The organism is Desulfobacula phenolica, from assembly GCF_900105645.1.
GTDB lineage: Bacteria > Desulfobacterota > Desulfobacteria > Desulfobacterales > Desulfobacteraceae > Desulfobacula > Desulfobacula toluolica.
Genome location: NZ_FNLL01000001.1, coordinates 1 through 230686, shown reverse-complemented (window position 1 = coordinate 230686; position 230686 = coordinate 1). Strand labels below are relative to the sequence as shown.

Genomic DNA, 230686 nt, shown 5'->3' with positions numbered 1-230686 from the left:
ACGGGAAGATTCATTTTTCCCGACACTATGTTTAAAAAATGCCGGGCAAGAAGAGGGATATCTTTTTTTCTTTCACGCAGGGGAACAACCTCAATGGGAAAGACATTCAGCCGGTAATATAGATCCTTGCGAAAGCTTCCTGCTGCAACTTCTTTTTCAAGGTTTCTATTTGTGGCAGCGATTATTCTGACATCAACTTTTCTGGTTTTTTCCTCTCCTATTCTTTCATACAACCCCTCCTGCAGAACCCGGAGCAGTTTTCCCTGCATGGTAAGTGGGATTTCTCCAACTTCGTCTAAAAACAGAGTTCCGCCGTCGGCTGCCTGGAATCGACCGGCCCTGTCTGAAATGGCACCGGTAAAAGCTCCTTTTTTGTGGCCAAAAAACTCGCTTTCATATAGTTCCCCTGGAATTGATGCGCAATTCACTCCGATCATGGGCCTGTTCCCTCTAGTGCTTCGTTTGTGAATTTCTCTTGCCACAAGCTCTTTACCCGTTCCTGATTCTCCAAGAATTAAAACGCTGGCACTGGTTGGGGCAACATTGTCTATCTGCTTGATCATATTCACAATAGGAGGACTTATGCCTATGATATCGCCAAAAGACCGGATATGATCAATTTCTTCTCTCAGATATCTGTTTTCAAGTTCCAGCCGGCCCTTTAAGGATCTGATCTCTTCAAATGCACGGGCATTGTCAATGGCGGATGCAGTGAAATTTGCAAGGGTTGCCAGCCACAGTGCCGCCCTTTCTATCCTTTTAAGATCAATCCAGGTGTAAACGGATATAACGCCAAGAATATCATTCTTTGACACAAAAGGTTGAATACAGTGGCCAATCAAATCAGGATTTTGCCTTAGTATGTTTTCATATAAATGTTTTTTTTCTTTTTGAATATTATCCAGACGAACCCCTTGACCACTAAGAGCCACATCACCTATATCTGAAAACCCCAGTGGAATACGGCGTTCTTCTCCATTTATACTTTGCCATTCTTTATTTCCCTGCTCTTTAGTTACGCTTGAAACAAGGTGGAGGCAAGAAGTATTCCGGCACAAATGTTTTTTATTACAGTCATTGCAGTCATCCCCTGTCTTGACGAGCCATATTCTGAGAAAAGCCACATGGGGTCTTGCAACAAAAGTTTCAGATAATAATTTAAGTATTTTTTTTTCAGAACGTTCTCTTGACATCTGCAACATGAGTTTTTGGAGAGACTCAAATTCCGGTTGGTAGCCTTGTGAAATTTTCATGGAATTTTATTTACCACGATAATCAGTTGTTTTTCAACTAATTATCGCCAAAAACGATATATAGTTATTTTCTTCATAAATGGCTATTAATAAAATCATAATATTATTTCAAACAGTTATGATTATTATTATCTTTGGCATATTTCTTGTTATGTCTTTATAACGGAACATTATTTTTTTATCAGTACATGGAAGCCGGTTAAAATCCGGTGCTGCCCCGCAACTGTAAGCGGAATACACCCTGCAATAACCACTGAACAATACGTTTGGGAAGGTGCGGGGAGAAAGTTTGAGCCGCAAGCCAGGATACTTGACTGATAGAACAAATAAACCGTCTTAACCGCGGGGAAAAGAAGGTATGGATATATTTGACAGGAATGCATCTATGCCTTTTGATATTAATATCAGCAACAAATCAAAACTGATCATAATCTATGGATTTCTACTTTTAGTCGTTGCAGCAGTTTTTTTCCAGACCCGGGGACCTTCCGCTTTAAAAAATGAATACTCCTGGACAAACAAGCTAAACTCCGCCTCTTCAGGCCCGTTAACAGAAAATATTGTCAACTCTGCCCTGGCAAATGTCCTGGACCCTGAACTCCAGCTTAATATACTTGAACTTGGTCTTATCTATAAAATGAGCATAATTGACAGAATGGTAAATATTGTCATGACTCTTACCACACCGACCTGTCCTTTTTCACAAACATTTATTGAGGGAATCAAGGATGAATTGTTAAAAATCCCTGAACTTGAAACAATCAATCTAAAGCTCACCTTTGATCCGCCCTGGACCATCAACCGGCTGGCTCCCGAAATACGGGATCAGCTTCTTGGTTTAGGTCAGGCACCTGATCACATTCACAACGAATGAACCAACTAACTGCCGCAGGCAGACCCGGCCATTTCATACTATAATCCGGTCTCCTTGGTTTGCCCGCAGCAAAATATACAAATTGCTGTTTTGATTTTTTTAAAATTTTCATACACAAAGGATTTACCATGGTATCGTTTCTGGAACCTGCAACAAATGGTTTTCTGCTGGGAATTGCCACAGGCCCGGCCTGCTTTACTTCCTGTGTACCCGTGCTTTTTTCCGTAACCCTTGCCAGGGGGCAGATCAATTCACGATCCTCCACCTGGAGTTTTCTTTTAAAATTCATAGGGGGTCGCTTCATTGCCTATCTTGTTTTTGGCCTTGCCATAGGCCTGTTGGGTGAAGCTTTGGGCGCTTATGGATTCAAGACAGGTGCCTGGGCCACCATTGTCCTTTCCGTCCTTCTTATTGCCTATGGCATGGGCGTAAAACTTCCTCATTTCGGCATGTGTTCCCAGGCAAACAAAATCGGTAACACAAATTATTTCCCGTATGTATTGGGAATCCTTACAGGACTTAATGTTTGCCCGCCTTTTCTTTTGGCCATCTCCTATTGTCTTCAAAAATCAGCAAACCCCTTGTTCGGAGTTCTGTTTTTCCTGGCATTTTTTCTGGCCACCACCCTCTATATACTCCCCTTGGGATTCATGGGAGGTTTATCCGGGCGCAAAAATTTTGCCCTGCTTGGCAAAATTGCCTCCATTGGCGTTGGAATCTTTTTTTGTTGTAAGGCAATTTCAATTCTGGGGCTTATTTCATGAAACAGTTAAGTTTGTTTTCAAAACCTTTAATCAATAACCAAAGCATTAATATGAGGAGGAAGGCAATGGAAATTGCAGCTTTTTATCTGGTTGCATGTCTGTTTATGGCTATTTCCGCAGCACTTTCCGGCACACAATGGAATGAGGCCAACGGCGTAATGGAATATCTGCGTCTGATCTTTTTGACCAAACCCGTCATTATCCTGCTCACTGTTGTGATTTTTATTTTAAGTGGAATTCTGGTTCAGATCGGCAAATTTCACTTTAACCTTTCTTATTATGAGATATCCATTATCTGGCTTGCCACATCATGGGTATCCATAACCACACTATGGTTTATAAGCGGAATAAGGCCCTCCTGGACGGAATTCATTGGTATTGTTTTTTGTCATATCGGCCTTGGGATATCCACTATTGCCCGCATATCAAATTAATCATGGAGCAATAAGACATTGAGAACAATAAGACATTGAGAACAAGTAGATATTGAGAACAAGGAGGCATAGAGACCACGAAGGCCTGGTCAGCCAAAGCAATGATTGTGCAGTATATTCAGGCACAAAAACAATTAACCAGTTTTTAATTTTTTTGGAGGAATTTTTTATGGATGAAAAACTTAAAAAGCACATACTTATAGGCTTATGGGTTGTATTTGCCGTATCCATAGTATGTTTTTTTGCATCAAAGCTTAATATTTACGCTCTGTTTGCAATCATGCTGTCTGCGGCCGTTGCCATGGGCTGGTGGAGCATGATGTTCAAGATTACTGAAAAAATGCGAAAAATCGGAATCATATCCATGTCAAGCTTCTGGACAATTATCGCTTTTTTCATGTTCTTTCCTTTTCCCGCACCTCAAGCACCCAACTATATCAAGGGCGAAACCCACAGGTTCAGCGAAATGAACCATGGATTTGGAAGGGCTCTGATGGGGGTTCTCGGCCCTCAAGTAAGCAACAGCGGTCTTGTATACACTGACGAAGAGACCATCAAGTCCATTGACAACCCAAATTTTTTAATGAGCCTTCCTTTGTCAAGGTCGCTTTTTGGTTCAACAATATTGACGGATGCACTCAGGGCGAATGATCAGATAATGGGGGAACCCGTTAAAGTTCATAAATATCCCTGGACCAACTGGGAAGGGGCACACCGGGAGAAAAAACTCGGCTGGAACAAAGGGGATGTTCTGCTGGGAAATGTTGCGGGAAAACTTGGCTACAAAAAGGCGAAATACACTCCCGAAGAAAATGCCATGATGATAAAGGAGATTGGATTATGGCTTGGTTCAGAGGATGTGGGTATCTGTAGAATGGACCCCAGATGGTTTTACTCACATGATTTCATGACGGCGGGAAACCCCCTTCCCCTGGATCAGGTTAAAGAACTCAAATACGGCATTCAGGTGTTCACAGATCAAAGATGGAGAAGGGTCTTAAGTGATCCGGGCTTTTCATGGTGGAGCATCACAAAAAGCGGCCAGGCTTATAGCACCAGCGCATTTATTGCTATACGTCTTGCCCAGACATTAAGGGATATGGGATATGCGGCACGAGTGGGTCATGGAGGTATAAATTATGAAACCATTGAAACACCCTTTTCCGTCTATTGCGGCCTTGGTGAATACGGCCGGCTCAGTGATGCGGTTGTACCAAGCGTAGGCGGCTTAAGATTTAAATCCGCCACCATTCTTACTGATTTTCCAATGGCAGTTGATCCTCCCCGTCAATCCTATGGTGTAACAAGGTTTTGTGAACATTGTGACCGTTGTGCCCGTTCCTGCCCGGTCAATGCAATTCCCATGGGAAAAAGAACCATTGAGAACGGAATTGAGATGTGGCATGTGGACAAGGATAAATGTGTCCGTTTCAGGGTAGGCAATCTAAATGGCAACTGCTGCAACGAATGTCTTAAATCCTGCCCTTACAACAAACCAGCCACGGCTTTTCATCTTATGGGCAATTACATGCTCAAACATTCATATCTTGCTCCTTACCTTTTTGGAAATGTCAACGGTGTAGGGCTTGAAGACTGGCTTGATTACCAGTACGGAACTGATTCAAAACAATTTGGCACAAACCGCCCGGCAAGATGGCTGCTTGAAAACCCAGGTCATAAAACCAAATTTCCACGAAAAATAGGAAGCTATATCTATACTGAAGAAGACAGAAGCCCTGATGAAGAATGGGCAACAGGTGTGGGAGCTAAAATGGGCAAGGTCGGCATACGCTACAAAGGCATTGAATGGGGAGAAATTCCCGCCCACCTCCTTGATGAAAATGGAAGGAACCGTAACATTCACTGGGATATTCCTGATAAAGAGACTGACAAGGATCTTAAGGAAATTGGAGAAGTTTTGACAAAAGAGGAAGCCGAGCGTCAGCTAAAGCAAGGAAAAGCTTATTCCGGAGGCTGGTATAAACAAGACAAAGATGTTTATCCGCCAAGATCAAAATATGAAAAAGGGACCTGGTCTTATAAACAAGCTGCAGACGACTGGGTAAATGAATAAAAAAATTTAACAAGGAGTTATTTATGTCTCTAAAAATAGGTTCAAAGGAGCTGTCTGTGAGTCTCACATGGATTGAGATGTGGGGATGGTCAGTGGTTGTCGGAATGCTTTTGTTTGGACTATGGGGCTTTTACGATGGAATTGAAGTGGGAAGCCTTCGGGCAGGATGGCGATTCATGGCCATGTTTTTAATATTCTCAGCTCCGGGCCTTGTAACCATGTTATTTTTCAAACCCGAAAAAGAATAGTGTCCGGACCATGAACAAGGCTCCCCGAGAAAGAAACCCGCGACCTTGGAAGAAGTTTTGCAAAAAAAACAATTTGCAAATCTTGAGTTGCAGTGTCCTGAGCCGGGGAGCCTTATGAAAAATACCATGGTTGAACAAGGATAATCAAATTTAATTAAAATATCAGCAAACTTTTCATGGAAACCAAATAAGTTAAAGGAAGTTATCCATGCTGATCTGTAAAGGAATTTACATATGAAACCGGGATGGAAATGGTTTGAATTAACAAGCTTTTTATGCCTCATTACGATAGATGGCTTGTTATTGGTTCTTACCACCATACTTTTCTCAGAAAAAATGAGCAAGGGAGTTATCATCAGCTCTATTGCATTGATAAGCATGACAGGGGTCACCTATGGTTTTATCAGATTAAAACAAAGAGGTGCATTTGAGAGCAAAAAAATACAAAAAATTATGATCACCGGCCTGGGTCTGTTCTCCATATTCATACTGGCTCTGTTCATTCCGACCCAGAAGAGCACGGGATCAAATTCCTTTGGTTCAACTCAGATAAAGGCAAAACAGGATCGTTATGATGCAAGACAGCAACCAGGATCAGAGCTTTACGCCGATATGAGTATGGCTCTTCCCTCGGATCAGCTGACCCTTTCCATATATGATATCTGTGTCGGCAAGGTTTCCCATAAGATAAACAGGGATGGAAAACCAGACCAGACCAGAATAAAGGTGACCAATGAAAAAATTTTAACAGAGCATATCAAGGACCAGGCCAAGGCTCTTGGAGCCAGGATGGTTGGAATCACACAGCTTGACCCCACCTTTGTTTTTACAAATGATCACAATGGCAACCCCATAAGGCTTACCCACCCCAATGCCATAATAGTGGGTAAGGATATAAGATATAAGCTTGCTGCTCCATCAGCACCGCTTCCCTGGGAAGAACTTTACTCTTCCATTCCCGAAGAGCTTGCTGCTGCCTTGTCAGGCCGGATGATAAAGACTTCGGAAAAGATACCCGCCAAAGAGCTGGAGAATTTAAAAGAAACCATGAGATTCTTTTCCGAAGGAGGAAAGACAGCAGTCGAACTTGCAAGATTTATAAGGGGAATGGGATATTCTGCAAGGGCACATTACTCAAGGTGGAGCGAAGTCCAGATTGTTCCCCTTGCCATAAAAGCAGGTCTTGGAGAGCTGGCGAGAAACGGCATGATCATCAATGACAAAATGGGGCCAAGGGGTTCATTTGCAGTTGTTACAACCGATCTTCCCCTTGTCTTTGACAAGCCTGTGAAACTGGGCATAAAAGAATTTTGCAACATCTGTAAAAAATGTGCTGAATATTGCCCCACAAAGGCCATACCATTTGGCAAACCCCAGCTTGTAAGGGGAGTCTTAAAATGGCCCATTGACGGAGAAAAATGTGGCAATTACCTTGTGTCTAATCCTAAATGCATGGCCTGCATAGGTTCCTGCCCTTATAACAAACCAGACAATATCCTGCATAATGCTGCAAACTTCATGATTTCCAGAAGATCCTGTCTTACCAATTGGCTCATGGTAAAAATAGATAACCTTCTGGGATACGGTGAAATGGCTGCCCCAGACCCCAAATTTCTTAAAACAGTTAATCAGGGTTAAAAAATGAAAGACAAAAAACAAGAGACCCGAAATTTCATCTTAAAATTAAGCAACAGCAGACATGCCGGCCTGGTCTGGCTCGTCATGGCAGGTATTGTTGCCGGCTGCGGATTCAATATTGCTTTTGGCACCTTTGCCCTGGACATGCAGGGAATTATGGGAGGAGCCATAAGCGGAATTCTGATCCATTCCATGTCATAAATAACAGCCATGGCAGATTGATCTGCCATAACAGAAAATAAAAGAGATTTGATTCTAACAGGTTAGAAGTTCTTTCATAATAAATATTAAAGGAGATTTAATGATTGATCTTTTTTTGGAAAAAATACCCGATTTGATGATCTTAAGTGCCGGGGCATATATCTTTATTTTAAGTCTTTTAAGAGACATTGTTCCCGGAAAAGAAAGAGGCCGTGCCATGACCACGCCCATGTTTTTCAGTCCCGAAACATTCAAGAATAATTGTTGTGCAATGGATTGTTATGCACTGGATCTGCCGTTTAAAGTCCTGCTTGAAGACCAGACGGCAGTAACTGCATATGTAGGCACCTGCAGCCTCTGCATGGGCAAAATCACAAAAGGCGACATGGTGAGTATTGACAGAACCGGTCATCATCTGCGGGCAAAAAAAATCAGCTCAGGAAAAAAATCATGACAGGTATTATTTCACTGATATTGTTCTTTTTGATTCTGTTATCATCTTTCAGGCAATGGATCCGGCAGGATGTTCTGCCCCTTCAATCTGTACTGGTACTTGGTTCCATAGCTCTTGTTGCCATGGCCATGATCTTTAAGCCTGAGTTCAGAATATCACAGTTTTTTTCAGCAGCAACGCTTCATCCCATTACAGCTACCCTGGCCGGATTTTTACTCGCAGGCTCCGTGGATGCGGCAGGAGGGTTCAAGGCAGCCGCAACAATACTGACAAAACTATCCCGGGGCAGGATACTTGGACTTTCCGGCACCATTATCCTCCTTGTAAACATTCCCACCATATTTGCCATGCCCTGCGGCAGAATATGGGCAGCCGCCCTTATCCCCGCCACCATCATGTTTGGTATAGAAGTGGCGCGCATGCAAAACAGACCCTCCATTGTGCCTGCCGTCGTGTTTGGACTCATCGTCAATGCTGCCGCTTCCTGCGGTCCCTCTCCTCTTGGCGGCATCGGCATGATCGTTGAAGGAACGGCAGGATACAATCTGCACTCTTTTTCCAATTCACAGCAGATATCCATAATGGTCATCACGATTCTCACCATGTTTCTGGTGGCTTTTTTTTCAAGAATAAATATTAATCCGGATAAATTTCAAACAGATCATCAAAAAGGCAAAGCGCTCCCCGATTCTGCGTATTTTGCATTTTTCCTTTATATGATAGGCCTTGGCGCGGTTTTTATATTTGAACCTCCCATACCCATACAGACCGTGCTGCTGATTATGACCATAATGGTCATGATAGTTGGCAATGTCGGATTTAAAAGTCTTGTTGCCGGCATTATTATCCATCCTGTAACGGCTATGGTTGCAGGGTTTATGATGGCAGGGGCACTTCTTGTGACAGGAGGATTTGATGCTTTGACATCCCTTCTTGTCTGGTTTGCCGCAAATACGCCCCTGGGATTCATCGGAGTGGGGGTAATTCTGGTCTATATCCCGGTTATTTTCCCCATGCCCTGCGGAAGGATTACCGCAGCAGCACTGCTGCCCGGAGTTATAATGTTTGGTACGCAAGTCAGCAAAAGCACCGGGATTGAACATTGCCTTCCTGTTATGCTGGTGGGCTTTGTCATTTGCTGCGCAGCCTCATGCGCTCCTTCACCCTTGGGGGGAATAGGAGGCATAGGCGAAGGAAATTTAAGGCTCAAAAGCGGTATAACTGCCAATGCCCTTCAAATCAGTATCCTTTTGGGAACTCCTGTGGCCGGGCTGATAGTGGCAGGCATAGGACTTACATCCAATCTGTTTTTAACAGGAGAAATGATTGTATCCATCTGCTTTGGTATCATCTGCGGAATATTCACAAACATTCTTACCGGTTATAAACCCCACAAACCAGGTGGCATTTTAGGGGGGACAATTGTGGGTGTCCTTATAATGGTGCTGTAATGAAAAAAAAATTTATTCATATCAATGTGTTCTGCTATCTTTGTATAGCAGCCTTTCTTGCCATAACCATAACCACATCCATAAAGTCAGGATATCCCTGGGCCACAACCTGTTATAATTGTGTCTTAGGAAGGCAGATTTGTCCTTTGGGAATAGATCCCTATGGTTTTATATCGGCTGCCATCACCAATGATCCTGAAATTTATGTGGATGCAACAAATATAAGGATGAGACTCGGCAATGCAATTGATATTGATCCTGAAATGATTTTAAGGCTTCCTGATAAATCCCTTATTACAGCCAAACAATTAGCCTTGATAAAAAAAGATATGGATTATGAAGTAACCACTTGTCGAATAAAGGTTAAGGATGCTGCAACCTTTTGTCCTCTTTGCGGAAATTGCGACAGGGTCTGCCCCATTAATTTACCTGTTTTAAAAATAATCAAGGATTTAAAAGATGATGGAAAATTCTAATCTTAAAAGAAAACGATCTTTTGCAGGAGTTTTGCTTTTACTTTTATTTGTCGCCATAGCAGGAGTGGTATATGTTTTTCAAACCGATCTTAAACAAATATTTCCCGGCACCTATCCTGGGGTTGTGCCGCCCATTCAGGCAAAATTTTCCTTTTTAAAGGATCGGATCAAGATACAATTATCCAGAGAACCTTCATCAGACCGAATCGTTGTATTTGCATATGATGAGGCTGATCGCCAGGTGGCCATATTAAAACCCATTTATGACCGGGTGGTGAAAATTATGCCAGGTGATCTTGCCGACTTTCGTGTTGATTTTACAAAAGGGAAAAACCCTGGATTTGAGGTTTTTAAAAAAGCCAACAATCTCATGGAAGAGGTGAATTTTTTTGACCTTATGCTTGCTGCAAAAGCCGGAAATTTAAAATTCGGGGTTCAAGAATGCCTTTATCCTGCGTGTTCCATGTGTGTATCTGCCTGCCCGGTCATTGCAAACGGTGTCATAACCATGCCAAGACTTGAAGACGGAAGAATACATCCGCTTATCCACCATGGCGGATGCCCAAGATCCGGCAAGTGTTTTACCCTGTGCAAAATGGGGGTAATCTATAAAACAGATTTAAGGCTCAGTGTGAAACCCGATTTCCTTGATAAAGGCAATGAAGACTGGTCTTATTTTGACAAAGCAAAGGGAGATGAAAACTAATGTTTCTGGCTCTGTATACATCCTGTGTGATCATCTGTATCGGACTTCTCATCTGCTTGATTCTATTCCAGATAATCAAGAAAACCCCCCAGGTGATTCTATGCACTGAATGCCGTCAATGCATGGCGGTCTGTCCTCTTTTATCCAGGGGGTGCAACCCCATGGAAATTATGCTTGGTGCCAAAATCAATATGCTGGATAAAACCATGAAAAATGGCGGATATCTTTGTGTTAATTGTAAAAAATGCCGGCAAGCCTGCCCAAGGGGGCTTGCCCCTTTTGAAGAAGCCCAAATGTGGAAACTCAGGTCATCGTGGTATAAACAATCAATTAAGGGAAAAAAAATAAAAGCTGCCTAGGCAAATAGCCATGGCTTAATATCAATGTTTAAAGGATGGAAAATGAAAAAAATCAAAAGACAAACCAGATTTATTGCTGCAATGCTTATCATGCTTTTTTTTGTTGTTACCGCCCCTGACACTCATTCAACTGATCAGGTGCAGAATCTTGAGCAGGATTCAAAAATAGTTGCCAAAGTCAATGGTTCGCCCATTTTTAAGTCAGAGTTGGATCTGGAGCAACAAAGTCTTATCACTCATCTTCTGGGCCTTGGCAAGGCCGTACCCAAAAAAGACGAACCCATGATAAGAAACAGAGCTTTGGAAAGCCTTATAAATGCAGAAATTCTCTATGCTGCAAGTCTTAAAATGGGCTATGGAATTGAAAAAGAGGCTATTGACAAAGAGATACTAAAGGTAAAAAAACAATTTCAAAATACAAATGATTATGAAAATATGCTTAAAAGCATCGGCTTTTCAGAAAACCAGTTAAGAAATCATTTCGAAAAAGGCCTGGCAGTAAAAAAAATTGTTGAACAAAAATTTGAAAAAAACATTGTTGTTGAGGAAAAAGACATCCTGGAATATTACAAGAATAATCCTGAAAAATTTAACCGGCAAGAAGAGGTGCAGGCCAGTCATATTCTAATCAAACTTGATGCCGATGCAAATCCTGCACAAAAAATAAATGCAAAAAAAGAGATTGAAAAAATACTCAGGCAGATCAATGAAGGCAAAGATTTCGCCACTCTGGCAAAGGCTCTGTCCCAATGCCCCAGCAGCAGTGAGGGCGGAGATCTTGGCTTTTTTAAAAGAGGGGTCATGGAAAAAAGCTTTGAAGATGCAGCCTTTGCACTAAAGCCCGGCCAGATAAGCGGTATTATATCCACAAGTTTCGGGTATCATATTATTCATGTCACAGGCAAAAAAACAGGCAGCACAATTTCTCTGGAAGATTCAGCCAAAAGAATCAAGACACATTTGACACTCCACAGATCCAAGGCCCTTATGAATGAATTCATAAAACAGCAGAGACTTGAAACAAAAACAGAAAAAATCCCTGAAAGCCTCTGAATATATTGAATATCACAGCAAATATCAATCGTATGCCATGGAGATCTTACGGCTTAATGTTCTGGTTCAAATGAAAACTATTTTCAAGGTCGTGCTGATTCTTGAGCTTTTTCAATCGCCAGACTGTTACGGAATGAACAATTTGCAAATTTTATCACAACATGCAGTTGTCCATTACAATAGGTATTAGCACATGTGGCAGTCTTGCGAAAATATTTTTAGTTCTGTAACAGCTTGTCGAGCATAGTTTGAGCCATAAGCCAATACGACACGGTCGTCTTCCTCTTCTGTAATAAAGTTCACATAAACACCGGCAAAAACATAGGCACAGATCCAACGGGGAGGCACAGGCCACGTTTCAGATGCTTTCAAACGGTATATGCTTCCTGATAAAAATGATGCCATTCAGGGGGAACCAAAGCAGTTCAACAGGTGCAACCTGAAGATGATAACTTCTTAGAGGATAAAAAAATTAGGATAAGCTATTGAAATAAAAGAAGAAAGTTAATGGGGTGAGTGACGGGATTTGAACCCGCGGCCACCAGGGCCACAACCTAGTGCTCTACCAACTGAGCTACACCCACCGCAAAAAACTTTCCTTAATTAACAGAACCTGATCTGTTTTTCAATACTTTTTTCATGCAACTGAATTCAAATACCGATTTTTTATTCTATCAAAGAAATTCCCATGCCATACCAAGACCATATTTTACATTGACCTTGACGTGTTGTTTGACTATTATTCCTGCGTATAAATATTTTGTTAAAGGAACTTTATTTATGAATGCACTTTTAATATTTTTAGTCAGGCTTATTTTAGGCCTTGTCTTCGGCATTATCCTGACCCGACTGTTCAGGCCGGATTGGGAAATTTACTACGGCGTTGTCACAGGACTCATCCTGGTCGGTCTGGCATATGGCATGGCTTTTTTCAGAAAAAAGAAACCAGAATAAAAGTTAGGATTTTTATACCATTGGAAAAAAATATCATCTTAGGAACGGCAGGACACATTGATCATGGAAAAACAAGCCTTGTAAAGGCATTGACAGGCATTGAAACAGACAGGCTCAAAGAAGAAAAGGAACGGGGCATTACCATTGAACTGGGGTTTGCCTCTCTTGATCTTCCCAATGGGCAGCATATCGGTATCGTGGACATGCCGGGCCATGAAAAATTTGTAAAAAATATGGTGGCAGGTTCCAGCGGGATTGATGTGGTCACAATGGTTATTGCTGCAGATGAGGGGGTTATGCCTCAGACCAGGGAACACATGGAAATCTGCAACCTCATGGGGATTGAGCATGGCATGATTGCCCTGACCAAAACCGATATGGTGGATGAAGACCTGTTGGAACTGGCCCTTGAAGACATCAATGATTTTGTGCAGGGCACTTTTCTCGAAGACAAACCCGTTATCCCTGTTTCATCCGTCACACATGAAGGGCTTGATCAATTCATAAAAACTTTGGAAGAGATCTGCAGCAAACTTCCTGAAAGAAAATATTCTTCCATCTTCAGGCTGCCGGTGGACCGTGTATTTTCAATGAAAGGATTTGGCACCGTGATAACCGGGACCCTGACCTCGGGCAGCATCAATGTCGGGGACGATATCATGGTTTATCCCAAACAGATTGTCTCCAAAGTCCGGGGAATCCAGGTTCACAGCTCAGGTGTTGATACGGCCGGTGCGGGTACGCGGACCGCCATTAATTTCCAGGGACTGGACAAAGAATCGGTCAGCCGGGGAGATATCCTGTCCACACCCAATACCTTGATTGAAAGCTATATGGTGGATGCTCATTTTCATTATTTAAAAAGCAATGCAAAACCGGCTAAAAACAGAACCAGAATAAGATTTCATTCCGGAACCAGTGAGATACTGGGATACATGATACTGCTTGACAGAGAAGAGCTGTTGCCCGGAGATGAGGCCTGTGTTCAGTTCCGCCTGGAGTCCCCTGTCTGCTGTATCAAGGATGACCGATATGTGATCCGAAGTTATTCACCGGTAAAAACAATTGGCGGCGGTGCCATATTAAATCCAGCCTCCCAAAAGCATAAACAGCTGGATAAAACCGTAATCCAGGGACTGGAGAATCTTCTTCTGGAAGATCAGGAAGAGACTGTTTTGTTTTTTCTCAGTTTAAAAGGATACCAGGGCCTGTCTTTTGCCCAGCTTCGTGTCATGACCAATATCCCGGACAAGAAACTGGCGGCAAATCTGCAGAAACTGCTTGCCAAGCAACAGGTTGTCCAGACTGACAAAGACAGGCAGATTTATGTGAATGGTGCTTTTTTTGATAAATTCAAAGAAAAAATCATCCGGAAGCTTGAGGCCTACCATAACGATAATCCTTTAAAAGAAGGCATGCCGACCCAGGAGCTTAAATCCAAGTTCCAGTATATTGATGATGTAAAATTTTTTAATCTGCTTTTCACAAAATTGTCCAAGGAAAATCTGATAATTCTGGACAAAAACATTGTCAAATTATCCACTCACAAAGTGGCGCTCCAGGTGGATCAAAACAAAGTCAAAGACAAAATCAAGAAAATCTATCAAACGTCAGGGTTGACACCGCCCTTTTTCAGAACCATCTGCCAGGATCTGGATCTGGATAAAAAGACGGCAACAGATGTTCTCCACATGATGATCAATGAAACATCCATTGTCAAAACAAAAGACGACCTCTATTTTGATGCCGAAGAGATCACCAGGCTTGAACAGCGGCTGATTAAATTCTTAAAAGACAATGAATCCATCACCACACCCGAGTTTAAAGAGATGACCGGAGTGTCCAGAAAATATGTCATCCCTTTGATCGAATACTTTGATACCGTCAACCTGACCATACGGGTGGGCGATACACGGCAGTTAAGACGGAAAGTTTAACAAAAACTCTAATAAAAATCCTACAGGATTTTTTCGGCAAAGGCCTCAACAATACTGTCCAGATGTGCCCTGCCCTCAAGGGTAAGGGCAAACCTGCCATCCTTAACACTCCCAAAAGAAGATTCAAGGATATGGTCCAGAATATCCTTAAACCGGGTTTCAAAGGATACGCAAAAAAGGGTTGTAAATTTTTTCAGATCCAGGCCTTCAAGGGTACGAAGCCGAAGCATTATCATCTCAATCATGGTCTGCCTGGAGGTGAGAGTTTCCCGGTCTTCAACAGGAAGCCTGCCTGAACAAATATCCTTTATATAGGCGTCAATGCTTCGATAATTCCAAGACCTTGTTTTTTTATCATAAGAATGTGCCGCAGCCCCGAACCCGTAATAGGGAATCATATCCCAGTATTTTGAATTGTGTTTTGAACGATTCTGCCGGCCTTTTGAGAAATTAGAAATCTCATAATGGTCATAGCCGGCTTCCCCTAAAAATTGAGAGGTCTGTTTAAACAGAACTGTCATATCAGACGTGCCAAGAGGCCGGATCACACCTTTTTTCAATTGTTCATGCAAAGGGGTGCCGGACTCAATGGTAAGCATATAGCAAGACAGGTGGGGCGGCATAAGGGTTACAGCCGTTTTCAAATCTTTTAGCCACGCTGTTTTTGTTTCAAAAGGAATCCCGTAAATCAAATCCATGCTGATGTTGTCAAACCCGGCTTTTCCGGCATAGTCAATCGCGTTCCTTGCCTGACCGGCTGTATGAATTCTGTTTAAAAATTTAAGCTTATCGTCATCAAACGACTGAACACCTATACTCAGCCTGTTTATGCCGACGTTTTTTAACTCTCTGAAATAATTTAAGTCAACAGTTCCAGGATTAACTTCAAATGTGACTTCAACATCACTGGCAACGGAAAAACAATCCCCAATGGTCTGCAACAATGTTTCAACCTCTTTGGCACTCAGAAGCGAAGGTGTGCCGCCGCCAAAGTATATGGTGTCAATGGCGTCCTTTAACCCGGACCGTTTTTCAATCTCTTTTTGAAGGGCATTGATATAACCGGGTATCAATGAAAGATCGGTCTTTGAATAAAAATCACAATAGACACACTTTTTAACACAAAACGGGATGTGGATATAAATGGAGGTTTGATCACACAAAACGCTTCATCAATTCATCAATCACGGAATCAATATTTTCAGGAGTTACCCCGTAAAGAGTACAGGCCTTTTTTACTCTTTCAAGATGGGGGCTGTTATCCATATCATCAGGGCCCCTGAAAAATCCCATCCGCCTGCCGACCTGATATAAAATCCTCTTTTCAGGTTCAAGTTCAAAAAAACGGTCGATAATACCGATCATTTTTTCTTTATCTTCAGGCATTTTTCCATTAATGGTCTCAAACAAATTCAGAATATGATCACTTTTGATATAAGAATCAATCCCGTCAAGACTTTCAATCAACAGCCGCAGTTCTTTGGCCATCATGGCATCATTCGGTTTTTCAAATTCCCCGCTTTTAACCTCTTGGGCAAGGACGGTTCCATTCGTCACGGCCAGGGTTCTGATCCTGATAAAATCGGGATTAATGCTGTTGAGTGCAGACGCGGTTTCAAGGGCATGTTCTATGGAATAATCAATGCCGCCAAGCCCAGGCATAACATATTCCGACAATTCCATTCCCGCCTGTTTTACCTTCAAGCCAGCCTTGATATGAGTTGCTTTGTCAGCCCCTTTTTTAATTTTCTTTAATACAATATCAGATCCTGATTCCATTCCCACATGAATACGGTTTAATCCTGCATCGGCAATCCTCTGCAGATCATCCTGCTTGATCCGGGCAATGGTATGGCTCCTTGCATAGGACGTAATCCTGTCAACCTCTGGAAAACATTTTTTTATATGTTCAAGCACAGACACAAGATCATCAGGTTTCATGATCAAAGAATTGGCATCCTGTAAAAAAATGGATTTCATACCTGATGCATACCAGTTAATGGCGGCATTAAAGGCACCCCGATCTTTTTTGTCAAAATCATTGTACAGGGAATTTATGACCTGATTATCAACAAACCCGCCCGGTTTGACAATCTCTTTAATCTTTTGAATATAACTCTGCAAAAAATCAATATCCCTGGTGATATTTTCAACAGATCTTAAAGAAAATTTTCTTTTTTTATATACCCGGCAAAATGTGCAATTATTCCAGGGGCAATTACGCGTCAGCCTTATCAAAAGACTGTTTGCTTCACTGGGCGGACGAATGGGACCTTGTTCAAATCCTTTGTAATTATCTGTTTTTTTCTTTTTCATAGAATATATCTACCCGTCTTCTTATCAGTCAAAATTAATACTATCCCAAGTTCAGTCTCTTTATAAGCATTGGAATACTTAAAGTCAATTTATTCGGCCAAATCTTGAAACTTGGTTGTCTATTATGATACTTATCCATGGCATAAAATAATCAAACCACCCATTTGGGCACTGGCTCAGTTAAATAGGCATCCTATGTTGTTGAAAATATTAAATAAATTATTTTTTCCCATCATCCTCTTACTGGTGACTTTTGTTGATTAAAAGGATGACAACAAGAATCGAAACGATCATGGCCCGGCCTGTGGTCGGGGATAAATTGCTATCTCTGGAGACATTGCTGGATCTGCTTTCAAAGGCATATAGCGTTATTATAAAAACAAAAATAGCCCTTTACCGTACCGGGATGATGAAATCAAAAAAACTGCCCTGTTTTGTCATATCAGTGGGAAATATCACGGTCGGGGGCACCGGCAAAACACCCATGACAGTGTATGTGGCCGATCTTGTGCAGCAGATGGGATACAAGGTGGCCGTGATCAGCAGAGGCTACAAGGGTAAATTCGAGCAATCGGGCGGTGTTGTCTGTGACGGCCATAAGCTTTACTGCACGCCGGAAGAGTCTGGTGATGAGCCTTTTCTGATCGCTCAAAGCCTCGGAGTTCCGGTGCTTGCAGGAAAAAACAGGTATGCCCTTGGCATAAAAGCAATCCAAAAATTTGATTCCCAGGTCATTGTCCTTGATGACGCATTCCAGCACATTAAATTAAAACGGGATCTTGATCTTGTTCTTCTTGATGCAGGACACCCCTTTGGCAATGGAAAGCTTATTCCCAGGGGGCGGCTGAGGGAACCTATTTCCTCCCTTGAACGTGGTGATGCCATTATTTTTACAAGGAGTGATGTAAAAAACTTAAAAAAATACGAACAACCCGTATTGAACAAACATACAAAAAAAACGCCTGTTTTGCGGACCTCCCATTACCCCCATATTTCCAAGATCGTTACTGGTTTAGGCCGAAAACTTGATAAAAAATCGGTTGAAGATTTTTTTGAAAAGAATCGCCAAAAACAGGGACTTCTATTCTCTGGTATTGCCAACAATATGGATTTCAGAAGAACCTGTGAGGCAATGGGCATGGGAATTGCCGGTCATCTTGAGTTTCCAGATCATTGCTGGTATAAACAGGAAGATATTACCATGCTTCTGGAACGGTACAAAAAAATCAGGGCCGATTTTATTGTTACCACCCAAAAGGATTATGTGAAGATTGCAGAACGGTTTGTGATCCCGGAACTCCTTGTTGTGGTTGGAGTGCAAATACGTTTCATGGGAGATTATGGGGAGGCGTTTGAATCGTTGATAAAAAAGAAAATACAATCATATATATAAGGGTGTTATGAGTATTGCTGACAAAATAACAAGCCACATCCTTTCAAGCTTTATGTCTATTCTTGGATTACTTTCCCCTTCCATGGGGCGTTTCCTGGGTAAAGTCCTGGGAAGAATCTGGTTTGGTATTGATAAAAAGCATAAAAGAATAACTCTTGACAGCCTGGGCCATGCCTATGCAGCAGAGATGGATTCCCATGCCCGGTGGTTACTGGCAAGGAGGGTCTTTGAAAATACTGCCACAATGCTGTTTGAGCATGCCAGATTTCACACCATTGATCCTGATGATTATTTTGATTATTTTGAGATAACGGGTCTTGAAAATTTTAAAGCCGCCCAGGCAAAAGGCCGGGGGGTAATCGTCTTTTCAGGCCATCTGGGAAACTGGGAATATGGATCAGCTCTTACCCGTTTGACAGGTGTAACGTTTTCGGTTGTCTACAAAACAATAGAATCTCCGGTCATGGAGAGTTATGTCAAGGCAAAAAGATCGTCTACGGGGTGTAAAATGCTTCCCCTCCATAATGCCCTTGATGACGTGTTTGAGACTCTTGCCAGGGGAGAGGCTGTCGGGCTGATCGTGGACCAGAATTCAAGAAAACGGCACCAAAGTGTCTTTGTGGATTTCTTCGGCCGCAAGGCCTCTGCAAACAAAGGGCTTGCAAGGATTGCCCTTCGCACCAACGCGCCTGCCGTACCGACTCTGACCTACCGGAAAAACGGTCGGCCCCACCTTGAATTTCTTCCTGAGATACCATTGATTAGGACCGGCAATGAAGAACACGATATCCTGGTAAACACCCAGGCCTATCATGCCGTTATCGAAGATTATATCCGGCAATACCCGGATCAGTGGTTGTGGCTTCATAATCGATGGAAAACAAGACCTCTGGAGGAGACTTAGATGCTTTTGAAGGTTGAGATCTTATGAAGATACTTCTTGTACAATTGAGTTTTCTTGGAGATATGATTCTGTCAACGCCCGTTATTTCAGGGTTGAAAAAACTCCATCCCAAAGCAGGCCTGACCGTTATGACAACCCCCCTGGCTGCTGCCCTTGTGGAAAATAACCCCCTGGTTGACCGGGTTATCACGTTTGACAAGCGGGGCCGGGAAAAGAGTCTTTCCGGCATGATTGAAAAGGCCCGACAACTTAGGGCTGAAGGATTTGACCGGGTGTATTCCCTGCATCGCTCCTACAGAACGTCCATTTTGCTTTCCCTTGCAAGGATTCCTATACGGATAGGATTTAAGGATGCAAAATTAAGTTTCTTATACACGAAGCAGAGGCAAAAAAAAGTAGAAGGGCATTCCGCTACAAGAAATCTGTCCCTTCTTTTTGATGAGTTGCCAGAAACTGAATTTGACAAGAATCTCAGACTTTTTACGTCCGGGTATGAAAACCTTTCAAAAACTGCAAAGGAAACATTCCCCCTGGCAGAGGAAATAATTATCATGGCTCCCGGCAGTGCCTGGAAAACAAAGCAGTGGCACTGGCAGGGCTATTTGGATGTTGCCCGTCATTTTGCACAATCGGGTAAAAAAATTGTGCTGATCGGTGGCCCGGCTGACAAATCCGTATGTGCCAAAATAAACGATCAGAATGATTTCCTGGATTATTCGGGCAGGCTCTCACTTTCAGACACACTCTATATCATGAAATATAGCACGCTTCTAATCTGTAACGACAGCATGGCCCTGCACATGGCTTCGGCATTCAAGATTCCAACCGTGGCAGTCTTTTGTGCAACCTCTCCCGAGTTTGGTTTTGGACCGTGGCAGAATCCGCAATCAACTGTGGTGCAGGATGACACCCTTGATTGTAAACCCTGCCGAAGACATGGAAGCAACCGATGTCCAAATGGTACGGAGGCCTGCATGAAGATCAATGCTAAAAAAGTGATTAATGCCTGTGCAAGGTTTATATGAAAATGAATAAAAAATTAAAACTTGCCTTTTGCCTGTTTAAATATTTCCCCTTTGGCGGATTGCAGGGCGATTTCATGGGCATTGCAAAGGAATGCATGGACCGGGGGCACAAGGTTGTTGCCTATACTATCTCGTGGGAAGGAAAAAAGCCCGAGGGGCTGGAGGTCAGACTCCTTCCGGTATCCGGGATGACCAATCATGCACGATATAAATCCTTTGCCCAATTGGTGCATGAGTACGTCAAAGGGGAAAGCTACGATGTCCTGGTCGGGTTCAACAAAATGACCGGACTGGATGTCTACTATGCTGCAGATGTCTCCTATGCCGCCAAGATGATGGAACGTAGCCGGCTGCACCGATATACCCCCCGTTACAGGACTTTAATGGCTTTGGAGAGGGCTGTATTCGATAAGGGGTCCAAGACGGAGATTCTCCTTCTGACGGAAAAGGAGAAAAATTTTTATATGGACTATTACGGGACGACCGCCGAGCGGTTTCACCTGATGCCGCCGGGTATTTCACGGGCCTTCCTGCCACCTGTGAATGCCGATAAAATTGGTGATGAAAAGCGTGAAGAGCTATTGATCGGACGAGAAAAGACCGTTTTATTAATGGTATGTACCAATTTCAAAATAAAAGGAGTTGCCCGGGCCATTCGCGCAGTGTCCGCCCTGCCGCCTGAAATTTTAAGGGAATCCGTACTCCTTGTTGTGGGCAAAGATAACCCACGGCATTACAGTCACCTGGCAAAGCAACTTAAGGTTCTGGAACAAGTTCGCTTTATCGGCACCAGAAGTGATGTGCCCCAGCTGCTTATGGCCGCTGATTTTTTTATTCATCCCGCATCCGTCGAAAATACAGGAACGGTTATTATAGAGGCTTTGGCCGCCAATGTTCCGGTGCTTACAACGGATATCTGCGGATACAGCTTTCATGTCACCTGTGCCCAAGGTGGGCAGGTGGTAAGGGATCCTTTTAACCAGGAAGAACTGAACCAGGCGCTTTCTTTCATGCTCACCTCGGACCAGCGGAATGTGTGGCAGGCTAATTGCAAAAAATACATTGAACATACAGATATTTTCAGCCGATCTCAAAAGGTTGCGGATTTTATCGAAAAGGTTACTTTATGATTGTTTTGCCAAAAATATGGAAAGAATATTGGAATATTGAAAAAAAGGGGTTTGAGAGGCTTTTCGGTGTTGAAGGGTCGATCTACAGGGAATGCTCCGGCCGGAGAACTGTTCGTTTCCATTTTGGTGACGAGTACTATTTTGGAAAATTCCATACAGGTGTCGGGTGGAAAAAAATAATTAAAAATCTTATTCAGTTTCGCACTCCCCCGGTGCTAAGCGCCCGTAACGAGTGGCAGGCCATCAAAAAGCTGAAAAGCATCGGTGTCAGTACCATGCGCCTTGTGGGATACGGCAAGGTTGGCTGGAATCCAGCAAAAATCCATTCGTTTGTGGTGACCCATGAATTAAAGGAGACCATCAGTCTTGAAAAGTATTGCCAGGACTGGGCGTCTTCGCCTCCTTCCAAGACATTGAAGCGTGCCCTTATAACCGAGGTGGCAAAAATTACCAGAACCATCCATGAAAACGGTTTGAATCATCGGGATCTCTATATCTGTCATTATTTGTTAGATATTGCAAAAGGCGTTGATGCCATTGGTCCGGAAGATATTCATCTTTATCTCATTGACCTGCATCGGGTGCAGATTCGTGCCAGAACCCCCTTGAGATGGCGGGCAAAAGATGTTTCAGCTCTTCTTTTTTCAAGCATGGATCTTGGTCTGACAAAAGAGGATCTATTGCTGTTTGCCGGTATATATCACAATACAACCCCGGAAAAATCCATCAATGAAAACAAATTTTTCTGGTGGCTTGTCAAGCAGCGAGCTGTAAATTTATATAAAAAAGAATTTAAAAAAAACCCGCAGGCCATCTGGTAGCGCCCATGAATCAAGATAAAAAACGAGCTGTTGTTATTGCCGGAAAGCGGTTTATGCCGCCGTTTAATCTGACCCTGGCGGGAGATGACGAACTTTTGGAATGCACAGACCTTCTACGGCTTGTTCCCGGGAAGCGGGCTGTGTTGCTTGGCAAATGGTGTGGAAAACCTGTGGTGATAAAACTTTTCTACAAACGTTTCAGGGCTGAAAAACATTTAGAGATGGAGACTGAGGGAAACAGGCTGCTAAAAAAAAACGGCATTCCAACCGCTGAAATCGTCTTTTCTGGATCTGTCAGGGAAGGCCGGGCCAAAGCCCTGCTCTTTGAGTATATCCATCCTTCGGAAAACCTTGGCGCGGTGCTTGATTCATCCAGGGATTCAAGTCAGTGCCGGGGATATCTGACAAAGCTCATGATACTGCTTGCCCGGATGCACGAGGCAGGCCTTCAGCACAATGACCTTCATCTTGATAATTTCATTGTCAAGGACAATGAGTTGTACGCCTTAGACGGATCGGCACTGGAGAATAAACACAGAAACGCTCCCCTTGATACAGGGGCAAGCTTGAAAAATATGGCCATTCTGTTTGCCCAGCGGAACCTGAGGGAAAGGGCGCTTTTCATGGAACTGGTCTCGGCGTATTGCGCAGCCCGAAATTTAAAAAATACGGATGAACTAGTCTCCACCCTTCAAAGACGGATCAAAGAAATGCGTAAATTCAGTACCAGCCGGTATTTGAAAAAAATTTACAGGGCGTCCACAGAAACGATCTGCATAAAATCATTCACATCGTTTACCCTGTGCAAACGCGTCTGTTACACCCCGGCAATGGCGTCTTTTTTAAAAGATCCTGATGTTGCCTTTAATGTTCCTGGAACCGCCATGCTAAAGAATGGCAACACGGCAACTGTGGTTCGGTTCAAGGTGGATGGTCAAGATCTTGTGGTAAAACGCTATAATGTTAAAAACCCTGTCCATGGGTTGAGGCTGGCCTTTAAAAAAAGCCGTGCAGACCGTTCCTGGTTTGGTGCCCACCTGCTTTTGGAATATGGGATCAGAACCCCCAAACCCATCGCCATGAAAGAGTTACGCCTCGGTCCATTTAGAAGCAGGGCCTATTTGATATGTGATTACATAGAGGGAATCAGTGCCAGGGAGCATTTTCAAGACCACCCATCCAAGGATAAAAACGATCTGCCCCAACAAATTCTCCACATTTTTGAGCGGCTTGAATTCTTGCGTGTAAGCCACGGGGACATGAAGGCCACCAATATTATGATCCATGACGGCAAGGCTTTTTTAATTGATCTTGACAGCATGACTGTACACAAAGGAAAGGCTCGCTTTGCCAGGGCCCGAAGTAAGGATGTAAAACGATTTATGAAAAACTGGGCTGAAAAGCCCAGGGTTGCAAGCTTTTTTAGTTTATTGAAATAAATAAGGAGCATACATGGAGCCTATTTTTAAAATAGATTTGAAAGAAACACTCAACAGTTCATCTAAAGTTGTTCTGGAACTTGGAAGCGGAAGAAAGAAAAAACCAGGGAGGATACTAATCGATATAATCGATATGCCCCACATTGATATAATTGCCGATCTGGAACAGGGACTTTCCTTTTTACCAGACAATTGTATTGATGAAATTCATTCAAAAAGCCTTTTGGAGCATATTGATCATTTTGATTTACTGATGAAAGAAATTTGGCGAGTGTTAAAACCTTCAGGAAAAAAATATTTATACGTTCCTCATTTTTCAAATCCCTATTATTTTTCAGACTATACACACAGACGTTTTTTTGGTCTTTATTCTTTTGAATATTTTTCAGGACAGCAGAGACGGTTTAAAAGGAAAGTTCCGTCATTTTACAATAACTGTGAATTTATAACAGAAGATATTTCTCTGGTGTTCCGGTCTCCATGGAAAACACGCAAGCTGTTCAAACAATTGATTCAAAAAATAATTAATTTGCATCCATGGATTATGGAATTTTATGAAGAAAATTTATGTTATATTGTTCCCTGTTCTGCTCTAAAAGCCACTTTAAAACCAATAAAAGCCAATAAACCAACTCCTTCACAAATATCAAACGACTCGTCATTTGAAGGAAAACAACCATGAAGCTTAAAAAAATGATAAAACTAAGGTGGTGGAATTGGGATGATGCAAATATCAATGCAGCAATGCCTTTTCTATTGAATAATGATGTTTCGGCACTTCATGATTTCTCCTCAAAATCTGGTTTGTCCGGCGAACGAGACGCTTCACCGGGTGCTAACAATCAGCCCCAATGAACTTAAGTATTTCGGGCCAGAGATCCCTATCGAATCCCACTTGCCCATAGAATCTTGCGTGCTGGGTCGTATATGTCTCCTCATGTAATTTTTGTGCATTGATCATTCCGTTTAGTTATCAAACCTTTAAGCCGTTTTATCACCTGAATGGAAGTTACGTCGTAGCTATAGCGGGCACTGACAATGTGTCGTCCGTACTCTCCCATGGAGAGCCTGAGTTGTTCGTCATTGATAAGGCGGGTCAGGGCAGATAACCACTCGGATTCACTATTGACAAGATACCCCGATTCCCCATGGTCAACGATTTCCCCGTGGACCCCTGCATCAGATACGACCACGGGAAGGGATGCTGCCATATATTGCAACACTTTTAACCCGCATTTTCCCCGGGACCATGGATCATCAGACATCATAGCTATTCCAATATGGCTTGAACCAAGTTCTTCAGCTTCTGTCTCGTTTTTCCAGGCAATGGGAAGGGTGGTTAAAGATCTTGTTTCAAGGTCAAAATCTGCAATGATTTTCAGCCTTATCCGTGGCACTCGTTCAGCCAGTTTTTCCAGCACCGGGATCACCTCTTGTAAATATTTTTTGGTGGATGAACTTCCTATCCACACTATATCGATGTTGTTGTCCGGCTTGGCTTCGGACGATTTATAGCGGTTAAGATCCACAGCTGTGGGCAGAATCTCAACGGAAGCGTTGAATTGCTCTGCAGTTTCAGCCAGATATCTATTGCCTGCCCAGACATGGTCAACTCCGGCTAACATTGATTTAAATCTGCCCATTCTAAGTTTTGATTGACCGCCACTGCTCTTTGCAAAAATTGCATCATCAAAATCAAAGATCAGTTTTTTTGATAAAAGCTGGACAAAACGACGAAAGGGAAATGAAAAGGTCTTGCGCAGCACTACCACAACATCCGCTTTCATGACCTCCTTGAGGACGGCAATTTTGTGGACAAGGTTTCCTTTGGAGTCCATCAGGGCGGGGGTAAAGCCTGCCTGTTTGAGAAAGGAAAAATAGTTCAAACCCCTGTACCGGGTTGATGCGCTTGATTGCCTTTTGGAAAGAAATAAAATATAGGGTTGCTTTTTCATCCGGTTTCCCTGGTTGTTGACGATCCATTAAGAGTTTAAAACATAAATAGCTGTAATATCCGTTTTATTGGCAAATGTGGCGATCTCTTTAAAAAAATCGAAGCAGGGCATCTCTTTGTTCTTCTTGAGTCGTCTTTTCAGAATTATGACACCTGCTTTTTGATCCATGGCAAAGGTTTCAATACTTTTAAAATCTTTGTTGTCATAAACTTGAATGTTCCAGTTGGGATTTTTTTCTGTTTCCATGCCTGCGTAAAACAGGACTTTTTTATCATTTGTCACAATAGTTATCTTTTCTGCTAAGCTTTTTTTTGCAAGCCATTTGACTGCACATGGAATTGTGTTGTCATTGACCCGTATCAGGCAAAAGGTCTTAACTGCCGGTGCAAGTAAAAGGGATAACAGTATAATCATCGTCAGGACTTTATGGGGAGCGTTGGTTCGCTTAATCCATAATTTGTTTATTCCAGCCCCAACCCATGGAAGCAGCAAAAATGCCGGAATCATTAGAAAGCGTGTGGCGATAAAATCCCTTACTAAGAGGGAATAATAAAACACTGCAATAAACATAAAAAACAACCATAGGGTAAATTTTCCCTGGGCTGTGAATCGCTCTTTCAGTGCCATGTAAAGGGGAATACATGAGAGTGGAGATATTAATTTTATCAATACCTCCATCATCCCCATCATGTAGATGATAAGCAGATAGTGTCTTGAAAGGGCGGCAAAATTGTAATGCCACCCTGAAAACGGTGGATGTTTTTCAGCCTCTGAAAAAAAACTGTAGATCTCGAAATATACGTTAAGGAAATCGCCGTTAAACAGCGTAACAAAGCTAGCATATACATTGTTAAATCTATTTACGCTAATGTCTTGGCAGCCCATGGAACCCAGTGTAATAAGACCAAATCCGAGTGGAACTCCCAACCAGATCAGAAACTTTAAAAAATAAAGACCCTTATGTTCCTTTGCTGCAAAGGCACGATACATCAAAACGCCAGCGTAGAAAAAAACAAAAATTAAGCCTTCGATCCTGATGAGTATGGAGGTCCAGGCCAGAATAAATGTTATTCCAAATAAAAAAAGGTCGGTTTTTCGGCTGGATTTCAGTCCAACATAGATGAACCAGGCAGATATCAGTAAAAAAAACGGGTCTCGACTAACATAAAGAGACCATTCGTTCATTTTGGGCAGAAGGGCAAAAATAAGAGAGGCCCAGAAAGCCTCTTTCATCCCAAACATGGTTTTTGTCAAGTAGTATAGGGGAACTGTGGCAAGAACCATGCTGGTAATTGAAATAAAATAGCCTGCGACAATCCAGTTCGGGATGATTTTGTGGGTCAATGAGATCAACATCGGATAGGCAGGCATGGGATACATTGCCAGACCGGCTGCCATGTTGCCGACCGCATATTGTCTGGCTGCGTTTATATACAGGATGCCATCCATGTTGATGGTAGCCTGATGCAGAATTGATAAAAGAATCAATTTCACGATCAGGGAAACCACCAGGGGAATGCCAAGGCAGATCCAATTCAATGATCTCTCATTTAAATTTTCTAGTGATAACCTTTTTTGCAAGAATAATGTATTAATGGTGGACCAACCTTTTTTATATCAGATATCAAGGGTATCATCGTTTAATATCTTATTAGAATTCAGTCTCTTGAGTTCTTTTTTACACCGTTTTGTTCCCTTTCGAATGGTTTTGCTGCTGGAACCGAGTTCCGGATTCAGGATCATGGTGGCATGGTTGAGATGAACAAGGTAGTTGCTTAAAAACTTCGCCGAAAGAAAGATCATCCGGTGGCCTTTTTTAGTCAGCAGACTGTGCATAAGACTGCCAGCTGTTTCGTCTCCTCCGGTAAAGGTGAGATTGTATTTTTTTATAAGATCCATGCGGTAAAGAGCACAATGGCTTCGAAGATAAAAATAGTCACTGCCATTTGAGTTCAGGTCTTCTCTGTTGCTTTGAAACAAACTGTAGTATCGGCTGCTTTTCTGGAGTTCTACCTCTTTGAACTTTTTTTTGTTTCCGGTGATGCTGTATCCGGCGACCCTTACGGTCAGTTCAATTAATTTCCAGATTCGTTTTCCAAGGGATGGACTATCTTCCAATTTCCAGGAACCCACACCGGCAATGTCAGGACGCTTCTCTATTTCGGAAAGCAAGGCTTCAAGCCAGTTAGAATGCTTGACCAGTGTATCAGTATGAATTGAAAGCACATAGGGGCTCTTTACTCTTTCAAGGGCAAGATCAAGCGCTCTTGAGTGGGCCAGTGCCGGACTCTCACCCGGGATTACTGTTCTTTCAATCAGCTCGATCCAGGTAAGGGAGCGCAAATATTCCAGGGATTCATCCTGGGAATTGTTGTCAATAACAATAACATGGATCAAATTCGGATCCGTGTGCTTTCGAATGAGACGCAGACACAGTTTGGTCAATTCGGGTGTTTTGTAGTTTGGAATGAGCAGGGTTACTTTGTAATCTGGCATTGGATATTCCTATATGAATGATTCAAGTTCATGGCATACATCTTTCGGTTTGATTGCAGCCATGCACCGAGGATCTTTGCATTTTCGTCTGTTGCATGGTATGCACGACAGTTTTTTTTGGATGACCCGGCCTCGAAAGGGGCCGGTGCGTCTTGGGTCGGTTGGGCCGAAAAGTGCGATCAAATCGGTTCCAAGGGCTGAAGCAAGGTGCATGGCACCGGTATCACATGAGATGACACAGCGGGCACCCGCTATCACCTCAACCAGCTGGAGGATTGATGTCCCGCCTGTAAGATCGATGATATTGCTGTTGGTTTTATCTTTAATCTTCTTCCCGATGTGTATATCTTCAGGACCGCCTGTGAGAACCGGTTGCAGATGAAATTTTTCATCAATTTGATCTGCAAGCGCTGCAAAATACTCCGGGGCCCATTGTTTTACCGGCCTTGACGCACCAACATTCAGTACAATGTATTTTTCCGGAAGACCGAACACTTTCTTTGAAATCCGCGGAATCATCCATGATACGTCACTGGCCGGAATATCAAGGTGTGTGCCAAACTCCAGATACTGGCTGAGCATATGGGCCTGGGGATCAGAGGGCAGTATTCTGTCAAAGGGAAACAGCCATGTCAACTCTTTGCAGCGTTCTTTGTTAAATCCGATGCGACGAGCGCTTTTGGATGCCATGGAAAAAAGCGCTGATTTAAGGATTCTCTGAAGATCCAGAGTGATGTCGTACTCTTTTGTCCTGATCTTTTCGAGTACACAGGGCAAGAAGTGCCTTAATCGATTTTTGTCAAACAGAATAGCGGTATTAACACACGGATGATTGTCAACAAGGGGGTAGCTCAACGGCGCAACAAGCCAGTCAATCTCAGCGTTAAGATATTTTTTTAAATTTATAACAAGCGGAAAGGTGTTGATGACATCACCCAGCGCACCAAGTTTTATTATTAAAATTTTCAAGTTGTATCCTCAATTTTTACAACTGCCTGAATCGTGTCTATCTACGTTTCAACTCTGATAGAGTTTCCGGTAGTTTGTCTTTATAAATAGCCCGTAACCATCGTGTTGATAGGTTATAGACAACCTGGTTTTTATTTTTGAACAAAGGCAAGCTTTGTCAAAATAATAGTTACAAAAATTGAGACATGAATATGTCTACACCTAAATTTAAAAAAAAATAAAAATTCTCACAGTCCCTCACTGAAGGCTAAAGTGAGCAATATCCGGAAGAACCTAAAAAGGTGTTCTCAAATCGCCTCCATTTTCTTGATATTTTCATTCTAGCTAAAAACGTATTGTAATAACAAATAGGAATAAAATCGGAATTGCCAATATTGTCTACGATTATCAACCGACCTTTTTCAGGAGTTATCTTCTTATATACTATGTTTTTGGGCTTTAACGTCATTGTAATAATTTTATGCTGGTATAAACTTATTTTTAATAAATCAATAGCCTCTAATAAGCCAATTTCATATAAGTCTGGTTTGTCACCAGACGTAAGGTAATACTCCATGGTTTTAGAGATTTTATCATCAAAGTCCCTGATAAGATCGAAAACAGCTCCGTTACCAAGGTTGGTTTCAACAACCCCATAAAATTCAGGCAGTATTTCCCATGGGATGTTTCGTTTTTGCAGAAGTCTATAATACTTCTGCTCACGTTGGCTCTCTTTATGATCTCCGGCAACAACTATTTTGATACAAAGATTTTTATTTTCAGGATGAACATAACACTCCCTGTGCAATCCTTTTCCTACTATTGTTGATGGATCAAGGTTTATCATTTTTTTCTATCATCATCAGAACTGATATTTTGATTTTTTTGCTGCAATATTAGGTCCTTAATTTTTTGAGAAATAAACGAATTTTCTCTATCTTAATTTTCACAACTGCCTGAACCATGCCTATCCCAATTCCAAAGCTGCCAGATCTTCCGGCATTTTGTATTTGTGAACAGCCCGTGACCATCGTTGTTGATAGGCGATAGCCAGCCTGGCTTTATTTTTTAAACAAAGGCAGGCCTTGTCGAAATCAATGATGTAAATATTATTGTTGCCATCCATGAGAATATTTCCCGGATGAAGATCGACATGATGGATCTTGTTGTTTATCAGGATGTTTATGTTGTTTGAAATTTCCGGAATAAGGGCCTGGGCCTTTTCCTTGTTTTTTCGACACAATATTACAAAGGAGCTGTGGTCTTTTATCTCTTTTGTTATCAGCCATGTTTTATAAAATGGAAAGCCCGTGTTCGCATAAGCCACGGGGTCAGGCACCCTTACCCCGGCTTTTTTTGCAGCAATCAGAAATTCAAACTCTCGTCTGGATCGAATTTGACCAATCTTTAAATACCTGTCGTTATTGATCCGGGAGATCAAGCCGCCCCGTTTATAGGCTTTTATAACAACAGGACCCGCTTCCGGGAGGACTTCAAACCGGGGGGCAACCCTTCCCTCGAGTATAGCTGTTTCGTCCTTTGAGGTTGATTTAAAGATATTGATCAACATGTCCAGGCTTGCGGTTTTCAAATAGTGCCGGCAGCAAAACGAATAAGAGCGATGAACCATTGTATAGATCTTGGACACGATTATTTCGCTCGAATGTTTTTTTCTATGGGCGGGATATCTTCAGGCCGATCAACACTTGGGGAGTCATGTTCGGTAATGATAACTTTAATTTTATAACCATACTCCAGAACCCTTAGCTGCTCAAGCTTTTCAATGGATTCCAGGGTGGAATCAGGAAGCGCTGATATCGTATCTATAAAACTTTTCTTGTATGCATAAAATCCAAGGTGCTTGTAGATGTCAACCTCTGTGCTTTTGTCCCTGGCATGGGGAATCTCTGACCGTGAAAAGTAGAGCGCAAATCCGTTTTTATCAAATATCACCTTGACATTTCCCGGGTCAGAAGCATCCTTGTTTTCTTTAATTTGGACCGCAAGGGTGGACATGGTCAGTTCTGGATCTGTCTGAAATGGTTCCACTAACTGATCAAGGCACTCAGAATTGAAAAGAGGCTGGTCCCCTTGAATGTTGACAATAATTTCATCAGGACCAAGATTGAGAAGATTGGCAGTTTCAGCCACCCTGTCTGTTCCTGACCTGAGATTGGAGGATGTCATGACAGCCTCTCCGCCAAACCCTTCAACAACCTTTAGTATGCGGTCATCATCGGTTGCAATGATCACTCTCTCAATGTTCTTTGCCTTGACAGCTTGTTCATAAACCCTCTGAATCATGGGTTTCCCTGCTATTGTTGCTAATGGTTTTCCATTGAATCGTTTTGAACCGAATCTAGATGGTATTACAGCAATGCACATATTTGCAAGCGTTCCTTTTTAGTCAGCAACTTAAACGTTTAAATCGAATACAGATATCACAAAATACATTATTTGTGCAAGACTAATTGAATCCATTGAATCCAAAGATTGCCCGGCTATAATTGCAAAAAATCGGTGCCTATTTTTATATGAACGTCTTCAAAAATCCAAACAGCGATTTTCATATTTTGGTTTCTGCCCTTTAGGGTATTATTGGCAAACCAAGGTAACCGGATTGTAGTATAACATTGCCAGGTCTGCCTGTGGCAGTTATTCCGTATTGATCAAATAAAGGCTTCCAAGACATAAGAAAAAAAGATTGGCTGCCCAGGCGCTGATAACCGGAGGCAGAATGCTTCCATATCCCAATGAGAGACAAAATCCATACATAATCCAATACATGAATGCGATGACAACACCAATGGCAATGGCCACCGGGATATTGTCCTTTACAAAGGACCGCATGCCAGTGGCCATACCTGTCAGTGCCATAATGATACAAATAAAGGGGAAGGCAAGCTTTGCGTTCAAATCAACCTTATAGGTTGTTGCATCATAGCCCTCTGCTTCAACCTTGCTTACATATTTTTTCAACTCGGAAAAACTCATTTCTTCGGATTTTTTTAATACCTCTCCCAGATCTTCCGGCTTAACTGCCAGAGGAATGGTCTTTTTGTCACTTAATTTTACATCATACTCCATTGAATTTTTTGCATGAATCTGCTCAATAATATTTTCAAACACCCATTTTCCATGCTTGAAAACTCCTTTTTGCGCATCTATTCTTGATTCAAGACTGAAATCTTTCTTTAACGAAGTTATGGTTAAGCCTTCAACAGCCTGGTGAACCGGATCATAAAAATTAATGTGTATCATTTTGTTTTCAGACTTTATCCAGATATCTTTTCTTGCAGACAATATATTGTGTTTTTTTTTTATCACTTGGTATTTTAAATAATTTACCCTGGCCATGGAAATTGGGATAAGTGTTTCCCCTAAAAAAAGCATGAGTAAGGCAAGCATTACACTTACCAGGATTGCAGGTTTTACAAAAAAATAGATACTGATGCCACTGGATCTAATGGCTAAAAGCTCATTGTTCCTGTTCATCAATCCAAAAACCGTTATCGTTGCAAGCAAAATACTTGCCGGTGTCAATTGCACAAACATGAACGGAACTTTCAATAAAACATATCCCAGGGCGCCAACCAGTGTAATATCGGAATTTAAAAACCGTTCCATTCTGGACAGATAATCAATAAATACAAACAACACCAGAATCACCAATTGAATGATAAAAAAAAATTTAGCAAATTCCTTTAACCAGTATTTATGCAGACATGTCATATCTTATATTTTTCTTGCAAGTTTTTGTTTTAACGCCAGACCGGCCTTTCTTACAAATCCGGGCAATTGGATCGGTTTTTCCTTTGCATTACGGACAAGGAAATAAACGCCAACGCCCCCAATTATGACATTGGGCAACCACATACAGATAATTGGCGGATAATTTCCTGTTTCTCCTACTGACCATCCTGCTGCCAGAAGAAAATAATAAAGAAAAAAAAAGAAAAGCCCAAACCCGAATCCTGAAGACCGTCTAAGGGAAGCTGCTTGAATCCCCAAAGGAAAGGCAAGAACACCCAAGGAAAGACAGGCAAAGGGAATTGAAAATTTTTCATGAAGTTCCATCAAGGCTTCAGTCAGAAGGGCCTTATCTTTAATACCCGACCGGATCAAACCGACCAGATCAACCAGACTTCTCTCATCCAGGTCTTTTGATATCTTATTATTTCCTTTGTTCAAGCTGTTCAAATCAATATTGATATCATAACTTCCAAATTCAATATTGCTCACCGCTTTTTCATTGATATCCACCTGATTGATCACGCCATCATAAAGCCTTATGGTATAGGTCTGTCCATTCCCAGGCCGGATCAATTTTCCTGAAGGGGAGACACAGATGCTGACAACTCCTTTTGTTCTCCTGTCTTCAATAAAAACATCTTTCATTATTTTTGTACTCATATCCACATGGGAAACATAAATCAGGATATTTTCAATTTTAGAATTAAACTGCCGTTCCTGAATTGCCACATCCATATTCGATCCGGCAATTTCAATCATCTTTGTTTTTAAGGATAATTTTCCCCAGGATACCCCGAAGACAGTTACCCACAGGCTTAATAAAACCCCTGACAAGCAAAATACCAGTACCGGTGGCAGCAGTTTATAAAGAGATACACCCGCGCCTTTTAATGCCACAATCTCATTTTCTTCTGACATGCGCATAAACGTCAAAAGGATGGATATCATAACAGACATGGGAATGGTGAATTCCAGAAATCTTGGAAGCGTATAAACAACCATAAGACCAATAGATGAAATATCAGCATTATAGTTCACAACCATATTGGTAATGTCCGGTATCCGTGTCATCAGAAAGACAAATGTCAGAAAAAACAGGCTGATGAAAAAAGGAGACAGAAGTTCCCAGAAAATATATCTGTTTATAATATTAAAATTTTTCATTTCCAGGGAAAATATAAGTTAGCGGGCAAATAGTCAAGATATGATAAAAAGATTGCCTGTTTTCATATGGTGTTTTTCATGATACTAAATTGTCTATGAAATGTGTAATAATAGCCAACGGGGATTTTGAATACACGAACGATATTGCACGCGTGATCGCTGATGCTCAACTGATCATCTGTGCCGATGGCGGTGCCGGACACTTAAAAGCATTGAATATTTTACCCCATGTCATGATCGGGGATTTTGACTCTGTTCATCCAAACGACAAACAATTTTTTAAAGAGCAAAACGTAAAAACACTCCCCTTTCCCTCAAGAAAAAACCAAACGGATTCTGAGCTTTGTGTATCATACGCTCTTGAAAACAATGCAACCGACATAACCTTGTTAGGCGTTACAGGAACCCGGCTGGATCATACCCTGGGCAATATTTTTCTTTTAAAAAAGCTTGCCCGGCAAAATATCCCGGCCAGAATTATCAATCAACACAATCAAATTCATATGGTAACAGCTTTCATAGAACTGAAAGGACAACCAGGGGACTTGTTATCCGTGATTCCCATTACTGAAAAAGCAACCGGAGTAACGCTTACGGGACTTGAGTATCCTCTTACAAATGCAGCCATGGAAATGGGATCTTCTCTTGGAATCAGCAATTGTTTCAAGGAGACGACTGCAACGGTTTCCATTAAAAAAGGAATTTTGATCGTAACCAAATCAAAAGATTAGGCGAGGCGGAGACAAATTTCAAATCTGTCCCTCTTCCGCAAACCCATCTAAACGACAAGCCGCTTATTATTATTTTCCTTCAGATCCTTCGTTTCCTTCTTCACCCGCCTCAGGAATCGGTTCATTTGTCAGGCCATGTTCTATGATGAATTCTTCCACTTTATCAATTTCAGTTGCCACAATAACATGTTCAATTGAAATCTCTTTAATAAAACCGTCCAGATAAGGATTTAAAACATCCACAAGTTTTCCGGACTGCTGTTTGATACGGTCAAAGTCCTTAACATCATTGAATACAAGGGAACTTAAAAAAATAATAGCGGCCTCACGGGCTTTGGGATGAATAGGAGGCATTTTTTGACCGGGCATCAGTTCCTTGAGTATAAGATTCAGATTTAAACACAAATACCTGTCTTTATCATTTGATCTGTTTTTATTCAAATTAACCGCAACAAGTCCCATAGGTATCACGGAAGCCAAATTGTCCTCCGATGCCCCTGATTTATGAGAATTTGTATGGGTCCAAATCCAAATACGTCCGGATTCATCCTTAAGCTGAATGATTGTTTCGGCTAACTCAACAATATCAAAAAAAATAGTGGCGTTTTTCTCCCATACATCTTCAATATCCGACTCTGTAACCGTAAAAATCATCCGGTCTTCTTCAATATACCACATTCCCTTTGCATTCCCTTTGGCCTCAACAATTTTCGAACTTGCATCAGCAATTCTGATTGAAGATTGCCATTCTCCCTTTGGATTGAGAATCAAAAGAATATAGGTTCTGTTCTTAACGTGTATCCAATTTCCTACAGCCAGATCATTTTGAACTTTTTTTTCCTCTCCGCAGCCGGTAATGGAAACAAAAAAAGAGACACAAATTAAAAATAAAACAAAATTAAAGACAAACCGTTTCATGACTAAATCCTGATCCATTGAATTCAAAAAATTTTGTTAACGCTACCATGATGAAAATTCATGGTCAACCCAAGCCTGGTTTTTATTTCAAACTATTATATTTTCTTTATTCAGGATATAAAGAAGATCACTTTAATGATAAGGAATGATTATGCTCATAAATACATTTATTCATATCCCGGGGATCGGGCCTGTAACAGAAAAAAAAATATGGCAGGCCAATGTATTAACCTGGAAGGATTATAATTGCTTTTCTTATTTAAACCTGTCTGACGCAAAAATTGAAGAGATAAAAGGATTTGCAAAAAAATCAAATCAAAATCTTGAAAATAACCACCCCGGCTTTTTTGAATCACGGCTCCCCTCAAATCAGCATTTCAGGCTGTTTCCTGAATTCAGGCACTCCTGCGCCTACCTGGACATTGAAACAACCGGCCTGGAAACATCTTCACAGATCACAACCATTGCCCTGTACAATGGAAAGGATATCAAATATTTTGTTCAGGGAAAAAATCTTGGCGCTTTTTTAGATGAAATTAAAAATTACAAGATCCTTATCACATACAATGGCAGAAGTTTTGATATTCCGTTCATTGAAGAATACTTTAACGTAAAATTGCCCCACGCCCAGATTGACTTACGGTATATATTGCAACATCTCGGATTCAAAGGGGGATTAAAAAAGTGTGAAAAAGCTTTGGGTATGGACAGGGAAGACCTGGATGGTGTGGACGGATATTTTGCCATACTGTTATGGAATGAGTATCAACTCAATAACAATGATAAAGCACTTGAAACGCTATTAGCGTATAATATTGAAGATGTGATCAATCTTGAAACTTTGATGATCAAATCCTATAATTTGAACATCCAAAACACCCCGTTTTTTAACACCCATACGATAGAAGAACCGCCCAAACCAAAAAATCCGTTTAAAGCAGATCTGAAAACCATTCAGAGGTTAAAACACAAATACTACTAAAAGAGAAGGTGTTCACACAAGGAAAACACCTTCTCTTTTGAACAATCTAAAGCGCTAATCTCCGCAGGAACCACCAGAACCGCAACTGGAGCATCCTGATTGTCCCAGATCCATATTGGAGTCGAGATGAAATCCCATCCCGGTAAAATCAATTTTAATAGTTTCAGCTTTTTCCATAAATTCTTTATCAACAACAAATTTCAAGCCTTTAACATCAAAGCTGTCATCCGTATCTTTTGGCTCATCCAGAGCCATGGCAAGCGAGGGACCACCTCAGCCGCCTGAGTTAAGAAAAATTCTAATGGGAGTGGGTTCCCTGCCCTGGAAATAGTCATTGATCTGCGTTTTTGCAGGATCTGTTAACTCAATCATTGTTCAACTCTCCTTATTTATTTATTTTTCAGGTATACATTGCCTGAATACTCTAATTTTAACCATGCACTTTGTGCCTGTCAATGTTATGAGGCTGTTTTCCTTTATTTCTCTTGCTTTGAATCATACGGTTATTATAAAATACCGAGCATGAAACTGTCAGTCCCTTTCATACCAGATGAAAAATACACAAATTTTCTGAAAAATAAAACCCGGAATATTGAATCAGTCTATTTTTCTCTTCACTCAGGCCAGGTTCTGGATTCCAGGATGAGATGTAAAACCGCCACGCCCCATGAACTTTCAAAAGGATTACAGCACCTTAAATCTGTCAAAAAATACTGTTTGCTCAATTCCCGATTTATAAATCCCAACCTGTATCATGACACACAATTTTTAAATCAAACCCTGGACAAACTTGAGTATCTGGTCTCTCATGCAAATATCAACGGGATTGTTTTTTGTGACGCATACTTTCTGAATGCACTATCCGCAACAAAAAGAGATATAACAGGCTTTCTTGAGGCGGTTCCGGGCATCAATTTTATGATTGATTCTTATCAAAAAGCTGCATCAATGTTTGAATTTATCCGGCAGACAAGGTTCAAATTTCCCAAAAAAATTGTCCTTGACCGTTCCTTGAACAGAAACATCCGGCAGCTTGAAAAGACCGGCAGTGAAATCAAAAAAGCCGGCAACCAAATCAAAATCGAACTGCTTGCCAATGAAGGCTGCATATATCATTGTCCGTTCAAATTAACCCATGACGCTCAAATCTCGTTTTCAAACACAGGACTTATACCGGATAAAAGCTTTCAGACAAACCTCACCATTGGCTGTCATGCCTGGTTTTACAAAACACCTGCAAATTTTTTAAAATCGCCTTTTATTCGCCCCGAAGATATTGATATGTACACACAAACAGCCGATACAATCAAACTTTGCGGAAGAACATTGGGGGTAAATTTTCTGTATAAATGCATCAGCGCATATGTTGAAAAATCATATAACGGCAATCTGTTTAACCTCATGGATGCTACCCACTGGTTATCCGACGTGTACCATATTGAAAATAAAAAACTTGACCCCGGCTTTTTTAAGCTGCTGACAAGCTGTACAAAAAATTGCAAAAACTGTAATGTGTGCCGTGATTTATTTTTAAAGACAGCAAGACAAAAACCATTTAAACTTAAACAGTATAAGGACTATCTATGAAACTACTGGTAACCGGTGGTGCCGGATATATCGGAAGCCACACATGTGTTGAGCTTTTAAATGAAAACCATGATGTCGTTGTCCTGGATAATCTTTCCAATAGTTCTGAAGAATCCTTGAACCGGGTAAAACAAATTACCGGAAAATCACTGGAATTCTACAAAGCAGATCTTTTGAATAAACAACAGATTGCTGCTGTTTTTGCTGACCATAAAATAGATGCGGTCATTCATTTTGCCGGACTAAAAGCCGTGGGGGAATCCGTATCAACTCCGCTGAAATATTTTCACAACAATATCACCGGCACCTTGAACCTGCTTGAAGTCATGACTGAATTTAATGTAAAAAACATTGTGTTCTCATCGTCTGCAACGGTTTACGGAGATCCGGCTTCTCTTCCCATAACAGAAGAGTTTCCCCTGTCGGCAACCAATCCATATGGCCGGACAAAGCTGATGATAGAAGCCATACTCAAAGATCTTTACCACTCGGATAAAAGCTGGAACATTGCTCTGTTAAGATATTTCAACCCTGTGGGTGCCCATCAAAGCGGTGATATCGGAGAAGACCCGCTTGGCATTCCAAATAATCTAGTACCATATATTGCCCAGGTAGCCATGGGATTTTTACCTCGACTCAGTGTCTTTGGAAATGATTATGACACCCCGGACGGCACCGGTGTAAGAGACTTTATCCATGTGGTGGACCTGGCATTGGGCCATGTCAAAACCCTGCCCAAGCTGTTGACCCATAAGGGTCTGATGATTTATAACCTGGGAACCGGTCAGGGCTATTCAGTACTTGAAATGATCAAAGGATTTGAAAAGGCAAGCGGTAAAAAAATTCCTTATAAAGTTGTGGACAGAAGACCCGGTGATATCGGAGCCTGCTGGGCTGATCCTGCCAAAGCAAAAAAAGCGCTTGGATGGGAAGCAAGCAAAACACTTGCCGACATGTGCCAGGACACCTGGAACTGGCAGAAAAAAAATCCAAACGGATACCGGCAAAGCATAAAAGAAAAAAGAGAACACCACATTGGATAACCGACCGATTGCTCTGGGAGCAAGATTAAAACAATACCCGGCAATTAAAACCCTTGGGTTTAAACCTGATTTCCAGGCCTATTCCGCTCAAGAGCAACAGATGATTTTGAATGCAAAAAAAATCTATTATCCCACAGCTTTTTATGCAGACCTGTTTAATGCCATGGGAAAAGAGACATTCCCCAGTTTCCATACCTATAAATTTACCCTGGACAAGATAAAACAGACCGCAGTATTTAACATGCTTGGCATTCCCCATCCAAAGACAAAAATTTTTTACGGAAAAAAACAAAAACAGACCATCCTTGATTTTTTTGATTTTCCATTTATTGCAAAAAAAGCAAGGGGATCTGCAAGAGGTGCCGGTGTTTACCTGATTCAAAACAGCGATGACATTTCACATTATTTAAAGGACAAAGAGCCAGCCTATATTCAAGAATATCTGCCCATTGACCGGGATATGCGAATCATCGTTATAGGCAATCAAATACGACTTGCCTATTGGCGCATTGCCGACCCGGACAATTTTAAAACCAATATTTCCCAGGGCGGGACTGCCGCTTTTGACCCCCTGCCCTCCAAAGCCCTTGATCTTGCACTTATAACGGCTTCAAAATGCGGATGGGACGATGTCGGAATAGATATTATTGAACATGACAGCAATTTCTATGTCCTGGAAGGCAACATGAAATACGGAACAAAAGGTTTTTGCCTCGCCGGTATCAATTATAAAAAGATGCTGGCAAACCTCATCGTGGAAGGCAGGATTTAACGGTCACAACAGGCCAGCATCCTGTTCATCTTCTTCCCATTCTGCAAGGCAGGACTTAAGCACTGCGTGTTTTGAAGACCCCTGGGGCTTTAAACACAAGTATCCAAGCTGATCAATACAGATTTCAAGACAGTCAAAAAAAGCCTGTTCAACATCCTTTATTTGGATCTTGTCCGCATCTTTTTCTATCGTATCCAGCACAACCTGTGTCAAATGGCCTTCCGGAACAAACACATCACAAACACAAGCATTCCATTCTTCGGGAAAATTGTTTATTTTCCATGAACTTAAGCGGTCAGGCCTCAATATGTTTTTATTTTCAGGATTGAAAGGGGCTTTGACAATTTTCATTTTCCTTTTATCAAACTGCATCAAAGCTTTTAAGAGTGCTGTGATGTCATTTGAAAAAATCCACTCTTCAGGTTCCAGCAATATCGGTGGAAAGTCTTTGCTGGTTAATGCATACTTAAACGGCCCGCTGTTTTTCCAGAACGCCTTAAAATCCTTTAAATGCGGCAATATTTCTCTTTTTACCGAATCAACACTCATTTTTAAATTCTCCTGAATAAAACAGACCGGCTTTTTTGCCACTCTTTTTTGTGATTTCCTTGTTTTTAGAATAAATTCCAATCAAATAAATTTTCCATATACTCCCAAAATCAAATATCATAATTGTTTATTTTCAATACATGTACTGATTTTAGCCTGTTTCTCTTCAGACAGTATCATGAAGTCTCCTTGTCTCATCAACAAATCAAACTTAATACTTTGATTTTTTTGCAATCCATGAATTTTTAATGTAACGTATTTTGGTTTTTTTTTAAACCGGCAATGGCCGGTAACAACATACAGATGGTGACTTTCATTCATCATATTAATCCAGGAGAGTTTTATGGCCAGACCGGTTCGTTTGAGAACACTGTATTTTATTTTAGTTTTCACTCTTTTAATATTCACCACAACGGTTGAAGCAGTTGTTCAAATTAGCCCCAGGCGCATCCTGATTCTCCACAGCTATCACAAGGGGCTTGGCTGGACCGATAATATTGCCCAAGGCATTGATAAAACGTTACATAACAGTCAATACCAAATTGAAATATTTACTGAATATATGGATACCAAAAGAATCTTCAATAACAAGTACCTTGGCGATCTGACTGCCTTGTTTAAGTATAAATATCATAATAAAAAATTCGATGTCATTATTTCATCCGACGACCATGCATTTCAATTTTTACGCCGCCATCATGACAATATTTTCCCTCATACACCTGTTGTGTTTTGTGGGGTAAACGATTTTAAGGATGAATTCATAGCAACATCTCCTTATTTCACGGGGGTAGTGGAATCCTTCGGCATCAAAGAAACCATAGAAGCAGCCCTGTCAATTCATCCTGATCTGCGACGGGTTTACTCTGTTGTGGATGAGACAGTGACTGGAAAAGCGAATTTAGAGCTTTTGAAAGATGTCATTCCCGATTTTAAAGATCGCCTGGAATTTATTACCCTTACAGACATGGATATGACCAATCTAACTGAAAAAGTCAGCCGGTTGCCTGCTGACAGCATTGTACTGCTTTTGGCATTTACATTTGATAAATCCGGCAACACTTTTTCTTTGGAGCAAAGTGCCGATTTAATAACGACTGCCGCCAATCAACCCGTTTACAGTTGTTGGGATTTTAACCTGAATCACGGCATTTTAGGCGGCATGTTGACCACTGGGAACTCTCATGGAATTACTGCAGCAAAACTTGCATTACGCATCATAAAAGGAGAGTCCCCTGCAAATATTACTGTCATCAAAAAAAGTCCGAACCGATACATTTTTGATTTTAATATCCTTAATAAATTTTCCATATCCACAAAGGATCTTCCACCAGACAGTAAAATTATAAACCAGCCGCTTTCTTTTTATAAACAATACAAGCAGATCGTCTGGCAGGCAGTGGTAATGTTTACGCTGCTGCTGATTTTTTCAATCACTATTAGCATTAATCTTGTCAAAAAACGTGCTGCAGAGATCCGGTTGAAAAAAAATGAAAAGGAGATACTTCATCAAAAAAAATTGGCAGAACGATACTTGAATCTTGCCGGGGTGATATTTATCGGTCTGGATATCAATGGAAATGTAAACCTTGCAAATCAGAAAGCGTATAAAACATTAGAGTGTAATGAAAAAGATATCCTTGGTCTGAATTGGTTTGACAATTTTATTCCCCAATCCATCCGAAATGATGTTCGGCTTATTTTCAAACAACTGATGAATAGAAACATTGAACTTGCCGAATATTATGAGAATCCGGTCATTTCAAAAACCGGCAAGCAAATAATAATAGCCTGGCATAATACCTATATAAAAAATGATGACGACCAAATCATCGGAATGCTCGCTTCCGGTGAAGACATCACGGAAAAAAGGCAGCTGGAGTCACGCCTTAGGCAGGCTCAGAAAATGGAGTCCATCGGAAACCTTGCAGGTGGTATTGCCCACGACTTCAATAATATTTTATTCCCGATTGTCGGCATGTCGGAAATACTTCTCGAAGATCTTCCTGACGGCAGCCCTGAATACGAAAATGCCCGGGAAATTCTTATTGCAGGCAAACGGGGCAGTGATTTAGTAAAGCAGATATTAGCCTTCAGCCGCCAATCCGAGAACAAATTAACCCCCATTCGAATTCAGCAGGTATTAAGGGATGTTATGAAATTATGCAGAGCAACAATCCCAGCTGATATTGAAATATTTCAGGAGATACAAAGCGACTGCGGTCTGGTCCTGTCGGATCCGACACAATTACATCAGGTTGCCATGGACTTGATTACCAATGCTTACCACGCAATGGATTCAGGCAGTGGTAAAATTATCGTACAGCTCAAGGAAACAAGGATACAAGATCATATATTGGTGAATATTTCTCTTAAATCAGGATGGTATGCAAGGCTCACGGTTTCTGATACTGGAAAAGGCATTGACCCTGAAATTATCGATAAAATTTTCGAGCCTTATTTTACAACCAAGGAACAAGGCAAGGGAACCGGTCTTGGCCTTGCTTTTGTTCATGGCATTATCAAAGAGCATGGAGGAGATATTCAGGTTTCCAGCACACCGGGAAAAGGGTCTACCTTTGATATTTATATTCCGCTAATGAAAAAGCCGGTTGTAACCGACTCCGTCAAAACTGTTGAAATGCTTCAAACCGGCAAAGGAAATATTCTTTTGGTCGATGATGAACCGTCCGTGGCACGACTTGAAAAAAGGATGCTCGAACGGCTCGGTTATCAGGCCACGGCATATATAAAAAGCCCGGATGCGCTTAAAGCTTTTCAATCAGCGCCCAATGATTTTAATTTGGTCATCACCGACATGACTATGCCCGATATGACTGGTGATCAGCTGTCAAAAAAAATATTATCGATAAAACCGGATATTCCAATCATCATTTGTACCGGTTTCAGCGAGCGAATAAACGAAGAAAAAGCAAAAGCAATCGGAGTGAAAGGATTTTTGATAAAGCCGGTTTTAAAATCCGAAATGGCTCAGATGGTCAAAAAAGTGATGGATGAGGAATGGATTTATAATCCTTGATCAGTTCTTTGATCAAAACAAACAACAAAATAAACATAATTATAAGAAAAGGAAAGGCCCCGACAATAGAGGCTGTCTGAAGAGATGAAAGTCCGCCTGAAAAAATCAGAACAATGGCAAGCCCTCCCAGAATTGTTCCCCAGAAAATAATCAGGCGTTTCCCTGCCCTTGGATTTCCCGGCTCAAGCCCGGCGGTTGAGTAGCGGCTGATGACATAGGTTGCGGAATCAGCAGATGTAATAAAAAACGATGCGATCAGGACATTGGTAAAAAAAACCAGGAGGCCATAAAGAGGAAGGTGGCTGAGGGTCTCAAACAATGCGACTTCAACGCTTTGTTTCACAGCTTCCCCAATGGCGGTATTCGTAAACAGATCAAGATAAATGGCTGTTCCGCCAAGGGCTGTTGAAAAAACATAGGAAAAAATCGTGGGTGCCAGCAAAATAACCAGAATAAACTGCCGGATTGTCCTTCCCCTTGAAATCCTTGCGATAAACGCACCGACAAAGGGTGCCCATGCAATCCACCAGGCCCAGTAGAAAACCGTCCATGATTTTGTCCAGCCCGGATTATCAAATAAAACAAAGCTTGTGGAAAGAGATACAAAATCTTTTGCATAATCTGTTAACGCCTGTAAAAAAGTATGTAAAATATACTTAAACGGCCCTAAAACAAAGAAAAAAAGCAGCAGTACGACCATAAGGGTCACATTGATAAGAGAGAGGATTCTTATACCCTTTGCAACCCCTGTCAGTGCGGATAGAATAAAAACAATCGTGATTACGGCAATGATAATCGCCGCTGGAACCGGACCTGTCGAAATGCCTATGGAATGAGAAAGACCGCTGTTGATCTGTATGGCTCCCATGCCAAGGGATGTGACAACACCCATTATTGTGGCCCAGATGGCAAGAATGTTAACCGTTCTGTTGCCCAGGGCGACATTTTTTTTAGGGTCAGTCCCGGTTCCAATGCAGGATGAAATGGTGGCGGGCCTTCCCTTTCGAAATGTGAAATAGGCCATTGGAAGGCCCACAACAATATATGTGGCCCAGGCATGCAGCCCCCAATGAAAAAAAAAGATCTCAAAGGCCTTTCGTGCTGCTCCGGCCGTTCCGGCCTCTCCTGCCGGCGGTGACATGAAATGATACATGGGTTCGGAACAGGACCAGAATATCAGCCCGATTCCCATGCCGGCCGAAAAAAGCATGGCAAACCAGCTCAAAAAAGAAAACTCAGGGGTTTCATCATCCCGGCCAAGCTTTATTTTACCCAGTGGAGACAATGCAATTCCAATCACAGCAACCACAAAAAAGCTGCAACTCATCAGATAAAGCCAGCTGAATGAGCCGGTCAGCAGATCCAGGGCTGCCGAACCGGCCTTTCCAAGCATGGCGGGTGAAATAAATCCCAGTATGATAAAAGGCAAGGCAAGCGCTGTGGCACCGTACAAAACCCTTGTGTCAATTTCTTCTCCGAAAAGTCTTTTGATTCCGGGGATTTTCTTATCCGTCATATCATCCTCCGTATTTTCAACTTTGCTTGCCCATTTTCATATGCAAGTCTTCAACAATCCAAACAGTGACTTTCATGTCTTGTTGTGGGCAAATCTGAGCGAAAGACCAAGTCTGCACATGGCAGTTTATATGAAAGTCTTAAAAAATTCATACAGAGACTTTAAATCTTTGTTGTGGGCAAACATGGGTGAAAGACCAGGTCTGCCCGTGGCATTTATATAAAAGAATTTCTAACCTCTTAAAATAAAATCTCTTTCATTTTTTGTTGTAGCGGCTCAATCTGCCATGGCCTTTATTATCCTTTACTTTTTCATATTGAAAATCAAGGAATCATTTCTCCTTTGCGGATACGTTCGATAACCGTGTCGCTAAGCTGGGGATAGTAGAGTTTTTTTATTGCCGCATCATTAATGGTTTTTTCCCATTTCATGAATGATTCAACATTTCTCAGGGTATGTTCCGCACTCTTTGGGTTCCCTTTTTCAGCAATCTCTTTTATGCCGTCCAGAGTCTTGTCATCAGCCGGAAAATAAAGTGGTATAATCCCCTTGTCTTTGGGCGCTTCATTAAATATTTTACAGGATCTTTTCTCCCGTTCACAATCTTCCACAAATTTTTCAATGCTGAAAAAATTCAAACTTCCCATTGCCCCCAAAGAATGACGAATGATATGGCTCCCGTATTTGCGCAAGGTATTTCTGCTCAATTCAGATTCCATGACAGCGGTTTCATTCATTTCCGATATGCTTGTGCTTCCCCCTGACTGGGCTGAAGGGAACTTTGTAATCCATGTGTTCAGCCTTGCCATGGCAGCATTGATAAGAGGCTGATGCCGGGAACTGTAAGACAGGTCGCCGCCGGTTTCAACGACTCCGGGAATACCGCCGTGCATGCAGGAAACACCCGGGTTTACCGTCTGGGCCAATACCATCATGAACATAACCTGGGCATGAATCTGGGTCAGAAGAGCTTCCGGACTTCCCGGCCCTGAAGCCCCTGCAATGGTAAGATCCAGCAAAAGAAGATTCGTGCCTGTCCTGGCACTTCTAAGAAAGGCGTCAACCATGGTGGGCATGGGAGCAAGAGATGTAATCAGGCTGGTTCCGTCAAGCCAGTGGTCTTTACCCTTTAAAAAAAGAATCTCGTCATCGGTCATGGCTTTGGTTGTGGTCATTTTCAGTCCCGCAAACCCCTGTTCCATGAGCTTTGCAACCTCATAGCTGGAGATACTCTTGTCAAAAGCCACAGGGAGACTGAAAATTCCAGCAGTATCGGAATGTTCACCCACAACCTGAACAATCCGCTTGAATTCGTCCTTGCTCGCCGCCCGCAGTTCTTCGTCTCCGGGCCGCTTTAAAAACGGCGGGGTCGCACCTGTTCCAAAGCAGTTCATTCCGGGGTCTTCAGGCATTCCCCGGGGGATATTTTCCAGGCACCTGTCGATAAAATCTCTTTTCAACGGAACAAATACTGCCGTATCGCTTTCAAAATCAATGGCATCGGCCTCCACAAGAATATCCATCAATTCCTGGCTTTCGGCAATATTGATACCAATATCGGTCAAAACCCTTTTGCCGTTTTCATCAATGCGTTTGTAAATATCTTTTTCAGCAATCAGGTCATCCATATCTTCCATTCGTGATCTTGTTTTTTCTGCTGTTTTTGAATCTTTAACATTTGCCAGAAGTTCTTTGTATACTTTTTTTGCAGATTCAAAATCGTAACTTTCTTCATGCTTTAATCCCTCTTTGAAAAGTTCATTAGCCCTGTCATTCATGGTTTGATCTCCTTTTTGATTTGTTTTAAAATAAAAATAAATTCGTGAAAAAAAATTTATGCGTGTTTTCGGTTTTCAACATATTCTGTCAATTGTTTTTCAATTTTCGGATCAATGTCCGGTTTCTCGTATGACGCCAGGCGCTGGGCCACCTTGTCCTCTGCAATCTGATCAATCCGCTGCCTGCCTTGACTGCCCCAGGCATCAGGATTTTTACGATTCATTAGAGATGGAGCAAAAAATTCGGTTCGGCTCAACTGAAAAGCCCTGGGATGGGTCAGGTATGCATCGTTGCCGCACATGGCTTTGATCCGGCCAAGATCAATCGAATCATCGGTAAGAACCATGGGGCGGATCATATTTCGCACCATTCCGCAGACTTCCTCATCAATGAGAAATTTTTCAAAACTCATGGCCATATAGGAACCCAGAATACCGCAGGAATGAAGGATAAAATTAATCCCGCTTCTGGCAGCCGTAGAAAGGGCAAGAGTTGACTCCACACCTGCCTGTGCATCCACACACAAGGCATCGGTCAAACCGCCGCCGGACCGGGAAGGCAGGTTGTAAAACCTTGCCATCTGGGCCACCAGGTGAATGTTCCGGGACAGTTCGGGCGCTCCAATGGACAGAGTGCCGGTTTTCATGTCCATGACAGAAGAAGTGGCCCCATAGATCACGGGAACTCCAGGTCTGACCAGCTGTGCCAGGGTAATGCCGGCCAGGATTTCCGCATTCTGAAGAGTCAGAATTCCGGCCAGGCTGAAGTTAGCAAAACCATTGGCCATGACAAGGGAAGCCACTGCACAGGCCTGGTTATGACGGGCAAGTTCGATAAAAGCACCTGCCATTTCACCGGAAAAAGTCAAGGGAGACTGGGTTTTAATCAAAGAGACAGACACGGTCTTGTCCATGATCTTTTCCTTGCCGCCCCAGAGGATTCCGGCCATTTCAATGCCGTCCAAAGCTCCCTGGCGGGAGATGGGGCTGCCCATGAAAGGTTTGTCGCACAAAAGCATATTGGACAGGTTCAGATCCAGATGAACTGTTTCATGTGGCATATCAACCGGTTCCACCATCATCCAGCCATTCATGTCAATGTAAGCAGATGTCTGGATTAATTTGCAGAAATTATCATAATCCTCCATGGTGGCCCGGCGCTGTTTGCCATTGACATCCATAATAAAAGGAGCGCCGTATCCGGGCAGAAAGACAAAATCATCTTCTCCGACCATCATGCTTTTTTCCGGGTTTCTGGCGTGAACTGTGAATCGCCCGGGTGCAGTTTTTAAAGCTTTTTGAATATGGGATTCTTTAAAAAACACAATGGTTCCCTCCACCTTGTGCCCGTTTGCTTTAAAAATATCCAGTGCCTCTTCATCCTTAAATGAAACGCCCTTGTTTTTCAGAAGGGCCAGGGTGGCATCATGAATCTTTTTTATATTCTTTGCACTCAGTTCCTGCATTCGATCGTACATTGTCTTTGCTCCTGTAAGGGCCAATCCCCTCACTTCAATGCATAAGCTCCCGGGCCGGAAAAAAGGCCCGGAAAAGATGATTTATGCCGGGTTGTCTTTTTTGTATTGGTTCAACCCCCTGAATGTTCCGTAAAGTACCAGCAGCAACAAAAACATCAGAGGAAAAGCCGTTGCAATGGATGCGGTCTGAATGGCTTTGAGGCTGCCGCTTCCGGCCAGAACGGCTGCCACAGCTCCCAGGGCAATTCCCCAGAAGGCTCTCAGGTTCCGACCCGGATTTTCATGGCCTGAAACAAACATGGCAAGGGAGATGGCTGCGGAATTGGCTGAGGTTAAAAAGAAGGTGCCGATAAGAAAAATCAGTGCAACAGACAGTATCCCGGTCATGGGAAGGCTCTGGGCAATGGCGAAAATGGCGCTTTCCATACCGTGTTCTTTCATGATGGCGCTGACGTTAAAATGAATGCCTGCACCGCCGATAACCCCGTACCAGAGAAAATTTCCCAGGGTGGGAAGGATCAGGGTGGCGGCAACGGTTTGGCGAATGGTTCTTCCCCTGGAGATCCGTGCAATAAAAACAGCCACAAAAGGTGCCCAGCTCATCCACCATGCCCAGTAAAAAACCGTCCAGGAACCGATCCAATTACCTTCAAATCCCGGAGCCGTAAACAGGCTCATGGGAACAAAATGAAGAAGATACTGGCCAAGGGAATTGGTGGTCAGGTTGATCAGGAAGATGGTGGGACCAAAGATCAGGACAAAAAACCATACCAGCACAAAAACCCACATGTTAATATCGCCGATAAACTTTACCCCTTTCTGAAGTCCGGTGTATACCGACAAAGTGAAAATGGCGGTTAGAACTCCTATGATGGCATAGGTGCTGGAAGGCCCCAGTTGCAAGCCGTATTGATATTTAAGACCGGCTGACAGCTGAAGTGCCACAAATCCCGTGGTGGTGGCAAGGCCGCCCAGGGTTGCGAACACGGCAAAAATATCCAGAATCTTTCCCCAGGTGCCGTAAATTCTGTCGCCGATGACATAGTAGAAGGCGCTGGAAAATTTTAAGGGAAGATTTCTGGTAAAGCAGGCATGCCCAATGGCAATGGTCAGCATGGCATAAATGGACCAGGCGCTCAAGCCCCAGTGAAAAAAAGAGTAGGTCATGGCATTGGCACCGGCGGCCGGGGTGTTTGCATCTGTGCCAAAATAGGGAGGCGGACTCATATAATGGTAAGCTGGTTCGGCAGGCCCCCAGAATACAATGCCGGCGGCAATGGCAGACCCGAAAAGCATGGCAAACCAGGAAAAATTAGAAAATTCAGGTCTGTCGCCGGGAAGTCCCAGTTTCATGGACCCGTATTTTCGTCCCATGAGCATAAAACAGCCTATGACCAGCACAAAAACGGTCAACAGATAGAGCCAGCCCCATTGGGTGGTGGTCCAGCTGAAAACAGCATTGATAACGATGGTCATATTCTTGGGAAAGAGGATGGACCAAAGGACAAAAAGGATGGTCACAGAGGCGGAAACCCAGAACACAAAAGGATCAAATGGTTTTGTTGAATTCATGGCTTTTTTCAAACTTAACTCCTGTAAAATCGGTTTATATTCTCTCCACCCTGACGACCCTTCATACGATCAGGCCGGTGGACTTAATATGGGATAATTGCAGATTGCATGCCAGAGTTCAGTTTTTAACATTGCCATATTCATAACATAGCACAACTAATTGATATTATATGAAATATTGACTCTAAAGATAGCCGGTATTTTTAAATACAATTGGATAGAAAAAAAATTTTCACTTATCCTGGCAAGAAAAAAGAAAAAAAACTTTCACATGAAAAAATTTTGACTATCTGATCGGGCGAGAAATAAAGTCCAGGCGGCAAAGCCCATGTTTTTTAATTTTATAATGAAGCAACTGCCTTGAAATCCCCAGTTTTTTTGACGCCAGGGTTACGTTTCCCCCTGCTGTGGAAAGGGCGGTTTTGATGGCTGATTTTTCCCGGTCGGCCTGAGTCTGAGACAGGTTTCCGGTTGGAGCAGGATCAAGGGGTGGGTCAGGATCAAGGGTCAGGTCAGGTTCCCCAAAGGAAGGGACACCAAGGCCTGGGGCTATGAAATCCGAAGGCTCAGGACTTGTAAAATCGACCTGTTCCAGGCAATCCAGTCCAGGTGTAAAATGTTCGATTCCTATAATTTCCTCGCGGCCCGCCATGTTCATGGCCCCTTCTATTAAATGCTCAAGCTCTCTTATATTGCCGGGCCATTGATAAGCTGAAAAAAGCTCAAGAACTTCCCTGGAAATCCGTTTCACATGGGTTCCCAGCCGGTTGTTGTATTTCTCAATAAAATGGCTGACCAGTTCACCCATGCTGTTTTGCCGATCTCTTAAAGGGGGCAGTTTGACCATGACCACCCCCAGCCGGTAAAAAAGATCCATGCGCAACACACCTTCCCGGATGGCAGTGCGGGGATCACGGCTCACGGAACTGATAATCTTGACATCCACAGGAGTTTCCATGGCAGAGCCCACCCGCCGGACACATTTTTCCTGCAGAACCCTCAACAGTTTTGCCTGAAGATCCACGGGCATTGCCAGAAGTTCGTCAAGAAACAATGTGCCGCCATGGGCTATTTCAAAAAGGCCCAACTTGTCCATAGCACCGGTAAAGGCTCCCCTGGCAGTACCAAAGAGCAGTCCCTCCAGCAGATCACGGGGAATGGCAGCGCAATTGACACCCACATATTTTTGTTTCCTGCGCTGACTGTGGTTGTGAATGGACTGGGCAAAGAGTTCCTTGCCGGTTCCTGTTTCTCCCTGGATCATGATGGGAGAAGGAGAGGATGCAGCCTTTCTTGCCGTCCCCACCACCCGCTGAAAATCCGATCCTTTGCCGATAAGGTCGGCAAAGGTGTACCTGGTGCCGTTGCCGAGATCCGGACGGGATTCGGTGAGGGCCGCCATGGGGGTTGACCTGTAAAGCAATTCGTAATCCTTGACAAGACAGATCACACCGTTGATGGTTTTCCCTTTTAACAGTGGATAAACACTGGTAATGGTGTTGGCCACTTTTCCGGAACAGGTCTGGTAAAAAAAAGCCCTGTTCTTGATGGCAGCATGACGTTCAATGGCTTGCATGATCATGCTGGTACGGTTGTTGAGCCTGTAAATTTCGGTGACTTTGCGCCCGATCACATCTTTTGCCGCCAACCCGTCTATCTTGGACTGTGCAGCATTGTAAAAAAGGATGACCCCGTTAATGTCCGCAATAATAACCCCGTCATCCAGCCGGTTCAATACCGATAAAAAATCAATTTGTTCCATGTCCAGCAAACTGGACGAATCAAAATTTTCAACAAAGGACATTTGTGGTTTCCTTGTAATTTTCATTATCAAAAGAACTCTTAACCTGTTGGAATCAAATCTCTTTTATTTTTTGTTGTGGCAAGTCAATCTGCAATGGGCGTTATTAGGAATTCTTCTTGTGGGGCACAGTTAATTGTCGCCAAACAAACCACCATACCCGGAAACAAATCACATCCCCAAAAGGCTTATGGTAAACATGTTAAATCATTTTTAGATTACCGACAACAAGAACACGGGTCAACCTTTTTTATATCAAGGCCATCCCCTTATTTTCTTTTGATATTTATCTCTTGACCTGAAATTTCAATTCTGTTAACTATTCCATTTCAATATGGTTAACACAAAAAGAACCGTTTACCGGGCAAAACGAATCATTGAGTCAACTTGACTGCAGGTTGATATTTTTTTCCATATACACCTGCTAAGATATCCTTGTTTGAATAGGTCAAATTATTGTGAAAAACTTTGGACTTGATCAAAATAATTAGACAATTTGTGCCAAGACTATGCGGCAATCAACAACAGGTGTCTGTACCGCAGACTGTGATTCCTCTGAACATTTTGTCAAGTACAATTTCAGCAATTTTAAATTTGAACCACAATCAATAAGATCTCGATTTTTAAGTTATAATCAAGGATACAGTGTGTTTAAATTAAAGCAATTTATCAACAACTAAGATTGAGATCAAACCATGGTATTAAACAAAAAATAATGGAATGTTGTAATGAATCTTTCATTTTTCCCTATGTTAAAAATTTTTATTTAAAACAAACAGATTGTAAATCTTGACTTGCTTTATCCAAAACCTTTCGAACCATATTTGCCATGTCTGATTTAAAAATGGGTTTCATTAAAAGACCTTTGAAACCAGAAGCCTTTGCTTTTTCCTGATCTATGCTTTCACTAAATCCCGTACACATGACAATTGGAATATTCGGTCTAATGGTCATCAGTTCCTTTGCCAACTGATTGCCGGTCATAAGCGGCATGGTCATATCGGTGATAACAATATCAAAAGTATCAGGTTTATCTTTAAATGCTTCCAATGCTTCAAGGCTGTTTACAAAGGATGTTACTTTGTATCCTAAACGAATGAGCATTTGTGATGAAATTTTTATGATAGATTCTTCATCATCCACAAGAAGAACACGTTCATCTCCGGTTGGCTGATCCCCGGCTTTTATTTGTCTGACAACGGACGTTTTTTTCATTATTGGTAAAAATATGTTGAAGGTGGTTCCTTTTTGGGGTTCACTATCAACCGTTATTTCCCCTTTATGATCTTTAATAATTCCGTAGACTACTGAAAGCCCAAGCCCAGTACCCTTTCCCTGCCCTTTGGTTGTAAAATAAGGTTCAAAAATTTTATTCATCAATTCAGGTAATATTCCATGTCCATTATCAGAAATACTCAATTTGGCATATCTGTCAGATCCAAGAGAGGTTGAAACCAAATCATCACCTTCTAATAATATTTCTTTCAGCAAGACAGTAATTATACCACCTTCAAATTCTATGGCATGGAACGCATTGGTAATAATATTCATGGCAACCTGGTGTATCTGTGTTGGATCTGCCATGACCAAGCCGCAGTCATGCTGAATTTGTTGAACTATTTCTATATTGGAAGGAATGGTTGATCTGGTTAATCTTAACACTTCCTTTAGAACCTGCTGGATACGAACCGGAATAACTTTATGTTCATTTTGACGACTGAATGTAAGAATCTGTTGTACGAGTTTTGCAGCTCTTTGTCCGGCTTTTAAAATTACTTGCACATTTTCATGTACAGGGCTTTGCTCTGGCATATCTTCAAGCAGCATTTCCGACATACCTACAATGGGAAATAAGATATTATTAAAGTCATGAGCAATGCCACCTGCCAGACTGCCAATAGATTCCATCTTCTGAGAGTGTAATACACGTTTTTCCATTTCTTTTTGATCCGTAAGATCGCGAACAATACTCTGAACTGTTCCAGCGTTTTGATCAACAATGCTTGAACTGACTTCAACATCAATTATTGATCCGTCATGCCGGTTCAGTTTCGTTTCAAATTTTGTGTAACCTTTTATTTTTGTTTCTTCTAAAACTTCTTTCAATATTTCCATATCAAAAGGAGGGAGTAGTTCTTTAAGATTCAATTGTGTAAAGTCGTCTGTTTGATAATCCAGCATCTGTTCAATTTTATTATTGATGTCAAGAATTTGCCCGTTCAGATTATGAACAATTATACCGTCATTAGATTTGTGAAATAAGGTTCGATATTTTTTTTCACTTTTTTTTATTGCTGATTCTGATTCTATTCTTAGCGTGACATCATCAAACAATGCCACGACTTCTCCTGAAGGCAATTTATAAATTCTGTTTTCTCTCCAACCTTTCCGAACATTATCTTTGTAATAAAATGGTTCCAAGTGAACTTCTTTTCCCGATTTCCAAACTTCCTGTAAGACATCCAAAAAACCTGTTTTGTCCATATTAGGGAATATTTCCAACAGTCTTTTCCCCAAAACATTTTTTCTTTTAATACGAGTAATCTTTTCTGCAGCAGCATTAAATGCTTTGAAAATAAAATCATCACCTTTTTTTATTGGTTCATAAACAGCAGCACCACTCGACATATGCTCAAACATTTCGGAGAATCGAATCTCGCTTTCAATCAATGATTGCTCAGACTGTTTACGCTCAGTAATATTTGTTAATGAGAGTAAAACCTTTTTGTCACCATTCAATTTTAAAAGAGAAGTGGATATTAGAAAATTCAAAAACATTTCCTTATCATCAATGAAAAATGTCATTTGGCATTCTTCATCAATGTGTGATTTTTCTGTTTTGAAGGTGGACATAACTCTCATTCTAACAGGGCACTCAGAACAATCGCTATTTCTACCACACCCTTTGCCGTCAAAGGAAGTCAAGCAGTTGAGAACTTCACCACCCCAAAGCCCTAAAAACTCTTCTTTTTCTTTTCTCCCAAAAGCAGTTCCTTTATTATTAATCATTTCAATCCTCCCCTTGTCATTGACAATAGCAAGGATATTGGGCACACTGTTGAATATAATACTCAGGTTATCAGCATGACTTTTTATCTTTTGTTCAGCTTGTTTGCGCTTTGTAATATCTTGAATTATTGAATAAAGGAAGGTGTTTTCACCAGATTGAACAGGACCGGAATACACCTCGACCTCTCTGATTTCCCCAGAAGCAAGCCTGTGAGGAAAATTAAAAACCAGCTTATTTTCAAATTTGGTTTTATTCATTTCTTTTACCACTTGCTCGGTAGTTAAAGCATTAATATCAAAAATTGACAAAGAGGTAATCTCCTCTTTTGAATATCCATAAAAATTACAAGCAGCTTCATTTGCTTCAATAATAGAGCCATTTTCAGGGTTTATGATAAGTTTGACAGCCTGATTTGTTTCAAACATTTGCCTATAGCATTGTTCTTTATCTCTGAGTTCCTTAAATAACAAATCATGGGGCTTCTTGAGTCCAGTATAGGCCATAGCTTTGTAAACCAGATAAAAAGTAAAAATCTTAAATAAATGCCCAATAAAATTAGAAAAGCCATAAACACTTATATAAAAAGTAAACGCCAGCTCAGAAATTATTGTCATCCCGATGGACATAAACAATAGTTTGTAAACAATTTGGTCTAATACATTTCGTTTTTGGTGTAAAAAAAAGAGTGATAGGGCTAAAAAAAGACATATTATATATTCACTGGTCTTTTTAAATGTCGTAAGTCCAAAGCCTTCTATAAAACAAGCCGGAAAAATTTTCCAAAAAAATATCGCAAAACATGCAATGACAGATATAATTGAATAAACCCAGAATACAAGTGTAAAGTTTATGCGTTTATTAAATAAAAATGGGAATAAAAAAAGAGATATGCTTTCCATATATCTGGCAACAAGCCATAATTGTGTCGCAGGATTAGCTCCCAGCTCGGGTCCAAAAGTACCCATGCCTTTATAACTGAGAGCATGAAACAAATCACAGCCACCAATGAATAAGTAAGCTATTCCAAGAAATACAAGAGCATCATTTTCAATTGTCTTCCTTGTATTCCAAACTATAACAAATAGACTACAGGCAATAACGATTGAAAAAAACTCTGCAAGTGTATGAAAAATAAGATAATTATAACGACTGACTATATATAAAACGCTTATAATTACTAAAACAGAAAGAATAGAAAAAAATAAATTGAAATGATCCCTGAATTCAGTTTTTGTCATATTTATACCAAGATTTAAGTGCTTGAACATAAGTTTCATCATCTACATAGCAATTAATTCCGCTGACTGAAAGGCTATCTTCAAAGGTAAAATCGGAAGAAACTTTAGTCCAGGTGCTTATTGATCAGCGTTCAGGCATTTCAAACGGCATGATATACGTATAAAACCCTGAACGCTTAAATTTATTAACTACTACCGGTCAAACTAAAAATCTCTAAATTCGTCATCATCAAAAGGAATGACCTGATCCGGTTGAACTTCTTTTAAACTCTGCGTCAATACTTTATTTCTTCCAAACACCCTTTTTTCGGGTTTTAAGGAAACTGATTTTATTTTATTGTGACGTTGGACGGTATTTTCCTGGTTTTTATTGCCAGTAACAAGCTCTACCAGCTCGTCCACATACTCCTTGAGCTGCTCTGCCTGGGCACTCATCTCTTCAGACGCTGAAGCAGATTCTTCTGCATTGGCTGCGTTTTGCTGAACAACATTATCCATCTCTGTTATGGCTGTATTTACCTGTTCAATACCATTAGACTGCTCTTTTGAGGCCTGGGATATTTCCGATACAATTTCACCTACTTTGACGGCAGTTTCGGCAACTTTACTAAAAGCATCACTTGTAGTTGAAACCAGTTCAGACCCGTTATTCACTTTTTTAACCGTTCCTTCAATCAGTGCGGCTGTATCTTTTGCAGCACTTGCAGCTCTCATGGCAAGATTTCTCACCTCATCGGCAACAACGGCAAAGCCAGAACCGGCTTCACCGGCTCTTGCAGCTTCAACGGCTGCATTCAGGGCCAGCAAATTTGTTTGAAAGGCAATTTCATCAATGGTTTTAATAATCTTTGATGTTTCTTCACTGGCCCTGGAAATATCTTCCATTGATTTTGTTAATTGCTCCATGGATGTGTTGGCAGTACCTACAACTTGATTAGCGTCCTTCATCAACCCATCCGCATGCCCTGCATTCTCGGCATTTTTTTTGGTCATGGATGACATTTCCTCCATGGAAGAAGATGTCTCCTCTATAGAGGCCGCCTGTTGAGAGGCACCTTCAGCCATACCCTGACTTGAAGAAGATACTTGGCTTGACGCCGATGCCACCTGATTGGATGCCTCATTCAGACCGGCAATAATACGGTTGACCGGCCGGGTAATGCTTCTGGTAATAAAAAATGCCACCACTGCACCGATCAAAAGCGCTGCAATCAATCCGATAATCATGATAGTTGATGCATTGGAAAGAGATGCCACAGCTCCTTTGGCAATTTTGTCTGTTTCATCCAGACCGGCCTCAGCTGTTGTTTTACAGGCATCAATAACAACTTGGCCTGCCGATCCTCTTTGCTCTCCAACTTCCTGCAAGGCAATCCAGTTTCCAAGGAAACCCTTCATGGCATTTTTATAGGCATTCCCTTCAGACCTTACTACATTTATCCTATCAAGATCATCAGGTAAACGGGTTATTTTTTTCAGCTCTTCAAACTTTTCTTCAATTTTTGGAAAATTATCCAGTGCTTCTTCAATGATTTTAGGACTTCGCAGAGCTTGGGATTTAAACACTCCTATCCGAGTGTCATTTCCAAGATCAATAATATCATTGACTATGTTTATTTTAGAATTACGTTCCAGCATCTCCCTGGTCAAGGAATGGTTCTGGTTCTTCAGGAACTCTTCGCAATTCATGGTAAATTTACCTGCCACAGCATCCAGATCCCGGCGATATTTTTCCTCCTTTGTCGTGGCATATCCGTCTATTGCTTCAGCATATTTTTTTGCACAGGTTTCAATGATATCAATCTGTCTGATATTCTCGGATGAGCGGGTTATCGGCTTGATAGACTCCAATTTTTTATTCACATCAAGAATCAGTTTTCCAGCCTCTCTCATGCCTTGGAAATCATTTGCTGCATAGGCCTTGAAATTATCAATACGGACACGGGATACCAGCTTTACGACATCTGTAACAACGATTATTTTTTCCTGCCGTTCATTCAAATCCTTTTTAAACGCTGCATTCTGAGCACCCAGAAAATCATTGCAGTTCTGCATATATTTTACGGCTGATGAATCCAAAGCCTTTCTTTCTTTATCCATTTTTACAAAAGTATCCACAGTCTTCTGAACAAGCATACCATAATTATCAAACGCTTGGGTTGCCACCTCAATCTGGCCCTTGAGGGCTTTCAGATTTGGGGATTGTGCCTCAAGTTTTCGCGCTTTTTCCAAGGCATTTTCCACGGCCTTCATCTCTTTTTGCGCATCGGTATAAAATTTTTCATCTTCTGTAAAACCATATCCACTCATCTCATACATCACACGGTTTACCGCACCTCTCAACTCAACGGCAACATCAACTTCAGGTACATACTCATTGGCCAGCATGGTGCTTTGTGTTTCCACTTTATCCATATTCCAGATGGCCATTACACCCAGCATACCCGCAATAATCAGCAACAAGACAAATCCTGATGCTATTTTTAATCCCAAACTTAGCTTTTCCATACTAATCCTCCTAGTTAAACTTTTATGTTAATGTAAATTATTAGTGCCTCATTTTTAAACGTATGTTATAAAATTTTTCTAACTTTTTTCATCGGTAACTTTTTTCAGCTTTTGGGTTGCGGGCATCGCTTGCTTTGGTCTTTATTTTTTCAGGCTGATCATCTTTTTCAACACTTCGCAAAGATCAACATATGTATCATTCATATAAGTAACAAACCGTGGAAAAAAATGATGGGCAATTGATATAACAGCTTTTGAATCATCAGGAAGAATCAAAATAATACGTCTGTCCTTAAGCAAATCAATAAACAAAGTCAATTTTTCCATTCTATTTTTTGAATCTGCAAGCAAAACATAGATTTCATCGTTATAAATTGAGACCTGTCTTAATCTTGCCTTGAACAAATCAAAGGTTTGAAATATTTGAATTTCAACATTATTGAAATTTTCTTCAATAATGCTTTTCAATACATCTCCTTTTCTGGAAGAAGCCTTATGAATAAAAAGAATAAATTTCATTATTTGCATGCTCTTATAAAAAATATTTAAGTTTGTATTTCAAAATCACACAGATACATACAAAATATGTGCCACTAAAAAAAATATAAAATGTAGTTATTTCAAGATATTAGAATATGAGTTATTTTTTATTTATCTCACAGACAGGACGATTTTATTTTTTTTAACTTATGAAAAAAAGTCAATCCGTTGTATTTTCATTACAATGTTGTTGTTTTATGATCTTTGTCGCAATGATGAAACAATCGCAAAAAAAGGACAAACTTAATTATTTTTCAAATCATACTGCTGCATCAGACGATAAAGCTGACTTTTGGAGAGACCGGAGCGTTTACAGGCATGTTGTATATTTCCTTGTACATTCGACAATAAAACACGCAGATACTCACATTTCATTTTTTCAATATAATCTTTAAATTTCAAAGTATTGCCAATGTTTTGTACGGCAGGTGAAACAAAATCCTCAGACATATCCCTGACAGTTGAGTTATCAAATTTATTTCGTATGTTAAATACGCGAAGATGGCTGGGAAGATGATGCGGAAAAAGGATGCTGCCAGCACCGGCTTCACTCTGGGCCAGATCAATTATCGTTATAAGCTCTCTTACGTTTCCAGGCCAATCGTATATTTGAAGTTCTCTTAGGAACTCATCTGAAACCGAGCATAAATTTTCTTTTGAAAAATTTTTATTGTTGGATAAATGATTCTGAACAATGAGTTTGATATCATCTTTTCGATCCTTTAACGGAGGCAGATGGATATTCATTGAAAATATTCTAAAATAAAAATCTTCTCTGAATTTATTTTCTTTCACCATGGCTCCTATATCACGGTGGGTTGCACTGATCAGCCGAAAATCGCTTTTAATCTCATTTTGACCCCCTACAGGCCGGAACTGTTTTTCCTGAAGCGCCCTGAGAAATTTTTTTTGTATATTTAAAGGCAGTTCCCCCACTTCATCAAGAAACAAAGTGCCTTTATCCGCCATTTCCATTAACCCTGCTTTACTGGAATCCGCACCTGTGAATGCACCTTTTACATGACCAAACAAAGTGCTTTCGACCAAATATTCGGGCAAGGCCGCACAATCCACAACTATAAATCCTGCATGAGATCGTTTGCTGTTGATGTGAATCATCCTTGAAAACAACTCTTTGCCGGTTCCTGTTTCACCCGATATTAATACGGGGATATCATTGACAGCAGCTTTTGAGACTTTATCAATACAGCTTAATATCAGTGGGCTTTCACCGATAATCAAATCTCTTTTAACCGTATGCTTTGATTGTACAGCTTGCTTTTGTTTCCGGTATTCAAATGCCCTGTCCAGAGCAAATTTAAATTTTTTCATAGAACCTGTTTTCGAAATATAATCCCATGCATTGGATCTAATGGCAAGCTCTGCTCCGTCAATATTTTCATTTCCCGTTATAATAATTATTTCAGGAGCAAAAGGATGCTTTTTTATACTTTTTATGGCTTGAAGACCATTGCCGTCCGGCAAACTTACATCTAAAAAAACAATATCGATATTATCGGCAAAAATTTGCTCCAATCCATCTTTTAATGTCAGTTGATAAAATATATCATACCCCATTCGATTGAAAACCTTGACCAAAGTCTCACATATCAACTCATCATCATCAATAATTAGTACTTTTGGCATAATGCATAATTTCCTTTAGAATAAATTATTTGTCCATTTTCAGGACAATAAAATTTTTACTCTCCTTTAACATAATTCCTTCAACAACATTACCGATATTAACCGTATCCTTAATTCCGTGCAAAACAAAAGTAGTTTTTTTATGATTCATTGTCCAGGCAATGACCAGATCATTATCGCTATATTGATAAGCGATTGCTGCTGACTTAGCCCCGCTGTTATAGGCTATGCGTATCTGGGAAAGAAAAAAACCATCCTCGATCAGATGATTTATAATATTTGTCAAGCTGTCAAGGTGAGTCGCCACAACGACAAATTCAACCTTTCTTTTTTCGCAATGATAAATATCAAAACTTTGAATCTTTTTTGTAATTTGTGACAGCAAATTAGTATCGTTGCGGTTATAAATTTTATCTTTCGGACTTATGTGTGCAAGATAAGCAAATTTTTCAGGCACACCGGCCAACAGAGCCGTACACGTTGAAACCCCCCAAGTTTCAAGAATTTCATTATTTTCAGCCTTTAAAAATTCATCCATATCCACCCGGAGAGTCAAGCCGCCTGTTTTTAATTTTTCACCGTTGGGCGGTTGTAAGGAATGTTCCTGCAAATATCTAAACAACCTGTTTCTGTAATATTTATTGTGACTTTTATAATGTTGTGTTGTTATCTCTTCCTTATCTATTTTTGCCACAACCAACCATTTTGAACCTAAAAACTCAAACACCTCAAAAGAACTTAAGGCACTTGCTCCCCGATAGTCCACAACAATACGATACCCTCTTTTTTCTTTAAACTTTACCTTGATATTTCTGTCATCAAGGTGTTCTTTCAGTATTGTGGAATATCCTTTAAAATATGACTCAGTAAGCATCAAACCATCATGATTAACCAAAAAGGTCTCACCTGTCTGTCCCAGATCATCTGTTGATGCAAAAATCGAGTTTAACTTATTCACAGCGCATTGAAGAACTATCCAGCCGACTTGAACATCACTGTTAAAAACCGGCTCAACAAAAAAAGCTGTCGGCTCCGATGATGGGCTATAGTTATAAAAATCAATGAACACTTCCTGGGTCGGGTTATCAGCTATTACATTGGCCAGCAAGCCGATTGATTCTTTACTGTTCACAAGATTGGTATAATTATCCACTTCTTTTCGGATAGTATAGAAAACGACACCTTTCTTATCCACAAATAAAATATCACGAAAAAAATAATAATTTGCAATGTAATACCTGTTAAAATAATCTCTCGCTTTTTCAATATTATCTGCAAGTGAGGAAGGTATCTTTTCAGTCTTCACAGCATTGAAATATTTCCGATTCATTTCATAAAAAGCAATCATTTTTTCATCGTTTGCAGCTTTTTGAGCAAAGCTGTGCATTCGTTCAGTAAATCGCTTTAAATGTTCAATCTTTTCCTGACGCACATAATCCAATTGAATCAATGCCCAATCATAAGGGCTTTTTTGAGCCCAAATTTCAGAACCTGTGAAAACCAATATAATTGAAATAATACCTGCAAATAAAAATTTCATTTTTTTATATAACCCACATGCCATAGTGAACACAGCGAAGTATGAAACAATTACAAAATAAAAAAAACAGTAATAACTATCATTTTTTTTATTTCTCCAAACAAAAATGATAGGGGATAGTCATGATCAAGAAATCAGATAGCACATTCATTCAAATTATTCACCCAATTTGTTGAGGTTTAGACGTTCATAAAGACAAAATTTCAGTTTGCTTAATCAAAATAGATGAAGTCGGAGCGGAAAAATATAAAATCAGAAAATTTTCAGCATTTACTCAAGATCTGAAAAAAACAAAAGAATAGCTAATTAAAAACCATTATCCAATTATAAGTTCTCAAACATAAGTTTTTTCCTCTATATAGAAAGGACAAGGGTCAACCTTTTTTATATCAAGGCCATCCCCTTATTTTCTTTTGATATTTATCTCTTGACCTGAAATTTCAATTCTGTTAACTATTCCATTTCAATATGGTTAACACAAACAAAAATATCAAGCATGACATATTAAAGATTCTCTACCAGGCAAAGGCAGACACGGTGTCCGGGGTCAGGTTAAGCGATTCTCTGGATATTTCAAGGGTAGCTGTGTGGAAGCATATCACGGCACTCAAGCAAACCGGGTTCGAGATTGAATCATGTCCCAAAGGATATGCTCTGCTCAACCCCGACGACCTGTTGCTGCCTTTTTGTTTTTCCTCAGAATTTAAAACAAACATATTCCATTTCCAGGAACTTGAATCCACAATGGATAAGGCCAGGGCCATTGCAAAAAAAGATGCCCCCCACTTAAGCGTGGTCATTGCAGAAAATCAAACCACGGGCAGGGGACGGCTGAACCGCAAATGGTTTTCCTCAAAAGGCGGACTGTGGTTTACACTGATTTTAAAACCAGATACCCCCCCGCCACTGGCCTATATTTATAATTTTGCAGCCTCCCTGAGTCTTTCAACATCATTAAAACGGCTCTTTGATGTGAATGTCAGCGTCAAATGGCCCAATGACCTTTTATTGAACGACAAAAAACTTGTAGGCCTTTTGTCCGAGATGGAAACCCGTGGGGATATGGTTGAATTTGTCAATATCGGAATCGGCATTAATGTCAATAACCAGCCTCAAAAATATGAGCCCAAAGCTGTTTCCTTAAAAGACGTATTAGGCAAACCCGTGTCCCGCAAATTAATTTTGGAAACTTTTCTGCATGATTTTAAATCCAGGATTCAAGTCATAGACTGCCATAAGATTATTGACCTTTGGAAAGAACAGACCTCCACCATTGGCAGCCGAGTTAGAATCGAAACATTAAAAGATATGCATGAAGGACTGGCTGTTGATGTGGACGAAACCGGTGCCTTGATGCTTCAGGACAGCACCGGGGAAATAAAAAAAATAATTTATGGCGATTGTTTTCACACCTGAAAGAATACATATAAAAAAATACATATGAACAGTTCAAAACAGCTTAAAATGACTGTATACACATCTTTATTTGTTGCCTTTATTGCCATTGGCGCTTTTATTGCCATCCCCATCGGACCGGTTCCCATAGTGCTTCAGAACATGTTTGTTCTTCTGGCAGCAATCATATTAGGCCCGGTATGGGCTGTTGCCTGTGTGGCCATTTATCTGTTGATCGGTCTTGCCGGCCTGCCGGTATTTGCCGGGGGAACATCGGGTATTGGCAAATTGTTCGGGCCCACAGGCGGATATCTTTTAGGGTACTTGCCTGCGGTATTTGTCACTGCCGGAATTTCAAAAGCATTGGGCAAAAGAATGTCAGCCGATATGATTGCCATGGTGACAGGGTCTTTGATTGTTTACGGAGCAGGGGTTTTCTGGCTGAAAATTGCCACTGCCATGACCCTTGAAAAAGCCGTTGCCGTCGGCATGTTTCCGTTTTTGATCGGTGATGTTCTTAAAATCATTGCAGCGGCATTTATTGCAAAAAGCCTAAGACCAGTCATCAAATTGTAATTAAACTCTTGAAAAAAACAGCTGAGATGCCGGAAAAAATAATCGATATAGACACCCTTTGCCATACATTTTCAGACGGTTATGTGGGACTCAAAGAGATCTGCCTGTCCATTTATAAAGGAGAATTTATTATTCTTGCCGGAAAAAACGGGTCCGGCAAATCAACTTTTTTACGGCATTTGAACGGCCTGTTGATGCCTGATTCGGGACGTATACTGGTAAACGGCCGTGAGGTATCAAAGCATCTGGTTCAAACCAGAAAAACCGTTGGCATGGTATTCCAGGATGCAGACACCCAGATTATCGGCGATACCGTGTTTGATGAGGTGGCATTCGGCCTTGAAAATTTAAAATTCAACCGCGCAAAAATCAATGAAACAGTCACCCGGGTTTTAGAAGATCTGAATCTTTTTCATTTAAAGGATAAAAATCCGTCCAATCTTTCCGGGGGAGAAAAACGCAAACTTGCCATTGCCGGAATCCTGGTCATGGATCCTGAAGTGATTGTGTTTGACGAGCCTTTTTCCAACCTGGATTATCCTGGAACGATTCAGGTTCTTTCCACCATAGTTGATCTGAATAAATCCGGCCACACCATTATAATTGCAACCCATGATATGGAAACTGTTATTTGTGAGGCAACACGACTCATAATCATGGAAAATGCACGGATCAAACAAGACGGCAAGCCCTGTGATCTTATCCGATGCCTGGAATCATACGGTATCAAAGAGCCTTGTTCTTCGAAATTCGGACTGGGGATACAACCATGGCTGACCTGATACCCTTTACATACCGGCAGGGGCACTCCATGCTTCACAAACTGGATGCCAGGGTTAAATTTTTCATCATCTGCCTTATCAGCATCTCCATGGTCTCTGCGCATCTTCTGGCCAGTGGCGTTTATGGTTTAATTTTACTTGTTTTCTTTAAAGCTGCCGGGCTTGACTTATTCTCACTATTGAACAGCATTAAATATTTCATACTGCTGCTCTTTTTTATTTTCCTTGCCCGGGCACTTACCGTGGAAGGTCATGTTATTTTTTCATTTTACGGCCTGTCAGTCACTGAACAGGGTATGAATGAAGGGGGGCTTGTGGCCTTTAAATTTTTTTTAGTGATGTTGACGGGACTTCTGTTTTCTTGTACCACCAAACCGTCTGCCGTGAAAAGTGCGGTTCAATGGTTTTTAAAACCCGTCCCGTTTGTGCCTGAAAAACGGGTAGCTGTCATGATAAGCCTGTCGCTTGCATTTATGCCGGTGATTCTAAAACAGGCCAAAGAGATATCTGATGCCCAGAAAGCACGCTGCGGAGATCTTCAAAAAAATCCTGTAAAAAAAATCATCCGTCTTGTTTGTCCACTGCTGAAAAAAACCTTCCTGTCTGCCGACAGCCTGGTTCTTGCAATGGAATCAAGATGCTATAGCGATGACAGGACAGATCCTGAATTCACACCCTCTGGAAATGAAATCTATTTTCTTGCCGGCAGTCTTATTTTGTCTTTAAGTCTTGCCTGTCTATAAATTTAAAATTATTTTTCGGTCATCTTTCATATTTCCCATTGATCATCACAATTTTTTAAGATAAAATTCGAACCATGATATAGTTTCATTACTATTTTGAATGAAACAAATTTAATCATATAATCTCCGGAAAGGAGCGCATTATGTCAGAAACAGAAGATCAATTCCCTGATTCAAACATGCTTGACCTCAGGGGAAAACAATCCGTCCGGGCTACCTTCAAACTCTCCCAGAAAGCCATTGATGCAATCGGGCTTGTTGCCATCCATATGGGGATAAAACAAAAATCTCTGTTTGATCACATCATAGAAGACATGGACGCCCTGGACAGCCTTGCAAAAACCATTCGCATCAGGCAATTTAAAAAAATTCCCAGGAAACAGAAAACCTTTGTGTTAAGCCGAAAAACCATTGATGCCCTTGGCACTATTTCCCAGGCTTATGGAACCCCCCGGGATGCACTTGTTGAATATTCGGTCAAAAAGCTTGAATCCATTATCAACTCTGAAAAACTAAGGCACAAAGAACGAAAAGTCCTGCAAAAAGAGGTTATTAATCATTTCAACCGGGGAAAAGAGCTTTACCAGAAAGCTGTTAATATACTTGGTAAAGATGATCCTTTTTGCCGGCGTATTGAAAAAGCCGTATTTGCCTGTCAAAAAACAGAAAAAGACCTTGCACTGTTTATTGATAAAAGCAAAGTTTTAGAAGATTTTTAATAATGCCATGGCAGATCACTCTGCCGAAACAAACAATGAAAGATATTTAATTTCAGCAGGTTAAAAGTTCTTTTATATAAACTGCTGCAGGCAGACCTGGACATTTCATACTGCAATCTGCTCAACTTGATTTGTCCACAACAAAACAAGAACGTCTTTGTTTGGATTTTTCAAGGTATTAATATAAAAAGAACAAGACATAAGGTTTGATATATGCAAAAAAATCTCATCCCTCAACTCTCAATACTATATAATGAAGGAGGACAAGTTGATTGAAGTTCAAAATCTGACCAAGTACTACAAAGATTTCTGTGCTGTGGACAATATCAGCATGATGATCCGGAAAGGTGAAATTTTAGGTCTTCTTGGTCCAAATGGTGCCGGAAAGACAACTACTTTAAGAATGTTAACCGGATATTTCAAACCAAGCTCAGGGTCCATAAAAATAAATGATTTGCAAATGCCAAAAGATGCCATCCGGATCAAATCCTTAATCGGATATCTGCCTGAATCAGCTCCACTTTATCACAACATGCTGGTCTATGACTACCTGGATTATGTTGCAAGGATAAAAGGAATCAATGATAAGGAAACCAGGTATGACAGGTTTTTGCAATTATCTGATCTTTGCGGACTGTCTGCCATTATGGACAAACCCATTGCCAATCTTTCAAAAGGGCTAAAACAGAGGGTAGGCCTTGCCCATGCCATGATGACTGATCCAAAAATTTTAATTCTGGATGAACCCACATCAGGGCTGGATCCAAACCAGATTGTTGAAATAAGGGATATTATTAAAACCATTGGAAAAGAGAAAACAATTATCTTTTCCACCCATATCTTGAGTGAAGCTGAGGCCACCTGCGACAGGATCACCATTATCAACAAAGGAAAAGTGGTTGCCGATGATACAACTGCACATCTCAAACAAAATGCAGCACAAACTTCTTTGATCAAACTATCTCTTAAAGGAGCGTTAAAAGACGATGCCATATCACTTTTAAAGGGTATCCATTCAAATCTTGATGTGAAAACCGTTGATTCAGGTGAAGATGACACTCTCTCTTTTGAGATCGGCAATTCAGATACCAGTACAGATAATAATAGATATAATAATTCTGACGCCATGGATTTGCGATCAGACATATACCTTAAAATCAAAGAAACGGACTGGATCATTGTAGAACTCAAAAAAGAATCCCAGGCCCTTGAAAAAATATTCCGGAAATTGACAAGGGAGGAGGCATAAAACCCATGAAACAGATAAAAACTATTGCCATTAAAGAGTTCAAGGATTATTTCATCTCACCCATTGCCTATATTGTGATATCTTTATTCCTGATTGTAACGGGCTGGTTTTTCTTTTCCACATTTTTTATTTTCGGACGGGCTGATTTAAGAGATTTTTTCTCTCTTTTGCCCATTATTTTTTCTTTTATCATTCCTGCCATTACCATGCGGCTTTTTTCAGAAGAAAAGAATATCGGCTCCTATGAAATTCTTTTAACCATGCCGGTATCGTTTACGGATATTGCCCTGGGAAAATTTTTTGCCGCCACACTGTTTACGGCATGCATGCTTGTCCCAACCATTTCCTATCCGATTTTTATCTCGTTTATAGGCCAGGTTGATCCGGGGCCTGTGATCGGCGGATATCTTGGGGCCATTTTTCTTGCGGCTGCCTATTGCTCCCTTGGTCTGTTTGCCTCGTCTTTAACCCGCAACCAGATCATTGCATTTATTATTGGCTGCGCCCTGTGCTTTACCCTTACCATTATTGACAAGCTTTTATTTTTCATGCCTTCAAAAATCATTTCCATTGTTGAATATATTGGTGCCAACTCCCACTTCACGAATATTTCCAAAGGTATTATCGATTCCAGGGATATTCTTTATTTTGTGAGCGTGGTCTTTATTTTTATTTTTTCAACCTATATTGTCATGCATGAGAAGAACTAAGGAGAAACAATGGGTAATTTTTCAATGAAAGAAAACTACTTTAAATTTATTTTATATCTTGCAGTCATTGTATTGCTTAACTTTGCAGGGATCACCCTTTTTTTCAGGGCAGACCTGACAGATGACAAACTATATTCGCTGTCACCCGCCAGCAAGGATGTTGTGGCAACCTTGTCTGAACCCTTGACCATCAAGGTGTTTTTCTCAAAAGACCTGCCCGCACCACACAACAATACGGAACGATATCTTAGGGATCTGCTGGAAGAATATGCTGCAAGAGGCGGTAAATTTTTCAACTATACCTTTTATAATGTCACCCCGGAAGAAGGGGACCTGACCCAGAATACCGACGAAAACCGTGACATGGCAAAAGATTACGGGATACAGCCGGTTCAGATCAGGATTATGGAAAATGATGAGGTTAAATTTAAAAATGCCTATATGGGACTGGTCATGATCCACGGAGACCTGATTGAAAAAATTGAAACCATAACCTCCACAAATGGTCTTGAATACCAGCTTACAGGCGCTATCCAGAAGCTGAACAACAAAGTAAGCGCCTTGTTGCAGCTCAAAGACAAAGTCCAAGTCAATATGTATTTATCAACTTCTTTGAATACCATAGCTCCCCTGATAGGGCTTGACCAACTGCCGATGCTGAACAAAGCTGTGGCAGATACCATTGAAAAGCTCAATAATAAGATCCTTGGCATCCTTGAATTAAAACATATTGATATTTCAGACAAAAAAAATCTTGATATGGTGAGTAAAAAATACAATTTAATGGCACTTTCATGGCCCGCTATTCCTGAAAAAAACATTTCAGCCGGACATGGAGCCGCAGGTCTTGTCATTGAATTTAACGGTAAAACAAATACACTTCCCCTTATCAGTGCTTTGGAACTTCCCATTATCGGCACGACCTATCAAATGGCAAATCCGGGCGAACTGGAAGAAGAACTCAATTCGGTTGTGGAAAAACTCATCGGGATTAACAAGGATATCGGATTTTTATCAGGCCATGGAACCCATTCCCTTATGCCGGACAGACTGGCCATGATGCAGGGAATGCCTTCAAGCGGCATGCAGGTGCTTAACACGCTTGTGTCTTCACGATATTCAATCAAACAGCTTGATTTAAAAGACGGGCCGATTCCGGACGGGTTAAACTGTCTTATTATTGCAAGGCCCACCCAGAAATTTTCAGATTATGAACTGTTCCAGATTGATCAGGCACTGATGAAGGGAACAAACATTGCGTTTATCTCGGACTCTTTTAATGAAATAATGCCTCAACAAAACAGTATGGGAATGGGTATGCCGCCAAGATACGAGCCCATTGACACCGGCCTTGAAGCCCTCTTAAACCATTACGGCATAAAAATAAAAAAAGCATATGTATTGGACAAACAATCCTATACACAGCAAGTTCCACAAAATATGGGAGGCGGAGAACAAAACATATATTTTGCCCCCATGTTAAAAGAAAATACCATCAACAACACACCTCAATTCATGGACAATATCAAAGGGCTTGTTGCCATGCAGATTTCGCCTCTTGAGCTTGTGGAAAAAAACATTGATACAACACAAGTTACAGCAACAAAACTTTTGTCTTCATCTGATGAATCATGGTTGATGGAAGACTCTATTAATTTAAACCCCATGTTCATCCGGCCGCCGGCAAATGAGGATGAGATGAAATCCTATGATCTTGCCTATCTGCTTGAAGGCAATTTCACAAGTTTCTTTAAAGGCAAAGCCATACCTGAAAAAGATATGGGAGAAAAAGATATTAATGAAGACAACAAAGAAGGCAATACCGAGTCCACCCTGGAAAACAATAAATTTACAGGGTTAAGCGCCGAAAACACCTTTATAGAAACATCCAAGACTGCCAAACTTTTCATCCTTCCATGCTCCCAGATGCTTCAGGACAATATGCTGGACCCACAGGGCCGATCAACCAATGCCACCTTTATCTTAAACATTATTGATCATCTCAATGGTGACGATAAAATCGCCCAGCTGAGAAGCAAGCAACAGACATTGAATCCCGTTGCCCAAACCACACCGCTTGCCAGGAGCATTATCAAGGCGTTTAATATTATTATCCTGCCTGTTCTGGTCATCTTGTTCGGACTGGGTGTGCTTGCCAAAAGAACAGCCAGAAAAAAGAAAATCGCCAACCGTTTTAACGCTTAAGAGGAATGAACTCATGAAAAAAGAATACATGATCCTGATCGCACTCATCTTGATATTGGGTGCATATCTTTTGTTTTATAAAGGCAACAAAGACCATTATACACTGCCTGAAATTCCCCAAATAGATGTTGCCAAAATCACGAGTCTCACCCTGGATAAAAAAGAAGGAGCCATAGCATTTACAAAAAAAGGAAAAAACTGGGTTCTGACCGACAAAGAATATCCTGCAGACTCACCTGCTGTGGAAAACATGCTGGATACAATCAAAACTTTCAAGCTTTCCGCCCTGGTGTCTCAAAAAGGAGACCTTAAAAGATACGAGCTTGATAATGAACATCATATCCGGGTTAAACTGGTACAAGACGAAAAGACCATTTTTGAATTTACCCTGGGAAAAACCGCTCCGTCTTTTAACCATACCTTTGTCATGCTGGCAAATGATAAAAACATCTATCATGCCAACGGCAGTTTTAAATCTTATTTTGACAAGCCCCAGGATGATTTCAGAGATAAAAAAGTATTGGAGTTCAAGCAAGCCTCCATAAAACAATTTACCATTGAAAAAGAAGGGGTATCCAAAACACTGATTTTAAAAGAAGATGAAAAGGACCCAAAAAAGTCGAGTCCAAAAGAATCCGACCCGAAAGAATCAAACAAAAAAAAGACAGAAATCACCTGGACGGCTGAAGACGGAACGGTTGCCGACAAAGAAGCTGTGTCAAACCTGCTGTCCTCTGTTGCGTTTCTGGAATGTAAAAAATATGTGTCTGTTCCTTCTAAAAACGAACTGGAAAAATCCCTTCCCCTTTGCAAGATAACTCTTAAAAATGAAGCCGACATAGAGCTAACGCTTTTTAAAACCGACAATTCTGACAATTTGATCGGAATTTCTTCGATGAATGAGTATGTCTTTGAGCTGAGCCAGTTCAACGGCAAAGAGATTGTGTCAAATATTGAAAAACTGTTAAATCAGGAAAAGGCCGACTTAAGCCCGAAAGATATAGATTTAATCAAGGAAGAGGCTAATTTAAAACCTGTCCCTTAAAAAAGTGAACCTTTTTTTTAAAAATTGCATATCAACCCTATCAATGGATCATTACCATTCTGTTTGTTCTTATTATGGTATTTTTTCTCGGGTTGATATGTATTTTCATAAAACTTATGTTCAAACAAAGGGCTGTTCATTTTATTGCCGCTATAAGTATTTGTTTTGTCTAATATAATATTAGATTAAGCAAGCAAGTCATCACATCCATAAACTCCACTTTTCTCCCCCTTTTCCCTTTCAGCTCCATCCAGCTTGATGTGTCAAAACATTATATAAAAGGGCTATTCGTCCTTTATTTTAAACAGCCCTTATTCATAGAAGCAGCACCAACTCACCCAGTTTTTATCTATAATTTTTACTCCGAAATAACAATTAAGCCATACATGTTTTTTCTAACAAAAATTTATTTTTTTCTTGACTTAGTCCTTATTTTTCGTAGAATGTGGAGCAAAGTGGTTGAAAAGTGGATAAGCTCATCTTTAATAAAGGCTTAAATTAAGTGTTTAGATCTAGCTCTTTTCATACCATTGATTCCAAAGGCCGGGTGATTATTCCATCAAGATTCAGGAATATTTTAAAGGCTGATAAATTTTACGGGGTCATGGTTTCAAACAAGGACGGGTGCTTATACGCTTATGCTTTTAGCGAATGGGAAAAAGTGGAAAACAGGATTTTGTCAGCAAAAAGCAGTGCCATGGTAAATTTTAGAAGGTTTTTTCTGGGCAACTCCTGTGAATGCAGATGTGACAAGCAGGATCGTATCCTGATCCCAAAAAATTTAAGAGACTATGCAGGACTTGAAAAAGAAATTGCTCTTGTGGGCAATCTGGATCGATTTGAGATATGGTCACGGGATCAATGGGAAAAAATCAACAAACAAATGGAACAGGAACTCCAAAGAGAGGAAGTAAGAGAGGAAATCGCCTCTCTTGGATTATAAAATATGGGCTTTGAGCATACGTCTGTAATGCCCCGAGAGGTGCATGAGCAGCAAAACCTTCAACCAGGAAACATTGCTGTGGATTGTACCTTAGGCGGAGCAGGCCACGCACTTTCAACCTTAAAGGCAATCCTTCCTGATGGCTTGCTTATCGGCATTGATCAGGATTTAGATGCAATTAATCATGCTGAAAAGATTTTACAACCGTTCAAAAAAAATGTGCTGTTGTTTCACAACAATTTTTCCGATCTTCCGGAAATTTTAGACGCTAACGGAATCAAAGGTGTAAACTCGATAGTTCTTGATCTGGGCTTTTCACTGAACCAATTAAAACACGCCAGACGAGGGTTTAGTTTTAACAAGGATGAACCATTGGATATGCGAATGGACATGCGAAATGATCTGACAGCTTTTGAGATTATCAATTCATTCAAGGAGAGTGAACTGGTTGATATTTTCTTTAAGTTTGGTGAAGAAAAATTTTCAAGGCGTATTGCAAAACGGATCATTGAACAAAGAAAGCAAAACCCCATTCATACAAGTTTTGAACTGGCACAAATCATCACAAAAGCCATCCCTGCAAAAAACATATACAGCCAGCGCATACATCCTGCAACAAGAGTATTCCAGGCATTAAGGATCGTAGTAAACAGGGAACTTGAACAGCTTGAAAAATTCATGAAAATTGTACCTTCTCTTCTTTTAAAGGATGGACGGGTTTGTATCATCTCTTTTCATTCTTTAGAAGATCGTATCGTAAAGCAATCGTTGCGAAAATTTGAGAACGGATGCACATGTCCAAAAAGTCTTCCAGTCTGTTTGTGCGGATTTGTTCCGCAAATAAAATCAATTTTTAAAAAGCCATTGATTCCGACTAAACAGGAAATAGACCAAAACCCCATGGCCAGAAGCTCAAAATTAAGGGTGGCTCAAAAAATATAACTAATGACATTAAAAAACAACATACACAGAAAGGCTGATCAAATACAAAAGGCCGGATTCCACTGGATTATCATCATTTGCCTTATTTTCTGTGAGCTTTTGGTTCACACCTGGATCAGGACGGAATCCACCCATACTATTTTACGGGTTTCCAAAGCACAGGGTGAGTATTCAAAGAAAATTTCTTATCAAAAGGCCCTGTCTGTTGAAAGAGACAGACTCAAATCAGACGATCGAATTACAAGGATTGCAAAAACCAGGTTGAGCCTTTCAACACATACCTTGGACCAAACCATTTATCTTTCAGGGGAAGACGGTTAATGTCAAATGATTTTAACACAGATATGAAACACAGAATCATTATCGTTCAAATTCTGATCGTTGCATCAATTTTCTTTCTTGGAGCAAAATCCTTTGATATTCAGATTTTTAAGGCCAAAGAACTGACCCGAAAAGCTGAAGACGATTATTCAAGACATTTCACAATTCACGGGGAACGAGGACAGATTCTGGACAGAAGCATGAACAAACTTGCCACCAGCATTGATGCTGTCTCCATTACAGCCTGTCCTTTAAAAATAAAAAACCCGAAAGATGCTGCTGAAAAAATTTCCAACATATTGGATATCAATCAAAAAGAACTTCAAAACACCCTTTCATCCAAGCGTACGTTCGCCTGGGTGGCCAAAAAAATTTCCCCGGATCAGGCCGGTCAAATTCGGCAATTAAATTTGACGGGAATTTATTTTGAAACTGATTCTAAAAGATTTTATCCCAACAGGACTCTTGCAGCACAAGTCATAGGGTTTACAGGTGCTGAAGATTCCGGTCTTGAGGGCCTTGAGTTCAAGTATGACTCTGTTATGAAAGGCAGTTCAGCGAGAATAAATATGAAACGGGACGGAAATGGAGGCAACCTTGATCTTGACAAGAAAAAAAGAGTTGAATTGAGAGGAAACTCCATTGTTCTGACAATTGATAAAAAAATCCAATTTTTAAGTGAGAAAACCCTTGAAAAAACCGTAATGGCTCACCGGGCAAAATCAGGAATAGCCTTGGTGATGAGGCCTCAAACCGGTGAATTGCTTTCCATTGCACATTTTCCAAAATTCAACCCAAACAATTTTAAAGAACATGACAGATCAGTCTTCAGAAACCGCGCCGTCACCGATGCGTTTGAGCCGGGGTCTGTCATGAAGGTCTTTACTGCAGCTGCCGCACTTGAAAAGGGTTTCGAACCACAATCCATCTTTTTTTGTGAAAACGGAACCTATAAAATCGGAATATTTACCATTCATGACACCCATCCCCATGACTGGCTTTCCATCAACCAGATCATCAAGTTCTCAAGTAACATAGGTGCTGCAAAAATTGTACAAACAATTGGAAAAAGATCCTTGCACAACCATCTTGTGGCTTTTGGATTCGGAGATAAAACCCTGGTTGGATGTCCGGGAGAGACATCGGGCAACCTGAGCCCATATCGAAAATGGTCTAATATTGATGCAGGTGCAATATCTTTTGGCCAAGGCGTTTCTGTTTCCGCCATACAGCTGATCTCCGGTATCAGTGCCATTGCAAACGACGGGAACCTTATGAAACCCATGTTGATAAAAAAAATCATATCCAACACAGGGAAAGATATAAGAGTGTATCACCCTGAAAGAATCAGACAAGTAGTCTCCTCAAAAATTGCCGGGCAGGTCAAAAGAATGATGAGCCTTGCCGTAAAAGAAGAAGGGACCGGCACAAAAGCAGCCATGAACGGATATTCGGTTTGCGGCAAAACAGGAACAGCTCAAAAAGCCATGGAGAAACGCAAAGGGTATTCAAAAAGAAACTATATCTCGGTTTTCGGGGGATTTGCACCACAGGACAACCCTGAACTTGCCATTCTGGTGGTGGTAGATGAACCCAGAAAACAATATTATGGCGGGGATGTGGCAGCTCCAGCCTTTAAAACCATTATGGCTGAATCCTTTAATTATTTAAATATACCCCCTGAAAAAAACAATAATATGATCGCCTTATTATCAAGCGGAGAAAAAATTTGAAGCTGTCTGCTCTGATCAAAGATTGCTCACTGACTGCATCTGATTCTTTTGAGGACATGGATATCCATGACCCGGATATTTTTTTCATCTCTTCAAACTCCAAACAGATCAGGCCCAACGGGCTGTTTATTGCCATTAAAGGATTTGAGGCTGACGGGCACGATTATATTGAACAGGCATTTGAAAACGGGGCTGCGGCTGTGATTGCCCAAACCAATCCGAAAAATATAAATAATGTCATACTGGTTGAAAACACTAGGCTTGCCATGGCCTCCATTGCAGCCAATTTTTACGGCAACCCGTCAAAGGACCTGACCCTTGTAGGCATCACCGGAACAAATGGAAAAACCACCACCACCTGGCTTCTGGAAAGTATTTTCAAGGCCTGCGGATTTTCAACCGGTGTCATCGGAACCATAAATATCCGGTACAATGATCAGACTTTTGATACCCCTGTAACAACTCCTGATTCCATTGATCTTCAAAAAAACCTTTATGATATGAAACAGGCCGGTGTAACCCATGTCATCATGGAAGTTTCCTCCCATGGACTTGACCTGAACAGGGTGGACTTCTGCCGGTTTGATGCCGGGGTATTTACAAACCTGACCCAGGATCACCTGGATTATCACAAAACCATTGATGCCTACTTTGACTGCAAAAAAAGATTTTTCACTCGGTTTCTCGGGTCAAACGGAAAAAACGATGCTCCTGCCATCCTGAACATTGATGACCCCAAAGGAGAATCCTTATTCAATTCTCTTGCCTGTCCAACCCTTGCCGTCAGCACAAAAAAAAAAACAGATATTTTTGCACAAAGTGTCAAAGACGATATCCATGGGTTGTCAGGAACCATTTGTCTGCCCGGCGGTTCATTCAACTTAACAACATCGCTTACCGGCAAATTTAATCTGGAAAATATTTTATGTGCTGCCGGTGCTGCCCATGCCTTGAATATCAAACTTGAACAGATAAAAAAGGGGCTTGAAAACTGCCCTGCCGTTCCGGGCCGGCTGGAAAAAATCAATACCCCGATCGACAGGTATATATTTGTCGATTATGCTCACACGCCTGACGCACTTGAATCCATTCTGACCACGCTCAAACAAATGGCCCCCAAAAGAATTATCACTGTTTTCGGATGCGGTGGAGACAGGGACCGTTCAAAACGTCCCTTAATGGGTTTCATTGCCTGCAAAGCAAGTGACATTACCATTATAACCTCTGACAACCCGAGATCCGAGTACCCGGATGACATTATAAATGATATTTGTGAGAAGTTGGACACTTTTGATAAACTTTCTGAAAACGATCTTTCATTTAATCCGTTCAAAAAAGGCTACATGGTTGAAGTTGACCGAAAAAAAGCTATTAAAAAGGCTGTATTCATTTCAAAACCAGGGGATATAATTGTTGCTGCGGGAAAAGGACACGAAACCTATCAAATTACCGATACAGGCACCCTTCACTTTGATGACAAAGAAGAACTAAAGAACGCCGCCATTGAATTTGCAGACCAATTTACCCCGATTGCATGGAAAACAGAAGATCTGTCCCGTGCATTGAATACAGATCCTGTTTTTTCAAACATCAAAAAAAATCATAGTTTTAGCGGGATCTCCACCGACTCAAGGACTATTGCTCAAACCCATATTTTCCTTGCACTTAAAGGAGAAACTTTTGATGGACATATTTTTATTAAACGCCTTATTGATCAAGGTATAAAAGGATTTATCACCCAAAAAGGATTTTTTGATACTCTTGATCAAAACACCCGAAAAAAAATTTTTCAAAGCAGTCTGATTATTTTTGAAACCAGGAATACCTTAACCGGTTTAGGACTGCTGGCCCGATATCAAAGGCTGCGCTCAAACGTCAAATTAATTGCAATTACAGGTTCCAGCGGAAAAACAACCACAAGAAAAATCACCCAGGAAATATTTAAAACCCAATATCATACCCACGCCACAACTGGTAATTTTAACAATGAAATCGGTTTACCACTGACTCTTTTAAATCTTTCCCATGCTCATGAATGGGCTATCGTGGAAATGGGCATGAACCATCCGGGTGAAATCTCCAGACTGAGCCGTATCGCACTTCCCGATATTGCCGTGGTAACCAATACCGCAGGAGTTCATCTTGAAGGGCTTGGCAGTGTTGAGAATGTGGCAACTGCCAAGGCGGAAATTTTTGAAGGCATCCGTAAAAACGCAACCGCAATCCTTTTTGCGGATGATCCAAGGCGCTGCATCCTTGAAGCAAAAGCCAGGGAAAATAACGCCATAAAAACAGTTCTCTTTTTTGGCTCAGGATATGATGCAGACTTTCAATCTGCTGATATTAAAACCTTGGCAGGTTCCACCCAATTTACCGCCAAATTTAACGATCAAAAAATTGCCTGTTCAATCAACTCCCCTGCCCTGTTTATGGTGGATAATTGTCTTGCGGCAATTTGCGCCGCCAGCATTGCAGGCATTTGCAGGGAAGGTATAAAAAAAGGACTCCGGGCCTTTACTCCGGTATCCGGCAGGATGAATATTTTCAGGCTGTCGGATTCCATCCATATGATTGATGACACATATAATGCAAATCCGGCTTCCGTCACCCAGGCCATAAATACCCTGCAAAGAGTCAGTGCCGGCAAAAACAGCATTGCCGTTCTCGGGGATATGCTGGAACTTGGAACAAAATCCGACAGGCTGCATAGGCAAATCGGACTAAAAATCGCTCTATCGGGCATTTCCAAATTATTTGTTTTCGGAGACCAGGCAAAGCACATGATAGACGGTGCAGTTGAAAACGGATTTTCAGAAGACAATATATTTCACGGATCAAAAGATGAAATAGCCCGAAAAATATTGGAACAGTCAGACCGGGAAACCTGGATTCTTGTAAAAGGGTCAAGGGGTATGGCCATGGAAACCATCATACAAAAACTTCAAACACTATTAAACTAAAGGGGCTGTAAGGCGAAAACGTATGCTCTACGAATTTTTATATCCATTCCATATTGATTACACATTCTTGAATATATTCCGATATATTACATTTAGAACAATTTATGCAGGTCTGACTGCGTTTTTGATTTGTTTTCTTTTCGGACCCTTTGTCATTAAAAAACTTTCCCAAATGCAGATCGGTCAGATCATCCAGACCGATGGGCCCCAATCCCATATGGGAAAACAAGGCACGCCGACCATGGGCGGTATCCTGATCCTTTTTTCCATCTTCACCACAACAGTGATCTGGGGAAACCTGACCAATCACTATGTAAACATACTTCTTCTAACCCTGATACTTTTCGGATTGATCGGATTTATAGATGATTATCTGATGCAGGTAAAAAAAAGAAACATGGGATTTACGGCCAAAGGCAAATTTTTGATTCAAATAATATTTGGCTTGATTATCAGCTATCTTATCTATCTCTGCCCTGATTTTGATTCCAACCTGACGATTCCGTTTTTAAAAGATATTTCCCCGGACCTGGGAATCTGGTATATTCCTTTTGCCTGCCTTGTCATCGTTGGCACATCCAATGCCGTAAACCTGACCGACGGGCTTGACGGCCTGGCCATTGGTCCCTATATAGTTGCCAGTGTCACTTATATGTTCTTTGCCTATGTTGCAGGGCATATCCAGATCGCCGACTACCTTCATGTCCGGCATATTGCCTCTGCCGGTGAAATAGCGGTTATCTGCGGAACCCTGGCAGGTGCAGGATTGGGATTTTTATGGTTTAATGCCCATCCTGCCCAGATCTTTATGGGCGATTCCGGGTCCATTCCTCTGGGCGGTATTTTAGGAACCATTGCAATTATCACAAAACAGGAAATTCTCCTGCTGATTGTGGGAGGAATCTTTGTCATTGAAGCCTTGTCAGTCATCATTCAAGTTGGCTATTTTAAACTGACACATGGAAAAAGAGTGTTTAGAATGGCCCCCCTGCATCACCATTTTGAACTTAAGGGCTGGCATGAATCAAAAGTGATTGTGCGGTTCTGGATTGTCTCCATTACCCTGGCATTACTCTCGTTGAGTACATTGAAAATAAGGTAAATGACAATGAAAACAAAAACATCACCCTATTTTCTGATCATCGGCCTTGGAACCTCAGGAGTTTCCATGGCCAAATTTCTTAGTTCAAGGGGCAAGAACGTTATTGCCACGGATATTGACGCAACCAGAAGCACGGTTGCAAAACAACTCAATGCTCTTGGCATTAAAACTCAAATCGGTTTTCACAACCAGGAAACCTTTAACAGGGCCAAAGTCATGGTTCCAAGTCCAGGCATCCCTTTAACCAATAAATTTATCAAAACAGCGGCAGCCAATGGTGTTGGCATCACAGGCGAACTGGATATTTTTTCCAGGTACAATGATCTTCCAATAATTGCCATTACAGGCACAAACGGCAAAACCACTACCACAACCTTAATCGGCGATATGCTCAAGGCCTGCGGCATGAATCCTTTTGTGGGAGGAAATATCGGAACCCCTTTGGTTGATCACTTGATGGACAAAAAAAACACGGATATAATTGTGGCTGAAATTTCAAGTTTTCAACTGGATCTTGCAAAACAGTTCAAGCCTGATGTGGGCGTGCTTTTAAATATCTCGGAAGATCACCTGGACAGATACGATACTTACAGTGCATACGAAGATTCCAAATGGTGCATATTTAAACACCAGGACGCTTCCGACAAAGCAATAATAAATCAATCAGTCAATGAATTTAATAAAAAATCCCAACAACTTAAGTCTATGATTTTTGCATTTTCATCACAAAAAAGCATTCAGACACAATGGGGTGCCAACATCGGTTCAGACTCCATTGACGTTATCACAAAGGATGTGAGCCATAAGATACAAACAGCTCAACTAAAACAACTCCAAGGCGGCCACAACATGGAGAATATTGCTGCAGCCGTTCTTGCCTGCCTTGCCGTTGGTGCGAAAATGAGTGGTATTTTAAAAGGATTGAAAATCTTTAAAAATCTTGCACATAGAATAGAATTTATTAAAACAATTAACGAAATTTCTTTTTATAATGATTCCAAAGCCACCAATACGGATGCGGTCATCCGGGCTCTGGAGTGTTTTGATAACAATATTATTCTCATTTTGGGGGGAAGAGAAAAAGACACGAATTTTTCCTTACTGATCAAAGCAGTGAAACAAAAAGTTAAAACCATTGTTGCCATAGGAGAATCTAAAACACACATCAAAGACACATTTAAAACTGTCTGCCGGGTAAAAGAGGCTCAAACAATGAACCATGCCGTGCAAACAGCTTTTGATTCTGCGGTAAAAAATGATATTATCCTTCTCTCTCCAGCCTGTGCAAGCTTTGATATGTATGAAAACTATGCCCGCAGGGGAGATGATTTTGTAAGTTGTGTAACCAGGCTTGGAAACTAATAAAATGGCGGAAAAAATAAAACCCATACATCCGTTTTTAAGTGAAGGAAAAATTCTTTTCCCGGTTCTTCTTCTTTCAGGGATCGGCATGATCATGGTGTATTCAGCAAGTTCCTCCATCAGCATGGAAAACCACAACTCAGCAATTTACTATATGCAAAAGCAGGGTCTGTTCTTTGGTATCAGCTTGTGTGCAATGTTTATCACAGCCTCTTTGCCCTATAAACTTTATAAAAAATTTTCCTATCTCATCTTTTTTCTTATCATTGCACTCCTTGTGGCCGTACTTGTTCCAAAACTGAATATGAAAGCCGGCGGAGCCAACCGGTGGCTGAACCTGGGGGGACTCACCTTTCAACCGGCTGAATTGACAAAATTATTGCTGATCCTTTTTCTTGGATATTCCCTGTCCAAAAAACAAGAAATGATAAAATTGTTTTTCATTGGATTTTTTCCCCACGCTCTGCTTTTTTCTTTTCTTGCCGTTTTAATTATTTTCCAGCCTGATTTTGGAACCATTGTGGTATTGGGACTGATCACATGGGGAATGATGTTTATTGCAGGAGTCAAGATCATCCACCTTTTATCACCAACACCTTTACTGATCCCGGTGATTTATTTTTGGGTGTATAAAGTTGAATATCGTATGGAAAGAATTATGACATTTTTAAACCCATGGAATGATCCTTCTGACGCAGGATACCAGGTCACTCATTCTTTAAAGGCATTTGGTTCGGGCGGCATTTTTGGAAAAGGCCTTGGACTTGGAATGCAAAAAATGCACTATCTTCCGGAACCCCACACAGACTTTATTTTTTCAATTATCGGGGAAGAATTCGGATTGGCAGGTGTACTGACGATTCTATCTTTATACTTGGTTTTATTATTAAAAGGGATTGATATCGCCAAAACATCAGACACTGCTTTCGGGGCCATCACTGCGTCCGGAATAACCATTTATATCGGGATACAGGTTATCATCAACACTGGGGTCGCTTTAGGGGCACTTCCCACAAAAGGGCTTACCCTGCCGTTTATCAGTTACGGAGGAACATCCCTGCTGGTTAATATGGCTGCCATGGGAATTTTAATGAATATAGGGGCATCGCAAAAAAATGAACAAACTGTTTAAAATAATCATCACCGGCGGAAAAACAGGCGGGCATCTGTTTCCGGGCATTGCCGTTGCCCAGGCACTTGAAAGACTCCATGACAATGTAGACGTTCTTTTCGTTGGAACAAACGCCCCCTTTGAAGTTCAGACCCTTGAAAAATACGGGTATGCCCACAACAGTATCATCTCAAAACCTGTCAAAGGCGGCAGTATTCTCAGTAAAGCATTTTCAATCAGCATTCTTCTGGTTTCCATGATACAGGCCATGATGATCATGAAACGCATAAAACCAGATTTTGTTCTTGGCGTGGGGGGGTTTTCTTCTTTTGCGGTTGTTCTGGCTGCCTGGTGTATGGGCATTCCAACCGCCATCCAGGAACAAAACGCCATCCCGGGGTTGACCAATCGGTTGCTCTCAAAATTTGCCAAAACCATTTTTACCTCTTTTAAAGAAACAAAAGGACTTGTTGACAATGCAAAAGTAAAATATGTCGGCAACCCTGTTCGACAAACAGATCCTGTTGAATCCGAAACCAGCCTGACTTCAAATGATTTTAATCCGGACAAAATCACTCTTCTTGTCACAGGAGGAAGTCAGGGGGCTGCCAGTATCAACAAAGCATTTATGGATGCCCTTGCCATAATGGACAATACCGACCGGTTCAATATTATCCATCAAACCGGCATAAAGGATGAATCCGCTATTCAGCAACAATATGATGACCTGAACATCAAAGCAACTGTCAAAGCTTTTTTTCATAACATGCCGCAACTTTTAAAGATGGCTGATCTGGCCATCACAAGAGCTGGTGCGGGAACTGTTTTTGAACTTTGTATCATGGGCCTGCCGGCCATTCTGGTTCCTTTCCCCCATGCAGCCGATGACCATCAAACCTTTAACGCTATGGCGCTTGAAAAACAGGATGCAGCCATAATGATCAAGGATAACGAACTGACTGGACAAACCCTGGAAAAAACTATACAAGGCTTGGTTGGGAACAAAAGCAGGCTTGAACGCATGGCGCAAATGCTAAAACGCATTGCAATTACCAATGCTGATGAAAAGATAGCAACCTGTATTTTAAAAACAAAGGAGATTAAAGTCTAAATTAATGTATCAAAAAAATTACCATATCCATTTTGTCGGAATCGGCGGCATAGGCATGAGCGGAATTGCAGAGCTTCTCTTACATCTTGGATACAAGGTGTCCGGGTCTGATCTGAAACTTTCCCCCATTACCCGGCGGCTTGAAGAAAATGGCGGGATCATTTTTCAGGGCCACAGCAAGGAACAAGTGGCAGGTGCCAGCGTGGTAGTTACCTCATCGGCTATTTCCCGTGAAAATCCGGAAGTGATTCGAGCAAAAGAGCTGTCTGTTCCAATTATCCCGAGAGCTGAGATGCTGGCTGAACTGATGCGAATCAAATATTCCATTGCCGTATCAGGTGCCCATGGCAAAACTTCAACCACCTCCATGATTGCACAAATCCTCAATACTGCCGGACTTGATCCTACAGTGATCATTGGCGGCCTTCTCAAAGGACTTGATACCAATGCACTGCATGGTAAAGGAGAGTATATAATTGCCGAAGCAGACGAAAGCGACGGCTCTTTTTTAAAGTATTCACCGGCTATTGCAGCAGTCACCAATATAGATCTTGAACACCTTGATTTTTATAACGACATTGAAGATATTAAAAATAATTTTGTTCAATTCATCAATTCTGTTCCCTTTTATGGTCTTGCCATTTTATGTCTCGACAATGAGCATATTCAGGATATTCTTCCAAGGATAAATGTTCGGTATACCACCTATGGCATGACAGCCCAGTCTGATCTGCAGGCCAGAGAAATCTTTTTTCATGGCAGCAAAAGCATTTTCCAGATATTTTATCATGAAAACCACATGGGAGAAATAAGCCTGAATCTTGCCGGAAGCCATAATATCTCCAATGCACTTGCAGCAATTGCCACGGCACTTGAACTTAACATCCCCTTTAAAACCGTCAAAGAAGCCTTGGAACAAATTGAAGGAGTAAAAAGACGGCTTGAGATCAAAGGCAAGAAAAAAGGCATCATGGTAATGGATGATTACGGTCATCATCCAACCGAAATCATGGCAACCCTGACAGCAATCAGGAAAAGCTATAAAGACAAACGCTTGATTGTTGTATTCCAACCCCACCGATATACCCGGACCCAGGGATTGTTTCATGAATTTACCCGATCCTTTTATCAGTCTGATATCCTGATTGTACTCCCGATTTATGCTGCAAGTGAAAAAAAAATCAAAGGGGTTGATGCACAACATCTATGCAAAAGTATCATGGAGCATGGGCATAAAGATGTCTCTTATGCGCCTGATTTTACACAGGCATTATCCATGATTACACATAAAGTAAAAAATGATGACATTGTCCTGACTCTGGGTGCAGGAGATATCTACACCCTTGGAGAAACATTAATTGACATATTGTAACGGCACAACACATGATAGAAAAAAAATATTCAAAATCGGTTGAAAAGTTTGATCTTCTGGCCGAAAAATTTAATCTTCTGATTGATGAGCCCTTGAAAAATTATACTTCTTTTAAGGTTGGAGGCCCTGCGGATCTTCTTGCACTGCCCAAAGACCAACAGGAGTTGAAACAATTATTAAAAGAAGCGTCAAACCTTGATATCAGGGTTACCCTTTTTGGGGGGGGTACCAATATTTTAATTAGCGATAAGGGGATACGGGGTCTTGTTGTGATTACAAAGCGTTTAAAATCTAAAATCCGTATAATTGAAATAAATCTTAATGAAAAATCCCTTTATGTCGAGACAGGGGAGCGTTTATCAACAATCTGCCGGTTTGCCATTCGCCATTCGCTTTCAGGACTTGAATTTGCAGCGGGAATCCCTGGAACCATCGGGGGGGCGATTATAATGAATGCCGGAACAAGCACAGGGAATATCTCAGACATTGTTCAATCCATTGATATATTAAATCAAGATACCCTGAAAATTGAAACCATTGAAAAGAAAGACCTTGATTTTTCATACCGGCATCTCAATCAGTCCGGAGTTATTGTTGCAGCAAAATTAATCTTAAAGAGCGCAGATCCCAAAAAAATAGAGGCAACCTTTCAACACAACCTGAATTATAAAAATGCAACACAACCGGTTTGCTTTGCAAGTGCCGGATGTTTTTTTAAAAATCCAGACCATGGAATGTCTGCCGGAGAACTGATTGAAAAATCCGAACTTAAAGGCATGAAAATAAATGATGCCATGGTATCCCGGCTTCATGCAAACTATATTGTAAATACAAACAATGCCCGATGTGAAGATATCCTGTTATTACAACAACAGATTCAGGATACCGTACAAAAAAGATACCAAATCAAACTGGAAACAGAAGTGAGGATGGAAGGTGAACAGGAAAATAAAACCAAACAGGTTTAAACCTGAAAACAGAGAAGGGGAGGCATTCCAGTCCGACTCAGGTGCAGGCATTGATTTTTGCCTTAAATGCATCCTGACCGTGGCATTTATAAGTGTCTTAAGTCTGGCATCCATCTTTGTTTATGATTTCATTACCCAGTCAGACTTTTTTAAGATTAAAACACTTAAAATTTCAGGTACAAAGCAGGTCAATAAACAAGACATTCTTAAGATTGCAGGCTTAACCGGTGACGAAAATATTTTTAAAATCAATGTATTTTCCATTGAAAAACGCATTGCTTCCCACCCCTGGATTCAGTCTGTTTGTGTAAAAAGAAAGCTGCCGTCCGTTCTTTTTATATCCGTTATTGAGCAAAACGCTCTTGCCATTGTAAAAATAGAAAGCCTGGCAGATATTTTAATTAACACCCTGGGCAGACCATTTAAAGAATATGATCCTCCAAAAGACCCCATTGAAAATCTACCAATCATTTCCGGAATTGGCCTGGCAAAAGAAAACGGCCAATATGTATTCAGCGGCCCGTTGTTCAACTCCATAATGGATTTTTTAAAAACAGATGGTATTATCGGCAATGTCCGTCAGATAAAAGCGGATAAAAACACAGGCATTGCCATTGAATCCAATGATATTTACAACCCTATACCATCTGAAAACCACGGAACCGTTCACATCAAATTAGGATTTAATAATTTTAAAGCAAAGCTGAATAAAGCAAAAAAAATAAGCGGGTATATTGATAAAAACTATCCTGAAAGAATAATTTGTGACATGGATCTTTTTAATATTGAAAAAGTATTTATCAAAACAAAACTCAACGAAGCTCTGCACAACAATTTAGAAAAGGGGGTTTGATTTGCAGGGAAATGAAAAAATAATCGTGGGCCTGGATATCGGCACAACAAAAATTGCCGCTGTTGTCGGGGAAATGTTTGAAAACGATATCAATGTGATTGGTTTCGGTTCCCATCCCTCCACCGGACTTAGGAAAGGCACGGTTGTAAACATAGAATCAACTGTTGATTCAATAAAAAAAGCGGTTGAAGAGGCGGAAATAATGGCCGGATGTGATATCTCTTCCGTATATGTGGGCATAGCAGGAAATCATATCAAAGGACTGAACTCCCATGGGATTATCGCCATCAAAGGCCGTGAAATTACAAAGCAGGATGTTGAACGTGTCATTGATGCCGCAAAAGCAGTTGCCATTCCCACGGACAGAGAGGTTCTTCATGTCATCCCTCAGGAATTTATTGTGGATGATATGGAATCCATTCAAAATCCCGTGGGTATGACAGCAATCCGGCTTGAAGCCAAAATTCACATTGTCACAGGTGCTGTATCATCCGCCAGGAATATTGTTAAATGTTGCAATAAAGCAGGCCTTGAAGTTTGTGATATTGCCCTTGAATCATTGGCCTCCGGTGAAGCCGTTCTAACGGATGAAGAAAAGGAACTCGGATGTCTCATCGCCGACATGGGAGGTGGGACAACTGATCTTGCCATTTTTAAAGATAACAATCTAAAATTCATCTATGAACTCACTCTGGGAGGACACAACCTGACCAATGATATTTCCATTGGCCTTCGGACACCGTTTCCGGAAGCTGAAAAAATAAAAATTCAACACGGAACCTGTGTTCCGCAAAATGTAAAAACCGGTGACACAATTGATGTACAGGCTGTCGGCGGAAGAGCCCCCAAAAAACTTTCCAAGGGGATTCTGGCTGAAATTCTTGAACCAAGGGTAGAAGAAATTTTTTCTCTTTTAAAAAAAGAGCTGTTCTCCAACGGACTTGAAAATTCATTTCCTGCAGGCTTTGTCCTTACAGGTGGAAGCGTGGTTCTTGACGGTATTGCTGAAATTGCCGAATCTGTTTTCAACGTACCTGTAAGGATCGGCGAACCCAATAAAATCGGCGGACTCAAAGACATTGTCAGAAACCCGTCCTATGCCACAGGTGTAGGGCTTGTACTTTTCGGTTCCAAGGCAAGCTGTCAAATAAATCTTAAGGAAATAGACACTCAAGGTTTTATCGGAATATTGAACAGAATGAAACAGTGGTTTAAAGATATAATTTAATTTTTAGGGAGGTTGATATGAGTTTTTCTTATGTGGAAAGCGATAATTCAGCAAAAATTAAGGTTATTGGTGTTGGCGGTGCAGGCGGAAATGCGGTAAATAACATGATTGATGCCAAACTCCAAGGTGTAAAATTCATTGTTGTAAACACAGATATCCAGGCACTTGACGCATCCAGGGCTGAAGTAAAAATTCAAATAGGAAAAGAGTTGACAGAAGGACTTGGCGCAGGCGCTGATCCAAACAAAGGCCATGACGCTGCATTGGAAAGCATGGATGAACTGAGGGAAGTTTTAGAGGACAGCCATATGGTTTTTATTACGGCCGGGTTTGGCGGCGGTACGGGAACCGGTGCTGCACCTGTTATTGCTGAGATCTGCAAGGAGCTGGGGATACTGACAGTGGCGGTGGCTTCCAAACCATTCTCCTTTGAAGGCAAAAAAAGAGAACGACAGGCCCTTGAAGGTCTTGAAAAGCTTCACGGAATTACAGATACCGTAATTACAATTCCCAATGACCGCCTAAGAGGAATTGCACCCAAAGGTGCTAAAATGGTTGATATGTTCATTAAAGCGGATGAAATTCTTCACCATTCCGTAAAGGGTATTACCGATCTGATTATGATGCCCGGCCATGTCAACCTGGATTTTGCTGATGTCAAGACTACCATGCAGAAAGCCGGCAAGGCTTTGATGGGTATCGGCATTGCCTCCGGGGAAAACCGTGCGGTGGAAGCGGCCGAAAGAGCGATTTCCCATCCGCTTCTTGAGGATATATCCATTTCAGGTGCAAAATGCGTACTAATGAATATTACATCCAGTTCAGATCTTACCCTTGATGAAATGACGGAAGCATCTGACCGGATATACCAGGAAGTAGGCGATGATGCCGAAATCATCTGGGGGCAGACCTTTGATGATTCACTGGGAGATGAAATGAGAATCACGGTAATTGCCACTGGTATTGATTCTGAAGACTCCAAAATATCCAATACCATCCGCCAATTTGATCCTCCTGGTCATCCTGGCACATATCAGCAACCAGGAGTTGCATCTCAACCTGTTGAACCCATTGTCAGAGGACAATTAAGACCCCCGACCCAACAGGAACTTGCAACCTGGGATGAAACAAACAACCCTGTCATCATAAAAAACAAACAAACTGTGGACGACGAAAACATCCATAATTACGGCACAATGCCGTTTGACCACGATGACCTGGATGTGCCGACATTTCTCAGACGAAAAGCTGACTAATAAATGAGAAAACGGCTAAAAAAGCCCCGGAATTATGGCTCAAAAAAAAAAATAATTGAACAAGGAGCCGTTATTAAAAAAGGCAAGGGGCTAATAAAAACCGCCCTTGTCTATCCCAACTCCTATAAGGCAGGTATGTCATCCTTAGGGTTTCAAACCGTTTACAGGATCGCAAACCAGATACAAACAGTAGCGTGTGAAAGATTTTTTTTATCGGAACCGGGGCAGCGGAACGTACAGCAACCGAAAAGTCTTGAAAGCGGATTAAGCCTTGACCAGTTTGATATTATTTTGTTTTCAATATCATTTGAAAATGATTTTATACATCTTGTTCAGATACTTGAAGAAGCAGATATCCCATTGCGATCAACCAATCGAAACCACACCCACCCCCTTGTAATTTCAGGGGGAGTTGCCTGTTTTTTAAACCCTGAACCGATTGCTCCTTTTATAGACTGTTTTCTTCTGGGGGAAGCAGAATGCCTGCTGGATTCTTTTTTTGATGCGTTTTCAAGAAAAATCGACAAAGAATCTTTTTTAAAAACCATGGAAAAAAGAATACCAGGTGCCTATGTCCCCGCCCTTCACACACGAGAAAGCCCATTTCAAATCAAGGTACAATACCTTGAAAATCTTGAAATGGTTACAACCAGTACCAGTATTCTGACTTCCGGCACCGCGTTTAAGGATACCTTTCTGATTGAAACCCTTAAAGGCTGCCCCCACGGCTGCAGATTCTGCAGCTCGGGATTTATATACAGACCCCCTAGAATTTATCCTGCAAAAAATATTTATGCCGCCATTGACACAGCTTTGGGAAAAACAGATAAAATAGGATTTGTCAGTTCCGCTATTGCTGATCACCCGGATATTAAAAAAATTTGCAACTATGGACTGAAACACAATTTCAAATTGTCATTTTCATCACTCAGGGCAGATAAGCTAACCGATGAACTGATTGGTGCTATGTCAAACTCAAAAGTTAAAACAGCCACCATTGCCCCGGAAGCCGGGTCGATACGAATGCGCAATGTTATTAATAAAAACATTGATGAACACGATATCCTTTCAGCCACCCAAAGACTTGTCAATTCGGGAATCATCAATTTAAGGCTCTATTTTATGATAGGACTGCCATTTGAAGAGGATCAGGATATTCACGCCATAGTGGAACTGACTAAAAAAATTAAATCCGTTTTTCTTGAGACATCAAAAAAAAAGAAAAAAATCGGAACCATCACCTTGAGTGTCAACCCGTTTATTCCCAAACCATCTACACCCTTTCAATGGGCAGCCATGGAGGATCAAACCGCATTAAAAAACAAAGTCAATATTATCAAACAAGGCTTAAAAAAAGTCGCCAACGTAAATATGAATGTAGAATCATTGAGAAAGGCAAAAATTCATGCCCTGCTTTCCCTTGGTGATCAAAAAACTGCGGACATAATCGAATCAGCATTAAAAAACGGCTGGTCATCGGCCATAAAACAGAATAGCGCGTATTGTAATTCAATTATCCATCAGGAAAAATCTGTTGAAAGTCCCCTTCCATGGGATTTTCTTGACAATCAAGTAAAAAAACTGTTCCTTGCCAAAGAATTTGTAAAGGCAAAACAAGAAAAAAAATCCAACCCCTGCCCTATGATTGATTGCAAAACCTGCAAAAAATGTATGTAAAAAAGAATTGACTTTGATGAATGAATTTTAAAATTTTCCTTGTTTATCTTGCCAATTAATTCTATAAAATATTGCGGTTTTTGAATGGGTATTTAAAAAATTAAAACCATAAGATGATCATAATTGTTTAAGATCATCAGACAATAAAAATAATATTACAAACTTTAGGAGGTTTTATGTCAACTTTAGTATTTGGTCACAAAAATCCAGATACGGATTCAGTTTGTGCAGCAATCGCACTGGCAGATCTTAAAAAAAAACTTGGTGAAGATATTGTTCCTGCAATGCAGGGAGCATTGAATCCAGAATCTACTTTTGTACTTGAAAAATTTGGCGTTGCAGGCCCTGAGCTTGTTACATCATATGCTGGAAAAGATGTATATCTTGTGGATCATTCCGATCTTGCTCAAAGCCCTGATGATCTTGGCGAAGCCAACATTCTTGGTATTGTCGATCACCACAAACTCGGCGATGTCACTACCGGACAGCCGCTTGAATGCTGGATCTGGCCTGTTGGCTGCACTTGCACGGTTATTGCGTCCATGTACAACTATTTTGACGTTGAAATACCAAAAGATATCGCCGGCATCATGCTGTGCGCTATTCTTTCAGATACGGTTATTTTCAAATCCGCCACATGCACTGACGCAGATAAAAAAATCTGCGCTCAGCTTTCTGAAATCTGTGGTGAAAGTGATCTGGAAGCCTTGGGAATCGAAATGTTCAAGGTAAAATCTGCTGTAGAAGGCACACCGATTCGCGAACTTGTTTTCCGTGATTACAAAGATTTTAACATGAGCGGAAACGGCGTTGGTGTGGGGCAACTCGAACTGGTTGATCTTTCCATTGTTGACGGTATCAAAGCAGATCTTGAAAAAGATATCCAGGCACTTAAAGACGAAAAAGGTCATCACAGTGTATTCCTTATGCTGACGGATATCATGAAAGAAGGCACGGAACTGTTGATTGCTTCCGATGATGCTTCTGTTGTGGAAAAAGCATTCGGCGTAGCTCCTGCTGATGGAAAAGCCTGGTTGCCCGGCATTATGAGCCGCAAAAAACAGATCGTTCCTGATCTTGAAAAAACATTTGGCTAATCACTGCCACAGGTATGCCTGACCATTTTCTACAGCTATTTGGTTACATTAGGTTTGCCCACAAACAAATATGAAAGTCTTTGTTTAAATTTTTCAAGATTTTCATATGAAAAACAAAAAAATTAAAAGGGGTTGGAAGCACATTTTCCAACCCCTTTTAATTTTTAACAGCCCCTCATTACTTTAGTGTCTTATCTCTAATTTTCGTGTTGTTTTGGCAAGAGAATCAGAAAGCCTGTTTGGTTCTGGCTTGTCCTGATTAGGATATTAGAAGCTGTAAAATATCTATAAACTTTTCACCGGGATGCTGAACACCTCATTGAGTTTTTCAGACAATGTTGTTATATCAAATGGTTTGAAAATAAATCTATCGCAACTGTGCCTCATCATTTTTTCAATTTCAGATTCCCGGCTGTAGCCTGAAGATATCAGTACTTTTATTTCAGGATCAATTTCTCTGATTTTTTCAAAGGTCTCCCGGCCATTCATTTGAGGCATAATCATATCCAAAATAATAAGGTCTATTTTTAAATTTCCGGTTTTCAAAATCTCAATCGCCTCACTACCGCTTGAAACAGCATTGACTTGATATCCAAGGCTTTCCAACATCTCTGAGCATACTTCAACCACACCTTTTTCGTCATCAACCAATAAGATAGACCCCTTCCCGCTGAAAATTATTTTATTTTCTTCAGGATCTTTACAAGTGTCGGCTTTAGTTTTCTCGGCCGGCAGAAAAAACATGAAAGAGCTGCCTTTTCCGGATTTACTTTCAACTTTGAAGATTCCCTTATGACTTTTAATAATTCCATAGGCGGTGGCAAGTCCAAGCCCTGTACCCTGCCCCCTGTTTTTTGTTGTAAAAAAAGGATCGAAAATTCTGGGTATAATCTCATCATCCATTCCTACACCGGTATCTGATACAGTAACCTTTACATATTTAGCAAAATTTTCAAACCCGCAGTCATCCATAACAATATTTTCAGATTTGATTATAATCTTACCACCATCCGGCATTGCCTGCCATGCATTGACAAAAAGATTCAGCAAGACCTGTTTAATCTGCCCTTCATCAACTATTGTACTCCATAAATCTTTTTCCAGGTATTGATTAATTTCAATATCTTTTTTGGTTCTGCCGAACATTTTTGCAGACATCTTTAAAAGGTAATTCAAATTGACAGGACCAGTTTCCTGATATGTTTTCATTGAAAACCCTAATAATTGCCTGGCCATTTCAGCACCATTGAAAACATACTCATCAATATTAGCAAGCCGTTTATATTCTTCGCTGTCACAGTCAAATCCACTTCTCACAAGAGAAGCGTAACCCTGAATACCCATAAGAATATTATTAAAATCATGGGCTATTCCTCCGGCCAGGGTTCCTATGGCTTCCATCTTTTGTGCCTGTCGCAGCTGGTCTTCAAGACTTATCCTCTCCGTCACATCCCGGGCAACTGCGTATACACCATTGAACTCGTCTCTACCATGACCTGCAGGCAAATGCATAGGCGTAGCTTTGAGTTCCATAAAAGCAAAGGATTCGTATGGATCAGACCGTAAATTTCCTGTTTTTGCTTTTTTGAACCTGAAATGCATAAATTGCCCGCCATTAACCTGCTGTTCATATTTTTCAAACCTAATCAGGTCAGCTGCTTTTGAAATATCTCCATTGTGAAGAATATCTTTAAAACGGGTTCCTATCAAATCCTCACTTGAAAAATCCAGCAATTTTTCAAACTGATGATTTACAAATGTGAAACAACCATCCTGATCCAGAGTAAAAATAAGATCAGGAGAATTGTTCACCATATATTCATATTGCTTCTCAGATGCTTCAAGTCTTGCACATATAGCTTTTTTATCGTTAATTAATTTCTTTTGAGCAAGTGCGTTTGTTACGGTTTTTATCAGATCCGCATATTCAAACGGCTTTTTAAGATAATCCCAGGCACCTAATTTAAGAGCCTTGACAGCAGATTCAATGGATGCATATCCTGAAATAATAATAATCAAGACATCTTCATCAATACCCAAAATATGCTCCATGACATCATACCCGCTCTTTCCGGGCATGTTCACATCAAGCAATACAAGATCAAACTTCTGTTGTTCAAAAATCCGTATTGCTTGATCTCCGTCATATCCTCCTACCGTTTGAAAACCTTCTCTCTTCAAACAAAAAGAAATATTTTCAACAATCCTTTTTTCATCATCCACAACAAGTATCTGCTCTGATCTCATATATTATCCGAATCTGAATTAAAGGGTTAGAGGCAATATTTTTTTTAAAAAATGCTTATCCGACTATTTTTGATTTTTCATAACAGACAAGACCGCATCTCAGGCATCTGGCAGCTTCTGCCTGGGCCTGTTCGGTTGTGAACCCGGTTGAGAACCCGGTTGAAACCCGGCCCCCTTCATAGCCTTTTTGCTCATTGTTCAATTTAATGATGTTTCTGGGCAGAACATCCACATTTTTAAGCACTGTAACATCCTGAAGAATTGATTGATCTGTAATAAAATTGGAAGCGTCTTGAAACTTGATGCCATACATCAGATGATGCATTGCAGCAGCCGCTTTTCTGCCTCCATTGATAGATGCCACAGCAGAAGGATATTCACTGATCACATCCTGACTTGAAAGCAATCCTAATTCCATATTTGTATCAGGTTTTTTCTGTAGTTCAACACCTTCCCAGACCAAAGGCCCTATCTTTTCCTGACCGTCTTGTGCATGATCTGACTCATCATCTATCACAGGCACAAAGACCAGTTCCGGAAATCTTCCAGAAGCAATAAACAAGGTATCTGCATCAATCATCTGTTTTTCACCCGTATCAAGAGCTGCATATTCAATTGCCGTCAAGTTGCTTTCTTCACCGACAACTTTTGTGACCCCTGCATTATATATAATAGTTGCACCCGCCTTGCTCAAAACATCAATGGCTGCCGAATCAAAAGAGGAGTCCTCGTACTGTTTTCTTGAAACAATTGTAATTTTATTTGCCCCGCTTTGTTTTAACAACTTCACGGCATCCGGCACCCTGATGCCGCCGCCGACAATCACAACATTTTTTCCCAAAGGAATTGTGATATTTTTATCAGATTGACTTCTTAACAAATCAATCAACAGATATGCTCCGGGGAAAACGGTTTCTGCCTGATCAACACCTCCCCTGGCAAGCCTGGAATCCCAGCCACCTGTGGCTGTAAACACAGCATGAAATCCTTGTTTTAAAAGTCCGTCAACTGTAAAATCCTTACCTGCTTTAACATGGGTTTTGACAGTCACGCCCATTTCTTTTATTCCCTCAATATCCCAGTCAAGCACATCCTTGACCAGCCTTTCCCTTGCAATGGCCTTGCAAAGGATTCCTCCCAAGGCATCGGTTGCCTCGAATACAGTTGGAGAGTGCCCAAGTCTTGCCGTAAAATAAGCGGCTGACAATCCCTCAACACCACCTCCGATAATGCCCACCTGTTTGTCTGTTGCAGGAGCTTTATAAGGCAATATCCGTTTGTTCTGATTCATTTCATAATCACAGACAAAACGTTTTAAATTATTGATACCAACCGATTCATCCTGTAGCAGCCTTCTGCATTTAGACTCACAAAGGGCTGGACAAATCCTTGAAATAACGGTTGGAAAAGGATTTCGTTCTTTGATGACCTGAACAGAAGCCTCATAATCCCCCTCCCTGATCAAACGAATATACTCTTTGATATCAATACCAGTGGGACAAGCCCTTTGACATGGTGTCACACACTCTTCAGTAGTATATTCTCTGATGATCCGCCGGGTAACTGACGTGAGGCGGATAATATTTTTAGGACATATTCTCTCGCAGGCACCGCATCCAGTGCATTTTTCCTGGTCAACTTTAGGCAACCCGTCACTGCCGATAGACAACGCTCCGAACATACATGCTTTCACACAGGTTCCAAGCCCCAGACAACCGATCCGGCAGACCTTCATACCACCAAACAACAATGCTGCAGCCCTGCAATCGGTTATACCCTGATAGGCATATTCCATATCTGCATCATCCTTACCATAATAGCAACCGGGTCCGGCAAATTCAGGCTCCGTATCTGAAATTGCCACACCCATTATCTGTGCAATTGCCATGGCAACATCATCACCGGCAGCCACACAAGAATTCACGTCCGAAAGCCCATTGACAATAGCCTCGGCATTGGCATTACACCCCGGATACCCGCATCCGCCGCAATTGGCTCCCGGCAGGGCATCATCAATGGCAACAACCTTTGGATCTTCATAGACATAAAATGCTTTAGAAGCAATCACCAAAGCCGTACCAATAGCTACACCCAAACCACCCATCATTAAAACAGATTGAAACATGACCCTATCCTTATGTTTTGTATTTTCATCAAATCGTTTTAATCTCGAAACGCCCTTTACTGTATAACCCTTTGGAAAAAGAAAAGTCAATATTATCAACCAAAATTTCTTTGTCACATTGACAATACTTCAACTACAGTGTATTTATTCAGTCGTTGTCAGGGCAAATTAGTAAACTGTTATAACATCAATATCCGGAAGGATAAACATGGAACATAATATTATAACAATAAACGAAAATGAACTGACCTTTGAATCAGGTGAAACAATTCTTGAAGTTGCACAACGCAATCAAATTGATATTCCCACTCTGTGTCATTTAAAAAACACAATTCCAACTACGACATGTAGAATATGTCTGGTTGAAATAAAGGGATATCCGGGTCTGGTTGAATCTTGTGCAACTAAAGCAGAACAAGATATGATCGTTTTTACGGAATCATCAAAGGTCATTGAAGCACGCAGAGATAATATCAGCAAACTGTTGGCTTCAGGTAACCATAATTGTGCAATAAGAGATTTTGATACCACGGACTGGACATCATTTCAGCTGGATGTCCTGAAAAGCGACGGCAAAGACGAGCTTTGCCCGGTATGGGGCGATTGTGAACTCCAAAACCTCGCCTACCGGTATCAAGTTAAAACCCGTGGTATGCCGCTCAATGAATGCAAATATGAAACCGAACGTGCCAATCCTTTTATTATCAGGGATTTTTCACGATGTATTCTTTGCGGAAGATGTGTAAAAGCATGCAGGGAGATACAGGTAAACAATGCCATTGAGTTCGGTTACACGGGTGAAGATCGTAAAATCATCGCAAAAGAAGATGCCGTACTAAAAGATTCCAACTGCGTCTTTTGCGGCGAATGCCTTCAGGTCTGCCCTGTCGGCGCACTGATACCGGACAAATCATTCCGGGATGGCAGATTTAAAGACACCCAAAAAGTCAGAACGACCTGTTCGTTCTGCGGTGTAGGTTGCCAGATGGATCTGTTTGTTCAGGATAATAAAATCGTTAAGATAGATGGAGCGGATATTGATCTTCCGCCTAACAATGCAAGCCTGTGTGTCAAGGGCAGGTTTGGATACGAATTTGTTGCATCTTCCGAACGGTTGACCACACCATTAATTAAAAAAAATGGAAAACAGGTTCAAGCATCCTGGGATGAAGCACTGGATCTTGTGGCAAAAAAGCTGTCAAGTATTAAAAATGAATTCGGACCGGACAGTATCGGGGTTTTGACATCTGCCAGGATCACCAATGAAGACAATTACATTGCCCATAAATTCACCCGAGCCGTACTGAAAACCAACAATATTGACCATTGTGCCCGACTATGACACAGCTCCACCGTAGCCGGTCTGGCTGCAGCATTTGGAAGCGGTGCAATGACCAATACCATAGCGGATATTGAAACATCCGACATGATACTTGTGACAGGGTCCAATACAACAGAGAATCATCCGGTACTCTCCAGTTTTGTTAAGCGGGCCGCAGCAAAGGGTAAAAAGCTCTATGTCATTGATCCTCGAAAAGTAACGCTTTCGGATCATGCCGACAAATGGCTCAGACCAGAACCGGGTACGGATATTGCCTGGATCAACGGCCTGATGCATGTCATTATTAAAAAAGATCTGCAAGACAAAGATTTTATTGAAAACAGAACCCAGAATTTTGAAGCCCTCAAAGAAGCCGTTGAAAAATATACGCCCGAATATGTGGAAAATATCACCGGTATCAAGGCCGAAGATCTTATTGAAGTTGCCGAGCAATTTGCCAAAGCGCCTGCTGCATCAATATTATACTGCATGGGAATTACCCAGCATATCTGTGGTACGGACAATGTCAAATCCCTTGCCAATCTGTCTATGCTTTGTGGACATTTGGGCAAACCAGGCGGCGGAGTAAACCCGCTGCGCGGTCAGAACAATGTTCAAGGCGCATGTGATATGGGTGGATTGCCCAATGTGTTTACCGCATACCAGCCTGTCGGCGATGATGACGTCAGAAGCGAACTTGAAAAAGCCTGGAATGTCACCGGCATGTCGTCAACCCCTGGCTTGCCAGCTACTGAGATGATTCAAAAAGCCTATGAAGGAGATCTTAGATCACTTTTTGTTATTGGAGAAAATCCCCTCATTTCCGACCCTGACTTGAACCATGCAAAAAAAGCCCTTGCAAATCTGGACTTTTTTGTTGTTCAGGATATCTTTGAGACGGAAACAACAAAGGTGGCAGATGTGGTTTTACCGGCATTTTGTTTTGCAGAAAAAGATGGCACCTTTACAAATACGGAGCGACGGGTTCAACGGGTCAGAAAAGCGGTGAACGCTCCGGGAGAAGCCAGACAGGACTGGGAAATCATCTGTGGGATTGCCGGAAAAATGGGATATGAGATGTCTTATGAGACCAGCCGCGATATCTTCAAGGAAATCACATCCGTTACACCTTCCTACAAAGGCATCACCTGGAAAAGAATTTCCAAAACCGGTATCCACTGGCCCTGCCCGGATGAAGCCCATGAAGGAACTCCAATTTTGCATACTGCTCAATTTACCAGAGGCAAAGGACTCTTCCATGCCATTGACCACAGGCCACCTGCAGAACTGCCGGATAAAGACTATCCCTATATCCTGACAACCGGAAGGGTATTATACCACTACCACACTGGAACCATGACCATGAAAACCGACGGACTCAACATGCTGTCTCCTGAATGTTTTGTGGAAATTTCTTCCGGTGATGCCCGCAAACTTAGTCTTGACACAGGATCTGAGGTGGATGTGTCTTCACGCAGGGGCAAAATAAGTGCCAAACTAAAAGTGTCATCAAAAGCTGTGGATGGAACAGTTTTTATTCCATTTCATTTTGCCAAAGCTGCAGCTAATGAACTGACAAACGCAAAACTGGATCCGACAGCAAAAATACCGGAATTTAAAGTCTGCGCCATTAAAATTGAGCCTGTCAAAGTTTAAACAGGTTTAATTTAAGTACCTAAAAAAAGCCAATAGGCAGCATGGTCATACCTGCTTGCCTGCTGGCTTTTTTTTTGCTCTTCTATTGAATTGATTCTAGTAATGCCTGTGTCTGCAAAAAATCTTCAGGTAATTCTGCTTCAAAAAAAATCCTTTTGCCGGAATAAGGATGCCTGAAAGACAGTTGCCAGGAATGCAGCATTTGTCTTAGAGCAACAATCCCCTTATTTTTACGATACCTTCTGGGTTGATAGACAAGCTCTCCAATTAATGGATGATCAATAGCATAAAAATGAACCCGGATTTGATGTGTTCTTCCTGTCTTTAAAAGCGCTTCCACCAAGCATGCTGTTTTAAATTTTTTCTTAACTCTCCAGCACGTCCTGGCAAATTTTCCATTTTCACGGGCTATGGCCATTATTTTTCTTTTCACCGGATGCCGGGCAATAGGAAGATTTATTTCGCCCTGGTCATCTGCAAAATTTCCTGAAACAAGAGCCAGATATTTTTTTTCCACTCTCCGTTGTTTAAATTCGTTTTGCAAAAAATGCAGTGCAGATTTTGTTTTGGCAACTACCATTAAACCGCTGGTATCTTTATCAAGCCTGTGAACGATACCTGAACGAAGGCAGTCTTCTCCAACATTTCTTATTTTTGGATCATAAAACAATAATGCGTTCACAAGAGTCCCGGAAAAATTTCCTGGTGCCGGATGAACGACCATGCCCGGCTTTTTATTGATCAGCATGATATGATCATCTTCGAATTTAATATTAAGCTTGATGTTCTCCGGCAATACCATGGCTTCATTACCTGAATCAGGAATAATCCCGGTAATGATATCACTTTGTTTTGTCTTGTATCCGGGCTTTTTTTTTTCAGCATTAACGAGGATATCGCCATTGCGTATAAGATTTGCGGCCTTGCTTCTAGGGCAAGCTTTACTGTAATTGGCGACTATTGCATCAAGACGGGTTTCTTTTAAATTATCATCTATGTGAATTATTAGTTTCATAACATACAAAACCGGCGAACAATTTATTGCAAGCCGGTTTTCAAATCAGTACGATAATACACTGGGGTTAGTTGAAAAGATCCTCAATTTCCTGCATCATTGCTTTTTCATCTATATCCTTGGCAGTAGACAACTCTTGAACCAATAAATTTTGAGCCGTATCAAGCAACTTGCGTTCGCCAAAAGAAAGATCTTTTTCAAGCTTTAACTGAAAAAGATCTCTGAAAACTTCAGCAACATCATATATGGAACCGGTTTTAATCTTATCCATATATTCCCGGTATCTTCGATTCCAAGTCTGATTATCAGCACCTTGTGCCTTTTCCTGCATAACCTTATAGACTTGTGGAACCTCTGTTTCAGATATCACTTCCCTCAGGCCGACAGATTCCACGTTTGAAGTCGGAATCATTATCACCATGCCATTTTCAACGATCTTCATCATGTAAAAATTCATGATGTCGCCATTTATCTCCTTGCTCTCAATTGACTCTATACAGCCAACTCCATGCGCAGGATAAACCGCCAAGTCTCCTTTGGAAAATTCTTTTTTGGTTGATGCTGCCTTTATTACATTGGTTTTTTCACCCATTAGATCTCCCACCTTTTTTTATAAAAACAATTATCCCATTCTCAGGCAGATAACCACACTTTAACAATATTGTCAATGATAATAATTCATTGAAACTCAAACAAAAACTATCTCTTCCCTGAAATAATTGAGTTTTTCAACACTATTTTCCGTCAGCACAAATGCATTTTCCATCACTATCACTCCCTGAACAAACACAAGTTTTGGTTATAAGACAAAGATAATTCCTTCCTACAACATAAACATAAAAGCCCTGAGCAAATACAGACATTTCATCCAGCTCAAGCCCAAAGGCACTCTATAGTTGATCCTGCGCCGACAATTTTAAGCATATTTGAAAAATTTGTTTTAAGATTTTCAATTCTATTATCTGATCAGTTTTTGATTCACGCAGTGCCCGTTCATAAGATTTTATGAACCATCAACAATGGCTCGCATTTGCTTTAGGATAAACAAATGGCCACTTTGTGATATATCTAAAAAAGAATAATAAAAGAAAGTGGTTATTATATGAACATAATAACCACTTTAAGATTTGGTATTAAATAGATTCATGGCAGAAGTAACACCATTTTCAAGGACACACAGACAGGCATCTGAAGCAGTATCAATACAATGATCCAAAATTTTTATTTCATCCGGGCTAAAACCACCAAGGACATGACCGGTCACATCCTTTCCTGATCCTGGATGACCAACCCCTACGCGAATTCGGATACAATCCTTTTTACCAAACACCTCAAGGATTGATCTAACACCGTTATGGCCACCATGCCCACGACTTTTAACAATCTTTATCTTTCCGAATGCAAGGTCCATATCATCATGAACAATAATGATATCTTCTATACCAACCTTATAATATGAGGCAAATCTATGGATGGAGAACCCACTTAGGTTCATATAAGTCAAAGGTTTTATAATAAAGACATCCTGGTCTTTAATTCTGCCTTTCACATAATGGGACTCAAAACGGGTTTTATCAATCGTAAGATGGGATTTTGAAGCAAGGGCTTCAACAACTAAAAAACCGATATTATGGCGAGTCTGAGCATAGCCTTTACCAGGATTTCCCAAACCCGCAATAATTTTAAATTTTGAACATGACATTTACAATGAAATTACTCTTCAGTTGCCTCAGCCGGAGTAGCCTTAACATCTTCTTCCTCAAGATCTTCTTCCTCTTCTCCAGCTTCTTTTTCATCAACACTCGGCGCCACAATGGTTATAACGGTAAAGTTAACTTCATGAGGAATTTCAACACCTTCCCCCAGATCAATATCCTCCACATGAACAGCATCTCCAACATCAAGGTCACTAATGTCAACCTTAATACTGTCTGGTGCGTCAGTCGGTTTGCAAAGCACATCAAGCTCTCGCCTTATAATCTGGAGAAGCCCGCCTTCTTTAACACCTTTGCTATCACCAACTGCTTCAACCGGCACAGTGATGCTAACCTGATTATCCATATCAATTTCATGCAAATCTATATGCAGATATTTCAAACCAAATGTATCCATCTGCATATTTTTAAGCATAACCATTTTTTCTTCCCCGGAGTCCCCACCAACCTTGAGATTAAAGAAAAGGCCCATTGAACCGTTTTTCCTAATAATCCTATCGAAGGTAACAGTGTCAAGGGAGAGCATCATAGAATCTTTTTTAGCCCCATATACAATCGCAGGTATCTCATTATTTCTTCTTAATTTTCTTGCAACGCCTTTACCGCTTTTTTCTCTTAATTTTGCGTTTAATTCAATTAATTCCAAAGCTATTTCCTCCATAACTGCATGCATTCATGCAGAAGACTAATATATCAATTATTTTATACAAATAGAGAATTTACAGAATCTCCCCTGTAACTGCGTACAATCGCCTCACCGACAAGCTTGGCAATGGAAAGCGTCTCAATCTTGCCACATAATTTTGCTTCCTCAGACAAAGGGATAGTATCTGTTGCAACAAGAGAACTTAAAGATGACTTGTTTATTCGATCAATAGCCGGCCCTGAAAGCACTGGATGCGTGCAGTAAGCGTGAACTGCATTTGCACCGTTGTCCACGATAACACTTGCAGCCTCTGTCAATGTTCCTGCCGTATCAACCATATCATCAATAACAATAGCTATCTTATCTTGAACATCTCCGATAATAGCCATTGCTTTTGCCTTGTTCGGCGCACTCCGTCTTTTATCAACAATGGCAAGACCGGCATTCAGGCGTTTTGCATATGCCCTTGCCCTTTCAACACCACCGGCATCAGGCGATACAACAACCAGGTTTTCCGGATAGCGGGTCTTAATATCATCTATAATAACAGGGGCAGCATAAAGATTATCCACAGGACAATTAAAAAAACCTTGAATTTGTCCGGCATGCAGATCCATTGTAATCACTCTGTGAACACCTGTATTCTCAAGAAGATCTGCAACAAGTTTAGCGCTGATGGGAACCCTGGGAGACACTTTTTTATCCTGGCGTGAATATCCGAAATACGGAATCACTGCGGTAATTCTACTGGCGGAAGACCTTTTAAATGCATCAATCATAAGAAGTAACTCAACAAGATTGTCATTCACAGGATTACACGTTGATTGTATGACAAAAATCTCCTGTTTTCTGACATTTTCTTGAATTTCAACTTGAGTTTCGCCATCACTAAAACGGTCAACCTTCAATCTTCCTAGCGGTTTTGCAAGATACCCCGAAATCATGTCCGAAAGGACAGGATTCGAATTTCCTGCAAAAATTGACAAGCCTTTCATATCAAATCTCTTTTTTCCCCGTTATGTATCTGGTTATACAAATTTGGCTGGGGCGAGAGGACTCGAACCTCTGAATGCAGGGATCAAAACCCTGTGTCTTACCACTTGACGACGCCCCAATATTCTAACTTAAGCACTTAAAACCTACAATTTAATTAAACGAGGAAAGAAACACTTTTCTTTTACTGCCGGCCCATTTTTCCAAAAGCATTTCACAGCCTTGTTTTGCAGCTGTACGCTCTGAAAAAAGAGAGAAAAGAGATGAGCCGCTTCCAGTCATACACACCCGTTGTTGCAACAACAACTCCATCTCTTCTTTTGTTTCCTTGATCTCGGGATACAATCGACACGCTGATTCTTCAAGATCATTGTGCATCCGCCCCCTTAAATCAAATCCCTGTCCCCGTAACGGCACATTCAGACCAGGATTTATAGTATATTTTTGTTCTGATGTCAAATTAAAATCAATATTTTTATATACCCTTGCTGTTGAGGCAGCTACCCCGGGATCACATAATACAATATGGCAGGATTTCAGATTTGGTGCTTTCTCAAGCCTTTCTCCAACACCCTTGGCAATTGCCGGACTTCCAAAAATAAAAAAAGGAACATCAGCACCCAGACTAAGACCTATTTTCATCAATTCTTTTGTTGAAAACGGCGCATTAAAATGTGTGTTCAAAGCCGTTAACACAGTTGCCGCATTGCTGCTGCCTCCGCCCAGCCCTCCGCCCGGAGGAATTTTTTTTACAATTTCAATGGACAGACCATTTTTTTCTTCACGCCTATTCATTTTCAACCGATGGTAAAATACCCTGGCTGCTTTAAGAGCAAGGTTTGATTCATCTGCCGGAACACCCGGATGATCACAGGCAATCGACATCTTTCTTTGTGAAAAATCAATATAGATATCATCACACAGATCTATACGTGTCATCAATGAATAAAGATTATGGTATCCATCCTTGCGCTTGGACGTGACATATAAGAAAAGGTTTATCTTTGCAAAGGATTTATACTTTTGTCTCAAGTTTTTGCCTCGACAAATGCCATCCTGATTTCAACAAGCAGTGCTTTGAGCAGGTTGTTTTCTTCCTCGGTTAAATTGCCCTTGGTTTTTTCTTCCAGCATGGCAATCATATCTATTGTGTGCCTTGCAAGGTCAAAATTAACGGATTTTTTTCCTGTTGAAGGATCCTCAACCTTGCCAAGCTGAACAAGCCCTGATGAATATAAAGACATAATAAAGCTTGAAAAATCAACTTTCGGCAATGGGACTTTGGTGCCTGAAGAAGCATTGCTCATTGTAAAACCGTTTCCTTTGGCCATTTTCTTTCTCCTTGAATAAATTTCTTATTCCAATGCCCATTGGACATCAAAACAATCCTTGGTAACGGATGCAAGGTAACCGTCAAAATAAAAATTTTCAACCAAATATTTTGTATTTAAATATTCAAGGGTAATATTTTTATCATCATGAACCTGTTTTGTTTTTACTTTTGACATCCCCTTAAGCCCGTCTGTTGTTTTCTTTAATACGGCTTCTTTTGCTGTAAATACCCGAAAGAAAATAATATTTTTATCCTGACCCCAAAAACATCCAGCTTCATCAGGATCAACAATCGTTTGAAATAACGCTTCAGAAACATCTTTAAGCCGTTCCACATCAATGCCGATTTTTTCCATTGAAACAACCCCTGCTACAAAATCCAGCTTATGGCTGACAGACCAAAAATAACCATTTGATGGCTCTGGCACCCCCAGATCATCTTTCATAAACCTGTCTATTAAATATTTTGATTTAAGGGCAGAAGATTTGGCACTTTCCCTGGCAAACAGGCTCAAGGCAGCCACTTTATCTTTTCCTTTCAACACCTGAATGGCTTCAGGCACCTTTTTAATAACCGGATATAAAAAGATAATCAGCTCTCCTGATTTTCCAGCCGGATAATAATATCGGCAACAGTTGTGCCCTGACCCTCTTCGTGTACAAACAGGGGATTAATATCCAGTTCTTTGATCATAGGATGGTTATCAGCCATGGCTTTTAAAGAAACAATATGTTTTTCCATAATTTCAATATCCGACGGTTTCTCCCCCCGCAGCCCCTCAAGGATAGGATACCCCTTTATCGCCTTAACCATTCTCCTTGCCGTGTTTCTGCCCATAGGAGACAAGCGGAACACAACATCCTTATAGACTTCAACAAAAATCCCCCCAAGCCCAAACATAACAGCATGTCCGAAAACCGGATCTTTTGACAATCCCAAAATAACTTCCTTGCCTTTTGGGGCCAGCTTCTGAATCAGAACACCTTCTATCACGGCATCAGGATTATAATCCCGGGATTTTTCCATGATGGTTTCAAAAGCTTCTGCCACGCTCTCACTGTCTTCGAGCCCCACCACAACACCACCGGCATCTGTTTTGTGAAGAATATCAGGAGAGACAATCTTCATGACAACCGGATATCCTAAGGTCTCGGCAATTTTGCAGGCCTCTGTTTTATTTTTAGACAACTCCATTGGCAATGTGTTGAATCCATAGCACTTAAGAATCTCATTTCCGTCCAGCTCACCTAAAACCAGCCTACCTTCCTTCATATATCTGTCAATGATCTGCTTTGCTTTAGCAGTGTCATAAACCAGATCATATTGTGGCAAAATTTTTCTGAAAATCCACTTCATTCCTTCTCTCAGCGCACCCAAAGACCTGGCAGCACTCTCCGGAAACTGGTAAACTGGAATTTTATGTTTCTGCAAAAGTTTGACGCCATCAGACACATCAACAACTCCCATAAACGAGCATACAATGGGTTTAATGCTGTTCCTGGCAATCTTCACAATAGCCTCGGCCGTGCCAATGGCATCGGTCATGGATTGCGGGGTTAAAATGATCAAGGCAGCATCCACTCCGCGATCACTTAATACAGTGGCCAGTGTATTTTCATACCGGTCTTTTGCGGCATCACCGATCACATCCACCGGGTTATGAAAATTGGCTGTGGACGGCAGATATTTTTTCAATTCTTTAACGGTTTCATCAGAAAATGTGGCCAATTTCAAACCGGATTGTTCACTCATGTCTGTCGCAATGATACCGGGTCCTCCAGCATTGGTGATAATGGCAATTTTATCTCCTGTGGGATACTTGTTTGCGGCAAAGGCCTGAGCATAATCAAACAATTGATTCACCGTTGCGCACCGCAAAATTCCCGACATGCTGAAAATCGCATCATACAAGGCATCAGAACCAGCAAGGGCTCCGGTATGTGACGCAGCGGCCCTTGCACCTGCATCAGAGGAACCTGATTTAATGGCAATAACATGAGTTGGATTGGTTCCGGAGGTCATCTGTCTGACTTCTGAAATAAATTCTTCCGCGCTCCGGGAGAGTTCTTCCATGTATATCATCACCACATCCGTGTCAGGATCATTATAATAATATCTTAATAAATCCAGTTCATCCACATCTGCCTTGTTTCCAATTGAAATAAATTTTGAAAAACCAAATCCTTTATCTGCTGCATAGTCAAGCACGGCAGTGCAAAGCGCACCGCTTTGAGAAATAAAAGAAACATTTCCGGGATTGGGCATGCGTGCTGAAAAACTGGCATTCAACGACACTTTGGGAGAAGGATTGATCACTCCCAGACAATTGGGTCCCACCAGTCTTACTTTTGCGTTGGCACACAAGGCTTTAATTTCTTTTTCAATCCTGGCACCTTCTCCTCCCACTTCCTTAAACCCGGCAGATACAATTACAATCCCTTTAACCCCTTTTGCAATACAATCTGCTACAGCAGGCAAAGCAGCTTTTGGAGGAAGAATAATCATTGCCAGATCAATGGGATCTGGAATGCTTGCAATACGCGTATAACATTTTACACTTAAAACCGATTTTGCTTTTGGATTAACAGGATAGAGCGTTCCCTTAAACCCTCCGGATAAAATATTGGCAAAGATATCGTGACCTACTTTGCCTTTTTGTGTTGACGCCCCAATAACCGCTATGGTTTCAGGTGCGAAAATTGCGTCCAGCCTGTCCATACTCCCCCCAGATAATTCTATCAATAAAAATTTATATTTATAAAACTTTCATAACGCCCTTAACATAAAACAAAGAACTTATCTGTCCATAGTATCATCTAATAAATAATTATCGGCAATGTTAAGCTTTCATACAGCAATGTAATCACAAGCAGTTTTTTTATCTGAAAGTCTTCAAAAATTCATACAGAAACTTTAAATATTTGTTGTGGGCAAACATGGGTGAAAGACCAGGTCTGCCCATGGAAATTATTCAAATTTGAAATGCAAAGCAGGAATATAAAATGGGGCATATAAAGCAAAATACCCTGTGACGGAAAATCAAACATTAAAAATTTTCATCAAATAAAAGGACTTGATCTGGCCTTATTTCATTTTTAGGTTTAGGCAGCATCCTGGTTCCGGAATCCATTTCTGTTTTAGGATTGACCGGTATGGATTTTATACAAACGGGAGAATGTGTGTGCTTTTGTTTAATTTCACCTGTTACAAGAGATGTCAGATCACCCACATAATCTTTTAGTTGTTCTGCCTGGGCATTCAGCTCTTCTGAAGCTGAAGCAGATTCTTCAGCATTGGCAGCATTCTGTTGAACAACCTTATCCATCTCGGCAACGGCAATATTAACCTGCTCAATACCAATAGCTTGTTCACTTGATGCTCCTGAAATTTCATCAATAAGCTCTCCTATGGCCATTGCAATTTCAATATTAACCTTAAACGCTTCCTGGGTTTTTATTGTGAGGTTATCTCCTTTTGAGACTGCTGCAACCGTACTGTCAATCAACTCAGTTGTATTTTTTGCCGCATCTGCAGCACGCATGGCAAGATTTCTTACTTCATCGGCTACAACTGCGAAACCTGCGCCTGCCTCTCCTGCCCGGGCCGCCTCAACCGCCGCGTTCAAGGCAAGCAAATTGGTTTGAAACGCAATTTCATCAATGGTCTTAACAATTTTGCCGGTTTCATCACTGGAGGTTTTGATCTCCTTAATAGCGCTAAACAGCTCTTCCAGATTGCTATTGACTTTCCCCACGATCTCGCGAGCTTGAGCCATTTTATTCTGAGCTTCTTTGGTGTTTTCAGCATTTTTATTTGTCATGGAAGACATTTCTTCCATGGAAGACGAGGTCTCTTCTATCGAGGCTGCCTGCTGTGAAGAACCTTCAGCCAGAGACTGACTGGCGGAAGATACCTGACCTGAGGCTGAAGCAACCTGGTTGGCTCCTTCGCCCAAACCCTGGATTACTATGCTCAAAGGCTTGGTAATGGCCCTTGTAATGATAAATGCAAATAAAATACCCAAAAAAATAGCAATAAAGGTTGCCATGAGGATGATACGATTTGCAGTTGAAATCTGATGTTCCATTTTTGCCTTTTGATCCGCCCTTGCTTCCGTGCAGATTTCATTGACACTCCTTGCGGCTGCTACCATATCAGCATCTGTGATTTCCTGTTCCTTCATCAGCTGCACAAAATTATCAAACGCCTTATCATAGACATGAACAGCTGCAATAACCGAATCAATCTGTTCAATATTTTTATTTAACTCGAACCGTGATTTCAAATCCATTGACAAGGCAAGGATTTTTGCCAAATCTGTTTCAACATTTTTTCGCCAATTGCTTTCTCCCTTGGATATGATGAATTCCTTCTCGTTTTTAAGAGCATCCATAAACCATTTGATGATTCTATTGGCATCATCCGCCTTTTCAAGCTTGTCGTTGATACTATCATTATCAGCACCATTGTCCATTATTACAGCCAGCTGTTGCTTCTGATCTGCCCGGATGGCCTCACTCTGTGCCAGAACTTGCCTTGCCATAGACTGCATTTCTTCCATGGCCTTATCCTTTTGATAATTCAGCTCGACATATTTTTTAAAAGCCCTGGCATAAGCAGTTGCTTTTTCAATCACCTTGTCTATCTGGGTTTTATCGATGTTCTGATCAAATTTAATTTTTGCTTCCTCAGCCTGCTCAAGCAACTTTTTTATGTCGACCTCAACCTTGCTTATATAGGTGTCACCCCCACGGATAATATAATTTTTTTCCTGTTGTCGCGTTTCTAAAATAGTTTTAACTATGCGATTCACATCATCGGCTTTTTCCACCCTGTCAACAACGCCTGACAGACTTTTAGAACCAATAAAAGTAACTATACAAAGAAAAACAAGTACCAACGCAAACCCTGAAAAAATTTTCGTACCAAGCTTCATTTTTTTAAACATCCCCAATCTCCTATTTGATTTAAAATTAATTATGGTTAATGCACTGTAAAAATCAAAAATTTTATAACTTGAACAAAACGACTTGTCTTTTAGACCATCAAATATCCCGGCTATACAACTGAAAACCCTGTGTCCGCAATTATCATGGTAAAAAAAACCGAAAGATAATTTTTTTATCATCGGCTAAAAGTATTTCGACCATATTGGCGTTCCGTAAATTTTATAAAACCGGGGGATTTTATATCAATTTGCATGCCACCCAGACATAATGGGTGAAATACAATTAATTTCATTACGATATCAATATGTTAAGCTAATATTTTTTTTCAAGACAAAAGACAAAGAAGATGTGCGTAGCACACAAGTGTGCCGCACATACTTGTGCCAGACACATTTATTTACGGCATTGAAATTTTATATTGTTCGATCTTGCGATAAATTGTTCTGCGCCCTACCCCTAAAATTCGCGCAGCTTTGGATTTGTTCCAACCGGTTTTTTTTAACGCCTGAATCAGATCTTCTTTATTGACGGCAACTTGTCCCAAACGCCCCGGTTTTTCAGTCCTTAAACAAGTTTTTATTTCCAAAGGCAAATGATCAAATCTCATGGTTTTACCCTGACATAAAACAAACCCATGCTCTATTGCGTGTTCTAATTCTCTTATATTTCCAGGCCAAGCATAATTCATAAATGCATTAACCACTTCATTTGACAAACCGCTGAGCTGTTTTTTAAAACGCTTGTTAAAACGATCTAAAAAATAATCCGACAAAAGAAGTATATCTTCTCGCCTCTCTTTCAGCGAAGGAATAGGAATATCAACAACCTTGATTCTATAATATAAATCCTCCCTGATTTCTCCAAGCTTTATCTTTTCTTTTAGATTACAATTTGTCGCAGCAATAATACGCACATCAATTTTTATCGGGATTGAATCCCCAACACGCTCAAACTCTCTTTCTTGAAGAACTCTTAAAAGTTTAAGCTGAATTAAAGGAGAAATATCACCAATTTCATCTAAAAAAATAGTGCCGTGATCCGCCATTTCAAATCGGCCTTTCCTATTTTTTACTGCACCGGTAAAGGCACCTTTAACATGTCCGAACAATTCGCTTTCCAGAAGATTTTCAGACAGAACACTGCAGTTCACTTTTATAAAAGGATTTTCTTTGCGTGGGCTGTTATAGTGAATGGCATGGGCAACCAGTTCCTTGCCTGTTCCGGTCTCTCCTGTAATCAAAACCGTAGTATCCGTATCTGCAAGATTTTCCAGAAGATTATAAATATTTTGCATCTTGCTGCTTTTCCCGATAATTCCATGAAATTGATTACGTTCTTTTAACTCAAGCTCAAGGGTTGTAAGCCTTGTGATATCCCTGACAACCAGGACAGCACCAAGAGACTGCGTGGCATGGCTTCTAAGCGAAGAACTGGTCAAAAGAACGACTTGACGGGGCTGGTCGGGATGCCTGCATTCAACTCTAAATTCCCCAATGCTTTTTTTTGTTCTCAACGTCTCTTTCAAAACAGGAAGACAAGACCTGCTGCAATCGGTTTGAATTTTTTCAAAATTTTTTCCAACAATCTCTTTGATGGAAAACCTGCAGATTTTTTTTACGGATTCATTGGCTTCAATCACCTGCAAATCATTATTAACAGTGATAACTCCATCTTTTAAACTTCTGAATATGGCCTCCATATTCCGGCGGACCCTTATGTTCTCCAACTTCAACTGCCTTTTATTGTCCAGAAGTTTTTTGTGTTGAAGTCCCATACCGGCGATGCGCAACAAAGTCTCTTTTCGAATGGGTTTGGGAATGTAATCAAATGCCCCCAGCCGGACGGCATCTGTTGATGTCTCAAGGTTCGGTTCGCCCGTTATCATGATAACAGGACAGAGCAATTTTCTTTTTTTTACTTCAACAAGAAGGTCCATTCCCGTACGCCGCCCAAGGATGATATCGGTAATTATCAAATCAGGTTCAATACCTGAAATAGTCTTAAGCGCAGAATCATAATCTTTGGCCGTCATCACATCATAGCCCTGATCAGACAGGATCATTTCAAAACCAAAACGGATATTTTCTTCATCATCAATTATAAGAATTTTTGATTTCATAATTTTTCTTCTGGATTTGGCACTTTATGAATTGGAAGATCTACCATGACTTTTGTATATTCACCTTCTTTGCTTTCAAACAAAAGTTTTCCCCCATGGGCTTCGATAATGCCATGACTTATGGAAAGCCCAAGTCCGGTTCCCTCACCCCTGGGTTTGGTTGAAAAAAAAGGATCTGTCACTTTATCCAAAAAATCCCTGGGAATTCCAAGCCCTCTGTCATAAAATATCAATCGCACATATTTTTTTTCTTCAATTATAATGACTTTCCCTTTAATTTCAAAAATTTTATTCTCATGGGGGGTTGGATATTTTTTCTTTAATGCATAACGTGCATTACTGATAATATTTAAAAAAACCTGCTGGATCTCCTGACTGCATGCATTGATTCCGGGCAAATCAGACAGGATATTCACAGACAATTTTATGCCGTCCTTAATGATCTGTTTTTCCACAAGCTCAAGTGTCAGCTTAAGGATATCATAAATATATACGAAATTGCGTTCATCCTTTTTGTCCGTTGCAAAGGAAAGCATATTTTTTACAATATTTGCAATTCGCTCTCCTTCATGAACAATTCGTTCTGGAATTTTTTTATCCCCGCCAAGTTTATGGAATTGATCCACAAGAATTTCTGCTATGCTGATGATACCTGCAATCGGATTATTGATCTCATGAACAACTCCGGCGGAAAGTTCACCCAGGGAAGCCAAATAGCTGATATGAAGGGCTTCAGCAGATTCTTTAAACGAACTTTTCAACTTGGTTTCACACACTTTCAAACGCTTTTCAGCTTCCAGCACATTCAATCTGGAAGTTCCCAATTGAGTTATAATTTGTACTATTTGTGCAAGAAAAAAAAGAACCGATCGAAATTTTTCCTCTGTAAAAACCGGAATTTCACTAAACAGTTTAAGATACAATGCCTCATCAAAACCAAATTTTCGTGCCTGCTCTTTGAAGAATTTTTCTTTGGCTTTATCTGGCGGTTCCAGAAAAATCTGACCTGAAACCAGACTGGCAAGATGTTTCCCTGCTATGACAATTGGAAACGATGCATCAACCAAACCATGCGGACAATTGTAAATAACAAAAGGAACTCCCTTCTTAAATTCTCTCCTGATCTTTGTATTGCTTTTTAAACATTCTTTTCTGGTCTGTGGATCGTGCATATGAAATTGCGAACATATCCTTTGCCATCCCGAACAGATTAGAACATCTCTATCCATACTGATGATACTCAAAGAGATTGAAGTGAACCTGGAAAATTCATTGATTAACTTTTGCATTTTAGATAGGTCAAACAGTTCTTTGAAACTGTATTTCATTGTTACCCCAAAAAATTCTTATTCTCCTTAAAATTACCGACGAATGTCTTTTGAATGAACCCACAAACCGCATAATAATCTTGTTTTCAGGATGGAGCGATATACTCCTTAGTTTTTTAACCGAATAATAGTTTCAATGCTTTCCACCCATTTTTTTAATAACTGCCACAGGCAGACCAAGTCTTTCACCTTGGTTTACTCACAACAAAGATGAAAGTCAATCTTTGTTGTGAGCAACCCCGAATGAAATACCTGGTCTGCCTGTTAAAGCTTATACAAAATGATTTCCAAACTACTGAATCAGATCTATTTCATTTTTTGGCGAACTTTGATTTGTGAAATTTGATTTGACAGATAAAAAGGGGTTCGATATAGGTGATCTGGGTAAAAAAGTAACTTATCATCAATAAAATATAAAGGAGAACCAGAAAAATGTCTATGCTGGATAAATCATGTAAAGATTTCAACGATGTTTTGGCATCAAAAGCAGCTGTTCCAGGCGGTGGCGGAGCCGCTGCAATGGGAGGTGCTATTGGTATGGCACTTTCCAACATGGTTGGAAATCTTACTGTTGGTAAAAAAAAATATGCTGACGTGGAAGACGAAGTAAAAGAATTGATTGAAAACGGTGCAAAAGTTATTGCCGAACTGGAAACCCTTGTTGACAAGGATGCTGAAGTATTTGAGCCGCTTTCCAAGGCTTATGGACTGCCAAGATCAACTCCCGAAGAGATCGAATACAAAGAAAAAACAATGGAAGACTGTTGTAAGACAGCCTGTTCCGTTCCCATGGAAATCATGAGAAAAGCCTATCAAGGCATAAAAATCCATGAAAGAATGGGTCAGATTGGAACCATGATCGCCATCTCTGATGTAGGCTGCGGTGTTGCGTTTATGAAAGCTGCCCTGGTTTCAGGAAGCCTCAACGTAATTATTAACTTAAACGCAATAAAAGATCAGATATTTGTTAAAGAAACCCGCGAAGAGATGAATCAACTTCTCAAGGACGGATCAAAAATTGCTGATGAAACCTTTGACCTTGTGGTTTCCAAATTAACGAAATAGGGAGAAGTAAAAAATGGCGGAAAGTCTAAAAGGAAAACCAGTAGCGGACGCAATCAAAGCTGAGCTTACAGAAAAAGTGGCGTCTCTTAAAGAAAAAGGGATTACACCTAAACTTGGAATTATAAGAGTGGGTGCCCGTCCGGATGATCTGTTTTACGAAGGTGGAGCAAAAAAAACATGTCAAATTGTTGGAATGGATTCCGAGGTATTTGAATACCCTGAAGATATTGATCAGGCCTCTTTTGAAAAAGCTGTAACAGAAATTGGTGCGAAAAAAGATGTCAATGGAATACTGATGTTTTCTCCACTTCCAAAAAGCCTTGATGAAAGGAAGATCAGATCTCTCATCCCTGTAGAAAAGGATGTGGACTGCCTTACAGTCGGGGGTGCCGCAAAAGTTTTTACAGATGATGCCACAGGATTCCCCCCCTGCACTCCAACAGCCTGTATGGAAATGCTTCATTTTTATGATATCCCTATCAAAGGCAAAAAATGCGTAGTCCTTGGTCGATCTCTTGTGGTTGGAAAGCCCATGGCCATGCTGCTATTAAGGGAACACGGCACAGTAACCATCTGTCATTCAAGAACGGAAAACCTACCTGATGTCTGCAAAGATGCTGACATTCTGGTTGCTGCTGTAGGACGGGCAAAAATGGTAACAGCCGACTTTGTCAAACCGGGCCAGATTGTGATTGATGTCGGCATAAATGCCGATCCTGACAATCCTGGAAAATACTGTGGCGATGTTAATTTTGCAGACGCTGAACCTATTGTTGAAAAAATTTCTCCTGTTCCGGCGGGAGTAGGATCAGTCACCACATCAGTACTTTGCAAACATACCATTATGGCCTGTGAAATGCAGAATTCATAATAACTGCCATGGCAGATTAACCTGCCACAACAAGATATGAAAAACATCTGATTTCAATAAGTTATAAATTCTTTAATATAAAAATAAAAATGGCGTTCAATCCAGCTTGGATTGAACGCCATTTTCTTCTATTTCATGCTATTTTCTTTACACGATCAACTTAATTTAGAATACACCCTGTACTTTACCTGTTTCCACATCAACATCCACACGTTTAAAGGCAGGATTTGATCCAGTCCCCGGCATAAGACTGATAGCGCCGGCAACAGGAACGATAAAGCCTGCACCACCATAGGTTAGGACTTCTCTTATGGTAAGTCTCCAGCCTGTTGGCACACCCTTGAGAGCGGGGTTGTCAGACAGAGACAGATGAGTTTTAACCATGCACATGCCAAGACCAGCCAGTTCTGGATCAGCCTGGATTCTGGCAAGAGATTGTTCAGCTTCTGCTGAATAATCAACACCGTCAGCACCATAAACTTCTTTAGCAATAAGCTCAATTCTTTCTTTAATCGGCATGTCAAGCTCATAAAGAAATTTAAATTCTGTTTTCTCTTCACAGGCTTCGATAACGGTTTCAGCAAATTCAATTGCACCGTCACCACCTTGTTCCCAATGACGGGAAAGGGCCACTCTTGCACCTTCTGCTTCACTCAATTCACGCACTTTTGCGATTTCTGCGTCCGTATCTGTATAAAATGCATTAATACATACAACAGGAGAAATACCTGCTTTTCTGACGTTTCTAATATGATGAATAAGGTTATCACATCCTTTGGCAACCCATTCCACATTTTCCGTGCTGTATTCTTCAGGCATGGGTTTTCCGGGAACAGGCACAGGAGCGCCACCATGGCATTTAAGTGCCCTGATAGTTGCGACAACAACAGCACAATCCGGTTTAAGGCCTGAATAACGACATTTGAGATTCCAGAATTTTTCAAAACCAATGTCCGCTCCAAAACCGGATTCAGTGACATGATAATCGGCGAGTTTCAGACCAACCTTATCTGCAAGAATGGAACTTTGACCAATGGCGATATTGGCAAACGGTCCTGCATGAACAATAACCGGTTGTCCTTCAAGGGTCTGCATCAAAGAAGGTTTAAGTGCCTCCACCATCCAGGCTGTCATGGCACCTGCGACCTGAAGATCTTCAGTTGTTACAGGTTTACCTTTCTTGGTATAGGCCACAACGATTTTACCCATTCTTTCACGCATATCTTTAAGATCATTGGCCATGGCAAGAATAGCCATTACCTCAGAGGAAACCGCAATACCGAATTTTGATTTCATCATGAAACCGTCAGATTTGCCATTTACACCGTCAATACCGATAATGATGTTTCTTAATGCCTGGCAGCAGAAATCCATAATCCATCCCATTTCAACTTTTGTGGGATCAATATCGATTCTTTTCATACCGGACAATCTTTCCAGCTGCTCATCAGTATAATTTCTTTCATGCTGCAGACGGGAGGTCAAAGCAACCATTGCCAGGTTGTGGGCATTCATAATGGCGTTGATGTCGCCGGTGAAACCAAGTGAAAACGGGGTCAAAGGGATACATTGTGCCAAACCGCCGCCGGCTGCAGATCCCTTGATATTCATAGTAGGGCCACCGGAGGGCTGACGAATGGCAGCACAAACGTTTTTCCCAAGTTTACCAAGCCCCTGGACAAGCCCCATGGAAGACGTTGACTTGCCTTCACCAAGCGGTGTAGGTGTAATTGCGGTTACATCAATGTATTTTCCGTCGGGTTTATCCTTAAGACGTTCAAGTACTTTCTGGAAATCTATTTTTGCAATATAGTGACCCTGGGGAAGAAGTTCTTCTTTTGTCAATCCCAGTTTTTCACCAATTTCAGAAATTTTCAGCATTGTTTTTTCTGCATCTTCTGCAATTTCCCAATCTAAATGTTTGGTTGGATCTAAAGCCATGATTTACTCCTTTTTTTATTGCTGTGGACTCAAAACATGAGCCAGTATAATAATGATGAAACAAATATATACTTTATTGATCAAAAATTCTAACTGAACATCCTACCTATTAAATAAAATATAAAAAATCAACTTTTTTCGCTGACACAATTAAAATTTATTAATTAAATTCCATTCAACCATTTAGCCCCTTATAAGAATTGGCTAAAATGCCTGCCACATAAAGGTTTTTGGAGATTGAATCAAAAAACCATTAAATCAACTCATCTATTGACAAAAAAAGTTACAGATTATAAATCATATCCTGATTATAATTAATTTAAGTGTATTATGAAGGACATTTATATGGGACTATATATCAATTTAGTGTTGTCTGAGTTTGATTTGGCTCTTCCATTTCGTATTTGTCCTTTTCTGATAAAGTCCTGTCAGTTTAATCTTAACCCCCCCCAACTCATAACTATCTTTAATCTTAGGAGGTAAAAGTGGGATTTGAAATAACCAAAGAAAGCTATGCCGGCAGTATCAAAGGCATCACCATAGGAAAAGGTGATAATACCCTTACCGTCGGCGGCCAAACCAGTTATCCTTTCTACCAGTTCGAAGGAGATATGCCCAACAAACCAGTTATTGCAATGGAAATTTGGGACATAACCCCCGAAGACTGGCCGGAAGCAGCCCTTGCACCGTTCAAAGACGTAGTGTCCGACACTGCGGCATGGGCAAAAAAATGCGTTGAAGAATATGGTGCCCAAGCCATTGTTCTGCAATTAAAAAGCACAGATCCGAATGACAAGGATGCCAGTGCAGATGATGCAGCAGCCACCGTTAAAAATGTCTTAGCTGCAATCAATGTTCCCCTGATTATCTGGGGATGTGCCGTCCCTGCCAAGGATGAAGAAGTATTGAAAAAAATATCCGAGGTGTGTGAGGGTGAAAACCTGATCATAGGGCCGGTAGAAGAAAAAAACCACAAAGGGATTGGTGCTGCTGCCATGGGATATGGGCACACAATCATTTCCTCCTCTCCCATCGATGTCAACCTTGCCAAACAGGTTAACATCCTTCTTGAAAACCTTGGAATGCCCCTTGACAAAGTAATTGTCGATCCCACCACAGGCGGATTGGGATACGGTCTTGAATATTCCTACTCTGTAATGGAACGCCTCACACAGGCAGCCATGACCCAGGGTGATGACAAACTCCAGAATCCCATGATCAACAACCTTGGAAATGAAGTCTGGAAATGTAAAGAAGCCAAACAGACGGTTGCAGATGCACCTGAACTGGGTGATCCTGAAAGAAGAGCTATTCTGATGGAAGCTGTCGGTGCAGTATCCTATCTTCTGGCCGGTTCCAGCATATTGATAATGCGTCATCCCGAGTCCATCAAACTTGCAAAGTCATTCATTGATTTGATCTCCGACGGCGGTTCTGCAATGGACGTTGCTCCAATTACCAAACGGCTTGATGATGTTGAGATTGATTTTGCAGCCATGTCACCGGAAGCTGACCTCACAATTGAGGAAGAGAAAAAAGCAGCTCCTGCCAAAAAAGCAGCTCCCGCTAAAAAAGAAGCACCCAAAGCAGCTGCAGCGCCGGCACCGAAAGCAGCCGCACCTAAAGCTGAAACCGCTGCTGCTCCCAAAGAAGCTGCTGCAGAACCTGCTATAGATCCGGCAGCAGAAGCTAAAGCAAAGGCTGAAGCCGATGCCAAAGCCAAAGCCGACCTGGAAGCAAAAGCAAAGGCTGATGCAGAAGCAAAAGCCAAAGCTGAAGAAGCTGCAAAGGCAAAGGCTGAAGCCGAAGCCAAAGCGAAAATAGAAGCTGAAAAAAAGGCTGAAAAAGACGCTGTAAACAAACGTGAAGCAGAAGAACAGGCAATCCGGGAAAAACGTGCCGCAGAAAGAGAAAAAGCCGCGGCAGCAAGAGCGACTGCACCTAAAACAACCGTCAGCATGACGGCTGCAGTCATCCAGATGACACAACTTGAAAGAATCATGGAGAGCCTGAACAGGACTCATAGAAGATGATAACGTATGGTATTCATACCACAAATGATCATCTTTTAAGAATCATTACACAATCAATAAGAGGAGGAACCTCTAATGGCAGAAGATAAAAAAGCAAAAGTTGCTAAAGCAGTAAAAGCGCCCAAACTGGCTGATCCCAAAGAAGCGTCCATTGACCTGGGAACCCAGGAGTTATTGGCTCGCGCCCAGAAATTAGGTATTGATACGGTATTTGACAGAGCCGTTAGCATGAAACCCTGCGCTATCGGTATGCAGGGTATCTGCTGTAAAAACTGCTCTATGGGTCCCTGCAGGCTCCCATTACCCAAAGGCGGCATTGAGGGCGAAGATGATAGAAAAGGTCTTTGCGGTGCCACTGCAAACACCATTGCAGCCAGAAACTTTATCCGGATGATTGCCGGTGGTGCATCAGCTCATTCCGATCATGGTCGTTGCGTGGCAGAAGTATTTCTATCAGCCGCCAGAAAAGAAACAGAAGCCTATCAGATCAAAGACACTGAAAAACTGCTGGCTATTGCTCCCCACCTTGGCGTTGCAACAACCGTGGAAGTGGATGGAGAAACAAAAGACAGAGATATTGATGAAATCGCTCTTGAAGTTGGTGAAGTTGCTATGGCCGAATGGGGAAAACCATCTGGTGAACTTCTTTATATGAAGAGAGCTCCTGAAGCTCTATATGAAAAATGGAAAAAACAGGGCGTTCTTCCCAGAAACATTGACCGGGAAATCGTTGAAATCATGCACAGAACCCACATGGGCGTTGATCAGGATTATAAAAACCTCATGAAACAGGGTACAAGAGCTGCACTGGCTGATGGCTGGGGCGGTTCCATGCTGGCTACAGACCTTCAGGATGTTCTTTTCGGAACTCCCTATCCCCTTCAGTCAGAAGCCAATCTGGGCATCATGAAAGAAGATCATGTCAATATCATCGTTCATGGTCATGAGCCTGTTCTTTCCGAAATACTGGTTGCTGTTGCCCAGTCCCAGGAAATGATTGATTATGCAAAAGAAAAAGGTGCCAAAGGCATTCAGCTGGGCGGTATCTGCTGTACAGCAAATGAGCTCCTCCAGCGCCACGGTATCCCCACGGCTGCCACATTCCTTCAGCAGGAACTTGCCATCATTACCGGTGCCTGTGATGCCATGGTTGTTGATATCCAGTGTATCATGCAGAACCTTGCCAATGTGGCAAAATGTTTCCATACAAAATTGATCACCACCCATCCTATTGCCAAAATGGAACAGGATAATGTCATCCATATTGAATTTGATGAACATCATGCCCTGGAAGATGCCAAACGAATTGTTAAAATGTCCATCGACAATTTTGCAAACCGTGGCACAGATGTTGTGATTCCGCCTTACAAAACCACACAGATTGCCGGTTTTGGTGTTGAATCCATCCAGTATCACCTTGGCGGGACATTCCGCGGCACTTACTACACTTTGAATGACAATATCATCAACGGCCGTATCCGTGGTATTGCCGGTGTGGTTGGCTGTAACAATGCCAGAACAAAACACAATGACGGTCATGTCAGAGTGGTCAAGGAATTGATCAAAAATGATGTTATTGTTCTTACTACCGGCTGCAACGCTATTGCCTGCGCCATGGAAGGACTTTTGACTCCTGAAGCCGCTGCAGTACACTGTGGTCCCGGACTTGCTGAAATCTGTGAAACCGTTGGTATTCCACCGGTTCTTCACTTGGGTTCCTGTGTAGACAACAGCCGTATCCTTCTTGCTGCAACAGAAGTTGTAAAAGCAGGCGGACTGGGCAACGATATCTGTGATCTTCCGGTTGCAGGAAGTGCGCCCGAATGGATGAGTGAAAAAGCCATCTCCATTGGTCATTACTTTGTTGCTTCAGGTGTATACACTGTATTTGGTGTTACTCTGCCCACATCAGGCGCTCCTGTATTCCATGACTATATCTCCAAAGAAATGGAAAATATTTATGGCGGAAAATGGGATCTTGAAGTGGATCCTGTTAAACATGCACAACTCATGATTGCCCATATTGACAAAAAGAGAAAAGAACTGGGCATTGATAAGGCAAGAGAAAGAGTTATGATGGATATGGCATCCCGTCAGGCCCTTGAAGCATAATTAATTTCAGAGGAAAAAAACTGTTTACACAGAAAAATAATAAATTAAATCCTCAACGAAGGAGGAACAGAATATGTCAAAATTGATCGCATTTGCTGCCATTCAGGGTGGTTACAAAGTGGTTGCCCAGGTTGAAGGTGAACTTGAAAAAGCACTTCAGACCTATGATGCAAGTACAAAAGTAGGATTCCCAAACACAGCATACTATCTGCCGGTAATCTATTCACTGACCGGACTTAAAGTAGAGACTATAGAAGACCTTAAAGCACCTCTGGCGTTTGCAAGAGGGCTTCTCCCACCCCATTTGAAATTGAAAAACTGGCTTCCGTACTTAGGGCCACTTCTTGATGCCGGTATGGCAGGTGTTATCGCTTATGAAGTAAAAGAAGCTTTAAGATATCTGAATGATCCTGATTTCTACATTGCTCAGGAAGATCCTGATGTTGATAACGGCAAACTCTGGGTTGGTGCTGCTGATGATACTATTTTGAGAAAACGTGGTGTTGAATTTGTTGATGGTTCAGCTCCCGGTTTTGCAGCCATGGTTGGTGCAGCGCCCAATAAAGAAATTGCAAAAATGATCGTTGAAGATTACCAGAAACGATCCCTTTATATCTTCTGTGCTGCCAATCATAATGGCAATACCATTATTGAGCAATGCCTGGATGCCGGAATGCAGGTTGGATGGAACACCCGTATCGTACCGTTTGGTCCGGACATTTCTTCTGCCGTATTTGCACTTGGTTTTGCCAACAGAGCAGCCATGGCATTTGGTGGTGTTCAGCCTGGTGATTACAAAACCATCCTGAAATACAACAAAGAAAGGGTATTTGCATTTGTCAACGCCCTGGGTGATGTTGGAACCGAATGGGGTGTTGCAGCAGCCGGTTGTGTTAACTGGGGTTTCCCGACAATTGCTGACACACCGATTCCTGAAATTTTACCAACAGGTATCTGTACATATGAGCATGTTGTTGCACCGGTTGCCCATGAAGACATGGTACAAAAATCAGTTGAAGTCAGGGGCCTTAAAGTACAGGTTGCTGATATTGATATTCCATGTGCATTTGGTCCGGCTTATGAAGGTGAGCGTGTAAGAGGCGCAGACCTTTATGCCCAGTGCGGTGGTGGAAAGACCCAATGCACAGAGCTTGTTAAAATGGCGGACATGAATGAAATCGAAGACGGCAAGATAAATCTTGTTGGTCCTGATCTTGACGGCATCAAAGAAGGCGGAACTTTCCCACTGGGAATTTTTGTCCAGATTGCCGGTCGTGAATTCCAAGAAGACTTTGAGCCCATCATGGAACGTCAGATTCATCATCTGATCAATTATATTCAGACCATCATGCATATCGGACAAAGGGATATCTCCTGGATCCGTATTTCTAAAGCCGCAATTGAAAAAGGTTTTACTCTGAAAGATATTGGTACGGTTCTCCATGCCAAATTCCATCAGGATTTCACCAAAATTGTGGACAAGGTTGAAGTCACCCTGTACACCAATCCTGAAGATGTTGACAAGATGACCGCCACTGCAAGAGAGAACTACCAGTTGCGTGACGCTCGTGTTGACACCATGAAAGACGAAGATGTGGATATCTTCTACTCTTGTACACTCTGCCAGTCTTTTGCCCCCAGCCATGTCTGCTCTGTAAGCCCGGAAAGAACAGGGCTGTGCGGCGCTTACAACTGGATGGACTGCAAGGCTGCCTATGAAATCAACCCAACCGGACCAAATCAGCCCATCGAAAAGGGCGAGGTCATTGATGCTAAACTGGGTCAGTTTAAAGGGGTAAATGATTTTATTTATAAAGCCTCCAGAGGTATGGTTACCCATTACAACTTCTATTCAATGGTTCATGATCCAATGACCACCTGTGGCTGCTGCGAATGTATTGCTGCCATGCTGCCTGCATGTAACGGTGTAATGACTGTTGGACGTGATTACACAGGTGATACTCCATGCGGTATGAAATTTACCACACTGGCCGGTGTTATGGGCGGTGGTGCTTCTTCACCCGGCTTTGTCGGTCATTCCAAACACAATATCACCCAGGGTAAATTTATCTTAGGTGATGGTGGTCTTTTGAGAATGGTGTGGATGCCCAAGATGCTCAAAGAAGAGCTCAAAGATCGTATTGTAGCCCGTGGAGAAGAGATGGGTGTTCCAGGTCTGTTTGACATGATCGCGGATGAAACTGTTGGAATTACAGAAGAAGAGATTCTTCCGTTCCTCCAGGAAAAAGGCCATCCTGCTCTTAATATGGAATCTATTGTTGGATAATAACTAAACAAAAAAGGCCCGACAGCTTTTCACACCAGAAATAATGCTGCCGGGCCTTTACCATAAGGTTTTTAACACTTAAGGAGAAAAAAATGGCATTAACCGGTATACAGATATTCAAACTCCTACCCAAAACAAATTGTAAGGAGTGCGGAGTTCCTACATGCCTTGCCTTTGCAATGAATCTTGCATCTGGAAAGGCTGAACTTGATAGCTGTCCTTATGTTTCAGATGAAGCAAAAGAACAACTGGCTGAAGCATCAGCACCACCTATCCGGCCTGTAGCACTTGGTAAAGGTGTCCGCAAAACCACAACAGGTGGAGAAACAGTTCTTTACAGACATGAAAAAACATTTTTTAACCCAACAATTCTTGCAGCAACTGTATCTTCAGACATTGATGCGGCAGAACTTGATAAAACCCTTAAAATTTACAATGCTTTCCAGTATGAGCGTGTAGGCCTTAATCTAAGACCTGAGCTTCTGGTTGTAAAAGATGCGGGTAACGGTGCTGAAGCTTTTGCAACTGTTGCAGGTAAAATTGCCAAAGAATCGGAATTCAACCTGGTTCTGATGACTCAGGACATTGATGTTATGAAAGCCGGTGTTGAAACTGCCGGTTTTAAACGTCCTCTGCTTTATGCTGCAACTGCTGATAATGCTGACGAAATGGGCGCTCTGGCAAAAGACAATGATCTGCCCCTGGCAGTGAAAGCCGATTCAGTTGAGGCACTCCAGCCTTTGACGGAAAAACTGACAGGCATGGGACTTAAAGATCTGGTAATTGATCCGGGTTCAAGAGAGATCAAACAAGCTCTTGAAGATCAGGTTGCCATCCGGCGTGCTGCTCTTAAAGCTTCCAACAAAGCCTTGGGTTTCCCAACCATTACATTCCCCTGCGAAATGGCTTCCAACCTTGATATGGAAACACTGATTGCCGGCATGATGGTTGCAAAATACGGCGGTATTGTTGTGGTGTCTGATTTTACGTCAGAATCTTTGTTCCCCTTGTTGCTTGAACGACTCAATATCTATACTGATCCCCAGCGTCCCATGACCGTAACTGAAGGTATTTTTGAAATTGGGAACCCGGATGAAAATTCTCCGGTTCTTGTAACCACTAACTTTGCATTGACCTATTTTATCGTTTCAGGTGAAATTGAAGCCAGTAAAGTTCCTGCATGGTTATTGATCAAAGATTCTGAAGGTCTTTCTGTTCTGACTGCATGGGCTGCCGGTAAATTCGGCGGTGACGATGTGGGCATGTTTGTTAAGAAAAGCGGCATAATGGACAAGGTAAAACACACTGAACTCATTATTCCGGGTTATGCTGCAGCTATTGCAGGTGATATTGAAGAAGAACTACCCGGCTGGACCATTACAGTCGGACCAAGGGAAGCGGCACATCTGCCTGCATTCCTCAAATCAAAATAAGACTCACGAAAAGCCGGGGCAATTTCAATCAATGCCCCGGCTTTAAAAATAAAATATTCTTAAATTATAAAAGGAAGAGAACATGATACTATTTGGTGAAAGTCTGAATGTCATTTCCAGAGTTATTGGAAAAGAATTCAAAGAAGCAGATCCCGCCAAACGTAATCCAGTACCCATTCAGGAAGAAGTTTTAAGACAAAAAGAACTGGGAATGGATTATATTGATATCAACCTGGGGCCTGCAAAAAAATTCGGCACCGAATTAATGCCATGGGTTGTCAATGTTGTTCAGGAAGCTGTTCCGGGAATGCCCCTTCTTCTTGACTCATCAAACATTGATGCCATTGAAGCAGGACTTAAAGTTTGTAAACCTGCTGATCAGCCGCATATCATCAATTCTATTATGGCACGTCCTGAAAGATATGAAAAAATGGTTCCCCTGGCTGCTCAATACGATGCTGATTTTGTTGCACTGATGTGGGGTCCGGAAGGTCTTCCAAGAGATGAAAATGAAAGAGCCGCCCTTGCCGTTGAATTGATTTATTTTGCCAACGAAGCGGGCGTTGCAAATGAACGGATCTGGGTTGACGGTATTGTAACCCCAGTCAATATCCAGCAGCAGCAGTTGATGAGTCTGATGAATTTCCAGATGATGCTTGAAGAGATTGCACCGGGTGCTAAGTCTACCTGCGGTCTTTCCAATATCTCCAATGGACCTCCGGAACATCTTCGCGGCATTCTCAATCAGACCTACATGGTTATGCTTGAAAAATACGGTATGAAATCCGTCATTTCTGATCCCCTTGACAAACAATTGACTGCTATTGCCAAAGGCCAGCGTCAGGATATCGTTGACCTGATTTACGGCATGATGGATGGCAATGAACCTGATATTGCAGGCCTGGATAAAGAACTGCAGGATTATGCAAAAACCTATAAAGTCATTATGGGCGAAACACTCTATTCTGATTCATGGCTTGAAATTTAGTATTTCCTAAGCCCTAAAGCTTTTAAAAGCCCCTGATCCAGTATGAAGGACAGGGGCTTTTTTTCTTTGTATTGCCTATTTTATACCTTTATTTTGTATAAAATAGGCTTATATTTGAAAGACACAAACCTTTCAGGAGGAATTTAGAAAATTGACTGAACAGACAAAAGAAACCTGGTATTATATTGTTGTTCAAAATCCCGGGACTAAAGACGAACAATTTGTGGGTTATACTGATAAAGAAACAAACGCTGTTTTTATTCCTGCATTTGCAACAAAAGAAATTGCAATGCAATGCTTCCTTATCATGCCCAAGGATATAATCAACGAAAAATATGAGCCTCAGGCCATTATAAAAGAAGACCTTTTGAATGAGGCTCAAAAAAACGGATATGACGTTTTTTTACTGGACCATAAGGGAAGCATATTGGAAAAAATATCCTGACTGAATTCCTGATTGAATTCAGGATCAAATCAAGGAGAATTTACTTTTTAAAATTTCAGGAGACCTATTTTGAGCTTAAAACTTGCTATTGGCGGCAAAGGAGGAGTTGGTAAAACAACAATCACTTCTTTAATTGCACGATGCATTGCCGCATTAGATAAAGACACAAAAGTCATTGCCATTGATGCTGATCCCGTGGCTAATCTTGCTGCCGGTCTTGGTATTGATGAATCAAAACCAATCACCCCGGTTTCAGAACTATCCGATCTGATTGCAGAACGAACCGGGGCTCAGCCCGGCACCATGGGCGGATTTTTCACACTCAATCCAAAGGTGGATGATATTCCTGACCGGTTTTCCATAGAAAAAGACGGGGTTAAACTGCTGGTCATGGGAACGGTTCAACAAGGAGGATCAGGATGTATATGCCCTGAATCAACCATTTTAAAAGCCTTGATGAATCACCTTGTTTTAGCCAGAAATGAAGTTGTAATAATGGATATGGAAGCAGGTGTTGAACATTTGGGAAGAGCCACTTCAGGATCTGTGGATGCACTTATTGTGGTGGTTAACCCTGGCAAAAGAAGCCGGGTGGCAGCTGACAAAATAAGAAAACTTGGCCAGGATATCGGGATTAAAAATATTGTGGTATTGGGAAACCGGGTAAAATCAGAAGAAGACAGGCAATTGATCAAAGACAGTATGCCTGGCTACCAGATTTTGGGATTTATTCCTGAAATGGATGAAATTGTTACCTCTGACAGAAATGGAACACGGCCCTTTGATGACATTAACCAGATACCGGAAGAATTAAAAGATATCACAAAAAAATTGATCAAACTGTCTTCATAAGGACTGCGGATTTAATTAATTCCTAACCTGGACAAGATCGAATCAACGATTCTTTTTCTGATTTTTTTTGCCAAAACAACACTAAAATCAGAGATAAGAATCCAAGTACAGTCTAGTTTGCTTCAAATGCAGCAATAGTTGTATCCAGCATTCGATTTGAGTATCCCCATTCATTATCAAACCAGGCCTGGATTTTAACCAGCCTATTTTTGCTGACCCGGGTCTGGTGAAGATCAATGACAGAGGATCTCGGATCATGGTTAAAATCACATGACACCAGATGTTCATCCGTCACCCCAAGAATATTTTTCAAGTCGTTTTCAGATGCGCGGGTCAGTGCATTATTTACAGCCTGGATATTGGTATCCTTATTTACCAGAAGTGTTATATCCATTATGGACACATTGGTTGTGGGCACCCTGATGGCCAGTGTTTCAAATCTTCCTTCCATGGACGGCAATATTTTTGAAATTCCCTTTTCCAGGGCTGTATTCACAGGAATGATTGACTGCAGGGCTGATCTGGTCTTTCTCAAGTCTGGATTGTAAGCATCAATTACGGGTTGATCATGCATGGCAGAATGAATAGTGGTGATACTCCCGCTTTCAATTTTAAGTACCTGGTCAAGCACATGAAGGACAGGGATAATGCAATTGGTGGTGCAGGATGCGTTTGAGATGAGAGTATGCTCTTTTTTCAATATATGATGATTAACTCCATACACAATGGTAGCATCCATTTCATCTGCTGCCGGCTGTGAAAAAACAACTTTTTTTGCTCCTGAAAGAAGATGCAGCTCTGCTGCCTGCCTGTCATTATAAATTCCTGTGCAATCAAGTACGGCATCAATATTCAGGTCTTTCCAGGGAAGGTTGACAATATTTTTTTCCTGCAATATTTTTATGTGATCTTCATTGATCACCAGAGCTGATTTTTCATTTTTAACATTAAAAGGAAACCTGCCATGTGTGGAATCATATTTGGTCAAATGATAGATGGTATTTGCATCGGCCATCTCATTGACAGCCACAAGATTAATTTTGTCATAAAACTTTTCAGATTCATACAAAGCCCTGGTAATACAACGCCCGATTCTGCCATACCCGTTGATTGCAATATTAATTTTCATATTTAAATCATATTATCCATTGTTATTTTCTTATCCCGAAATCTTTGACGCATCTATACCATAAACCTTCCTGCAATTTAATGGTAAACTACCTGAAGAACGATTTATTTTTGAAAACATCATTGTAGTTTATTTTATCACCCTACACATCCCAGACTGGGATCTTGAACAGCAATGCCTCTGCGCTGACGTTTTTTCTTTTTAACCTGACACAGCAAGGTCTTATAAACAGGAAATCCTGAAATCGGATCAAATTGTTCAAGGTCTGTTAAAATATTGACATTTGCTTTTTTCCATTCATCCGTCCCCTGAGGGCCTCCGCCGCCAACCGGAGCATAGACAAATCCTTCCATGATATCTTCGGTGAGATAGGCCCGCATCATAACCGATCCCCTGGCTGTTTTAATCACTACCGGATCTTTGGTTTTAATATTTCGTGCCGCAGCATCCTCAGGGTTCATCTGGACCATGGGATAAGGATATTTTTCCATAAAATCAGGTATGGCTCTCAGGCAGGACTTCATATCCGGTTTAAAAGGGCCGGTGCCGAGAATCAGGGGATAACGTTTGAGCATCCTCGGATTGCTGACAGGAGTTTCTATGGACTCTTCATATTTGGGCAAACCATTATATCCAAATTGTTCAAGAATGGTGGACTTGATTTCAAACTTCCCGGAGGGTGTTTCAAATCCTGGTTTTCCATCTTTTCTGAGCAATCCTTTTTCCCATTTTCGATAAACCATGGGTTGAGTTTTACCCCTGACTGTATTTTTCGGGGCCTGTTCCAGATCCTCCATGGTATGACCGGTCCCTTTAACTATCTGTTCAATAAGCGTCTTGCTGTCCTGGGGATAAAGATGCCCGTATTCCAGACGATTTGCCAGTTCAGCCAGGATATCATAACAAGACCTGCTCTGGCCAACAGGCTCAATGATTTTTTTTCTTAGCCTCAGCGCATTACCATAATAACAATAGGATTCCTGCTCAAACGCAGTTGTGGCGGGAAGAACAATATCAGCCCAGGCAGCATCCCTTGTGAGCTGCAGATCAATGGAAACCATGAAATCCAGTTCATCAAACGCATTCTGCCATAACTGCGGGTCTGGCCATGATGTCAAAATGGAAGCCCCCAGAACAAACAAAGATCGTATTTTATAAGGTTCTGATTCAAGGATGGCTTTGGGCAGAAGGTTTGCATGGGGTTCTCCGCCGCAAAAATAAGAATACACTGGAAAATGGCCCTTTCCAATGGATTTTTCATATCCAGGGGTTTGAATCTGACAGCTTTTATCCATAGGAATCAAATTTTCCCGCCTGGCAAAACACCGGCCGCCCTCCACATCAAATTGCCCTGCCAAGGCCCAGAGTACCATGACAGCCCGAAGATTCTGGACACCGCTTTTGGTATATTCCAGTCCGGTATACATGACATAGCTGGCCCCTTCAGAATCTGCTATTTCCTCAGCCAGCTGTTCGATCCGATCAGTTTCAATGCCTGTCAATTGAGCCACATATTCAGGAGTAAATTCCTTTACATACTCTGCAAATTCATCATATCCCAATGTCCAGTCTTCAACAAAAACATCATCTACCCAGTCGTCCCTGATCAGTATATGGGATAACCCCAGTGCAAGAGCGCCATCAGATCCAGGCCTTATGGGCAGCCACTCACTGCCGGGCAGCCTGGCTGCATTTGTTCGCCTGGGATCAATTACGATAATACGGGCACCTTCATTGGCTGCCGTGATAAGCCGTCCAAACATTTCAGGAGGCGTGGAGGTGGAAGGATCTGTTCCCCAGACAAGAATCAGATCTGAATTATCCACATCTGAAAACATGTCTGTATGAAGACATCCCATGGTCAATTGAGGAGCCAGAACACCAAGAGACGTATAGCAGGGGGCACCGACTCCAAAAGTATTGGGTGATCCAAAAGGAAATAAAATACTGCTGGCCAGATAGATCTTGGACCCTTTCAACTGGTATATATCTTTAAAAGAGCGCTCATACGAACCGGTTCCGGCATAAAATCCAACGGTTTCAGGGCCGTATTTGTGTTTCAGGCTATTGAGATTTTCAACAATAATATCATAGGCCTCATCCCAGCTGATCGGCTCAAACTTCAAAGTCCCCTTTGGCCCTACCCGTTTCAATGGCTGTTGAATTCTTTTTTCAGAGTAGACAACCTGTTTTGCACTGTCGGCAATAGGACACAATACACTGCCCAACGGAGCATCCGGATCAGGTGTCAATCTGTCAATTTTATCATCTTCATCAAAATGAACAATCACTCCGCAACCAGGGCTGTGAAAACACAGTCCGCAGATGCCTTCCTGCTTTCTTCCCAAAACAAACTCTCCTTTATATTAAAGTCTTCAAAAATCTCAACAATGACTTTCATGCTTTGCTGTTGGCAAATATGGATGAAATAACGGGTCTGCCGTGGCAGTTCTTTTTAATCTCTTTTACCAATGACAAACTGGGATGTGATATGTTCCCATAAATTTTGAGTTTTCCTGATTTTCCAAAGCACATCCCCTTTTTCCTGAATGATAAAACCAGGATCAAACACATTGTTTTCTACTTTTATCAATTGGCAAATATTATCCATGCCACGGCCTTTGCCAGGGCCTTTGTTGCGGCCGCTTATCCAAAGATCCGGACTTGAAACACTTTCATCCCACGAAAAAGGATCGGAGAATAAAAAGTTTGCCTGCTCTTTTTGTAAAATTCTGTTCACCTCTTTTAAATGCTGAATCGGATCAGGCAGCTTTTCCAAAATATTGACAGAGGCAGCTGTGGCAAAAAGATCGGAACGAAAGGGAAGAGCCAGAGCATCGGCCACAATAAATTCTGTGGCGTTATAATCGTATTCCGGATCCAGTTCACATTCACGCTCTTCTGTGATATGCCCTTCCACAATGAGATCAAACTCAAGATTTTTATCAGATAAAAGCTGACGGGCTTTTTTGATAAAAGATAACGAAGTATCCACTCCAATCACATAGGTGTGTGTTTTGCTCAACTCAAAGGACAAGCGCCCCACAGAACATCCAATATCCAATGCCCAGCCATCTGTTTGCTTGAAATAAGACGCCCATTTTCGGTAGGCATCCGTGGCATCAGGACCGTTAAAAAACTCAGAATAATGACTCCACAGATAGGCTGACATCATGCTTTGGGAATTGTATGTTGTATGCCCCTTGGTATGAGGCAGTGTCTTTTGGGGAACAATAACGGCAACGCCCTCCTGAATCAAATATCTGCTTCCACAGCCCGGACAATTTAATGTTCCTTCAAGTATATCATCATTGTGTTCTTCTTGTATCTCAAGCGTCAATGCTGTTTTTGAGTCAAGACATTCAGGACATATCAAATGTTCCTGCAACCATTTTTTCATGCATATACCTTTGTTTATATTTAAAATGTTAAAATCGCCAATGAAATAAATTGAGCCAAGATAGCTCTGAATTTTGGTTCATCAGTGTATTGTTTTTTCTTTTTCATATTCTTTTCACCTTTTCCACCAGCACCTCATGCCAGTAACCAAGGCTAAAAATTCTGATTTTGTTTGACCGATATCAAACCCTTAACGTAAATTTATGCTTTTCAAATGTCAACCCGGAAGGAATCAAAACATCTCATCTTTTTTAATTTAGCAATTTTTTCTCATTTTTCGATTAAACCTGTTAATCTTGCAATTTCCTTGACGGATTACAATACGATACTGTATGGATTTGTGTGATTGAAAATCAAAGATTTTATTTTTTTTAAGTTTAACCCCGTCCAATGAGGGATTGCGTTCTTTTTAAATCAATAATAAAGAATTTTATTATTCTTATGCCTGACAACACATTCACAAAAGCAAGAAAAGAGATAAAAGATTGGCTTAAACGATGCCTTGTAGGCCCTTTTTATGAATCAAACGAACAATTAAACCAGATACGCCCTTCCTCCCTGTATTCCTGCGGTATATTGTACGGGCACATGGAAGACCCGTCCAATGAATGGTTCTCACCTGATGATTCAGTTGGTAGTTCAGTTGATGATTTAAATGACCAGGCAGATGAAAAGCCGGTGTTTGGCGTGGAAGAAAGCCCTATCGAACAAAACAAAGCCAAAAAGGCTTCCTCTGTTTGTCGTTATCGACCGCCCTCAGCCGTAGGACTCAGCTTTTTTGTAAACAAAAACATTGTCATAGAAGTGCTTCTCAAGGCTGCCAGATACACAAAAGAACCCGGGCAAACCTGGGAACGCTGTGCCTTGCCGGACGACAACCCAAATCACGAAGATTGCATCATACTCAAAGTGCCTGAAAACGATCAGCAGTTGAATGATGAAACCCCCATCCCCATACTGCACCATCAAGAACTTGAACAGGACAATCAAGCATCTGCTCAACTTCATGTGAAATGGCGGCCTTATCCCGACAATAATCATCAGGATGGGTATATTTTAACGGTTTCCATTGTAAACTGTGCTGTTGCAAAAAAAATCAATCCTGAAGCCTGGGAAAAAACCCATCTGTTCCAATTGTCTTTTGACTGCCATATTCAGGCAGGAACGGTTCTTCCCTATCCCGGCAATGAAATTGATACAATGGCTCAAGAAGACAAAGAATTTGAATTGCTTTACGCAGACAAAACCGTTTATGCCATCGGGCATGGCGTTTCTCCGGACTGGTCCGAAAACAATGGCTGCATAACCTCAATCAAAGCCTGTTTTATTCCTTCTTATGAAGTCCCGTTGATGAAAACGGATGTGGGTGTAATTGACAATACAGTGCTTCAATTGTCCTGCCTTGCCAAAACCGAACACCAGCCAAAAACAATTCAAAAAAACTTGACCGGGTTTACAAAAGCTTATGAAACCTGGATAGCAGGGCTATACAAAGAGTCCAAGGCCCTGCCTTTAGAACAGCAAAATACAGCCTTCACAATGTTAAAGCGGCTTGAAAAAACAGCACAGAGAATGAACCAAGGAACAAACTGCCTGAATGATCCCATGGTGGCAAAAGCGTTTTCTTTTGCCCATGAAGCCATGCTTTCGTATATGCAGACGCGCAAGGTAAAAAAACCATTGTGGCGCCCTTTTCAGCTTGGTTTTCTGTTGCTAACCCTTCCCTCGTTAATTGACGAAAACAATCCGGACCGGGATCTGGTTGATCTGTTATGGTTCCAGACCGGAGGCGGCAAGACAGAAGCCTATCTTGCCATCATCGCATTTCTTGTCACCTACCGGCGCATGCGCTTTCCCCAAGCCGGGGCAGGAACCACTGTGATCATGAGATATACATTAAGGCTTCTTACCATACAGCAATTCCAGCGGGCATCCATACTCATGTGCGCACTTGAACTCTTGCGCAGGAAAAACCCTCAACTGCTGGGGTCAGAACCCATAACAGCCGGGTTATGGGTGGGTGGAGCAAGTTCACCCAACAACTTTAAAGATGCCGAAAAAATACTGGATGATGCATTACAGGGCAATGGCACAGGCCTTGAAAAATTTGTCGTCACACAATGTCCCTGGTGCGGAAAAAAACTCTCCTTAAACCCGGATATATCAAAATCGGGTTTCTGTGCAAATAAAGGACAATTTTACTTTTGCTGCACCAACAGCGGCTGTGATTTTGGCGGCAGCACCAACCCGGTTCTTCCGATCAATGTGGTGGATGAACACCTGTATCAGCATCCGCCCACGCTTTTGCTTGCCACAATTGACAAATTTGCCATGTTTGCATGGAATAAGGATACCACCATCTTTCTGGGTAATGCGTCCCGGGGAACCGGTCCATTTCGGCCACCGGATTTAATCATTCAAGATGAACTGCACCTGATCGCAGGAGAGCTTGGAACCATTGCAGGTGTGTACGAAGCCGGATTTGATACGGTTTTAAGACTCAAAGACCACTGTCCCAAATATATTGCATCCACGGCAACCATTCGCAATGCAAAAGAACAGGTTAAAAAGCTTTATGCCCGTGATGTGAACATTTTTCCGTCTCCTGGACTCAATTGGAAAGATTCTTTTTTTGCCAGGGTAGACAAAGAAAAACCAGGACGCTTATACCTGGGCTATTATTCTCCGGGACTCAAACGAACCGAATCTTTTGCGCCATTGGGTGCTGCTCTTTTGCTGTCGCCTTCCCTTTGGAACTACTCGGATGAAAGCATTCAGGATGCATGGTGGACCCTGGTAGCCTATCACGGCAGTTTAAGGGGACTTGGAATCACCCATAATTTAATCGGGGATGATGTCAGAAAATACCTGGAATTGTATATCCGAAGGTTATTGGATGACGAACAGGGTCAAACAGATCCCTTATCCAGAGGATTTCATGAGTTTTGCAGAAAATTTAAAGTATCCAAAAATGATGACGACCGGGAAAGAAAAATCATTAATGCATTTTTAAACACAAGAAGGCTATATACGGAAAGCGGCATTGCCGAATTGACCAGCAATAGAAATGCCAATGAAATCAGAAAATATCTGGATGATCTGGAGATTCCTTATTCAGAAGAAAACAACCAGGCTATTTGCGTTCTGTTATGCACCAATATGGTGTCTGTGGGCCTGGATATCTCCCGGCTGGGGTTGATGGTCATCAATGGCCAGCCTTTTACAACAGGCGAGTATATACAGGCCGGCAGCCGGGTTGGACGAAACAATGTCCCCGGGATCGTGGTGACCCACTATTTTCGCAATCATGCACGGGACATGTCCCATTTTGAAAATTTCAAAGCCTATCATCAATCTTTTTACAGATTTGTTGAACCGACCAGTTTAACCCCGTTTTCATCACCTGCCCGGAAAAGAGCTTTGCATGCAGCCTTGGTTATTGTGATGCGCCATGGAGCAGGTCTTATGGGCAACAATATGGCGAATCAAATCAATCTTAAAGATGACAAGATCAGGCATGCAGCTTTTTGCCTTACACGGCGCTGCAGCATGGCATCACCTCAAAAGGGTAAAACAACAAAAGAGCATATTGAAAATTTATTGTATGAGTGGAATGACATGAGCGGTGGAGACGGCCTTTTTAAGGCACCGCTCCAGTATCAAAGCCATTCAAAAGATAAAAAACCGTTATTAAAACGGCACAATGAGAAAAAAATGGGGCAAACAGATGATGACAGCTGGGTGACACTGCAATCCATGCGGCAGGTGGATGATGAATGCGGGATTTATTTTATGGTGCCTCGCTGATATTTTTTTCAGCAGATTCTGACGGTTCTGCACCTTACCGTGTCCACTTTAGTTTCCCAATTGTTTGACTTGATATGGCTTTGCTTTATTGCCTTACCAAGGAAAAACAACCATTTTCTGCAAATTTTCATCATTACATTTTTGCAAATAATTTTATAAATTAATTTTCAAGATTCTTGCTTGTGATTAATTTTATCTGTTCGTAGATATCAGTTGGACTTATCTTGTTTGTTTCACCAATTTTTTTGATGGTCATATCAGCTTTTGATACTATATTTGATTCTTTCAATGACCTTGTTATAATTTTGATATTAAGATTGTATTGACTGCAAAAGTCCGCTAAAGTCAAATTTCCGGTTCCTGGAGGTGGGTTTTCAGGCAGAGTAGTAGTTTTTCCTGAAAATAATGACTCTTTGTTTGATTCTCGGGAGATAATCAAATAGATTTGTTGTGGTGAAATGTTATTTTCTTTGGCAATTTCTTTCAGGGTTTGGGTATCTTGACTGATTTTATAACCTGCTTCTTCCAAAAATTTGATTCCGGCTTTCAAATCAATATTCATTTTTTTTGAAAAAGTTTTAATTGATGACAGTTCTGCATGTCCATATGGAGGTTCTCCATATTCCTTTGCCGCTGATTCTTTAAAACCATCACTTATATTTATGATTGTTGAAAAAGGAGGGATTTCAACATATGTTCCAACTACCAATATTAGAGTTAAAATCAAAGCTGCATTGAATTCTTTTGTAAAAATTGTTATCTGTTTAGCTTGATTTTTAAGATATAGAACAATTGGTTTCCAGTTATAATAAATATGCAATATAATTGACAAAAGCAAAAGAAAACCAGCATTTATATGAATTGCTCCCCATTGATCTTTTGAGAGAGTCCAAAGTCTCCAGTCAGCCCAATAGGCAACACGACCTTGAGGAACGATATACAAAATAACGCTTGTCAGAAGCATAACAAAAAATGATAAAAAAGCTGTAAGTGATATAATTCTTCTCATACTCATTAAAAATTACCTCATTCTATGAATATTATTCATGTAAGATGCAACTCAAAAAGTCCATAAAAAATTTTTACCATCCAAAATCAGCTTTGTATATAGGTAAAAACCCCTAGTTTTAAAATTTATTACAACTATTTAAGACCTCAAACAGCACCTTAATCAATTTTAAAGGATGATTGACCCAAGCACATGAGAATCAAACCTTTATGCTGTTGATTTTTGAAAGTTCCTTGACGGATTATAATATGATACTGTATGGATTTGTGTGATTAAAATAAACATTTTATTTCTCAAATTAACCGACCTTAAACAAGAAATCCTGTTCTTTTTAAACAAGCAGGCAATAAACAAGCAGGCAATAAAATGGATAAGAACACCATCACAGTGGGACAGACCAAAACCATAGGGATGTGTTCGGTGGGGGCTATTTGCAGGGCCGGCAGCGAATGCTTTGTGCCTTGCGACATAAGCTTTTGGAAAGACAAGGCTGGAAAACCTCTGGGAAAGCCCATCTCCATTGTGCGGGAACATTTAAAAATATGGCTCAAACACAAAGGCTTTCAAGATGTTGAGCTGTTAACCCCCCCTACACTGACCCATGTTAAAAACAAACTGCTGGGAAACAAAATTCCTGTAGTGCGGTTTCCGTCATGGATGGTGTGCCAGAAATGCGGCCGTCTTCATTACCTGCCCTGGATGGGAAAAAAAAGCAACTCTGTGGAAGAGCTCAAGTGTGATACAACCCGTGCAAAAAAAATCTGTAACGGAAAACTTGAATTTGTAACCTGGGTTTTAGTATCGGGTGACGGCTGGCTTGATGATCTGCCATGGGCGAACATGGCCCATTATGACGAAGCTGCAAATAAAAATTGCAGGTCAAAGGATCAACTGACTTTAACAAGAGATCCCCATGGCCGCCTTACCCTCAAATGTGATGCCTGCCAGTCGCAACCCCTTAATTTAAGCGGCCTGAGAAACAAAGACTTTTTTACCAACCGTGTTCAGACCATGCGCAGCCAGCCATGGCTGCTGGAAAGAAAAAATCTGGAAAACGACCCGCCCGTTGCCATGCCCTTAACAGATGCCCGTATCCATTTTGCAGATATTGCTTCGGCATTGGATATTCCGCCGGAATCCCGAATCAATGAACACGATATCCGGGCAAAAATCAGACAGCATGATGATTATCAGATTATCAAAGATCTGAAAAACAATAACTCAAGGACCGTTAAACGCACACTCAAAAAAATTGCCAGGCATTTTCAAACCAGCAAAGATGAAGTAAAAAAAGCCCTGGCTGATCTCAATGAAGGATGGCCAAACTATGGAATCCAGGCAGATACAGTTAAAAGTGAAAATGAGATGCTTGAAGCGGAATATAAGGCCATCTGCACTGAATACAAAAATATTCAACAACACGAGCGGTTTATCACCGAACATCAGACAGCTCAATGGAAAGATTACCTGGAGTCTGAGGATATCCCCGAAAAAACCATTAAAACCGGCAAAGCCATAGAAAAATTAATCATTATTAACAGGTTAAGGGAAATCCAGGTGTTTTGCGGATTTACCCGGCAGGTGGGCACAAGAGGGAATCTGATCGGCCCTGCCCTGGGAAAAAAGACAGACTGGCTTCCAGCATGTGAACTTTACGGAGAAGGCATTTTCTTTTCTTTGGATGAAAAAAAAGTGAGCCAGTGGGAATCAGATCCATTGTGCCGCGACCGTGCAAAAACAATACAAAAACGACTGAAAACCTCCGGCTTTGTTAGAAATCAGGTTAAAGCCACTCCCAGGTTTATTCTTTTGCATACCATTGCTCATCAAATCATAAGAAAACTGGAATTTACATCAGGTTATCCAGTATCATCCATAAAAGAAAAAATCTTTTGCAGTGAAACCATCAATGGTATTTTAATCTATGTTGCCGTTCCCAATAAAATGGGTTCATTAGGGGGATTGTCCGAACATGGAAAACCTGACAGCTTTTTTAAACTCTGGATCAAGGCCATGGCAAAAGCAGACCACTGCACCTATGACCCCATATGTGCCGAACATGAGGGACAGGGTCCCGACCAGTTAAACAGGGCCGCCTGCCACGGTTGCTCTTTGTTGCCGGAAGTCAGCTGTATTTACAACAACTGTCTTTTAGACCGGCAATTTATTATTGGCAATGGTGTCAATCACATGAAAGGATTTATCAGTTTCATACAAAATCAACCATAAGCAATCATATAAAAAAAATTGATTCAATGAAAAACAACTTCAGGCTTCCCACATACGAAGAATTGAGCAAAGAGCAGGACCGGGTATTGAGAAAAACTCAATTAAAAGACAGATCCCTTGTCTATGGGGCACCCGGAACGGGTAAAACCGTCATATTTCTTATTCTGGCGGACAAATTAAAACGAAACAAAAAAGAGTGTTTATGTCTTTTGTACAATAAAATTCTGGAAAAAATGTCTTTGAGCCTGGCCAATGATATTTCCATAAAAACCTGGCACAGCTGGTTCTGGCATTTTTTCAAACTTCAGTTTAAAATGCTGCCGCCTGAGATTAAAAGCTTTGAATATGACTGGGATATGATCATGGAAATCTTGGATCGAATAGACCTTAAAACCGATCATAATACCTTTATTTTAATTGACGAGGGACAGGATATGCCTCCCGGCTTTTATGAATTCATGGATGAAACCTTTCAAAAAGTAATTGTATCGGCAGATGAAAACCAGCAGATTGTTGAGATGAATTCATCCATCAAACAAATCAGAGAACGGCTTGATGTTGAAAAAGATCAATGTTTTTTACTGACTAAAAATTATCGAAACACCCGTCAAATAGCTGAGTTGGCAGAACACTTTTATTGCGCTACAACAGCCGATCCACCGAAGTTGCCGGAGAAAAACGGCGAGATCCCATTATTGCTTGAATATAATAACTTAAATGCCATGATCAGCCATATCGCCCGTCGGCACAAAACCTATCCCGGTCATTTGATCGGAATTATAACGCCGAACAACAAGGTCAGGCAGTATTATTTCAGGCAACTGGAAATACTGGGCATTCATTGTCTGTACACATATGCAAACCATCTGGGGAGTAAAAACAAGCCCATTGAATTTGACCATGGAGGTATTGTTGTTATCAATTCAAAAAGTGCCAAAGGCCTGGAGTTTGATGATGTCTTTATCGTTGATTTACATAATTTTCCCCTTGCAGCTCCAGGAGATGAACGATTTAGAAAAGAGATGTATGTTTTGATTTCAAGGGCGAGAAAAGGACTTTTTTTTCTGATGGATGCCAATACAAATGACTATAAAAGAAAAAAAATCATGAATGAATTCCCGGATGACAAAAAAGTTTTAAAGACATGGCAGCAAAAGGAGTGTTAATTTATGGCAAAACCAAAACCTGATTCAAAACTATTTTTAATGGCCACGAACACGGAAAATTTAAAAAGCATCATTACCACCGGCGTCATCCGTCCAAGGGAAGGATATAAAAAATATTACAAAGATTTTTCTTCTTTTTGTCCGGGTTTTATCCCTTTATTCGTAGATTCCATTCCTGCCGAGCTTCTTTACCTGTGTCAAGAAGAAGATGATATTGACGTTGTCATCCTTTCCCTTGAATTGTCTTGGGAAAAATCAAGTCTGCTGATGCAAGAGCAATTCGATAAAAACTACACGGCAGACATTGTTTTTTTTCAAGGTGTGATTCCGGTAACAGCTATCAAAAACATTTGTTTTAAATCCAAACAGGCAAAAACCAGGTTCCTTGATTTCAGATATGCCAATTTTCATCCCAATGATTTCAGTTGTAAAATTAACGCAAAAATTTTTAATCAAACAGGCAGTGACAAGGATATTTTTGATAAAAACCCAAGCCTTGATGTTTTCAAATCCAGGCAGATTGATGCCCCAAAAAACATTCCCCAAGCCCAGGATTTTTTGCAGGCAGATGCCCGCGGCGGAGTTCTTTCCATGCTGCTGCAAACACTGCCGCCAATGCCAGAGTCTCAAAGACTGATAGATGCAGCTGTTATTGAAGTGCCGCCGGAATCTTTTGACCTGACGCTATTGCCCGAACAGATCAAATACCTTTATCACTGGATCTGGAAAAAACCGGCAATAACCGACGATGTTGACGGGATACTCTTGTGGCATCTGCTCAATCTTTTGTCTTCCTGTGACCCGTACGACGGGATTACCACCTCTGTTTTTTTAGATCAGCTGCAACAAGAGTTTAAAAAAAGCAAGGACTTGCGAAAGAGCCCCAAAAGCTCCTATGAAGATCTCATCAAAAAACTGGAAAAAAGATTTTGTGAAATATCAACCATTGTTGAAGGCATTGATGATCCTGCATTTTTTTTCCAAAATCATGATATTGCCTCCAATATAATGAAAGGACTGTTGCTTTTTTTATTGTATCCCAAAGACTTATACGGCTTTCGCAAAAACAAAGAAATGATCAAAGAATGGGAGATAACACCGCAAATCACTTTGTTTGCCAATATTTTATATGCTGCCTGGCAGGGGTGGAAAAAAATGGATGAAGAGATTCGTCATCAGGACAAACAACTGGGTTATTCTGTTTGTAATTTTATGGCGGACTGGCACAATCAATTTTATGCAGAACATGCCTATGTTTTTTCTGCTGCTGACTTTTCTTTTAAACTGACTGGAAATTGCAGTTCCTGGGAAAAGGCAATGCTGCTGAAAACACCCTGGAACACCAATCACAAACTGGGAAAATGTGCCGTACAATTGGCAAAAACAAGAGACTGGCCTTCGCTTCAATGGCAAATAAATGTACCGCAAGAAAAACTTTTTGATTTACACTATTCAAAAGACGGCACATTAAAAATCAAGCTGACCGGAAACGTAATTTTCAAAGAATCCATTGATAAAGATCATTTCAAAGCAAGTTTAAAAGAGACACAATTGACTGATGATGAAAAAAAGGACTTTCAGACTATGTTTAATTCATAAGGAACACAAATTCAATAACATGGACAATCAAAGAACAAAAAATTGTTTCCGGCCGTAGGCTCTATATGGTCTTCAAGTCCTTCATGGTAAATTATGATTGATTTAATTCTTATTCCTAAGCTTTTTAACAAAAAAAGAAATTGAATTCCCATGAGAATGTTACCTTGTCAACCCTATGACACAAACAGCACAGCTGAGATCAGGGTATTTGAAAAATTTTCTCAAGCTCCTTGCCTGGACCCTGAATCCGTTTGTTTTCATTCCTTAAACTTGCCCCACCATATCAAACAGCGGTTCGGCGAAGCTGATTTTGTACTTTTAAGCGCACATGGCCTTTTTGTTTTTGAAGTAAAAGGCGGATCAGTATCAAGGGATATGGAGGGACTATGGCATTTTACAGACAAAAAAGGGAAAGACCATGTAAAAAGACGAAGTCCTTTTGAACAGGCCCAAGAAGCCCTGCACTCCATTAAAAATGATCTGAAAAAGCAGTTTGGTCAAGACTTGATCGACCGCATGTGCATAGGATACGGAGTTATTTTCCCTGATTGCAATTTAGAAGTTGATACCCTTGAATGGGATAAAACAACCCTGTTGAATGCAAAAAATTTTGATTTTTTTGATGCCTGGCTGAATGCTTTTGTTCACTACTGGAAGTCCAAAGACATGCGCAAAACCGCTGCAATGCTTTGTGATCAGGATATTGATCAAATAAAAACCTATCTTCGTCCTGCATTTGAAACACTTCCGGCTCTTTGCGCTCAGTTAGACACTATCCATGACCGGATGTGCAAACTGACCAAAGATCAATTTTGTTTACTGGATGTTGCACAGGCAAACAAAAAAATTGTCTGCGCCGGTGGGGCTGGGACCGGAAAAACCTTTATGGCAGCGGAACTTTGCCGAAGGTTTGCTCAATCCTGTAAAAACGTCCTGTTTGTGTGCAAATCTTTGTGGCTTGAACGATATCTTCATGCCCGGCTTAGACAACAGAATGTAACTATTTCAACCATTGATCAACTGGAACTCAAAGCCAAACAAAGCTGCATTCAATATTTTGATGTGCTGATCGTGGATGAGGGCCAGGATCTTTTTAATTTTAAAGATCTTGCAAAAATAGAATCTTTTTTAAAAGGGGGTTTTATAAACGGTCGCTGGGCTGTTTTTCATGATACAAACCATCAATCCGGCGTTTTTGGCTGCTACGAAAAAGCCGCTCTGGACTACCTGTTGAGTATGAACCCTGTCTGCATTCCACTCAAAAAAAATTGCAGGAACACAACACCGATTTTAAAAAAAATCCAGAGCCTCACTCAATATGATACGGGTACGGATGGAACAGGGTTTGGGCCGGATGTTGTTATCCATCGTTGCGATACCCGACCTGAGATCTTACTTGCCAAAGAGTTGAATCGCCTGGTTACTATGGAAGGTATACCTCTTGGAGACATAACCATTTTATCCCCTTTTTCGTTTAAGGATTCTTGTGCAGCCCGGCTGAATCGTTCATCCCGCAGTAAAATCCAAGTGCTGGATGAAAATTTAATTCAAAATTTTTATTCAAACAGTAAAATTTCCTATGCCCGTATACAAGACTTCAAGGGACTTGAAAACAGATGCATCATCCTGATTGATCTTGATCATCATTATCAGGACAAAAAACAATTACCGCTTTTATATGTCGGGATGAGCAGAGCGACAGCAAGCCTTTCCCTGATTTTATCAGATCGGGATCACGAATAAAAAAGTATTTGGATATACCATCAGGCGATTTTAAGAATAAAACCGCCTGATGAATGTTTAGATTTTATGAATATTTAGGCTTTTTCAAGTTTTACAGCACACACCTTGAATTCCGGTATCTTGGCAATTGGATCATAGGCCGGGTTGGTCAATTTATTGACATTGGCCTCTTCAAAATGGAACGGCATGAATACAAGTCCCGGTGAAACCCGCTCTGTAACCATGATCTTTGTTTCAATCTCTCCTCTTCTGGAGGCCATTTTGATTTTCTGGCCATCGCAGATGTCAAGCGTTTGAGCGTCAACAGGATTGATCTCAAGAAATCCTTCCCGCGCTTCAAAATCAAGGGACTCGGAATTTCTGGTCATGGTGCCGGTGTGGTAATGTGCATAAACCCGGCCCGTGGTCATCAAGAATGGATACTCATCATTGGCAACTTCATTGGGCGGGATATAAGAAATGGCATGAAAAAGACCTTTTCCCCGGGTAAATTTTCCATCTTTATGCAAAAAAGGTGTTCCAGGATGATCTTTGCTGGGGCACGGCCACTGAAGCCCCGGCCCTTCAAGCCGCTCATAGGTAATGCCGGCATATGACGGCGTAAGGCTTGCAATTTCATTGAAGATATCTTCAGGAGACTCATAAGCCATTTCAAACCCGAACCGGTTGGAAATTTCCTGGATGATCTCCCAATCCTGTCTTGACTCACCCACAGGATCAACAGCTTTTCTAACCCGTGTAACACGCCTTTCCGTATTGACAAAGGTTCCGTCCTTTTCTGCAAATGACACTCCTGGCAACACTACGTCTGCCAATTTTGCCGTGGGGGTAAGAAAAATATCCTGGACAATGAGAAGTTCAACCTTTTCCAGGGCTTTGACAACATGATTGGCATCAGGATCGGAAACAACCGGGTTTTCACCCATGACCCACAAAGCTTTAACTTCGTCATTTTCAATACCGGCAAGCATCTCCGGAATTGTCAAACCAATGTTGGACGGCAAAAAATCCACACCCCAGGCCTGGGAGAATTTTTTGTTGGCATCCCCCAGGGTAACCGGCTGATACCCGGTATATACATTGGGCAAACCACCCATATCACAGGCACCCTGAACATTATTCTGACCGCGAAGGGGATTGACCCCTGTTCCAAGTTTTCCGATATTTCCAGTCAACATGGACAGATTGGCCAGGGACTTTACATTATCAACCCCGGTCGTATGCTGGGTAATGCCCATGCAATAGACAATGGAGGCTTTATCAGCTTTAGCATAAGCCTCGGCAAGAGCCTTGATATCTTCTACAGACACACCGCAAATGTTTGACGATTCTTCAAGACTGACAGTATCAATAAGCTGTTTAAACCCTTCAAATTCTTCTGTGTTTTCAGCAATAAAGTCTTTATCCTCAAGTCCTTTATCCAAAATCGCTTTCATCATCGCGTTTAACAAGGCAACATCTGTTCCGGGATTATGCCGGACATACAGATGGGCAAAATCTGCAATCTGATTTTTTCTGGGATCTGCAACAATAACTTTTGCACCGTTTTCAATTGCCCTGAAAATACGCGTGGCAACTAAAGGATGCGAGGTTGCTGTATTTGACCCGATTATAAATATGGTGTCTGATATTTCTAATTCAGAAACTGCATTTGTCATTGCTCCACTGCCAAAAGATGCGGCAAGACCTGCCACTGTGGAAGAATGTCACAGCCGGGCGCAATGATCAATATTGTTTGTACCAATGGCTGCCCTTGCAAACTTCTGCATGAGATAATTTTCTTCATTGGTCACTTTGGCTGATGCCAGAAAACCGATGGAATCAGACCCATTGGCTTGTTTTATCTCCTTTAGTTTTGATACGGTAAACTCAAGAGCTTCACTCCAGGTAACCTCGGTCAGCTCCCCGTCTTTTCTTAACAATGGCTGTTTTAATCTTTTGTCGGATTGAACAAACTGATGGACATTCCATCCCTTGATGCAAAGTTTGCCTTCATTGACCGGGCTGGTCTTGCAGGGGGTTGTACCGGTGAGTTTGCCATCAAGGGACTCAAGAAAAAAGTTGCATCCACACCCGCAATAGGTGCAGGTTGTAAGCGTATTCCTGTAATCCATTATCTTTCCTCTTTTTTTATATGAAAGTCCTGGTAAACCCAGTACTGACTTTCTACCTTTGTTGTGGGCAAACCAAAGTGAAAATACCAGGTCTGCCCGCGGCAGTTTATATTAACCCATTAGTTTTCAGGTGCAGGACCCATTAAGCTTAAGGGTGATTTTTCATTTTTATTGATCCCGGATGTAAACCCGAATTGATCATTCATGATTTTAGAAGTCTTTTTATATAAAAGCCTCAGGGGAATATCAGACGGGCAGGCTTCTTCACACAGCCCGCAATCTATGCACCGGTCAGCCATATGCATGGCCCGTGTCAAATGAAATACCGGTATATCCACTGGAAGATCACCTTTTGATACCAGTTCTTCGCATTCAAGACTGCATTCCTTGCAAAAACACATGGGGCAGATATTTCGGCAACCATAACATTTTACGCATTTTGAAAACTGCTCCATCCAAAAAGAAAAACGCGTTAAAAGATCTTTGTCGTCCATATCTGTCACACCCTGTTGAGAGGCGGCTTCCGCTTTTTCTCCGGCTGAAATTTCATCCGGATACGGTTTTTTGCATTCACAAGCTTGAGCAAGAGATTCAGGGCATGTAATACCTATGGAGATAACTTTATCAGGATCAAGCTGATTCAGTCTGTACAGGCTATAAAGACCTCTTTCGTCACACCCGCGAACCAGAACCCCAAACACATCTTCCGGATATTGTCTTGCAATGGTAACAAGAACTTTATTCAAAGGATACCTTGCATCCCCGGGTTTTTCCGTATCTCCAAGGCAAAGCTTATCCAGATCATCACCTTTTTGAAACAAACACGGCGCCACATGGCCATTGGCTGTTACAAGTGCAACAACGCCCTTTACAGAATCATCTGAAAGAAGTTCGTTTATTTTTTGTTTTACTCTATCAATCATAAAAACACCTATGACAAGTTTTTTAGTTAACACTTAACATATGATGGTAACAGCTATAATGGTAACAGCTATAACAATAACAGCTATAACATACCGGTAACAGCTATAACATAACGGCTACAACAAAAATCTTATTATGATGTCGTCATGAGCCTTTTGATAACTGTTAAGCAACATTTTTAGATGACTTTTTCTTTAATGGTGACGGTCCAAGTTTCTTAAGGGTATCAATAAAATGGTTGATCTCCTCAACAAATTCAGGTGCTTCTGCTGAGGATACCCATCTGGCCCGAAGCCGCTCTTTTTCAACACCGCAGAAATCAAGCATCTGGGAAAGAACCGCTACTCTTTTTTCCGTAGAATAATTACCATACAGGTAATTGCATTCGCTCAAATGTCAACCACCCACAAAAACACCGTCAACACCTTGTTGAAAGGCGCGTAGCATATGATGGGGAGACACGCTCCCTGAGCACATTACCCGGATTATACGGATATTTGCCGGGTACTGCATACGACTGACCCCAGCCAGGTCAGCAGCTGCATATGCTCACCAGGTACACAGGAAACATACTATATGGGGCTCAAAATTATTGTCGCTCATTTACTTCTTTCCTTATATATATTTAAAGTTTCCACTCTTTGGGTCCAATTTGCGATCAACCTCCAATTTATGATCAACGATTGATACGATTGGTTCCTGACTGTTCAGGCTGTTACGCCGCCCCGATCTGTGCCATCAATTGATCGGGTTTAAAGCCTCTAAGCTGCGCACTGTGGGACGGACAGGTAGCTGCACAATTCCCGCATCCTTTGCAAAGAATTTCATTGATTTCACAAATATGTTTATCCCCATTATAGGTAATGGCCTCATAAGGACACATGGAAAGACATGCCATACAACCCACACAAGAATCAGGATCAATCTGTGCCACAATAGCGCTTTTTACCAGTTTGTCCTTGAACAAAATAGCTGCCACCCTTGAAGCCACACCAATGCCTTGAGTTCTGGCTTCAGTGGATGTGGCAGGATAACGTCCTGATCCGCAAACAAAAATACCGTCTGCAGCAAAATCAAGAGGACGAAGCTTTGCATGGGCTTCCAGGAAAAATCCATTCTGGTCCGTGGGAACACGCAACATATTAGCCAGGGACCCTGAATCACTTCTCGGCACAAGGGGGGTGGACAGGACAACAAGATCTGCATCAACTTCCACATTCTTGCCGGTAACAGCTTGAAAAAACGTCACTTTTCCATTTTCCACTTGTGGTGGATTATCAGGGCCGTACACATCAAACCTGATACCTTGTCCTCTGGCATCCCAGAGCATCTGCTCTTTATGAGTACCATACATCTGCATGTCTCGATAAAGAACCCTGACATCGGTCAAAGGAAATTTTTCTTTGATCAGCATGGCATTTTTAACCCCAATGGTACAGCAGATTCTTGAGCAATATTCTTTTTCTTTGGTCCTGGCTCCTGCACACTGGATAAAAACAACCCTTTTTGCAGCAAGCTCATCTTTTTTAAGCAATTGTTCAAGCTGCATTAATGAGATGACATTTTTACCGTCATACCCATAAAGACCTTCCGGGATGAGCGGCACTGCACCAGTGGCAACCACTATACAGCCGACATGTTCTTCAATCAGGCCATCTTGTGTCTCTATTTTAATATCATAATTACCAATATATCCGCCCGTTTCTTTGACTGTTGCACTGGTATAACAAGTAATATTGGATTTTGATTGAATATCATCAATAATTTCAGAAAGGGTTTGCTCAGCACTTCCCCCTGTATCAAGATGATGAACCTGTCTTAAAAGACCTCCAAGACTGGGGGTTTTTTCCACCAGGATGATGTCCAGATTCATGTCTGACAATGCCTGGGCAGCAGATAATCCTGCAATTCCCCCGCCAATAACCAGAATTTTTCTGATCAGAGAAGATTCAATCTCTTTTTGAGGCTCCAACCCGGCACTCTTGGCAACACCCATGGCAATCAGCTCTTTGGCCTTTTGAGTGGCCTCTTCTCTTTTTCCCATATGGACCCAGGAACACTGGTCCCTGATATTGACCATCTCAAAAAGATAAGGATTTAAACCTGCTTCAGCACAGGAACTTGAAAACAAAGGATGATGGGTTCTTGGTGAACATGATGCCACGACAACCCGGGTCAGGTTCTGCTCTTTGATGGCTTTTTTAATTTCCCCAATCCCGGCTTCAGAGCAGGTATAAAGATTTTCCTTTACATACACGACATGAGGAAGAGTTTTGGCATATTCCGCAACATCAGTACAATCCATATGTCCGGCAATATTTGAACCGCAGTCACAAACAAAGACACCGATGCGAGGCTCTTCATAAGGTGTTAAATTATTTATAGTCATTTTTGGCAACCTTTCTTTATGATGCCTTTTTATCATTTTTTTTTATCACAGTCTGAGCTGCTCTTGCAGCAGCAGAACTTGCCTGGGCAACAGATTCAGGAATATCCATGGGGCTGTGGGCACACCCGCAGACATAAATGCCGTCTTTAGATGTATCCAGAGGATTTGCAGGATCGGTTTTAAAAAATCCATACCGGTCCAGATCAATCCCCAATGTATCTGAAATTTTCTGCGCTCCTTTTACAGGCCCACAGGCAGTGGCCAGAACAACCAGATCAAAAGCCTGTTTTTCCACTTTCTGTTTCTGGGTATCTTCATAGATCAGAACAGGACTTTCATCTGCATTCTTTGTAATCTCAGCTACCCTGGACCGTTTATAGGAGACATTGGAATTATTGCCCCCGCGAATTTTATACTCTTCAAAACCTTTGCCCACAGCCCTGATATCCATTCCAAAAATAACAGAATGGGTGTCATTGTCATGTTCATGAGCAATAATGGCCTCTTTGATGGAATGCATGCAGCAATATCCGGAACAAAAAGGATAAAACCTTAAATCCCTTGATCCCACGCATTGAATAAAGGCGATATTCTTTGCAGTTGTAAATCCTTTGGCTTTTTCTTTTAAATCTTCAAGGGGAATCGCATTCTCAATATGAGCGTCATATTTTTTAGCCCATTTGTCCTGATCTTTTTCAAGATCTTCACCCGGGTTCAAACTGCCGGCCTTATAGGCTGAATAAAATTCATCGCTTTTTATACCATGGTTCTTTTCAAACCGGTCCAATGCTTTTTGGGATTTTTTAACCTTTTTTTCAAGATCTGATATGGTTGCTTTTACCTTCCGGTCGGAAGGACGGTAAATATGCCCTGCCGTAGGGCCGGAAGCAGATAAAAACCTTTCAAATTCCATTGCAGTTATCACATTGTCCAATTGGGTATACCGGTATTCAGGTATTTTAGCCGGATCAAACACATCATACCCTGTTGCCACAATGATTGCACCCACTGAAAGTTCAAGAATAGCATCTTTTTGCTCAAAATCAATGGCATCTGCTTCACATTTTTTCTGGCAGATCCCGCATTTTTTTCCTGTCAATACCCGGCAATGATCCGGGTCAATAGCATGGGTGGATGGAATCCCCTGTGCAAACCATGAATATATGGCTTTTCTTTGTGCATGCCCTTCATTATACAAATCCAGAACAGGTGTGGGACACGCTTGTGCGCAGGCACCGCAGCCCGTACATTTGTTTTCGTCCACATATCTTGCTTTTCTTTTTACAGTTGCAGTAAAATTTCCTGCTTCACCCTCTATTTTTTCAAGTTCACTATACGCCAGAAGTTTTATATTGGGATGTCGACCGACATCCAGCATCTTGGGCGAAAGTATTCAAATGGCACAGTCATTGGTAGGGAACGTCTTGTCAAGCTGAGCCATTTTCCCGCCAATGGAAGGAAGGCTCTCCACAAGGTGGACCTTGAACCCCATCTCCGCCAGATCCAGTGAAGACTGAATCCCGGCAATTCCTCCGCCAAGGACAAGTATATCCTTTGTCACAATCTACCTCCTGTTACCGCTTTTTATAACTGCCACGGGGCAAACCTGACCATTTTCCACAAAAATCCGGTCGCCCTGATTTGCCCGCAACAAAGGTTGAAAGTTAATCCCGGCTTTACCGGGACTTTCATATAAACTATCACCCATCAGGCCACCTTTTGTATATTGGCAGGCCCCAAGGCTTTTATGGTTTGAGTAAATTCATTGGCAACTTCTGCAAACCTTGTTCCTTCAGCAGAAGAAATCCATTCTATACGGACTCTTTGTGAATCAATTCCCAAAAGTTTTAAAAATTCACCCGTCATTTTAAACATTTTCTGAGCCTTTACATTACCGTCCAGGTAATGACAATCACCAATGTGTCAGCCTGAAACCAGAACACCGTCTGCTCCCTTTTCAAATGCTTTCAAAATATAATTGGGATTGATACCGCCTGAACACATAACCCTGATAATTCTCATGTTGGGCGGATACTGAAACCGGCTGACACCTGCAAGATCTGCTGCTGCATATGAACACCAGTTGCAGGCAAATGTTAAAATCCGCGGATTAAAATCTTTTGACATCTTCAATCCTTTCTATTGTTCAAGTGCTGTCTCAACCATGGCCAGCACTTCATTATCATAATGGAAAACACTTGCAGCACCAGTTGGGCAAGCTGCCGCACATCCGCCACATCCTTTGCAAAGAGCTTGCTGAACCGTGGCGATTTTCACCCCGTTTTCCTGCTCGTTAACCGTAATGGCCCCGAAAGCACACGCTTCTTCGCAGGCACAACAGCCCCGGCACAAAGCTTCATTCACCTGGGATACCACACCGTCAACCGTAACGGTTTCTTTGGACAGAACAACCGTTGCCCTTGAAACAGCAGCTTTTGCCTGGGAAATACTCTCTTCAATCGGTTTTGGATAATGGGCCATACCTGCCAGGAAAATACCATCCGTGGCAAAATCCACCGGACGAAGCTTTGCATGAGCTTCCATAAAAAAGTTGTCATCATTTAACGACAGCTTGAACATCTGGGCCAACGCTGAATTATCTTCCGGAACAATTGCGGATGCCAGTACCACAAGATCGGTACTGATCTCCAGGTCAAGGTCAAGCACATGATCTTTCACCCGTACTAAAACCTCATTATCCTGTGTTTTAACCACGGGTTTTTTGTCATGGGAATACCGGATAAAGATCACGCCTTTATCCCTGGCTTCCTTGTAGAGTTCTTCTCTTTGCCCGTAAGTTCTGATATCCCTGTAAATGATATACACTTCCATATCCGGGTTCAGCTCTTTGAATGCAAGTGCGGACTTTACCGAATGCGTACAGCATACCTTTGAACAATAAGGCCGTTCAGGCTCCCTTGATCCGACACATTGAATAAAAACTGCCGTATCCGTGTTCTTAACAAAAGCATCATCCGTTGCTATTTTCCTGTCAAGCTCAAGGTGGGTCAAAACCCTGTCATCTTCACCATACAGGTATTCTGTGGGTTTTCTTTCCTTTGCACCGGTGGCGACAATAATCGCACCATGCTCAATAACCTGTTCTTGTTCACCCGTGGCAATAGTGGTCGAAAAATTACCGATAAAACCGGAAGTTGTCGACACACTGGTCCCGGTAAACACATCAATCATGGGATGTTCCTGAACTTCACTAATCAGGGCTCTCACATTTTGAGTAATGGATTCACCATTCCAGGTATGATTCAGGCTGAGGGCATTACCGCCCAGCACATCATTTTTTTCAACCAAAGTGGTGAAAAAACCCTGTCTGGCAAGTCCAAGCGCTGCTGTAATACCTGCAACACCGCCACCAATGACCAATCCCTTTTGCACGACACCAACAGACGGCTGGGGCAAGGGTCGCATCAGCGTTGCTTTTGCAACTGCAATCCGTACAAGATCTTTTGATTTGGCCGTGGCAAGCTCAGGCTCTTTTGAATGAACCCAGGAACACTGATTTCGGATATTGGCCATTTCAACCAGATATTTATTCAGGCCCGAATCCCTTAAAGTTTCCTGGAAAAGCGCTTCATGAGTTCTTGGAGTACACGCGGCAACCACGATCCGGTTCAAATGATTTTCTTCAATCACCTTTTTCATCTTGTCCTGAGTATCCTGGGAACAGGTGAACATGTTCTCTTCAACAAAGGCAACATTGGGAAGGGTCCTTGCATATTCGGCAACAGCCGGCACATCCACGATCCCGCCGATATTTGTTCCGCAATTGCAGACAAACACACCCACTCTCGGATCTTCGCTTACAACATCAACCTCTGCCGGATATTCCTTGGTCCGGGTCAGGCTTCCCCTTGACGGGGACAAACTGGTTCCTGCATCACAGGCTGCGGCACTGGCTTCCATTACAGCCAGGGGAATATCTTTGGGTTCCTGAAGAGCGCCGCACACATAAAACCCTTTACGGGAGGTTTCAACCGGTGAGAAACCCGATGTGACGACAAAATTATTGGCATTGAGTTCAATGCCCATATCTTTAACGGTTTGAACAAGATCGTGTGGTGTTTCCATACCCACGGACAAAACCATCATGTCAAAGGTTTCTTCAATATTTTTTCCGTCTTCGTTTACATATGTACATACCAGACCGTTATTTTTATCTTCTGTAATGGTATGAATTCTTGACCGGACAAACCTTACCCCGTCATCTTTTGCCCGTTCATAATATTTTTCAAAATCTTTTCCATAGGTTCTCATATCCATCAAAAAGATGGATGCCTCAAACTCGCCGTGAATGTGATCCTTGGCCATCATGGCCTCTTTAACCGCATACATGCAGCAGACAGAAGAACAATATTTATTATCGCATTTGTTCTGATCTCTTGACCCCACACATTGCAGCCAGGCAATCTTTTTAGGCTCTGTCTTGTCAGGATAACATTCAATGTGGCCATGCGTTGGCCCGCCAGCAGACAAAATTCTTTCAAACTCAATACTGGTAACCACATTGGGAAATTTTGAATATTGATAATTATCAAGCCCTGAAGGATCAAAAGGCTTGAACCCGGCAGCCATAATAACTGATCCCACGCTCAGCGTAAGGTTCTCTTCCTTGTCATCATAGTTGATAGCACCGGCAGGACATACTTTTGCACAAGTACCGCATTTATCCTTGAGAATTTTCAAGCATTTTGACGGATCAATGACATACTTTAACGGTACTGCCTGGGGATAAGGCACATAAATGGCCTTTCTCTTATCCAGCCCTTCATTAAACTCATCCGGAGTTTTTCCAGGGCATTTTTTTGTACATTCTCCACAGGCTATGCATTTGTCCATATCCACATACCTGGGAGCCTTTTTAATGGACACGGTAAAATCACCCGCCTCTCCTTGAATGTCTTGAACCGTGGAAAGGGTGTGAAGCTGAATGTTTAAGTGCCGGCCGACCTCGACCAGTTTAGGTGAGATGACTCACATGGCACAGTCATTGGTAGGAAATGTCTTGTCCAGCTGGGCCATGACCCCGCCGATGGAAGGGGCTTTTTCAACCAGGTGAACAAAATACCCTGAATCCGCCAGGTCAAGGGCAGCCTGCATTCCTGCGATACCGGAACCCACTACCATGACCGAACCGTGAATTTGATTATTTTTTCCCATTGATTAACTCCAGTTTTCTTATAAAACCCTTGATTTTTTTATCTTTACTCAATATTTGCAACAAGATAGGATACAAGGTCTATAATATCAATATTGTGGTCTGTATTTTTCTTTGCACACGTCAAATGAATCTGGCATTTAGGACATGCCGTAATCATAACCTGGGCACCAACCGCTTCAGCCTCTTTGAGCCGTTGCATCTGCATGACCTTTGAACAGGTTGAACACTCCATCCAGGCGGTAGTTCCACAGCACACGGCATTCTCACGGTTATGTTCCATTTCCGCAAGCTCAGATCCGGGAACAAGAGAAATCAGGTCTCTTGGCGCATCATAGATTCCGGAGCGCCTTCCCAGCCGGCAGGGGTCCTGGAAAGTAACAGTTGCAGCACTCCCGTTCTTAAAGCAAACATCTGAATTGGGCAGCTCTTTTGCCAGAAATTCCGTGATATGAATAATCTCAAAAGGTAACGGACCAAGCTGTTGTGTATAAGCTTCCCTGAACATGGAATATCCTTCAGGACAGCCGAATATAACTGTTTTAGCCCCTGTTGCCGCAATGGTTTCAATGTTCTTTTTTGCAAGGGTTAAAAAGGTGTCGTCATCACCGCTCCAAAATGCATCATGTCCGCAACAGCACTCATCATTGCTGATCACAGGTTCAATACCCATTTTATTTAAGAGCATCAGATTGTTTTTAGCGGATTCAATCATATGAAGATCTAAATATTGAAAAGCAATATCATAGAAAGCAACACAGCCGGTAAAATAAAAATAATCCCCTTTTTCCGCAATCTTTCCAGCCTCTTTTGCCCACCCTATTCTGTCTTGTTGCACACCCGTGGCCTGTATACTGGTAATGGTATGAAACATGCCGTGGTGACTCAATTTAGGCAAATTATCTTCTTGTCTTGCTTTGTTACGGTATGTACGGATAAATGCGGGAAAGTCGATTTCGACCGGACACCGGTCCGAACATCTTGAGCAGGACAGACATGCCCAGATATCCTTGCTTTGTAGGATATCCCCTTCAGGCTCACCCAATGTCCGTTTAATCATCTGACGCGGTGAAAATCCATCAAGCTCCATGGCAACAGGGCAACTGCCTGTACAAACCCCGCACTCCATACAGTAATCAATTTGTTGTTTTGAAAGCTGCATATTATTAATATCCAAAAATATTTAATATAAATATAAATCAAAATTTTGATTTATTTAAAAAACCAACCCCAAAGTATTGATCCTTTCTCAAAAAAATATCTTCCAAAAAGAATCGTTTTCTGGTATAAACCTTTTTTAATTTTTCCAGTCTTAAATTTTCCCACTCTTAATTTTGAAAATCAATAAACGAGCCTTTTAAAATCAAAAGATTCAGCCTTTAAAGCTAGAAAAAAGCTATAATGTAATGGTAAAATATCTTTTAGTCAAGGGTATATTTTAAGTTGCCCAAAATCCTATCATACTGTTTTACTATGATTTCCCATGAAAACTGTTCCAGTTCTCCGGACAATCTTTTCTGCAGCGACAAACAAGTATTATAATTCAACAGCAGGTGTTCAAGCTTTACCATAAGATCTTTTTTTGTCTGGTATAAAACATGGGAATGAAGATCCTTCGGCATAATTTCAGGATAAGACAACCTGTCAGGAAGCAAAGGGATACAACCATATCTTACAGCCTCCACAACGGCAATACCAAAATTCTCCTGGTTTGCACAACTTACGACAATCGCACCTTTTTTTAACCAGGACAGATACTCTTGTTTTGATTCAACATATCCGTAAACCAGCAGTTCATCTTTAAATTTTTCCAAGGCACGGTCAAAAACCTTTGGAAATCTATCAAGTTTTTCTCCCAAAAGGGCCAGGGAAAAAGAAATATTTTTCTCTTTTAACCGACTCAGAACATCAAAAAAATATTCAGGATTCTTGTCATATTCCCATCTGTGATTCCAGACGATTAAAGGCTTTTTAACATCCCTGTTTTGAAGATCAATCACACCGCTTTCAAACCGGCAACCCGGATAAACCACACGGGTTTTTTTTCTGATTTGCTCAATAATCCATTTGGGCCGCAAATCCGGCATCTGTTTGATCAACCTGCTTGCCGCACCGATAAACTCATTAAAATGAAATTCAGAATTAAACAAAACCTGATCCGCAGCAAAGGCAGAAATAATATTGGTAAAGCCCAGATGAAAATCTCGTTTTTGAGTGGGTGCCAATGGATAGGACAATTGATTTTCATGAAAATACATCAATACAGGTGGAATATTATTGCCTGCAAGAGCCATAAAATCCGTCAAATCCATCATATCCGTTGTGATGATTGCGTCATAGCAGGAAAAATCTTTGACTTGATCAACAAAATAAAGAGAAGCTCCTCTCATACGCCACTTCCAAAATCTTGCCGGGAGTGTTACAAGGTCAACTTCATGACAAGAGTAAGCTTGAAACCCCAATGCAAAATCTTTATGAGAGCCGCCGAAAAAAGGTTCAAGAAAAAGAATTTTCATACTATCGCATCCCCATGGTTAAATTTAAAAAGATTAAATTTAAAAGGGATAGTGAATTTAAACAACCAGGTCAAGACCCGTCATCATCTGCTGTTTTTAATATAGATGCCCTCAGACACCATTTTAAAAAAATCATTGCCAAGTTTGAATTTGAGTTGTAAACAAGTCGGTATTAAAAATATGCAAACCTCAGAAAATCCTGCGTGGAAATCATGGAACGATTGAAAACAAAAGATGATGAACGTCAAATCTTTAAAGCCGGTGATTTTTCAATTGAGTTGAATTGTCAGGCAAACAATGAATATACAAAGGTCAGTTACCCTTTAAAATACGGTATTTTTTCACGGCTTGAAACCCAAGATTATATTTTTGAATTCAATCTCAACCATGAGATCAGACATGCAAAATCAAAAAAGAGAACCTGGATTCATCCTTCGGAATGGCTCAAGCGAACCATGGGAAATGACTGGGTGTATTATTCGAGCGGCGGTTATTCAGGGGTTTATGAAGCTCTGGGCGAATACTATCTGCCCAACCTGATGTATCAGACCAATTCCCTGCTCGGCGGAAAACCGTTTAACGAAAAGGCAATTGATGAAATCGTCAAGAACTGGCATCAAATAATTTGCCAATTACCTGAAACGCATATGCCGGACCGGTTTTCCCGATGGATTGACGCCATACAGCAGCAAACCCCGGAAGGCTTGCAGAAAAAAGCGCAGCAATTGTTTGACATATCAGGTTCACGGGTGACGGTAATGCCGCCCGATGCCCGGCATGTTGACTATAATATTATTCCTTTGACCATTTCCGACGGGTGTCTGTATAAATGCCGGTTTTGCAAAATAAAAAACAAAAAAAAATTCGCTGTTCGATCCAAACAGGATATTGACACCCAGATCAAACAACTCAGGCAATTGTATGATAAAGATCTCATCAATTTCAATGCCCTGTTTTTAGGAGAACATGATGCATTAAACTCTCCTTGTGATCTTATTCTCAAAACCGCACAGGATGCCTATGATGCATTTGAATTCCAGACATCGGTTATGAAAAAAAATTACCTGTTCATGTTTGGAAGCGTGGACTCTTTTTTAAATGCAGACCAGGCCTTTTTTGACAATCTCAATTGCCTGCCCTTTCAAACCTTTATCAATATCGGTCTTGAATCATATGATCAGTCAACCCTGGATATATTAGGCAAACCAATCACTTCTGAAAAGGTGGGCCTGGCATTTCAAAAGATACAATTGATAAACAACACAGCCGCCAACATAGAAATCAGTTGCAATTTTGTCATGGATGAAACCCTTCCAAAGTCCCATTATACAGCATTAATGTCCCTGGTCAGAGAAAGCGTCAACCGTACAAAACCCAAAGGATCTGTTTATCTGTCCCCCTTAACGTTTGGCCGTCCCTCCCGGCAGGTACTCTATGATTTTTACAAACTCAAATCCATGAGCCGTTTTCCAACATTTTTATATCTGATTCAGCGGCTGTAAAACACATTATATTTGTTGAAAAACCATTTTTTTTGCGTCAATTCCTGCTTTTCCTGGTCATCCGAATCTGTTTCAATGCTCATCCGAATCTTTTTCAAGCTTTTGTTTTTACCACTATGATTTTCAAAAAGTGCAAAAATTGTAACCAGGTGTAATTTTTTTGTAACTGCAAAATTCTTAAAACTATCTGTAAAATCGAACAATGCTTAAACTACAAATAGTTACATAGTTGGCACGGGGTTTGCTCTAATAGGATTCCAACCATTGGAGATGAAAAATAAATTTTCCAATTAAAGGTTAATTTTTTTCCATATCCCGGGTTTATTAATCATCCTGGCTTATTGGAGAAAAATTTTATGGAATTAAAATCAAAAAAAAGAGTAACTAACATGAAAGCATTTTTAACAGCATTACTGATCATTGGATTAATCGAAATCGGCAACATAACCTTTGCTCAGGATCAAGAAGCAGACCAGAAAACAACTTTGGAAATTAGTCATAAAAATACCGACATGGGTATAAATCATGAGTATAAAGGATTTGTTAATACAACCGAGAACGGGTATACACTGTCGGACGGAGAAGATGTTTATATGCTTCAAGGCGAAAATCTTGAAGAGCTGATTGGACAAAAAGTCCTCATCAGCGGTGAGCTATTAGAAGGTGAAACAATGGACACGATTATTGTTGATATCGCAGAAGTGATTGAATAAAAATTCAATAATCAAACAGACTTCATTTTTTTTAAGCTCCTGGACTAAAATTTTTTCCGACAGCAAAATTCATTGCTATGTACAGGAAGTAACTTGTGTCCAGGTGTTTACAAAGCAGCAAAAAGGGTGAACAACTTATTCGCATTGAATTGTCCACCCTTTTTTTAAAATTTATTGTTTTAAAATTTATCATTTTTCAAGTCAGTGTTTATATTCAGACCAGGGCAAACGCATTAAAATTTCGGTTATAATAAATTCAATGGATTACAAAGCGTTATTTCAGCTTTTATTCTCTTTTCAAAAAGCTATATATTTTAATTGCTTGAATTTATTGAAATCAAAAATCATGCCAGTTTTCTATGCGTTCACCCTGAATCTATTTCATAAAATTTGACTGACTTTATCTCATGATATATAGTTTGCGCAAAAATTGAGTTTAAATGCTGTTTTCAAAGAAAAACAATTTAAAAGGGTTGTCAAACAATAAAGAGGATCATGCAAAAATCTAACTGGATATCACTGATTTTTTATATTCTGTTTCATTCTGTTGTTTTACATCATAACTGTTATGCCCAGTCTCAAGAAGAGACTTTAAAACTGGCAATTATTCCCCATCGATCCAATTTGGGCAATGAACATGCATATGGTGTATTCATACAATTGCTGGAAAAAGAAACCAGGATCAATTTCCAGTGGATAGGAAGCAAAACCTATAGTGATGTGATTGAAAAACTTAAAACCAGACAAGCAGATATTGGTTATTTGGGTCCCTTTGCTTATGTGGAAGCCCAGGACAATTTCGGGGTCCGGTTAATTTGCCGAACCATGAGTAAAAATTCAATTGAATTTTATCACAGCATCATCATTACAAGAAAAGACTCAGGCTCCAATACCCTTGAAGATCTTAAAGGGAAAAGCTTTGCCTTTACCGACCCTAAATCAACTTCAGGTTTTTTGTTTCCCATGGCAGGCTTGATGAAAGCAGGCATTCAATTGGAGGATTTTTCACAGACTCAATATTTAAAAAGGCATGTAAATTCCCTTCTTGCCGTTTATAACGGACATTCACACGCAGGTGCCACTTCATATACTGCAATCGATAAAATTAATATCAATTATAATGAGATAAAAATCCTATGGGAATCAGATGCCATCTATCGCGGTCCATGGGTGGCGCAAAAGGATATGCCGGACAAACAATTTTTCAAAATTCAAAAGGCAATGTTAAAGATGACTCAGCACAAAGATGCAGAAAAAATCTTTAATGGATTAACTACCAAGGGATTTGTGAGGGGCCTTGACAGTGATTACAATAATGTGCGTGACGTTGCCAAACGAATGAAGCTCAAATCCAAACAGGATTCATAATTATTTTAAATTTAATTTTCACCTCTTAATCGTGACAAAAGGTCAACCATGTTATCTTTAAGGCCCAGTATCCGTCTGAAAATTGTCTTTTCCTTTCTTGTGATAGTGTCTGTTATCATCGCCATTTTTACATTTACTTCCTATTTTCGCACCATCAACGCCCTGCAAATGGAAACCCGGAAACATGGCATAACAATTTTAAAAACATTCACCCAGATGGGCACAGCCTATATTTTTGAAAATGATTACATAACATTTCTGGATAATGCCAACGAGCTTATTGAAGACAGCGATATTCTTCTGGTTACCGTCATGGATATCACTGGAAGGGTGTGGATCAGCACGGATCAGCATGTATCCGGAATCATAAAAATTGATGAATTTTATCAGGATGTCATCAACAGTACAAAGACAAATTATAGAAAGACCAGCCATAACGGCCAAAAGGTGATGGAGTTTGTCAATCCTGTTACAGCATTGGGAAAAGTGATATATTTGCTGAAGATAGACATCTCATTAAAAACCATAGAAAACCAGGCAACTGAAAGAATAAAAGATATTCTCTTGATTTGTATCGGCATGATATTTTTTTCCGTCTTGTTGGGAATCTACCTGTCAAAGCTGCTGACCGACCCTTTAAAAAACCTGGTAAGGGGAACCAAAGAAATTTCCCAGGGCAATTTAAATTACAAAATCAATGTCACCTCTTCAGATGAAATAGGAATATTGACACAGTCATTTAATAAAATGACTGACAATTTAAAGACAGAGTCGTACAAACGGCAACAGGCAGAGGAGAAGATTCAAGAAGCCCGGTATGAACTGGAAATTCGAGTAGAAAAAAGAACGGCTGAACTTAAAAAACAAATTCAAAAACGGGCGGCTGACAAAAAAAATTACCGCAAGCTCATGGAAGCGTCACCGGTCCCCATAGCCGTCTATGACATGAAAGGGAATACAATTTATATCAACCCGGCTTTTACCAGGACGTTTGGATGGACCTTAGAAGAATTACACGGGAAAAAAATAAATTATGTCCCAGAAGATGCGCTGCCCAAAACCCTTCAGATGATTGACCTGATTAAAAGAGGTAAAAGTTACAATGAATTTGAAACTCACAGATACAACAAAAAGCATGAAATCCTGGATGTCAGTATCAGCTTTGATGTGTGGCGGGGACAAAACGGTGTTCCCAAAGGCAGTGTTGTGATTTTTCACGATGTGACCAGACGAAAACAACTTGAGGCACAACTGCTTCAATCCCGGAAAATGGAGGCAATGGGAACGCTTGCAGGCGGTATTGCCCATGATTTTAATAATATTCTTTCTGCAATTTTTTCATATTCTCACTTGGCTGAACAGCATATTGAACATCCTGAACAAGCAAAGTGTCATATCGGCCAAATCGTTAAAGGCGCTCAACGGGCGGCGGATCTGGTTCAACAAATACTTGCCTTCAGCAGACAAACCGAATATAAAAAGCAACCTCTGCAACTTTATATTATGGTAAAGGAAACAATAAAATTACTGAGATCCTCAATACCCACCAGCATTGAAATAAAAGAAAACATTGTCTCAAGAGCAATGGTGACTGCCGACCCCTCCCAGATTCATCAAGTCATAATGAATCTTTGTACCAACGCCTATCATGCAATGCGTGAAAAAGGCGGTATTTTGACTGTGGAATTAACTCAAATTGAAATGTCCGAACAAAATGCTCTGCCCGATTCAAACCTGTTGTCCGGGGAATTTATTAAACTAAAAGTAAAAGATACGGGTCATGGCATGGACAAAAAAACCCTGGAAAAAGCATTTGATCTATATTTCACGACCAAAGATGTTGGCAAAGGCACGGGATTCGGATTGGCTTTAGTTCAGGCAATCGTTGAAAAACACGATGGGTATGTAAAAGCCTATAGCACGCCCGGGAAAGGTTCCAGTTTCAATATTTATCTTCCCATAACAGAAGCAAAACCCGAACATAGTATACTTGAGCATGAGAAAAAAAAGCCGTTAAACAAGGGAACGGAAAAAATAATGCTTGTTGATGATGAAGAGGATATTCGAACATCAACCCGGGATTTTTTAAAAGGATTAGGTTATCATGTAACCTCTTTTCCAAACGGGGTACAGGCCTTTCAAGAATTCAAAAAAGACCCTGGCCGGTTTGATTTGATCATCACGGACATGACCATGCCTCAAATGGAAGGCGATGAGCTTTCAGCCAGGATGTTAAACATTAGAAAAAATTTACCCATCATCCTGTGTACAGGATATAGTGAAAATTTTACCAAAACTGAGGCAATTGAAATGGGTATCCGCAAATATCTTCAAAAACCAGTATTGATAACAAAACTGGCAGCCTTGATTCGTGACGTGCTGGATGAGAAATAACAGCTGCATATAGTTGATCAGGCTTGCAATATTGGCACTTTGTTAAAATTATTCTTTATGATCAAGACGTTGCTAAAAGCACAATAACACAAGCAAGCCATTGGTTCTCATTGGTTCAAAATTTTCTAATAAGGATAACACCTGCCGTTATGAGAGCAATCCCTGCCAGGCGCTGAATGGAAAAAGCTTGTACGGGCACGCCCAAAAGACCGTAATAATCCATAAAAACCGCCATTATCATCTGTCCTGCCACCACAAGACCAAAGGTAAGAGTTGCTCCAAGTCTTGGTGTCAAAATGATAACCGCTGTAACATAAAAGGCCCCCAGAAAGCCTGCCGACCATACAGACCAGTGAAGGCCAAAAGCCTGCCGGATACTGTAAAAATCCACCCGGATCACCACGGCATAAAAAAAAAGGGCTGCCGATCCAACTGCAAATGATATCAATGCCGCATATACAGGATCTCCAACAGCACGTCCTATTTTACCATTCAGCCCGGCCTGTAAAGGGGCAAGCATTCCTGCAACCAGGGCAAGAAACAATAAAAAAAATTTCATGAAATATCTTTATCTCCGATTTAAATATTGTCATAACATACCCCAGCCCGGAATATTTATTCAAGCCATGTTTTGTTCATCCCCTGATTTTCATATGAAAGTCTTCAAAAATCCAAACAGCGACTTTTATGTTTTATTGTGGGCAAACAAGGATGAAATACCAGGTCTGCCCTTGGCAGTTATATGAAAGAACTTATAACCAGTTGGAACCAGAACTCTTTCATTTTTTGTTGTGGCAGGCTGATCTGCCATGGCCTTTAATATAACCTGATTAGTATAAAACGAACGTCTATTCCATACTCAAATATCTGTTCGTTCACAACCCATTTGTACCGGTTTTTTCCAGGAGATTGAAAAAATTGGTAAAATCCAGTTCAGACGCTATTGAAACACTTGATTTTACCCCTTTTTTGATGCTAATTTCCCTTTCATGAATAAAACAAACCTTATCTCTCTTCACGGGGGTCACAGCGGACAGTATTGCAACCATGCAAGGGATCTGCTTGAAGATATCATCCAGCGCTATATCGAACTTGGGTTTACAACTGTCGGGATTACAGAACATATCCCGCCGTTGAACGATATATTTTTATACCCGGATGAAAAAGCACTCCATCTCACAACTGCTGATCTATATCAACAGTTTGAAGCTTACTTTAATCATCTGACGGCATTGAAAAAAAAATACAAACAAAAAATCAACATCTTTGTCGGGATGGAGACGGAAACATATACGGGCTATGCCGATCATATCAAAGAATTGATCTTAACATTTCAACCCGATTATATTGTCGGCTCTGTCCATCATGTTAATGATATCTGTTTTGATTATTCCAAAGAAGACTATGAAAAAATTGTGTCCATGTGCGGTTCTCATGACGCCATGTATGAAAAATATTTCGACCTGCAATATGATATGATAAAAACTCTTAAGCCCTTTGTTGTAGGACATTTTGATCTGATCAGAATCTATGACAAAGATTATAAAAAACGGATTTTAATGCCGGCTGTCGATAAAAAAATCAAACGCAATTTAAAGCTTATCAAGTCCTTGAACCTTGTCCTGGATTTTAACCTGCGGCCCCTGGCAAAGGGGAAAAAAGAACCCTATATCACAGAATCAATCCTGAAAACTGCAAAAAAAATGGGGATTCGACTTGTTCCGGGAGATGATTCCCATGGTGTCAATGAGGCCGGTCTCCATGTTGATATGGCAATCCATAGATTAAAAAAAATGGGATTTGATACAAAATGGCCTGATCCTGTGCTTGTAACTTAAACTTTAAAAGGAAACCAAATGAAAGCTGTGGTTCAGCGGGTAAAAAAAGCCCAGGTAAAAATTGATAATGCAATTATTTCCAATATTGGCAACGGACTTCTGGTGTTGCTGGGGGTGCAGGAGGATGACACGCAAAAAGATGCGGATTTTCTTGTGGAAAAAATCATCAACCTGCGCATATTTGAAGATGATAACGGTAAAATGAACATTTCTCTTAAAGATGTAAAAGGAGAACTTCTGGTAGTATCCCAGTTTACCCTGCTGGGAGATTGCCGCAAAGGCAGAAGGCCCTCGTTCATAAAAGCCGCACCTCCTGAAAAGGCAATTGAGCTTTACGAATATTTTATCAGCCAGGCACTAAAATTTGGCATTGCGACAAAGTCGGGTGTTTTCCAGGCAATGATGGATGTCTCCTTGATCAACCAGGGACCAGTCACACTTCTTTTGGACACACAAGAAAAATAATAAAAAGCCAACCAATAAAAAAAGATAACAATGAAACCTGAAAATATTTCCATTATTCTTGTTGAACCCCAGGGACCGATTAATATCGGCTCTGTCTGCCGGACCATGATGAATTTCGGGTTTACCCAACTTCGCCTGGTAAATCCAACAAAACATTACAAATCCCTTCTGGCAAAAAAAATGGCCTTAAGCGCATTTACCATTCTTGAGAATGCCGCGATTTTTGATGATCTTTCATCCGCCCTTTCAGATATACAGATTGCCTTTGGCACCACCCGTAGATTCGGCAAGTACCGGAAAAACTTTTTCACCCCATCCGGGGCCGCAGAAAAACTCGGGCAAACAAATGATGAAACAAGTTGCGCACTGGTGCTGGGTCCGGAGGACACAGGGCTTGAAACAAAAGACCTGGATCTTTGCCAGTCTTTTATTACCATCCCCACCCATGATTCCTATCCGTCCATGAATTTGAGCCATGCCCTTGCCGTGCTGTTGTATGAAATTTCTTTAAAATCTGATAAAGGAAAAAAGTTTTTTGATCCTCAGCCCAAAAAACTTGCTGCCGGGGATGAAATTGAACATATGTTTGCCCATATGAAAGAAAGCCTTGTACAAATTGATTTTCTTGATAAAAAGAACCCTGATCACCTTTTACGAACGTTCAGACGGCTCTTTGGTGCGGCAGGACTCACCTCCAGAGATGTCAGAATCATCCGGGGAATGATGAGCCGCATTGACTGGACGGAAAAACAAAGAAGGAAATATAGCAATGTTCACAATGGATGATCTTCTGGAAGTAGCCATAACAATGGAAAAAAACGGAGAATCCGTTTACAACACCTCCATTAAAGAAGTCAAAAACAAGGATTTAAAATCCATGCTCAAATGGATGGCCAATGAAGAGGCCTCCCACGGCAAATGGTTTACAGACCTGAAAAACAGCTTTTCTCTTGAAATGGAAGAAGCCGAGCTGAAAGAAATGGTTCCACAGGTGTTGCAGGACATGATGGGAGAAAACACGCTCTCCCTTGATGATGTTGATTTCAGTAAGATAAAAACACTTTCCAAACTTCTGGAGACTTTTATCAAATTTGAAAATGATACAATATTATTCTATGAGCTTCTTGAAATGTTTATCGAGGATGAAACCGTATTGGAAGGGTTAAAAAAAATTATCCTGGAAGAAAAAAGCCATGTTGATCAATTAGAGTCCATGCTGGCATCTTTGCCCCCGGAATAACCTCCACAGGCAGATCTGTTATTTCACCTTGGTTTGCCCACAACAAAACATGAAAGTCAAGGTTTGGATTTTTCAAGACTTGCATATAAATATTTGTTGTAATACCAGGCGCTACAGAATGAAGCGCCTGATATTCAAAACGGTAAATCTTAAAATATCCTATATTTTTTTACTTTAGCTGTTCCTTGATCATCTCCTGGACAAGCTTGGGATTGGCCTTGCCTTTGGAAACTTTCATGGCTTGCCCCACAAGGAATCCCATGGATTTTTTATTTCCGTTCTTATAGTTGTTCACTGCAGACTCATTGTCAAAAATAATCTTGTCGACTATTTTTGCAAGCTCAGTTGTATCAGAGACCTGTCTGAAACCAAATTGCTCAACAATCTGCTGAGGTGTTCCATCAGTATCAAAAAGTTTTTCCAGCACAGACTTGGCCGAGTTTGAATTGATCTCATTTTTTTCAAGCATTTGGATCAGGCCTGCAAATCTTTCAGGCGTGACACTGGTATCTGCCAGGGTCTGTCCGTGGGCCTTTAATGCAGGAAGCAGCTGGGTTGCCATCCAACCTGCGGTCATGCGGGCAGGTGCGCCAAGAGTAACAACTGATTCAAAAAACTCGGAAATTCCCCGTTCGGAACTCATGAGTACGGCTTCGTCCCGGGTTAATGCATAGTCCTGGACAAACCTTTTTACCTTGTGGCCGGGCATTTCCGGAAGAAGGGCTTTTATCTTTTCAAGCCAGGAGTCGGTCAGGACTATCATCGGAACCGAAGGATCGGGAATGCATGGGCCTTCAAACTTGGCCCGCATGGCCGTGGTAACATGTTTTTCAGGGTCCCACAGCCGGGTGTGCAGAATAATGGGTTCATTGTTGTTGACAGCCTCGATCTGACGCTTGATCTCATAGGCAATGGCATCGCCCACATGGTGGATGGAATTCATGTTTTTAACTTCCACCTTGGTATTGAGCTGGTCACTGCCTTCCGGCCGAATGGAAATATTTGCATCACACCGCATGGTTCCAGATTCCATGCTGCACTCGGCACAGCCCGTATATCGCACCTGGTTTCTTATGGCCTTTAAAAATTCCATGGCATCATAAGGGCTTTTAAGCTCGGGTTCAGTGACAACTTCGACAAGAGGTGTGCCTGCGCGGTTGAAATCCACCAGACTTATGGGAAGACGGCCTTCGGTTTCATGAACCAGTTTTGCCACATCTTCCTCCATATGAACATGGTGGAGCCGCAATTTTTTGGGATTACCCTGTTCGTCCTGAATTTCCACCCAGCCTTTTCTGGCAAGGGGCTTATGTGCCTGGGAAAGCTGAAAACCCTTGGGAAGATCAGGATAGTAATAGACTTTCTGATCAAAGGCACTTTCGCTCTGAATCTCACAATTAAGGGCAAGACAGGCAAGGGTCGCCTTTTCCAGTACTTCCCGGCTCAAAACCGGCAGGGCTCCCGGCAGCCAGAGGCATACAGGACAGACATTGGTGTTTGGATCATCACCCGGCGTATTGGCGCAGTCGCAAAATATTTTGGTGGCCGAATTCAGCTGTATATGGATTTCAAGACCTATTACTGCTTCATATTTCATGATTACATCCCTCCTGTATGGATATCGGATACGCGTCCTGCAAGGGCAAGCAATTTTGCGTCATCAAACCGTTTACCGATCAGCTGAAGGGCCGGCCGACCTCCGGCATCACCATTGACAGACCCTGGGATGCAAATCGACGGGTTACCGGTCAGGTTGGCAAGGAGGGTCAATGAAAAAGCATCATAAAACTCAGATACAATGTTTGGATTTTCAGGCGTTTGTCCAAATCTGCCCGACACGGGCAAAACAATCATGTCAACGGTTTCAAAGGCTTTTTCAACGGATTCAATGAGCCTGGCCCGGATGCGGCAGGCATCCAGAAATGCTGAATAGTTCTGATATTGAAAATATCCTCCCTGGAAAAGATAGGCTTTGACCAGCGGGCCAAATGATTCGCCCCTGGAATGAATGTACATATCATTCCAGTTTTTTACCGACGTTCCTGTTCTGTGGCCGTACCTGACACTGTCAAACCTGCCGGCACTGGACGATGCTTCCACTGTTCCGATCACGTTGTGAACTGTTCCGGCAAGAGAAAAATCCTTGATATCAACTGTCTTGCTCTTGACTCCTGCCGTGTCCAGTTTTTCAACTGCCTGTTCAAACTCTTTGTTTTCACCCTGATCCATATCCTGACCCATGGCCGTACTCCAGTCTAAGATCACACCCATGGTCATGGGACTGTCCTGAAATGCTTCAGGCTGACGAAATTGGGACAAGGCCTTATCAATGCCGGCTTCATCCATGGACGGATCACGCTCATCAACTCCGGCCATGGTGCGGGCTGTTGTTGAAATCGTCTCAAGAGAATTTGAAAGTATGCCGCAGCTTTCCATTGAAGGAACAAGGCCGATAAGGCCGCAACGGGAAATAAGGCCGTAACTCGGCTTAAATCCAAAGCAACCTGATCTTAGCGCTGCTATTCTTGCTTCCCCGGTGGTATCGGTCTTGAGTACGACATCACAAAGGCCGCTTTTTACGGCATCACCGCCTGTATCCTTGTCAAGGCCCAGACCCAGCTCGCCCATGGCGGTTCTACCTTTGAGGTATGCGCCTGCATCGCGCAAGCGTGCTATAAGCGTAGCGTCTTCCAGGGCCACATAATTTTCAAGGGCCATGGATTGAGCATCCGTGGGCCAGTTTTCTACGGATATGTTGGACTCAACCGCAACGCGGGTATCAGCCATAGGGCCATCCGCCGCCGGCAGGGTTGAGGTATTTATATAGGTAAAGATCTTAGATTCCATTAAAAATCCTTTTGTGTTTCCCAATTTTTATATAACGGCCATAACAGATCACTCTGCCACAACAAATAATGAAAGCCATTTAATTTCAGCAGGTTAAAAGGTCTTTCATATAAACTGCCAAGGGCAGACGTGGTGTTTCACCTTGGTTTGCCAGCAGCAGTTACTCAAGTATGCTTGCAACCCTGAAATAATCTCCCTTTACAGAAGGTGCATTTTTTAACAGCGCCCCGGTTTCAACGAATGAAGATCGAGTTGCTGAACTGCCCTTTCTGAAACAATTTTGCCCCCGGACAACAGAGATGGCAGGCTCGTATTCCTGTGCAATGCCAAAGACAGCTTGAGCCATTTTCACTGCATCGTCAAGCGCGCTTTCAATCATGGGACGTTCATTGTCCTCAAAACCGATCCTGGAAACCCATGAAAGGTAGTCAATGGTATCCTGCTCCTGATCGGAACCCGGCAATGATTCTGCTTTTCCAAGATCCAGCAGGCCCAGTTCAGCCAGCTGCTCATGGGCCACCAGGGATGGTGCCTGGGTCAGGGGACAAAAAGCGCTTCTGTTCTTGGGAAAGGCCGTTACTTCCCGTATGGATGGGGTTTTCATAATCATTGCCACCACCCGGTCCATGCCAAGGGCAAGTCCGCCATGGGGCGGTGGACCAAAATCAAGGGCCCGGAGAAAAAACCCGAATTTTTCTTCTGCCTCACTCGGTGAAAGTCCCAGGGCTGCAAAAACCTTCTGCTGGGTAGCCGGATCATGGATACGGATACTGCCGCCGCCCAATTCCTCACCATTGACAACAATATCATAGGAACGGGATAAAAGAGATAGCAAGTCTTCCTGGTCAGCGGGATCAAAATCAATTCGATCCGGTGCGGTAAACGGATGATGGCTGGAGGTGACTCCCTCTTCCGTGGGCTCAAACAATGGGAAATCCGTAACCCAGACAGGTACGAATTTATCTTTGGGAATCATATCAAGGCGATCCGCAACATGGAGCCTGAGACGCCCAAGAGCCGAATTGACAAGTTCCAGAGAAGGATCTGCTATGATGAGAATCACGTCTCCATCCGAGGCATTAAATCGCTTGATTATGGTTTGTTGTTCTTCTTTGCTGAAAAACTGAACAATATTGGAATCAAGCTGATCTCCAGTCACCCGCATCCAGGTCATGCCTTTGGCACCAAAGCCTGGAACTATCTGTTTTGCGTATTCATTCTGGAGAACATTTTTGCTCAGGCTTTCAGAGGCCTGTTTGACGTTAATTCCCTTGATCACCCCGCCCCGCTGAAGGATCTGTTTGAAGATGCTGTAGCGTGTCTGTGTAAAGATATCGGTTGCCTCGACAAAATACATTTCAAACCGCAGGTCAGGCCGGTCTGATCCGGTTTTGTCCATGGCTTCCTGCCAGGTCATGTGGGGAAACGGCCTTGGAAGATTTGTTCCACCGATTTCAAACATCCGGCACAACAATTCTTCTATAAGATTAAAAATAAACTCTTCATCAATAAAAGATGCTTCAAGGTCCAGCTGGGTAAACTCGGGCTGACGGTTGGATCGCAGGTCTTCATCCCTGAAGCACCGTGTGATCTGGTAGTATCGCTCAAAGCCAGCCACCATGAGCAGCTGCTTGAACAGCTGCGGGGACTGCGGCAGGGCATAAAAATGCTTTGGATTAACTCTGCTGGGAACCAGATAATCCCTTGCGCCTTCCGGCGTACTCCGGGTCAGGATCGGTGTTTCAACCTCGATAAACTCATTTTGGTCCAGAAACTCACGAACACAGGCGTTAATTTTGTGCCGTTTGATGAGAAACTGCTGCATACCAGGACGTCTAAGATCCAGATAGCGGTACTGAAGTCTTAAATCTTCGGATACCGGCTCGCGGCTTATGGTTTCATTTGTGCTGCCCATCATGGCTTTTTCAGAAATGGGAAACGGAAGGTTGTCTGACCGGCTAAGGATTGTCATATCGGTTACGATGATTTCAATGTCTCCGGTCTCAATATTTGGATTTTCCGTTCCCTCTGCCCGTTTTACGATTCTGCCAAAAACAGTAATGCAATATTCACTTCTAAGGGATGTGGATTGCCGGCAAATTTCTTCCGGGGTAAATTCAGGGCTGAAAACCAGTTGCACAATCCCGCTTTTGTCCCGGAGATGGACAAAAAGTACTTCCCCGTGGTCCCGAAGCGCATCAACCCAGCCTGCAAGATGAACGGTTTTATCGATATCGGCCGACCCCAGTCGGCCGCAATTGGATCTGTCATTGTACTGCATAACGCAAGATTCCTTTTCCTATGGGAGTAACTGCCACTATATTCCCGATTGCTATAGAAAAGAATTTAATTTTTGTAAAGAGAAAAGAAAAAAAAAGGCGGAACAGATATCAATATCCGCCCCGCCCCTTAAGTATTTTAGATCAGAATTTATGCTTTTTTAAAGATATAATTAAGCTGACCGTTTGACAGTACATTTGTGACCGTAGTCATTTCCATACCGATTTTCACTTCATCGTCGGGGATGGAACTGTCTAATCTGCCGAAAACCTTGTAATCGCCATAGTCCAAAAGGGCGATTGAATAGGGAACATCAGCCTCAAAACCAATGGGTGCAAATTCCAGTTTGCTGTAAGTACGCAAAATGCCTTTTCCTTGAACATCAAACCAGTCCATTTCTCTTGAAAGGCACTTGGCACAGTCTGCTCTGGGAGGGAAATACTTTTCTCCACATCCTTTGCAGCAGGTTCCGCTGACTTTACCTTCTTCAAGTTTGGTTACAAAATCGTTCACCTTTGTGATGGAGGTAAAACTAACCGTTCCAAATTTTTTAAATCTATCGTCTACTTCTCTTTTTCCCATTTCTTACCTCCCGAAAATGGTGACATTACCATACAGGCCTACGCCACCAATGTTATGGACCAATCCGAATTCAGGATCTTTTACCTGCATTTCGCCTGCTTCGCCTCTCAGCTGAAGAACTATAGTTCTTATTTGTGATCCGCCGGTGGCTCCGATGGGATGTCCTTTTGAGAGCAGTCCGCCGTCTACGTTAACAGGGATGCTTCCTTCTTTGTAGGTTTCCTTGCTCTTAATCAGGTCTTTTCCCTCTCCAGGTTTTGCAAAACCAAGATTTTCATAGGCCATCATCTCTGCAATGGTAAAACAGTCATGGACTTCTGCAACATCAATATGCTGAGGTGTGATACCTGCCATTTTGTATGCTTCGGCACCTGCCATTTCACCGGCTGTAAGGCCTGAGAAAACGTCTCTTCCTGCAAGATTTACCGTAGTTGATGCAGCGCCGATACCCTTGATCCATACAGGTTTTTTAGCGAACTGCTTTGTTTTTTCCTCATTTGCCAGGATAATACATGAGCTGCCGTCAGCATTTGCACAACAATCTCCTACCCGAAGAGGGCTTGCAACTGGATTTGACATGGGGCTTTTGGGATCTTTGAACATTTCAAATGTTACGGGCTTGCGATATACTGCCCGGTCATTAATTTGTCCATATGTAGATGATTTGACCCTGATAAGTGCCAGATCATCAGGCGTAGTACCATATTTTGCCATATGTCCCTGAGCATACATGGCATAATAAGCAGGCATCATTGTCCCGAACGGGCTTTCCCACTGAATATCAGCTCCACGTCCCATTCTTTCCTGGGATTCGGCTGATGTGATTTCCGACATCTTCTGGAAACCAACAACGGCAACAACATCATGAAGCCCGGATTCAATGAGAGAATAAGCAACTTTTACGCCCGTGCTGCTTGAAGAACACAGAGTTTCCACATAAAATGTGGGCTGAGGGGTCAGACCCAGATATTCTGCCATGACGCCTGCAGCTGAACGTTGTTTATCATATTCCGGAGAAGAACAGACAACAGAAGCAGCTATATCTGTTGTTTTAATATTCGCATCCTTTAAAGCGTCACTGAAACCTTCAAAAGCCAGTTCTTTGATCGAACCAGGGTAGCCTCGAACAAAGGAACTTTGGCCTACTCCAATAACTCCTACTTTACCCATACGTAACCTCCTAAAATGTATTGGAAATTTTACAGCCTTCACCTGAATCCAAAATTCGGATTTGTTATCAATGCCTTGCAACCTAACAGTTGCAAGCTAACAAGCAAATAGCTGCAATTAAATTAAGCAATCTTAAATGGTAAACGAGTATATGGCATGGAAACTTATGGGTCAAGCTAAAAGGGAAATTGATTGATATTCATTTAATATGCTCAGTTCAATAACTGATCGTATTAAATGTTTTTTATATCCAAGCCCCTCCTACTTTAATTAATCATAACTTATTCGGGTTTCTCCATCCGACATGGCAGGCTCTATCAATGTCTTCCATACAGGGTACTCACATGTTCCAAGATGAGTGTGCATATATGATCCAAAAAATCATGCCATTTTAGCATTGGTTGATATAAATTCGTTCAAGTCTGAATCCAGTATGTTTTTGAGTTCAATAAAATTATCTTCCCTGGTTTCCGTAAACAAAAACCCAAAGACAGGATACTTTTTATAATCAATTTTTCTTAATTCCAAGGGATTTTCAAAATTTGAAACCAGCTTGTCATAATCAAACGATGAGATATCTTCCACGTCTATGCCCGTGGAATTATCCAATACAACAACACTGAATAGTTTGCCTTCTTTTCCTTTGAGAACCTCATGCCAATCCGGTTTTTTTTGCAGATAATAATACAGGTAAGGATTAAATCCATAGGCCAGAAAGGATAAATCCGCAGTGGTACACCAGCCGCCAAACCGCATGGGATTGACCTCAATGGGCAATAAGGTTCCATCTGTTTGCCGTCTAAGTTCAATATGGACCGGAAATTTTTTTACCCCGGCAAGCTTGCCTATTTTCCCGGCAAAATCCGTAAATTCTTCAAGATTATTTTCAATAATCACTTTGGATGAACTGTAAACCCTGTCACTGACATCTGTGTCTGAAGAAAACGTATGGTTGAGGATGCCTAAAATGACCGGTTCACCAATTGAATTATAATAAGCGTCAACAGCAAACTCATCGCCGTCAATACATTGTTCAATAATAAAAGAGCGTGTACTTAACACCTGTTGAGGATATAAATCTTTGATTTGCTCTATTTGTGCAAAAATAGACTCAATCGTATCACCCCACTGCGCATAATTTGAAACCTTGTACACCCCCATGCTGAAAAAACCGACACTGGGCTTGATAATAAAGGGCAAGGGAAGTTGATCAAACCGGATTTTCTTCAAATCTTCAATCAAAACCTCTTTAAAATAAAAATCAGGAAAGATTGACCGGGTCAGCTCTCTAAATTTCACTTTGTCTTTAAACAAGGCTATTTTTTGGGGCAGACAATTGAATTTTAAATGCTTTGATATCCAACCGATTGAATTTTCAGATGTAGTATAAATGATCGTATCGTCATTGTCTTGGACTATTTTAACAGCTTCATCCTCACTGATCATATTTGTCTGGCCATACAGATCTAATTGTTTTGCCATATCCGTATCAACCACAGGAATGGCATTGTCCCTGAGGGTTGTTTTAAAAAACTCAGAGATATAGGGTTTGTCTACAAAAAACATATTTTTTGATCCATTATTATCAATAAATTATTAAAGTGATAAAAAATCACGATGTCCGGCTATCCAGAATTTCCAAAATTTTTTTACATTTATGTTCCGCCCTTGTTTTCATATCTTTTGCCTGTTTCAAGGTTTTATCTTTAAACCTTTTATCCATTATTTCCGGAAGGTTAATCACAACATTTTGATAAGCCCCCAGGATGCCTGTTTTTAAAGCCATTGCCCCGACTTGAACATCTGATTTTGATGCCATATTGCCATACCTGGCTGTCTCGATCATGGCTTCCCAGACAGCGTCGGCAATCTTCATTGTTGTAAAAGGAACCTCAACGGCTGTTTTAAGACCCTGTTGCAGTGTTTCAAGTTTAAAATCCTTTTGCACCCGGGTCTCTTCAGGAAGGCCCAGAGCCTGCACATACTTTTTAAAGGCATGGGTGTCGGCATCAATCAAGGGAATCAGGTCTTTGGCTGCATGGTGAAGAGGAGGAATCAGATCTCGCATTTTTGTATCAAGGTGTTCAAATTTTCGAACCCCCAGGGTCAATTTTGCCACCATGGAACCAAGAGCAACACCCATGGCGGCAACAGCGGCAGCAACAGAACCGCCGCCCGGAGCCGAACTTCTTGAAGCAACCTCTTCAATAAATTTTCTCATTGTCAGGCCTGCCAGAGGCTCATTTTTTTCTTCGGCAATGATATATTCGATAATCTTTTCTTTTGGATTGAACAGGGCCACGGAATTCAGGCCCAGACGCTCAATGGCAAGCCTTACTTTCTGGTCTTCCTCTAATACAAAAAGATGTTCTTTTTCAATATAATACTCAGCCGCCATGAGAATGGCTTCCAAAGGAACCAGGCCAACGATCTCAGACCCTGCAACGGCAATATTGAGCTTGTCTGCATCTTTTTTAACTTCTTCAAACAACAGATGTGGCGGTGTGAGGTTATAATTTTTCAGATTTACCGTAACCTGGGCAAAATTATAGTCGTCCACATACCATCCCATGCCTTTGACGGCCTTAAGCCTTCCGGGTTTATCCTTACCCCGGCCGGCTTCCCGCAGATTCAAAGCAATTCGTTGGGCCTGGTTGGGCGTGGAAAGAAGGTTGACGTTATAAGCAATCAAAAAAAACCTTGCCCCGGTGACCGTTGCCCCCCACTCGGGGATAAATTTGACAGGCCCGAAATCCGGTTTCCACTCTTTTGTGATGATTTTATCTTTTAACCCTTCATACTGACCGTCTCTGATCTGGGAAAGTTTTTTACGATACTCAAGACTTGCTGATTCCTCATACAGATAAACGGGAATACCCATATTTTCTGCCAACCGCCTGCCGAATTCTTTGGAAATATCAACACACTCCTCCATGGTAACATTGGCGACAGGAACAAACGGACACACATCCAAGGCACCCAGACGGTGGTGTTCTCCTTGATGGGTCTGCATGTCGATTTTTTGTCTTGCCACAACAGCCGCACTCAAGGCTCCTTCCACAACCGCTTCAGGAGACCCCACAAAAGTATAAACCGTTCGATTGGTAGAGTTTCCGGCATCAATATCCAGAAGGCGGCAGCCTTTGGTCTGTCGGATGGCATCGGCTATGGCGTCTATAGTTTTTTTATTTCTGCCCTCACTGAAATTAGGCACACACTCCACTATTTTTTTCATACCTGCACCTTTCTTTACCATGATAGACACCATAGTTAGGCATTAAGTTTTTTAGCATAAAGCCAACAAGCCAACTCTATAAAATCGACCCTAAAAATTATAACCAGGCTTTTGGAGATCAGTTTAAATACCCTTGTTTGTAATTTAATGTAATCAGCTTAAAAAGCAAGTCGATTTAAAAGAATATCTTCAATATTGGCACTGGTTCAGTTGAATAGGCAAAAAAATGTATACTAACAAATTATATCTGCAATAACAAATAATTATGTCAATCATGTTCATTTGTATGAATCGCTGCAACCTATTGATATCATTGAATCACCTATTCAACCGAACCAGTACCGGCATCTTCAAAAAATATTCAATATCTGAATCGGATTTTCATTTTTTTTCTGCATCACACTATAAACACTTCAATTATTCGGTTTTCAATTATTAATTTATGCCTGCGAGCTTCCTCTAAGGTATCAGGAGCATGCAAAAATCCGCCTTTCCTATATTCCCAGCCCCAAATCTCATACCGAATCTTATGCTTCAAGCTGTACATGCGATTTATGGCATTCGCTCCTTCAAGAATATACATATCCAGCTTAAAAAGTGGGGGAAAGCGCATTGTTGAAGCGATTCGCGGTATCCAACCGTCGTACAATCTAAAAATATCACTAAAGGTCAGGCGAACTTTCCATCTTTCGGAAATAACCAATCCGCTTTCCTTTATTCTTTGCTCAATAAAAACATTTTTTCCTGTAATATAAGCCTCTGACTTTAGAAGGCAAAAAGTCTTCTGTATATTTTCCACTTGTTGATCCATTTTATGAATTTTGAATTTTTCAGGACTTTCATATAAAATTTAAAGGTATTGACTATATCATAACCACTTATTAACAGTCAATTTTCACTGTCTTCAGTTGTTTGATGAGGCTCAAAAGTTATTTGACGAGGCTCAAACAAGAGCCTCATCTGATTTTATTTTAAATTTTATTTTTCAGGGACGGAAACCGGGACGCATCGGTATGGGGGTAAAATTTGGCACCGGAAAACATGTTCATGAATTCCTGGTTGACGTTCAGTTCAATATAGGTGATAGACTGCCGGATGATCATGATCCGTTCAAAGGCGTCCGGGTCTTGTAATAACACCTTTGCCCCGCCAAGAGAACTGTTGCCAAGGACTTCGAATGTTGAGATGGGAATATCCGGAAGCATGCCGATGGAAATGGCGGACACAGGATTGATAAAAGACCCGAATGTTCCTGCCACATAAAACTTTTGCAACTCTTCAAACTCAAGCCCTGCCGTATTCTTCACGATCACTTCCAATATGGTGTACATGGCCGCCTTGGAGCTGGTCAAAGAGTTCAAATCCACCTGGCTTAAGCAGATGGGTTTCCCGGTTCCTGAATGGCTTTCATCCACAAGGACAAACGCCATGATTCCTTCTCGTTCAAACAGCCTGTCACCACAGACCTGTTTGGAAAACTTGCCCCGGATATCAATGCGTTTGGATAAAAACAGGCTTGCGGCCAGATCAATCATGCCGGACCCGCAGATACCTATGGGTTTTTGATCCTCTATGGTATGGATTTTCAGGTCAGAAGAATCCGGATCAATCCATACCCGATCTATGACACCGGGTTTTGCCGTCATGCCCATTTTACTGACCCCGCCTTCAAGAGCAGGCCCTGCAGCACCGGCACAGGCAATAAGCCAGTCCCGGTTTCCCACAACAATTTCCGCATTGGTTCCCACATCCACCATTAGACAGGGTTCTTCTTTTTTATCCAGTTCCGAATAAAGAATACCGGCAATCAGATCTCCGCCAAAATAGGATCCGATATTGGGAAACAAAAATGCCGCCCCTCTGTCATTGATATCAAGTTTCAAATTTCCTGCCGACTGGGTATCCGGGATATTCACACAGGGAATATAGGGTTCCTTGATGATCTCAAAAGATTCAATCCCTAAAAACAGATGGGTCATGGCGGTGTTACCGGCTCCGGTAACCAGATAGACGTCTTCTTTACTGCAGCCGTTCTCTTCACACAGGGCCGCTATATTATGATTCACGGTCTCTATCACCAGGCGGTTCAATTCATCCAGCCCGCCTGGCTGATTGGCATAATGAATTCTTGCCAGGACATCCGGCCCGATGCCTGCCTGGGGGTTATCAAACCCCTGTTCTCCGATCTGCTGTCCTGTTTCAAGATCTATCAGCGACATCACAATTCTGGTGGTGCCGATATCAATGGCCGTTCCCAGAACCGGGTTGTCATACCCGGGGTTCAAAAGATCCAGAAGTATCCAGGAGTGCCGGTTTTTAAACAGAACAGCCTTTGCCTGAAAGCCCCAGGATCTTAAATTTGAAGGCAGGTGTTTTAGCACATGCAGGGGGATCAGAATCTGATCTGCTCCCAGCTCATCCATAAGACTTTTTTCCAGCCTCTGGGCATCTGCCGTGTTATCATTTAAACTCGGGCGTTCAACAAAAACGGTGCGAACAAAACCTTTTTTCTTCATAATTTGCGCAACCTTTCCAGACGCGCCTTTACTTTTGGAAAATAATTGAGTTCCGTATGGGGAAGGAACAATGCGCCCATATAATGATCCATGTACGAAGTAGTTGAAGCCAGTTCAAAATTTGTCATCATATTGACCACATTTGCCACATCACGGCGAAGAGCATTGGTCAAGGAATTGATCTTGCAGCCCAAAAGGGAACCATTGCCCAGATAAGTCACTTTTTCAGGTTCAATTTCAGGCAGCAGGCCAATGGTGATGGCACTTTCCAGGTCCACATAACTGCCAAACCCGCCGGCAAGAATAACCTTTTCCAGATCATGGATTGTCAGCCCTATCTCTTCAAGCAGTGTCAATGTCGCGCTGTACATGGCCCCCTTGGCCCTGATCAGGTTGTCCAGATCAGGTTCCGTAATGGTAATATCCCGATCGATCTGGGTATTTTCCTTGTACACCAGCACATACTCCCAGATATCATCGGTCTTTCGAATTCTCGGTATATCCAGATTCCGGTTGAATTTTCCCCTGGAGTCTATGACGCCTGTTTCCAGAAGTTTTGCTGCGAGTATGATCAGGCCGGAACCGCAGATTCCCTTTGCCTTTTTATTGCCGACGGTTATGATCATTGGTTCATAGGTTTCCGGATCAATGGAAAAATCCTCAATGGCCCCTTTGGATGCCCGCATGCCAAATTTTACGCCGCCACCTTCAAAAGCAGGACCGGCTGAGGCTGCTGCACAGACCATCCAGTCCTTATGGCCGATGACGATTTCCGCATTGGTCCCGATATCCATGTACAAGGTCAGCTCACTGGACCGATACATGCCCGAGGCCATGACACCGGCAATAATATCACCGCCCACATAGCTTGAGACTCCGGGATATATCAAAGCAACGGTATGGTCTGCCAGGGCTATGCCGATCTCTCTTGCATGGAACGGCGGATACATGACCGATGTCGGCACATAGGGATCGCGGCGAATATAGCTGGGATTGATTTTCAGCAGCAGCTGGGTCATGGTGGAGTTTCCGGCCAGGGTAATGGTGGTCACCTCATGCCGACCGATACCGGCTTTTTTAACAATTTTATCAAGGATCGTATTAATGGTTTCAATAACTTTTTGATGAAGGATTTCAAGCCCGTCACCCTTTTCGGTAAAAATAATCCGGGAAATCACATCTTCCCCATAGCTGATCTGGCTGTTGAATTCACCGTGCTGGGAAAGTACCTCTCCTGTCTGCAGATCAAGGGCCTGTCCAAAAACAGTGGTGGTTCCAATATCAACGGCAATGGCAAAATTCCTGTCAGTGGTATCAAAAGGTTCAATATTGACAATTTCATTTTTGCCGTCTTCCCTTACAGGCCTTATGATCGTTACCGTGACCTTAAATTCTCCTTCCCGGATAATATCGGATATTTTCCTGATCAACGCCAGCCTCATGGTCAGGCGGTGTTCATCGTGTTTTAAACGAAGATGATTGATCAGCCTTGCCACATCAGCCTGGTTGTCTTCGGCGGTTGCCGGTTCCAGTTCAAGATAAATCTTTTCCACCGGCGGGATAAACAAGCCGTCCTGCCGCAGTTCATCCACATTTGCATATACGGCTTTTGCCGTATGACGGCTGCCTGTCATTTGATTCAAACGGCTGGTGTCAATCTCTGATTCAATGGGAATTCTCACCACAATATCAGAGGCGATTTCGGACATACAGGCCAGTCGATACCCTTTGTCCTGGTCTTCTGCGGAAAGTTGTTCTGAAATACCGCCTTCCACATTACCCTCTTCTATTAATACCCTGCATTTGCCACAGACACCACCACCGCCACATGAGGCGTTGATGTGAACGCCAGCCTCCATGGCAGCCCGGATCAGGCTCTCATTATCATCAACCTCAACGCTTACATTATGAGGCAAAAATTTTACTGAATATGTCATTATATTACATCCTTTTTGAATGTGTTTGTTGAATTTAAAAAATCGAAAAGAAGTATAAACATTCTCTCACTGATTTGGCAAGTTAACACAATCTTTATTTTAGTACAATTGTACAAGGACTTTTGGATTCCCATTGAATTTTTCACTTTTTTATGGAATTATTAGGGGGTTACCACTAAAAACCGTCTAGTAAATATAATAGATTCATCAAAAGGGGAGCCGGATGAAAAAAATTGATGAAGCCAGATTAAAAAATATTGTCGGAGAACGCAACATTAAAACCGACCCTTGTGACCTGTATGTGTACGGATCTGACTCTTCTGTTCATCATGCACTGCCCTGGGCCGTTGTCAGACCGCAGACAACCGCACAGGTACAGGAAATTATGAGATATGCCAATGAAAATATAATCCCGGTTATTGCAAGGGGCGGCGGTTCGGGAATGTGCGGCCAGACCGTTCCGATCCAGGGGGGAATAGTCCTTGACATGAAGGGAATGAACAAAATTCTTGAAATCAACCCCCAAGATGTCTACTGCCGGGTTCAACCGGGTGTTGTGGATGATGATCTCAACCTTGCTCTGAAGCCTTACGGGGTCTTTTACCCCCCGACACCTGCGTCCAGCAGGATTGCCACCATTGGCGGTGAAATTGCAAATAATGCCAGCGGTGTGAGGTCAGTAAAATACGGTGCAACACGAGATGCCGTTCTTGGCATGAAAGTTGTGATGGCAAACGGCGAACTGGTCACTCTTGGCTCCCATACAAGAGTTGAAGCTTCCGGCTACCAGATTCACAAACTCATGGTGGGGTCTGAAGGCACCTTAGGGATTGTGGTGGAGGCAACCTTGAGCTTTGTTCCCCTGCCTGAGTTCAGGTGCATGGGGGTGGCCAATTTTGACTCTCTCAAAGACGCCGGAGAAGCCATCGGGTCGATCATGGCCTCCGGGGCTATTCCGTCAATGCTTGAACTTGTGGACTCGGTTGCCATCAAAGCTGTAAACAAGACCATGAATCTGGGTCTCAAAGAGGTTGCAGCTGCATTGATTTTTGAAGCAGACGGCATGGTAAAAGAAGCTGTGGATTATGAAATCAACAACATGAGAACCATCTGTGAACGACACAACGGCCAGGACATTTATTCAAGCTATGACCCAAAAGAACGGGAAAAAATATTCCTGGGCCGCAAAAAACTGTTTCCCGCTCTCTCAAAGTATGACGACAATCTTGCCAGCACAGCCCTTGCCGACGACATGGCTGTGCCCTACTCGAAAATGGCGCAAATGGCTGAAAAAATCCATGAAATAGCCGACAAAAATAATATTATCATGACTGCTTACGGTCATTGCGGTTCAGGATGCATGCACACCAAAATCCTTATGGACACAAAACGAAAAGACCAGTGGGCATCTGCAAAAAAAGCCATCTCTGAGGTCTATGACTATGTCCGGTCGGTTAACGGGACCACCAGTGCAGAACACGGCATCGGGCTGTCCAAGGCCCAAGCCTTTAAACTTGAGAAATCAGACTCTTTAACGCTTCTGGCCTGCATAAAAAAAGCACTGGACCCCAATAATATTTTAAACCCGGGAAAACTCATGCAGGCCCCTGAAAACTGGGTGACCGCCACCAACTTGAGATATTCCGTGAACTGCTAAATCAAAAGGCGATTGAAATGGAAAATAAAACAAAAAAATTCAAGCATCTTGAAAAATGGCACGCTACACTGGCAAATTGTATCCGGTGCGGATATTGTTACGAACATTGCCCCATGTTCAAGCATACCGGCTGGGAATCCGACGCACCCAGGGCAAAAATAATAACTGCTTTCGGCCTGTTGTCAGGAGAGGTTGAATTGTCAGAATCCGCTGCGGATAAAATGTTTTCATGCTTTTTTTGCGGACGTTGCGAAGCGGCATGTTCATCAGGCGTTACCTTAACCCAAATTTTTACGGATGCCAGAAAAGACCTTGTTGAAATGAACTTCAAAGGGCCCGGCACAACCTCGACAACCAAATTAAATTGTGCCCGCTGCCTTATCTGCGTAAAGGCCTGCCCCCATGAAGCCAGGTTTTTTGACGGAAACGCGATTGTCACGGACCCGTCAAAATGCCAGTCATGCGGCATCTGTATTGAAGTTTGTCCAGCAGGGGCAGCCGATATTGAAAAACATTTTGGAACCGCTAAAATTGAGCTGATTGAAAAGGCCTCTAATTTTTTAACAAGTCATGACTCTGCCAAGGCTATTATTTTTGCCTGCAACTGGTCCTATTACCCGGAGCTTCAGGCATCCATACTCCCGGAATCAGAAATAAAAGATAAAGAGTATGAAATCCTGGTGAACATGTGTGGCGGACGCCTTGAAGCCCATATGTTGATGGCACCCTTTCTTCAAAATGCCTGGGGAGTGATGGCAGCCTGCTGCACAGACAACGAGTGTCGCCATGACGGCAACCTGAGAGCCAAAAAAACAGTTGAAAGCCTTCGCAACACATTCAAAAGCATTGATATTAATCCGGAACGAATTCAGCTTGTCCAGATCCCACCGGGAGACAAGGCATTATTCCAGGCGCAGATTGATACATTTGTTGCAGATCTCAATAAAATGGGTCCCATCCGCTAAAGGGTGGTGTTATGAATAGAGCAAGTGATGTTATGAACAAAGGAATGCTGTTATGAAAATTGATGTTCCCTATGGAAGAAACAGCTCCATGCCGGTCCGGATAAGTGATGACATCAAGGTCGATTTTCTTGAAGCCAATGATGTCAAAATCGGTGATGAAGAGCAAACCATAAAAAACGGCATTCATACACCGATCAACAGCAAAACCTTTAAGGAATTTTTAAGTGACGCAAAAAAGGTGCTGGTTATTGTCAACGATGCCACACGACCCACTCCCACCCAAAAAATCCTTGAATTTATTTATGACGACTTAAAACAGACAAATTTTAATTTCATCATTGCCACCGGTGCCCACAGGGGACCGTCAGATGAAGAGTATCTTCAGATTTTCGGCTACTACTATGAAAAGATAAAAAACCGGATTATTGTGCATGATGCAAGGGCTAAAGAAGACATGGTGTTTTTGGGAACCTCCACCAATGGGACGCCGATGTGTGTCAACAAGGCCGGGGTTGAGGCGGATAAGATCATTATCATATCCTCTGTGGAACCCCATTATTTTGCCGGATATACAGGTGGGCGCAAATCCTATCTGCCCGGAATTGCCGGATATGACACTATAGAGCAAAACCATAAACTTGCGCTTTCTCCGGCAGCAAAGGCATTATCCCTTGAAGGCAACCCTGTACATGAAGATATGATGGATGCCATTAAAACCGTTAAACAGGAAATCTTTTCCATCATGACGGTCCTGGATAAACACCATAAAGTGTATGGAACCTGCTGCGGCCATATCAATGACTCTTTTCATGCTGCCATTGACCTTGCCAACGAGGTGTTTGCAGCCCCTTTAAAAGAAAAAGCCGACATTGTCGTATCCGTGGTGAAATTTCCCCAGGATATTGACCTGTACCAGGCCCAGAAAGGCATTGATAATGCAAAACTCGCCCTGAAAGACGACGGAATCATGATACTTGTGGCAAAATGCAGGTGCGGTATCGGCGGCAAGGCCTTTGCAGATCTTTTGGGTTCAAGCAGCACACCCAAAAAAGCCCTTGAAACCATTGAAAAAGGATATGTTTTAGGGTATCACAAAGCGGCAAAAATGGCTGAAATAGGGCTTTGGGCACAGATGTGGGGGGTAACGAATGTTGAGCCTCAGGTCATATCCAAGCTGTTTATCAAGCCGTTCAGTGATCTTCAGACGGCCATTGACAAGGCCCTTGAAGAAAAAGGCCAGGATGCCCGTGTCCTGTTTTTAATGGATGGCGGACTTACAGTTCCTTTAATAAAATAAAAAAAAGATCAAATAAAAAAGGGATCTTTTCCTTGGATCAGATCCCTTTTTTCAAAACACGCTATTTATCAGATCTTAAATCTTAAAGATCTTTAATTGCTTCGGCAAGCTCGGGCATAAACTCAAGAATATCTTCTACAATACCGACATCAGCCACCTGGAAAATTGGGGCTTTGGGATTCTTGTTAACTGCAACGATGAATGGATTGCCTTTGACACCGCCCATATGCTGAAAAGAGCCGGAAATTCCCATAGCCATGTACACCTTGGGCTTAACAGTCTGGCCGGATGTTCCAACCTGACGTGATTTTTCCAGCCATTTGGCATCAACAATGGGTCTTGAACATGATACAACAGCTTTCATTGCTTCGGCCAGTTCCTGGGCAATTTCAATATTGTCTTCATCTTCAATACCACGGCCAATGGATACCAGTACATCGGATTTTGTGATATCAACATCACCCACTTCAGCTTCAACAATTTCAAGGAATTTTCTTTTTGCGGAAAGATCTCCTGCATCGCCGGATTTATCCGTAACTGACCCGCCTGCACCACCTTCAACCGGAGCAAAAGATCCTGGTCTGACAGTAAGCACAGCCCCGGAAGAGATATCAACGGTCACATGGGTGTAGACAGCTCCGCCCAGTTCCTGACGAATTGTTTTCAAGGTACTTCCTTCTATTCCCTCGAAATCAACAATATCTGCGGCATACGCTGAATCCATTTTTACGGAAAGACCGGGAGCAAGATCCATTCCAAAAGTATCATGACCCACAAGAATAACGGCATCAGCAGGAAGAACATTCACAAGGGCTTTTCTGACAACCTCAGCATTTGGATAAGCAAGATCTGCGTTATCAATTTTAATCACTTCAGAATAAACAGCGGTCATGTCATTGGCCACTTTATCAAGATCCGCACCAGATCCTGTTACAACTGCGGTCAGGGATGCACTTTCATCAATTTTCTTGGCAGCTGAAGGGAACTCTAATGCCACATCTTCAGCAGCACCGTTTTTAAATGGAATATATGCAAAAATCTGTGTCATGATTAGAGCCCTCCTTTTGCTTTAAGCTTCTCAATCAGCTTTTCAATGATCTCACCTGTGGAGCCTTCAAGCATCTCAGCACCATCACCCATATCGGGCACAAAATAATCTACTCTTTTGGTTTTTGCACCTGCATCTCCTACACTGCCGGCATCAATACCAAGATCGCCTGCGCCTTTTACAGGGATATCAACGCTGGCAACTTTTCTGATACCGCGGATACCCACATAACGGGGTTCATTAATACCAGTCTGGATAGAAACAACACAGGGAAGCTGCACTTCATTCATTTCCTGGTTGCCACCCTCAATTTCTCTGCCAACTATAATTTTGCCATCACCTGGTTCGATTTTATTTACCAGCGATGCATAGGGCATATCCAGCATTGCAGCCAGCATTCCACCTACCTGACCTGCCCCTTCATCTGCCTGGGCACCGGTCATGATCAGATCATAACTGCCTTTTTCAATTTCCGCCTTAAGGATGGTCGCAATTCCCTTGCCATCAGATGCTACAAATGCATCATCGGAAAGAAGGATACCATTATTTGCACCCATTGCCATTTCACGTCTCAACACTTCTTCCGACTCATCATCACCCACAGCGATAACCGTTACACTTCCACCAACGTTATCTACAATCTGGATTGCTTCTTCAACCGCATAATTATCCCATTCGTTCACTGAATAAACCAAGTCGTCTCGATCAAGATCATTTCCGGCACTGTTGAGTTCAAACTCATTCTCAGCAGTATCAGGCACTCTCTTGACACATACTAAAATTTCCATTCTTGTCTCCTTTAAATCAATAGTCTGTTACCGATTATAAAATTTCTATAATCCTGAAACCTTCAGTAATCGGTAACGCATTTATTTTATGCAAGATGCTGTTCAATTAGTTCTGTAAAATCCAATGCTTCCATCTCTCCTTCTTTTCCAGCGACCTTGATCGCATCCTGGATATTCACCAGGCAGAAAGGACAGGCAGTTACAATAACTGTTGCTCCGGCCTCAGCAGCCATATTAACCCTTAAAACTCCCATTCTTGTTTCTTCTTCAGGTTCATAAAAAAGCATCAAACCACCGCCGCCGCAGCAAAAGGATCGATCACGGCTCTTTTCAAGCTCTACCCTTGTTAATCCGTTAATAGCATCAAGAGCCTGTCTGGGATCTTCATATATCCCGTTATGCCGTCCCAGATAACAAGGATCATGGTAGACATAAACCGCATCAGGATTCTGGCAGGGTTTAAGCTCAAGTTCTCCCGAAGTTATTTTCTCGGCAACAATCTGGCTGATATGTTTAACCGGCGGAAGATCTTTATAATCATTTTTCAATGCATTATAGGCATGGGGATCTGCCGTTACAATCTGTTTTACCCCGGTATCCTTAATAGCTTCGGTGTTTTGTTCTTTCAAATCCTGGTACAGCATTTCCTCGCCAAAGCGTAATACTTCATTTCCACTGTCTTTTTCCTGTTTACCCAGAACACCAAAATCAACGCCTGCTTTTGTCAGAATAATTGATGTCCGTCTGGCAATTTCCTGGATGTTATCGTCATAGGATGTAATACTGTCTACAAAATAGAGAGTGTCGGCTTCATCCTTGGCAAGATCTTTAACCTGCCAGTTTGCCTTGAACTCTTTATCATTTGCCCAGTCTGCGCGTTTTTTCTCCATTTTCCCATAGGGATTTCCACGTTTTTCAAGGGCTTTCAAGGGTTTTTGCAAAGACTGGGGCACCATGCCTTCATCCACCATCCCCCTGCGCATATCAACTATTTTGTCAATATATTCAATTCCCAGCGGACACTCTTGTTCACAGGCACCACAGGTGGTGCAGGACCAGATTTCATCCTCTGTATAAATATCTTCCACCAATAAATTGCTTTTATAAATTTTTCCTGAAAACGGATAATTTTTGAATATCAAATCCCTGGCCTTGATGGTAATAAACCTTGGGGACAATGGTCTGCCAACGGCATTGGCAGGACATTGGTCTGAACACCTGCCGCAATCTGCACAAGAATAAAAATCCAGCATATGCTTCCAGGTAAAATCTTCGAGTTTTTTTACACCAAAAGACTCAAGATCATCCAGCTTGTCATCGGCAATACCATGCCTTACAGGTTTTATGTTTCCTTTTTCAACCCGCATGAAAAACACATTAAAAACAGATGTAATAACATGAAAATGTTTGCCTAAGGGTAAAAAACAAAGAAAAAAGAAAAAGGTGAAATCATGAATATAATAGGTGATAATATGAAGTCCTTGAAGGATATTGGGCGACACGGATGCCAGCATACCTTTAAATATCCATACCAGAGACAAGGGAGCTAAAAAATGTTCCTGTCCGGTATTCTGGAATTCATAGGCAAGCTCGGATGCTTCAAAAAGACTTTCCGATAACATGAGTGTTGCAATAATGCCCAGGACAAAAACAGCTTCCGATGTATGGTCCTTGCCGTATTTTTCAGGAACAGCATATCTTTTGGGTTTATAGATACCCCTTCTGACAGCGGCAATAATACAGGCAATAAGAACAAATGTTGCAGCATAGTCTTTGAAAAAATTATAGACATCGCCTACCACCCCGCCAAAGCCGGGCAACACAAATCCGTCTGCAAAACCAATAATAACAAGTGATGATGAACGAATGGACAGAACTAAAAATCCTGCAAAAATAACAATGTGAAGCACACCTGCCAGCATGTATCTTGGCTGCCGTACCTGCCCAAGCCAGACAACGATAAGATTTTTTACACGCGTGCCGATTTTATCAAACCTGTTATCCGGATTCGCTCTCACCAGGGGCGCAATACGCCTTGCCATTATATAGGTAAATAATCCTATCCCGATGATAGGTATAATAAATGACAAGATTGCAGCGGGAAATATCCCGAAAAATTTAAAACTTGCCGGTCCGATTATTGAAGTCATACTTCTTACCTCCCAAAAATTTTTAGCTTATGAATACAAATTTAACTGCTTTAATAAACATAAAAGATCACGTCAAGCAAAAAACGTCATTCAATAAAATTATATCGTTCAATATATCAAACCACTTTCACTGTTCTCTGATCCCTGTCAAATAAAGATCCACTAGAGGATCTGCCATTGAAACAAGGTCATATCCGCCATCAGCAGATACCCAGGTGCCTATGACACCTTCTACCGCACCCGGAATAAAACGTTTCACCAGACCGACAAACAGATCCTGTCGAAAGGCTCCTTCAATCTGCCCCTGCTCAATAATATCCGACAAAAGCTCCAGATACATTTTTGATATATCTTTAATTTGAAATTGGATATCTCTGAAGTATCTGACTTCCGACTGAAAAATAATGGCCATATTTTTATCTTTTTGAAATTCATCCATATGAGATCGAATTAATTGACGCAATTTTTCCTCGGCATTTCGACCCTTTTCAACAGCAGCATTTATTTTTTTAAATACGGAATTGGTTTTAAAACTGATAAACTGATAAAGGATATCTTCCTTACTTTTAAAATACAAATATACTGTACCGTCTGCCACACCTGCCCTTGATGCGATCTGGGATATGGTTGCCTTGTAGAATCCAAATTGTGCAAATACGGCACCTGCACTGTCTAATATTTTATTGTATTTTTCCGATTTATTTTTCTGCAAGCCTGCATCACCCTTTCTTAGAAAAAATGAACAAAGACTCATCATCTAACAAAAGAGTTTTACAAATGTCAAGAAACAATAATATCATTAATTTATTTGAATAATCATAAATTTAATTTAATTTTACAGATATTTAGATATAAAATATGTATTTTTTTCAATAATTATTATGATTTTATTTTGAGCAGGCATTAATGAATATAAATTCATTATTCGATATTCCTTGATTTTAAATAATTTTCATGCAAAAAATACTTCATATTTAAAAAAAATAATCCAAAAAAAAATCAGGGAGACGGCATGACAAAACCATTAATATATTCTTCAGACTTTGAGACTGCTCTTGATCTTGGCAGACCCCCCAATATAAAAAAACTGTTTCCTAATTCCAAAGCACTTATTGTCAGTGGAAAATATATAGACCGGGCCATGTTACTCAAAAAAAACTGCATGACCATAGCTGCAAACGGCCGCAACGCTTTTGTGATCAGGGGAGCCCTTGCAGCTGCCCAACGCGCAAATGCCGCAATTATTATTGAAATTGCCAGATCAGAGGGCGGAACAGCCGCCTATTGCGCAGTTAACCTATGGAACATTGCAAGACAGACAGATGCCTTCATGAACGAACTTGGCATTACTATTCCCGTTGCCATCCATGCGGATCATTTTGGGATAAAAACAAAAGAAGACATAGAGCCTGCAAAAACTCAAATCCCTTCCCTGTTTGATGCCGGCATCACTTCCATTGCCATAGACGCCTCCCATATGCCGGATGCCCAAAATCTTCTGGCAAACATTGAATTATACCCCTTTGTGCCGGAATGGGCCGGTCTTGAGACAGAAGTCGGTGAGATAAAAGGCAAACTCGGACTTTCAACCGCCCAAGAAGCGCTCTTTCTTATTCAAGGACTTAATGCCCACAATATTTTCCCTGATTGGATCGCTTTGAACAATGGCACAACCCATGGCATTGAAGCCAGCGATACCGGTATCAATGTCGAACTTACCGCTCAAATTCATGAAGCACTTTCCAAATACAAGATTTCCGGCGCACAGCACGGCACCTCCGGCAACAATTCCGAAAGACTTCGAGATATTGCCTCAAAGACCCGTACAACCAAAGCCAACGTGGCAACCGCCCTGCAAATGATCTCCTGGGGTGTTGAGGTCAATGATTATGGAAACGCCATCCTGAACAACGGTCAGTTTATCAAACAAAAAAAACGGGGTGTTTCAGAACAGCTGTGGAAGGAAATGCAAGCCTTTGCAAACGCAAATGATATAAAAGGCGGAAACTTCAAAAAGCTGAACCTTCCCTTTGAAAACAAATTACTGGCACAGCCAAAAGAAATCCGGGACAGAATGGCAAAAGATGTCGAAGACTTTGTATTCGGTCTGTTAACCAATGTATTTAACACCACGGACACAGCCCGGATAGTGATTGATGAAATTTTAAAAAACAGATCCCATGATCCCGGTTTCAAGGCTGAAAAAATTGAACAAAAAAACAACTGGACAACAGAAAAAATAATGGAAACCGCCTCAATGATGAACACAGACAAGGGGCCTGAGGGAAATTTTGATGATTAAAAAAAATTAAAGTTTTAATTTTCTCAGACCGATAATTGTGTTCAAGGGGGAAATTAAATGCAAATACCTTCATATCAAATAAAAAATGTCCTAAAAACTTACTCACGCCAGTTGAGCCAGGGCAAAATATTGAACAAAAACAAATTCGGTGTCACCAATAAAAGTTCTGCCGACAGTGTGACCATATCCTCTGAAGGAAAAAGACAGACCATTATTGATAAAGTCGCCACAAGTATTGTAGACAAAATCATTACTGAGGGGCCTAAAGCCAAAAATGAAGAAAACATCACAAGTCAGATTGAAAAAGAATTAGGAAAAAAAATTAATTTTACAAAAAATAAAAATCAATTCACATATACCGTGATTGATGAACACAATCAAAAAGCAACCCATACCTTATCTGTTGAAGATTCAAATTTCGTTGTTAAACGAATGACGGAATTAGCTCGGGAAGTAGCAGACAGCAATATGGAATTATAAGGAGACACAAGTTATGAAAATATTAAATTCTACTCCCGGTTATATCAATAAGATGTATTCCAACAAAACCGATAAAAACATTAAAACACAAAAAAATGACGATGTAGATGCTAATAAAAATATCGACCGAATTAATTTTTCCGACCGGACTAAAAATCTTCAAAAAATGTCCAAAGCCATGGAAACTGATCCGGCAGACAGGAAAAAATATGTGTCAGATATCAAACAAAAGTTTGAAACTAATCAATACACAATTAATGCTGAAACCATTGCTGAAAAGATGGCTGGTTCACTCTTAAATGAACTCAGTTAATGGAAATATTTTCCCGGCATTTTTTTCTTCTCTTATGTATGACCCCACTGCTAAAAATCATAACCATCCTATTTAATAACACTTTCTTGATAGCATAAAAGAAACACAACCCCTGGCATACCTTTTGCAATTCTAAACTTTAAACAAAAAAAGGAGGCCATTATGACCAACGTAAATTCAATACATGAATCCGCTCAATCCCTTGCTGCTTTAAATACCAGGATTTCAAAAAGTCAAAAGACAGGCGCATTTGAAACTGCATTTACCAAAGCCCTTGATAGAACAAAGACACCTGAAATGGAACTTACGTCAACCAATGCTTTAAGGGAAATTGCATCTAAAGGTCTGGATATAATGACTTCATCCGATATAGTGTCTGGAAAAACCGACAAACTTCTGGAAATGCTTGACTCATACTCATCAAAGCTTGATGATCGGAACGTTTCCTTGAAAAATATTGCCCCGGTTCTGGAAAAAATAAAGGATCAGGCAGGCAACCTGTTAAAAGAGACGGAACGTCTGACAGATGCGGATGCCAATCTGAAAAAAATTGCAACTCAGACGATTATAACGGCACAAACAGAATACCTTAAATTTCAAAGGGGCGATTATCTGTCATAGGATTGTTTTGCCCGGTTCCAAAACAGTTCTTTTTGATTCTTTGAAAGATCTTTAAGATTGACCTGTTTCTCCTTTAACTCTTTTTCCATCAACCTGAACCGGCCTTCAAACTTTGCCGTAGAACCGGCAAGAGCAGTTTCAGGATGAAACCCTGCAACTCTTGCCACATTGACAAGAGTAAACAAAATATCGCCAAATTCCATCATTGCCTCGTTTTTACTCCCGGATCTTAAGGCTTCTTCAAACTCATTGATTTCATCTTTGGCCGCATCCAGTACTTCATGGATATTATCCCAGTCAAATCCTTCTTTTACAGCACATTTGGACACTTTCAAGGCACGAATCAACGATGGCATCCCTTTGGGAACCGAATCCAGCACCGATGCTCTTATCTGTCCATTTTCTTCATGCTCAAGAGCTTTGATTGATTCCCACTGTTGATTCAACTCTTGTTCATTTGATATACTGGCATCTTCGTATACATGGGGATGACGGCGGATCATCTTTTTTGAGACCTTGTCCACCACTTCTGAAAACGTAAAAGCCTGTTTTTCCTGAAAAATCTCCAAAACAAATATCAATTGAAACAGAACATCCCCCAATTCCTCGCATATATTTTGCATGTCTTGTTTTGCAATTGCCTCTTCCAGTTCATATAATTCTTCTGCAAGGCATTTCCACATGGTTTCAGGGGTTTGTTTTTGATCCCACGCACACCCGTTTTTGCTTCTTAATGTTCGGATAATGTTAAACAGTGCATCTATCGTTTCCAAATCTTAAAGAATTCCTTCCAACTTTTTTAAAAAATCTTTTCTGGTATTTTGGGATAAAAACACAGTCATGGTTTTAGATACTTGTGCAACATAAGGAGAAAATTTTGAGCCGGCCAAAAAGCTTGAATCCTTTGGCAAAAATGTTGTGATCATAATAAAAAGAACCGATACAATCAAAATCCCTTTGGCAGCCCCAAAAACAAGACCAAAGGTTCTGTCTATCCACCCTAAAAAAACAAGATTCAGAAATTTCCGGATCAATACCGAAGCAATACTGACGGCGATTAAAACAGCACAAAACAAAAGAAAAAAAACCGCAATATTTCTGATTCCTGGATTTTCAATCCATGATTCGGCATAAGGGGTTATCAAGGGATAGTATGTATAGGCACCATAAAACCCTGCGGCAACACCGATGATTCCGGAAACCTCTCCGATCAATCCTCTGAAAAGCCCCCTTATCAGACAAAATGAAACAATCACAATCACGGCAATATCAAAAGCGTTCATATTTCCCCTTTTCCCCTGATTAAATGAGCCTTTTCAATAACAATTAAGTCGTTTTTGAGTCAAGATTTTTATTGACCTTTAACCAAATAAATTGCACCCTATAGGGCATGAAAAATATAACCTTTAAAAATCTTGCTCTCACCCGCGAACTTTTCGGACACCATAACCATAACCTGAATAAAATTTGCCAGGCATTTAAGGTTGAAATACATACCCGGGGCAACGCCATACTGGTTGACGGCAATCCCCAGGATGTCAATCTTGCTGAAAAACTGATCAACCAAATATATCAGCTTTTAGAAGATAACTTCACCTTTGAGGAAGCTGATATTGATGCAGCCATTAATACCATAAAAAAAAACAACAACTCCCATTTAAAAAAAATTTTCCTGACAACAGTCTTTAAAACGATCAAAAACAAAGCCATTACTCCTCGAAATCCTTCCCAGCAAAAGTATGTCGAGGCTGTCAATAAAAATGACATTGTTATTTCCATCGGCCCGGCCGGGACAGGCAAAACCTACCTTGCCATGGCCATGGCAATGGCGGCATTTTCAAAAGGGGAAGTCAAAAAAATCATATTGACGCGACCGGCTGTAGAAGCCGGCGAAGCCCTGGGATTTTTGCCCGGAGACATGGCCCAGAAAATCAACCCCTACCTTAGGCCGCTGTATGACGCCCTGTATGACATGATGGAATTTGAAAAAGCAAAAGCACTCATTGAACAGGATACCATTGAAATAGCCCCCCTTGCATTCATGCGGGGCAGAACATTAAACAATGCCTTTATTATTCTGGATGAAGCACAGAATACCACATCCGAACAAATGAAAATGTTTTTAACACGAATCGGATATGGATCAAAAGCTATTGTAACAGGTGATATCACCCAGGTCGACCTTCCATCCGGTAAAAAATCCGGTCTGATTGAAGCAAACAAGATCCTGACCAATATAAACGGAATTGAATTTATATATTTTTCAAAGCATGACGTTGTCCGGCATAAACTTGTATCAAATATTATAGACGCCTATGAAAAAAAGCAAAAACGAAAATAAGATCAGGCAGGCAAAAAAATTCCTTTTGACCAAACCTTCCATATTGTGGATTTTGCTGATTGTTTTCACAATTGTCTTTACCATTACCATAACCCATTACCCGAGACAAAATAAAATATCCCATTTTTATACAATCGGTGATGTGGCAAAAAGGGACATCAAAGCGCCCAAAAACTTCTTTATTGAAGACAAGGAAGCCACCAATCTTAAAAAAAATGAGGTCAAAGAATCCGTTAAAAATGTATATGACTTTGATGCTGATCTAATAGAAAAGATCTCTTCAAATATTGATTCAGCAATGAAAATTCCCCAGGAATTGTTCAAGAAAGCAGACCAGCAAAACCTTGAACCTGCTCCTACATTTGAAATTGTACTGGATACACAACCTGAATTTGAAGAAAAACTGGGTATTGAAGTCAGCAAAGGTGCCTATTCTATCTTATATAAACACCAATTCGCCCCTGATATTTCCCTGAAGATTAAAGCCATTATTAAAATCATTCTTAAAAACGGGGTTGTGGCAAACAAGGAAATATTACTCAAAGAAGTCCACAAAGGAATTATTCTTCGAAGCATCGGCTCCAAAAAAGAGCGAACGGTCAATAATTTAAAAATTTTTTACGGTCCTGATCAGGCTAAAACCATGGTTCGAATCGAGGGGCAACCCATATTAAAAGATATCAACTATAATCTTTCCAACCTGATCGTTGATCTTTGCCAGAGATTGCTGCAACCAAATATTACCTTGAATAAAAATGAAACCGAAAAAAGAATACGAAATACCGAGGATCAAATCAAACCGATCCTCTATAAGATCAAAGCCGGTGAAATGATTTTAAGGGAAGGCGAACGTGTTGATAAAGTTCATTTGGTAAAACTTCTTGCCCTCAAAGAACAGATAGAAGAAAAGGATATTTTTATTTCAAGTACGGGAATTGCATTAATCACTTTTTTTTCCATCCTGGTTATCTATACTCTGTTTTTAAAAGACCACAAAAAATTAAAAACAGATCATAACAGACACATTTTTTTCCTGATATTGGGACTTGTCCTGTATCTTACCTTTGCCAAATTTTCAACCCAAATTGCCCAGTCTGCCAATCCTGAAATTCCATGGGATATCTCTTCCATGTCATTTTTCATGATTCTTCCCATACCGGCAGCGGCCATGTTGACCTGCCTGTTCCTTGGTTTTGATATTGCCGTTATTTTTACAGTTATTCTTTCTTTGCTCACAAGTCTTGTTTTTTCAGGAAGCTTTGAGGTTTTTATATTTTTCTTTTTATCCAGCATTACTGCTGCCTGGTGGATCAAGGAAAAACAGGAAAGAAAAAATTTCATTATGGCCGGTTTCAAGCTTGCCGTGTTCAATGCAGTCCTGGCCCTTTCCCTTGGGTTCTATTCTCTTGCCCGCCCCGATGTTGTTATTATTACAAAAGAAATGATGCTGGCCTTTTGCGGAGGTCTTTTTTCAGCTACTTTTACCGTCGGGTTCACCCCTTTGATTGAGATTCTTTTTGATTATACAACAGACTCAAAATTCCTGGAATTTTCAAACCTGGACAGACCCCTGATCAAAAAGCTGATGATTGAAGCACCCGGCACATATAATCACAGCATCATTGTTGCCACACTTGCGGAAGCCGCAGCATCGGCGATTGATGCAGGCACGCTTAAAGCGAAAGTAATGGGGTATTATCATGATATCGGAAAACTGGATAAGACATTATATTTTATTGAGAATCAGGCAGACGGTAAAAACAGGCATGATAAACTATCGCCTTCCATGTCAGCACTTGTTTTAATCGGTCATGTCAAAAAAGGTGTTGAACTTGCAAAAAAATATAAATTAGGCAATGAAATCATTGAAGGAATTATTCAGCATCACGGCACATCCCTGATCAAATATTTTTATCAAAAAAGTTTAAATAGCGGTAATGATACTGTAAAAGAAGAAGATTTCAGATATCCCGGCCCAAAACCCCAGACCAGGGAAGCCGGGATTGTCATGCTGGCCGATGTTGTGGAAGCTGCCGTCAGGGCACTGGAACGCCCAACGCCTGCAAGAATCCAGGGAAGGGTCAAAGAACTGATTAATGATATTTTTGCAGACGGACAATTAGAAGAATGCGAACTGACCTTAAAAGATCTGCACCAGATTGCAAAAAGCTTTAATAATATTTTAACAAGTATTTATCACAGCCGTATAGAATACCCGGACAAAGCCCAGGAAAAGAAAAATGAAAAAAACGGATCACCTAAAGATACTGATCGACAATCAGCAAAAAAAGAAAATACCAACGGACACCATCCGCCAAAAGACAAAACAGATCTTAAGCGCCTTGGGTTGTGATGCCCATGAAATATCCATTGTAATTACGGATGATAACCAAATTCAACAGCTCAACAAAACCTATAGAAGCATTGACAAACCCACAAACGTCCTGGCTTTTCCCATGCAGGAAGGCCGGTTTGCAGATATAACACCCGGCCTTTTAGGGGATGTTGTCATCTCTTGTAAAACAGCTCAAAAAGAGGCGGATATGTCTGATATAACTCTTTTGGAAAGAATGTCCCAGCTTTTGATCCACGGAATTCTTCATTTAATGGGCTTTGATCATGAAACAAGCCCGGCAGATTCAAAAAAAATGGAAGACAAAAGCCTTGAACTGTTAAGAGAGATTGAGACAAATAAAAATTTAAATGCTTTTTAAACAACTGCCATGGGCAGATCTTGTATTTCCTTTAGATTTGCCCACAACAAAATTAAAAGTCACTGTATTAATTTTTTAAAATTTTCATAAAAAATGGAGGAGCAGAACAAATGGCCCAACTTGCTGTAAATGTAGATCATGTGGCGACCTTGAGAAATGCCCGGGGAGTTACATTTCCTGAACCAATTGCCGCTGCTGTTGCTGCCGAGACAGCAGGGGCTGACGGAATAGTTGTTCATTTAAGAGAAGATCGGCGACATATCAACGAAAGAGATGTCAGGCTGCTGAGAAAAATCGTACAATCAAAACTCATACTGGAAATGGGTGCTACCAGTGAAATGCTGGGGATCGCACTTGATGTCAAGCCTGACTGTATTACCCTTGTCCCTGAAAAAAGAGAAGAACTCACCACCGAGGGGGGGCTGGACCTTATCACCCATGAAAACAATATAAGGCAAGCCATAGCAACCTTGAAAAATGCAGGTATTGCCGTATGCATTTTTATCGACCCGGATCTTGACCAGATCAAACTTGCACATAAAATTGATGCTGACATGATCGAAATCCATACAGGTGCTTTTTGCGATGCCACAAACGATGCCCGAAAGCAAAGTGAATTTTCAAGAATCGTTGATGCTGCAAAAATAGGAAACAAGTTAAAACTTGAAGTAAACGCCGGCCACGGAATCGGATACAATACCATCCAAGCCTTTAAAGGACTGAGCGAAATCAGTGAATTCAGCATCGGACACAGTATTGTTGCAAGAGCCATCCTGACAGGAATGGACCAGGCTGTCAGGGACATGAAGCAATTAATTGGGGCGCTTTGAAAATTTTTAAAATTATGATACGTTGAAAAGTTATCAACATAAAAACTCTTAAATTTTAAAAAGCAACAATGACTGATCAAAAAACGATATTAATAATTGACGATGAAATAACCATTAGAGATAGTCTGAAATCTTTTTTTGAAGATGAGGACTATCTTGTCTTTTCTGCAGAAAATGGTGAAAGCGGCCTGGATATTTTTTTCAATAAACAGATTGATATTGTTATCACTGACTTAAGGATGCCTGGAATGGATGGCATTGAAGTCATGAAAACAATTCACAAATCAAAACCGGATACGCCATTGATCGTGATATCCGGGGCCGGGAAAAAAGAAGATATTATCAAGGCTCTGCGCATGGGGGCCAAAGATTATATTACAAAACCCGTTGAAGATCTTGACATGATAAGCCATACTGTTAAGCAGGTTCTTGAAAACAAAAGGTTGTTTGAAGAAAACAAGCGATATCGAAAGCAGCTTGAAAAAAGTGAACACCAGTACAGAACCATTACGGAAAATATTGTTGAGGGTGTTTTCACAGTGGATGAACATGAAAACTTTACCTATACCAACCAGGCATTTTGCATCATGACAGGGTATTCAAGTGATGAAATACTGAAAAAAAACATCAAAGATCTCTCTGATGAAGACGGTTTTAAGATTATTCAACGACAAACCCAGAACAGAAAAACTGGATTAAGCAGCAGGTATGAGATACAAATATTTGATAAAAGCAACCATCCTGTTCATGTGGAACTGGCCTGCAGCCCTATTTGGAGTGATACAAACATATACAAAGGGTCTATCTCAGTTGTCCGGGATATCACAAAAATCATTGAGCTTAGAAAAAAATTCCAGAGATTTCTCTTGCAAAAAGATTCAAAATCAAAGGATATTCTACCTATCTGTGCAAATTGCAAAAGCATCAAAATAGAAAAAAACAATTGGGTGCAGGTTGAAGATTATTTTTCAACCATTGTGTTTTCCCACGGGATATGCCCTGCATGCTGTGAAAAATTATATCCTGGATTTGACTTCTCAGCCTTGGATAAGAACGAGAATGACCTCTAAAAGCCCTGTGCAAACAACATATTAAACAATCCACACCAACAACAAAAGTCGGCAAATATTTGGGCTAAACATACTATTACGCTTGCAGACAAACTCTCTTGTGCTTACCTGCAAAAACAGATATGGCCCAGCCAAAGACCGAGCCATACCTCTATCAATTTATTTTAACAATACCAGACTACATAAATTTGGCATTAATCAAAAGATGAACCAGTATACTTGCAACATAGCCAAGCGCTATAACCGGAACCCACTTAAAATGGGCGCCAAAGGTATAAACCCCCCTGGCGGTTCCCATCAGGGCAACGCCTGCCGCAGAACCTATGGAGAGAAGACTTCCGCCCACACCGGCTGTCAGGGTAACCAGCAACCACTGGCCGTGGGACATGACAGGATCCATCTTGAGAACGGCAAACATGACCGGAATATTATCAACAATGGCGGATAAAACCCCCACAAGGGAATTTGCCACTGTGGGTCCAAGGTCACCGTACATGAAGTTGGATACCAGACTAAGATAACCAAACTGGCCAAGGCCTCCGACACAAAGGGTTACCCCGTAAAAAAACAGCAGAGTGTCCCATTCCGCCCTGGAAATTCTTTCCATGATATCAAAATACTTCTTTTTCTCCTGGACATTTTTCATATCCTCGATGGTTTCGATAACACCCACCAACTTGCCTGTTTTATCCTTAAGAGGTGCTGACGTAAAATAACGCCATCTGCCCCCTTCTCCAATGGAAGGATCAAAATCAGACACTTCATAAGCAGATTCAAGAAAATTATTGAGCATGTTTTTGCCATGATAAAACTTGTCAATCAACTTCTTTGAATCGCCTTCCAGAACCATGTCGGCAAGAAGGGGTCTTTCTTTTGGATAAAAAGGCTTCCACTGATCCTTAGTACCGATCTTATCTTTGGCCAAAACACCGGTCAACTTCTCCATGGCCGTATTCCAATGGGTGATCACATGCTCTTTGTTAAGAATAAAAGCGGGAGTGGGAAGATCATTGACCAGCCCGGTGATCTCATCATGTGTTTTGCCTTGAAGAGCCGAAAGAGCAGTCGTAGCTGAACTCTTCTGTCTTGAGCCCAAGATATTATCATAAAAGAGCATCCGCCCCTCTTTGCGCTTGATGTGGTAACTGAAAAAACCAAGATACCCAAGCCCAAGCATCATACCTGCTGCAGGGGGGAGTTGAAGAAAATTATGAAAGCTGACGGCCGTAATAATGGTCAAAAGAAAAAGAGCCATAACAACCTTGGCACCGTATTTCATCTCAACCTTCTCATCCAGTTTTTTGGGAGAAGTCTTGGCAACGGCAAAATTCATACAGATAGCAGGCACAAGCCAGTTGACCAGGGAGGGAACAAAGATATGAAAAAATTCAGTAAAAGCCACCTTGCCATTCTGCCACACCATCAAGGTTGTGATATCCCCAAATGGAGAAAATGCACCCCCTGCATTGGCTGCGATAACGATATTGACGCAGGCCAGGGCGACAAATTTTTTATCATCACCGCCAACAGACATGATGACCGCACCCATGAGAAGGGCTGTGGTAAGGTTATCTGCCACCGGTGAAATGACAAAAGACAAAAGACCGGTAATCCAGAACAAAACCCTAAGAGAAAATCCCTTTGAAACCAGCCAGGCCCTCAGGGCCTGAAATACATTTCGCTCTTCCATGGAGTTGATATAGGTCATGGCAGCGAGCAGAAACAAAAACAATTCCGCATACTCAAGCAGGCTTTCTTTAATGGCTACATGGGCTGTATGTGTATCCCCGACGCTCATATAGGCAAATGCGACCAGTACCCAGATAAAACCGGCGGCAAGAAGTACGGGTTTGCTCTTGCGAAGGTGAATGGTATTCTCAAGGGGCACTAATGCATATGCCGCCACAAAAAGGCCGATACCCAGGTAGCCATATGTGGTTTTTGTAAAATCTATTAATTCCGAATGACCGGTATCTCCACCCGATGCCCAAACCAAAACCGGGGCAGCCAACAGGGCAAGCAATGCCAAAAACAATTTCTTCATTTCATAATTCCTTTTCAATTCCAGCACCCCATATTAAGCCTTCAGGGTCAAGCCGTCAGGGGGTCAAACCATAAGAAAAATGACCTCCTAATTCTATAATTAGGTCATGCCAAATCCTGAAAGCAAATCCAAGGCGCTGATAAAAATTTAATATAAAAACACCGCCTTTGAATAATAGATCTTTTACAAAAAAGCAATTTTTAATTTTACCTGATTGTCTTAAATTAAAGATTATTTCCTGAAACAAAAAAAATCACAATAATTGAAATAATCCATCAAAAAAATCTTGACAACACAAACAAAAGGCGCTATTCCTGAGTAAATACTCAGTTTATCTGAGTGAATACTCAATATGGGATATGTGCAATGAAACGCAAACAGGCAATTTTAGAAACTGCAACAATTTTATTTTCTCGAAATGGATACAGAGAGACTTCAACTGCAGAGTTGTCTAAAATTATTGGCATTGCTGAGGGGACTATTTTTTATCATTTCAAAAACAAAGAAACGTTGTTTCTGTCGGTGCTTGAACATACCCGGGAAATGATTCTTGAGGAATTTGAAAACTATATGGAAAAACAGCAGTTCAAAAACGGAATGAATATGATTGAAAGTTCGATTGCATTCCACCTTTATCTGGCCGGAAAAATGGAAAATCAGTTTCTTTTGCTGCATCGTTATTATCCGTATCAGATGGCTCAAGAGTTTCCGGAGTGTCGCCGGAATTTAGAAGCAATTTATGATTGTCTGGTAAGCATATACGAAAATGCCATAGAAACCGGACAAAAAGACGGATCAATTGATTTTATGCCTTCACGAAAAACAGCATTAATCATTTTTTCCATGGTGGATGGAGTGGTAAGGTTCAAAACTTATAATTTATATGATGCCAGTGCTTTGTTCAATGATATGATCATTGCCTGTAAAAAAATATTAAAATCAAACAACTTAAACATGGAAGGTATAGACTGATGCTTACCAAATTTTTTCCTTTTTTGGAGTGGTTTAAAGATTATACAATAGGAAAATTTCGAATTGATTTCCTGGCTGGATTAACGGTTGCTTTGGTGTTAATCCCCCAATCTATGGCTTATGCCCAACTGGCCGGATTACCAGCATATTATGGACTTTATGCAGCCTTTTTACCCCCCATGATGGCATCTTTGTTCGGATCAAGCAGGCAGCTTGCAACCGGACCTGTAGCCGTCGTCTCCCTCATGACCGCAGCATCCTTAGAACCCCTTGCCACGGCAGGCAGTGAAGCGTTCATTGCGTATGCCATAATGCTGGCACTGACCGTGGGAATTTTTCAATTTTTATTGGGTGTATTAAGATTGGGATTGATTGTAAATTTTCTTTCTCATCCTGTTGTAAACGGTTTTACAAATGCTGCTGCGATTATAATTGCTTCATCCCAGTTGTCAAAAATGTTTGGAGTATATGTTGATAAAGCAAATCACCATTATGAAACCATTTACAGGGTTATCGTGGCTGCAATGGATTTTACACATCTGCCAACGCTTTTTATAGGTCTTTTGTCGATTGGTATCATGATAGGACTTAAGCGATTAAATCCTAAAATCCCTTATGTCCTTGCAGCCGTAGTAACAACCACCTTGATTTCATGGTCAACCGGGTTTGAGCATAATGTCAAAGTGCCCATTGAACAAATTGAGGCGACTGATATTCGTCATCAAATTAAAAATTTTAATGCAACATTAATGTCAATAGAAGAATTAAGCAAAAACAGGGCAATTGCAACATCAAAACTTGATTCAATGCACTCAGACAAAGGAAAATCTTTAAATTTATTAGAAGAAAACTTTGAAATCAACTTGATGACATCAAAAATAAACCAGTTTAAAGAACAGGCTGGCCAACTTCGATCAAATTTGAGAAAGGTTAAATTTACAGCAGTAAAAACGCCTTCGGGTCAGGATTTATTTTATCCTGCTTCAAAATCTTTTAATCCTGTTGAATCAGACGGTCGTGTTTATCATATTAAAATCGGGAACAAACCAATTGATACGGAAAAGCTGTCGTTAATGGGAGGAGGTGCAGTCGTCGGAAATATTCCAAAGGGACTTCCCTCACTGAGCATACCCCAACTGAACTTCTCTGTTTTTATCCAGCTTTTTCCCTTTGCCGTAATAATTTCTCTTCTGGGCTTTATGGAAGCCATTGCCATTGCAAAAGCAATGGCAGCCAAAACCGGGCAGCGGTTAGATCCGAACCAGGAATTGATTGGTCAGGGGATATCCAACATGATTGGGGCCATTGGAAAGAGCTACCCTGTTTCAGGATCATTTTCCAGAAGCGCGGTCAATTTACAGGCAGGTGCTTTAACAGGTTTATCCAGTGTTATTACAAGTTTAATTGTCATTATAACCCTTTTGTTTTTCACACCCCTTTTATACCATCTGCCCCAGGCGGTTCTGGCATCCGTAATCATGATGGCGGTTATCGGACTTGTAAACATATCAGGATTTGTTCATGCCTGGCGCGCTCAATGGTATGACGGACTTATTTCGGTTATCACTTTTATTGCAACACTTTTGCTTGCTCCACATCTTGAAAAAGGCATCTATATCGGAGTTGCACTCTCCTTGGGAGTATTCTTATACAAAAGTATGCGCCCAAAAGTTTCCTATTTATCAAGGGCGGAAGACAAGGCATTAAGATGTTCAGAAACGAATCAATTAATGACCTGTAAACACATTGACCTGATACGTTTTGAGGGCCCACTTTTTTTTGCAAATGCGAGCTATCTGGAAGATGAGATTAATGACAGAATAAACAAAAACCCTGAATTGCGCCATATCATTATCGCAGCCAATGGAATAAACGATATGGATGCATCCGGGGAAGAAATGCTGGCAGTGATAGTTCAATGGTTGCGCAGTGCCGGGTATGGCATTTCTCTGAGTGGTGTTAATGAATCCGTCTATAAGGTTATGAAACGCACTCATCTTCTTGAAGAGATAGGTGAGCATAACATTTATCCAACCATGGAAAAAGCCATTGCAAAAGTTCATCAACACACACATGAGGGCGCTTCAGAAAAAAAATGCCCCCTGTTGACGACCTGTTTAAGACAGGGTCTATAAATCAATAGAATAAAAAGGAGACTTTCCATGTCGGCCATGACATTTTTAAGCGGAACATTTTGCGGGAAAGAAATAATTATTGAAAAAATTTTAAAAAAAAGCAGTTATAATATTCTATCAGACCAGGATTTGATTGATCGCGCAAGTCAGCTTTCAGGTATCCCGGGACAAAAAATTAACAATGTTTTTTTTAACAAAACCTCTGTATTTAACAGGTTCACCCATGAAAAGGAACGCTCTTTAGCTTATTTAAGATTAGCATTGGCACAGGCTTTATCAGGCAATAATTTTTTAATTGACGGGTTTGCAGGTGTTTTAATTCCACATTCAGTAAGTCATGTGCTTAGAATTTGTTTGATTGCAGATATGAAACACAGAATTGCACAGGCAATGAAAGAAAAAAGGATGAGTGAAAAAGAGGCTTGCGCTCATATCCAAAAAGATGACGAAGTCTTTCGTGTATGGATAGACAGTCTTTATAAAATGAGTGACCCCTGGGATACATCGCTTTATGACATCATAATCCCCACAGATAAAATGACCGACAAAGAAATTATCTCATTGATAGACAGCAACTTGAAAAGTGAGGTCATCCAGCCCACAAAGGCATCAATGAAAGCAGCAGAAGATTTTTTACAGGCTGCCCATGTGGAAGTTGCCTTATCAAATGAAGGACATGCGGTTGATGTCAGTGTGCGGGATGGACATGTCACCTTAACAATACATACAAATGTTTTATTGTTGAGCCGGCTTGAAGAAGAATTAAAATCAATTGCCGGCAAGGTTGAAGGGGTTAATACGGTGGAGACTCGAATCGGCAAAGGTTTTTATAAGGCTGACATTTACCGGAAATATGATTTTCAAGTTCCTTCAAAGGTTTTACTGGTGGACGATGAACGTGAATTTGTTCAAACACTTTCAGAACGTTTGCAAATGCGTGATATGGGATCGGCCGTTGCTTACGACGGTGAATCGGCATTAAATCTTGTTGCTGAAGACGAACCTGATGTGATGATTTTAGACTTAAAAATGCCGGGCATAGATGGTATCGAAGTGCTGAAAAAAGTAAAAACGACCCAGCCTGATATAGAGGTAATCATATTAACAGGTCATGGGTCTGAAGCAGACAAAGAAATCTGCATGCAGCTCGGTGCTTATGCATACTTTCAAAAACCTGTGGATATTGACCTGCTAAGCCAGGCATTAAAAGCTGCAAACAAAAAAATTCAAGACGCAAAAAAACAAAAATCCTAATCAGCTGAAAAGGATAAACCTGGTGGCAAGACAGAAAAAAAACAGTGTTCCCATTTCTTCTGGAAAAATTTTACCTTATTTAACAGGAGAACTTTTTAATTTTCGACTCATCTGGCTTCTTTCTTTTCTTCTTACCTCCGGGTTTGCAATCATACCTGTGTGTTTTTTTGCGGCTATCGACTACAACCTTACTCACCGGTCAATGGGACAGGAGGCCGTTGCAACAACCTCTCGACTGGCCTCAAATACCTGGCGATCCGTTTCTTTTTTCCTTAATGAACGGAAAAATGCATTAAACTATGTTGTGAAGGATAATTCGTTTGAAGTATTAACAACTCCTGAACGATTATCAGAAATCTTAATAAATCTGAACAAAAGCTTTAGTGGCTTTGTTGACATAGGCGTTATTGATGCAAAGGGGAATCAGAAGACATATGTTGGACCATATGGCCTGGAAGGGAAAAATTACAGCCGGCAACCCTGGTTTAAAAAAGTCATGGAACACGGAACCTTTATCAGTGAAGTGTTTTTAGGTTATAGACAAGTACCTCACCTTTCTATTGCCATCAAACATGAATTGCCGGATAAAAAATTCTATATATTACGGGCAACCATTGAGGACCAGTTAACACAAATTTTATCACAGGTAAAAACCATAGATTCCGGTGATACATTTTTGATCAATAAAAACGGGGTTCTGCAAACCAGTTCCAGACTCTATGGCGATGTGCTGAAAAAAACGCCCATAAGGGTTCCCTCTCAGACGGATGAAACCAGTATAATTGAAAACCCAGGAAAAACTTTTGGAAAGGATTCCATTATTGCCTACAGATACATACCCAATACCCCGTTCATACTGATGGTAGTCAAAAACAAAAAAAAATTTATGGCCACCTGGCAACAGAGCCGGACAGACCTTATTAAATATCTGTCTGTCAGTATAACGGTTATTCTGCTATGGATCTGGGGCATTACAACATACCTGGTTAACCGTTTGAAAATTATTGACAGAAGACGGGTAAAATATTTTCACATGGCGGAATATGCAAACAAAATGGCATCTATCGGCAGGCTTGCCGCAGGTGTGGCACATGAAATCAATAATCCCCTGGCCATAATCAATGAAAAAGGAGGCCTGATAAAGGACCTGTTCCGTTTTAAAAAAGCTTACCAAAATGACCCAAGGCTCATTGAAATTATTGACACGATATTAAATTCCGTTGAACGGTGCAGCCGGATAACACATCAATTGCTGAGTTTTGGCCGCCATATGGAGATCAAACTGCAAACCATCAACTTAAAATCCGTACTGGACGAAGTGCTGATCTTTCTGACAAAAGAAGCGGAATTCAGAGGTATTCAGGTTTTAATCAACATATCTGAAACAATACCTGAATTTATATGTGACCGCGGAAAATTACAGCAGATCTTACTGAACATTATAAACAATGCATTTTCAGCAATGGATCCTGAAGGATGTTTGAAAATAACAGCAAATGAGACTTCAAAAAATATGATAAAAATGGATATTGAAGACAATGGTTGTGGGATTTCCAAGGAGAACCTGAAGGATATATTTGAACCATTTTTTTCCACCAAAACGTCCGAGGGTGGAACCGGACTTGGATTATCCATCACATATGGATTGGTACAGGAACTCGGTGGACGTATCGAGGTGGAAAGTGTTATTAATGATGGAACAAAATTTTCAATTTTTTTACCAATGATGGTTAAGAAAAAGGAATAATAACATGCGCGTAATCTTGGTTGATGATGAAAAGGAACTGGTATCAACACTTGCAGAGCGATTGGGTTACCGGGGAATCGAAGCCGATTGGGCAATAACGCCTGATGATGCAATTGTCATGACGCAAAAAAAAACCTATGATATTGCTGTACTGGATGTAAAAATGCCAGGGATAGATGGTTTTGAACTCAAAAGAAAACTGCAGGAGTATTCACCAAAATTGAAATATATTTTCATGACCGGCCATGGTTCGGAAGAATGTTATGACATCGGGTGTACGGAAACCGGAGAGGAATTTTATCTGGTAAAACCGGTTCAAATCGACCAGCTTGTTGAAAAAATGGATAAAGTATTAGCTCAAAAAGGAAAATCATGAATACTGAATCATGGGACATTATCAATCAGGGAGGATTGCGTTATTTCGGTGATATGACGGCATCCATATCCCATGAAATAAAAAATTGTCTTGCAATAATGAATGAAAATGCAGGGTTACTTCAGGATTTATTGGCAGCCGTACAAACAGGAAGACAGCTTGACCTGAATCAAATTGATCAAATTTCCAATAGAATTACAAAACAAATTTACCGGATTGATGATATCACCAAAAGAATGAATGTATTCTCACATAGTGTTGATTTACCGGAAAAAACAATTGATGTTGGGGAGGTTCTCAATTTAGCTGTTTTGCTTGGCTCACGAATTGCTTCTAATCGAATGATAGAAATCAAGCTGATTCTCCCCAAACATAAAATTTTTCTTTCCACACAGTTTTTCTTTTTGCTCCACCTTGTGTGGCTAATTATGGATTCGACAATGACAGCTGTAGGGCCTGACAAAACAATGGAAATAAAACCCGTTGATCAAATTTCCGAATTAAAAATCAGCTTTTGTTCTCAGGGCAATATCAAAAAAGGATTTGAAAGCATACTATGTTCACAAGCCGCCCAAAAAACAATGAAAACACTTTCAGCCCAACTAATTTTCAGCGAAACAGACAATGAGATAATATTAAAAGTTGCCAAAAAGACGCAGGGATAAATATCATTTATGAAAGTCACTGTTTGGTTTTTTAAAAACTTTCATACATAAAAAACAAAATCTGGAAATAATGTTAAATAACTTGATATAATTGTTCTAAAAAAGGAGAATCGCCATGAAAGAAAAAGTATTGATCATTGATGACGAACAAGATTTCATCGACTCATTAGGAGAACGGATGCGGGTAAGAGGAATGGATGTCACAGCAGAGACATCACCTTCAAAAGCATTGCAACTTGTGGAAGAAAAGTCATTTGATGCTGTTGTTTTAGACCTTCAAATGCCTGAAATGGATGGATTGGAAACGTTAAAAATATTAAAAGCCAAAAGACCGGAAATTCAGGTGATCTTACTGACGGCACACGCCACTCTGGAAAAGGGAATTGAAGCCATGAAGCTAGGGGCTATGGATCTGTTGGAAAAACCGACTGATCTGTCAGTACTGGCAGAAAAAATTCACAAGGCCCAGGCAAAAAAAATGATTATCGTTGAAAAAGAATCCGAAGAACGAATCAAGGACATTATGGGAAGCAAGGGTTGGTAAATGATTTTAACCGGCTAAACCAATCCCGACTCTCTTGCCGCCCTTGTCATACCGCTTTGATTGTTGGACGGTACAGTCTTATATTGCTGTTTAAGAATGCCGGGTGCATTTTCCACAACAAATCCGATACCTGACCAGGCCAGAAGGTCCTGATCATTATAATCATTTCCCACTGAAACAACATTTTCCCGGCTTATGCCAAGCTTTAAAACAAGCCGGGAAACAGCCTTTGCTTTAGATACATCCCTATGGAAAACCTCTATCCATGCAGATTGATGATCAAGAGGAGATGTGGCATGAATAACACTGAACGCGGATAAATCTTTTTTTATAAGCTCTATGGCAGCCATATCCGCTTGGCCCGGTATAATGGCCAATACTTCAGTGGCCGCTCCAAAATCAAAATCCGTTCCTGCCAGAGGAAAGGCATATTCCCTGTAAAGCGCAAGCCGGGCATGAAAATCAGGATTGTGACTGCCATGAAATTTATAGAGGAACCGGATTGTATCGGGTATGGATTGATGCACCATATAGTCAAATTTTTGATGATCAAAATAACGGGTTATCTTTTTAACATCCAACGGTGGCACAGACCGTTGCCAGATTACCTTGCAGCTTGGGAATTGCATTATTCCGGCACCGGTTGAGAATATGACATAATCAACAGGCAAAAGTCGGTCGCCGCTATCCATACCGATAGCCATCAACGCTTTCATCAATGAACCCAGAGACCGGCCGGTGGCAATGGCAGTCACCACTTTTTTTTGCCTGAGCTTTTCAAGCGTTGTAAAATCTTCATGTGAGATGGTTTTGTCGTCTTTTAACAAAGTTCCGTCAAAATCCGTAACAAAAAGCTGCTTTGCTTTGGGGACAGGTTTCAAATCAGTCTCCTTTTTTACAAGAAAGTCTTAAAAAATTCACACAGGAACTTTTAATCTTTGTTGTAGCAAACCAAGGTAAAACAACAGGTCTGCCCATGGCAGTTATAAAAAACATTTGGTTTTCCAGCAAACTGTGATACCTTTTTTTCATGTTTTTTTGCACTCGTAAGAACATGGGGGTTACATTATGAACAAACAAATATCACACATATTATCAGCCATTTTTAAACAATTAAGATCACGCCCCACTTATGAATCGGTTGGAATTGACAACTACAGACTGCTTCTTGAAAAAAGCGCTATTGCATTTAAACCTGACAAATCCGTAAACCGTTTACCTGTTCGCATCAAAACCATTGACGCCCAATGGCTTATTCCGTTGCATCACCATGAAAACCGGATTGTCATGTATACCCACGGGGGAGGATACATTGCCGGCTCCATCAACTCCCACAGGGATCTTGCATCACGCATAGCAACCGCCTGCAGTGCAAAAGTTTTAATTTTCAACTACCGCCTGGCACCTGAACATCCTTTTCCCCAAGGGCTTAAAGATGTAAAAACCGTGTATCAATGGCTGCTGGACAACTATGGGAACACGCATAAAATAAGCCTTGCAGGTGATTCCGCAGGTGCAGGCCTAACACTTGCTCTTTTGTCAGGGCTGCTCATGGAAAAATCCCCTTTGCCGGTATGTTCGGTATTGCTATCTCCCTGGATTGACCTTGAATGCAAAAACAAATCTCACATTAAAAACCAGGAAAAAGACCCCATGCTCACTCAATCCGTATTAAAAAAAACAGCCCGTCTTTATACGGATCAAGACCTTTCAAATCCCTTGATATCTCCCATTAACAATAATTTTTCAGGAATAACCCCCATACTGATCCAGGCAGGAGAACATGAAATACTGATTGACGACTCCAGAATACTGGCACAGAAACTAAAAGAATCAGGTGCAACAGTCAAACTGGAGATCTGGGAAGATATGTTTCATGTATGGCACTATTTTTCCAAATATCTTTCCGAGGGAAGACAGGCTATTCAAAAAACAGGTGATTTTATTCAACAATATTCCTGAATAACATAAATCATTCAGATACAATATCAATGGTTCGATAAAAAAATTACCGAACCATTGATTATATCCTGCACAAATATTTATATCCGACATAAATTTTCACTGCATCTTGATAAAATACCCATACCTATTTTTTCTTTTTCATGGCTTCACGAAACAAACTCTCCATTGTTCCAAGGGACGATGATTTTTTGCTGCCTGCAAATTGTTTCCAATTGTCACCGTCTTTTTGATCGGGTGATGTCAAAGTAAGTCTTCTATTTTCCTCATCAACCGACTGAATCATCACCTGGACCGAATCTCCGGGTTTTAATTTTTCAAAATCCGAAGAATTTGTAGCGTTACTGATATTGGATGCCGGCATCAAACCGGTCACACCCGGTTCAATATTAATAAAAAGACCGAATTTTTCCTTTTTTTCCAGGCGTCCTTCTACAATTGAATTGATTTCATATTTAGCAGCAGCCCCTGTCCATGGATCTCCCAGAGCATCCTTGATACTCAAGGAAATTCTTTTACTGTCCATATCAATGGATTTGATCACAACCTGGACCTGTTCTCCCACCTGTACCACATCGTCAGGCTTGAGAATTCTTCTGGTATGACTCATTTCACTGATATGAACCAGACCGTCCACACCCGGCACAATTTCCACAAATGCCCCAAAAGAGGTCAGCCTGACAACTTTTCCGGTCACTTGATCTCCGGTATTAAAAGAACTTTCCATGCTGTCCCAGGGATTGGCGGATGTCTGTTTCATTGACAGGGAAATTTTCAGGTTATCCGATTCTTTTGCAGACTCTATTTTTAATAATTTTACCGTAACCACATCACCCGGCTGAAGCACCTCTTCGGGTTTTTCAATACGGGACCAGGACAACTCTGAAATATGTGCCATCCCTTCAACACCCGGAATAAGTTCAATAAATGCACCATAAGACATCAGTTTGGTGACCGTACCCTGAACCAGATCCCCTTCTTTTACTTTTTCAAAATAAATTTTTTGTTTTTCTTTTATTTCTTCGTTGAGCAATTCCCGGCGTGACACAACAATATTTCTTCCGTTTTCCTCATACCGGGTAATTAAAAAATGATGAGTCTGCCCAATATATTCTTCCTGGTTTTCCACATATTTAACATCCATCTGGCTGACGGGGCAAAAGGCTCTCTTGCCCATGATATCCACACTGAAACCACCTTTAATAACCTCGGTAACCTTTCCTTCCACAGGAGTTCCGTCCTGGGATGCGTCCTGAAGCATAGCGGCTTTACCGGCACCTGAAAGCGCCTTGGACAATATGACTTCACTCTCACTTAATGAGACCACATAAAGCTTTAGCTTGTCACCGGCTTTATATACAAATTCTCCATTTTCATCCAAAAGTTCAATTTTTGCCACAACACCATCACTTTTGGTTCCAGTATCAACATAGACATTTGTGCTGCCAATGGAAATGATCTCTCCTTCAACCATATCTCCCTGACTCAGCTCACGGCCTATTTTTGTATCATATGATTCAAAAAGTTCGGCAAAGCTCATTTCATCGGTGTTATCACCCTTATTATCATTGGCATTATCATCAATCTGATCTGTCATTTTTATTCTCCTGAAGACTTATTTTTCTTTCTTGCATTCTGTACTATACGTTACCGGTCAAAGTGTAAAGTTAAAAAAAACAATGAAAGTTGTTTTTTTTAACAAACACGGTATTTATGGCGAGATTGCCGGATACTTGCTTCAGTTGTTTTGATTAAGCGCATGTATAAGGTTTTCAGCCAGGGATTTATTCATTCCGGGAAGTGCGGCAATCTCATCAACAGTAGCTGCCTTCATCCGAACAAGCCCCTTGAAATGGTTCAAAAGGACCTTCTTTTTTTTAGGCCCTATGCCGGGGATACCGTCAAGAACGGACAGTCCTGCCCGTTTTTCACGACGGTTTCTCTGAAACGTAACGGCAACCCTGTGGGCTTCATCCCTGACCTGCTGCAGCAGATACAATGCTTTTTTAGCCTGACTGGTATTTAATGGGTTGGATCGCCCCGGAATATAAATCTTATCAAATGCCTCACCTTTTTGTGCGTTTTTTTTTGCAAGCCCTGCCACCATAAATTTATTTTCAATATTCAATTCTTTTATGACGGCCAGTGCCATTGAAAGCTGACCTTTGCCCCCGTCAACCACTAAAAGGTCAGGGTAAGGCATTTGAGAAGGATCATGTGAAAACCGCCGTTTTAAAACCTGGAACATATATGCATAGTCATCCTGAAAATCCAAATCCCGGATAATAAATTTTCGATACCCGTCTTTAAAGGCTCTTCCGTCTTTAAAGACAACCATGGAAGACACAGGGTCCTGCCCGGAAAGATTGGAATTATCAAAACATTCAATTCTTGAAGGCAGTTTTTCCATTCCCAAAAGTTCCTTGAGCATGGAAATGGAGGCCCTTTCTTCTTCTTCCTTGAGCAATCTTTTTTCAAGTTCTCCGGATGCATTGACAAAGGCCATCTCAACCAGCTTTTTTTTCTCCCCCCTAACAGGGACATGGATGCCCACCTTTTTCCCTTTTTTTTCAGAAAACCTGTCCTCCAGCAAAGCCTTGTTTTCAATAGCCTGATTCAACAGGATAAACGATGGTAAAAAACCAGTATTTCTATAATATTGAACCATAAATGCGGACAATATCTCATGGGGTTCTTTAAACCCAAGGTCAAAAGGATAATGGGAGTTATCAATCAAAAGCCCTGATCGAACCTGCATTACGGTTATAACCGCCCTGCCCCTGGCTGCTGCAAAGGCAAGAACATCACGGTCTTGCATGTCAGGGCTTACCACCACCTGTTTTTCCATGATGTTTTCAATGGCAAGAATAGAGTCCCTTATCTGTGCTGCTTTTTCATATTCCAGGGATGCAGAATGCTCTATCATCCGCTTTTTGAGTTTTTTTACAACCTGCTTTGATCTTCCCTTTAAAAAAAGGATTGCATCCCACACATGTTTTTTATATTCCACAGAAGAAATATCATTACAGCAAACCCCTAAGCAGGCCTTAATCTGAAAATTAAGGCAGGGCCGGGACCGGTTTTTAAACTGGGTGTTTCTGCATTTTCTAAGCTTAAATATTTTTTGAATCTGATTCAGAGTTTTGTTCACACTGCGACCGGATGAATAAGGACCAAAATACAAAGCCTTGTCATCCTTTATTTTTCTTACCTTTTGAATGGCCGGATACATCTCATTCATGTTAATGCAAAGCAATGGATAATTTTTCCCATCCTTGAGAATCACATTATATTTTGGATTGTATTCTTTGATCAGGTTTGATTCAAGGATAAAAGCTTCATGATCCGAAGAGGTGATAATAATTTCAAAATCCTTGATCATTTCAAGAAGTGCCATTGTTTTTGCATCATGATTATTTTTTTTTATAAAATACGATGACAGCCGCTTTTTCAGATCTTTGGCTTTGCCCACATAAATAATTTTACCCTTGACATCCTTCATAAGATAAACGCCGGGTAGATGAGGGGCTTGCCGGTATTTTTCCAGTATTGCAGATGTCATGGAGTTTAAAATTGCTGTATCTCCATCAATTCCTTGATTTTATCCCTGTACTCTGCAGCTTTTTCAAACTCAAGGTTTTCAGCCGCCAGTTTCATTTTATATTCCAGATCTTTGACAATATCCTCCAGATTCAATTCTCCTGCCTCATATGCTTTAATGTCTTCGTTTACAGACCCTTCAAGAACAGTCACCCTGGCCCTGGCAGAATAATCAGCTGAATTTAGTTGTTTTTTGATGGTTGTGGGCACAATATGGTGCTTTTCGTTATATGCTTTTTGAATTTTTTGCCGCCGCCGGGTCTCTGAAATGGCTTTGTTCATGGACGCGGTCTTTTTTTGGGCATACATGATAACCCTTCCGTAAACATTTCTTGCAGCCCGCCCGAAAATCTGGATAAAGGACCTGTAAGACCTTAAAAAGCCTTCTTTGTCCGCATCAAGTATGGCCACAAGTGTGACTTCCGGGATATCAAGCCCTTCTCTGAGAAGATTGATTCCTATAAGCACATCAAACAATCCTCTGCGAAGATCCTGTATGATATCAATTCGTTCCATTGTGGCGATGTCTGAATGAAGATACTTTACCTTTATCCCCAGATCGGCATAATAATCGGTCAGATCTTCCGCCATTCTCTTGGTCAAAGTGGTTACAAGAACCCGTTCTCCTGCTTCAACCCGTTTCATGATCTCTTCATAAAGATCATCCACCTGAGTTTCGGCATCCCTAATCTCAACCTCAGGGTCAAGCAGTCCGGTTGGCCTTACAATCTGTTCTGCCACCATTCCCATTGCCTTTTCCATCTCATAGTCTGCAGGTGTGGCAGACACATAAATCACCTGGGGGCTTTTTTGTCTGAATTCTTCAAATTTAAGTGGACGGTTGTCTATGGCTGACGGCAGGCGAAATCCGTGTTCCACAAGGGTTGTTTTTCTTGACCTATCCGCCTTGTACATGGCACCTAACTGTGAAACAGAAATATGGCTTTCATCAAAGAAAAGCAGAAAGTCATCATCCATATAATCCAGAAGTGTTGGCGGCGGTTCTCCTGGTTTACGCCCGGTCAGGTGCCTGGAATAATTTTCAATCCCGTTGCAATAGCCTATTTCATTGAGCATTTCCAGGTCATACCGGGTTCTTTCATCAAGGCGCTGGGCTTCCACAAGCTTGTTGTTGCTGTAAAAATATTCAAGCCTCATTTTCAACTCTTCAACAATGCCTTTCATGGCCCTTTGACGCGTCTGCTGCTTGGTGACATAATGGGAGGCCGGATAAATAACCATCTGGTCAAAACGCTTGAGTACATCCCCCTTTAAGGGATCAATTTCACAAATGCCTTCAATCGTATCCCCGAAAAAATCAATCCGCACGGCTTTTTCTTCTTCATAAGCGGGAAAAATTTCAACCCTGTCTCCCCTGACCCTGAACACCCCGCGATGAAAATCGGTATCATTGCGGGTATACTGGATATTAACAAATTCCTCCAATACCTTTTCCCGTGAAATTTCCTGATCAACATCCAGTGTAATCCTTAAAGCCAGGTAATCCTCGGGCGCTCCAAGGCCGTAAATGCAGGATACGCTGGCCACCACAATCACGTCTTTTCTGGCAAGCACCGATCGTGTGGCAGAATGCCGCATTTTGTCTATAACCTCATTGATGGATGAATCCTTCTGAATATAGGTATCGCTGGAAGGAAGATAAGCTTCCGGCTGATAATAGTCATAATAGGAAACAAAATATTCCACACAATTATCCGGAAAAAGCCCATTAAATTCATTATACAACTGGGCTGCCAGGGTTTTGTTGGGGGCGATAATCAGGCTTGGTTTTTCAACACTTGCGATAATATTTGCCATGGTAAATGTCTTGCCGGAACCGGTCACCCCTAACAATACCTGATGTTTTTCATTATTCAAAACACCCTTTGAAAGATATTCAATGGCACCCGGCTGATCGCCTGTGGGAGAAAAATCTGAAACTAAATTAAATAACCCCATAATATTATTTGTATCACCTCAAACAAAATCTTAACATAAAAGAACTTATAACCGCTTGGAATTAAAATTCTTTCGTTTTTTATTGTGGCAGCTCAATATGCCTTGGCTGTTAATCAGACAAAATTCAATCATAAGCATTCTTTTTCCTTCAAGTTAAGACCAAATTTTCATTTTATCAAGTTGAAACTCCTCAAACAATGTGTAATGATGATATCTGCAATAAAAATATAACCCGAAACAAGGAACTTTGACATGGAAAATGTTGCAGTTGTTGGTGCAAGTCCAAACCAGGACAGATATTCAAACAAAGCAATCCGAATGTTGACTGAATATAAACATACTCCCATACCGGTTGCACCAAAACACAAAGAGATAGAAGGCAAAAAAGTGTATCAGGCTCTTGAAGATATTCCTGAAAAAATAGATACTGTTACCCTGTACCTTGGCCCGGCACGACAAAAATCCATCATCAAGGACATCATTAAATTAGCCCCCAAACGAATAATTTTTAATCCCGGCACGGAAAACAAAAACGTATATGATCAATTTAAACAGGCCGGCATTGATGTAGTTGAAGCCTGCACCCTTGTGCTGCTGAAAACCAATCAGTATTAAGGACAGAACAGCTTTTTTCCATGATTTCATTCCAAGTACCTGTTCAGGAACAAATCAATGCCTATGACCCTGCAATGATTTTTCATCAACAAAACCCAGAAAGAATTGAACTTGTTGTACATGACCCAATAAGATATCGCGCTGTTCCGGTTCTTGTCTATCTTCCGGCACAATCTTCACCTGCACCTGTAGTGATGTTCTGCCATGGTTTGGGAGGATCACGCAAAGACAATGCTTACCTGGGTCAACACTGGGCTGCAAATGGCTACATGGCCATATTTATCCAGCATCCGGGAAGCGATGATTCCGTATGGAAGGGTAAACCACCGGATGAACGGATAACAGCTATGAAAGGGGCAGCCAGCCCCCGGAACTTCATGCTGCGGTTAAAGGATATTCCCGTGGTGCTGGATCAGCTCGAAAAATGGAATACCACCAAAGGACATGCTTTATACGAACGCATGGATCTTGACCGGATCGGCATGTCAGGACATTCATTTGGTGCCATGACCACACAGGCATTAAGCGGACAAACAACAAGCTTAGGTAATGCGTCTTTTACCGATTCACGAATAAAAGCCGCTATCATCTTCAGCCCCAGCACTCCCCATGGAGAGGACACCACACAAATGTTCGGCAATGTAAAGATACCGTGGATGCTGATAACCGGCACAAAAGATATTGCTCCCATTGGTACTGTTGACATGAAATCGCGTCTGGCAGTGTTCCCGGCATTGCCGCCCGGGGGCAAATACGAACTTGTGCTTTACGAGGCTAAACACTCGGATTTTAGCATTCGTTCTTTATCAAAAAACACAAAAGCAACAAATCTGCATTATAATCAGGCTATAGTTGCTCTGAGTACGGCTTTTTGGGACACCTGGCTGGGCGAAAATGTTTCTGCAGACGCATGGCTTCATGGTGATGGCCCAAATTCAGTGCTGAAAAAAAAAGATGCATGGCAATGGAAATGACCATTGCAAACAAAATAAATATGTCCTGTGCAAACTTTACCGGAATATACCGAACAAAAAAAACAGATGTAAAAAAGGAAAGACCGGCAGGGAGCGTACAAAAAAAAGACTGGAGGATAAATCCCATGAAAAAAAATATGTTTTTCAATCAAAACAAACAAACGCTGATGGATGTTGCTGCCGGGATTCAAAAAGCGGATCTGGTAATTTTAAACTGCAAAATTTTAAATGTCTATACAGGCGAAATAATGGATGACCATTCCATTTGCGTCAAGGAAAAATGGATTGCCTGTATCAGCCAGGATGCAGATGCACAAACAGGGCCGGATACCCTGGTGATTGATGCAAAAGGGATGACAGTTATTCCAGGGTTGATTGACGGACATACCCATCTGGCCAATTATTTTTCACCAACCCAGTTTTTACCCTATGCCATTGCCGGAGGAACCACCTGCATGGTGACGGAAACCACAGAGGCCTATCCGGTTGCAGGGATTGACGGCGTAATAGATTTCATTGAATCTTACCAGGACCAGCCGGTCAAGGTTTTCAACACGGCTCCCGTGATGGTGTCAATCAGCAAAGCCACCAACGAGATTCCTGAAGATGAGCTGGAAAAGCTTTTAAAAAGGGAGGACGTGCTGGGCCTGGGCGAGGTGTACTGGCAATCCATGCTCCAGTATCCGGAACGCATCCTGCCGCTAATGAACATGACACTGGCTATGGGAAAAACCGTGGAAGGCCATTCCGCAGGAGCCAGGGGTGAAAAACTTGCCGCCTATGTGGGGGCGGGGGTATCATCCTGCCATGAACCCATTACCATGGAGCAGGCCCTGGAACGGTTGAGAATGGGGATCTATGTCATGGCACGGGAAGGCGGTGTTCGAGAAGATCTTGAAGCGATTTCCACGATAAAAGACCTGGGAATCGACCTTCGTCGGTTGATCCTGGTCACCGACAGTGTGTCACCCGAATTTTTGATGAAAAACGGGACTCTGGAATATGTACTCCAGAAAGCCATTAAGTTAGGCTTTGACCCGGTGGATGCGGTCAGGATGGTGACCTTGAACGTAGCAGAACATTTCGGGATTGATCATATGGTCGGAGGCATTGCACCTGGACGGTTTGCTGATCTGTGCATTATTCCGGATATCAGGACGATTAAACCTGCCTGGGTAATCAGCAATGGACAAGTCATTGCCAGGAACGGGGAATGCGAAATTTTACCAAGAGTCCATAACTATTCCCCCAAAAGTCTGAACAGTGTGAACCTGAAAAAAACATTTTCACAAAATGATTTTCAGATACAGGCACCAACGGGAACCAAAAAGGCAGATGTGAGAATCATTGAAAAGATAACCCAGCTTGTGACCAAGGAACAGATTCTGTCCATGCCCGTGAAGAATAACCAGATACAAGTGGATATTGAAAAGGATATTATTAAGATTGCGGCAGTGGACCGGGTAAAAAAGTCAAACCAATGCTTTACCGGCCTGGTTTCCGGTGTGGGAATGAAACAGGGTGCCATTGCCGCCAGTGCATCCTGGGATACCCGGGATATCACGGTTATGGGAGCCGATGAAGCAGATATGGCCCTGGCGGTGAACAGGATCGGTCAATTGCAGGGCGGAGTTGTTGTCTGTTCAAATGGCCGCGTGCTGGCCGAGCTTCCCATGCCCATCATGGGCATTATGTCGGATCTTTCCATTGAACAGATTGCCGGGCGCACAAAACAGGTAAACCAGGCTGCCAAAGAGCTGGGAGTTGTTTTTGAAGATCCCATATTATCCCTGATCACAATGACCAGCCCGGCCATTCCCTATTTAAAAATATGCGAGGAAGGCCTTGTCAACCTGAAAGATGGAAAAACCATCGGGCTTTTTGTCAAATAAAAATTTCCTTTTAATCCAAAAAAATGATAAAATACAGCCAATTTTCAAACCACAGGATTAATTCCTGTGGTTTTTTGTTTAATAAAAAGGAAATAAACCAATAATGATTTGCACAACCAACGTCACCCTCGCCTATGGCAAGAGAGTTCTGTTCAAAGATGTCAATATAAAATTTGCACCGGGCAATTGTTACGGACTTATCGGTGCCAATGGTGCAGGAAAGTCAACATTCTTAAAAATTCTTTCAGGTGATATTGAATCAGACACAGGAACCGTCTCAGTTGGTTCCGGGGAAAGGATCGCAGTGTTACGACAGGATCACTTTGCCTTTGATGAAGAAACGATTTTAAACACGGTTATCATGGGATATGAAAAACTGTATAAAATCATGATACAAAGAGATGAACTTTATGCCAAACCCGATTTTTCCGAAGCAGACGGAATACGGTCCGGTGAGCTTGAGATAGAATTCGGGGAGATGAACGGCTATGAGGCAGAATCTGAAGCCGCAGTTCTTTTAAACAGCCTGGGAATCAGCGAAGATTTGCATGAAAAAAAGATGAAAGAACTCGAAGGCGGGGAAAAAGTAAGGGTTCTTCTTGCCCAGGCCCTGTTCGGGAACCCGGACATCCTGCTTCTGGATGAACCCACCAATAACCTGGACATCAAATCCATTGCCTGGCTTGAAGATTTTCTATACCGTTTCCAGAACACGGTCATCGTGGTATCCCATGACCGTCATTTCATGAATCAGGTGTGTACCCACATTGCAGACATTGATTTTAGTAAAATCTGTGTTTATGTGGGAAATTACGACTTCTGGTATCAGGCAAGCCGCCTGAACCTGAGACAGAAACAGGCGGAAAACAAGAAGGTCACTGACCGGGCCAATGAACTTAAAGCTTTTATCCAGCGATTCAGTTCCAATGCCTCCAAATCAAAGCAAGCCACCTCCAGGAAAAAACTTTTAGAAAAACTCACTTTAGAAGACATGCCGGTGTCGTCAAGAAAATACCCTTTTATTTGCTTTAAGCCGGAACGGTCATGCGGGAATGTGATTCTGGAAGTAGAGAACCTCACCAAAACCATTGATGGTGAAAAAGTATTGAATAACGTAAGTTTTACAGTGAACGGCGGTGATAAAATTGCCTTTGTGGGCCAAAACAGCCCGGCCAAGACAACTCTTTTCCAGATCCTGGCAGGAGAGATGGAACCGGACAGCGGTACGTTCAAATGGGGTGTAACCATCACCCGGTCTTATTTTCCCAAAGAACACAGCACCTATTTCAAAGGCGACCAGAGCCTTATCGACTGGCTGTTGCAGTTTGCCCCACCCAAAGAAGGTGAAAGCTTTGCCCGGACATTCCTGGGACGCATGCTATTTTCCGGGGAAGAAGCCTTAAAAAAAATCAGCATGCTCTCTGGTGGAGAAAAGGTACGCTGCATGCTCTCAAAGATGATGCTTTCCCAATCAAATGCCTTGATACTGGATGAACCCACCAACCACCTTGACCTGGAATCAATAACGGCATTAAATGACAGCCTGGTCAAATTCCAGGAGGTGATTCTTTTCACCTCCCACGACCACGAGTTCGTCAATTCCGTGGCAAACCGAATTATCGAAATAACCCCAGGCGAGGTCATTGATCGCCTAATGACCTTTGACGAGTATATTAAAAGCGCTGAAGTTTCAAAAATCAGGGAATCCATGATCTAAAATTCTAAAAAACCGATCAAGCTCAAGCAAACGATTTTTCAAGAATACGGCATTACCAATTTTACAAACACCTTGCCTGTTTAAGCATGAGGTGTTTGTTGCTGATGTTAATGTGCCAATGGCCGATGTTGTGATCAAGCCTCTGTAAATTATTTAGCACAGGGTATTAGTGTTTGCCTCACAAATCAAATATGTGATAATTAAAAAGCTCCTATTTAATCACAAAAGCTTAAGGATACCAAGATAATGGAAGAAGAAATCAAAAAAACACATTTTATCGAATCGATTATCAAAGAAGATATAAAAAACAATAAAAATAACGGTCAAGTACTAACCCGTTTTCCTCCTGAACCCAATGGATATCTTCATATCGGGCATGCAAAATCCATTTGTCTGAATTTCAATATGGCCAGTCAGTTTAATGGCAAATGTAATTTAAGATTTGATGACTCCAACCCGACAAAAGAAAAACAGGTCTATATTGATTCCATCAAATCAACCGTCAGCTGGCTGGGATTTGAATTTGGAACCCCTTTATTTGCATCCGACTATTTTGACAGGCTTCATGATTTTGCCGTTCAGCTGATTAAAAAAGGCAAAGCCTATGTGTGCAGCCTTAAGGCAGACGAAATCAGAGAATATCGAGGCACCCTGACAGAACCAGGTAAAAACAGCCCTTACAGGGACAGATCAATTGAAGAGAACTTAAGACTGTTTGCCCGGATGAAAAACGGTGAATTTGATGAGGGTGAGCATACCCTGCGGGCAAAAATAGATATGGCTTCGCCCAACATCAATCTTCGTGATCCAATCATTTACAGGGTAAAAAAAGCCTCCCACCCCAGGACAGGGGATCAGTGGTGCATCTACCCCATGTATGATTTTACCCATTGTCTTTCCGATGCCATGGAAGGCATTACCCACTCTTTGTGCAGTCTTGAATTTGAAGATCACAGGCCCTTGTATGACTGGATATTAGATGAACTTGAAACCCCATGCCATCCCAGGCAGATTGAATTTGCAAGAATGAATATCAACTTTACCATTTTGAGCAAACGCAAACTTCAGCGGCTTGTGGAAGAAAACCATGTCCAGGGATGGGATGACCCAAGGCTTCCAACTCTTGAAGGCATGAAAAGGAGAGGATATACGCCTGAATCCATCAGGAAATTCTGCAATATTATCGGCATTTCCAAAAAAGACAGCCGAATTGATATGGGGCTTTTGGAAAGCTGCCTGAGAGACGACCTGAACGAAAAAGCCCCCAGAGTCATGGGTGTATTAAGACCTTTGAAAGTCACCATTGAAAATTATCCCGATGACCTGACAGAAGAGCTTGTCGCCAAAAACCACCCCCAGAAAGAAGAAATGGGCACACGAACCATAACGTTTTCCAAAACCATATATGTGGAACAAGATGATTTCATGGAAAATCCGCCCAAAAAATTCTTCCGCCTGGGTCCAGGCCGGGAAGTGAGGTTACGATATGCCTATCTTGTGACCTGCAAGGATATTGTAAAGGACGAAGCAGGCAATGTAATAGAATTGATCTGCACCTATGATCCGCAAACAAAAGGGGGAAACGCCCCTGACGGAAGAAAAGTCAAAGGCACCATTCACTGGGTAAATGCCAATGACTGCATTGAGGCAAAGGTACGGCTCTATGACCGTCTGTTCAAAGATGAAAACCCGGAACAGGACAAACAGGATTTTATTGAAAACTTAAATCCCCATTCCCTGGAAGAACTTGAATCCTGCAAACTGGAAAAAATTCTTGCTCTGGCAACCCCTGAAACCGTATACCAGTTTGAACGTCTGGGATACTTTTGCCCTGATTCTAAAAGTATGGACTCTAAAGATATGGACGCTAAAGATCCGGATTCTGAAAATCAGAATAATAAAAACCCGGACGCCGAACATCCGGGTTCAAACGATGCCGCAACCGGCCAGATCGTGTTTAACAGGACCGTGACTTTAAGGGATGCCTGGGCAAAGATGAAAAAAAAATAAAGCGTTATTCAAATCGCCATGTGGTTCCCTGCGGGCCATCTTCAAGGACAACATTCATGCTTTGAAGATGGTCCCTGATCTCATCCGCCCTTGCAAAATCCTTGTTTTTACGGGCATCCACCCGCTCCTGAATAAACGCTTCAATTTGAGCTGGATCAATGGCCATATCTGCCATACCCTTTTCTTTTTTAGCCTTAAAATAGGATTTAGAGTCCAGTAAAAATATGCCCAGAATATTGGAAATGGCATGAATATCGTTATAGAAAAGATTCAAGGTTTCAAGAAGATCTGCGCCAGGACTGTCATTTGCATCATCCAGCAGCCTGTTACCTTTTTTAACCGCTTCAAACACACAGGCTATGGCCTTGGCTGAATTAAAATCATCATTCATGGCAGCACAAAAATCATTCCACAGCTCTCCTTTCCGGGAGCCGTCAAGTTGAGACTCATAAAGGCTGACACCGGCATTTTCCAGTCTCTCCAGAAAAGCATAAATTCTGTCCAGACCCATGGAAACTTCCCGCATGGAATCTTCGCTGTAATCAATGGGACTTCTGTAATGATTGGACAAAAGAAACATTCGGATAACCTCGGGAGAATAGGTGTCCAGCACTTCCTTAATCATGGTGAAATTGCCCAGGGATTTTGACATTTTTTCATTGTTGATGTCCACAAACCCGTTGTGAATCCAATATTTAACAAATTGACGGCCAAATACCGCCTCGCTCTGTGCCAGTTCGTTTTCATGGTGGGGAAAAATCAAATCCTTGCCGCCCCCATGGATATCAAACCCTTCTCCCAGATATTCATAACTCATGGCAGAACACTCAATATGCCAACCTGGACGTCCCTTGCCCCAGGGGCTTTCCCAGAAAGGTTCTCCCGGCTTTGCCGGTTTCCACAAAGAAAAATCCAGAGGACTCTTTTTTTTATCATCCACGGCAATCCTGGCCCCTGCCCTCATGTCATCGGGATTCCTGCCGGAAAGCTTTCCATACTCCTTAAAAGAATCAATGGAAAAATAGACGTCTCCGCCCTCAACCAGATAGGCTTTGCCTTTATCAATCAACATCTGAATAAAATCAATAATATGCCGGATATGCTCGGTGGCCTTGGGTTCAACAGTGGGCCTTAATACGTTGAGAGCATCCATTTCATTGTGGAATTCATCAATATATTTTTCTGTAATGGCAGAACAAGCTTCACCTGTCTCATTGGATTTTTTAATGATCTTATCATCCACATCTGTAAAATTCCTGACATAAGTGACCTCATATTCAAGTTCCTGAAGCCATCTGAGAATCGTGTCAAACACGACAACGGAACGGGCATGGCCGATGTGGCTTGTATCATATACGGTGGGGCCGCATACATACATTTTTACTTTGCCTTCATTCAAGGGTACAAATTCTTCTTTTCTGCCATGTAATGTATTGTATACTTTTAAACTCATTTGTATTTTCCCGTTATATTTTAGCCTGTTATATTTAGTCTGTTATGTTTTCCCCAGTTATATTTTAACCTGTTAAGTTTTCCGGAAAATGACTTTTTTTGTTTTTGTTTTACTGTGTTATTTTACTGTTTTTGTTTTACTGATTTTGTTTTACTGATTGCCAATAAAGTACATTGGGCGGCAATGCCCTGCTCTTTTCCAACAAACCCCAACTTTTCAGTTGTGGTAGCCTTTACATTTACAAGGTTTGAATCCATGTTCAATACCCTTGCAATGTTTGCTTCCATTTTTTTCTTGTAAGGACTGATCCTGGGAACCTGTGCAAACACAATGCAATCCATATTGGATATTTCATATCCTGCCTTATTGAGCTTTGCAGAACATATTTCAAGCAGGGTCATACTTGAAATCCCTTTGTATTTTTGATCTGTATCAGGAAAATGATCTCCTATATCGCCAAGACCTGCGGCACCCAGAACAGCATCACACACCGCATGAATCAAAACATCCGCATCGGAATGACCTTCAAGACCCAAATGAAAATCCATATTCACGCCGCCGATAATCAGCTTTCTGTCCGGCACAAGCCTGTGAACATCATATCCTGATCCTATTTTAATTCCGGGTATTGCCATATTTAAAAAAATCAGCCTTTTTGTTCATCATTTACCCATCCCCCAAAAAAGTGAAGCATAATATAGTCACTTTTACTTGAAAAGTCAAAAACTCACACCGGCATTTTTTTTAACCTTTACTTTTAACCTTGACTTTTAATCCGGCAAAAAATAGGTTCTATATAATTTTCACCGTACTCTATTCAACCTAAGCTATGAGAGGATTTATGAGAGGATCTATGCGTGTTTTACAACTCCTGTTGATTATGGCAGTTATCCATGTTTCAATGGTTTATGCTCAAGAGCCGCCCCCTGCGAAAGTAGTCATCTCAAAAATCATGTTTCAAGAAGTGGCCCAAAACCGTTCTTTTATCGGCACACTTTATTATGAACGTATAAGCCATGTATCTTCAGAAGTTTCAGGGCTGGTCACCCGTATTGATGTCAGTACAGGTGACAGGATTACCAAAACAAGCCCTTTGGTTCACCTGGACACTGAAATACTTGAAAAAGAGATTGTCCTCCATCAAAATCAAGTTGAGCAGGCAGAGCTTAGTATCAATCATTCAAAAAAAAATTATCAGCGAATGGCGTCTTTGTATAAAAAAAGTACGATCAGGGAAAAAGATTATGATGATGCCGAATTTGTTTATCAAGAGGCTGTTTTAAAAAAATACGCCGCACAAAAAACCCTGGAAAAACTGCTGATCCAAAAAAGAAAAAGCGTTATTAATGCGCCGTTTGACGGCATTATTCTTGAAAAGAATGTGGATTCAGGTGACTGGGTTCAGCAGGGAAAAATTTTGATCAGTATCGGGTCGGTCAATGATCTTTTTATCAAAGTACCAATAGCTGAAACCTTGTTAAAATTTGTTTTTGTGGGTCAAAAAGTACCGGTCACCATCAATGCCTATAACAAAGAACTCACCGGAACCATTGATAATCTAATTCCCATAGCAGATCCAAAAACCAAAAATGTATTCTTGAAAATACGCATTCCCATGTTGGAAAAAGTGGCCCAGAACATGTCGGCCACGGTGTTTATTTCCACCGGCACCCCGCAAAAACTGGCCATGATCCCCAGGGATGCATTAATAAAATTCCAGGGAAATGATTTTGTTTATACCATCAGGGAAAAAAAAGCAGCCATGCTGCCGGTCAGCATAGTGACCTATCTGGGGAACAGCGTTGGCGCGGATAATGCACATTTTACAGATGGCCTGCCAATAATTGTTGAGGGAAATGAAAGGCTTCGGCCGGGCCAGTCTGTTGTCATTGTCGGAACCAATTAAATCAGAACAGCCTGAGTTGAAACAATCTGAATCAAAATAACCTGAAATTATTTAAAAAATCAAACTTGCCGGAGAAGATCAAATGAATATCATCAGTTTTTTTATCCACAAACCGGTAACCGTGGCAGTGGGCGTCATCATGACGGTCATGTTCGGACTGATAGGACTCCAAAGACTTCCGGTCCAGCTGACACCGGATGTTGAAACTCCTTTGATTACCGTGAACACGACCTGGCATGGTGCAACGCCATATGAAATTGAAAAAGAAATCATTGAAAAACAGGAAAAAGTACTGAAAGGTCTGCAGGGACTCACCAAAATGGAAAGTTCCAGTTACAACGGCTTAGGTGAAATCACCCTGTCCTTTAAAATCGGTACAGACCTGGATGACGCGCTGCTCAGAGTATCCAATAAAATGGCCGAGGTCGGCAATTATCCTGAAAACGTCAATGAACCCATCATAGAATCTTCCGGGGCTGACAGCTCGCCCATCATCTGGATGACCCTGACAACAACACCTGACAACAAGAATCATATCAATCAATTCAGAACCTTTTTTGAAGATAATGTCCGGCAACACCTGGAACGTATTAACGGTGTAGGCTCCCTTATGGTATTTGGCGGCACTGACACCACTCTGGATGTAATTATTGATGCCCAGAAAATGGCCCGCTATAATGTGTCCATAAACCAGATCATCGCATCCATACGCCATGCAAACCAGAATATTTCCGCAGGCATTCTCGGCATGTCCAAAAAAAATTACCGCATCCGAACCATAAACCAGTTTCAAACTCCTGAAGATGCCCTTGATGTGGTTATTTTTGATGACGGAATCAAACGGGTCTATCTGCGGGATGTGGCAAAGGTTGAAAAAGGGTATAAAAAAGAAGCTGCTTCAGTTTTGACCAATGGAGTGCAGGTGATTGTAGTTGGTGTAAAAAAGGAAAAAGGGGCCAATGTTTTAAGCATGACAGATGCCGTGGAAAAAGCTGTTATAAACCTGAACAGCACCATCCTTGCCGACAGCAACCTGAACCTGGAAATAGTATATGATCAACGTCCTTACATTAATACGGCAACCGACCTGGTTAAACGCAATATAGTCATCGGAAGTCTTTTGGCAATCGGTGTTCTTCTGCTGTTTTTAAGAAGTGTCAGGACAACGCTGATCACAGGCATTGCAATTCCCATTTCAGCTATAGGCTGTTTTATCTTTCTCTGGCTGCTGGGAAGAAACCTTAATGTTGTGAGCATGGCGGGAATATCATTTGCCGTGGGCATGCTGGTGGACAACTCCATTGTGGTGCTTGAAAATGTAGACCGGCACCGCAAAACCGGCAAAAGCGCTTTTGACGCAGCATATGAAGGGACAAAAGAAGTATGGGGCGCGGTTCTTGCTTCCACAGCTACAACTGTTGCCGTATTTTTACCGGTCATCTTTATCCAGGAAGAGGCAGGGCAATTATTTCGTGACATCGCCATTGCCATTACATCTTCTATTTTCCTGAGTCTCATTGTTTCCGTTTCCGTTATTCCGACCCTGTTTCACCTGTTTTACAGAAAAAAAAACGACATCAAGACAAACCCACTGCAAAAAAGCATTGTCGGCCCTTTTCTATCCGGCATAATAATGAAACTCAGCAACCTGAGCATGAAAAATACCTTTACCCGGCTGGCAACCATTATTTTGTTTACCAGCCTGTCCATTGGTCTGACATCATGGCTTCTGCCCAGTGCAGAATATCTGCCCCAGGGCAATAGAAATCTTATTTTGAATATTCTCATTCCGCCACCTGGTTATTCAGTGGAAAAACTCAAAAGCATGGGCAAAAACATATACAAGCAAACCCAGCCGTATTTTGAAGAAGACGACAAAGACGGATTCCCCATGATTAAGCATATGTTTTTTGTGGGCGCTGACCGTATCACGCTGTTTGGCGCGATAAGCACCCATGAAACCCGTGCAAGGGAACTGATCCCTCTTTTTACCAAGGTAATGAGTACCATTCCCGGGGTGTTCGGCGTCAGCATTCAAACCGGTATTTTTGAATCAGATATTGGAAAAGGCAGAACCGTGGATGTCAATATTTCAGGAGAAAACATTCAAGATATTCTCCAGGCGGCATATGCCCTGTTCGGCACCATACAATCAAAAATGCAAAACACACAGGTCCGCCCGGTTCCGTCCCTTGAAGCCAGCTATCCCGAGGTGCAAATCATCCCAAACAAAGAAAAACTTGCAGCCAACGGCCTTACACCGGAAGAGTTGGGTGTTTATGTCGATATTCTAATGGATGGCCGTAAAATCGAAGAATACCGTCCAGAGGGAATCAAACAGGTTGATCTGGTACTCAAAGGAAGGGATTCGTTTGGCACCTCACCAGAGGATATTTTAAACAGCACCATTGTCAACAGCTTTGGAGACCTGATCCGGGTCAGGGATGTGGCACAAGTATCATACAGCGAGGGAATGCCACAGATAAATCACCTGGAACGAAACCGGACCATTACCCTCCAGGTAACACCGCCTGCCGATCTGGCCCTGCAAAGCGCCATGGAACTCATTGAAAATGAGATTATTCCTTCTGTAAAAGAAACAGGAATACTGAAAACCGTTAATGTGTCTGTGGGCGGCAATGCAGACAAACTTGTGGAAACCCGCAAGGCCCTTCAATGGAACCTGCTTCTGGCTTTGATCATCACCTATCTTTTGATGGCAGCCTTATTTGAAAACTTTTTATATCCATTTATCATTCTTTTTACCATTCCTCTGGCTGCGGCAGGCGGTCTTGTCGGGCTTTGGGCCGTCAACACCTTTATTGCTCCCCAGGGGTTTGATGTTCTGAGTATGCTGGGATTTATCATTTTAATCGGTACGGTTGTCAACAATGCCATTCTCATTGTCCACCAATCTTTAAATAATGTCCGCTATAACGGACTTGAGGGAAAAGATGCCGTGGCAGATGCCGTCAAAACCAGGATCAGACCCATTTTTATGAGTGCCACCACCAGCCTTCTGGCCATGCTGCCAATGGTTTTGTCAACAGGTTCAGGCAGTGAATTGTATCGGGGCCTGGGATCAATTTTACTGGGTGGTCTTGCACTGTCTACGGTCTTTACCCTATTTGTGATCCCTTCCCTGCTCGTTTTTATTATTGGTTTTGAAACCAGTAAAACGATTTAAAGCCTTATGGATCACATCGGCAAGTTCACCGGCAATCATTGGCTTCATTACCGTATCAACAATACCAATATTCTCAACCATACTGGATGTTAATCCTTCACTAAAACCGGTACACAGAACAATGGGGATATCCTGCCTGATCTTTATGATCTCTTTTGACAACTCAATACCGGTCATTTTAGGCATTGTTACATCTGTTAAAACCAAATCAAACGCATGGGGTTCTTTTTTAAAAACTTCAAGGGCTTCAAGGCTGTCCGTTACTCCGACTACCTCATATCCCATTTTCATCAATATCTGCCGGCCTGAAATAACAATATTTTCCTCATCATCAACCAGAAGAATTCTGCCCGTCCCTTTTATCAAGAAAGGCCTTGAAGGAATCTTTTCCATTGCCTTGTCCCGGTGTA

184 protein-coding genes, 2 tRNA genes and 1 riboswitch (1 of these 187 cut by a window edge) are annotated in these 230686 nt (G+C 41.4%); of the genes, 104 read left to right on the top strand and 82 right to left on the bottom strand.

Translation table 11 applies throughout. The features are described from left to right. Nucleotides 1-1253, bottom strand: the 5' portion of a protein-coding gene (locus tag BLT94_RS22475) for a sigma-54-dependent Fis family transcriptional regulator (RefSeq protein WP_092229550.1). 421 nt of this gene lie to the left of the window's left edge; the window shows 1253 of its 1674 coding nt (coding positions 1-1253); its start codon is at nucleotides 1251-1253; its stop codon lies off the left edge, out of view. Nucleotides 1254-1419: 166 nt separating this feature from the next. Then, nucleotides 1420-1585, top strand: a riboswitch (cobalamin riboswitch). A 26-nt stretch (nucleotides 1586-1611) separates the two neighbouring features. Between BLT94_RS22475 and BLT94_RS00940 the strand changes: the two genes are divergently transcribed. The 13 genes from BLT94_RS00940 to BLT94_RS00880 all read left to right on the top strand — a co-directional run bounded on the left by BLT94_RS00940 (nucleotide 1612) and on the right by BLT94_RS00880 (nucleotide 11985). Continuing rightward, nucleotides 1612-2127, top strand: a complete 516-nt coding sequence (locus tag BLT94_RS00940; RefSeq protein ID WP_092229548.1) for a metal-sulfur cluster assembly factor — start codon at nucleotides 1612-1614, stop codon at nucleotides 2125-2127. 128 nt (nucleotides 2128-2255) lie between these two features. Then, nucleotides 2256-2891: a sulfite exporter TauE/SafE family protein gene (locus BLT94_RS00935; protein ID WP_092229546.1), complete on the top strand. Its 636-nt coding sequence runs from the start codon at nucleotides 2256-2258 to the stop codon at nucleotides 2889-2891. 65 nt (nucleotides 2892-2956) lie between these two features. Continuing rightward, complete coding sequence (locus BLT94_RS00930; protein WP_092229544.1) at nucleotides 2957-3325, top strand: hypothetical protein; 369 nt, start codon at nucleotides 2957-2959, stop codon at nucleotides 3323-3325. 169 nt (nucleotides 3326-3494) lie between these two features. Next, nucleotides 3495-5399 (top strand): 4Fe-4S dicluster domain-containing protein, encoded by a 1905-nt coding sequence (locus BLT94_RS00925; protein WP_092230074.1) that lies wholly within the window; start codon nucleotides 3495-3497, stop codon nucleotides 5397-5399. Nucleotides 5400-5422: 23 nt separating this feature from the next. Beyond that, nucleotides 5423-5647 (top strand): hypothetical protein, encoded by a 225-nt coding sequence (locus BLT94_RS00920; RefSeq protein ID WP_092229542.1) that lies wholly within the window; start codon nucleotides 5423-5425, stop codon nucleotides 5645-5647. Between the two features lie 234 nt (nucleotides 5648-5881). Beyond that, nucleotides 5882-7285 (top strand): reductive dehalogenase, encoded by a 1404-nt coding sequence (locus BLT94_RS00915; RefSeq protein WP_092229540.1) that lies wholly within the window; start codon nucleotides 5882-5884, stop codon nucleotides 7283-7285. Between the two features lie 3 nt (nucleotides 7286-7288). Beyond that, nucleotides 7289-7486, top strand: coding sequence for a hypothetical protein (locus BLT94_RS00910; protein ID WP_092229538.1), 198 nt, complete (start codon nucleotides 7289-7291; stop codon nucleotides 7484-7486). Between the two features lie 100 nt (nucleotides 7487-7586). Further along, nucleotides 7587-7940, top strand: coding sequence for a hypothetical protein (locus BLT94_RS00905; protein ID WP_092229535.1), 354 nt, complete (start codon nucleotides 7587-7589; stop codon nucleotides 7938-7940). Then, nucleotides 7937-9391 (top strand): hypothetical protein, encoded by a 1455-nt coding sequence (locus BLT94_RS00900; RefSeq protein WP_092229533.1) that lies wholly within the window; start codon nucleotides 7937-7939, stop codon nucleotides 9389-9391. Before BLT94_RS00905 ends, BLT94_RS00900 begins: the two co-directional genes overlap by 4 nt. Next, complete coding sequence (locus BLT94_RS00895) at nucleotides 9391-9867, top strand: hypothetical protein (protein WP_092229530.1); 477 nt, start codon at nucleotides 9391-9393, stop codon at nucleotides 9865-9867. The genes BLT94_RS00900 and BLT94_RS00895 overlap by 1 nt, the downstream gene beginning before the upstream one ends. Next, nucleotides 9851-10573, top strand: coding sequence for an NADH-quinone oxidoreductase subunit I (locus tag BLT94_RS00890; protein ID WP_092229528.1), 723 nt, complete (start codon nucleotides 9851-9853; stop codon nucleotides 10571-10573). Before BLT94_RS00895 ends, BLT94_RS00890 begins: the two co-directional genes overlap by 17 nt. Continuing rightward, a complete protein-coding gene (locus BLT94_RS00885) occupies nucleotides 10573-10932 on the top strand; it encodes a 4Fe-4S dicluster domain-containing protein (protein WP_092229527.1) in 360 nt (119 codons plus the stop codon). The genes BLT94_RS00890 and BLT94_RS00885 overlap by 1 nt, the downstream gene beginning before the upstream one ends. 42 nt (nucleotides 10933-10974) lie before the next feature. Continuing rightward, nucleotides 10975-11985 carry a peptidylprolyl isomerase gene (locus BLT94_RS00880; protein ID WP_175530225.1) on the top strand — a complete coding sequence of 337 codons (1011 nt, stop codon included), beginning with the start codon at nucleotides 10975-10977 and terminating at the stop codon, nucleotides 11983-11985. A gap of 186 nt (nucleotides 11986-12171) precedes the next feature. Here the strand turns inward: BLT94_RS00880 and BLT94_RS00870 are convergent, their stop codons facing one another. Next, nucleotides 12172-12357 carry a hypothetical protein gene (locus BLT94_RS00870; RefSeq protein WP_092229522.1) on the bottom strand — a complete coding sequence of 62 codons (186 nt, stop codon included), beginning with the start codon at nucleotides 12355-12357 and terminating at the stop codon, nucleotides 12172-12174. Nucleotides 12358-12493: 136 nt separating this feature from the next. Further along, nucleotides 12494-12569: transfer RNA gene (locus BLT94_RS00865), tRNA-His, on the bottom strand. A 196-nt stretch (nucleotides 12570-12765) separates the two neighbouring features. Here BLT94_RS00865 and BLT94_RS21895 point away from each other — a divergent pair. Both BLT94_RS21895 and selB read left to right on the top strand, forming a co-directional pair. After that, complete coding sequence (locus BLT94_RS21895; RefSeq protein WP_175530224.1) at nucleotides 12766-12939, top strand: hypothetical protein; 174 nt, start codon at nucleotides 12766-12768, stop codon at nucleotides 12937-12939. A gap of 20 nt (nucleotides 12940-12959) precedes the next feature. Then, on the top strand, nucleotides 12960-14876 hold the full coding sequence (gene selB / locus BLT94_RS00860) for a selenocysteine-specific translation elongation factor (protein WP_092229520.1): 1917 nt from the start codon (nucleotides 12960-12962) through the stop codon (nucleotides 14874-14876). Between the two features lie 20 nt (nucleotides 14877-14896). On the opposite strand, the gene hemW is transcribed toward selB, so the two are convergent. Next, a complete protein-coding gene (gene hemW / locus BLT94_RS00855; protein WP_092229518.1) occupies nucleotides 14897-16039 on the bottom strand; it encodes a radical SAM family heme chaperone HemW in 1143 nt (380 codons plus the stop codon). Then, the gene (locus tag BLT94_RS00850; protein ID WP_092229514.1) at nucleotides 16032-17192 is read right to left on the bottom strand and encodes a radical SAM protein; all 1161 of its coding nucleotides are present in this window, start codon (nucleotides 17190-17192) and stop codon (nucleotides 16032-16034) included. The genes hemW and BLT94_RS00850 overlap by 8 nt, the downstream gene beginning before the upstream one ends. Nucleotides 17193-17448: 256 nt before the next feature. On the opposite strand from BLT94_RS00850, the gene lpxK reads away from it, so the two are divergent. The 8 genes from lpxK to BLT94_RS21890 are packed head-to-tail and all read left to right on the top strand — an operon-like array spanning nucleotide 17449 to nucleotide 24759. Next, the gene (gene lpxK, locus BLT94_RS00845) at nucleotides 17449-18585 is read left to right on the top strand and encodes a tetraacyldisaccharide 4'-kinase (protein ID WP_092229512.1); all 1137 of its coding nucleotides are present in this window, start codon (nucleotides 17449-17451) and stop codon (nucleotides 18583-18585) included. 7 nt (nucleotides 18586-18592) lie between these two features. Next, on the top strand, nucleotides 18593-19489 hold the full coding sequence (locus BLT94_RS00840) for a lysophospholipid acyltransferase family protein (RefSeq protein ID WP_092229509.1): 897 nt from the start codon (nucleotides 18593-18595) through the stop codon (nucleotides 19487-19489). A 23-nt stretch (nucleotides 19490-19512) separates the two neighbouring features. Beyond that, entirely contained in the window at nucleotides 19513-20514 is a 1002-nt protein-coding gene (locus BLT94_RS00835) for a glycosyltransferase family 9 protein (protein ID WP_092229507.1), read from the top strand. A gap of 2 nt (nucleotides 20515-20516) precedes the next feature. Next, nucleotides 20517-21644, top strand: a complete 1128-nt coding sequence (locus BLT94_RS00830; RefSeq protein ID WP_175530223.1) for a glycosyltransferase family 4 protein — start codon at nucleotides 20517-20519, stop codon at nucleotides 21642-21644. Next, nucleotides 21641-22465: a lipopolysaccharide core heptose(I) kinase RfaP gene (gene rfaP / locus BLT94_RS00825; protein WP_092229503.1), complete on the top strand. Its 825-nt coding sequence runs from the start codon at nucleotides 21641-21643 to the stop codon at nucleotides 22463-22465. The genes BLT94_RS00830 and rfaP overlap by 4 nt, the downstream gene beginning before the upstream one ends. A 5-nt stretch (nucleotides 22466-22470) precedes the next feature. Further along, nucleotides 22471-23904 (top strand): lipopolysaccharide kinase InaA family protein, encoded by a 1434-nt coding sequence (locus tag BLT94_RS00820; protein WP_092229501.1) that lies wholly within the window; start codon nucleotides 22471-22473, stop codon nucleotides 23902-23904. A gap of 13 nt (nucleotides 23905-23917) precedes the next feature. Continuing rightward, the gene (locus tag BLT94_RS00815; RefSeq protein WP_217641215.1) at nucleotides 23918-24586 is read left to right on the top strand and encodes a class I SAM-dependent methyltransferase; all 669 of its coding nucleotides are present in this window, start codon (nucleotides 23918-23920) and stop codon (nucleotides 24584-24586) included. Then, nucleotides 24583-24759: a hypothetical protein gene (locus BLT94_RS21890; RefSeq protein WP_175530222.1), complete on the top strand. Its 177-nt coding sequence runs from the start codon at nucleotides 24583-24585 to the stop codon at nucleotides 24757-24759. Before BLT94_RS00815 ends, BLT94_RS21890 begins: the two co-directional genes overlap by 4 nt. A gap of 80 nt (nucleotides 24760-24839) precedes the next feature. Here BLT94_RS21890 and BLT94_RS00810 read toward each other — a convergent pair whose 3' ends face one another. The 9 genes from BLT94_RS00810 to lptF form a co-directional block, all read right to left on the bottom strand. Continuing rightward, the gene (locus tag BLT94_RS00810) at nucleotides 24840-25859 is read right to left on the bottom strand and encodes a glycosyltransferase family 4 protein (protein ID WP_092229499.1); all 1020 of its coding nucleotides are present in this window, start codon (nucleotides 25857-25859) and stop codon (nucleotides 24840-24842) included. A gap of 27 nt (nucleotides 25860-25886) precedes the next feature. Continuing rightward, complete coding sequence (locus tag BLT94_RS00805) at nucleotides 25887-27398, bottom strand: glycosyltransferase family 39 protein (protein WP_092229498.1); 1512 nt, start codon at nucleotides 27396-27398, stop codon at nucleotides 25887-25889. Nucleotides 27399-27476: 78 nt separating this feature from the next. Next, nucleotides 27477-28355 carry a glycosyltransferase family 2 protein gene (locus BLT94_RS00800; protein WP_092229497.1) on the bottom strand — a complete coding sequence of 293 codons (879 nt, stop codon included), beginning with the start codon at nucleotides 28353-28355 and terminating at the stop codon, nucleotides 27477-27479. Nucleotides 28356-28364: 9 nt separating this feature from the next. Beyond that, nucleotides 28365-29324 (bottom strand): glycosyltransferase family 9 protein, encoded by a 960-nt coding sequence (locus BLT94_RS00795; RefSeq protein WP_092229495.1) that lies wholly within the window; start codon nucleotides 29322-29324, stop codon nucleotides 28365-28367. 247 nt (nucleotides 29325-29571) lie between these two features. Further along, nucleotides 29572-30150, bottom strand: a complete 579-nt coding sequence (locus BLT94_RS00790; RefSeq protein ID WP_092229494.1) for a YrbL family protein — start codon at nucleotides 30148-30150, stop codon at nucleotides 29572-29574. A gap of 120 nt (nucleotides 30151-30270) precedes the next feature. Beyond that, nucleotides 30271-30951: a lipopolysaccharide kinase InaA family protein gene (locus BLT94_RS00785; protein ID WP_139168956.1), complete on the bottom strand. Its 681-nt coding sequence runs from the start codon at nucleotides 30949-30951 to the stop codon at nucleotides 30271-30273. Between the two features lie 2 nt (nucleotides 30952-30953). Continuing rightward, nucleotides 30954-31688: a 3-deoxy-manno-octulosonate cytidylyltransferase gene (gene kdsB / locus BLT94_RS00780; RefSeq protein ID WP_092229490.1), complete on the bottom strand. Its 735-nt coding sequence runs from the start codon at nucleotides 31686-31688 to the stop codon at nucleotides 30954-30956. Nucleotides 31689-31958: 270 nt separating this feature from the next. Next, nucleotides 31959-33035, bottom strand: a complete 1077-nt coding sequence (gene lptG, locus BLT94_RS00775; RefSeq protein ID WP_092229488.1) for an LPS export ABC transporter permease LptG — start codon at nucleotides 33033-33035, stop codon at nucleotides 31959-31961. 3 nt (nucleotides 33036-33038) lie between these two features. Then, on the bottom strand, nucleotides 33039-34220 hold the full coding sequence (lptF, locus tag BLT94_RS00770; protein ID WP_092229486.1) for an LPS export ABC transporter permease LptF: 1182 nt from the start codon (nucleotides 34218-34220) through the stop codon (nucleotides 33039-33041). Between the two features lie 95 nt (nucleotides 34221-34315). Here lptF and BLT94_RS00765 point away from each other — a divergent pair, with 95 nt between their 5' ends. After that, nucleotides 34316-34951: a thiamine diphosphokinase gene (locus BLT94_RS00765; RefSeq protein ID WP_092229484.1), complete on the top strand. Its 636-nt coding sequence runs from the start codon at nucleotides 34316-34318 to the stop codon at nucleotides 34949-34951. 69 nt (nucleotides 34952-35020) lie between these two features. Here BLT94_RS00765 and BLT94_RS00760 read toward each other — a convergent pair whose 3' ends face one another. Continuing rightward, the gene (locus tag BLT94_RS00760; protein ID WP_092229482.1) at nucleotides 35021-35869 is read right to left on the bottom strand and encodes a hypothetical protein; all 849 of its coding nucleotides are present in this window, start codon (nucleotides 35867-35869) and stop codon (nucleotides 35021-35023) included. Between the two features lie 151 nt (nucleotides 35870-36020). Between BLT94_RS00760 and BLT94_RS00755 the strand changes: the two genes are divergently transcribed. Beyond that, nucleotides 36021-36851, top strand: a complete 831-nt coding sequence (locus tag BLT94_RS00755; RefSeq protein WP_092229480.1) for a ribonuclease H-like domain-containing protein — start codon at nucleotides 36021-36023, stop codon at nucleotides 36849-36851. A gap of 54 nt (nucleotides 36852-36905) precedes the next feature. Here the strand turns inward: BLT94_RS00755 and BLT94_RS22585 are convergent, their stop codons facing one another. Beyond that, nucleotides 36906-37223, bottom strand: coding sequence for an IscA/HesB family protein (locus tag BLT94_RS22585; RefSeq protein ID WP_193787656.1), 318 nt, complete (start codon nucleotides 37221-37223; stop codon nucleotides 36906-36908). 150 nt (nucleotides 37224-37373) lie between these two features. Here BLT94_RS22585 and BLT94_RS00745 point away from each other — a divergent pair, with 150 nt between their 5' ends. The 3 genes from BLT94_RS00745 to BLT94_RS00735 are packed head-to-tail and all read left to right on the top strand — an operon-like array spanning nucleotide 37374 to nucleotide 40253. Then, nucleotides 37374-38438, top strand: coding sequence for a hypothetical protein (locus BLT94_RS00745; RefSeq protein ID WP_092229478.1), 1065 nt, complete (start codon nucleotides 37374-37376; stop codon nucleotides 38436-38438). Beyond that, complete coding sequence (galE, locus tag BLT94_RS00740; protein WP_092229476.1) at nucleotides 38435-39481, top strand: UDP-glucose 4-epimerase GalE; 1047 nt, start codon at nucleotides 38435-38437, stop codon at nucleotides 39479-39481. The genes BLT94_RS00745 and galE overlap by 4 nt, the downstream gene beginning before the upstream one ends. Beyond that, nucleotides 39474-40253 (top strand): ATP-grasp domain-containing protein, encoded by a 780-nt coding sequence (locus tag BLT94_RS00735; RefSeq protein ID WP_092229474.1) that lies wholly within the window; start codon nucleotides 39474-39476, stop codon nucleotides 40251-40253. The genes galE and BLT94_RS00735 overlap by 8 nt, the downstream gene beginning before the upstream one ends. A 3-nt stretch (nucleotides 40254-40256) precedes the next feature. On the opposite strand, the gene BLT94_RS00730 is transcribed toward BLT94_RS00735, so the two are convergent. Then, on the bottom strand, nucleotides 40257-40802 hold the full coding sequence (locus tag BLT94_RS00730) for a hypothetical protein (protein WP_092229472.1): 546 nt from the start codon (nucleotides 40800-40802) through the stop codon (nucleotides 40257-40259). Between the two features lie 343 nt (nucleotides 40803-41145). Here BLT94_RS00730 and BLT94_RS00720 point away from each other — a divergent pair, with 343 nt between their 5' ends. Beyond that, entirely contained in the window at nucleotides 41146-43842 is a 2697-nt protein-coding gene (locus BLT94_RS00720; protein ID WP_092229470.1) for a hybrid sensor histidine kinase/response regulator, read from the top strand. Here BLT94_RS00720 and BLT94_RS00715 read toward each other — a convergent pair. From BLT94_RS00715 to BLT94_RS00670, 10 genes are all read right to left on the bottom strand, one after another. Next, entirely contained in the window at nucleotides 43802-45358 is a 1557-nt protein-coding gene (locus BLT94_RS00715) for a BCCT family transporter (protein ID WP_092229469.1), read from the bottom strand. The genes BLT94_RS00720 and BLT94_RS00715 overlap by 41 nt on opposite strands. A 323-nt stretch (nucleotides 45359-45681) precedes the next feature. Then, nucleotides 45682-47136: a trimethylamine methyltransferase family protein gene (locus BLT94_RS00710; RefSeq protein ID WP_092229468.1), complete on the bottom strand. Its 1455-nt coding sequence runs from the start codon at nucleotides 47134-47136 to the stop codon at nucleotides 45682-45684. 56 nt (nucleotides 47137-47192) lie between these two features. Next, entirely contained in the window at nucleotides 47193-48614 is a 1422-nt protein-coding gene (locus tag BLT94_RS00705) for a trimethylamine methyltransferase family protein (protein WP_092229466.1), read from the bottom strand. 81 nt (nucleotides 48615-48695) lie between these two features. Next, the gene (locus tag BLT94_RS00700) at nucleotides 48696-50198 is read right to left on the bottom strand and encodes a BCCT family transporter (protein ID WP_245742888.1); all 1503 of its coding nucleotides are present in this window, start codon (nucleotides 50196-50198) and stop codon (nucleotides 48696-48698) included. 274 nt (nucleotides 50199-50472) lie between these two features. Continuing rightward, nucleotides 50473-51990, bottom strand: coding sequence for a sigma-54 interaction domain-containing protein (locus BLT94_RS00695; protein WP_092229465.1), 1518 nt, complete (start codon nucleotides 51988-51990; stop codon nucleotides 50473-50475). 759 nt (nucleotides 51991-52749) lie between these two features. Further along, nucleotides 52750-56235, bottom strand: a complete 3486-nt coding sequence (locus BLT94_RS00690; protein WP_175530221.1) for a hybrid sensor histidine kinase/response regulator — start codon at nucleotides 56233-56235, stop codon at nucleotides 52750-52752. 204 nt (nucleotides 56236-56439) lie between these two features. Continuing rightward, nucleotides 56440-58743 (bottom strand): methyl-accepting chemotaxis protein, encoded by a 2304-nt coding sequence (locus BLT94_RS00685; RefSeq protein WP_092229462.1) that lies wholly within the window; start codon nucleotides 58741-58743, stop codon nucleotides 56440-56442. Nucleotides 58744-58884: 141 nt separating this feature from the next. Then, a complete protein-coding gene (locus BLT94_RS00680; RefSeq protein ID WP_245742887.1) occupies nucleotides 58885-59262 on the bottom strand; it encodes a hypothetical protein in 378 nt (125 codons plus the stop codon). Nucleotides 59263-59526: 264 nt separating this feature from the next. Then, the gene (locus BLT94_RS00675) at nucleotides 59527-60930 is read right to left on the bottom strand and encodes a sigma-54-dependent transcriptional regulator (RefSeq protein WP_092229459.1); all 1404 of its coding nucleotides are present in this window, start codon (nucleotides 60928-60930) and stop codon (nucleotides 59527-59529) included. A 25-nt stretch (nucleotides 60931-60955) separates the two neighbouring features. After that, on the bottom strand, nucleotides 60956-62470 hold the full coding sequence (locus BLT94_RS00670; protein ID WP_175530220.1) for a cache domain-containing protein: 1515 nt from the start codon (nucleotides 62468-62470) through the stop codon (nucleotides 60956-60958). Between the two features lie 468 nt (nucleotides 62471-62938). Between BLT94_RS00670 and BLT94_RS00665 the strand changes: the two genes are divergently transcribed. The 25 genes from BLT94_RS00665 (at nucleotide 62939) to BLT94_RS00545 (ending at nucleotide 91930) form a co-directional block, all read left to right on the top strand. Next, nucleotides 62939-63886, top strand: coding sequence for a biotin--[acetyl-CoA-carboxylase] ligase (locus BLT94_RS00665; RefSeq protein ID WP_092229455.1), 948 nt, complete (start codon nucleotides 62939-62941; stop codon nucleotides 63884-63886). A 48-nt stretch (nucleotides 63887-63934) separates the two neighbouring features. Next, the gene (locus BLT94_RS00660) at nucleotides 63935-64441 is read left to right on the top strand and encodes a biotin transporter BioY (protein WP_245742885.1); all 507 of its coding nucleotides are present in this window, start codon (nucleotides 63935-63937) and stop codon (nucleotides 64439-64441) included. 26 nt (nucleotides 64442-64467) lie between these two features. Further along, on the top strand, nucleotides 64468-65223 hold the full coding sequence (locus BLT94_RS00655; RefSeq protein WP_014956735.1) for an energy-coupling factor ABC transporter ATP-binding protein: 756 nt from the start codon (nucleotides 64468-64470) through the stop codon (nucleotides 65221-65223). Further along, on the top strand, nucleotides 65211-65966 hold the full coding sequence (locus BLT94_RS00650; protein WP_014956734.1) for an energy-coupling factor transporter transmembrane component T family protein: 756 nt from the start codon (nucleotides 65211-65213) through the stop codon (nucleotides 65964-65966). The genes BLT94_RS00655 and BLT94_RS00650 overlap by 13 nt, the downstream gene beginning before the upstream one ends. Nucleotides 65967-66109: 143 nt before the next feature. After that, complete coding sequence (locus BLT94_RS00645; protein WP_014956733.1) at nucleotides 66110-66685, top strand: hypothetical protein; 576 nt, start codon at nucleotides 66110-66112, stop codon at nucleotides 66683-66685. Between the two features lie 268 nt (nucleotides 66686-66953). After that, complete coding sequence (locus tag BLT94_RS00640) at nucleotides 66954-67934, top strand: ABC transporter ATP-binding protein (RefSeq protein WP_092229453.1); 981 nt, start codon at nucleotides 66954-66956, stop codon at nucleotides 67932-67934. Between the two features lie 5 nt (nucleotides 67935-67939). Then, nucleotides 67940-68644: an ABC transporter permease subunit gene (locus BLT94_RS00635; protein ID WP_014956731.1), complete on the top strand. Its 705-nt coding sequence runs from the start codon at nucleotides 67940-67942 to the stop codon at nucleotides 68642-68644. A gap of 9 nt (nucleotides 68645-68653) precedes the next feature. After that, entirely contained in the window at nucleotides 68654-70849 is a 2196-nt protein-coding gene (locus tag BLT94_RS00630) for a GldG family protein (protein WP_092229451.1), read from the top strand. 13 nt (nucleotides 70850-70862) lie between these two features. After that, nucleotides 70863-71894, top strand: coding sequence for a DUF4340 domain-containing protein (locus BLT94_RS00625; RefSeq protein WP_092229449.1), 1032 nt, complete (start codon nucleotides 70863-70865; stop codon nucleotides 71892-71894). 502 nt (nucleotides 71895-72396) lie between these two features. Continuing rightward, complete coding sequence (gene mraZ, locus BLT94_RS00620; protein WP_014956728.1) at nucleotides 72397-72837, top strand: division/cell wall cluster transcriptional repressor MraZ; 441 nt, start codon at nucleotides 72397-72399, stop codon at nucleotides 72835-72837. Between the two features lie 3 nt (nucleotides 72838-72840). Beyond that, nucleotides 72841-73779 (top strand): 16S rRNA (cytosine(1402)-N(4))-methyltransferase RsmH, encoded by a 939-nt coding sequence (gene rsmH, locus BLT94_RS00615; protein WP_092229447.1) that lies wholly within the window; start codon nucleotides 72841-72843, stop codon nucleotides 73777-73779. Nucleotides 73780-73782: 3 nt separating this feature from the next. Continuing rightward, nucleotides 73783-74100, top strand: a complete 318-nt coding sequence (locus BLT94_RS00610; RefSeq protein ID WP_014956726.1) for a hypothetical protein — start codon at nucleotides 73783-73785, stop codon at nucleotides 74098-74100. Beyond that, nucleotides 74100-75833: a peptidoglycan D,D-transpeptidase FtsI family protein gene (locus BLT94_RS00605; protein WP_092229445.1), complete on the top strand. Its 1734-nt coding sequence runs from the start codon at nucleotides 74100-74102 to the stop codon at nucleotides 75831-75833. The genes BLT94_RS00610 and BLT94_RS00605 overlap by 1 nt, the downstream gene beginning before the upstream one ends. Next, nucleotides 75830-78793, top strand: coding sequence for a UDP-N-acetylmuramoyl-L-alanyl-D-glutamate--2,6-diaminopimelate ligase (locus tag BLT94_RS00600; RefSeq protein WP_092229443.1), 2964 nt, complete (start codon nucleotides 75830-75832; stop codon nucleotides 78791-78793). Before BLT94_RS00605 ends, BLT94_RS00600 begins: the two co-directional genes overlap by 4 nt. Nucleotides 78794-78815: 22 nt before the next feature. After that, nucleotides 78816-79895, top strand: a complete 1080-nt coding sequence (gene mraY / locus BLT94_RS00595) for a phospho-N-acetylmuramoyl-pentapeptide-transferase (protein WP_092229442.1) — start codon at nucleotides 78816-78818, stop codon at nucleotides 79893-79895. Between the two features lie 6 nt (nucleotides 79896-79901). Beyond that, the gene (gene murD / locus BLT94_RS00590) at nucleotides 79902-81257 is read left to right on the top strand and encodes a UDP-N-acetylmuramoyl-L-alanine--D-glutamate ligase (RefSeq protein ID WP_092229441.1); all 1356 of its coding nucleotides are present in this window, start codon (nucleotides 79902-79904) and stop codon (nucleotides 81255-81257) included. Between the two features lie 4 nt (nucleotides 81258-81261). Further along, nucleotides 81262-82389, top strand: coding sequence for a putative lipid II flippase FtsW (gene ftsW, locus BLT94_RS00585; protein ID WP_092229439.1), 1128 nt, complete (start codon nucleotides 81262-81264; stop codon nucleotides 82387-82389). Further along, nucleotides 82373-83479 carry an undecaprenyldiphospho-muramoylpentapeptide beta-N-acetylglucosaminyltransferase gene (gene murG, locus BLT94_RS00580; protein WP_092229438.1) on the top strand — a complete coding sequence of 369 codons (1107 nt, stop codon included), beginning with the start codon at nucleotides 82373-82375 and terminating at the stop codon, nucleotides 83477-83479. The genes ftsW and murG overlap by 17 nt, the downstream gene beginning before the upstream one ends. Nucleotides 83480-83483: 4 nt before the next feature. Further along, nucleotides 83484-84851 carry a UDP-N-acetylmuramate--L-alanine ligase gene (gene murC / locus BLT94_RS00575; RefSeq protein ID WP_092229437.1) on the top strand — a complete coding sequence of 456 codons (1368 nt, stop codon included), beginning with the start codon at nucleotides 83484-83486 and terminating at the stop codon, nucleotides 84849-84851. Between the two features lie 11 nt (nucleotides 84852-84862). Continuing rightward, nucleotides 84863-85819 carry a UDP-N-acetylmuramate dehydrogenase gene (murB, locus tag BLT94_RS00570; RefSeq protein WP_092229435.1) on the top strand — a complete coding sequence of 319 codons (957 nt, stop codon included), beginning with the start codon at nucleotides 84863-84865 and terminating at the stop codon, nucleotides 85817-85819. After that, entirely contained in the window at nucleotides 85788-86672 is an 885-nt protein-coding gene (locus tag BLT94_RS00565) for a cell division protein FtsQ/DivIB (protein WP_092229433.1), read from the top strand. Before murB ends, BLT94_RS00565 begins: the two co-directional genes overlap by 32 nt. 1 nt (nucleotide 86673) lies before the next feature. Next, nucleotides 86674-87900 (top strand): cell division protein FtsA, encoded by a 1227-nt coding sequence (gene ftsA / locus BLT94_RS00560; protein ID WP_092229432.1) that lies wholly within the window; start codon nucleotides 86674-86676, stop codon nucleotides 87898-87900. A gap of 17 nt (nucleotides 87901-87917) precedes the next feature. Continuing rightward, nucleotides 87918-89156, top strand: a complete 1239-nt coding sequence (ftsZ, locus tag BLT94_RS00555) for a cell division protein FtsZ (protein ID WP_092229430.1) — start codon at nucleotides 87918-87920, stop codon at nucleotides 89154-89156. Between the two features lie 3 nt (nucleotides 89157-89159). Next, nucleotides 89160-90833: a radical SAM protein gene (locus tag BLT94_RS00550; RefSeq protein ID WP_092229428.1), complete on the top strand. Its 1674-nt coding sequence runs from the start codon at nucleotides 89160-89162 to the stop codon at nucleotides 90831-90833. 176 nt (nucleotides 90834-91009) lie between these two features. Further along, nucleotides 91010-91930 carry a manganese-dependent inorganic pyrophosphatase gene (locus tag BLT94_RS00545; protein ID WP_092229426.1) on the top strand — a complete coding sequence of 307 codons (921 nt, stop codon included), beginning with the start codon at nucleotides 91010-91012 and terminating at the stop codon, nucleotides 91928-91930. Nucleotides 91931-92215: 285 nt separating this feature from the next. On the opposite strand, the gene BLT94_RS00540 is transcribed toward BLT94_RS00545, so the two are convergent. Next, nucleotides 92216-94177, bottom strand: a complete 1962-nt coding sequence (locus BLT94_RS00540; RefSeq protein ID WP_092229424.1) for a hybrid sensor histidine kinase/response regulator — start codon at nucleotides 94175-94177, stop codon at nucleotides 92216-92218. 55 nt (nucleotides 94178-94232) lie between these two features. Further along, nucleotides 94233-96302, bottom strand: a complete 2070-nt coding sequence (locus BLT94_RS00535) for an FAD-dependent oxidoreductase (protein WP_092229422.1) — start codon at nucleotides 96300-96302, stop codon at nucleotides 94233-94235. 208 nt (nucleotides 96303-96510) lie between these two features. Here BLT94_RS00535 and fdhF point away from each other — a divergent pair, with 208 nt between their 5' ends. After that, nucleotides 96511-99279 carry a formate dehydrogenase subunit alpha gene (gene fdhF, locus BLT94_RS00530; RefSeq protein ID WP_092229420.1) on the top strand — a complete coding sequence of 923 codons (2769 nt, stop codon included), beginning with the start codon at nucleotides 96511-96513 and terminating at the stop codon, nucleotides 99277-99279. Between the two features lie 82 nt (nucleotides 99280-99361). Here the strand turns inward: fdhF and BLT94_RS00525 are convergent, their stop codons facing one another. The 13 genes from BLT94_RS00525 to BLT94_RS00465 all read right to left on the bottom strand — a co-directional run bounded on the left by BLT94_RS00525 (nucleotide 99362) and on the right by BLT94_RS00465 (nucleotide 113377). Further along, nucleotides 99362-100294 carry an RluA family pseudouridine synthase gene (locus BLT94_RS00525; RefSeq protein ID WP_092229418.1) on the bottom strand — a complete coding sequence of 311 codons (933 nt, stop codon included), beginning with the start codon at nucleotides 100292-100294 and terminating at the stop codon, nucleotides 99362-99364. Nucleotides 100295-100361: 67 nt separating this feature from the next. Continuing rightward, nucleotides 100362-100886, bottom strand: coding sequence for a CarD family transcriptional regulator (locus BLT94_RS00520; protein ID WP_014956707.1), 525 nt, complete (start codon nucleotides 100884-100886; stop codon nucleotides 100362-100364). Nucleotides 100887-101414: 528 nt separating this feature from the next. Next, nucleotides 101415-101996: an aminoacyl-tRNA hydrolase gene (pth, locus tag BLT94_RS00515; protein ID WP_092229416.1), complete on the bottom strand. Its 582-nt coding sequence runs from the start codon at nucleotides 101994-101996 to the stop codon at nucleotides 101415-101417. Nucleotides 101997-102007: 11 nt separating this feature from the next. Further along, a complete protein-coding gene (locus tag BLT94_RS00510; RefSeq protein WP_092229415.1) occupies nucleotides 102008-102655 on the bottom strand; it encodes a 50S ribosomal protein L25 in 648 nt (215 codons plus the stop codon). A gap of 56 nt (nucleotides 102656-102711) precedes the next feature. Beyond that, entirely contained in the window at nucleotides 102712-103650 is a 939-nt protein-coding gene (locus BLT94_RS00505; protein WP_092229413.1) for a ribose-phosphate diphosphokinase, read from the bottom strand. Between the two features lie 44 nt (nucleotides 103651-103694). Further along, nucleotides 103695-103769 (bottom strand) — tRNA-Gln (locus tag BLT94_RS00500). Between the two features lie 32 nt (nucleotides 103770-103801). Further along, entirely contained in the window at nucleotides 103802-104680 is an 879-nt protein-coding gene (gene ispE, locus BLT94_RS00495) for a 4-(cytidine 5'-diphospho)-2-C-methyl-D-erythritol kinase (RefSeq protein WP_092229411.1), read from the bottom strand. Further along, nucleotides 104677-104979 carry a DUF1844 domain-containing protein gene (locus BLT94_RS00490; protein ID WP_092229410.1) on the bottom strand — a complete coding sequence of 101 codons (303 nt, stop codon included), beginning with the start codon at nucleotides 104977-104979 and terminating at the stop codon, nucleotides 104677-104679. The genes ispE and BLT94_RS00490 overlap by 4 nt, the downstream gene beginning before the upstream one ends. A gap of 24 nt (nucleotides 104980-105003) precedes the next feature. Next, the gene (locus BLT94_RS00485; protein ID WP_092229408.1) at nucleotides 105004-105543 is read right to left on the bottom strand and encodes a 4'-phosphopantetheinyl transferase superfamily protein; all 540 of its coding nucleotides are present in this window, start codon (nucleotides 105541-105543) and stop codon (nucleotides 105004-105006) included. A 29-nt stretch (nucleotides 105544-105572) separates the two neighbouring features. Further along, nucleotides 105573-107699, bottom strand: coding sequence for an acetate--CoA ligase family protein (locus tag BLT94_RS00480; RefSeq protein WP_092229407.1), 2127 nt, complete (start codon nucleotides 107697-107699; stop codon nucleotides 105573-105575). A gap of 328 nt (nucleotides 107700-108027) precedes the next feature. Next, nucleotides 108028-109929 carry a methyl-accepting chemotaxis protein gene (locus tag BLT94_RS00475; protein WP_092229405.1) on the bottom strand — a complete coding sequence of 634 codons (1902 nt, stop codon included), beginning with the start codon at nucleotides 109927-109929 and terminating at the stop codon, nucleotides 108028-108030. 398 nt (nucleotides 109930-110327) lie between these two features. Beyond that, nucleotides 110328-112049: a sigma-54 dependent transcriptional regulator gene (locus BLT94_RS00470; protein ID WP_092229403.1), complete on the bottom strand. Its 1722-nt coding sequence runs from the start codon at nucleotides 112047-112049 to the stop codon at nucleotides 110328-110330. Further along, nucleotides 112046-113377, bottom strand: coding sequence for a PocR ligand-binding domain-containing protein (locus tag BLT94_RS00465; protein WP_092229400.1), 1332 nt, complete (start codon nucleotides 113375-113377; stop codon nucleotides 112046-112048). The genes BLT94_RS00470 and BLT94_RS00465 overlap by 4 nt, the downstream gene beginning before the upstream one ends. Nucleotides 113378-113809: 432 nt before the next feature. Here BLT94_RS00465 and BLT94_RS00460 point away from each other — a divergent pair, with 432 nt between their 5' ends. Both BLT94_RS00460 and BLT94_RS00455 read left to right on the top strand, forming a co-directional pair. After that, nucleotides 113810-114442 (top strand): cyclodeaminase/cyclohydrolase family protein, encoded by a 633-nt coding sequence (locus BLT94_RS00460; protein ID WP_092229398.1) that lies wholly within the window; start codon nucleotides 113810-113812, stop codon nucleotides 114440-114442. Between the two features lie 13 nt (nucleotides 114443-114455). Further along, the gene (locus BLT94_RS00455; protein ID WP_014956695.1) at nucleotides 114456-115313 is read left to right on the top strand and encodes a bifunctional 5,10-methylenetetrahydrofolate dehydrogenase/5,10-methenyltetrahydrofolate cyclohydrolase; all 858 of its coding nucleotides are present in this window, start codon (nucleotides 114456-114458) and stop codon (nucleotides 115311-115313) included. A gap of 165 nt (nucleotides 115314-115478) precedes the next feature. On the opposite strand, the gene BLT94_RS00450 is transcribed toward BLT94_RS00455, so the two are convergent. Beyond that, nucleotides 115479-117254, bottom strand: coding sequence for a formate--tetrahydrofolate ligase (locus tag BLT94_RS00450; protein ID WP_092229397.1), 1776 nt, complete (start codon nucleotides 117252-117254; stop codon nucleotides 115479-115481). A gap of 485 nt (nucleotides 117255-117739) precedes the next feature. On the opposite strand from BLT94_RS00450, the gene BLT94_RS00445 reads away from it, so the two are divergent. From BLT94_RS00445 to BLT94_RS00415, 7 genes are all read left to right on the top strand, one after another. Next, nucleotides 117740-119287 carry an acetyl-CoA decarbonylase/synthase complex subunit delta gene (locus tag BLT94_RS00445; protein WP_092229396.1) on the top strand — a complete coding sequence of 516 codons (1548 nt, stop codon included), beginning with the start codon at nucleotides 117740-117742 and terminating at the stop codon, nucleotides 119285-119287. A 75-nt stretch (nucleotides 119288-119362) separates the two neighbouring features. Further along, nucleotides 119363-121399, top strand: coding sequence for an anaerobic carbon-monoxide dehydrogenase catalytic subunit (gene cooS, locus BLT94_RS00440; protein ID WP_092229394.1), 2037 nt, complete (start codon nucleotides 119363-119365; stop codon nucleotides 121397-121399). A gap of 73 nt (nucleotides 121400-121472) precedes the next feature. Then, the gene (gene acsB / locus BLT94_RS00435; protein ID WP_014956691.1) at nucleotides 121473-123686 is read left to right on the top strand and encodes an acetyl-CoA decarbonylase/synthase complex subunit alpha/beta; all 2214 of its coding nucleotides are present in this window, start codon (nucleotides 121473-121475) and stop codon (nucleotides 123684-123686) included. A 92-nt stretch (nucleotides 123687-123778) separates the two neighbouring features. Further along, entirely contained in the window at nucleotides 123779-125119 is a 1341-nt protein-coding gene (gene acsC / locus BLT94_RS00430) for an acetyl-CoA decarbonylase/synthase complex subunit gamma (RefSeq protein ID WP_092229392.1), read from the top strand. An 82-nt stretch (nucleotides 125120-125201) separates the two neighbouring features. Continuing rightward, entirely contained in the window at nucleotides 125202-126107 is a 906-nt protein-coding gene (locus tag BLT94_RS00425) for a dihydropteroate synthase (RefSeq protein WP_014956689.1), read from the top strand. Nucleotides 126108-126258: 151 nt separating this feature from the next. Continuing rightward, entirely contained in the window at nucleotides 126259-126552 is a 294-nt protein-coding gene (locus BLT94_RS00420) for a hypothetical protein (protein WP_014956688.1), read from the top strand. Nucleotides 126553-126621: 69 nt separating this feature from the next. Beyond that, entirely contained in the window at nucleotides 126622-127404 is a 783-nt protein-coding gene (locus tag BLT94_RS00415) for an ATP-binding protein (protein WP_014956687.1), read from the top strand. 112 nt (nucleotides 127405-127516) lie between these two features. Here BLT94_RS00415 and BLT94_RS00410 read toward each other — a convergent pair whose 3' ends face one another. From BLT94_RS00410 to BLT94_RS00400, 3 genes are all read right to left on the bottom strand, one after another. Beyond that, the gene (locus BLT94_RS00410; RefSeq protein ID WP_092229390.1) at nucleotides 127517-128533 is read right to left on the bottom strand and encodes a type I glyceraldehyde-3-phosphate dehydrogenase; all 1017 of its coding nucleotides are present in this window, start codon (nucleotides 128531-128533) and stop codon (nucleotides 127517-127519) included. Nucleotides 128534-128670: 137 nt separating this feature from the next. After that, entirely contained in the window at nucleotides 128671-130881 is a 2211-nt protein-coding gene (locus tag BLT94_RS00405; protein ID WP_092229388.1) for a molybdopterin-containing oxidoreductase family protein, read from the bottom strand. A gap of 107 nt (nucleotides 130882-130988) precedes the next feature. Then, entirely contained in the window at nucleotides 130989-131933 is a 945-nt protein-coding gene (locus BLT94_RS00400; RefSeq protein WP_092229386.1) for a class I SAM-dependent methyltransferase, read from the bottom strand. 440 nt (nucleotides 131934-132373) lie between these two features. Here BLT94_RS00400 and BLT94_RS00395 point away from each other — a divergent pair, with 440 nt between their 5' ends. After that, the gene (locus BLT94_RS00395; protein WP_175530219.1) at nucleotides 132374-135739 is read left to right on the top strand and encodes a helicase-related protein; all 3366 of its coding nucleotides are present in this window, start codon (nucleotides 132374-132376) and stop codon (nucleotides 135737-135739) included. 160 nt (nucleotides 135740-135899) lie between these two features. On the opposite strand, the gene BLT94_RS00390 is transcribed toward BLT94_RS00395, so the two are convergent. After that, the gene (locus tag BLT94_RS00390; protein WP_092229382.1) at nucleotides 135900-136754 is read right to left on the bottom strand and encodes a DUF4405 domain-containing protein; all 855 of its coding nucleotides are present in this window, start codon (nucleotides 136752-136754) and stop codon (nucleotides 135900-135902) included. A gap of 360 nt (nucleotides 136755-137114) precedes the next feature. Here BLT94_RS00390 and drmB point away from each other — a divergent pair, with 360 nt between their 5' ends. The 4 genes from drmB to BLT94_RS00370 all read left to right on the top strand — a co-directional run bounded on the left by drmB (nucleotide 137115) and on the right by BLT94_RS00370 (nucleotide 143485). Further along, on the top strand, nucleotides 137115-138977 hold the full coding sequence (gene drmB / locus BLT94_RS00385) for a DrmB family protein (RefSeq protein ID WP_092229380.1): 1863 nt from the start codon (nucleotides 137115-137117) through the stop codon (nucleotides 138975-138977). A 26-nt stretch (nucleotides 138978-139003) separates the two neighbouring features. Further along, a complete protein-coding gene (locus BLT94_RS00380) occupies nucleotides 139004-140143 on the top strand; it encodes an AAA family ATPase (protein WP_014956680.1) in 1140 nt (379 codons plus the stop codon). Nucleotides 140144-140146: 3 nt separating this feature from the next. Continuing rightward, nucleotides 140147-141742 carry a hypothetical protein gene (locus BLT94_RS00375; protein ID WP_092229378.1) on the top strand — a complete coding sequence of 532 codons (1596 nt, stop codon included), beginning with the start codon at nucleotides 140147-140149 and terminating at the stop codon, nucleotides 141740-141742. A 150-nt stretch (nucleotides 141743-141892) separates the two neighbouring features. Next, entirely contained in the window at nucleotides 141893-143485 is a 1593-nt protein-coding gene (locus BLT94_RS00370; protein WP_092229376.1) for an NERD domain-containing protein, read from the top strand. Between the two features lie 74 nt (nucleotides 143486-143559). On the opposite strand, the gene BLT94_RS00365 is transcribed toward BLT94_RS00370, so the two are convergent. From BLT94_RS00365 to BLT94_RS00310, 10 genes are all read right to left on the bottom strand, one after another. After that, nucleotides 143560-145599, bottom strand: a complete 2040-nt coding sequence (locus BLT94_RS00365; RefSeq protein WP_014956677.1) for a formate dehydrogenase H subunit alpha, selenocysteine-containing — start codon at nucleotides 145597-145599, stop codon at nucleotides 143560-143562. A 119-nt stretch (nucleotides 145600-145718) separates the two neighbouring features. Beyond that, nucleotides 145719-146522, bottom strand: coding sequence for a 4Fe-4S binding protein (locus BLT94_RS00360; RefSeq protein ID WP_092229375.1), 804 nt, complete (start codon nucleotides 146520-146522; stop codon nucleotides 145719-145721). Between the two features lie 166 nt (nucleotides 146523-146688). Continuing rightward, nucleotides 146689-147126 (bottom strand): hydrogenase iron-sulfur subunit, encoded by a 438-nt coding sequence (locus BLT94_RS22140; protein WP_014956675.1) that lies wholly within the window; start codon nucleotides 147124-147126, stop codon nucleotides 146689-146691. A gap of 112 nt (nucleotides 147127-147238) precedes the next feature. Continuing rightward, on the bottom strand, nucleotides 147239-148912 hold the full coding sequence (locus tag BLT94_RS00350) for a CoB--CoM heterodisulfide reductase iron-sulfur subunit A family protein (RefSeq protein ID WP_217641214.1): 1674 nt from the start codon (nucleotides 148910-148912) through the stop codon (nucleotides 147239-147241). Nucleotides 148913-148928: 16 nt separating this feature from the next. After that, nucleotides 148929-150290 (bottom strand): 4Fe-4S dicluster domain-containing protein, encoded by a 1362-nt coding sequence (locus BLT94_RS00345; protein ID WP_092229371.1) that lies wholly within the window; start codon nucleotides 150288-150290, stop codon nucleotides 148929-148931. A gap of 15 nt (nucleotides 150291-150305) precedes the next feature. After that, nucleotides 150306-150473 carry an FAD-dependent oxidoreductase gene (locus tag BLT94_RS00340; RefSeq protein ID WP_014956672.1) on the bottom strand — a complete coding sequence of 56 codons (168 nt, stop codon included), beginning with the start codon at nucleotides 150471-150473 and terminating at the stop codon, nucleotides 150306-150308. A 146-nt stretch (nucleotides 150474-150619) separates the two neighbouring features. After that, on the bottom strand, nucleotides 150620-151039 hold the full coding sequence (locus BLT94_RS22135; protein ID WP_198408357.1) for a hydrogenase iron-sulfur subunit: 420 nt from the start codon (nucleotides 151037-151039) through the stop codon (nucleotides 150620-150622). 12 nt (nucleotides 151040-151051) lie between these two features. Then, complete coding sequence (locus BLT94_RS00325; RefSeq protein WP_175530218.1) at nucleotides 151052-154087, bottom strand: CoB--CoM heterodisulfide reductase iron-sulfur subunit A family protein; 3036 nt, start codon at nucleotides 154085-154087, stop codon at nucleotides 151052-151054. Between the two features lie 44 nt (nucleotides 154088-154131). Further along, a complete protein-coding gene (locus tag BLT94_RS00315) occupies nucleotides 154132-155247 on the bottom strand; it encodes a (Fe-S)-binding protein (RefSeq protein ID WP_092229369.1) in 1116 nt (371 codons plus the stop codon). A 259-nt stretch (nucleotides 155248-155506) separates the two neighbouring features. Then, entirely contained in the window at nucleotides 155507-156601 is a 1095-nt protein-coding gene (locus BLT94_RS00310) for a tRNA-queuosine alpha-mannosyltransferase domain-containing protein (protein ID WP_092229367.1), read from the bottom strand. Nucleotides 156602-156813: 212 nt separating this feature from the next. Between BLT94_RS00310 and BLT94_RS00305 the strand changes: the two genes are divergently transcribed. From BLT94_RS00305 to BLT94_RS00285, 4 genes are all read left to right on the top strand, one after another. Then, nucleotides 156814-158103, top strand: a complete 1290-nt coding sequence (locus BLT94_RS00305; RefSeq protein ID WP_092229365.1) for a radical SAM protein — start codon at nucleotides 156814-156816, stop codon at nucleotides 158101-158103. Between the two features lie 356 nt (nucleotides 158104-158459). After that, entirely contained in the window at nucleotides 158460-158816 is a 357-nt protein-coding gene (locus BLT94_RS00295; RefSeq protein WP_092229358.1) for a hypothetical protein, read from the top strand. Between the two features lie 495 nt (nucleotides 158817-159311). Then, nucleotides 159312-160184: a phosphate/phosphite/phosphonate ABC transporter substrate-binding protein gene (locus BLT94_RS00290; RefSeq protein ID WP_092229356.1), complete on the top strand. Its 873-nt coding sequence runs from the start codon at nucleotides 159312-159314 to the stop codon at nucleotides 160182-160184. 48 nt (nucleotides 160185-160232) lie between these two features. After that, entirely contained in the window at nucleotides 160233-162578 is a 2346-nt protein-coding gene (locus BLT94_RS00285; RefSeq protein WP_092229354.1) for a hybrid sensor histidine kinase/response regulator, read from the top strand. Nucleotides 162579-162693: 115 nt separating this feature from the next. Here BLT94_RS00285 and BLT94_RS00280 read toward each other — a convergent pair whose 3' ends face one another. Next, nucleotides 162694-163137: a DMT family transporter gene (locus BLT94_RS00280; RefSeq protein WP_092229351.1), complete on the bottom strand. Its 444-nt coding sequence runs from the start codon at nucleotides 163135-163137 to the stop codon at nucleotides 162694-162696. Between the two features lie 430 nt (nucleotides 163138-163567). Between BLT94_RS00280 and hisJ the strand changes: the two genes are divergently transcribed. The 4 genes from hisJ to BLT94_RS00260 are packed head-to-tail and all read left to right on the top strand — an operon-like array spanning nucleotide 163568 to nucleotide 166121. Next, entirely contained in the window at nucleotides 163568-164416 is an 849-nt protein-coding gene (hisJ, locus tag BLT94_RS00275) for a histidinol-phosphatase HisJ (protein WP_092229348.1), read from the top strand. 18 nt (nucleotides 164417-164434) lie between these two features. After that, on the top strand, nucleotides 164435-164881 hold the full coding sequence (gene dtd / locus BLT94_RS00270; protein WP_092229346.1) for a D-aminoacyl-tRNA deacylase: 447 nt from the start codon (nucleotides 164435-164437) through the stop codon (nucleotides 164879-164881). Between the two features lie 30 nt (nucleotides 164882-164911). Beyond that, nucleotides 164912-165667 (top strand): RNA methyltransferase, encoded by a 756-nt coding sequence (locus BLT94_RS00265; RefSeq protein ID WP_092229345.1) that lies wholly within the window; start codon nucleotides 164912-164914, stop codon nucleotides 165665-165667. Beyond that, on the top strand, nucleotides 165651-166121 hold the full coding sequence (locus BLT94_RS00260; protein WP_245742884.1) for a ferritin family protein: 471 nt from the start codon (nucleotides 165651-165653) through the stop codon (nucleotides 166119-166121). Before BLT94_RS00265 ends, BLT94_RS00260 begins: the two co-directional genes overlap by 17 nt. Before the next feature lie 169 nt (nucleotides 166122-166290). Here the strand turns inward: BLT94_RS00260 and gatB are convergent, their stop codons facing one another. The 10 genes from gatB to BLT94_RS00210 form a co-directional block, all read right to left on the bottom strand. Then, nucleotides 166291-167718, bottom strand: a complete 1428-nt coding sequence (gene gatB / locus BLT94_RS00255) for an Asp-tRNA(Asn)/Glu-tRNA(Gln) amidotransferase subunit GatB (protein ID WP_092229343.1) — start codon at nucleotides 167716-167718, stop codon at nucleotides 166291-166293. Nucleotides 167719-167720: 2 nt separating this feature from the next. Further along, entirely contained in the window at nucleotides 167721-168968 is a 1248-nt protein-coding gene (locus BLT94_RS00250; RefSeq protein WP_092229342.1) for an amidase family protein, read from the bottom strand. A 160-nt stretch (nucleotides 168969-169128) separates the two neighbouring features. After that, nucleotides 169129-171249: an aspartate--tRNA ligase gene (gene aspS / locus BLT94_RS00245; protein WP_014956655.1), complete on the bottom strand. Its 2121-nt coding sequence runs from the start codon at nucleotides 171247-171249 to the stop codon at nucleotides 169129-169131. Between the two features lie 149 nt (nucleotides 171250-171398). Further along, nucleotides 171399-171830 carry a Zn-ribbon domain-containing OB-fold protein gene (locus BLT94_RS00240; RefSeq protein WP_014956654.1) on the bottom strand — a complete coding sequence of 144 codons (432 nt, stop codon included), beginning with the start codon at nucleotides 171828-171830 and terminating at the stop codon, nucleotides 171399-171401. Nucleotides 171831-171833: 3 nt separating this feature from the next. Then, nucleotides 171834-173000 carry a thiolase C-terminal domain-containing protein gene (locus BLT94_RS00235; protein WP_092229340.1) on the bottom strand — a complete coding sequence of 389 codons (1167 nt, stop codon included), beginning with the start codon at nucleotides 172998-173000 and terminating at the stop codon, nucleotides 171834-171836. A gap of 381 nt (nucleotides 173001-173381) precedes the next feature. Beyond that, nucleotides 173382-174566: an ATP-grasp domain-containing protein gene (locus BLT94_RS00230; protein WP_092229339.1), complete on the bottom strand. Its 1185-nt coding sequence runs from the start codon at nucleotides 174564-174566 to the stop codon at nucleotides 173382-173384. A gap of 46 nt (nucleotides 174567-174612) precedes the next feature. Beyond that, the gene (gene ftcD, locus BLT94_RS00225) at nucleotides 174613-176235 is read right to left on the bottom strand and encodes a glutamate formimidoyltransferase (protein WP_092230068.1); all 1623 of its coding nucleotides are present in this window, start codon (nucleotides 176233-176235) and stop codon (nucleotides 174613-174615) included. Nucleotides 176236-176632: 397 nt separating this feature from the next. Next, nucleotides 176633-177034, bottom strand: coding sequence for a hypothetical protein (locus tag BLT94_RS00220; RefSeq protein WP_139168955.1), 402 nt, complete (start codon nucleotides 177032-177034; stop codon nucleotides 176633-176635). Nucleotides 177035-177206: 172 nt separating this feature from the next. Then, entirely contained in the window at nucleotides 177207-178751 is a 1545-nt protein-coding gene (locus BLT94_RS00215; RefSeq protein ID WP_092229336.1) for an ASKHA domain-containing protein, read from the bottom strand. Further along, nucleotides 178748-180688 carry an ASKHA domain-containing protein gene (locus BLT94_RS00210; RefSeq protein ID WP_092229335.1) on the bottom strand — a complete coding sequence of 647 codons (1941 nt, stop codon included), beginning with the start codon at nucleotides 180686-180688 and terminating at the stop codon, nucleotides 178748-178750. The genes BLT94_RS00215 and BLT94_RS00210 overlap by 4 nt, the downstream gene beginning before the upstream one ends. A 223-nt stretch (nucleotides 180689-180911) precedes the next feature. Between BLT94_RS00210 and BLT94_RS00205 the strand changes: the two genes are divergently transcribed. From BLT94_RS00205 to BLT94_RS00195, 3 genes are read left to right on the top strand one after another with little or no spacing between them, the layout of a single operon-like run. Next, a complete protein-coding gene (locus BLT94_RS00205) occupies nucleotides 180912-182345 on the top strand; it encodes an FAD-binding oxidoreductase (RefSeq protein WP_014956645.1) in 1434 nt (477 codons plus the stop codon). 17 nt (nucleotides 182346-182362) lie between these two features. After that, nucleotides 182363-183310 carry a hydrogenase iron-sulfur subunit gene (locus tag BLT94_RS00200; protein ID WP_092229334.1) on the top strand — a complete coding sequence of 316 codons (948 nt, stop codon included), beginning with the start codon at nucleotides 182363-182365 and terminating at the stop codon, nucleotides 183308-183310. Between the two features lie 52 nt (nucleotides 183311-183362). Continuing rightward, entirely contained in the window at nucleotides 183363-184607 is a 1245-nt protein-coding gene (locus tag BLT94_RS00195; protein ID WP_092229333.1) for a nickel-dependent lactate racemase family protein, read from the top strand. A gap of 82 nt (nucleotides 184608-184689) precedes the next feature. Here the strand turns inward: BLT94_RS00195 and BLT94_RS00190 are convergent, their stop codons facing one another. The 4 genes from BLT94_RS00190 to BLT94_RS00175 form a co-directional block, all read right to left on the bottom strand. Beyond that, nucleotides 184690-185655 (bottom strand): electron transfer flavoprotein subunit alpha/FixB family protein, encoded by a 966-nt coding sequence (locus tag BLT94_RS00190; RefSeq protein WP_092229331.1) that lies wholly within the window; start codon nucleotides 185653-185655, stop codon nucleotides 184690-184692. 2 nt (nucleotides 185656-185657) lie between these two features. Then, nucleotides 185658-186443 carry an electron transfer flavoprotein subunit beta/FixA family protein gene (locus tag BLT94_RS00185; protein ID WP_014956641.1) on the bottom strand — a complete coding sequence of 262 codons (786 nt, stop codon included), beginning with the start codon at nucleotides 186441-186443 and terminating at the stop codon, nucleotides 185658-185660. Nucleotides 186444-186529: 86 nt separating this feature from the next. After that, a complete protein-coding gene (locus BLT94_RS00180) occupies nucleotides 186530-188593 on the bottom strand; it encodes a (Fe-S)-binding protein (protein WP_014956640.1) in 2064 nt (687 codons plus the stop codon). Between the two features lie 127 nt (nucleotides 188594-188720). After that, nucleotides 188721-189305 (bottom strand): TetR/AcrR family transcriptional regulator, encoded by a 585-nt coding sequence (locus tag BLT94_RS00175; RefSeq protein ID WP_175530217.1) that lies wholly within the window; start codon nucleotides 189303-189305, stop codon nucleotides 188721-188723. Between the two features lie 300 nt (nucleotides 189306-189605). Between BLT94_RS00175 and BLT94_RS00170 the strand changes: the two genes are divergently transcribed. From BLT94_RS00170 to BLT94_RS00155, 4 genes are all read left to right on the top strand, one after another. Beyond that, on the top strand, nucleotides 189606-190895 hold the full coding sequence (locus tag BLT94_RS00170; protein ID WP_092229329.1) for a class II fructose-bisphosphate aldolase: 1290 nt from the start codon (nucleotides 189606-189608) through the stop codon (nucleotides 190893-190895). Nucleotides 190896-190952: 57 nt separating this feature from the next. Then, entirely contained in the window at nucleotides 190953-191375 is a 423-nt protein-coding gene (locus BLT94_RS00165; RefSeq protein WP_092229327.1) for a DVU0524 family FlgM-associated protein, read from the top strand. Between the two features lie 13 nt (nucleotides 191376-191388). Further along, nucleotides 191389-191688, top strand: a complete 300-nt coding sequence (locus BLT94_RS00160) for a flagellar biosynthesis anti-sigma factor FlgM (protein ID WP_092229325.1) — start codon at nucleotides 191389-191391, stop codon at nucleotides 191686-191688. Nucleotides 191689-191850: 162 nt separating this feature from the next. Next, entirely contained in the window at nucleotides 191851-192309 is a 459-nt protein-coding gene (locus BLT94_RS00155) for a hypothetical protein (protein ID WP_092229324.1), read from the top strand. On the opposite strand, the gene mazG is transcribed toward BLT94_RS00155, so the two are convergent. Both mazG and BLT94_RS00145 read right to left on the bottom strand, forming a co-directional pair. Continuing rightward, the gene (gene mazG / locus BLT94_RS00150) at nucleotides 192297-193082 is read right to left on the bottom strand and encodes a nucleoside triphosphate pyrophosphohydrolase (RefSeq protein WP_092229322.1); all 786 of its coding nucleotides are present in this window, start codon (nucleotides 193080-193082) and stop codon (nucleotides 192297-192299) included. The genes BLT94_RS00155 and mazG overlap by 13 nt on opposite strands. Before the next feature lie 3 nt (nucleotides 193083-193085). Beyond that, nucleotides 193086-193592, bottom strand: a complete 507-nt coding sequence (locus tag BLT94_RS00145; protein WP_092229320.1) for a CvpA family protein — start codon at nucleotides 193590-193592, stop codon at nucleotides 193086-193088. Nucleotides 193593-193699: 107 nt separating this feature from the next. Here BLT94_RS00145 and BLT94_RS00140 point away from each other — a divergent pair, with 107 nt between their 5' ends. The 5 genes from BLT94_RS00140 (at nucleotide 193700) to BLT94_RS00120 (ending at nucleotide 199264) form a co-directional block, all read left to right on the top strand. Then, complete coding sequence (locus tag BLT94_RS00140; protein ID WP_092229318.1) at nucleotides 193700-194650, top strand: PhoH family protein; 951 nt, start codon at nucleotides 193700-193702, stop codon at nucleotides 194648-194650. Next, on the top strand, nucleotides 194625-197003 hold the full coding sequence (locus BLT94_RS00135) for an HD family phosphohydrolase (protein WP_092229316.1): 2379 nt from the start codon (nucleotides 194625-194627) through the stop codon (nucleotides 197001-197003). The genes BLT94_RS00140 and BLT94_RS00135 overlap by 26 nt, the downstream gene beginning before the upstream one ends. Further along, nucleotides 196891-197364 (top strand): rRNA maturation RNase YbeY, encoded by a 474-nt coding sequence (ybeY, locus tag BLT94_RS00130; protein ID WP_083863481.1) that lies wholly within the window; start codon nucleotides 196891-196893, stop codon nucleotides 197362-197364. Before BLT94_RS00135 ends, ybeY begins: the two co-directional genes overlap by 113 nt. 110 nt (nucleotides 197365-197474) lie before the next feature. After that, on the top strand, nucleotides 197475-198194 hold the full coding sequence (locus tag BLT94_RS00125) for a pyridoxine 5'-phosphate synthase (protein ID WP_092229314.1): 720 nt from the start codon (nucleotides 197475-197477) through the stop codon (nucleotides 198192-198194). Between the two features lie 68 nt (nucleotides 198195-198262). After that, nucleotides 198263-199264 carry a response regulator gene (locus BLT94_RS00120; protein ID WP_092229312.1) on the top strand — a complete coding sequence of 334 codons (1002 nt, stop codon included), beginning with the start codon at nucleotides 198263-198265 and terminating at the stop codon, nucleotides 199262-199264. Nucleotides 199265-199442: 178 nt separating this feature from the next. Here the strand turns inward: BLT94_RS00120 and nhaD are convergent, their stop codons facing one another. Next, nucleotides 199443-201308: a sodium:proton antiporter NhaD gene (gene nhaD, locus BLT94_RS00115; RefSeq protein ID WP_217641213.1), complete on the bottom strand. Its 1866-nt coding sequence runs from the start codon at nucleotides 201306-201308 to the stop codon at nucleotides 199443-199445. Between the two features lie 366 nt (nucleotides 201309-201674). On the opposite strand from nhaD, the gene BLT94_RS00110 reads away from it, so the two are divergent. From BLT94_RS00110 to BLT94_RS00080, 7 genes are all read left to right on the top strand, one after another. Next, entirely contained in the window at nucleotides 201675-202280 is a 606-nt protein-coding gene (locus BLT94_RS00110) for a TetR/AcrR family transcriptional regulator (RefSeq protein ID WP_014956627.1), read from the top strand. Next, on the top strand, nucleotides 202280-204415 hold the full coding sequence (locus tag BLT94_RS00105; protein WP_092229310.1) for a SulP family inorganic anion transporter: 2136 nt from the start codon (nucleotides 202280-202282) through the stop codon (nucleotides 204413-204415). The genes BLT94_RS00110 and BLT94_RS00105 overlap by 1 nt, the downstream gene beginning before the upstream one ends. Before the next feature lie 27 nt (nucleotides 204416-204442). Then, the gene (locus tag BLT94_RS00100) at nucleotides 204443-205669 is read left to right on the top strand and encodes a response regulator (RefSeq protein WP_092229308.1); all 1227 of its coding nucleotides are present in this window, start codon (nucleotides 204443-204445) and stop codon (nucleotides 205667-205669) included. A 22-nt stretch (nucleotides 205670-205691) separates the two neighbouring features. Continuing rightward, a complete protein-coding gene (locus tag BLT94_RS00095) occupies nucleotides 205692-207416 on the top strand; it encodes a sensor histidine kinase (RefSeq protein WP_092229306.1) in 1725 nt (574 codons plus the stop codon). Between the two features lie 4 nt (nucleotides 207417-207420). Continuing rightward, a complete protein-coding gene (locus BLT94_RS00090) occupies nucleotides 207421-207792 on the top strand; it encodes a response regulator (protein ID WP_092229304.1) in 372 nt (123 codons plus the stop codon). Beyond that, nucleotides 207789-208457, top strand: coding sequence for a sensor histidine kinase (locus BLT94_RS00085; RefSeq protein ID WP_014956622.1), 669 nt, complete (start codon nucleotides 207789-207791; stop codon nucleotides 208455-208457). Before BLT94_RS00090 ends, BLT94_RS00085 begins: the two co-directional genes overlap by 4 nt. A 115-nt stretch (nucleotides 208458-208572) precedes the next feature. Beyond that, a complete protein-coding gene (locus BLT94_RS00080; protein ID WP_092229302.1) occupies nucleotides 208573-209001 on the top strand; it encodes a response regulator in 429 nt (142 codons plus the stop codon). Nucleotides 209002-209015: 14 nt separating this feature from the next. On the opposite strand, the gene BLT94_RS00075 is transcribed toward BLT94_RS00080, so the two are convergent. Next, on the bottom strand, nucleotides 209016-209882 hold the full coding sequence (locus BLT94_RS00075) for an HAD family hydrolase (protein ID WP_092229300.1): 867 nt from the start codon (nucleotides 209880-209882) through the stop codon (nucleotides 209016-209018). A gap of 187 nt (nucleotides 209883-210069) precedes the next feature. Between BLT94_RS00075 and BLT94_RS00070 the strand changes: the two genes are divergently transcribed. Then, a complete protein-coding gene (locus BLT94_RS00070; protein WP_092229298.1) occupies nucleotides 210070-210963 on the top strand; it encodes an alpha/beta hydrolase in 894 nt (297 codons plus the stop codon). Nucleotides 210964-211090: 127 nt separating this feature from the next. On the opposite strand, the gene BLT94_RS00065 is transcribed toward BLT94_RS00070, so the two are convergent. From BLT94_RS00065 to uvrB, 3 genes are all read right to left on the bottom strand, one after another. Continuing rightward, a complete protein-coding gene (locus BLT94_RS00065) occupies nucleotides 211091-212560 on the bottom strand; it encodes a 30S ribosomal protein S1 (protein ID WP_092229297.1) in 1470 nt (489 codons plus the stop codon). A gap of 141 nt (nucleotides 212561-212701) precedes the next feature. Beyond that, entirely contained in the window at nucleotides 212702-214525 is a 1824-nt protein-coding gene (uvrC, locus tag BLT94_RS00060) for an excinuclease ABC subunit UvrC (protein ID WP_092229295.1), read from the bottom strand. 5 nt (nucleotides 214526-214530) lie between these two features. Then, nucleotides 214531-216522, bottom strand: coding sequence for an excinuclease ABC subunit UvrB (uvrB, locus tag BLT94_RS00055; protein WP_092229293.1), 1992 nt, complete (start codon nucleotides 216520-216522; stop codon nucleotides 214531-214533). Between the two features lie 252 nt (nucleotides 216523-216774). Between uvrB and BLT94_RS00050 the strand changes: the two genes are divergently transcribed. The 5 genes from BLT94_RS00050 (at nucleotide 216775) to BLT94_RS00030 (ending at nucleotide 223730) form a co-directional block, all read left to right on the top strand. Beyond that, nucleotides 216775-217137 (top strand): CoA-binding protein, encoded by a 363-nt coding sequence (locus tag BLT94_RS00050; RefSeq protein ID WP_092229291.1) that lies wholly within the window; start codon nucleotides 216775-216777, stop codon nucleotides 217135-217137. A gap of 20 nt (nucleotides 217138-217157) precedes the next feature. Beyond that, nucleotides 217158-218111 (top strand): alpha/beta hydrolase family protein, encoded by a 954-nt coding sequence (locus BLT94_RS00045; protein ID WP_092229290.1) that lies wholly within the window; start codon nucleotides 217158-217160, stop codon nucleotides 218109-218111. 125 nt (nucleotides 218112-218236) lie between these two features. After that, complete coding sequence (locus tag BLT94_RS00040) at nucleotides 218237-220003, top strand: adenine deaminase C-terminal domain-containing protein (protein ID WP_245742883.1); 1767 nt, start codon at nucleotides 218237-218239, stop codon at nucleotides 220001-220003. 103 nt (nucleotides 220004-220106) lie between these two features. After that, the gene (locus BLT94_RS00035) at nucleotides 220107-221720 is read left to right on the top strand and encodes an ABC-F family ATP-binding cassette domain-containing protein (protein WP_092229288.1); all 1614 of its coding nucleotides are present in this window, start codon (nucleotides 220107-220109) and stop codon (nucleotides 221718-221720) included. Nucleotides 221721-221966: 246 nt separating this feature from the next. Continuing rightward, a complete protein-coding gene (locus BLT94_RS00030) occupies nucleotides 221967-223730 on the top strand; it encodes a glutamine--tRNA ligase/YqeY domain fusion protein (protein ID WP_092229286.1) in 1764 nt (587 codons plus the stop codon). Nucleotides 223731-223734: 4 nt separating this feature from the next. Here BLT94_RS00030 and cysS read toward each other — a convergent pair whose 3' ends face one another. Then, nucleotides 223735-225183 (bottom strand): cysteine--tRNA ligase, encoded by a 1449-nt coding sequence (gene cysS, locus BLT94_RS00025; protein WP_092229284.1) that lies wholly within the window; start codon nucleotides 225181-225183, stop codon nucleotides 223735-223737. A gap of 122 nt (nucleotides 225184-225305) precedes the next feature. Then, nucleotides 225306-225818, bottom strand: coding sequence for a 2-C-methyl-D-erythritol 2,4-cyclodiphosphate synthase (gene ispF, locus BLT94_RS00020; protein WP_092229282.1), 513 nt, complete (start codon nucleotides 225816-225818; stop codon nucleotides 225306-225308). A gap of 206 nt (nucleotides 225819-226024) precedes the next feature. Here ispF and BLT94_RS00015 point away from each other — a divergent pair, with 206 nt between their 5' ends. Together BLT94_RS00015 and BLT94_RS00010 are read left to right on the top strand one after the other, a co-directional pair. Beyond that, complete coding sequence (locus tag BLT94_RS00015; RefSeq protein ID WP_245742882.1) at nucleotides 226025-227089, top strand: efflux RND transporter periplasmic adaptor subunit; 1065 nt, start codon at nucleotides 226025-226027, stop codon at nucleotides 227087-227089. Nucleotides 227090-227171: 82 nt separating this feature from the next. After that, nucleotides 227172-230276 (top strand): efflux RND transporter permease subunit, encoded by a 3105-nt coding sequence (locus BLT94_RS00010; RefSeq protein ID WP_092229278.1) that lies wholly within the window; start codon nucleotides 227172-227174, stop codon nucleotides 230274-230276. Here the strand turns inward: BLT94_RS00010 and BLT94_RS00005 are convergent. Next, nucleotides 230214-230686: response regulator (locus BLT94_RS00005; RefSeq protein WP_139168954.1), on the bottom strand; the 473-nt coding region annotated here is incomplete at its 5' end. The genes BLT94_RS00010 and BLT94_RS00005 overlap by 63 nt on opposite strands.

What these genes read in the sequence shown, in the direction of transcription:
- drmB (WP_092229380.1), top strand. Translation starts at nt 137,115, where the DNA reads ATGGATAAGAACACCATCACAGTGGGACAGACCAAAACCATAGGGATG.
- BLT94_RS00395 (WP_175530219.1), top strand. Translation starts at nt 132,374, where the DNA reads ATGCCTGACAACACATTCACAAAAGCAAGAAAAGAGATAAAAGATTGG.
- BLT94_RS00460 (WP_092229398.1), top strand. Translation starts at nt 113,810, where the DNA reads ATGTCTATGCTGGATAAATCATGTAAAGATTTCAACGATGTTTTGGCA.
- BLT94_RS00070 (WP_092229298.1), top strand. Translation starts at nt 210,070, where the DNA reads ATGAACAAACAAATATCACACATATTATCAGCCATTTTTAAACAATTA.
- BLT94_RS00350 (WP_217641214.1), bottom strand. Translation starts at nt 148,912, where the DNA reads ATGACTATAAATAATTTAACACCTTATGAAGAGCCTCGCATCGGTGTC.
- BLT94_RS00675 (WP_092229459.1), bottom strand. Translation starts at nt 60,930, where the DNA reads ATGCCAAAAGTACTAATTATTGATGATGATGAGTTGATATGTGAGACT.
- BLT94_RS00915 (WP_092229540.1), top strand. Translation starts at nt 5,882, where the DNA reads ATGAAACCGGGATGGAAATGGTTTGAATTAACAAGCTTTTTATGCCTC.
- BLT94_RS00535 (WP_092229422.1), bottom strand. Translation starts at nt 96,302, where the DNA reads ATGTTTCAATCTGTTTTAATGATGGGTGGTTTGGGTGTAGCTATTGGT.
- BLT94_RS00905 (WP_092229535.1), top strand. Translation starts at nt 7,587, where the DNA reads ATGATTGATCTTTTTTTGGAAAAAATACCCGATTTGATGATCTTAAGT.
- lptG (WP_092229488.1), bottom strand. Translation starts at nt 33,035, where the DNA reads ATGACATGTCTGCATAAATACTGGTTAAAGGAATTTGCTAAATTTTTT.
- BLT94_RS00310 (WP_092229367.1), bottom strand. Translation starts at nt 156,601, where the DNA reads ATGAAAATTCTTTTTCTTGAACCTTTTTTCGGCGGCTCTCATAAAGAT.
- BLT94_RS00080 (WP_092229302.1), top strand. Translation starts at nt 208,573, where the DNA reads ATGAAAGAAAAAGTATTGATCATTGATGACGAACAAGATTTCATCGAC.
- BLT94_RS00085 (WP_014956622.1), top strand. Translation starts at nt 207,789, where the DNA reads ATGAATACTGAATCATGGGACATTATCAATCAGGGAGGATTGCGTTAT.
- lptF (WP_092229486.1), bottom strand. Translation starts at nt 34,220, where the DNA reads ATGAAAAATTTTAATATTATAAACAGATATATTTTCTGGGAACTTCTG.
- ftsZ (WP_092229430.1), top strand. Translation starts at nt 87,918, where the DNA reads ATGAGTTTTTCTTATGTGGAAAGCGATAATTCAGCAAAAATTAAGGTT.
- rsmH (WP_092229447.1), top strand. Translation starts at nt 72,841, where the DNA reads ATGGGCTTTGAGCATACGTCTGTAATGCCCCGAGAGGTGCATGAGCAG.
- acsC (WP_092229392.1), top strand. Translation starts at nt 123,779, where the DNA reads ATGGCATTAACCGGTATACAGATATTCAAACTCCTACCCAAAACAAAT.
- BLT94_RS00040 (WP_245742883.1), top strand. Translation starts at nt 218,237, where the DNA reads ATGAAAAAAAATATGTTTTTCAATCAAAACAAACAAACGCTGATGGAT.
- murB (WP_092229435.1), top strand. Translation starts at nt 84,863, where the DNA reads ATGATAGAAAAAAAATATTCAAAATCGGTTGAAAAGTTTGATCTTCTG.
- BLT94_RS00470 (WP_092229403.1), bottom strand. Translation starts at nt 112,049, where the DNA reads ATGAAATCAAAAATTCTTATAATTGATGATGAAGAAAATATCCGTTTT.
- BLT94_RS00400 (WP_092229386.1), bottom strand. Translation starts at nt 131,933, where the DNA reads ATGAAAAAATGGTTGCAGGAACATTTGATATGTCCTGAATGTCTTGAC.
- nhaD (WP_217641213.1), bottom strand. Translation starts at nt 201,308, where the DNA reads ATGAAGAAATTGTTTTTGGCATTGCTTGCCCTGTTGGCTGCCCCGGTT.
- BLT94_RS00925 (WP_092230074.1), top strand. Translation starts at nt 3,495, where the DNA reads ATGGATGAAAAACTTAAAAAGCACATACTTATAGGCTTATGGGTTGTA.
- BLT94_RS00720 (WP_092229470.1), top strand. Translation starts at nt 41,146, where the DNA reads ATGGCCAGACCGGTTCGTTTGAGAACACTGTATTTTATTTTAGTTTTC.
- BLT94_RS00425 (WP_014956689.1), top strand. Translation starts at nt 125,202, where the DNA reads ATGATACTATTTGGTGAAAGTCTGAATGTCATTTCCAGAGTTATTGGA.
- BLT94_RS00705 (WP_092229466.1), bottom strand. Translation starts at nt 48,614, where the DNA reads ATGTACGATCGAATGCAGGAACTGAGTGCAAAGAATATAAAAAAGATT.
- BLT94_RS00730 (WP_092229472.1), bottom strand. Translation starts at nt 40,802, where the DNA reads ATGAGTGTTGATTCGGTAAAAAGAGAAATATTGCCGCATTTAAAGGAT.
- BLT94_RS00465 (WP_092229400.1), bottom strand. Translation starts at nt 113,377, where the DNA reads ATGAAATACAGTTTCAAAGAACTGTTTGACCTATCTAAAATGCAAAAG.
- BLT94_RS00920 (WP_092229542.1), top strand. Translation starts at nt 5,423, where the DNA reads ATGTCTCTAAAAATAGGTTCAAAGGAGCTGTCTGTGAGTCTCACATGG.
- BLT94_RS00820 (WP_092229501.1), top strand. Translation starts at nt 22,471, where the DNA reads ATGAATCAAGATAAAAAACGAGCTGTTGTTATTGCCGGAAAGCGGTTT.
- BLT94_RS00835 (WP_092229507.1), top strand. Translation starts at nt 19,513, where the DNA reads ATGAAGATACTTCTTGTACAATTGAGTTTTCTTGGAGATATGATTCTG.
- BLT94_RS00545 (WP_092229426.1), top strand. Translation starts at nt 91,010, where the DNA reads ATGTCAACTTTAGTATTTGGTCACAAAAATCCAGATACGGATTCAGTT.
- gatB (WP_092229343.1), bottom strand. Translation starts at nt 167,718, where the DNA reads ATGAAATATGAAGCAGTAATAGGTCTTGAAATCCATATACAGCTGAAT.
- BLT94_RS00455 (WP_014956695.1), top strand. Translation starts at nt 114,456, where the DNA reads ATGGCGGAAAGTCTAAAAGGAAAACCAGTAGCGGACGCAATCAAAGCT.
- BLT94_RS00710 (WP_092229468.1), bottom strand. Translation starts at nt 47,136, where the DNA reads ATGAATGACAGGGCTAATGAACTTTTCAAAGAGGGATTAAAGCATGAA.
- BLT94_RS00035 (WP_092229288.1), top strand. Translation starts at nt 220,107, where the DNA reads ATGATTTGCACAACCAACGTCACCCTCGCCTATGGCAAGAGAGTTCTG.
- BLT94_RS00540 (WP_092229424.1), bottom strand. Translation starts at nt 94,177, where the DNA reads ATGAGATCAGAGCAGATACTTGTTGTGGATGATGAAAAAAGGATTGTT.
- BLT94_RS00065 (WP_092229297.1), bottom strand. Translation starts at nt 212,560, where the DNA reads ATGACAGATCAGATTGATGATAATGCCAATGATAATAAGGGTGATAAC.
- BLT94_RS00165 (WP_092229327.1), top strand. Translation starts at nt 190,953, where the DNA reads ATGCAAATACCTTCATATCAAATAAAAAATGTCCTAAAAACTTACTCA.
- rfaP (WP_092229503.1), top strand. Translation starts at nt 21,641, where the DNA reads ATGATTGTTTTGCCAAAAATATGGAAAGAATATTGGAATATTGAAAAA.
- BLT94_RS00250 (WP_092229342.1), bottom strand. Translation starts at nt 168,968, where the DNA reads ATGGAATCTAAGATCTTTACCTATATAAATACCTCAACCCTGCCGGCG.
- cooS (WP_092229394.1), top strand. Translation starts at nt 119,363, where the DNA reads ATGGCAGAAGATAAAAAAGCAAAAGTTGCTAAAGCAGTAAAAGCGCCC.
- BLT94_RS00010 (WP_092229278.1), top strand. Translation starts at nt 227,172, where the DNA reads ATGAATATCATCAGTTTTTTTATCCACAAACCGGTAACCGTGGCAGTG.
- kdsB (WP_092229490.1), bottom strand. Translation starts at nt 31,688, where the DNA reads ATGTGCATTGCTGTAATACCATCTAGATTCGGTTCAAAACGATTCAAT.
- BLT94_RS00630 (WP_092229451.1), top strand. Translation starts at nt 68,654, where the DNA reads ATGGGTAATTTTTCAATGAAAGAAAACTACTTTAAATTTATTTTATAT.
- BLT94_RS00260 (WP_245742884.1), top strand. Translation starts at nt 165,651, where the DNA reads ATGTTCACAATGGATGATCTTCTGGAAGTAGCCATAACAATGGAAAAA.
- BLT94_RS00665 (WP_092229455.1), top strand. Translation starts at nt 62,939, where the DNA reads ATGGTTAACACAAACAAAAATATCAAGCATGACATATTAAAGATTCTC.
- BLT94_RS00205 (WP_014956645.1), top strand. Translation starts at nt 180,912, where the DNA reads ATGAAAAAAATTGATGAAGCCAGATTAAAAAATATTGTCGGAGAACGC.
- BLT94_RS00800 (WP_092229497.1), bottom strand. Translation starts at nt 28,355, where the DNA reads ATGCCAGATTACAAAGTAACCCTGCTCATTCCAAACTACAAAACACCC.
- ispF (WP_092229282.1), bottom strand. Translation starts at nt 225,818, where the DNA reads ATGGCAATACCCGGAATTAAAATAGGATCAGGATATGATGTTCACAGG.
- BLT94_RS00290 (WP_092229356.1), top strand. Translation starts at nt 159,312, where the DNA reads ATGCAAAAATCTAACTGGATATCACTGATTTTTTATATTCTGTTTCAT.
- dtd (WP_092229346.1), top strand. Translation starts at nt 164,435, where the DNA reads ATGAAAGCTGTGGTTCAGCGGGTAAAAAAAGCCCAGGTAAAAATTGAT.
- BLT94_RS00815 (WP_217641215.1), top strand. Translation starts at nt 23,918, where the DNA reads ATGGAGCCTATTTTTAAAATAGATTTGAAAGAAACACTCAACAGTTCA.
- BLT94_RS00200 (WP_092229334.1), top strand. Translation starts at nt 182,363, where the DNA reads ATGGAAAATAAAACAAAAAAATTCAAGCATCTTGAAAAATGGCACGCT.
- BLT94_RS00900 (WP_092229533.1), top strand. Translation starts at nt 7,937, where the DNA reads ATGACAGGTATTATTTCACTGATATTGTTCTTTTTGATTCTGTTATCA.
- BLT94_RS00160 (WP_092229325.1), top strand. Translation starts at nt 191,389, where the DNA reads ATGAAAATATTAAATTCTACTCCCGGTTATATCAATAAGATGTATTCC.
- BLT94_RS00190 (WP_092229331.1), bottom strand. Translation starts at nt 185,655, where the DNA reads ATGACACAGATTTTTGCATATATTCCATTTAAAAACGGTGCTGCTGAA.
- BLT94_RS00680 (WP_245742887.1), bottom strand. Translation starts at nt 59,262, where the DNA reads ATGAAATTTATTCTTTTTATTCATAAGGCTTCTTCCAGAAAAGGAGAT.
- BLT94_RS00850 (WP_092229514.1), bottom strand. Translation starts at nt 17,192, where the DNA reads ATGAAAAAGAAAAAAACAGATAATTACAAAGGATTTGAACAAGGTCCC.
- BLT94_RS00685 (WP_092229462.1), bottom strand. Translation starts at nt 58,743, where the DNA reads ATGGAAAAGCTAAGTTTGGGATTAAAAATAGCATCAGGATTTGTCTTG.
- BLT94_RS00195 (WP_092229333.1), top strand. Translation starts at nt 183,363, where the DNA reads ATGAAAATTGATGTTCCCTATGGAAGAAACAGCTCCATGCCGGTCCGG.
- BLT94_RS00285 (WP_092229354.1), top strand. Translation starts at nt 160,233, where the DNA reads ATGTTATCTTTAAGGCCCAGTATCCGTCTGAAAATTGTCTTTTCCTTT.
- BLT94_RS00745 (WP_092229478.1), top strand. Translation starts at nt 37,374, where the DNA reads ATGAAACTGTCAGTCCCTTTCATACCAGATGAAAAATACACAAATTTT.
- BLT94_RS00050 (WP_092229291.1), top strand. Translation starts at nt 216,775, where the DNA reads ATGGAAAATGTTGCAGTTGTTGGTGCAAGTCCAAACCAGGACAGATAT.
- BLT94_RS00100 (WP_092229308.1), top strand. Translation starts at nt 204,443, where the DNA reads ATGTCGGCCATGACATTTTTAAGCGGAACATTTTGCGGGAAAGAAATA.
- pth (WP_092229416.1), bottom strand. Translation starts at nt 101,996, where the DNA reads ATGTCATGTTCAAAATTTAAAATTATTGCGGGTTTGGGAAATCCTGGT.
- BLT94_RS00755 (WP_092229480.1), top strand. Translation starts at nt 36,021, where the DNA reads ATGCTCATAAATACATTTATTCATATCCCGGGGATCGGGCCTGTAACA.
- BLT94_RS00935 (WP_092229546.1), top strand. Translation starts at nt 2,256, where the DNA reads ATGGTATCGTTTCTGGAACCTGCAACAAATGGTTTTCTGCTGGGAATT.
- BLT94_RS00475 (WP_092229405.1), bottom strand. Translation starts at nt 109,929, where the DNA reads ATGTTTAAAAAAATGAAGCTTGGTACGAAAATTTTTTCAGGGTTTGCG.
- BLT94_RS00375 (WP_092229378.1), top strand. Translation starts at nt 140,147, where the DNA reads ATGGCAAAACCAAAACCTGATTCAAAACTATTTTTAATGGCCACGAAC.
- BLT94_RS00450 (WP_092229397.1), bottom strand. Translation starts at nt 117,254, where the DNA reads ATGGCTTTAGATCCAACCAAACATTTAGATTGGGAAATTGCAGAAGAT.
- BLT94_RS00670 (WP_175530220.1), bottom strand. Translation starts at nt 62,470, where the DNA reads ATGAAATTTTTATTTGCAGGTATTATTTCAATTATATTGGTTTTCACA.
- acsB (WP_014956691.1), top strand. Translation starts at nt 121,473, where the DNA reads ATGTCAAAATTGATCGCATTTGCTGCCATTCAGGGTGGTTACAAAGTG.
- BLT94_RS00345 (WP_092229371.1), bottom strand. Translation starts at nt 150,290, where the DNA reads ATGCTGGATGTCGGTCGACATCCCAATATAAAACTTCTGGCGTATAGT.
- BLT94_RS00410 (WP_092229390.1), bottom strand. Translation starts at nt 128,533, where the DNA reads ATGAAAATTAATATTGCAATCAACGGGTATGGCAGAATCGGGCGTTGT.
- BLT94_RS00660 (WP_245742885.1), top strand. Translation starts at nt 63,935, where the DNA reads ATGACTGTATACACATCTTTATTTGTTGCCTTTATTGCCATTGGCGCT.
- BLT94_RS00135 (WP_092229316.1), top strand. Translation starts at nt 194,625, where the DNA reads ATGAAAAAAAGCAAAAACGAAAATAAGATCAGGCAGGCAAAAAAATTC.
- murD (WP_092229441.1), top strand. Translation starts at nt 79,902, where the DNA reads ATGAAAACAAAAACATCACCCTATTTTCTGATCATCGGCCTTGGAACC.
- mraY (WP_092229442.1), top strand. Translation starts at nt 78,816, where the DNA reads ATGCTCTACGAATTTTTATATCCATTCCATATTGATTACACATTCTTG.
- BLT94_RS00520 (WP_014956707.1), bottom strand. Translation starts at nt 100,886, where the DNA reads ATGGGTGAAAAAACCAATGTAATAAAGGCAGCATCAACCAAAAAAGAA.
- BLT94_RS00125 (WP_092229314.1), top strand. Translation starts at nt 197,475, where the DNA reads ATGGCCCAACTTGCTGTAAATGTAGATCATGTGGCGACCTTGAGAAAT.
- ftcD (WP_092230068.1), bottom strand. Translation starts at nt 176,235, where the DNA reads ATGAAAAAAATAGTGGAGTGTGTGCCTAATTTCAGTGAGGGCAGAAAT.
- BLT94_RS00910 (WP_092229538.1), top strand. Translation starts at nt 7,289, where the DNA reads ATGAAAGACAAAAAACAAGAGACCCGAAATTTCATCTTAAAATTAAGC.
- BLT94_RS00120 (WP_092229312.1), top strand. Translation starts at nt 198,263, where the DNA reads ATGACTGATCAAAAAACGATATTAATAATTGACGATGAAATAACCATT.
- BLT94_RS00240 (WP_014956654.1), bottom strand. Translation starts at nt 171,830, where the DNA reads ATGGGAAAAAGAGAAGTAGACGATAGATTTAAAAAATTTGGAACGGTT.
- BLT94_RS00105 (WP_092229310.1), top strand. Translation starts at nt 202,280, where the DNA reads ATGCTTACCAAATTTTTTCCTTTTTTGGAGTGGTTTAAAGATTATACA.
- BLT94_RS00315 (WP_092229369.1), bottom strand. Translation starts at nt 155,247, where the DNA reads ATGCAGCTTTCAAAACAACAAATTGATTACTGTATGGAGTGCGGGGTT.
- BLT94_RS00185 (WP_014956641.1), bottom strand. Translation starts at nt 186,443, where the DNA reads ATGGAAATTTTAGTATGTGTCAAGAGAGTGCCTGATACTGCTGAGAAT.
- BLT94_RS00295 (WP_092229358.1), top strand. Translation starts at nt 158,460, where the DNA reads ATGGAATTAAAATCAAAAAAAAGAGTAACTAACATGAAAGCATTTTTA.
- BLT94_RS00015 (WP_245742882.1), top strand. Translation starts at nt 226,025, where the DNA reads ATGAGAGGATCTATGCGTGTTTTACAACTCCTGTTGATTATGGCAGTT.
- BLT94_RS00110 (WP_014956627.1), top strand. Translation starts at nt 201,675, where the DNA reads ATGAAACGCAAACAGGCAATTTTAGAAACTGCAACAATTTTATTTTCT.
- BLT94_RS00810 (WP_092229499.1), bottom strand. Translation starts at nt 25,859, where the DNA reads ATGAAAAAGCAACCCTATATTTTATTTCTTTCCAAAAGGCAATCAAGC.
- BLT94_RS00505 (WP_092229413.1), bottom strand. Translation starts at nt 103,650, where the DNA reads ATGAAAGGCTTGTCAATTTTTGCAGGAAATTCGAATCCTGTCCTTTCG.
- murC (WP_092229437.1), top strand. Translation starts at nt 83,484, where the DNA reads ATGTATCAAAAAAATTACCATATCCATTTTGTCGGAATCGGCGGCATA.
- BLT94_RS21890 (WP_175530222.1), top strand. Translation starts at nt 24,583, where the DNA reads ATGAAGCTTAAAAAAATGATAAAACTAAGGTGGTGGAATTGGGATGAT.
- BLT94_RS00370 (WP_092229376.1), top strand. Translation starts at nt 141,893, where the DNA reads ATGAGAATGTTACCTTGTCAACCCTATGACACAAACAGCACAGCTGAG.
- BLT94_RS00480 (WP_092229407.1), bottom strand. Translation starts at nt 107,699, where the DNA reads ATGGACAGGCTGGACGCAATTTTCGCACCTGAAACCATAGCGGTTATT.
- BLT94_RS00210 (WP_092229335.1), bottom strand. Translation starts at nt 180,688, where the DNA reads ATGACATATTCAGTAAAATTTTTGCCTCATAATGTAAGCGTTGAGGTT.
- BLT94_RS00145 (WP_092229320.1), bottom strand. Translation starts at nt 193,592, where the DNA reads ATGAACGCTTTTGATATTGCCGTGATTGTGATTGTTTCATTTTGTCTG.
- BLT94_RS00650 (WP_014956734.1), top strand. Translation starts at nt 65,211, where the DNA reads ATGGCTGACCTGATACCCTTTACATACCGGCAGGGGCACTCCATGCTT.
- uvrC (WP_092229295.1), bottom strand. Translation starts at nt 214,525, where the DNA reads ATGACATCTGCAATACTGGAAAAATACCGGCAAGCCCCTCATCTACCC.
- BLT94_RS00380 (WP_014956680.1), top strand. Translation starts at nt 139,004, where the DNA reads ATGAAAAACAACTTCAGGCTTCCCACATACGAAGAATTGAGCAAAGAG.
- BLT94_RS00625 (WP_092229449.1), top strand. Translation starts at nt 70,863, where the DNA reads ATGAAAAAAGAATACATGATCCTGATCGCACTCATCTTGATATTGGGT.
- BLT94_RS00790 (WP_092229494.1), bottom strand. Translation starts at nt 30,150, where the DNA reads ATGATAAACCTTGATCCATCAACAATAGTAGGAAAAGGATTGCACAGG.
- cysS (WP_092229284.1), bottom strand. Translation starts at nt 225,183, where the DNA reads ATGAGTTTAAAAGTATACAATACATTACATGGCAGAAAAGAAGAATTT.
- BLT94_RS00890 (WP_092229528.1), top strand. Translation starts at nt 9,851, where the DNA reads ATGATGGAAAATTCTAATCTTAAAAGAAAACGATCTTTTGCAGGAGTT.
- BLT94_RS00880 (WP_175530225.1), top strand. Translation starts at nt 10,975, where the DNA reads ATGAAAAAAATCAAAAGACAAACCAGATTTATTGCTGCAATGCTTATC.
- BLT94_RS00885 (WP_092229527.1), top strand. Translation starts at nt 10,573, where the DNA reads ATGTTTCTGGCTCTGTATACATCCTGTGTGATCATCTGTATCGGACTT.
- BLT94_RS00765 (WP_092229484.1), top strand. Translation starts at nt 34,316, where the DNA reads ATGAAATGTGTAATAATAGCCAACGGGGATTTTGAATACACGAACGAT.
- BLT94_RS00235 (WP_092229340.1), bottom strand. Translation starts at nt 173,000, where the DNA reads ATGGGTAAAGTAGGAGTTATTGGAGTAGGCCAAAGTTCCTTTGTTCGA.
- BLT94_RS00655 (WP_014956735.1), top strand. Translation starts at nt 64,468, where the DNA reads ATGCCGGAAAAAATAATCGATATAGACACCCTTTGCCATACATTTTCA.
- BLT94_RS00090 (WP_092229304.1), top strand. Translation starts at nt 207,421, where the DNA reads ATGCGCGTAATCTTGGTTGATGATGAAAAGGAACTGGTATCAACACTT.
- BLT94_RS00690 (WP_175530221.1), bottom strand. Translation starts at nt 56,235, where the DNA reads ATGACAAAAACTGAATTCAGGGATCATTTCAATTTATTTTTTTCTATT.
- galE (WP_092229476.1), top strand. Translation starts at nt 38,435, where the DNA reads ATGAAACTACTGGTAACCGGTGGTGCCGGATATATCGGAAGCCACACA.
- BLT94_RS00140 (WP_092229318.1), top strand. Translation starts at nt 193,700, where the DNA reads ATGAAAAATATAACCTTTAAAAATCTTGCTCTCACCCGCGAACTTTTC.
- BLT94_RS00360 (WP_092229375.1), bottom strand. Translation starts at nt 146,522, where the DNA reads ATGATTGATAGAGTAAAACAAAAAATAAACGAACTTCTTTCAGATGAT.
- BLT94_RS00045 (WP_092229290.1), top strand. Translation starts at nt 217,158, where the DNA reads ATGATTTCATTCCAAGTACCTGTTCAGGAACAAATCAATGCCTATGAC.
- murG (WP_092229438.1), top strand. Translation starts at nt 82,373, where the DNA reads ATGAACAAACTGTTTAAAATAATCATCACCGGCGGAAAAACAGGCGGG.
- BLT94_RS00230 (WP_092229339.1), bottom strand. Translation starts at nt 174,566, where the DNA reads ATGTTTTTTGTAGACAAACCCTATATCTCTGAGTTTTTTAAAACAACC.
- BLT94_RS21895 (WP_175530224.1), top strand. Translation starts at nt 12,766, where the DNA reads ATGAATGCACTTTTAATATTTTTAGTCAGGCTTATTTTAGGCCTTGTC.
- BLT94_RS00390 (WP_092229382.1), bottom strand. Translation starts at nt 136,754, where the DNA reads ATGAGTATGAGAAGAATTATATCACTTACAGCTTTTTTATCATTTTTT.
- ftsW (WP_092229439.1), top strand. Translation starts at nt 81,262, where the DNA reads ATGGCGGAAAAAATAAAACCCATACATCCGTTTTTAAGTGAAGGAAAA.
- BLT94_RS00525 (WP_092229418.1), bottom strand. Translation starts at nt 100,294, where the DNA reads ATGAAACTAATAATTCACATAGATGATAATTTAAAAGAAACCCGTCTT.
- BLT94_RS00155 (WP_092229324.1), top strand. Translation starts at nt 191,851, where the DNA reads ATGACCAACGTAAATTCAATACATGAATCCGCTCAATCCCTTGCTGCT.
- BLT94_RS00830 (WP_175530223.1), top strand. Translation starts at nt 20,517, where the DNA reads ATGAATAAAAAATTAAAACTTGCCTTTTGCCTGTTTAAATATTTCCCC.
- BLT94_RS00635 (WP_014956731.1), top strand. Translation starts at nt 67,940, where the DNA reads ATGAAACAGATAAAAACTATTGCCATTAAAGAGTTCAAGGATTATTTC.
- BLT94_RS00550 (WP_092229428.1), top strand. Translation starts at nt 89,160, where the DNA reads ATGAGAAAACGGCTAAAAAAGCCCCGGAATTATGGCTCAAAAAAAAAA.
- BLT94_RS00610 (WP_014956726.1), top strand. Translation starts at nt 73,783, where the DNA reads ATGACATTAAAAAACAACATACACAGAAAGGCTGATCAAATACAAAAG.
- uvrB (WP_092229293.1), bottom strand. Translation starts at nt 216,522, where the DNA reads ATGGGGTTATTTAATTTAGTTTCAGATTTTTCTCCCACAGGCGATCAG.
- BLT94_RS00490 (WP_092229410.1), bottom strand. Translation starts at nt 104,979, where the DNA reads ATGGCCAAAGGAAACGGTTTTACAATGAGCAATGCTTCTTCAGGCACC.
- aspS (WP_014956655.1), bottom strand. Translation starts at nt 171,249, where the DNA reads ATGCAGTACAATGACAGATCCAATTGCGGCCGACTGGGGTCGGCCGAT.
- BLT94_RS00265 (WP_092229345.1), top strand. Translation starts at nt 164,912, where the DNA reads ATGAAACCTGAAAATATTTCCATTATTCTTGTTGAACCCCAGGGACCG.
- BLT94_RS00760 (WP_092229482.1), bottom strand. Translation starts at nt 35,869, where the DNA reads ATGAAACGGTTTGTCTTTAATTTTGTTTTATTTTTAATTTGTGTCTCT.
- BLT94_RS00030 (WP_092229286.1), top strand. Translation starts at nt 221,967, where the DNA reads ATGGAAGAAGAAATCAAAAAAACACATTTTATCGAATCGATTATCAAA.
- BLT94_RS00280 (WP_092229351.1), bottom strand. Translation starts at nt 163,137, where the DNA reads ATGAAATTTTTTTTATTGTTTCTTGCCCTGGTTGCAGGAATGCTTGCC.
- BLT94_RS00840 (WP_092229509.1), top strand. Translation starts at nt 18,593, where the DNA reads ATGAGTATTGCTGACAAAATAACAAGCCACATCCTTTCAAGCTTTATG.
- BLT94_RS00895 (WP_092229530.1), top strand. Translation starts at nt 9,391, where the DNA reads ATGAAAAAAAAATTTATTCATATCAATGTGTTCTGCTATCTTTGTATA.
- BLT94_RS00930 (WP_092229544.1), top strand. Translation starts at nt 2,957, where the DNA reads ATGGAAATTGCAGCTTTTTATCTGGTTGCATGTCTGTTTATGGCTATT.
- BLT94_RS00215 (WP_092229336.1), bottom strand. Translation starts at nt 178,751, where the DNA reads ATGAAGAAAAAAGGTTTTGTTCGCACCGTTTTTGTTGAACGCCCGAGT.
- BLT94_RS00605 (WP_092229445.1), top strand. Translation starts at nt 74,100, where the DNA reads ATGTCAAATGATTTTAACACAGATATGAAACACAGAATCATTATCGTT.
- BLT94_RS00695 (WP_092229465.1), bottom strand. Translation starts at nt 51,990, where the DNA reads ATGTCCTTTGTTGAAAATTTTGATTCGTCCAGTTTGCTGGACATGGAA.
- ybeY (WP_083863481.1), top strand. Translation starts at nt 196,891, where the DNA reads ATGAAAAAAACGGATCACCTAAAGATACTGATCGACAATCAGCAAAAA.
- BLT94_RS00170 (WP_092229329.1), top strand. Translation starts at nt 189,606, where the DNA reads ATGACAAAACCATTAATATATTCTTCAGACTTTGAGACTGCTCTTGAT.
- BLT94_RS00305 (WP_092229365.1), top strand. Translation starts at nt 156,814, where the DNA reads ATGGAACGATTGAAAACAAAAGATGATGAACGTCAAATCTTTAAAGCC.
- hisJ (WP_092229348.1), top strand. Translation starts at nt 163,568, where the DNA reads ATGAATAAAACAAACCTTATCTCTCTTCACGGGGGTCACAGCGGACAG.
- BLT94_RS00180 (WP_014956640.1), bottom strand. Translation starts at nt 188,593, where the DNA reads ATGACTTCAATAATCGGACCGGCAAGTTTTAAATTTTTCGGGATATTT.
- BLT94_RS00940 (WP_092229548.1), top strand. Translation starts at nt 1,612, where the DNA reads ATGGATATATTTGACAGGAATGCATCTATGCCTTTTGATATTAATATC.
- BLT94_RS00645 (WP_014956733.1), top strand. Translation starts at nt 66,110, where the DNA reads ATGTCAGAAACAGAAGATCAATTCCCTGATTCAAACATGCTTGACCTC.
- BLT94_RS00715 (WP_092229469.1), bottom strand. Translation starts at nt 45,358, where the DNA reads ATGACGGATAAGAAAATCCCCGGAATCAAAAGACTTTTCGGAGAAGAA.